Below are 230686 nucleotides of genomic sequence, written 5' to 3'. Positions count from 1 at the left end.
AATACTGATCTGCCCATCCGGCATACCCAGGCTCTGCGCGGCCAGTTCGCCTATCCAGGGTTGGTGGCCGACCAGCATCACAGTCTCGAATGGGCTTTGCGCCAGCAACTGTAATAAAGGCTCCAACGGCCTTTCAGGCGCCAGTCGACTATCTTCCTGCCAATCATCGCCCCAATAAGCCACGGTTTCACGCGTACGCACAGCAGGACTCACCAGCACATAGGTCTGCTTTGGTAAATACTTCTTGAGCCAGCCGGCCATTTGTTTGGCCTGTTTATGCCCTTTTTTGGTCAAGGCGCGCTCAAGGTCAGAGGCGCCATGCAATAACACTTCGGCTTCGGCATGACGCCATAAAATCAAATTTTTCACTGACATCACGCGGGGCTACATGGAATGATATTGTTGCAATAACAGGTTCTGGCAAGACAGCGGTTCGGCATCCAGTGCTTGTTGTGCGACTGGCACATATTGGCCTTTTTCTGCCAATTGCCAGGCATCCTTATTATCTTGCAGGTAAAGCTGCAGGCTTTCCTGATAAATGCGGCTTTGCATGGCCGGATCTTTAATCGGCCAGGCCAGCTCTACCCGCCGCATCATATTACGGCTCATCCAGTCCGCGCTGGATAACCACATCTGCACTTGCCCATCCAGCTCAAAATAAAACACACGCGAATGCTCGAGCAAACGCCCGACGATAGAACGCACGCGGATACGGCCTTTCACGGCCGGTGAGTCCACCGGCAGTATGCAGGCACCGCGCACAATCAAGTCAATCTCAACACCAGCGCTGGCGGCCTTCATTAAAGCGGCGACCAGCGGCACATCCGTCAAGGCGTTCATTTTGGCAATCACCCTGGCCGGTTTGCCTTGCTTGGCCAGACGCTGTGCTTTCTCCAGCTGTTTGATCATGCTGTTTTGCAGGGTAAATGGCGCCACCAGCAAATGCTTCAGGGCCGGAATCGGCAACTCGCTGGTCAGGTGACGGAACACTGTTTCCATTTCGCGCGTCAGGTTAGCATCAGCGGTTAACATGCTCCAGTCTGTGTATAGACGTGTCGTTTTTGGATTGTAGTTACCGGTAGAAAGATGGCCATAACGATGAATGCTTTTACCTTCGCGACGCATGATCAACAACATCTTGGCATGAGTTTTCAAACCTACGACGCCATACACCACTTGCGCACCAACCGACTCCAAGGCTTCGGCCCAGTTAATATTTGCCTCTTCATCAAAGCGCGCTTTGAGCTCCACCACCACCAGCACTTCTTTACCGCGACGCACCGCCTCCTGCAGCAAACGCAACATGCGTGGATCTGCACCTGTGCGGTAAATCGTCATGCGGATGGCTAATACCTGATCGTCTTTGACCGCTTCTTCCAGTAGCTGGATGACAACTTCAAAGCTCTCGTATGGTTGGTGAATCAGCAGGTCTTTTTCACGCATCTGCGCCAGCAAAGAGGTATTGCGTTTGATATGTCGCGGCCAGTGCGGCTGGAAAGGCACGAACTTGAGGTGATCGCCCTTGGCCATATCTGGCAACTGGATCAAACGCCCCAGATTGACCGGCCCGTTGACGCGGTAAAGGGCGAGCGGCGGCAAATTAAACTGCTTAAGCAAAAACTCGGCAAGCCTGTCATCACACTCCTGCGTGACTTCCAGGCGCACCGCTTCACCATATTGGCGATGTGCAAGCTCTTCACGCAAGGCCGTGCGCAAATTGATCACATCATCCTCATCCACCTCAAGATCACTATTACGCGTCACACGGAACTGGGAGAAATGCAGGATACTGGCGCCTTGAAACAACACCTCCAGATTCGCGCGGATAATACTGGTCAACGACACAAAGCATTGCTCGCCTTTGCTGATAGACGGCGGCAATTGCAGCAGCCGGGGCACCACACGCGGCACACGTACAATGGCAATTTTTTCCTCATCGTCGACGGCAATGCGCACAATGAAATTCAGCGACTTATTGGCCACCTGCGGAAAAGGATGCGACGGATCCAGCGATACCGGCATCAAGAATGGCAGCACTTCACGTTTGAAGTAGTTAGAAACCCAGGTGGTTTGCTCCGGCGTACGCACACCGCCAGACACCAGGTGCACACTTTCTTTCGCCAGGGCGGGCATCAGTGCATCATTAAACAACTGATATTGTTGTGCCACCAGCGCCTGTGCCATGGTGGCGACTTGTTCGCAGGTAGAGGCAGATACCGGGCCACTGGTCACGCCTTGCTGATACGCCTCCATCTGTAATGGCATGCGCACTTCAAAGAACTCATCGAGGTTGTTAGAAACGATACATAAAAAGCGCAAACGCTCGAGTAAAGGATAGTCCTCTCGTTGCGCCAAAGACAGTACACGGGCATTAAAACTGAGAATGCTAAGATCTCTGTCAAGCAGAGCGGGCGTGGTGTTTTTCATGGCGATTATTGTATCCACTGAACCAGTGTCTATTGTGACAGTTTTGTGAAATTACACGAGCAAGCATTACAGGTCTGCCAATTGTTGCAATCGCTGCTCAGCAAATGCAGCAATCGCCAATCGCTCTTCTTCAGGCATGGTGGCAATATGCTTGACCATTAAACGTGTACGCGGATTCGCAGCCAGCAAAGCCTCGTGTCTGATTAAAAAACCCCAGTAAAGCGTTGTGAATGGACAAGCCCGATCACCGGTTTTTTGTTTTGGATCATAACGACATCCCGTACAATAATTACTCATGCGCTGAATATAGGCACCACTGGCGATATAGGGCTTGCTGGTAAAGCGGCCCCCATTGGCATATAGCGCCATGCCAGCAACATTGGGCAACTCTACCCATTCCACGGCATCGACGTAAACGGCCAAAAACCATGCTGAGACCTGTTGCGGCGACAGTTGCGCCAGTGTCGAAAACAAGCCGATCACCATCAGGCGTTGAATATGATGCGCATAGCCAGTTTGCAAGGTTTGGCCTATACACTGCGATAAACATTGCATCTGCGTCTGCCCGGTCCAGAACCAGTTTGGCAAATCCAGTGCATGCTGGAAATAGTTCGCCGATTTAAGTGTTGGCATTTCCAGCCAATACACACCGCGCACAAACTCTCGCCAACCCAACACCTGGCGAATAAACCCTTCGACACTTGCTAATGAGGCGCGGCCATCAACATACGCCTGCTCGGCAGCGGCGATGACTTCACGCGGATTGAGTAACTTGAGATTCATGGCCGAAGCGAGTAGTGAATGCCACAAATATGGCTGGTTTTGCCACATGGCATCTTGATATGGGCCAAACTGCGCTAACTTTTCCTGGACAAAATGTGTGAGCAAGGTGAGTGCTTGCTCACGCGTCACTGGCCAGGTAAAAGACGCCAGCGCACCTGGGTGATCGGCAAACCGTTCATTCACCAGGACCATGACTGCTTGCGTGATGGCATCTGGCGTAAACACCGGCGGCTGTGAAAGTGCTTGCGGGCCGAGCTTGCCCAGCGATTGACGGTTGTCATGATCAAAGTTCCAGCTGCCGCCTGCAGGTTCCTCGCCGTCCATAAGAATATGATATTTTTTACGCATGCCACGATAAAAAAACTCCATCCGCAAAGAAGTGTTTTTTTCGCTGTATTTGGCTGCCCAACGCCGGAACTGGTCGATACTACTCATGAAATGTGTATCTTGCAGCACATGTAGAGGCACTGCGTGCTGGTCAGCCACCGCTTGCAGACTTTGCCAGATGCGCCAATCACCAGGTTCGCAGACCTTGATTGCCTGTGGCTGGTACTGCTGCAATACAGTCTGCCAAACGGTCGCTAAATCAGGATAAGGATGTGCGTCTAGCTGAAAATAAACCAGTGGATAGTCTTGTGCCCGCAACCTCTCTGCAAAGTGGCGCATGGCAGATAAAAACAAGGTAATGCGCTGTCGGTGAGACCATACATGATTTGCTTCATGCATGACTTCAGCCATCACAATCAGGTCTTGCGTCGGATCAAAGTGGTCTAAGGCAGGGTTATCCAGCGTGAGCTGGTCACCGAGGATAATGACCAGGTTTCTCATATGGCGTGTTTTTGCAATGCACGACGGCAGCGCTCAGAGCAATATTTGACCTGATCCCAGTTATTCGCCCAGGCTTTTCGCCAGGTCATTGGTTTGCCACATTGCTGGCAGAGTTTTGTTGGCAGGCTACTTTTGTTGCCTTTAAAGGCAACCGTCATACCTCAAAAACGGGGATGGCTGCCGATGATTCACGGACCACCGTTTTTTGCTGGTAGCAACGGCTGGCGATTCTGCAGATATCAACAAAATCTTCAGCAACCAGTGCAGCACGGCCCAATAAGCCACCGTCAATATCCGGCATACTGAGTAAGCTGTGCGCATTTTCAGGCGCCATACTGCCGCCATAGACAATACGAATCTGCTCGGCAAACTCGCGGTCGCGTTCGGCAATCATCATACGGATAAATGCATGCATGCGTTGTGCCTGCTCAGGCGTGGCGTGCTCGCCAGTGCCAATCGCCCATACTGGCTCATAAGCGATGACCATATTGAATTTTTTGGCCAGTGCGAAGGCTTCATCATCGAGGCCATACACCACGTTCAGCATCTGGTTGCGCACAATGAGCTCGGCCATATTGCCATCGCGCTCATCCTGGGTTTCACCGACACAAAAAATAGGCGTCAGCCCGGCATGCAAGGCATTAAGCAGGCGCTTGGTGGCCACCTGGTTACTTTCAAGTTTGAGAGCACGCCGTTCAGAATGACCGATAATGGTATAGCTACAACCAAACTCGGCCACCATTTTGGCCGAAATGCAGGAGGTAAACGCGCCTTCAGTAAACTGGCTAACGTTTTGCGCACCCCAGGCAATCGAGGAGTCTTGCAGCAAGTCTTGCGCCTGATACAAGTATACATAAGGTAAACACACAGCTGTCGCTACGCCATCCAGGTCGTGCAACTCTTGCTTGAGCCTGTTCAGCAAGCCTTGATTTTCAAGCAAGCCGCCGTGCAGCTTCCAGTTACCAATGACTAATTTTTCTCGCATGATGGGATTCCTTTACTCATGCCCCCTCAATTTATAATTGCTTTTTTTTAGGCTATTTCACTCACGGTCATGTCATGCAGCTAGTAAATGGCTGCCATTTTTTCCAGTGTAATTACCTTTATCTTACTCGCTTGTCCGGCACTACCAAAGGCCTCAAAGCGTTCTTTACACAAATGCTGTGCTGCCGTGGTCGCTTCTTTGAAATATTTGCGTGGATCGAACTCCTCAGGATGCTCGACCATATAGGCACGAATCGCCGCCGTCATCGCCAAGCGAATATCAGTATCAATATTAACCTTGCGCACGCCATTTTTAATGCCTTCTACAATCTGTGACACCGGCACGCCATAGGTTTCCTTGATATTGCCGCCATAATGCCGAATTTGCTCCAGCAAGGATTGCGGCACACTGGACGAACCATGCATCACCAGATGCGTGTTAGGGATTTTGGCATGGATTTCACGAATACGTTCAATCGACAGCGTATCGTCTGAGGGCGGGCGCGTAAACTTATAAGCGCCATGGCTGGTACCAATGGCAATGGCTAGTGCATCGACTTTGGTCGCTTCGACAAACGCAGCCGCTTCATCCGGATCAGTCAGCAACTGTGACTCATCCAGTTTACCTTCTGCACCTACCCCATCTTCTTCGCCTGCCATACCGGTTTCCAATGAGCCCAGCACGCCCAGCTCGCCCTCAACCGACACGCCGACCGCATGCGCAAACTCGACCACACGTCGCGTCACTTCAACGTTGTATTCATAACTCGCAGGCGTTTTGCCATCTTCTTTAAGCGAGCCATCCATCATCACACTAGAGAAGCCACTGCGAATGGCCATCTGGCAGACCTTGGGCGAAGCGCCATGATCCTGATGCATGCAAATGGGAATATGCGGATATTGCTCAATCGCGGCTTCAACCATTTTGCGTAGAAAAGACTCCCCGGCATAACCGCGGGCCCCTGCCGAAGCTTGCAAAATGACCGGACTGTCGACTTCGTCAGCCGCCTTCATAATGGAGAGAATCTGCTCCATATTGTTAATATTAAATGCAGGCAGGCCATAGCTGTGTTCTGCGGCGTGGTCGAGTAGTTGCCTGAGCGAAATCAATGCCATGTCATACTCCTTTTATTGTGAAGCTTGCTGATGGTAATCACGCAAGCGCTGGATTTCCTGTTTAGCGCCTAACAATACCGGCACACGCTGATGACATGCCGTCGGCTGAAGGGCCAGCACATCTTCCAGCCCGTCTATGCTTGCCCCACCAGCCTGCGTCACCAGCAAACTCATGGGGTTAGCCTCGTACAATAATCTTAAGCGGCCCGCTTTGACCGGCTGCTTGCTATCGCGCGGATACAAAAACACACCACCGCGCGTCAGAATACGGTGCACATCCATCACCATACTGGCACACCAGCGCATATTAAAGTCACGCCCACGCGGCCCCTCACTGCCTTGCAGGCATTCAGTAATATAGCGCTGTACCCCGGGTTGCCAATAGCGCTGATTGCTGGCGTTAATGGCAAACTCTGAGGTTTCCTCACCAACCTGTACAGTTTGTTGCGTTAATACAAATGACTGGCTGTGCTGATCCAGCGTAAACACATGTGTGCCCTGGCCAATGGTGAGTACCAGCAAAGTGGCCGGGCCATACATGATATAGGCCGCGGCACGCTGATCTTGCCCTGGCTGCAAAAAGGCCTGATCACCCAGCGTGGCCACGCCGATATTAGGAATGACCGAGAAAATACTGCCGACGACGCCATTAATCGCCAGGTTAGAAGAGCCATCCAGAGGATCCATACTAACCAGAAATGGTGCATCCAGCGTTTCAAACAAGACCGGCGCATCTACTTCTTCTGACAATACGCCAGCCACCACTGCCGAAGCGCGCAGGTGTGCCGCGGCCACCTCGTGGCTACGAATGTCCAGCTGCATCTGTGTTTCGCCTTGCACATTGGTACTGGTCATTTTTTCCGTGACCCCTTCCAATGCCCCTTGCTTGATCAGCGCAGCAATTTCAATCCCCGCCTCGGCAATATGCCAGATCAGCACATTCAAGGCATGGTTGACAGAAACCTTCTTTAAAAACACATCCAATTGCATGGCAATCACCTTTGATGGATTAAGCGTACTTGGGCCATATGACACTGTAACTGATAGCGCCAGGGCTTGAAGTCATGATGACAGGCTGAAAACTAGCGTATTTAAAGTGAGTACGGACGACCTCCGTGCGATTGATACCTGCAAACATGCAATGTTTATGCCTGACTTTTTAAAGTAGACGCTGCTATTCCCACATTGTTCAACCTGATTTGCTTGCGGTGGGCCAAGCCTATGCTTATAAACTGCGAGTGTTAAAGCGTGATCAATTGCCCAATGGCCTGTTGTGCCGCCACAAAACCAGCGGTGGCCGTCACGCAAATACTGGAACCGTAACCTGCGCAGTTGAGGCCTGTCAGTCCTGCTGTCGATGTTTCACAAGCCTCTTCAGGTCGCTCGACCGGCTCATCTGAGTACACGGCAACAATGCCGAATTTGGCCGACTTCTTGTGATCAGAAGCCTTGGGGAAACCATAATCCCGACGTAACTGGTTGCGGACCTTCGCCAGCATGCGATCGCCCTGCACATGCGCCAGGTCAGCCAGGCGAATGCGCGTCGCATCGAGCTTGCCACCTGCACTACCGACCATCACCAACGGCAATTGCTGCTGCCTGCAATAGGCCGCCAGGGCGATTTTGGCCTTGGTATCATCCATGCAATCCACCACCATATCCGGTGCATCAACCAACAGTGAAGCGAGGTTTTCAGGTGTCACAAAATCCTCAACTTCAAGCACCTCACACAATGGATTAATCGCCGCAATGCGCTCACGCATGGCCGTCACTTTGGCCTTGCCTAGCGTATCCTCCAGCGCATGAATCTGGCGGTTGATGTTCGACTCGGCAATATTATCCAGATCCACCAAGGTCAACTTGCCCACCGCATTGCGCGCCAGGGCTTCTACCGTCCACGATCCCACACCACCAATGCCAATGACCAACACATGCGCTTGCTGCAAATTGGCCAAGCCCTGCTCGCCATACAAACGGCGCACGCCGCTAAAACGGCGCTGGCTATCCACTAACTCGTCTGCTGTCATGCTGTTTGGGTCGTTTCCAGCACGACATAAGCCAGTGCCAGGTTTTTTTCATCACTGATGCTGATATGCGACTGATAAATATGGTGTTGTTTGAGAAAGGCCTGCAGTGTTGATGACAGTTGCAACAAGGGTCTCCCTAGCGCATCGTGGGTGACTGCAATATTCTGAAAGCTGACATCGCCGCGAATGCCGGTACCTATCGCCTTGGCAAAAGCTTCTTTTGCGGCAAAGCGTTTAGCAAGAAAACGTGCCTTGAGTTTACTCGCTTCATAGTCAGACCACTCACTGGGTGCCAGAATACGTTTGGCAAAGCTGTCACCGAACTGATCGAGTGACGCCTCGATCCGTTCAACTTCGACAATATCTGTGCCTATGCCGTAAATCATCGATACTCCTGACAATACAGGTTTAGTCGCATCATTTTGGTGAAAACTCTTTCATCAGCGCCTTCATTTCACGCACCGCATTATCCCACCCCACAAACAGGGCATGCGCCACAATGGCATGACCAATATTGAGTTCCTCAAAGCCTGGCAGGCGCGCAATATGATGCACATTGTGATAATGCAAGCCATGACCGGCATTAACTACCAGACCCGCCGCTTTCGCATGTTTGAGCGCGGCGTCGATTTTCTCCAGTTCATCCAACTGATCTTTTTCTGTATCAGCATCGGCAAAGGTACCGGTATGCAACTCAATCACCGGCGCGCCCATTTTGGCAGCCGCATCAATCTGCGCCAGATCCGGCGCGATAAACAGTGACACACGTATGCCTTGATCAGACAGTTTTTTAACCGCATGCTCAACTTTGGCGTAGTGTGTGAGCACATCCAAACCGCCTTCGGTCGTGCGCTCCTCACGGCGCTCAGGCACCAGGCAAACGTCTTGCGGGTTGACCTGAATGGCGATATCGATCATCTCGCTAGTGACCGCACACTCAAGGTTCATTTTGGTTTGCAACAAAGGGCGTAAAGCAAAAATATCAGCATCCTGCATATGGCGACGGTCTTCGCGCAAATGCAAGGTAATGCTGTCTGCACCAGACTGCTCAGCGCGCAGTGCAGCTTGCACAACGCTTGGATATTTGGTGCCACGCGCCTGACGAATCGTTGCGACGTGGTCAATATTGACGCCTAGTTTTAACATAGTTCTCTTTGTAATTGGATGAATGACAATATTCTAACTGTTGATTATGGTAAACCAAATTAATCATGCGAAAAATAGAAAGATATCCTTGTTGGGGTTTACAAGACATTCTAATCATTGAGCGTTGCTTTTCGCCTTGTCGGCGAGTCACTTTCTGGTGCTTGTCCCGCAGAAAGTAACCAAAGAGGAAGACACCCAGCCATCACGGCCTACGGCTCCCTTGCGTTGCTCAACAAAATAAGCGGTCACGAAACTCGCCCTAGCAGCTTGTACACTGCACAAGCTGCCGCGGAGCTCAAACAGTCGCTCCCTTCTTCCTTATTTTGTCTCCGCTACTCAGCGTGATGGAATGGGATTGATCTCGCCAAACTCACATTGTAGAAATCTGAACGGTTCAAAAAACAGATTGGTTTGTTAAGAGCACTAATAGTTGCGCTCGCCTGGTGTTCGGGGTCCCCATCTGCCGCGCCGAGCAACGCAGGGTTGGCGGGAGTAGTCGGCAAGCAACTGTTTGAGCTCCAAAGGAGCGAGTTTTTGATTGCCGCCCGACAAGCCGAGTAGCACAGGAAACAAGCGGAAGTTGGGGTGTCTTGTTCTTTGCCTTCTTTCTTATGGACAAGCATAAGAAAGAATGGTCGTCGAGAGACGAAATAGATCGATCATAGAATAGTCTTCGCTTTGGGCAAGCAAAGAAAAGTAACTCGCCGAAAAGGCGAAACGATCCAAACTAAAACCCCTGTAAATCCACCAACAACTGCCTGGTATGCAACGGCTTCTCGCCCAAATAATGCTGCAACAAATAGCGCATCAATTGCTTGCTTTGCGACTGCGTCGTCACATTCGAGTAGTTACCCCGCGCCATTTCCAGCAGCGTTGCACCTTGTATCAACAAACCATTGCGGGTTGCCGATGGCGAGCAAGCACCATAATCTGCTTCGAAGCGATAGGTTTCATCCGCATGGATAATCTCACCGTTTTCGTCATGCGTGAGCGGTACGGCATAGCCGAGCTCCTGCAACATCTTGAGTTCAAACCGGCGCAGGATTTCGGCGAGCTGGCCATTGCTCGCATCTTGCTGCAAGGTAGACAACAACTGTATGGTTTGTGCGTAATATTCAAACAACTGTGCATGGGCGTCATCGCGCGGCAATAGGCGCAATAGCAGTTCGTTCATGTAAAAGCCACACATTAGGGCATCGCCTCTGAGGAGGGTGAGGCCTGTCATCCACTCTAATTCATGTAGCGTTTTGAGTTCGTTTTTACCTGACCAGGTACCGGCCAACTGCTGGAAAGATTGCAGCATGCCGCGCATGGCCGAGAGTGGGCGCCGTGCGCCTTTAGCCACGGCCGCAATGCGCCCCAGGTCGCGGCTGAACATTTCAACCACGAGACTGGTTTCTTTAAAGGGATAGGTGTGAAGAATAAAAACCGGTTGCTGAGATTGCTTGTGGCTTCCGGAATCGGGAGGTTTTACTGCCATATGTTGATGCCAGTAGAATCAAGTGTTACTAGAAACCCAGGCTCTTCAATGCGCGCGCATCATCGGCCCAGCCGCCCTTCACCTTGACCCAGGTTTCCAGGTAGACTTTGGAGCCAAACAGTTTTTCCATATCCTGACGCGCTTCGGTAGAAATTTGCTTGAGCTTTTCGCCACCTTTACCAATGATCATCGGCTTTTGGCTGTCTTTGTCGACAATAATGGCGGCAAAAATACGGCGCAGGTTTTTGACGGTTTCAAACTTTTCAATTTCAACCGTCACCGAGTAAGGCACTTCGTCACCCAGCAGGCGGAAGATTTTTTCACGGACCAGTTCGGCCGCCAGAAAGCGCTCATTTTTATCGGTGAGCTCATCTTCGGCATACATCGCTGGCTGCTCAGGCAAATGCTCGCGCACTGCGGACAGTAACTCATCCAGATACAGGCTCTTTTTGGCACTGACTGGAATAATGCCTGCGAAATCAAACAGCAGGTCAAAGTCCTGAATCAAGGGCAATAAATTACCTTTATCGCCCATCAGGTCTGCCTTGTTGACGACCAGCAACACCGGTTTGTTCTTTGGCAGCAGCTTGAGCACAATTTCATCAGCTTCGCCCAATTTCATCGGCTCAATCACAAACAGCACGACGTCGACTTCGGTCAGCACCTGGGTGACGGTTTTGTTAAGTGTTTTATTGAGCGCGTTGATATGTTTTTGCTGAAAGCCAGGCGTATCCACAAACAGGAACTGGGTATCGTCTGTGGTATGAATGCCCAGCAGGCGATGGCGCGTGGTCTGCGCCTTACGCGAAGTAATCGCCAGCTTCATGCCTAAAATATGATTTAGCAGTGTGGATTTACCGACATTGGGGCGACCAACGATGGCAACGGTACCACAACGAAAATCGTCTGCAGCGGGGGTAATGTCTTCTGTCATGATTGAATCTCGTCCATGGCCAATTTGGCCGCTTGTTGCTCCGCCACACGGCGGCTGGTGCCCACCCCGGTGGTGGTCAGCTTGAGTTTTTTAATAAAACACTGCACGGTGAAGCTTTGCGCATGCGCCTCGCCTTCGATAGAAACTACCTGATACTCCGGCAGGTCCATTTTCTTGCTTTGCAGATATTCTTGTAATTGCGATTTGGCGTCTTTATCAATCGCCTTGGGATCTATGGTTTGCAGCTTGTCGCGATACAGCAATGCGACCACTTGCTGGGCCGCCTCAAAGCCGCCATCCAGGTAAACCGCACCAACAATCGCCTCCAGCGCATCAGCCAGAATCGAGGGGCGGCGCCAACCGGCGCTTTTGAGCTCACCTTCGCCCAACTTGAGTGCGTCACCCAAATGCAGGTCGGCGGCAATTTCAGCCAGGCTGGCCTCGCGCACCAGCTTTGCGCGCAAACGGCTTAAATCACCCTCGGGCAAATTTGGAAATAAATTAAACAACTGGTGCGCAATAATAAAGTTGAGCACGCTATCGCCTAAAAACTCCAGACGCTCGTTATTGGTGGCAGAAAAACTGCGGTGGGTGAGCGCTTGTTGCAGTAAGGCAGGCTGCGTAAAGCTGTAGCTAATTCTTGTTTGTAATACTGGGAGTGCGTTCATTTAGGTGCGATCAAGCCAGCCATTAAGGTTTGCTGGCAGCATCAAAGTCGATCAACAATGTCATGGTATCTGTCAGTGCAATCTTTTTCTGGTAGCGCATGGCCACAACGCCGCCGCTGATGTCCAAATCGCGACCAGTCACGTCATGGATACTGTCCACCTGCATCTGGCGATCAAACGCGGTGCGCACATCGCTGTCATTTTGCAATAAAGGGTCGTGCGCAATGCGGTTCACCGTGGCCTGGATAGAATAGTACTCCATGTAAGCAGGCAACGCCTTGAGGGCTACCGTGCCCAGGATGCCAAATGCGGTCAGAATCAGCAAAAAGCCGATCAAACCGATGCCGTGTTGGTGAGCGCTCTTTGAGTCATTCATTGTGCTATCCCTCAAGAAGATGTCTTTTTCCACACGGCTCGCCGTGCACTTAACCAATACTTTGCCCGATACGGCGCCATTGGTCAAAATTAAACCAGATAAAGAATGCTCTGCCGACCAGATGTTTTTCTGCGACAAAGCCCCACACGCGGCTATCTGAGCTGTTATCACGGTTATCGCCCATGGCGAAATACTCACCTGCCGGCACAGTAATCGTTTCTCCCTGCATCAGGCGGTCACCCGCGCTACCAGGGCTATACTGGTTCATGATGTCATGAATCAATACATCATGCTTGACGTCGCCCAGCTGCTCGCTCAAGCGTGACGCAGTCACATCCACCGCGCGCGCATTGCCGCTTTCGTCATTCACATTGAGTGCATATTGATATGGTTGCACAAAATCAAGATTAATCACTTTGCCATTAATTGTTAACTGCTTGTCGCGATACTGGATTTTGTCGCCTGGCAAACCCACTACACGCTTGATGTAGTCAATCGAAGTGTCAGGCGGGTAATGAAACACAAATACATCACCACGCTTGGGCAGGCTCACCGGGTAAAACACGTTATTGATAATAGGCACGCGCAAACCGTAAGTGAATTTGTTGACCAGGATGTAATCGCCTGCCAGCAGGGTTGGCATCATGGAACCGGATGGAATCTTGAATGGTTCGACCACAAACGAGCGCACCATAAATACCAGCAAAATCACCGGGAAAAAGCTTTTACTGTATTCCACATACCATGGGTCGGCGACATCGCCCAATGCACCCGCCTGGCGTTGTTTGCGCAAGACCAGAATATCCAGCAGCCAGATCACGCCTGAGACCAGCAAAATCACCAACATAAAGATTGCAAAATACATGCTTGTTTCCTGAGTAAGCTATTGCACTAAAAGTGACTATTTATCTTCTACACGCAAGATGGCAAGGAAGGCTTCTTGTGGAATTTCCACGTTACCCACCTGCTTCATACGCTTTTTACCTTCTTTTTGTTTTTCCAGCAACTTGCGCTTACGCGTGATATCACCACCATAACATTTGGCAATCACATTTTTACGCATGGCCTTCACCGTTTCACGCGCAATAATGTTTGCACCAATCGACGCCTGAATCGCAATATCAAACATCTGGCGTGGTATCAATTCGCGCATTTTAGACACCAGTTCACGGCCGCGATACAAGCTATTGGCGCGGTGCACAATCAGGCTTAATGCATCAACACGCTCGCCGTTGACCATAATATCCAGCTTGACCAGGTCCGCAGCACGGAACTCAAGAAACTCGTAGTCCATGGAGGCATAGCCACGTGAGACTGACTTCAGCTTATCAAAGAAATCCAGCACCACCTCATTCAACGGCATCTCGTAGCTCAACATGACCTGGCGGCCCATGTATTGCATATTGCGCTGGATACCGCGCTTGTTATTACACAAGGTCATCACTGGGCCCACATAGTCTTGTGGCATCAGCAAGTTCACCACAATCATGGGCTCACGAATTTCTTCAACCCGGGAAGGCTCGGGTAAGCGTGACGGGTTTTCGATTTGTACTACTTCACCACTTCTCAGTAACAGCTCATAAATCACTGTAGGCGCAGTGGTAATCAAATCCATGTCGTACTCGCGCTCCAGGCGCTCCTGTACGATCTCCATATGCAGCAAACCCAAAAAGCCGCAACGGAAGCCAAAACCCAGCGCAGTCGAGTTTTCCGGCTCAAACTGCAAGCTGGAGTCATTCAAACTCAGTTTTTCCAGTGCAGTACGCAAGGATTCAAACTGGTTGGACTCCACCGGATACAAACCTGCAAACACCTGTGGCTTCACTTCTTTAAAGCCAGGCAATGGCGCTGCTGCAGGCTTGCCAGCTAAGGTTACCGTGTCACCAACTTTGGCTGCTGCCAACTCTTTAATGCCAGCAATAATAAAGCCCACTTCACCGGCGCTTAATTGCGTGCGCTGTACCGATTTAGGCGTAAACACACCCACTTGTTCACACAAATACTCAGCGCCAGTCGCCATCAGGCGGATCTTTTCCTTGGCCTTCAACGAACCATCCACCACGCGCACCAGCATGACTACGCCCACATAGTTATCAAACCAGGCGTCAATCACCAGGGCTTTCAACGGTGCATCAATATCACCGACTGGCGGTGGCACCTTGGCGACAACTTCTTCCAGCACGTCGCGCACGCCTTCGCCAGTTTTGGCCGAACAACGCACGGCATCCGTCGCATCGACGCCGATGACATCTTCAATTTCTTGCGAGACACGCGCCGGGTCCGCAGAGGGCAAGTCAATCTTGTTGAGGATAGGCGTCACTTCGACACCCAGATCAATCGCGGTATAGCAGTTGGCCACACTTTGCGCCTCTACGCCTTGCGAGGCATCCACCACCAGCAAAGCGCCCTCACAGGCAGACAGCGAGCGGCTCACTTCGTAGCTAAAGTCGACGTGACCGGGGGTATCAATCAGGTTGAGCTGATAAATTTCACCGTTATTGGCTTTGTATTGCAAGGCTGCGGTTTGCGCCTTGATAGTAATGCCACGCTCACGTTCGATGTCCATGCTATCGAGCACTTGCGCTTCCATTTCGCGCGCCTCCAGGCCACCGCATAATTGAATAATGCGGTCTGCCAGTGTCGATTTGCCGTGGTCAATGTGGGCAATGATCGAAAAATTACGAATATTTTTCATGTTCAGTTATGCGTTATTTACAAGCAAGAAAGGCGCTTGAAGCGCCTTTCAAATGGGGTGCATTTTACAACAAATGCATGAATATCAGTGATTTATTTTCCGTCCAGGCCCAGGCAGGCAGCGTGAATTCCCGGCCTTTAAAAAAACAAAAAGACAGGCTGCCCTGTCTTTTTGCAACATCACCACAGCTCTTACTTGATTTTAATCGGCACGTACAAGGTGTTTTCACCACGCTGCACCAATACCGCCACTGTTTTACCGGCAGCCACCGCATTAATCTGCTTGTTAAACGCATCCACGCTTTGGCTTTCATTGTTATTCAAGCCAAGAATCACATCACCGCGACGGATACCGGCTTGCGCCGCAGCACCACTGCTTTCAATCACCAGCAGGCCATTTTTACCATTAAGCTTTTTCTTCTGCAACGCAGTGAGCTCACGCAAGGTCAGGCCAATTTTATTCGCCTCAGGCTTGACCGGCTCTTTGCTGGACGCGGCCACCTCAGGTTGCTCGCTAGGCATTTCGCCCACGCCCAATTGCAGCGTTTTGTTGGCACCTTTGCGCACAATTTCCACGGGCACCACTTTGCCTGGCTTGGTGGTGGCCACCACACGTGGCAAATCACTCGAAGTCGTAATTGGCTTGCCATCAAACTTGAGAATAATATCGCCCGCTTCTAAACCGCCTTTATCCGCCGGGCTGTTTTTCTCAATGCCTGCGATCAAAGCACCGCTGGTTTGCTTGAGGCCGAACGAGTCAGCCAGGTCTTTGGTCACCTCCTGAATACCGATACCCAACCAGCCACGTGCAATGCGGCCAGTGGCTTTGAGCTGATTGGAAATATCAATGGCGACATCAATCGGGATACTGAAAGACAAGCCCATGGAACCGCCGCTTTTACTATATATCTGCGAGTTCACACCCACGACCTCACCACGCAGGTTAAACAGCGGACCACCTGAGTTACCCGGATTAATCGCGACGTCAGTTTGAATAAACGGCACATAATTCTCTTGTGGCAGTGCGCGGCCTTTGGCACTCACAATACCGGCGGTCATGGTGTTTTCAAGGCCGAACGGCGAACCAATGGCCGCCACCCACTCGCCGACTTTCAATGCGTTCGGGTCACCGACGGTCACTTTAGGCAAGCCAGTCGCTTCAATTTTAATCAGCGCCACATCGGTACGCTTATCCGCACCGATGATTTTCGCCTTGAATTCACGTTTGTCATACAGCTTGACCAACACTTCATCGGCCTCATTCACCACATGCGCATTGGTAAGAATATAGCCATCGGCACTGATAATAAAACCAGAGCCCAAGGACTGCGTTTTATAGTCCTGACCACCATCTTGGCCTTGCCCGCCAGGCATCCCGGGGATACCAAAGCGACGCAGAAACTCTTGCAGATTTTCGTCATTCGGCATACCAGGGAAGCCAATATTGCCACCATGCACTACAGAAGTAATGCTGATATTGACCACCGCCGGCCCTTGTTTTTCCGCCAATTCAGTAAAATCAGGCAAGTCTTTGGCCTCTACGGCCACCACTGGCATGGCGATTGTGACCGCACACGCTAACATCACGCCAGAAATCCATCGTTTCATCATGATTATTCCTACCATTTAATGATTAAAAAAATCTTTTACGCCATGCCATGAAACACAGCACGGGCATATTGACACTGGAAAGCGTCACCCTCATTACATGGCGACGCTGCAGAGAAATACAAGTTGTGGGGAGAGTGGTTGCGCACCATGTCATGAGGCCTGGGAACGATCAATCTTTGCAATTGAACCACTGACCAGGCATGAAATTATTTTTTAAACGTCACCTGTTGAGCGATTTGCTCAACCGTTTGCGCAGGCACTTCGCCCACGACCACCAACTGGTAGCCATTTAACACATGCGCATAGACATTGGTCGATCCCATGGTTTTCTTGCCAACACGCGGCTGCATGCCTTTGACCATCGGCTCCACAAATAGCGATACGGATGCCAGACCATCTGAGAAAATCAATTGCTGCACAGGCGCAGTCCTGCCCGGCACTTTCAACTGGATTTGATCCACTTTTTTGTAACCCGCGGGCAAATTAGCCACGACCAGATTATCCACCGTGTGTGTCAAATCGGTGGTGTCATCCATCACATAAGGTTTGGTCGCATCGATTTTGGGCTGAAACCAGTCAAGGTCTTTGGTGTGCAGCATTGCCACCTGGTTAAAACCAATCTGTTCCAGCGTATGGCCTTGCATATCGAGCATGCTCATTTTGAGCAACAAGCCATATTCAGCATCAGACCAGATCCGATACTGATAACGCAGGTTGTCATTCGGCACCATATCGATGACTTGCGCCAATCGTCCGGCAATGCGCTCCTGGCCAACAAACTTCAGTTTGTAATTTTGCTTGAGGGGATATAACTGTGTGGGCAACATGGCCGGAAACAGGTTTTGGCCGCGCCGCTTTTCAATCACGACTTTGTCATTTTTGGCATTGAAGATGACGATATCATCGCCTTCACTGAAGACTTCGCGCGGCCGCCCGTCCAGCACCACATTGCGGGTGAACTCGCGTCCGCCTTCATAAATATGGGTAATCTGCACCGAGCGTATCATCGCGCCGTTGTGATAAACAAACAGCCCCTGATAATTTAACTCGCGGGCGGCAGAAGCGGTTTTCTGCATGGTTGCCCAAAGATCTTCTTCGGCAAAAGCAGACTGGCTGATGGCAGCCAGACACAAGACAGGCAAGAGCGCTCGACGGAAATCAAACGCCCGAAGGAAATCAAACTTAGGTGACATACGGGGTAACGACAGTAAAGTTATTCGCCAGCGTTATAAGCTACATTGTGCATGTAATACGTTGCACTATTAGGTGCATAGTTGTGATGCGCGACGACATATTGATCTGTGTCATTGTCAGCAATTTGCGTCGGTGCAGCCACTTCCGGCTGATTGAACACGAACATGCCGACAAAGAAAGCGGCAGCCACGGAAGCGGCGATTGACCAGCTATATTTACTGAAACGCGGACGGATATGAGTCACCTTTTCAGACACGGTGACGGCTTGTTGCGGCGCCAGCATGGTGGGTTCATCATCAAGCTGCGCCATAATGCGGCTGGTCATATCAGACTCCACCCAGCATTCTTCACGGATCACATCGCGAATCACATGATAGTCACGCCAGGCCTGGGCAACGTCACCCGTAGATTTGGCTGCGAGAAAAATATGTTCACAGCGTTCAACATCGACTTCACCGTCGACCAATGCAGATAATTGCTGCTTCATAATAACCCCAAGTCAATCAATGTTTTTATGTTAGCATTTAACAAAAAATTTGTCATAACACCTACACACCCACTACCGTTTTATAGCAAATATCGCGCGATTACCAACGTTTATGCTGAGGCGTATCCAACAATGGTCTCAACTTCGCCGCAATCGTTTCGCGCGCCCGAAAAATACGTGAACGTACTGTGCCGATAGGACATTGCATCACGTTAGCAATGTCTTCATAACTCAAGCCTTCCAACTCGCGCAAAGTAATCGCGGTGCGTAACTCTTCAGGCAATGCGGCAATCGCATCGTTCACTGTTTGCGCAATTTCTTTTGTCATCAGCGAAGTTTCAGGCGTCTCCATCGTCCGCATGTCATCGCCTTCATCGAAGTTTTCTACATCTTCGATTTCCACATCCTGCATCACCTGTGGCTTGCGCCCCAGAGAGACCAGGTAATTTTTGGCCGTATTAATGCCAATCCGGTACAACCAGGTGTAAAACGCGCTATCACCGCGAAAGCTGTGCAATGCACGATACGCCTTGATAAACGACTCCTGCACCACGTCTTCTACCTCGGCCTGGTCACGGATCATGCGCGACAACAAGCGGCCGAGTTTACGATGGTATTTTTCTACCAACAATCCAAAGGCACGTTTATCGCCTTGTTGAGCACGTTCAACCAGCATCTGGTCAAACTCTTTATTCTCTTGCTGTTTGGCGTTCGCCGCCTGAACAGTCATATCGCGATGACTCCCTTGGGTAATTTTATGATTGGGAGTAGTATACGCTTTTGTGTTATTTTCGACGAACCCGGTGCGCGTTAACGCCTCTAAATTTGCTGTGTGTAACATCGCCTCATCCCTTATTTTTGCCTGCCACTGCAACACGCAATACAGACAATTATGTGACCCTGCACTGCCTTCCAAAGTTCCATTGATCTCAAAACAATATGAATAAAGTGTTTGATGTCCTGATTATTGGCAGCGGGCTGGCGGGGCAATCGCTGGCGTTACGATTGGCCGATCAACACCGGGTATGCATCTTAAGCAAGCGCGAACTCACCTTGAGTGCCAGCAACTGGGCACAAGGTGGCATTGCCGCCGTACACAACAGCGAAGACTCCATAGAAGCCCATATTAAAGATACCTTGGACGCGGGCGCTGGCCTGTGTGACAGCGAAGTGACGCGCATGGTGGTGACTAATGGTCGCGCCAGTATTGAGTGGTTACTAGAGCAAGGCGTAAACTTCACCCGCGAAGCCGACGATGACCGTTTACACCTGACCCGCGAAGGCGGCCACAGTCATCGACGCGTGGTACATGTGGCTGATGCGACCGGCCAGGCGGTACAAACCACACTCACAGATCGCGTACGCGAGCACCCGAATATCACTATTCTCGAACACCATATCGCGGTCGACCTGATCACCACGCACAAACTGTTCAAACAAACAGCCAACGACGGCCCCAACCGCTGCCTGGGCGCTTATGTACTCAACAACCAGACTGGCAAAGTGATCACCCTTTCTGCGCAATACACTGTCACAGCCACGGGCGGCGCGGGCAAAGTATATTTGTACACCACCAACCCTGACATCAGCACCGGCGATGGTATCGCCATGGCCTGGCGCGCAGGGTGCCGCGTGGCAAATATGGAGTTCGTGCAATTTCACCCAACCTGCCTTTATCACCCGCATGCAAAATCCTTTTTGATTTCAGAAGTATTGCGTGGTGAAGGTGGCTTATTGCTGTTGCCTGATGGCACGCGCTTTATGCCCTGGCATGATGAGCGGGCCGAACTGGCACCACGTGATGTGGTGGCGCGCGCCATCGACTTTGAAATGAAAAAACGCGGCCTGGATTGCGTCTACCTGGATATCAGCCACAAACCAGCCGAGTTTATTCAATCGCATTTCCCCAATATTTATCAGCGCTGCCTGCAATTAGGCATTGATATCAGCAAACAGCCAATTCCGGTGGTGCCAGCTGCGCACTACACCTGCGGCGGTGTGATGACCGATATGCATGGCCGCACCGACATTGACTGCCTGTATGCAATTGGCGAAACGGCGTGCACCGGCCTGCACGGGGCGAATCGCCTGGCCAGTAACTCCTTGCTCGAATGCCTGGCCTTTAGCCAAAGCTGCGCGCTTGATATAGAAAGACTAGGCTTACAGCCGACCATTTCATTGCCTGACTGGGATGAAAGCCGCGTTACCGATGCCGACGAAGAGGTGCTGATTACCCATACCTGGGATGAATTACGCCGCTTCATGTGGAACTATGTCGGTATTGTGCGCACCACCAAACGCCTGAGCCGCGCCCTGCATCGTATCCATATGTTGCGGAACGAAGTGCATGAGTTCTACAGTAACTTTAAAGTCAGCCACGACCTCATTGAACTGCGTAATTTGCTGCAAGTCGCCGAACTGATTGTGCGTTGCGCCATTGACCGCCATGAAAGTCGCGGCCTGCACTTCAGTAAAGATTATCCCGACTTGCTGCCAGAGGCGATTCCCAGCGTACTGACACCAGACAATTACACCAGCCTGCTGGATTAAGCATTGCATGATAAAAGTTTGGCTGCCAGTCAGCTTGCTTATTGCAAGCGTTTACTCATATGCATCGCCTGTACTGGTCAACGTCATTGATGGCGACACCGTCATTATTCGTGACAACACCCTCACCTACCACTTACGCCTGCTGGATATCGACGCACCTGAACGGCAGCAAGCTTTCGGCATCCAATCCAGGCGTAGCCTGAAACAGCTCTGCGAGCACGCAAACATTGCCGTCCAACTGCAAGGCCGTGATCTCTATGGCAGGACACTGGGGCATTTGTATTGCAATAACACCGATGCCAGCCAATCACAAATTGCGCTGGGCATGGCCTGGTTTAACACACGCTATTCAAAACGGTTAGAACTGGATGCATTACAACACCAGGCACTGCAACAAGGCTTGGGCTTGTGGCAAGATGCCGAGCCGATGCCGCCTTGGCAATGGCGAAAACTTTACGGACAATATTATCGTCGGCAAGAATGACACATGCAGACAATATCCTTTAGAATACTGTTTTATCAAAGAACTTTAGGACTTTAGACATGCAAGTAGCGATGAACACCGTGGTCACCATGACCTATAAACTGCAAAATAGCGATGGCGACACCTTGGAAGAAAGCAAGGATCCGGTTGCCTATCTGCATGGCGGTTATGACAACATTTTCCCGAAAGTGGAAGAAGCCATGCACGGCAAAAACGTGGGCGACGTGATAGAAGTGAGCCTGGACCCGGAAGATGCTTTTGGCGAATACGATGATGCCTTGGTGCAAATCGAACCAGCCAGCGCATTTCCTAGCAAAGACCTGAAAGTGGGCATGCAGTTTGAAGGTGAAGACGAAACCGGCGACGTGATTTTGTACACCATCACTGACATTGCAGACGGTAAAGTCGTGGTTGACGGCAACCATCCTTGGGCTGGCCAACGCCTGCTGTTTACTGCAACCATCGCCAGCGTGCGTTCAGCAAACCAGGAAGAAATTTCTCACCAGCACGTGCATGGTGCCGGTGGTCATCACCACTAAGTAGCACGCTGCTTACCTCATAAGCAGCTTATTTGGCCTGGCGCAAGACTCCTTGCGCCAGCGTTAACACCTCATCGGCAACCTCCGCCACCTCATCCCCCACATGGCTGACGTACAGCGTTGGCAAACCAAACGTTGCAATCACCTGCTTGATATAAGGCAATACTTGCTGCTTGAGCCGATCATCCAGGCCACTCAATGGCTCATCCATCAGTAGCACCGAAGGCTGACGCAGCAAAGCACGCCCGATGGCCACCCGCTGCTTTTCGCCACCAGACAACTGGCTGGGCTTGCGTTTGAGCAAGGACTGGATAGCTAGCACATCCACTACTTCGGGCAGCACGATCCTGGCCATGCCTGTGGGCATGCCATAGCGTAAATTCTGCTCTACGCTCATATGCGGAAACAAGCGTCCATCCTGGAATACCAAGCCCACTCGGCGCTGCCATGGCGGCAATTGAATCGCCTGTTTATGATCAAACCAGACATGGTCACCACTGCGGATGACGCCGGAAGACGGCATCAACAGCCCGGCAATACTATGCAATAAGGTTGTTTTTCCTGAACCCGATGCGCCCATGATCCCCAGGCATTGGCCGGGCGCCAGCGCGAAGCTTGCCTGCAGGTCAAATGTAGTGCTTGCCGCATAAGGCTGCTGTATCCGGATATCGACCGTAAACATCAGCGCTGACTCCTGAGCAGACGGTGCTCCAGCCATTGGCTTGCCAGCAAAGCGAACACAGAGACCAGCACACTCAACATCACCAGTCGTAGGGCAGCAGCATCGCCCTCGGGCGACTGGGTGAGGCTATAAATCGCCAATGGCAAGGTACGCGTTTCACCTTCGAGGTTACCGGCAAAGGTAATGGTGGCGCCAAACTCACCCAGGCTACGGCTAAATGCCAGAATACCGCCAGTGAGTACGCCGTGATAAGAAAGCGGCAGGGTAATTGAAAAAAATGTCTTGATGGGGGTAGCACCCAGCGTTTGCGCGGCCTGCTCCAATAAAGGATTTACCTGCATCAGCGCCTGGCGGATGGCACGCACCATCAGCGGAAACGCCATCACAGCAGAGGCGATTACCGCCCCCCACCAGTGGAAGGTCAGTTGTATGTGAAACTGCTCATACAACCAGCTGCCAATCCAGCCGCGCCGTCCCAGCAACACCAGCAACATATAGCCTAGCACCACTGGCGGTAGCACCATGGGCAGGTGCACCAGCGCATCGAGCAACGCGTGCCCCCAAAAATGTTTTCTGGCCAGCAGCCAGGCCATACCAATGGCTGGCAGCAATAACACCAGCACACAGCAGGCGGCCACTTTCAGCGACAACAGCACAATGTCGATTTCAGCAGGAGACAACGACCACATAACAGTTAACAAACCACCGGCCGATTAATCGTTGAACAAGGGTTTAAAGCCGTAAGAGAGCAACAGTTTCTTAGCTTCGGCAGATTGCAGGTAATGGTAAAAAGCATTGGTTTCTGCCGCCGCCTGCGGTAATAATGCCATCGGATAGATAATCGGCACATGACTGTTTTCGGCAAACTCACCGGCCACTTTGACCTTGCTGGATGATTGCGCATCGCTGGCATAGACAATGCCCACATCACATTCATCACGCTCGACCAGGCTCAGCGTTGCCCGCACATCCTGCGTGCTCACCAGCCGCGTTTTCAGCTTGTCCCACCACCCCAGGTTAGTCAGTGACTGCTTGGCATAAATGCCTACCGGCACCGACAAGGTATCGCCCGTGCACCAATAGCCGGGGGCTTGCTGGCCAATATCAGTACTGGCGTCAGCCTTGATTGTTAACGGCTTGTTTTGCGGCGTAATCATCACCAGGCGGTTACCCAGCCATGGCTTGATCGTGGCGACCTGCACCAATTGCTTATCCTTCAGGTATTGCATCCACTTTTCATCTGCGGAAATAAACAGGTCACCTGGTGCCCTCTGCTCCAGCTGTTTGGCCAACGTGCCCGAGCCGCCATAGACAGGTACGACCTGCACGCCAGTTTGCTGTCCATATTGCTTGACCAGCACGTTCATGACATCGGTCAAACTTGCCGCAGCAAACACCTTGATTTTTTTGTCTTCCGCCTGCGCCAACACGCTGATCAGGCACAACCCCAGCCACACCCACTTTTTCATTACGTCCACCCAGTTATCAATTAATCATACATATGCGATGCTACCATCGTTATACCCACATATGCATTACGATAATTAAAAAAATCAGTCTTTCTTCAAATGCTGCGTAATCAAATGCAATTCATCCGCGGCGGCTTGCGCCGATTTTTGTAGAATCTGCTGATAGGCCAGTATCAGTGCCTGGCCAAACTCGGTCACTTGCGCGCCACCACCATGAGAACCACCCGCTGAACTCACCACCACCGCCTGGTCAAAACAGCGGTTCATCACATCAACCAACTCCCAGGCGCGGCGATACGACATACGCATCTGCTTGGCGGCCGCAGAAATTGAGCCATGCTGCGCAATATGTTGCAAAAGCTCGATCTTGCCTGGCCCGAGTGCGGTGTTGCCTTCGTGGTTGATTCTGATTTTAAGTAGAGACGCTTGCATGATCAATCTTACTCCAGCGGGATTTCTGTTTGCGCAAACGCCTCAAAAGGCGGCAACTCTGCCAGTGAGCGCAAATTCAAGTCATCCAAAAAATGTTTGGTCGTCGCATATAGTGATGGCCTGCCCGGTACTTCACGTTGCCCGACCACGTCGATCCAGTCACGTTCCTGCAGTTGGCGAATCACATTAGGATTTACAGCCACGCCACGAATTTGCTCAATATCGCCGCGCGTGACTGGTTGCCTGTAGGCAATAATCGCCAGCGTCTCCATCACTGCCCGTGAATATTTCGGCTGCCGTTCCGGGTTCAAACGCAACAGATACTCACTGTATTCGGCTTTGGCCTGAAAGCGATATCCACTGGCTACCTGCACCAGGTCCAATGTTTTTTCTACCCAGTCCGATTTCAATTCATCCAGCAGCATACGTAGCGTCGCGCGCTCCATGCGCCCGGCAAATAATTTGAGCAAATCATCGAGTGCCAACGGTTGTGGCGAAGTCAGTAACGCGACTTCCAGAATACGCTTCATCTCTTCAATGCTGTCTGGTTCACGCATGAGATTGCTTCCTAAGCCGCACTATTGGCTTGCACATAAATGGTGCCAAACGCATCTTGCTGGGTAATACGCACCAGACCCTCTTTGGCCAGCTCCAGCATGGCCAGAAAATTGACCACCAACTTGGGCACCCCGTCGGTTTCAAGGTCGAACAACTCATCAAAGCGCAGCACCTGCACGGCACCCAGCCTGCGCAGCAACAAGCTCATATGCTCACGCACAGAAAGCTCGGCACGCCCCAGCTTGTGGTGTTGATTCAACTTGGCACGTTTGAGCACATTACGCCAGGCCTCGACCAAATCATCCAGGCTCACTTCCGGCGGTTTTACCAGGCTGATCTGCTGATAATAAGCTGCCGCCACATCAATCTCCTGGCCCACTTTAGGCATCGCATCCAGCCGTTGTGCCGCCAGTTTGATCGCTTCGTATTCCATCAAGCGCCTGACCAGTTCCGCACGTGGATCCTCTTCCTCTGCCACCTCAGCCGGTTTAGGTAACAGCATGCGCGACTTAATCTCAATCAGCATGGCGGACATCAACAAATACTCGGCTGCCAGTTCCAGGTTCACCGTCTTCATCTTATCGACATAAGTCATGTACTGGACGGTCAGATCAGCCATGGGGATATCCAGAATATCCAGATTGTGCTTGCGGATCAGATATAACAACAAATCCAGCGGACCTTCAAAGGTCTCCAGATAGACTTCCAGTGCATCCGGCGGAATATACAGGTCCTGCGGCAGCGTCGAAAGCGGCTCGCCTTTGATTTTGACCGGACTGTGGGCAGTGAATTCCATGCAGGGATTGTAGCGGATTTGCTGCCTGGGATTAAAGCTTATTCTGCATAAGGATTGGCAAAGCCGAGTGTTTGCATCACCGCGATTTCCATCGCCTCCATCAACTCGGCCTGGGCATCCACCTCATGATCATAGCCATGCAAATGCAACACACCATGCACAGTCATGTGTGCATAGTGGGCCAGCAGTGGTTTGCCCTGCTCAAGTGCCTCCCTGGCAACGACGGGCGCACAAATCACAATATCGCCCATGAGCATCGGTTCCTCGGTTAAGGGAAAAGTCAGCACATTGGTTGCATAATCGCGTCCGCGATACGCCGCGTTTAACTGCCGCCCTTCTGCCTCGTCAACAATACGGATCGTCAGGCTGGTTTCTACGCGCAACGCGGCACGCACCCAACGTTTAAATTGCGCCGTAGCAGGAATATCGGCCGCGGCTGAGGCAAGTTGCAGGGAAAAATCTAATGCGGGCATAACGTCAAGTTTTCTGTAGAATATCCGTCATTATAGAAAGAAAACCCTTAAAGGAAACGGTGTGATGACAAATCGCCCCAAGTTGGTGGTTGCCAATCGCAAAATGCACGGCAATTTGCCAGACAACCAGCAATTCATGCAAAGCCTGTTGCAACAGACACGCCATCACCGCGCCCGCTATGCGGTGTGCCCGCCACATCCTTACCTGTATCAAGCCCAGCAAGTGCTGCAAAACAGCCATATTGCCTGGGGCGGGCAAAACATGAGCCGCCATGAAAAAGGCGCTTACACAGGCTCTGTGTCACCGCTCATGCTGAAGGAGTTTGGCTGCACCTATGTGATTATTGGCCATTCCGAGCGCAGGCAGCGTGGCCACGACAATGATGAAAGCTGTGGTGAACGTTTTGAAGCCGCCTTAAAGGCCGGACTGACACCGATCTTGTGTATCGGTGAAACGCTGGACGAGTATGAACAGGGTGAAACTGACCTGGTGGTGGTGCGTCAACTGAATCCGGTCATTGCGCATGTGGGCATCCAGGCGCTATCAAAAGGCGTGATTGCCTATGAACCGGTATGGGCCATCGGCACGGGCAAGGCGGCCACACCGCAACATGCGCAGGCTATTTTGTCTTTTATCCGCGGCCACATTGAATTGCTTGACGTACAAGTGGCGGAAGAGATTTCCTTATTGTATGGCGGTAGCATGAATCCAGGGAATGCCGCTCAACTGCTCAGCATGCCGGATGTCGATGGCGGTCTGATTGGCGGTGCCGCCTTGGTAGCAGAAGACTTTATCCGCATTTGCCAGATTGCAAACGAATTAACCCCACTCAAAAGCGCGGCCTGACAGGCAAGTATCGCCTTCAGCGATTATTGAAGCACAAATAAAAAAGCCGACTTTCGTCGGCTTTTCTACATCTAAGTAAGCTTGGATTTTAAGTGAATGCTAGATTTTAAATAAACCAGACTTAATTAAAACCAGATTACTCAAGTCTGAATTACTTAGCTTCTTCAGCTGGAGCTTCAGCAGGAGCAGCTTCAGCAGGTGCAGCCTCAGCAGGAGCGGCTTCAGCAGCAGGTGCCTCAGCTGGAGCTTCAGCAGCTGGAGCTTCAGCAGCAGGTGCCTCAGCAGCAGGCGCTTCTTCAGCTGGTTTTTCACCACAAGCAGTCAAAGCCAGAGCCAACAATGCAGCCAACAATGCAGAACGTGTCATCTTTATTTCCTTAGTATGTATGAGCAAAAAATTATGTACGGACAATCCCCTTGATGCAGAACCAGCCGAGTGAAAAAATTGTATCAGTAATTCATTAAAAAAAGAACGCACATTCTCTTAAAAAACATGGATTTTTTTGCGTGACAACCACATCTAGGTGTTTTTTTCACAAAAATACCCGCAAATCATTTGCTACCAATGCAATTAAGCCGCGTTTTCAGCCAGATGCACATAGCCTGACAAATACATTTCATGCAGCCATGGCAACAGGCTCACTACCGTCTCTCCCTGGCATATCGCCGGCTCCAGCTGTCGATGATTGGCGAAAGCATTCAACAAAGGCGCGCCTTCAGCGGGCGCTTGCACGCTTTCACCATTGATAAAATACTGGCCTTGCCAATGCAGCATCTGTGTCTGCAGATCCATGACGACGCCCTGTTGTGCCAGGCGTTGGGAAAACTTTTCCAGGCTGAGTTTACGATTAGGGGAAAAAACAACATATGCCTTGGGCTCAGAAAAATACTTTGCCAGAAAAGGCCCTAATTGCTCCGTTTGCCAGGGCAAGCGACGCAACATGTCTGCGACATTATTCACCATATTGACGTCCACTTCTGCCGGATCCACCACTGGTTGCAAGTCGGGATCACGGTACAAGGCATCCGGCAAGCCATTCTGGCGGCACTCATCCAGGAACTCGATCGCCAGTTCCCTGGCCGCTGGGGCCCGGAAACCAATGGAGTAGGTCATGCAGTCATCATCTTCGGCGATGCCCCAGTGCGCGACATTGGGTGGCAGGTACAGCATATCGCCGGGTTCCAGCACCCACTCTTGCTCACTGACAAAATGCGACAGGATGCGCAACGGCGCTTCAGGAATCAAACGTAAGTCCGTTTGCTGGCTGATGCGCCAGCGGCGCTTGCCTGCGCCTTGCAGCAAGAAAACGTCGTAACTATCGATATGCGGGCCAACCCCGCCTCCCGTAGGCGCGTAACTGACCATCACATCATCCAATCTGGCTGTCGGGATAAAATTAAACAGTGACAACAAGGCTTGCGCTTCCGGCAACACATGATTCATGCCCTGTACCAGCAGCGTCCAATACTGCGCTGGCAATGCCGTAAAGTCATCGTCATCAAATGGCCCTTGCCTGACTTGCCAGCCATCTCCTGTTTGCGCACGGTCGGGATCAAACTGTATTAACCTGGCGGGCACTTCACTATCACACGCGAGCCCGGCCAGCTCTTCAGGATCTAGCAAGCCCTGGAAGTCCGGCATTGCGCCACGAATCAATAATGGCTTTTTTTGCCAGTATTCCGCCATGAACTGTGCCGGTGTTAAGCCATTGAGTAAGGTCAGTGCTTGTTGCATGATTAAATTTATCTAAAAGGTAGAAAAGGCGCCGTGGTAATACTTTGGGTCAGGCGCGAAATAAAACGTTGCGACTTTTCGGCCAGTGTCAGCGCCAACAAATCGGTCCGGGCGATCAGCTTGCTGAATTCCCGCTCAAAGCTGAGATTCTGCACTTCGCCCGGCTGACTATTGGTGAGTAGCAATAACTCGCCTTGTGTATTTTTGGCATTGGTAAGCTTCCATACCGCAATCTCAATATTCCTGGCCGCATTATACAAACTCTGCGGCTCGATGCTATCGGTGAGGAAAAAAGCCGATTTATTGCCATGGGCACGAAACAGCATGGACTGTATGCCAACCACCAGTGCCAACACGCGGTCTCCGCTGTATTGCGCATTCAGGGCCAGTTTAATCGCAGCGGTATCTTGCGCACCACCCAAGGCATCGAACTGCCAGTGATGCACAGCGACCTGCTCAAACACATAGCTGGCAATTTGCTCCGGCGTCCCCAGTCCTGATTTTTGCGCCTCGGCCGGATTGCGCTTGTACATTTTGAGCATGAGCAAGCGCAAGGTACTGACGTTTTCGCTATATTCAATATCGGCCAGGCGATCGAGGTCCGTTTTAACCAGTTGATGAAAGGTATTGCGGTCTTGCCGCACAGGCACCGGCCGCCCATTAGGCGAATCGACATAACCGCCATCCGGTGTCGTGCTGCATCCGGCCAGCAGTAAGATCATCACACGCCAGCCGGAAAAACTCATGCAGGCAATACCCGCTGTGCCGGAAAGACAATCTGGAAACGACTGCCATGGCCAGGCTCGCTTTCAATCTGCAAACTGGCCTGATGGTGATGCAAAATATGTTTGACGATGGACAACCCTAAGCCGGTGCCGCCAGTGTCACGACTGCGGCCGCTGTCGACACGGTAAAAACGTTCCGTCAGGCGCGGTAAATGATGCGGCTCAATGCCTATGCCGGTATCCTGCACGCTGAATACGGCATCCTCGCCGCGCATCTGCCAGTAGATATCAATCTTGCCTTGCTCAGGGGTATAGCGCACGGCATTACTAGTCAGGTTACTCAAGGCGCTCAATAATTCGTTATAACTGCCGCGCAGATTAACTTTCGTCTCCATATGCAGCGTCACGGTATGCTGGCCCTGGCTCAAGGCTTGTGCATCTTTCTGCAACTGCTGCAGCAAGGCAGGCATGGCAATATCTGTTTCATCTTTGAGCGTGACGTTATTTTCCAAACGCGACAAGGTCAGCAAGTCTTCAATAATGCGCCGCATGCGCGTTGTTTGCGACTGCATCATGTCGAAATAAGGCTGGATATCCGGCGAGACTTCACCTTGCATATCACTAATGGTTTCGAGAAAACCGCCGATGACTGTCAGTGGCGTACGCAACTCATGCGATACATTGGCAATAAAATCGCGGCGCATGACCTCGGTCTTTTCAATGGCAGACACATCACGGCAGATCAGCAAGCGCTGCTTGCTGGCAAAGGGAATAATCTGCAATTCCAGCGTCACATCCGGGCTGCGCCAGGATTTGAGTTTAAGCGGCTCACTGTAATCTTCGGCCTGCAAATACGTGACAAACTCGGCTTGCCGCAACAAGTAATAAATTGGCTGGTTTTCATCGTGATGCCGCTTTAAGCCCAGTCGCTGAATCGCAGGCTCGTTAAACCATTCAATTTCGTTACGGTTATTCAGCACCACCACGCCATCTGGCAACGCACTGGTGGCATGACGCAACCGCTCAAGTGTGCTGCTCAGCTGGCTTTGGCTGCGCGAATGGCGGCGCATTTCATGATACAGATTAGCAAAGATGTCCTCCCAGATGCCTTTGCCGTTTGGCATGAAGTTCAGGCTGGGTTTAAGCGCCCACTGGTACAAGCGGTGCGTCCAGTATAAATGTCCGGCGAGATAGGCCAGCACACCTGCCATAAACAATAGCCAGGCAGTGTCTGCACTGGTGAACCAGCCCACCATCAGGCAACAGAACGCCCAAAACAGCAGACTCCAGAACGCTTTCCAACGAATATCTTGCACAAGCTATTCTCAACACATCAATGTCGGCGATTATACGACACATCTGTCCACAGGCAATGACAGGATGATGACAGCCGCCCAGGAGCAAATAGACCGCTTATTCAGCCATGACCGGGGCACTTCTTGCATAGGGCTTAGCCAAGGGCTCGCCCACAAACACGCCTTGCATTGGCCACTTCACGCTTTTCCAGTAGGCCTCAATCAAGGTCTCGCCTGACAGGTAATGCGCCATCACAATTTGCGGATTAGGAAACTTCTGCCAGTAGTTACAGGGCTCGGAAACCGTGCCATAACTGCCCGTCACCCCAGCATCCAGCCAGCGCGACGCTGGCATCTGGTCATTGTAGCTGGCCAGTACGCCCCCAGAGGAGGTCAGATGATCGGCAATCGCGCCGGGCAAGTAAGTATTCGTCAACATGAAATCCACCTGCTTTTGCCCGGTGAAATAAAACATGACCGAACCCTGTTTTTCAATCGACTCCTGGCTCAAGGTATGCATGGTGAGTTTCTTGGATTTAACAGTCATGCCATCCTGCGGAAAGAATGCCTCCCGCGGCTTGGAGCGCGCAACATCGCGCGTTTTGAGAAAGTAGCCATCGGCGTCATTTAAGCTGAACTCACTCAACACACCACGATCGATTAAGGCTTTGGCTGACTCTACATTGCTGATCGGCAGCAGCATGGACAAGCGGATATGGTGATCTGCCCAAGGCCGCAATGACGAGCTATTAAAATAAGGACTATCACGCCCCGGGTCACAGGTTTTACGGCACTGGTTCAAGTCCAGCCCCAGGCTCAGTGCACTGGTCAGGCTGTTACACTGCACGGCAAAGGGTGTGCGCCACACCAGGAGCAATACCTGCTGATTGGTCAGTTTGGCATCCAGTTGCGCCTTTAAAGACTCAAACTCCGGCACGGTTAATGCGTCTTTAGCATGCCTGGGTAACTCGACACCAATCAGGTTTTCTGCAGGCACTTGCCTTGCCTGCAAGTAATAACGGGCGACTTCTTCGCTCTGCGCATCATTGACGTTATAAATCACCGCCACATCTTCAGGCTTTAATAAAGAAGGCCTTAGCGGGATTCTTTTACTTACATCCACCCCGCCCGCCATGGCTTTTGTCACCAACAACACAAAACACAGTGCCATCCAGGCACTCACCTGTCCCAAACGATAACCCACACCCATCAACTCAATACTCCATTGCAATTGCAAAGATAGCCACTATGGCAAACAAACCAGCGTAAAATTCAATCATATCCCAGATTCAATTGATTGAAGAAAACGAGGCAAATAATGACGACACAAACAATTCTGATCACAGGAGCCAACCGTGGTATTGGGCTGGAGTACGTCAAGCAATATGCCGAAAGCGGCCAGCAGGTATACGCCACCGTACGCGACCCGTCCAAGGCGACAGCACTACAACAGCTAGCTGCCAAGCACACCAACATCCAGGTATTGGCGCTGGATGTGGGCGATGTGAGTGCCATTCGCGCGCTGGCTGGCCAACTGTCCGCACTCACTATCGATATTCTAATCAGCAACGCCGGCACTTACCCTGACAGCGCATTCGGCAAGACCGATCCACAAGCCTGGCTGCACGCATTCCAGGTCAATACGCTGACCACCTACTACCTCGCCGAAGCCTTTTTACCGCAACTTCGCCGCGCCAACCAGGCGAAACTCATCGCCATGACCAGCAAAATGGGCAGTATGGAAGACAACGGCAGTGGTGGTGAGTATATTTACCGCAGCAGCAAAACAGCATTGAATATGGTGGTCAAAAGTTTGTCCATTGATTTACGCGAATTTAATATCAAAGTTGCAGCCTTGCATCCGGGCTGGGTGCGTACAGATATGGGCGGGCCAAATGGCTTGATTGATACCGAAACCAGTGTGCGTGGGTTGCGTCAGGTAATTGAGGGTTTGAGCAGTGCGCAATCGGGGGAGTTTATTGCTTATGATGGGAAAGGGATTCCTTGGTGATTGGTTGTTTACATTGTTGCTTTTCGCCCTTTCGGCGAGTTACTTTTCTTTGCTTGCACAAAGAATAAGTCACCAAAAGAAATGCACCCCAGCTTCCGCTTTTTCCTTGCGCTACTCGGCTTGTCGGGTGGCAATCAAAAACTCGCTCCTTTGGATCTCAAACAGTTGCTTGCCGACTACCCCCGCCAATCCTGCGTTGCTCGGCGCGGCAGATGGGGACCAAAGAGATGCCTCCATCACATCGTTTAAGTCGCCGCTTTAACACTTAAATCTTATCGGCGGTCCATTAAACCTTATAAGGGCTGCGCTCTTCGAGTTCATCGACATAGTCCTGCATGGTGCTGGCTTCGCGGGCCAAAAAGCGCGCAACGCTCTGGTGGAAATCAGCATGGCTTAACCAGTGATAGGAGCAAGTAGTATAAGGGGTAAAACCGCGCGCCAGTTTGTGTACGCCTTGGGCGCCACCTTCAAAATAGCGTACGTTGTGGCTGATACAGAATTGTTGCGGCTGGTAGTAACACAACTCGAAGTGCAGGCACGAAATATCGCGCAAGCTGCCCCAATAGCGACCGTACAATGTGTCATCCCCCAGCACACATAAACTGGCGGCCACGTCTTCGCCATCCTGGCTGGCGATAAACAGCCTGAACTGTTCAGGCAGGTCACGACTGATGTGCTCAAAAAAAGCCAAGGATAAATAAGGACTACTGCCGTGCCGGTGATAAGTATTGCAGTAGCATTGATAAAACAAGGCGAGTTCCGCCGAACTGACCTCATGCCCGTTGAGTACACGGCAATGCACACCTTGCTGAGCGACCTTATTGCGCTCCTGGCGTATCTTTTTACGCTTGTCGCGACTAAGTGCAGCAAGAAAAGCCTCCCAATCAGCGTAGCCTGGATTTTCCCAGCGAAACTGCACACCATGGCGGCGTAAGCCACCAGCCTCGGCACAAGCTGCTGCAGACGGCTCATCAGGGAATAACACATGCAGCCCGGATAAGGCATGCGCCTGGCACAGTTCACGCATCTGCAACAGCATGGCTTTGGCCAAGGCAATGGAGTCTGGATAATCAGGGTGAATCAGGATGCGCGGCCCGGTAACGGGCGAAAACGGAATGGCTGAAATCAGTTTGGGATAGTACTGGCCACCCGCCTGTTCATAAGCATCCGCCCACGACCAGTCAAAGACATACTCACCATACGAATGGGTTTTAATATAACAAGGTGCCGCAGCAAGCAGTTGCTCACCATTTAAAACGGCCAAATGATAGGGAATCCAGCCGGTTTCGTGATCCACCGCTGCCGACAATTCGAACGCCCGCAAAAACCGGTAATCCAGCATAGGATGAGAGCCGGCTAATGCCTGCCAGGCCGTCGCTGAAATGTCCTGCAAACCACGATACCAGACAAACGATAATTGACTGATATCCATACGGGATTAAGCCGTGATCACACACAAATGAGAAAGTGAACACGCCGAGGCTGAAGTTGGCATGCAGGGAGGCATCAGAACTATGACTTAACCAGGATGTTTTTAACTAGGGCGTTTACGGATGACAGAAGCATCTTTGCCAGTGGAATTCACCGTACTATTGGCGGGAATGACTGCGGAAGCCGGTTTGGATTTATTTTTGGATTTATCTGTGTCTGAATCTGACACAATCGCTTGCTGTGACTGGCTTTTGGCTTCAGCTTCACGTTGCCGCTCGACCATTTGCGCATACGCATTTTCCAATTCATCCAGGGTAATAACACCATTACCATCAAGGTCAACATATGAAAAATGACGCGCCACCTGCGGCAAACAGAGTGTCGCTTCTTCGCGATCCAGTGAGTCATCATTGTCGCGGTTGCATTCATTAAAACGCTGGGAAATACTGTCGTGCATCACCTTGCGTTTTTGCAGCATGAGCTGGTGATCAGGGTCGGTGTTACGTGCATAATCAGACAAGGCCTTGCGTAAACGCGCACGGTCTTCAGGACTGAAGTTATGCTCAAGCGTCTTGGAGAGGCCCACGTCGTCATTATCGACGATACGATTATCCGTCAGCCGAATAGGTAGCTTCAGATCGGCAGACACAGGCGATGCCAGCAACATGGTCGTTGTTAGCAAAAAAACCTCTTTCAAATGTTTGTTCGCTTTACACATCCACATCCAAACGTAATACCTTAATTCTTGTTTCACTAAATTCTTGTTTCACTCAAAGCTTTTTGAAAAACAATCTTTTTAAAGTAGAACCAAGCACGATTAACATGACAGATATTGCCTGACTTTAAAATCAGGCTGCCTAACATAACGCAACTCTGGTCGCGGCATCAACTGATTTAACAAAAAATAGCGATTCTTTCATCGCCATGACTGTCAATTTCAGGCAGTCATCTTGCATCAGGATTGTAAATGCAATATTTCATCCCCCGCGCCATTTGTAACCAAGTTGTAACCACCCCACTTCATGCCGGATACGGCTTGGAGTATAATGATAAAGATAAGTTTTATGGCTAAGCCATTTTGACCTCTTGTGTGAGGTCATCCCGATGGCGGCCCGGCGCGTTAACAAAACGCACGCTTCTGTGTAAAAAGGTACGTATGGCAGAACAGTTAAAAAAAATATTGATGGTTGATGATGATTTGCGTATGCGCGAACTTTTACAGCGCTACCTCACTGAACAAGGATTCAATATCAAATCCGTTTCCGATGGCAAAGAGCTGGACAAAGCCATGTCTGCCGAGAGCTTTGACCTGCTGATTCTCGACCTGATGTTGCCAGGTGAAGATGGCCTGGCCATCTGCCGCCGACTGCGTGGTGCCAATCACATGACACCTATTATCATGCTGACTGCACGCGGTGACGAAGTCGACCGCATTGTTGGCCTGGAAATGGGCGCTGATGACTACCTGCCGAAACCGTTTAATCCACGTGAGTTGCTGGCCAGGATCAACGCCGTGTTGCGTCGTCACGAAATTACGCCCAAACAAGCGGTTGAAGAAAAAAGTGCGGCGTTTCAGTTTGGTGAGTTTGTCTTTGACACCAACACACGCAGCCTGACCAAAAATGGCGTACCGATTACTATTACCAGTGGCGAGTTCACCCTGTTAAAGGTGTTTACCGAACATCCGCGCCAGCCCTTGTCACGTGACCGCCTGATGCAACTGGCCCGTGGCCGCGAGCTGGATGTGTTTGACCGCAGCATAGATGTGCAAGTGTCACGCCTGCGCCGCATTATCGAACCGGATCCAGCACATCCACGCTACCTGCAAACCATGTGGGGCTTTGGCTATGTGTTTATTCCAGATGGCGAAGCGCCGCAATAAGCTGCCTGCATTGCTCTAACTCACGTGCGCCTACTGCCTCGCAGACTGTTGTCCCGCATCATGTTACTGATTGCCATCTTATTGGCGGTCAGCATCTATGCCTCGCTCAAAATCTTTGATTATTTTGACCGCGAACCGCGCGCAACCGCGGCTGCCTTACAGGCAGTCACCATCGTTAACTACACCCGCGCCTCACTGATTGCCTCGCATGAAAATCGCCGCCTGGCCTTGTTGTCAGAACTGTCCGGCCGCGAAGGCGTGCGCGTCTATGCCGCAGATTTTCTGGAAGACATTGAGCCGCTGCCCGTAGACCCGTTTATTAACCTGGTGGCACAAAAAATCCGCGAGCGTATGGGCGAAGAAACCATTATCACGGTCAACCATTACGACATTCCCGGCCTCTGGATCAGCTTTAATGTGGGGCAAGATGATTTTTGGGTGGTCATTCCAAAAATCCAGGTCGACCGCCCTTTCCCCTGGCACTGGTTGGGTTGGGCCGCCGTAGTAGGCTTGCTGTCATTGATTGGCGGCTATTTGCTGACTGCCAGAATCAACCGACCACTGACCATGCTGGTACATGCAGCCGAACGTCTGCGCAATGGCGAGCCGGCGCCAAAACTGCCAGAGGATAGTGTGGAGGAGTTGCGCGAAGTGACGCATACCTTTAACGAAATGGCCGAATCGCTGGCACGCCTGGATGCCGAACGCACATTATTACTGGCAGGCGTATCACACGATATCCGCACCCCGCTGGCACGCCTGCGCCTGGCGGTAGAAATGCTGCCAGCAGAAGCTGACTATATGAAGCATGGCATGATTGAAGATATTTCCGACATGGACAATATCATCCATCAGTTCCTGGATTTTGTACGCGGCGTGGAAGGCGAACCCACACGCATGATGGATATCAACGACCTGCTGCATGCGCTAGCTGAACGTCAGCGCCGCGCAGGCCGTGAGTTAAAAGTGTCACTGGGGCCTAAATATTTTATCCCTATCCGGCCGCTTGCCATGCAGCGTTTACTCGATAACCTGGTCGGCAACGCCTACAACTACGGCAAGGGTAAAGTGGAGGTACGCAGCCAGGTCATGGCCGACAAGATCGTGATCAGTGTGCTCGACAACGGCCCCGGTATTCCGCCTGAACATGCAGAGCGCTTGCTACGCCCGTTTGAGCGTATGGACAGCGCGCGTAATAAATACGAAGGTGGCAGCGGCCTGGGCTTGGCGATTTGCAACCGTATCGCCACCTTGCATGGCGGCCAGTTGGCACTGCTCAACCGCACTGAAGGTGGGCTGGAAGCCAGGCTTTCTTTACCCATCCTGCCGAATACCTGATTGATAGGACCCGACTTTACTCGTCGGTCGGTGTAAACCAGTTCAAGCGTGCGCGCAATTTCACCACTTCGCCAATAATGGTCAGGCTGGGCGGCTTTAACCCAGCAGCGGCGACATCTGCCGCCAAGTTTTTCAAGGTAGACTCCACCACGCGTTGCTTTTGTGTCGTGCCCTGCTGAATCACGGCGGCGGGCATATCTGGCGAAACCCCTTGTGCAATCAGCTTGGCGCAAATTTGCTCCAGCCCCACCAAGCCCATATAAATTACCACCGTTTGCTTGGGCCGCGCCATGGCCTGCCAATCCAAATCAATCGTGCCATCTTTCAGGTGGCCAGTGATAAACAAACAGGCTTGTGCATAATCCCTGTGCGTCAATGGGATACCGGCATAACTGGAAACACCATTCGCCGCCGTGATACCAGGCACCACCTGAAATGGCACGCCATGTTGCATCAGGGTTTCAATTTCTTCCCCCCCGCGACCAAAAATAAACGGGTCGCCGCCTTTGAGGCGCAACACGCGCTTGCCTTCCAATGCCAGCCTGGCTAGCAACTGGTTAATTTCCTCTTGTGGCAACGTATGCTGGTCGCGTGATTTACCGACGTAAATCAACTCGGCATCGCGTCGCACCAACTCCATCACCTCTTTACTAACCAGCTTGTCATAGACACACACGTCACACTGCTGCATCAGGCGCAACGCCCTGAAGGTCAACAAGTCAGGATCCCCCGGGCCGCCGCCCACCAGATACACTTCACCTCGCGTGGGCGCATCTTCACTCTGACTGAGCAACTCACCCAGCAAGTCACGCGCAGCCTGTTCCTGGCCGGACAATACGCGCTCGACCAACGGCCCATTCAACACACCCTCCCAAAATCGGCGGCGCGCAGGCATATTGGTAAACTTGGCCTTCACCTGCTCGCGAAACTCGCCGGCGATGGTCGCGATACGGCCATATGCCGCAGGCAGCATGGTTTCGATTTTACTGCGGATATGTCGCGCCAATACCGGCGCATTACCTTCGCTGGAAACCGCGATTACCACCGGGCTGCGATCTATAATGGAGCCCATGGTGAACGTGCATAAAGCTGGAGCATCCACCACATTCACCGGGATATTCAGGCGTTTAGCCGCAACCGAAACCGCTTCATTGACGGCCTCATCATCTGTGGCTGCAATCACCAGGCAAGCGCTCGTCAGTTGCCCAGGCTGAAATTGATCCTGCACGTATTGAATCTCACCCTGCTCGAACAACACGTGTAACTCATCGCACAATTCAGGCGAGATCACCGTGACCTGGCCTTGCGCCTTGCGCAGCATGAGCACCTTGCGCGTGGCGACATCGCCGCCACCAATGACGATACACAGGCGTTGTGCAATATTGAAAAAAATCGGTAAGGCTTGCATGCTGACAGTGTTTGAATAAAAGAACTATATTTTACCGCAGTGACCAGTTCTCCGGGGATTGATTGTTGCCTAGGGTTTCACCTGCAAATACGCTAAAATACTGTTTTTGTGAGAAATTTAGCGTTCAATGAAGCAGGAAAGCGGAAAAAAGATATTCATTAAATCGTTTGGTTGCCAGATGAATGAATACGATGCTTCGCGCATGGTTGACCTCATGCGCGAACACGATGGCATGACCCAGACCGACAATATGGAAGAAGCCGACGTGATTCTGCTCAACACTTGCTCGGTGCGCGAAAAAGCTGAAGAAAAAGTATTCAGCCATTTGGGCCGCATGATCCCGCTCAAAGAGAAAAACCCCAACCTGGTCATTGGCGTCGGCGGCTGTGTCGCCAGCCAGGAAGGCGACGCGATTATCAAGCGTGCCCCTTATGTCGACGTCGTGTTCGGACCACAAACCCTGCACCGCCTGCCAGAGCTGATCAAAGCCAAGCAGACCGAAAACAAACCGCAGGTGGATATTACCTTCCCCGAAATTGAAAAGTTTGATCACTTGCCACCACCACGTATCGAAGGGGCAACGGCTTTCTTAAGCATCATGGAAGGCTGCAGCAAATACTGCAGTTTCTGCGTCGTGCCTTACACACGCGGTGAAGAGTTCTCACGTCCATTTGAAGACATCCTGACCGAGGCGATCCAACTGGCCGAACAAGGCGTGAAAGAAATTACCCTGCTAGGCCAAAACGTGAACGCCTACCGTGTGCAATATGCAGGGATTGAAGCTGATCTGGCGATGCTGATTGAAACCGTGGCCGAGATACCGCAAATCGAGCGCATCCGCTACACGACCAGTCACCCGAACGAGATGAACGAGCGCCTGATTGCCTGCCATGCCAATGTGCCCAAACTGGCCAATCAATTACATCTACCGGTGCAAGCTGGCAGTGACCGCATCCTGATGGCGATGAAACGCAACTACACCGCGTTGCAATACAAAGGCCTGATCCGCAAACTGAAAGCAGCCAATCCAGCACTGACCATTACCAGCGACATCATCGTAGGCTTCCCTGGCGAAACAGAAAAAGACTTCCAGGCCACACTCAAACTGATGCGCGATGTCGGTTTTGATTACAGCTTCAGCTTCCTGTACAGCCCGCGTCCGGGCACACCAGCCAGCTACCTGCCTGACGAAACCCCGCAAGCGGATAAAGCCGCCTGGCTGAAGCAATTGCAAACCGAAAACGAAACCAACGGTGATGCCATCAGCCGCGCCATGCTAGGCACCGTGCAACGCGTACTGATTGACGGCCCCTCCTGGAAAGACCCTGGCTTGCTGGCGGGTAAAACGGATAATGGCCGCGTCGTGGATATCGCTGCCGATACCCGTTTTATCCATCAAATGGTTCAAGTCAAAATTACCGACGTCTACAACCCCCATCGCCTGGTTGGCGAAATTGTGAATTAAGCATGGAAATTACCTTAAGCCCCGAAGACAACCTGATGCTGGCCAACCTGTGCGGCCCGCTGGATGAAAACATCCGCCAACTCGCCAATGGTCTTGATATTGAAATCAACCGCCGTGGCAGCACCTTCTATTTGAGCGGCACGCAAACCAATATGCGGCTGGGCGCGCAAATGCTGGAAAACTTTTATGCGCGATCCAAAAAACCAATTGAGTTGGAAGATATTCAATTAGGCCTGGTCGAAATCGACAAACTCAAACCAGAAGAAGTCGCCAGCAGCGCGATGCCGGTACTGATGACACGCCGTGGCGACCTGCATGGCCGTACGCCACGCCAGGTCAGTTATTTGCAGCAAATCCAGGACCACGACATCACCTTTGGCATCGGCCCCGCAGGTACAGGTAAAACCTACCTCGCCGTCGCCAGCGCGGTGGACGCCATGACGCGCGACCGCGTAAAACGGATTGTATTAGTGCGCCCGGCCGTGGAAGCCGGTGAGCGCTTGGGCTTTTTACCCGGCGACTTAAACCAGAAAGTTGACCCTTACCTGCGCCCGTTGTATGACGCGCTGTATGACCTGGCAGGTTATGACACGGTGAATAAAATGTTCGAACGTGGCGCCATTGAAGTCGCCCCGCTCGCCTATATGCGCGGCCGTACGCTCAACCAGAGCTTTATTATTCTGGATGAAGCGCAGAACACCACGCCAGAACAGATGAAGATGTTTTTAACCCGCATCGGTTTTGGTACCAAAGCCGTGATTACGGGGGACGTCACGCAGATTGACTTGCAGCGTCACCAGAAAAGCGGCTTGGTAGAGGCACAGAAAATCCTCAAAGATGTCAAAGGCATCGCCTTTACCCAGTTTATGTCGCAGGATGTGGTAAGACACCCGTTGGTACAGAAGATTATTAATGCGTATGAGAAGTTTGAGCAGAGTGCACAGAAAAGCGACTAAGCACTTCTGATATTTAAGTGTTGTGCATTTAAGCATCAAATTGTTTCGCCTTTAGGCGAGTCACTTTCTGATGCTTGCCCCTCAGAAAGTAACCAAAGAGGAGGGCACCCAGCCATCACGGCCTTCGGCTCCCTTGCGTTGCTCAACAAAATAAGCCGGTCACGAAACTCATCCTAGCGGGCTGCAAACGACGCAGCCCACCGCGGGACTCGGACAGTCGCTCCCTCTACTCTTATTTTGTCTCCGCTACTCAGCGTGATGGAATGGGATTTATCTCGCCAAACTCACATCGCAGAAATGTGGATAGTTCAAAAACCAGATTCTTTTATTAAACCCGCTAAAGGATGGCGCTCGTAGGTTTTCGGGGTCCCCATCTGCCGCGCCGAGCAACGCAGGGTTGACGGGAGTTCTCGGCCATCGGCTGTCCGAGTTCCGCAGTGGCTTGCGTTTTGTGCAAGCCACCAGGGCGAGTTTCGATGGACGCCCGGCAAGCCGAGTAGCACAGGAAACAAGCGGAAGCTGGGGTGCACTTTCTTTTGGTTACTTATTCTTTGTGCAAGCAAAGAAAAGTAACTCGCCTACAGGCGAAAAACGATGTCACCCAAGCCCACAAAACAAAAAATCAGAAGAATGACTTTCTTTGACATTATCTAAGGAATATCAGCCTTAGCAATATTGGCTATGTCGACTCAATATATGTTGGAAACTTCTGCATAATCTGCGCAAACAACGCACTTTCCAGCCAACCGTTTAACCAAGCCCGCAATTGCGGATAAGCACTACCAGCGAACCACTCAGCATCCACAGCCGCAAACTGGCGGATAAACGGAAAAATCGCCACATCTGCCATACTGGCAGAATCACCCAATACAAAGCGATGTTGCTGCAAGGCGGCCTCCAGCAGCTGCAAAAACTGCTCCCCCTGTTGCCGATAAAACACTTGCGGTTGCTCGGGATAACGTTCGGGATATTTGTAGCGGTCCAGGGCTTTTTTAAAGTCACCATCATTCATCGCGATCAGGCGCACTATCGTGTCCCGGTCGGCGTTGAGCCAACCTTGTGGATCACACTGTGCCAACGCCCACAGCATAATATCCAGGCTTTGCTCCAACACTGTTCCCTCTGTCAGTTGCAATACAGGTACGGTGCCCTTGGGAGAAATCTGCAACAAGTGTGCAGGTTTATCTCGTAGCGACACCTCTCGTACTTCGACCCGAATTTGTGCAGCCCACAATGCCATGCGTGCACGCATGGCGTAGGGGCAACGCCGATAGGAGTAAAGGATAGGCAATGCCATTACAGCAGCGCTTTACGGCAATCCTTAATCAGCTGCGGGCCTTTATAGATTAACCCGCTATACAACTGCACCAGACTGGCGCCCGCTGCCATTTTTTCTTTGGCATCGTCGCCATTCAAAATGCCACCTACGCCAATAATAGGCAAGCTGCCTTGCAGCGTAGCAGCCAGGGTTTGGATCACACGTGTAGACCCAGCCTTCACTGGTGCGCCCGACAGGCCTCCAGCTTCTTCCGCATTCGGCAGACCGGCCACAGCATCACGCGCCAGCGTGGTATTGGTCGCGATGACGCCATCCATGCGGTGCTGCATTAGCAGTTCAGCAATTTCCTGCACTTGCTCAGTCGTGAGGTCCGGTGCAATCTTAAGCACCACGGGCACATATTTACCATGCACCTGTGACAGGATTTTTTGCTCAGACTTAAGTGTGGCCAGCAATTGGCCCAGCGCGTCTTTTTCTTGCAGTGCACGCAGGTTCTTGGTGTTGGGCGAAGAGATATTCACTGTGATATAGCTGGCATGGCTATACACTTTACGCATGCAGGTCAGGTAATCTTCTGCTGCCCTGTCGTTAGGCGTATCAAAATTTTTGCCTATATTGATGCCCAGAATGCCCTTAAACTTGCTGGCCTTCACATTCTGGATCAACTGATCCACGCCCAGGTTGTTAAAGCCGAAGCGGTTAATAATCGCTTGTGCTTCTGGCAAACGGAACAGGCGTGGCTTGGGGTTGCCCGGTTGCGCGCGTGGTGTAACGGTGCCGACTTCAATAAAGCCGAACCCCAGCGCAGCCATGCCGTCAATCACGGCAGCATTTTTATCCAGGCCTGCGGCCAGGCCCACCGGGTTAGGAAAAGTCAGCCCCATCACCTGCGTAGGCTGTTCTGGCAAACGGCCAGCAGCCAATGCCAGCAGCCCCAGTTTTTCAGCGCGCTTGAGCGATTGCAAGGTGAGGTCATGTGCCTGCTCTGCATCCAGTTGAAACAGCAGCGGCTTGATTAGCGGGTAAACATTCATCTGTTATTTTCCTGAAAAATCCTCAAGTAAGGCAGCACAAGCTGTATTTCAGCGCTTACTGCCTGCATCACTTTTGCGTTACATCAAAAACCATGTCAACAATAGGGTTCAAAATTATCCTCAGAATCAGTGCTTGCTAATCATGAGCTTACAGGAGGAAACCCAATGAAAATTTTGATTGATTTATTATCTACAGACTATGGTTTGATGAGTTTTATCGTGATTGCCGTTATTTTTGTAGTCATGACCTGGGCGGGCATTTACGTCTACCTCAAGGCGCGCCAACAATAAGCGCCACACGACCACTAGCAGAAACCCCGCTTTCGCGGGGTTTATCTTGTTTACAGCAGCACTTTCTCAATGCCGCCGTTATTGGCTTTCTGGATGTAATTTTCCATCCAGTTTTCACCCAGCACATGCTTGGCCATTTCCACCACGATGTAGTCGGCCTCAATACCGGTGTCGTCACCGTAACGTGACAAGCCTTGCAGGCAGCTTGGGCAAGAGGTCAAAATCTTGACAGCCTGCTCAGGTGCACCGACGGTCAGGCCCATTTTTTCCATGCCTTTTTCCAGCTCTTCCTGCTTGCGGAATTTCACCTGGGTCGCAATGTCAGGACGTGCCGCTGCAAACGTACCAGACTCACCGCAGCAACGGTCATTCAGTGCCACATCGGTGCCCATGAGCTTGTTGGTGACTTCCAACGGCTTGTAGGTTTTCATCGGCGAATGGCATGGATCGTGATACATATAACGTGTACCAGTCACGCCTTGCAAACGCATGTCTTTTTCCATCAGGTATTCGTGGATATCAAGCAGACGGCAGCCCGGGAAAATTTTCTCGAACTCGTATTTCTGCAACTGATCCATGCAGGTACCGCAAGACACAATCACCGTCTTGATGTCCAGATAGTTCAGCGTATTAGCCACGCGATGGAATAACACACGGTTATCGGCGGTGATTTCCTGGCCTTTGTCATGGTTGCCCGACGCCGTTTGCGGATAGCCGCAGCACAGGTAACCTGGCGGCAGCACCGTAATCGCGCCTACCTCATACAGCATGGCTTGTGTGGCCAGGCCCACGTTAGAGAACAAGCGCTCGGAGCCACAACCCGGGAAGTAGAACACCGCTTCTGAATCTTCAGTCACTTTCTGCGGATTACGAATGACCGGGATCATGGTGTCGTCTTCCACACCCAACATGGCGCGCGAAGTCTTGGACTGCATTTTCTTCGGCATCGGGCGATTAATAAAGTGAATCACCTGCGCTTTGATTTCAGCCTTGCCCACCGTGGCTGGCGGCGCTTTTTTATCCTTGAGCAGGCCAAACTTCTTGGCCAGGCTATTGGCGATATTAATGGCTTTATAGCCCATGCCGATCATGGTACCGCGCAAGAATTTAATGGTCGCCGGATCCTTAGCGTTCAGGTACAACATGCCCGCAGCGGTGCCTGGGTTGAATTTCTTTTTACCCTGCTCACGCAGGAAGTTACGCATCTTGACCGACACATCGCCGAAGTCGATATTGACCGGGCACGGCTTCTCGCAACGGTGGCAAACCGTACAATGGTCGGCCACATCGTTGAACTCGTCAAAATGCTTGAGTGAAATACCGCGACGCGTCTGCTCTTCATACAAGAAGGCTTCGATCAACAGCGAAGTACCCAGAATTTTGTTACGTGGCGAGTACAGCAGGTTAGCGCGCGGCACATGCGTTGAACACACCGGCTTACACTTACCGCAGCGCAAGCAGTCAGAAATATCATCGGCAATTTCGCCAATGGCAGACTGCTCCATGATGATGGACTCTTGCTCCAGCAAACCAAAGCTAGGCGTATAGGCGTTTTCCAGCCCGGAACCCATCAATAATTTGCCTTTGTTAAAGTGACCTTTCGGGTCTACCTTGTTTTTATAAGCAGCAAAGGTATCAATGGTGGCCTGGTCCAGGAACTCCATCTTGGTGATACCAATACCGTGTTCGCCGGAGATCACACCATTGAGGCCACGTGCCAGGTCCATCACGCGCGCCACGGCAGCGTGTGCGTCCTGCATCATGCCGTAGTCATCGGAGTTGACCGGGATATTGGTGTGCACGTTACCGTCACCGGCGTGCATATGCAGCGCAATAAACACGCGGCTCTTCAATACGGTTTTTTGGATTTCATCCAGCTTGTCGAGAATCTTCTGGTATTCGCGGCCGGCAAAAATATCTGCCATCGGGCGCTTGAGCTCACGCTTCCAGGACACGCGCAGATCATACGACTGCACGGCACGGAACACGTTGTCATATTGCGTAAATGCTTTGCCAAGCTCACCCAGCACGGCCACAGGTTCATCCAGCGTATTCAACAGCAAACGCCATTTGGCACGCACGTCACGCAACAATTGCAGCGCAATATTCTGCTTGGATTTCACGCCTTCAGGGTCAGCATTGCCATCCTCATCCGGCTGCAGTGGCAGATCACCTGACACAAACGCTTCCAGTGCATCGACCAGGCGCAATTTATTCTGAATCGACAATTCAATATTGATGCGCTCAATGCCGTCAGAGTATTCGCCCAGGCGTGGCAATGGAATCACCACATCCTCGTTAATTTTAAAGGCGTTGGTGTGACGCGCAATGGCCGCCGTACGTGAACGATCGAGCCAGAATTTTTTACGCGCATCTGCCGAAACAGCAATAAAGCCTTCACCGTTACGCGCATTACACATACGCACCACGGCGGACGCCACTTCACCGACGGCATTCTCGTCATCAGAGGCGATATCGCACAACAACACCATTTTCGGGCGTTGCTGACGCGCGGCTTTGGTCGCGTAACCCACGGCCTTCACATAACGCTCGTCCATGTGTTCCAGGCCAGCCATAATTACGGCCGGGTCTTGCTTGGCGGTTGCATCCAGGTAGTCTTTAATCTCGACAATCGCCGGTACCGCATGTGACACATTGCCAAAAAATTCCAGCGCAATGGTACGCACATGCTTGGGCATACGGTGCAGAATAAAGGTCGCGGAAGTAATCAGGCCATCACAACCTTCTTTTTGCACGCCAGGCAAACCAGACAGGAACTTGTCAGTCACGTCCTTACCCAGGCCAACCTTACGGAAGCTAGGCCCTGGAATCGCGAGGATTTCCGGCTCAGACAGCAGATTCTTGAAATCAATGTCGTAGCGGCTGATTTTAAAGCGCGCCATCTCGATATCATGAATCTTGCCCAGGTTATGATCCAGGCGCTCGACTTCCAGCCAGGTGGCGTCCGGCGTCACCATACGCCAGGAGGCGAGGTTATCCAGTGCAGTCCCCCATAGCACAGCTTTTTTACCACCAGCGTTCATGGCCACGTTACCGCCGATGCAGCAGGCATCAGCAGAGGTTGGATCGCAGGCAAACTCCAGCCCGGCCGCAGTGGCTGCGTCCATGGCACGGCGTGTCACCACCCCGGCGCCACACTCAATGGTGGCCACCTGGCGTGAAACACCCGGCAAAGTGCGCATTTGCACGCCAGTGTGCTGGTCCAGCTTTTCGGTATTAATAACTGCAGATAACGGCGTTAATGGCACAGCACCACCGGTATAACCCGTACCACCGCCACGCGGGATAATGGTTAAGCCCAATTCGATACACGCACGTACCAGATAGGAAATCTCGGCTTCGGTATCCGGGTTAATCACCACAAACGGATACTCGACACGCCAGTCCGTCGCGTCGGTCACATGTGACACACGTGCCAGGCCATCAAACTGTACATTGTCTTTGCGCGTAAATTTGGTCAGTTTGGCCAAGGCTTTTTTACGCAAATCGGCCGTTTGCTTGAAATCATCGGCAAATTTTTCAACCGCCTTGGTGGCCGCAGCCACCAGCTTTTGCACTTTATCGTTACCGCCGCTACGCTCATTAATCGCAGAGATGCGGTGGTACAAGGCTTCAATCAGCGCCTTGCGACGTTTTGGGTTTTCCAGCAAGTCATCTTGCAGATAAGGGTTACGTGATACCACCCAGATATCGCCCAACACCTCAAACAACATGCGTGCACTACGACCCGTCTTACGCTCTGCGCGCAAGGTATTTAAAATCTCCCAGATTTCTTCACCCAGAAACCGAATGACGATTTCGCGGTCAGAGAAGGAGGTATAGTTGTACGGGATTTCGCGTAAACGCGTGAGAGGAGTAGAATTGTGCTTTAACAAATCTGCGTTGACAGGTGCGTTCATTGATAATTTATCAAAAACAAAAGCTAATTATACCACGCCGTATTCGGCACAAACACGGTACAGCCGCCAGGGTTTTTGACTAATCAGGTTTTCAGATGTCTACATTCAAATCTAAGTTTAAAAAATGGGTAGTGCCACTGGTCGCGCTGGCCCTGTTTGCAGGGCTGGCCTTGGCTGTAATGCAAAAACCGCAAGCGCCCGAGGTCACCTTCACCACCCTGAGTGGTGAGAAAATCAGCATGGAATCGCTGCGCGGCAAAACCGTGCTGGTTAATTTCTGGGCCACAGATTGCCCGGGCTGTATCAAGGAAATGCCCGACCTGATCAACACCTACCAGCAATATAAAGACAAAAACCTGGTGGTGATTGCCGTCGCCATGCCTTACGACCCACCCGCGCAAGTCGCCAATTACACCAAAGAGAAAAACCTGCCTTTTACCGTCATGCATGATGGCTACGGCGAAATGGTGAAAGCCTTTGGCGACGTCAACCTGACGCCAACCACCTTTATTTTTGACGCGCAAGGCAAGCGCCTGCAAAAAACCATAGGCGAACTCAACTTCACCGAGTTGCGCCAGTTACTAGACAAAGAAGCCAGCTAAATGCTGTGGGTTAAGGCGTTTCACATTATTTTTGTCACCAGCTGGTTTGCCGGTTTGTTTTACCTGCCGCGCATTTATGTCAATCTGGCCATGGAGCAGGATCCGCAAGCCCAGGCCAGATTACTGCTGATGGCACATAAGCTTTATCGCTTTATGCAACCACTGATGTTGCTGGCGCTGGCTTTTGGCCTATGGCTATGGTTGGGCTATGGCTTCACAGGCGGCTGGCTGCATGCCAAGCTGACACTGGTAATTGCGCTGATTGGCTATCATCATTATTGCGGCAGACTGTTAAAACAATTCCGCGCACAGCAAAACCGCCACAGCCACGTCTGGTTCCGCTGGTTTAACGAAGTGCCGGTAATGCTATTGGTTGCCGTGGTTATTCTGGTCGTGACCAAACCATTCTAAGCGCATGCTGGACGCGCTGCTGCAATCCGAATGGCTGATACGCATGCTGGACAAGTCTGGCAAGCAAGCCGCGCACAAGCTGTTCGCACTCTTCAACATTCTCGATGACCTGCTATCCAGCCCGATGGCGCAATTGCCAACCGACACAGCAACAGCACGCAATCCGCCAGACAGATTGCAACACTACCTGACCGCCCAGGCACAACTGGCAGGCGCCAGGCTACCGGACATGCTGGCCAATCAGTTGTATTTTATGGCGCGCAGTGCCTGCCAGGAAAAACTGCTACATCCGCAATCCAGCGCCCTGCAACATGCCAGGCAAGCTGCGCAGGCACTGCTTGATGTGCAAACCAGGCGCGAAATCAACTGGCTAGCCATCCGCAACTATGGCGTGGTCATCGTGACATTATTGTTTGGCGTCATCGGCGGATACTATTGGCACATGCAGGTCACGCCAGTACCCGCGCTGCAAGCAAAAGCGCCAGAATACTCGCCGCCTGCGCACCCCCTGTCACACGAAGCCAGCCCCTCTGAAACCGCTGCCATTTACAGCCGCCTGGAAACCATGAAGCACGGCGATTGCCGCTTGCTGGAAGCGATTCAACTGCCAGAGCGACTGAAAAGTATTTATATCGAAAACATCATCAATGGCCATGTCACCACCAATCGCGATGAACAAGTGCTGGTCAACCAATTGCTGGACCAGGTGAAATGTAATTACACCCCCAAGCTAATGCTGAACTCCAAATAAAAAAGCCGTCGCAATCACGACGGCTGATCATTCACATTTGCCCAATTACTGGAATAATGTTTTCAGCTGATTCAAACCACCATCGTAAACGCCCTTAATCGTATCAGAAGCCGCTTTTTCGTCAGCCGGCGCTTTTGGCAAGAAATGACCTTCCCACACCACCACAGACTTGCCGTCGCCATTGCTGTGCACACTCACGGTAGACGCGTATTCATTCACAGGCAACACGCTATCGGTGATTTTGTAAGAATAGCTTTTAGATTTGGCATTGTAGGCAGTCAATGTTTCGTTAATTTTGCCACCATCCTGCAAGGTTAATACGCGCTTGGCACCGGCATGGTTATTTTTACCAGAGACAATTTCAGTTTTGGCCACGGCCGGATGCCAGGCGCCGAGATCGCCAAAATCAGCGACTTTTTTCCAGACCACATCGACTGGCTGATTAAGCTCCACCGACTTGACCACAAATAACGGCTCCGCCGCAAACGCGCTGCCTGCAGCCGCCAATAATGTTGCTAATACCAATGATTGTAGTTGACGCATGATGTTCTCCTGTTGTGATTGATTGTCCATAAAACTATACTATACGGTATAGTATATTTAACACGATAATTAAAACTAAATCAATAGGATTTATTCCTTGCGCCTTGGCTTACCTCTATACAAGGCGGTATAGAGTGCTATAATCAAAGCATGAATACTTTAAAGCAAAAGATTCTTCAGGTTTCCACTGACCTGTTTCAGACGCGCGGTATCAATTCCACTGGCGTGGATACGATTGTGGCCGTGGCCGGCACCACCAAAATGACGCTTTACAAGTATTTTGAGACCAAGGAAGAACTGATCCTGGCCGTGTTGCAGCAAAGCCATCAGGACTTTCAAAACTGGATGAATGAAAAACTGGGTGGCCTCGGTGGCAGCCCGAATGAAAAAATCCAGAAACTGTTTGAATTCATTGAAGAATGGGTGACTTCGCCCTCCTTCACCGGTATCGCTTTTATCAAGGCATCGGCAGAATTCCCTAACGAAGAAAACCGCATCCACCAACTGTCTTCGCAGCAATCGCGCGAATTTCGCCAATTCATCACCAAATTGGCGCAAGACGCCAATATTAAAGATGCCGAAGGCCTGGCACTGCAACTGTCCATCCTGTTTGAAGGCGCCGTACAGGCCGAACAAATCAAGCGTGGTTCCGGCGCGATCAAATCGGCCAAAAAAGCCGCCAAAACCTTAATCGACATGGCCATCAAACAATCCTGAGCCTCATCAGGCTTTCAGCACTTGCCAGCCGCCTGTCTGGCGGCAATAATAGCCTCACTTTCAATTAAAGACTTTAAGCGTTCATGAACATTCTAATTTGCGGCTCACTGGCCTATGACACCATCATGGTGTTTCCTGACCAATTTAAAAACCATATTCTGGCGGACAAAATCCACAAACTCAGCGTCGCCTTTTTGGTGCCGGAGATGCGTCGTGAATTTGGCGGTACCGCGGGCAACATCGGCTATAACCTTCAACTGCTGGAAGGCCAGCCACACATCATGGCCACCGTCGGCGATGACTTTGCGCCTTACCAAGCCTGGCTGGAACAAAACAATATTGACCCGCGGCATATCACAACAGTGGCGGGCACTTATACCGCGCAGGCGTTTATCACCACTGACATGGATGACAACCAGATCACGGCTTTTCACCCAGGTGCCATGCAGCATGCACACGCCAATAGCGTGAATGATGCGCGCGACATCAAGCTGGCAATCATTGCGCCAGATGGCCGCGATGCCATGTTTCAGCATGCCAAAGAATGCCACGATGCGGGTATTCCATTTATGTTTGACCCTGGCCAGGGCTTGCCAATGTTTAATGGCGAAGAACTGTTGCATTTTATTGAAATGGCCGACTATCTGGCGGTGAACGATTACGAGTCACAAGTCATCCAAGACAAAACAGGGCTATCATTAGAACAACTGGCGGCTAAAGTAAAAGCGCTGATTGTGACCTTGGGTAGCGAAGGCTCGCATATTTACGCTGATGGTCAACGTCATGATATTCCATGCGTTAAAGCAGAGTCTTTGGTAGACCCGACTGGCTGTGGCGATGCTTACCGTGCCGGCTTGTTATACGGCATTGTGCGCGGTTGGGACTGGAAGGCTTGTGGCCGCCTGGCATCCACCATGGGTGCCATCAAGATTGGCAGCCGCGGCGGCCAGAACCACCAGCCAAGCAGAACAGAGATTGAAAACATTTATAGCCATGCACTGGTGCAGGATGCGCTCAAAGAAGACCCATCCCTGCGCCAGACTGCCAGCTAAGCAATGTGCATTAGATATAAGTGATTTACGTTAAAGAGTGAAGTGATGTGTGTAAATACTAGGAGAGAAAAATGACAACACGCGTATTAAAATGGATGGCTGTCGCAGTAATCACCGGGGTATTGGCGGCATGCGCCAGTTCAAACTCTGGCAATGTGTATTCACGAGACGAAGCGCGTAAAGCACAAACAGTCAAAACCGGTGTGGTGGAAAGTGTACGCTCCGTGAAACTGGAAGGCACCAAGTCACCTGTCGGGACCATTGCCGGTGGCGCCATTGGCGGTATCGCGGGTAGCTCGGTCGGTGGCGGCAAAGGCAGTGCGATTGCTGCCGTGATTGGCGCAGTCGCCGGTGGCCTGGCGGGCTCTGCCGCAGAAGAAGTGGCAACGCGTAAAAATGCTTACGAAATCACAGTCAAGCTGGATGGCGGCGGTTTGGTCGCCATTGTGCAAGAGGCTGACGAGCAATTTAACGCGGGTGAGCGTGTGCGTATTGTTGAAAGTGGCGGCACCTCCCGCGTTTCTCACTAAGCGCGGAAATAGCTTCATTTAAAAGAGCGACCATGGGTCGCTCTTTTTTATTTAGCGCGAGCAGTTTAGTCACTGGCGGCGTCACACAACTGTCACACCAACGTCACCAATCGTTCATGTGACACTCCTAATATCTCGCTAAACCTCAACCAAGGAGTTGCGTGATGTTAGAACGCCATCTGCAAGAACACGGCACATACCAGGCAGAAATTCAATCGCCAGCCGACACCACCCGTAAGCCAGCCTCAACCCTGAGCGTGGCACTGGCCACCAGCGCAGAAGAGATCATGGAAGCACAACGCCTGCGCTACCAGGTATTTGCTGAAGAAATGGGCGCACAAATCAAAGGCCAGCAAGGGCTGGATGTCGATGGCTTTGATGCCTTTTGTGATCATTTACTGGTGCGCGACGATGCGACCCAGCAAGTCGTTGGCACTTACCGTATATTGAACCCGATGCAAGCCATGCTGGCAGGGGGTTACTACTCCGCTGGCGAGTTTGATTTAAGTCGTTTGGCACCCCTGGCTGATCGTACAGTGGAAGTCGGCCGCGCCTGCGTACACGCTGACTACCGTAGCGGCGGCACCATCACCATGCTATGGGCAGGCCTGGCCAAATACATGATGGCTCGCCAGTATGAGTACATGATCGGTTGCGCCAGCATCTCCATGCACGACGGTGGCCATACCGCGGCGTCCCTGTTTAACAACTTGCGTGACGACTATTTGTCGCCTGCAGAATACCGCGTGTTCCCGCACAATCCATTGCCGATTGATGCTCTGGATCAATCCCTGACCGTCGCTTGCCCGCCACTGGTCAAAGGCTATTTACGACTGGGTGCCTACATTTGCGGCGAACCGGCCTGGGACCCTGCTTTTAATACGGCAGATATGCTGGTATTGTTACCCCTGTCTCGAATGAATCCCAGATATGCTGCGCATTTCTTGAAATAACTTGCCACAAACCTCAATGATCGTTCGCGGGTGGCGCATCACCCGCATCACACTGCATGTCCTGACAGGTGTCACCTTAGCCGCCATTGTGTTGCCAGTGTGCAACCGCTGGATGCGGCTCGGCCTGATTCAATGGTGGTGCAAGCGCCTGCTGCACTGCTTTAACTTGCGCGTGACGACCAGCGGCGAGTTGCCTGATATCCGCACGCATGGCGTGTTGTTTGTGGCTAACCATATTTCCTGGTCAGACATCCATGCCATCAACAGCATCATCCCGGTACGCTTTGTCGCCAAGCTGGAGATCAGGGACTGGCCAGTCTTTGGTTACCTGGTCAGAAAGTCAGGTACCATTTTCATCAATCGTACGCGTAACCGCGATGCGGCGCGCGTGGTGAATATTTGCAGCCACGCGCTCAAATTGAATGACAATCTATGCGTGTTTCCGGAAGGGACTACCACCGAGGGTCTGAGTGTACTGCCGTTTAAAAGCAGCCTGATTCAGGCGGCTATTGAAGCCAACACCAAAATCATCCCGGTAGCGATTCATTACCCACTGCCTGATGGCCAACCGAACCTGGACGTAGCTTACGCTGGCGACACCTCGATCATCGAATCGATGAACGCCTACCTGAAAATGCAGCAACCGACGGTGCACTTGCATTTTGGTACGCCAATTGCAGCCAGCGGACAATCACGACAACAGCTGGCTCAGCAAGCACACGCGCAGATTACCGCAACATTATTTGGTTAATATGGCCGCCTGACCTAGCGCAGCCATTGCACCAGCATCCCCACCACTGCAGACGCAGCAATCACGGCAATCACATTCAGTTTAAAACGCGCCAGCGCCAACCAGGCCACGACGGCCAGGCCGATGGCTAGCCAGTCTACGCCAGGAAACCATGTGCTCTGCAAAAACACATGGTAAGCAAAAAACAGGGCTAGATTTAAAATCACGCCGACCACGGCAGCGGTAATGGCACTCAGTGGTGCCGTGAGGCGTACATTGTCACGTGTATTTTCAATCAGCGGCGCACCGCTAAAAATAAATACAAAACTGGGCAAAAAGGTGAAAAAAGTCACCACCGTCGCCGCCAAAAAACCCGCCAGCAATGGCCCATCTGCGGCCAGTGCCTGGTTAAGCCAACCACCAACAAAACCGACAAAGGTTACCACCATAATCAATGGGCCGGGCGTGGTTTCGCCCAGGGCAAGACCATCCATCATCTGCGCCGGGCTGAGCCAGTGGTAATGATCCACGGCGCCCTGATAAACGTAAGGTAAGACGGCATAGGCACCGCCAAAAGTCAGCAAGGCCGCTTTGCTGAAAAACCAGCCCATTTGCGTCAACGCCCCCTGCCAGCCGAAGTGCCACCACAAGCCAGCCATCACCAGCAGCCAGAGTATCGCCCCCGTGACTGCAATGCGCACCATGCCCAGCCAGCTAAAACGTGCATGTGCCGGTGTGGGCGTATCGTCGTCAATCAGGGCACGGCCAAAATGATGCGTGGCTGCACCATGCCCACCCACGGTAAAGAGTTTGGGAGCCAGATGTCCGCCGATAAAACCCAGGCTTGCAGCGGTCAGTACGATCAAAGGAAACGGCAATTTGAACAGGAAAATCGCCACGAATGCCAAGGCAGAAATCGCCCACATGACGCGATTTCTTAACGCGCGCGTGCCAATGCGATAAGCCGCAAACAATACAATCGCTACCACCGCCGGTTTAATGCCGTATAAAGCACCCGCCACCGTCGGCACGTGACCATAAGCCATATAGACCCAGGCCAGTAACACCAGCATAAAAAACGAAGGCAAGACAAACAGCACGCCGGCGATCACGCCGCCCCAGGTGCGATGCATGAGCCAGCCAATATAGGTGGCCAGCTGCTGCGCCTCCGGGCCAGGCAAGACCATGCAATAATTGAGCGCATGTAAAAAACGTTTTTCAGATATCCAGCGTTTTTGCTCGACCAGGTCGTGATGCATGATGGCAATTTGCCCGGCCGGACCGCCAAAACTGATCAGGCCGAGTTTGAGCCAATACCAGAAAGCCTGGCTGAGCGACACTGGTGCAGGTGATGTGTGTATGTCAGTGGAGGAAGTCATATCAGAAGAATAATGTGCGTGCATAAGGCCTCATTTCATAGGATATAGCTCACGGCTGAGCATGACCCAAGATTTGAGCAGTCCTTGGACGCAGGGCGTCTTGAAGCGGGGAGGCTGCTGAATCCCCAGTGCACACATCATAACATGTTGCGCGTGAGTGGCCATGACAGCTGTTACAAGCATGACGCCTTTAAACGACATAGGCATCTACGCCCGTTTTTAAAATCAGTAGCACCACCACCAGCATAAATACCCTGCGCACCAGCCCGGCACCATGCTTGAGTGCCAATGCAGTCCCCACTAGGCTACCCGCCACATTGGCCACGGCCATAATCAGGCCGGCCTGCCACCACACATGACCAGTTGCGGCCAGCATCAGCAGTGCGGCAAGATTGGTGGTCGCATTCAGCACTTTCGCCGAGGCTGAGGCATGCAGAAAGTCTTGTCCCAGCCAGCGCACCAGCAGAAAAATAAAGAAACTACCGGTGCCCGGCCCGAAAAAACCATCATACCAACCAATCCCTGCCCCAATCGCCAGGGCCAGCCACAAGCGTGCGCGGGCACTCTGCCGTATCGGCGCATGATGCAGGCCAAATTGCGGAGATTTTAAGGTGTAAACCAGCACCAGCAGCAATACCCAGGGCAGCAATTTGCGCAAGAACTGCGGATCCATCCAGGTCAGCGTCCACGCCCCCAGGCCAGCGCCGACAAAAGCCACTAGCGCAGCGGGGGCCAGCCAGGTCCAATCCAGCTGCACGCGATGGCTATAGCGCCAGGCAGCCACGGTGGTGCCAAACACACTGGAACATTTATTGGTGCCCAGCAATAAGGCAGGCGGCAGTGAGGTATAAGTCGAGAGCAGCGCAGGCACGGTGACCAACCCGCCACCACCGACCATCGCATCCATGACTCCAGCCAGGAAGGCGGCCGCCACGACCAGCCACAACTCCATCACAGGCGCGCCAACTACTCGCCAACCGTGCCTGCTGGCCGGTCGCGCGGATCTAAGGGCACTTGGGTAAACGCACCTGTTTCCAGCGTATAAGCCGTCAGTTGTCGTCCCCACAAACAACCGGTATCCAGCGCAATCACGCCCTCGCCCTGATACAAACCAAGGGCTGACCAATGCCCGAACAGGATGGTTTGACTGGCTTGTGCCGATTGCCGCGTAGCGACTTTGAACCAGGGTTGATAGCCAGCCGGAATATCCTGCACCTCGCCTTTGAAGGCAAACTCCATTGCCCCAGTGTCATCCAGCAAGCGCATGCGCGTCAGGGCATTGGTGATCGCGCGCAAGCGATCAATACCGGTTAAGCCATCATCCCAGGCGGCCGGGTGGTTGCCATACATCTGCTGCAAAAAGCTTAAATAATCTGTTGACTGCAACACAGTTTCAACCTCAGCCGCCAGCGCCCTGGCCTCTGGCAAAGTCCATTGCGGATAGAGCCCGGCGTGCAACATGGCAAAATCATCTTCCAGCACCATCAGCGGCTGTTGGCGTAACCAGCCGAGCAAGGCGGCGCCATCGTCGGCAGAAAACAATGCTGTCAGCGTATCAAAGCGATGCGGTGGCCGGATATGATGTGCCACAGCAATCGCATGCAGGTCATGGTTACCCAGCACCAGCCGCACATGCTCGCGGTGCCTGTATACCCAACGCAACACCTCCAGAGAGCCGGTACCGCGATTAATCAAATCGCCCACCAGCCACAGGCTGTCACGACCAGGCTGAAAGTCCACCTGCGCCAGTAAATGCATCAGGGAGTGGTAGCAGCCCTGGATATCCCCAATTGCGTATCTCGCCATGGATTCTACTTTGCCAGAAAAACGAATTCACCAATAAAAAAGCCGCTTGAATCAAGCGGCTTCTCACATTCACAGCAATTACTTCTTCAAGCTGGCAGGATCAAACTTTGCACCAGCCTGATTTGCCATATAAGCCACGGCATCTGCCACTTCATGATCACTCAGGTCAGCCGCGCCGCCGCGTGGTGGCATGCTACGAATACCTTCTGTCGCATGTTTAACCAGGGTTTCATAGCCTTGTGCAATACGTGGACCCCAGTCCCCAGCATTACCGATTTTTGGCGCACCCAATGCACCTACGCCATGACAGGCCACGCAAGTGCCTTTCACAATCTCTTCGCCACTCTTTTCAACGTGGGCGCCAGCGGCTTCAGCCACTTCAATGGTCGCCACCGGTTTGATATTGGCCACCACTTTTTGCTCGACTGCGTCCGTTTCTTCTTTGGACGGGGCGGCTTTTTCACTGCCAAACACGCCAAACAGGTAAGCCAGTAACGAAACCAGCAAAGTAAATCCAACAATGGCACCTGGAATCGCAATAATTAACTCTTTAATGCTTGAACCTTGTTTGTAATCCGACATATCCGTATCCCGTTGCGTTAGAAAAAATATCCCCGCGATTATAACGCAGAACGACTGGACAGGAAACGCGCGTGCAGGCTTTTCCATGTACCTAAAAACAAACAGCCAGGCATGTTGCCATGCCCGGCTGAATGTAGTCAGAATGACCGATTACTTCTGACGGCGACGCATGGCCGCCATCGCGACCAAACCCAGGCCCAGCATCGCTGCAGAACCTGGCTCAGGCACGGCACTGATACGGAACAAGGAAGTCGTGTTAGAACCTTCGTTGGCAAACGCCAGGAAGATAGAGCCGTCTTTTTCAAAGGCGACCAGACCTTCTGGCGCCAAATCGCCATCAGACACGATCATGTCGATAAAGCTGACCTTGGTCGGGTCGGTAATATCAAACAGGGCAATCGCGCCTTTCAGGGTTCTTTCCAGGCCTACAGCAGCAATGGTGCGGCCACCCAGTGTGAACAAATCTACGCCTTCTGGCTCCACACCTTTGTCACGGCTACGGCCATCATCGTAAATGCCACGTGCAAACGCTTCTTTATCGAGGATATCGCCACTGTCATACACCAGGTTGCCATCGGCATCACGGATGCTGAAAGAGCGTGCGCCTGCTGCGTACAGATCGCCTGGAGATGAGTCCGTATTCGATACACGGATATTGGCCAAGTCGCCAGTCGCGCCCAGTGAACTGGCAGCAGAGCGGTCACCGTCATCTTCACGGAAATCACCTTCGTTAGCTGTCACCAGGTAAGTCTTGTCAGCCACGTCATAGGTCGCAATCCCATCAGGCATGTACAAGCCCTTTACGTTAGCGCTGATAAAATTAACGCTGCCATTATTGAGCGGGTCGATACTGTTACCCGGCTGACTGAAGTCTTTCGCGCCCAGGCCCACCACTTTTGTGAAAGAGTTTGTGTTCAGGTCCAGGATACCAATCGCGTTGGCTTCTTGCAGCGTGACATAGGCTTTGCTGCCGTCAGCACTGACTGCAATATATTCCGGCTCAAAATCCATGCCGGTATTGGTGCGGATATGGCTGCCAGAAGTTGTCACACCGGCCAAAGTGGCCGTCGCAGCCACAGTGCGGCTGGTCACATCAATAATTGTGACGCTACCGACCGGGTCATTGGCAGAGGCGCCATAGACGCGTGGTACGCTGTTGCCGATACGTGAGCCATAGACATTTGGCGTGCCTTCGTTGGCGACCAGAATTTTGCTGCCATCTGGGGTGAATGTCAGCATGTCTGGCAATGCACCCACGGTGAATGTGTTGGTGCCTGCGGCCAGGCTTCTGCTGGAAGTGTTATACAACTGCACGATACCAGCATTGGTACGTGTATTGTTTTCAATGGCAAATGCAGCCATGCCATTGCTGATGCTCACGCTGTTGATACTGCCATAAGCACTGGTATCAATGCGTTGCAGCAAGCTACCGGTGTTCGCATCTAATACGTCCACCCCTTTTACGCCAGCCACCCACAAAGTGTTGGTGGTCACATCAAAGGCCGGGATTTCAGACAAATAGCCACCACCACTGTGGGCAAATGTCCACTCTTTGCTAATTTGGTACGTTGTTGCCGCTTGTGCCATGCTCATGCTACCGAACAGCAAGCCCATCATTAAAGTCATTTTTTTCATGTGTTTACCCTCTCCTCAAAACTCCAGAGAGCATAGTCACCCAACATGACAAATCCTTGACGCTGGCATGTCAGAAACATGGCAACGGACTACAAACTACAGTCTGGCATAAGCGTAGTTTTGTGGATAAACCACTTTCTCGCGCGCATCAGTCCAGATAATGTCGCAATTGTCGTCATCCATATGCACCATGCGGCCATTGCGGTCGACACAATACTCGCCGCACACAATGCGGTCTTCAATCGCATAGCCCTGGGCAATGCGCGTGTAATCAAACAAAATCGAGCGAATCACCGTGCTGTCGCGCTGGATATGGCAACCAGCGTTAATCCAGGTCGGGCCGATAATCCGGGTGTTTTTATCAATACGCGAACCGGAGCCGATATACACCGGCCCCTCAATCTGCGTGTGCTCCCAATCAATATGCACATTCAGCCCTACCCACACTCCAGGTTTGACCTGCTTGCCTGGGATCGGCATCGACGGGAAAAACCCCTGCATCATTTGCTGCATCACCAGCCAATAATCGCTCACCACGCCAATATCAATCCAGTTAAACGGATGCTGGATCGCGTAAAACGGCAGGCCACGCTGCACCAATAAAGGAAACAAATCCGAGCCAATATCAAACTCGCTGCCGGAAGGAATCAGGTCTAATACTTCAGGTTCGAAAATATAAATCCCGGTACTCGCCCAGTTGGAGCGCGCCTCTAGCTGGCTAGGCTTCTCCTGAAAAGAAATGATACGGCCTTCATTATTAGTCACCACCACGCCATAGCCAGACACCTTATCCATAGGCACCTGCATGGTCACCAGGCTCGCCAGCGCACCCTTCTCCTTGTGCTCTTTCACCGCGCGCGTAATGTCGAGGTCAATAATCGCATCACCGCACAATACAATCGTCGTGTCATCAAAAAAGCCACTAAAGTCCTGAATCTTGCGCATGCCTCCGGCAGAGCCCACCGCATGTGGCACGATCTTGCCGTCGACAATATCACCCTCAAACGAATAGCCAATATTCACGCCAAAACGATGGCCATCTTCAAAATAATCCTGAATTTTCTGGTGCAGATAACTCACATTCACCATGATATCGGCCACGCCATGCATGGCCAGATGCTCGATCAGATACGCCATCACCGGCTTACCCAACACCGGAATCATCGGTTTAGGCAATTCATACGTCAGCGGCCGGACACGTGTACCCTTCCCCGCGGCCAAAATCATGGCTTTCATAGTGCAATACCCTTAAACAATCTTAATATTTCCTCAGGCAAGCATAGCCCCGCACTATGACAATATTATTTCAGACGCGTAGTTGTGCGCAGCAGGCAAAAAGAGAAAATAGACGGCACGCGCCAAGCCAGCGCAACTTATTTGCTATAATGGCAGGATTGCGCCCGTAGCTCAGCTGGATAGAGTATTGGTTTCCGAAGCCAAGGGTCGTGGGTTCGACTCCCGCCGGGCGCACCATATAAATCAACAGATTAAGAAAATCTTCTGGAACTAAATATTTCCTGGGGTAACGCCAGGGTAACTCCCAAACAATTACTTAAGATAGTCCTTAATCAATGTTGAACTATATTCAACATTGAACGGAATCCCTCTAGGAATACTTGTATACACAAGTTTTTAAAATAAATTATCTTGTCTCACAACGGTTTCAACACTTTGCTGAGTTTCAACATTTAATAGGGCAGCAATGTGGTTCTCAATTGGAGTGTAGAGGTCTATTGAGGTATCTGCAGTCTTAAAAGTGATGATAAGGGAGTAGCGGCGCTCGCTGTTGCAATGTTCGGCAGTTGATCTAAACCTACTCCAACCACCAACCGGCTTAATACACAATAAATCCCTTCCCACCAACTCAATTGCTGGTCCGATCCATGTGTCACAGTGTAAAGATCCTGCAGAAACGCTTCGTGGACCAAGCATCCACCTTTCATCATCGGGTGTCGTACGGGGCCGCACTCGCGGATCATCACGCTCAGATGCATTTACACGCTGCTTGAATATCTCAAGAGATTCATTCTTTCTACGTAAATCAAATCTCAAGCCATGGGATTGATAGCGCTGTGGATCTATGGTGCCAGACAAACCAGGATTAGGGTCAATAAAATATGACAAGGTAATTTTTAATTGCACCTCAGTATTTTCAAGCTGTTCAAGCAGCGCCCTGGGTATAGGCAAAGTGTAATAATGACACTCATTAAATTGCCTGTTCCCATCCAGTCTGAATGGCTGGATTTCAGCTTGAGTGACTAATGCAAGGTGGTTAATTGATGAAGCAGAAGCTCTTTCATAGCTAGGCACCCCATAGCCAAAACGTCGAATAAGTTGATAGTGATAGTCTTTGTTAGGATTTGCTGCCAACTGATTTAACATATATGGCGTCCATTCGGCGCTATGAACGATCAACCCTCTAATAGTCTCGGGCCAATAATCACTATGGTCTACCATCAATTGGGCAGCCAACCTAGCTGCCTGAGCAGTGGCAGCACTTGTTGCATGTGTAGTAACTATCGGCCGCATTGCAGTATCTCGGCCCGTAGTACACAGGCTTAACGATTCTAAAGTATAAAGATCATTTCCCGCTGGATTAGCCCCACGATTCCCCGCCTCCATAACTATCTCAGGCTTTATAGGGGAATTTCTTGGCCAGCTTACGCTGGTTCTGCTGTGAGGACTGAGCGCACCTGGCGCTACTAGAGGTAAGTAATCTTCAAATCCAGGATCATGGATATCACTGAGTTCAGTGTAGCCACCTACAGTGACTACATTCCAAGCTTGGGCTGGATCTTCTATTGCATAATCATCTTGAGATCTTAATTGGCTTTTATCAATCACCTCATCAACATTTCCAGCAGAAACAAAAATTAGACGCTTTGGTGAATTTTCGTCATCTGCAATCATCGATCCCATCGCAGCCTGATCCATAGCGGCACTCCAAGCGGATGGTTTAGCACCATTTACATCACTTGTAATTGCCATGCAATATGCGCGTTGCTTATAGGGCTGAGATATTTCTGGGCGAATAATAGCCGCTTGTGTGATTGAGCCGTAAGCGCTAGGTTCATTTGGATCAAAACCATCCGGTGGCAGCAATTTTACTGACTCTAACCGATGACCTAAAACTCTTTGCGAATTATCTCCCAGCGGTGCTGTTAAATTACCATGCAGCGCAAGTCCAGCCATTTCGGTTCCGTGGTTGTGATGATCATCCACCCCCCATTCCGATTTATGTGAATGCATGTCAACTATTGAAAGAGCAGGCTCAATCAAAACATGTGCGCGGTTAACTCCTGTGTCCAACAGACAAACAGCCGGAGCATTTGCATCTGGCCATGTAACACGCTCTGCCATATCAGTTAACCATGCTAGCTGCTCACCCCTAACATCATTAATATAAAATGATGGATTATCGCTCGCCCTACGTAGCTCAGCTATTCCTCCAGTTGCGTAGGTTATCCACTCTACGGATCGTCTATTACTAAACACTGGTACAACAATCACTTCAGGAAAAAACAACCACTTGTCTGGATTACTAACTTGTAATTCATATCGATTACAGGCACCAACAACCTTTTCGACATTATCTCGCCAGCACCACAAACCCCACCAGATTGGTGCATCAGCTTCTTGAGGCAGTGTTTCCGGCTCATCGGTCCATAATGTTTCCATTCGCGCAGCACGAAAAGCCTCAATCGCTTCAACTTTTTGTTTATTTCTTGGATTACCCCCATCTGTTAGCGGCGCTGTCAAATAATCTTGCACCATCGACAGTAAAGTATCTCGAGCGTTATCTGGAATATAAAGAGCAATGATTCTTTCGTTGCTGATGCCGAGTTTTGAAGCACCACTTTTGATTTTTCTAGAACTCATGTCTAGAAGATCAGGTTGAGTTCCCGAACGCAGCTCAACCTCAATGTATGAACCAGAGGACTCTGCAAGATCAGGTGCTTCTTGCCTAATTACATCCATCACATTCAGCGCCGCGTCCAATTGTCGCTGAACGCGGTTCCCATGTTCAGCTCTTACACGATCCTCATGGCTAATTGGAGTTCTTGAGCCTTGATACTCGTGACTAACTACGAAGGGAGATATATCTATGTGAGGGAGTGTGAATGCCATCTAATTATTAATATTCTAGGCGTAATTTAATTAGGAGAATGCGCTCCGCATTTCTATTCGCTCATTGAGTCTGAATAATATATCTTCAGTCGAAACTGTGTTTCTTTCATCAAGGATAGCTGATTTAACAGCATCATCTACTGCTCGTACAATTTCAGCTTGGCTAAGTCCTTCAGCTTGAGAGATGATTTTTTTCCATGAAAGCCTCACGCCCTTCATTGGTTTCAGATTAGCCAACACCAATTGCTGTATTTGTTCCGCGTTAGGAGCTTGGAATTCAAGCACCTGGTCATACCTACGAAGCAGCGCATGATCGAGCAAAGACGGGTAGTTAGTTGAGCAAATTATCACGCTATCCGTTGAGTTTCCACCTTCGATAAATTGCAAAAAGGAATTTAAAACTCGACGCATTTCAGCCACATCATTTGTTGCGGTTCGATTTCCTCCGACGGCGTCGAATTCATCAAACAGATACACTCCGCGCCGCTTATTGGTTTCATCGAAGATCAACCTTAGTTTAGCGGCAGTTTCACCCATATATCGCGTAATTAGGCCTTCAAGGCGTATAACAAACAGCGGTAGCTGCAGTTCACCAGCCATGGCTTCTGCAGACATTGTTTTACCGGATCCAGGCGGTCCAATAAAGAGAATTCGGCGGCTAGGGGTTTTGCCATGTTCGCGAAGCCAATTTCGTTTGCGTTGTTGACGAAGCACATCACCTAGTCCAGTCAGTATTCGATCACTAAGAATCACATCCTTCAGCTTGAAGCGCGGCTCACGCAACTCGAGCAAACCTTCAATATCACCTCGCGGACTTGCAAACTTCAATGGCACTGACATGCCTCTGGATTCTTTAGAGCGTGCCTTATCTACTTCCGAGCGCATTTCTTCAGCAGTATGTCGATGACCCTGGCGCGCTTCCGATGCTGCTATCTGTAGAGCAATTGAATAGAATGCCTCATCATCACCCTCTGCACGACTTCTCAGCATTGCGATAACTTGTTTAGCATTAGACACTGACACTCTCCACCCGACTCAATAAGTATTACCCATGGTCTTTTTTTGTTGCCCTCCTGTAGAAATATCAACTTACATTAGTTAATATTTCAGTCACTTAGGCCATTTTTTACCACTTCCCTAACTGTATCAAATAATATCATGGCGACTTCTTAAGATATATTGTTTATTAACCAACCCACAACCTCAAAATATTAACCTCATGCTTTAACACTAAAATGAGCAACCACATTAATCCTGTTTCGCAGCGCAGATTTGCTGATCTCATAGATGACAGATTGTTTACAGCATTTTGGGATGGCGCGAAGCATTTTGGAACGACTGATCTTGTTCTATTTTATGACGAGAGCCTAGACGAAGATCCGGTATCCATAATGCCTCGTTTGAGGTTGATCAATGATGCAGATTTACCAGCATCTTTGCTATCAATCATAAATAAAGCTTCATCAACGGCAACAAAGCAATTGAACTCCACGGATGTCTCATTCTGGTTTATTGTGTATTTTCAGGATGGTGAAATGGTTCATGGTGCAATTAACGCAAAGTTGATTGGTCCAGGTGGGATTGCATGACCACCGATTCTTTCGCGCTTAAAGGTGAATTAAAATTAGAGAGATAAATCACCATAAAACTGATACAAAATTAAACTGTTGAATTTTAAATTATGGATAACCAACTTGAAGACTGGCCACGTCAATACTACTCAGAAGATGTAGCTCCCCCATTCCTTTTCTACGTTGTTTTCGGTAGTGATACAAATGAATTAAAACTATCTCGCACCAGACACCGATGTGACTCCATTCCGCAAGACATTCAAATTAGTGCCTACGGTACAGGAAGTTCTCCTGAAGTTTTAGATGATTTTCGACAGGGCTACCTGTGGAATGAACTATGCAAAGATCAACCAGCTCTTGCCCAATTAATTTCAGCACAGACCAAATGCGTCGTTATCAAAGGCGAAATACATGATGACTCCACGCTCAACTATTTCCGAAACACGATTGGTCTACTAACCGGACTTCTAGAAGCTGATGGAGTAGCAGTCTATGATCCACAAAGCTTCAAATGGTGGGAGCCAGGAGAGTGGCGATCAACTGTATTTGAGCCTGCAGAAGCATTACCTAGAGAACATGTCGTTATACTCGTCTCCGATGAAAGCGAGAACAAGAAATGGCTGCACACACGCGGGATGAGAAAGTTTGGTCGACCTGATTTAAGTGTTCATGGCGTCTCACCAGATCACATGGATGGTGTCATTGATTTACTTAACCGATTCATTGAGTTTCAGGCTTTTGGTGGGGTCATTCCAGAGGGGCAAGAAGTCAGGATGCAATCGCTGCCACAAGGAATGAAATGTACTCATGGAGGAAACGTAGAAGACCCAGATTTCAACAACGTTCATATCGAGATTCTTTGGCCTTGAGCCTGCCATAATTAGCTAGAACTTACTACATGACTCACCTAATGGCTACTCTCCCGAATCTAATTTCGCACCTTGCCCCTATCGCGGAACGTTATCTCACAGTATTAAGAGTTCATCCACTTGAAAGATATAACTACGCCAGGCGTAGGGCAGCCCTTTTTAAGTTATGTTTAATCAATGATCTCGTCAGCCATATGAAATTGGTTTAAATTCGCGTACAAAAGGGGGAATAAAAATGCGCAGTATTGGTAATTTTCTTTGGTTCATCTTTGGCGGCTTTTTCATGGGCCTGGCCTGGTGGTTCTTTGGTATTTTGGCGTTCATAACGATCATTGGCATCCCTTGGGGAAAAGCCTGTTTTGTCATTGGCCAATTTACCTTTTTACCATTTGGTCGAGAAGCAGTGAGTCGCAACGTGTTAAATCAGAAGGATGATATTGGTACCGGTGTACTTGGGTTTGTTGGAAACGTCATTTGGTTTATCTTTGCCGGCGCATGGTTGGCAATTGGTCATCTGATTTCTGCACTTGCTTGCTTCGTTACTATCATCGGCATTCCTTTTGGTATTCAACATCTAAAACTTGCTGCCATTTCACTCGCCCCAATTGGTAAAACAATCGTGAGTAAATAGCTTTACCAACAATCCACACTAGCATTCATGCAAACCGTTACCCTGCGTCAATTGACTCAACATTTTAGCCAGCCTGGGCGGCTGGATGCCATTTACTTGCGTCCTGGTCGTGGCCAGCCTTGTTTGCTACAAGATCAAGTGCATGCCACTGCCAACCTTGGATTACAGGGAGATCGCGCAAGTTTGCGCCAGTCATCGGCTCCGAATGGAAGTAAACGACAAGTAACATTGCTGCAAGCAGAGCATTTACCAGTGATAGCAGCGTTCACGGGTCACTTACAGATTGATCCGGCTTTGCTCAGGCGTAATTTGATTGTTTCCGGCATCAATCTGCTGGCGACAAAATCGCTATTTAAAGATCAGCCATTGCATCTGTTGATTGGTAATGTAGTGTTGGAGATAACAGGCCCTTGTGAGCCCTGCTCAAGAATGGAACAAGTGCTAGGGGCAGGCGGTTACAACGCTATGCGCGGCCATGGCGGTATAACGGCACGCATTCTGCGCGGTGGTCTGTTACATACTGGAGATACTGTACAGGTCGTTGTAGGGACTGACACTGATGCACCTCGGCAATCCACCCTATCCCTTTTCGGCAATGACTAGCGACTAGTTTCAACTGTCATTCAAACCAACGGAATCTTAATTGACCAGTGCCCACTTTCATCTTCTGGGGCGCACTATCTCAAACAGGAAGAGTGGGCTACCCACGGTTTTGTAGACACCTCACCTTGTTTGCGCCAGACCTCTTCAAACGCTTCAGGGCGCGTGCCATTCAGGTGTGAGTGCCGTCTAGCCCACCAGAATAAAATCCTATAAAAAAGGCCGATGCTTAGAGACATCGGCCTTCTTAAATATTAGATACCAGTGTATTAGATATCCGTTTTTTGCTGCGTATTTATTAACGTTGACGAGACTGACGTCTTGCCACTCCGGCGATCAGGCCCAAGCCAGCCAATAACAACGCATAGCTTTCTGGCTCAGGTACAGCAGCTAGACCAGTCAGACCGTTAAAAGTACCATTTAGAGTCGTGATATAAGTAGCAGCGCCAGTTGTGAGGTTAATCGAAAATAACTGTGAATCCAGGGTACCATCGTTCACATTAAACAAGGCATAGGCCTTGCCATTGCCAAGAACATCAAAGCCACTTGCGGACAACACACTCACACCCAGCGAGCCAACTGTCTGGATTCCACCTGCACCGGCTGGATTATTAAATCCAGTAGCCAGAAAATGTAGTGAGTCGCTAGTTGTGTTCACATAATACAATCCCGTGCTGGCTGGCGCGATGCCGGGGGTTGAATTGATGTAGGCAACGGCAGTGTAACCACTGCCAATATTTGCACCGGTGGTATTTCCCACCGCGCCGGTATTGGCATTGACCGCATAGTTATTGCCTGTGCCAGTGACTACGCGTAGCGAAGCGTTACCAGCGAAATCGGCGACTGGATTAAAGTCGACCCCGATAGACTCCCCAGTCAGAGAAGCCCCTGTGAGGTTACTCTTGAAGGTCGCTGCACCGGTAGTCGTGTCCAGTGTATACAACCTGTTTTGACTGGTCAGGCCATAAACCAGACCATCAGTCGGCCTGAGATCAACACCAAGCAATCTTTCATTCGCCCCCAGGCCCGAAATATTAATATAAGAAACGGCACCTAAATTCAAGGTATCAATCACAGCAATATTGCTGCTATTAAATCCATACAAGGTATCTGCATTAACATGGGACCCCACCAGCAGACTTGCGCCTAACACTGCCTTATAAAAAAAGCCAATCTTCATGTGAACCTCTCTTCAAAATTACTATTAAGTTATTAAAATTACATCGAAGAAATTGTGGCCCAGACCAGCCTTAACCATCAGCCCAGCCCAGATACACAACTAACGCTCCCCAGTATCAACGACAACAAAAGCCGTTTTTATGACAATCCCTTAACGGTTTATGACTGGATTTCCCTCAATACCACACATCAGCATCTATTATCGCGTTAACAAAAAACCTGTAATAACGCAACACTTACCTATCCCTGGTTAAATGCTGATTGTGAGAGCAGAAAAACTTCTCTCACCACATATATACGTAATGCATTTGCAAATGGATGCATGCCCAATGCGATTGACTGGTGATTGGGCAAAATAAATCACATCAATTGCGCAAGGGTGACGGCGACGTCGCTATTGGCGAATGACGCGCTGAAAAACGAGAGAAAGGGATGAGCGGTTATTGATAAAGAGAGGAAGGGTGAAAGTGAATAAGGGGGTCTAACACGGCATCCAGCTGTGATTGTTGCGTCGCATTAAAAAAGTTGAATACTCTTTCCGCAAGCCATGGAGAGTCTTGGTCTGCATCGCCATAAAAACCGGCATGCCCGCCCTCAGCCTGATAATCAAGATGAACAGTGCTTGATACTTCAGCTTCTGAAGGTAAGGTATCAAAGGGAACAAAAGGATCATTTTTTGCATTTAAAACCAGGGTCTCTGTTTGTATCGCCAGCAACCATGGTTTGGAGGCATTCACTTCATAATATTCGTCAGCATTCTTTGCGCCAAATAACACCGAGGTCACCGCATTATCCATATCTTGCACAGTGCTGGCTGCCTGAATACGTTTTGTATCTAAATAATCAGGAAACCGCTGAGCCATTTGCAACGCTTTTGGCTTCATCGAAGCGACAAAGTGTTTACTGTATAACCAGTAATTAACGCCCTTATCTAGACTATGAGCCGTTTCTTTCAAATCAATCGGCGCTGAGATTGAAACAGCGGCTTTGACTAAGCGAAGCGCATCACTCGGATATTGACCTAGCCATTTAAGAAGCGCATTCCCACCCAAAGACACGCCAGCCGCATAAATCTCGTTGTCAGGGAGCTTGTGATGAATGATTGAAATAAACGTATTAATCTCTTCAGCATCCCCGGCATAGTAAACACGGGGTAGTCGATTGGGCTCGCCTGAACAGCCGCGAAAATGTACCACCACGCCAAGCCATCCACGCTGCTTTGCAGAGGACATCATCACCCTGGCATAATGACTTTGAGAGCTTCCCTCCAGGCCGTGGAACAGTACCAATACAGGTTTATTTTGCGTGTTATCCAAACGTTCAGGCGGTTCGGTCCAATCGACATCCACAAAATCCCCATCCGATAACTCCCAACGCTCTCGCACATAGGTTTGCTTTGCAACCAGCGGAAAAAGAGAGGGGATGATCGTTTGCATGTGCCCGCCAATTTGCCATATCGGTGCCTTAAAATCATTGGTCGCAAGGCATGTTGATGAACATAAAAACATTGATGCTGTCATTGCCAGAATAAAATAAATAACTTTCATTTTGTATTGGCTGATGACATATCAATAAGTCTTAATCAAAAGCGTACATCCGTTTTCAGTGCGGATTTCTTTATGAAACGTGCCTGCACCAGCAAAATGATAATCACCGTTTTTACAATGAATCCCATCCAGCCAGACCTCGCCATCAAGCACAAAAGTTTCCTCATTTTTTTGATGGTCATGGTATGGAATAATGGTATTTTGTTCGAGCTTCAGCAGAAATGATTTAGCTTGGGTATCACTCTTCAAGATCTTTATCTGAATTCCCTGGTTAATTGACTTCCAATGACCTTGCTCTGAAAATACAAAAAATTGCGCGCCCCGACTTTGTGCAACGCGTTGCATCAATTTCGCCTTGATGTGACTTTTTGTATCGGGATTAGGCACCAAATCTGGCGTCGCCTGAAACAACTCAAGAAATAAATCAAAATCCAATGATTCAGGTTTGTTGGTTGTAATATCTTTATTCAAAACTGCTCACCTTTGAGTTTCTCTCTTAATAATTTTTGAGCTCTATTAATCGTTGATTTCACCGAGCCAAGCGGCATATTCATCACATCAGATATTTCTTGATGCGTTAATCCATAATAAAAAACATGGTGCAATAGTTGTCTTTGTAAGGGTTTAATTTCTGACAAAGCCTTAACAACTGCCAGCGACGCTTGCTTGTCCTGCAACCTATCGTCTGCTGACAAGTCCGTTGATTCTATTGCCCAATCGTAATTAACGACCATCTCAGGGATTGCATTGCGCTTCCTCAACGCATCGATAGCACGAGAACGGCAAATGATTAACATCCAGTTATACAAAGGACACTTGTTGAAATCGTAACGATAAATTTCCTGCCATATCTGGTAATACGTATCCTCAACCACCTCTTCAGAAGTACTTGGATCTTTTGTAATCTTCAAAGCCAAACTATAGACTTTACTAAAAGTAGCTTCGTACAAATCATTAAAAGCATCCTCGTCTCTATCTATTATTCGAGCTATTAAACCCTCGATGTCATCTATCACAATTCATTCCAAGTTTTCTTTTAAAATTTATATTGCAACAATTCATACATACGGCTAATTTCTTTAATTAGATGCAGATTTCACAAAATATAAATATGACTGCACCTTAGAGGATCATAATAGCCTAGTAAATTATTAGCGATTCAAAAATAAACTCGTAACAATTCATCTCTGTGCTATTCACTAGCCACACACTCATAAAAACTTAGCTAGAAGTTTTCTTGTGTTTCACCGCAACAACACCTATAGTCACCGCACATTTATCGATGAAAGACGCCGTATGAAAAAACTATTAGTCACTGTTCAACTGGAAATGGATGCACCTGATACTTGGAATCTGGTCGAGCACCCGGACGATGTGCAAGCAATTAAGCTTGAAGATGGGCGATTTATGTACATGAGCTTTTTGCCCATGTTTACCACAGATGCCAATGCGGGGGCAGAATGGTCTAGCGAGTGCACGGATGCATTCAGTGATGAGATTCTGGACATGGTGGCGGATGAAGAAGTGTTAATGAAGTTTGAGCCTTGAATCGCCATTCATTCTCTATTTTTTCACCAGCCGATGGTGAACTCACCACACCTCAACTGAAGCAGCCTCCCGACCTAATAAGCACTTGCGGCACTGACTGAAAAACTGCCTGGCGCCTTCAGGGGCCGGGTAGTGGTGAATGTTGGTTTTAAGAATGTATGAATCGCAGCCGCTAAACGTTCAGGCTCATCATATGGCAGCCCATGCCCGACATCAGGGATTAACTTGTATTGCAGGTCAGGGTTAAGTGCATGCAGTTCGCGGGCGGTTTCAGCAGAAACAATGCCTTCGCTGCCAAGCACTAATAAGGTCGGCACATAAATATTCCGAACCAGCTCATCAAACTCCGGGTGCGGCGGGATCAGCACATCGAAAGCACGCGGATTGGTGCGGAACCTGGCTTGAACCATATGTTCCAGCAGCTCAGATGAGCGATAGCGATATCTGGCTTTGGCTTCTTTAAACAAGTCTGTTTTGCTGGACCGCAATATCTGGCGGTGCTGTTTAACCGCCTCACGCTCATCCAGCTGTGTATTCCAGTAATACTGAGCAGTTATTCCACCATGTTGAGCAGCCATTCCAGCACAAATGAGCAACTATAAATAGCAATCTCTAAGGTGGCACACAATTTATATCGTATTGGCATATTGGTATGAATCAGTTAGCCAGTCATTGGTAGGCTAGTGATTAATTATTCTAGGCAGAAGAGAGTAGGCCTAGTTACACGCAAAAGATGGGAAATCGTAACCTTCTATTTAAAAATAGATGAAAGGTTGAAGCATCCCGAAAATCTTAATTTACAGTACTTACTTATGAGCCATTAATTGCAGCCATCACTTCTTTAAGTTTATCCGTCACAAAAGTTAACCCGGCTTCATAGCGAATTCCATTGTCCACATAGGCATTTCGTTCACCATCCATGTCTACCGTATTACCATCTACAGAGCCTTGTACTAAAGAACGGTATAGGGTATCTCCCGAATTGGTTTTCACCGCGTTTAAATGTGATTCATTAGTCTGCTGCAACAGGCCTGCATGTTGGTCTGTTGGATTTTTACCTGACATTTGCTGCATCGCAGATTGCATTGCCGCTTTAAAATCTATGTCTTTCGCTTTATATTGTGGGGTATCGGCATTTGCAATGTTAGAAGCAAGCAACTCTTGGCGCTGACTACGTATCCGTAAAGCGGCCTGCTGCAAATTCAATTCTTCATCCAACTTTTTGAGCAACATCTTTTCTCTCCCTAAAATGCTTCAACAAATGATTAGCCGTGAATATCTTTAGCAATTATTTCCGAAATCAGCTTTTTGACTTAGGTTTGAAAGTAATCAGTCGCAAGCCATTAAACACCACTATCAAACTAGCCCCCATATCCGCAAACACAGCCATCCACATAGATGCGTTGTCGAATAATGCTAAAAACAAAAATACAAACTTGATGCCTAAGGCGAGTACGATGTTCTGCCAAAGAATGGCGTGCGTTTGTTTTGAGAGTCGAATAGTTTCAGGTAGCCTACGTAAATCATCATTCATAACTAAAATATCCGCTGCTTCCATCGCGGTGTGCGTGCCAGCGGCGCCCATTGCAAAACCGATGTCTGCCCTTGCTAAAGATGGGGCGTCATTGATTCCATCACCGGTCATGGCGGTCACACCGAATTGTTTCTGAAGAGATTCAATTTCCTTCAATTTGTCTTCTGGTAAAAGATTGCCTTTTACCTCTGAAATACCCGCTTGGACACCGACCGTTCTTGCTGTGGCCGCATTATCCCCGGTCAACATAATTGGTGTGACACCAAGTGATATTAGTTCTGAAACAGCTGTTTTGGAGGAGACTTTGATCGTATCGGCAACCGCGCAAACTGCCAGCACCTTTTCGGTAGTAGCTAACAAACTGACTGTGCGACCAGTGTTTTCCAATATCGATAATTGAGCTTCAATTTCTGGAGTGCAAAGTTCAAGCTCTTCAATCCATCGATGATTACCCAGGAAATAAGTAATATCTGCTATTCGGCCTTGGACGCCTCGTCCTGCAATAGCTTTGAAGTTTTTAACCTCCTTCGCCTGCGCAGATAAGCCCTCTACAATGGCTTTGGAGACGGGATGGTCAGACCTGCTTGCCAAGCTTTTTGCAATGCCCTTCAATTCGGCTGAGTCAGCCTGCAATTCGAATACTTCGAAATTAGATAACTTAGGCTTACCTTCGGTAATCGTGCCGGTCTTGTCCAGTGCGACTGCTTTGATCTTGCGTGCCTCTTCAAGATACACGCCACCTTTGATGAGTATTCCTCTCCTCGCTGCCGCAGCAAGGCCACTCACTACAGTCACTGGGGTGGATATCACTAATGCACATGGGCAAGCGATCACCAGTAAGACCAAGGCTTTGTAGATTGACTTCATCCATGTCCATTCCAGCAAGAATGGCATCCAGAGGGCTACGATGAGTGCAAGCACAAAGACCGCCGGGGTATAGAATGCCGCGAATGCATCTACAAATCTTTGTGTAGGTGCACGGGCTCCTTGGGCCTCCTCGACTGCATTGATGATTCTGGAGATTGTGCTATTCGAAGAAAGTGCAGTGATTCGAATCTCTAGTTCTGCGGCCTGGTTGATTGTCCCTGCAAATACCTCGTCATTGGGAGATTTATCAACCGGTAAGCTTTCACCGGTAACAGGCGACTGATCTATTGCACTTTGACCAGAGATAACGATGCCATCCAGTGGAATACGCTCCCCCGGTCGAATGCGTACCTTTGAATCGATAGGGATGTCTTTGACTAATTCACGCTTCCAAGCCCCATCCGGTTGCAAAACTTCGGCATCTTCTGGCGTTAATTCCATCAAACTCTTAATCGCATTCCTGGCTCTATCCACGGCCTTGGCTTCAATAGCTTCTGCAATGGCATATAGCGCCATGACCATTGCGGCCTCTGGCCATTGACCAATGAGGAAGGCGCCTGTGACAGCAACTGTCATTAATGCATTGATGTTTAAGCGGCCATCACCGAAGGCTTTGAGGCCTTTTACGTAGACATCCAGTCCAGCGAGTATGATGGATATGCTGGCTAAAGCCATTCCAAGATATTTAATTTCTTGAATATCCGGATATGCAAACTCAAGGACTTCAGCAATCACAGCCAAGATTAGACCGCTGATTGGCCTGCCCCATGTATTCCAGAATCCTTTTGATAGCTCTGAACCACTTTCAAAACTCTCTGCATCAGAAATTAACTCTGAATTGAAACCTGCCTTTTTGATTGCCTCGACGGCAAGTTGGATGCTGTCAACGTCGGCATTAATGATTAACTCCCGCGCCCCCAGATTAAATCTTAAGCTTTTAATTCCATCAATCTTAGCGAGTGCACGCCTGATTTCAGACTCCTCTGAGGCACAGTCCATGGAAGGTATACGAAATCTTGCGGCATTATCGTCTGCAGAAACTGAGTGGAGTGATGAGTCCTCTGAGATTCCAGCTACCTTTGTTGATTCTTTATCCATGCAGTCCGGGCACGGCACATTTTCATTTATATGACTTTTAGAACTATTCACGATATTCTCCTAGATGGAATCATGAAACATGTGTTTAAGATGACCAGGCTGTTCAAACGGCAACCTGGTACAAGCGATTGATTAACCAAAACTCCAAATCAATTGATGATTTTGGCTTCGTTGAGCTCCCTTCTTGTTTCCATCCAGTCGTATGCAACTGGCAGGAAAACCAGGGTTAATGCAGTGGCGGTTAACAGACCTCCGATGACCACGACAGCAAGCGGCCTGAGGATTTCTGAGCCCACACCGGTTGCCAGTAGGAATGGAATTAGACCGAAAATCTCAACCATGGCTGTCATCATCACAGGCCTTAATCGGAGCGTTGTACCTTCTAGTACAGCTTCATCTACGGTTTTACCTTCTTCCCGGAGCCCGTTGATAAACTCCACCAAAACAATACCGTTCAGCATGGCAACCCCGAATACGGCAATGAAACCAATTGCCGCAGGCACTGACAGATACTGCCCGGCAATCGCCAGCGAGAAAATCCCGCCAATAGCTGCAAAAGGTACGTTGGCAATAATCAGCCCGGCATAGCGGAGTGAATGGAAGGCTGTATAGAGCAGCACGAATATCAAGCCAATCGTGAGCGGCACAATAATTGCCAGTTTAGACATGGCTCTTTGCTGGTTCTCAAATGCGCCGCCCCATTGAATCCAGTATCCACTTGGCAGTTTTACTTGCTGTTCGATCGCGGTCTGGGCCTCTTTAACGAAACCATCAATATCACGCCCTTGAACATCCATTTGGATGACGGCGTAACGTTGCAATTGCTCACGCCTGACGAATGAGTAGCCTTCCTCCACATCGACACTGGCTACTTGCGACAGTGGAATCAATGCACCTTGCGTTGTAGAGATAGGAATATCGTTGATCGCTCGGATATCACTGCGATATTCAGGCTGCAGCCATACCTGTATGGAAAACCGCTTTACCCCATCAATCAGGGTAGAGACTGTCTTGCCACCAATCCCTGATTGAACAATCTGCAGCACATCGTCTGCATTGATGCCATAACGGGCAATGGCCTCACGATCTACATTAATAATGAGTTGAGGTTTGCCAATATTCGCCTCCAATGCCAAATCAGCAACACCATTGACCTTGGCGATGACTGACCGTACCTCAGTAGCAATACGATCTATGGTTGCCAGATCCTCGCCATAAACTTTGGCTGAAAGTGTAGCTCTCACCCCAGAGATGAGCTCCTCTACCCGCATTTGAATCGGTTGCGTTGCGCCTACAACAGCCTCTGGCACATCCTTCTCTAATTGGTCCTGAAGCTCTTGCGCAAGTTCACCATAGGTCATCATTTTTGGCCATGCACCAACTGGCTTTAGATGCACCAATACTTCCATGTAGTTCACGTCAGCAGTTTCGCCTTTTTCAGCACGACCAATCATCGCTAGGCTACTTTGTACTTGCGGCATTTTTTTCAAACTCTTTGCAACTCGATCAGAGACTGCAATGGATTGATCCAAAGACGTTGAGGGGATGCTTGTTACGCGGAATAGAATGTCCTGTTCTTGCAGATTAGGCATAAACTCTTTACCCAAGAATGGAAACATCGCTAATGCGGCTATGAAGGCAATACCAGTTGAGCCGACGACTAACTTTTTATGTGACAAACACCACTTTAACAGTGAGACATACTTAGGCTTAATCAAGCGTATCAGCCAAGGGTCTCTCTCCTCTTTTGGTTTCAATGCCAGAGAGCACAACACAGGGATCAGTGTGAGCGTCAGAATCATTGAGCCAATCATGGCGAAAGTCATATTGATGGCGAGCGGCTTAAACAGCTTCCCTTCTAAGCCAGTCAAGGAAAAGATAGGCAGGAAAACCACAGTGATGATCAGTACACCAAAAGTGATGGGATTGATCACTTCACGTGAAGCATCCAGGACGATTTTGGATCTATCCACCTTCTGACCAGCGAAATGCGCCAAGCGTCTGAAGCAATTCTCAACAAGTACTAACGGCCCATCAATGGTCATACCCAAGCCAATGATGAGGCCGCCTAATGACATCAAATTTGCTGAGATGCCATATTTCTCCATAAAGATAAAAGCAATCAGACGACCCATAGGAATGGCGACAACCACGACCAGAGCGGAGCGAACTTCGCCAAGCAGCATGAATAATACGGCAATCACTAGTAATGCGCCTTCAATCATGGCGCGGTCTGCCATACGAATCGCTTTGTCGATAATCGCGGTGCGATCATAAACAGTTTCCAGCGTCACGCCTTTAGGCAAAGTGGCCTTAACCAGATTCAGCTTCTCTTTAGCGGCGTCAACAACTTGCTGAGCATTCTCACCAATCCTGGCAAGTACCATTCCCATCACCACTTCTTTACCATCTTGCGTCACAGCACCAAAACGAGGCCCTGCGCCTTCAACGACGTTGGCAATGTTTTCGATATAGACTGGTGTACCTTGATTCTCAGAGACGACTACACGCTTAATGTCGCTGCTGTTCTTAACCAACCCTAAACCTCGCACCAAAAACTGCTCTTGGCCAATATTGACGTACTGACCACCAACCTGATGATTATTTGTTACCAAACGGTCAATGACTTCGGAAAAGGTCAGGTCATACTTGAATAGCTTTTGTGGGTCTATTTGCACTTGGAATTGTTTCTCGTTACCTCCCCAGGATGTGATGTCATCCACTCCTGGTACAGTACGCATCACCATCCTCACATTCCAGTCATGCAATGTGCGCAGATCCATTGTGGATCGCTTGTCTGACTTCAAGGTGTACCAGAGTACCTGACCTAAACCCGAGGTATTGGGGCCAAGCGTTGGTTCACCATAGCCTGCTGGCATTCTAGAGCGAGCATCCGCTAGCTTTTCACCCACCAGAAATCGAGCTTGTTGAATATCAGTTGTGTCAGAAAAATACACACTGACATAGGACAAACCAAACAATGACACAGACCGAATTTCCTCTATACCTTTAAGGCCAGCCAGTGAACTTTCTACTGGAAAGGTAATGAGCTTTTCGACATCTTCTGAAGCAAGTCCGGGAGATTCGGTATAAACGTTCACCTGTACAGGCGTCACATCGGGGAAAGCATCTAAAGGGACTTCCTGCCATGCTTTTACGCCGAAAAAAACCACGACAATAAATGCCAGAATCACAAGTAGCTTGTATTTAAGAGCAGCATCTAATATCCAATTCAACATGCTGTTCTCCTAGTGCTCATCACTGATTTGTGATTTGAGTTGTCGAGCTTTAAGCGCGTATACACCGGTCTGAACGATACTTTCATCCTCACTCAGCCCAGTTTTAATTTCGACGTACTCGTTATATCGATCACCTAGTTCGACCGCTCTTGCTTTGAAACCGCCACCTTCGCTGACATAGACATTTGGAATGCCTTGTACCATCACGACGGAGGTATTAGGCACAACCAAGACTTCTTTGCTACCAGAATGGTCCAGCACAACCTTGGCGAACATATCAATGCGGAGTTTTTGATCTGCATTTGGGAGCTCGATACGTGCCTTCACCGTACGCGTGGTTTTGTCTACGACACTGGATAGATAACTTACTTTACCGGTAAAGACCTCATCAGGATAAGCAGTCACGGTTACACTCGCTGTTTTGCCGACCTCAAGATATCGCAAGTCTCGCTCGGGGACATCAGCATCAATCCAGACTGTGGACATATCGGCAATCGTGAAGATGGTATCTGCTGGATTAGCCAACTCACCAATGACCGCATTTTTCTCAATCACAATGCCATTGAATGGTGCTTTCAAGACGTAAGTAGAACCACTCGGCTGCCCCAGCCCGCCATACATTCTCAACCTTTCGGAGTCTGCATAAAGTGCCGATTTAGCTCGCTCCAATGCTGACTGTGATTCGATGAATTGCTTTTGTGGAACAACCTTATCCTCATACAGCTTGGATATACGGTCGAAGTTTGCTTGGGCGAGCGCTAGATCAGTTTTAGAGCTTCTGAATTGGGCACGAGCTTCACCCATCTGGATACTGTCAATTTCAGCCAAGGTCTGGCCTGTTTTGACATGGTCCCCAAGATTGGCAATGACTTTAGACAGCTTGCCTTCAATACGGGGTGTCACGTGCGCCAGCTTGTTCTGATTGGCCAGAATATTAGCCGTAAAACTGAGTTGATCCTGTATGGGTTGCTTGGTGACTTTAGCAATAGTGACACTGCTTTGCTGAATTTCTGTGCTACTCAATTTGATTAAGTCTTCGTCAGTCTTGGCCTCTGTGGCAACTGTTGAAGGTTCTGCTTTTGCTTCTGCAGCTTGGTTGCTTTTTGAGCTGCACCCGCTTAAAAGTAGCAAGAAAATGATGACTGAGCATGCCAGCGCTACGACGTATAAATTTTTGAAGAACTTTAGCATTTTGATTTCCTAGTATTGATTGGCCGCAGCGACAGGGGATAACCAGCCTGAGATGTATTCCAGCTCAATTTGCACAAGGCGAAGCTCCTTCTGAGCGTCAATAATATCCCGCTGAGCATCAACGACTTGTCGTTGAACGATTAACAACTGAGGCAGACCAATTTCACCGTTTTCAAACGCTAACTTAGATAAATTCAGGTTCTCTTCAAGCTTTGGATATACCTCGCTATTCAAGCGTCTGACGCGGTCTTTGATGTTTTCACGACGCAGCCATGCCGCCTCTACAGTCGCTTTTGCATTACGAGTACCAGAGGCCCGATTGATTTCAGATTGAGTGAGTTCAGCTGACGCCCGACCAATACCCGCTGCATTTCGGCGGAAAATAGGCAAAGGCATAGATACACCAATCGAAGAGATATTGTCGCTACCAGCCAGGCTAGCCTCGGTCGTATTGATCAGGCTCACAGTTAAGTCTGGGTAACGCATGCTCTTTTGCAGTTCTAAACGAGAACGTGCCGAAGCTTCTTTACTGGTAAGTGCCTGGATGCCTGGCCGTGTATCTAGCTTACTGAAAAGATCCTGCAGCGTATATTGCGTTTGATTTGGCGTTAACTCGCCCATGACTTCAGGAAAGTCATTTGCATTAAGCTGCAGTGTTGCAGCCAGTTGAGTTCTTGCGCGCAATAATTGCTCATTGAGGGAGATCAGCTGATTTCTTGCGCGCTCTGCGTCCACGATGGCCAGATTCCCATCAAGCAAACTATCCTCGCCGGCACTAACCCGTTTACGTGAGAGTGAGGTGTTCTGTTCGATGAGTTTGAGAATGCGCCTTTCAACGTCTATACGCTTTTGTAGCGCAAGTACGTTGATGAACTGCTCTTCTAATTGTGCATGCAAGAGCCGGTACTCTTCAGCGATATCCTGACTAATGGCCGTTTTGCTTTCTTCGGCCGCTTGTCTACGGAAGCCTTGTTGGCCTGCAATCTCAAAAGTCTGGGAAACACCAATACCATACTCACCGCGATACGGGTCTGAACCGCCTGTTTGCGCAATTCGGCGTGTTCTGGCTTCCAAACTCATCGTTGGGTTGTAATAAAGTGGACCGGATGCATCCTGAAACTCGCCGGCAGGAATACTCTGGTTGGCGATCATGCGCTTCAGATCGGGATTGTTCTGGGCAGCGATATTCCAAGCTGCGTCCAATGTTAACGGTTCCGCCTGTATAGATGGGGCTGACAAGAAAGCTATTGAAAGCAATAGCCATCTTTTAAAAGATGATTCAAACACGGGAAGACCTTTCTCGTTAGATCAATGATCAAGATGCCGAATAAAGCAGCATCTTAGAAAAATTGATTAAGCGAGTTCAGGAGGTCGGTAGAGACTTTTTAGGACAGGATTAGTGAATTGATCTTTAGATTCGATTTTGAAAATCGTTGAATCTAATTCTGGTAGTGAATTAATAATTTCACTGGTTTCAATGGCCGTCATGTGCGCAGAGATATGGCAAGCATGATTACAGAACTGCTCCGGCATTGGCACATTCCCATTATCCGAAATGGAATTGACATGCGACTTATTAATCAAGTGTACATCTTGCATTATGGCTTGAGACGTCGTGGCATCATCAAACAAAACTTCTGGCGAAAAAGCCCACCCTGATGAACTCATTACTGAGACCAGTGCAAGAAAAACCATAAATTTTTTCAGAATTTGATACATGCCCTTTCAAATCTAACAATAATTAGTCAATTAGTCAATTAGTCGTATGTAACGATTGTAAGGCATTAATGAAATTTGACAGTTCTGCAAAAATTGCAGAAGAAAAATAAAAGTCCTGCAAAAATTGCAGCATTCAGAACAGAATATTTAAATAAATTATTAATTATCAGTATGTTATGAATTGGCATCCGGCTTGCTTGTGGATAATGATATCAATAGAAAATGAGCCAAATGCTCTTAAGTACTTTCAAAACTCGGATTGCAAAATACTGTTTTCTACCAAATACACAAACAACGTGGATTTTGGCAGGTTCGTTATTTATCATGGTGACTGATAACCTTTCTCTTTTCCAAAACCTCCTAAAGACTTACCCATTCAATTTCCATAACTTACCTTTTCTAATTTCCTTAGTTATTTTCTTTTTTGCTACGATCGCAATTGTTTTCCAAATTCTTTGCATTGGAAAATCTGCCAAATGGATTTTAGCCTTGTTAATAATTGTTTCCTCCATTAATGCTTATTTTATGGATAGCTTTGGAGTGGTCATTGATCACACTATGATGGATAACGTAGCTCAAACTGATCTTAAAGAGCTGCAAGGGTTAATTAGTATCGAACTATTAATGAGATTGATTTTATTTGGATTGCTACCAGCGTATTTCGTTATTAAGTCCTTTCCAAAGGCAGGAGCATTTAATCAAGAAATCAAAGGGCGACTCAAAACTGTAGCAACTTTAAGCTTAACCACCCTAATAGTCGTGATGCCATTTACCGCGGGTTATGCGTCGTTCATTCGAGAACATAAAATTGTGAGATTTTATGCAAATCCAACTTACTCTATTTATTCTTCATACAAGTACTTGAATCAAGAAGCTAATGTTTATGAAGCACGCAATACACCTCTCAAAAAGATTGCAGAAGACGCTGTAAAAACCTCTACAACCAGCAATAAACATAAGTTAGTGATTATGGTAGTTGGTGAAACTGCCAGATTTGACAGATTCTCCCTCAATGGCTATCAACGGCTAACGAATCCCAATCTGGCTAAAGCCAATGTAATTAGTTTTGATGATGTTTCATCTTGCGGCACTTCAACAGGTGTTTCGGTTCCTTGTATGTTTTCATCCTTGGGTAAAAGACATTACGATAAGAAAGCTGCAGTGAATCAGGAAAATGTCATTGATGTGCTTGCCAGAAATGGTATCGACGTACTATGGAGAGATAACAACTCTGACTCAAAAGGGGTTGCATTGAGAGTCAAATACCAAGATTTTCAATCTACGACCTTAAATCCCATCTGCGACCCTGAGTGCAGAGATGTTGGAATGCTTGATGGTCTTGATAAGCATATTCAGTCTAAAAGTGATAAAGACATTTTGATTGTGTTACATCAAATGGGAAATCATGGCCCAGAATACTTCAGAAGGTATCCGGCTGCCTTTGAGAAATTTAGTCCTGTTTGTAAATCCAAAGAGCTAAAGGATTGCACTAAACAGGAAATCGACAATGCTTACGACAACGCAATCTTGTACACCGATTACTTTTTGTCAGAGGTCATTAAGTTTTTGAAACCCTATGAAGAAAACTATGATGTTGGAATGATGTATATAGCAGATCATGGTGAATCGCTTGGGGAATACGGAATGTATCTTCATGCAGCGCCGGTGATGATTGCTCCCAAAGAACAGACTAGAGTTCCGCTCATCGTTTGGACAGGTAATACCTCATCCTTTCCCCAAAGTCATTTAAGACAACACAAAAATGTTGCGCTTAGCCATGATGATGTTTTTTGCTCTTTACTAGTAGCATATGACTTCCGCTCGAATGTTTGTATGCCTTATGTGGAGTCAGCTAAACACCTATACAACTCATTAGATCACGATGTAATTGCAGTTGAAGATCAAGGCTCTACCAGCTAAGTTTTACCTATAGGTATTGTCCGAGTCTAATCGTTGTCATCTATTAGTCTTTTTAATACCTATAAATGCGTGCAATGATTCCTCATCAACCATCCATTATTTGATGTATGTAATCTAAATTACCTACCTCTAGAAGGTAGGTGACGTAATATAGTAAAGGCACCCATAGAACGTACCAACACACTTGTACCCCACTTGCAGCGTAACCTGGTAGCTTGGAAATTAATTTTGAGTGTGACTTTGGGGATGTCAGTTGAAATGTCGATTTAGCGATAATCACATAAAAATCGACTTCACCGTTGTTGTATTTTGTTTTTACATTACTACTGATTTTGATTAATCCTCTGCTTCATTCAAACCATCTAATGGTTGCATTATTTCCATAATTATGGAAATATAGAATACATGGACATCAAATCAGCAGTGACGCAACTTTCTTCAATTGCCCAAGAGGCTCGCTTAGAGATATTTCGCTTGCTTGTTCAAGCGGGGGTTGAAGGGCTGCCAGCGGGAAGCATTGGAGAGAAGCTTAATATTCCGCCCAGCACTCTCTCATTTCACCTTAAAGAGCTAAGCCATGCCGGACTGATTGACTCACGCCAGGTTAGTAGATTCATTTACTACACCGCCAACTATGCCGCAATGAATGGCTTACTTGCCTACCTCACTGAAAATTGCTGTGCAGGTGTGAACGAGTGCTGTCCTGATATAACAATCTGCAATCAAGAGAAAGGAAATGAACCATGAAACGTATGCATTTGCACATCTCCGTTGATGACATCAATCAAAGTGTAGGTTTCTATAGCAATCTGTTTGGTGCTTCGCCCACAGTATCGAAACCGGATTATGCCAAGTGGATGTTAGATGATCCTCTAGTCAATTTTGCGATTAGCAAACGTGGCGCTAAAGCTGGCCTAGACCATATTGGTATTCAGGTTGAGAGTGAGTCAGAGCTTGAAGAAATCAAAGACCGCTTAGATAAGGCTGAGCTGAGCTTGCTTACTGAAGAAGGCACGACTTGCTGCTACGCTAAGTCAGATAAGCATTGGGTACAAGACCCTTCGGGGATTGCCTGGGAAACCTATCGGACCTTAGACAGTGCTCCGACATTTAGCGGCCAAGAGACAACTGAGCCTAGCGCTGCATGTTGTGTGCCCGCTGCCCAGAAAGTAGAGTTTGCTACTAGAAAGCAGTGTTGCTAAATGAATGCCATCACTCAACCAAACTCAATAAGCAGCTTTGAGCGCAACCTGACATGGTGGGTTCTTGGATGCATTCTGGTCGGGATTGGATTAGGTGAAGCCTTTCCTAAGTTCTTTCAGGCTGTTGGAAGTCTCAAGATTGCAGAAGTCAACCTGCCTGTAGCTGCCCTAATATGGTTAATGATTATCCCGATGCTGCTAAAAATCGACTTCAAGACCATGGGAGACGTCTTGGCCCACAGCAAAGGGATAGGTGTTACTTTGTTCATCAACTGGATAGTAAAGCCTTTCTCTATGGCTTTACTCGCTTGGGTATTCATTCGTCATGTTTTCGGTGACTTGTTGCCCGCAGACCAGATTGATAGTTACATAGCCGGACTGATTCTCTTAGCTGCTGCCCCATGCACGGCTATGGTTTTTGTTTGGAGCGGCTTGTGTGGCGGTGAACCCAAGTTTACGTTATCTCAGGTTGCACTCAATGACGCCATTATGCTGTTCGCTTTTGCACCACTTGTAGGGTTGTTATTAGGCCTCTCGAATATCGTTGTGCCATGGGACACGCTTTTCCTGTCTCTAGTACTCTTCATTATTGTACCTGTGGTAATCAGCCAATTTGTGCGAGAGGTAATATTGTCTGGCCGCCCAAAATCACTTGATGCATTACTTAAGCGTATTCAGCCTATTTCTTTGTCCGCTTTGCTGGCAACCTTAATTTTGCTTTTTGGTTTTCAAGGCCAGCAAATACTTGCCCAGCCCATCGTTATTGTCCTGATAGCAGTGCCTATTATTATCCAGGTGTATTTCAACTCTATGCTGGCTTACTGGCTGAATAAAAAACTTAAGGTAGCGCACTGCGTAGCTGCTCCATCCGCGCTGATTGGTGCTTCAAACTTTTTTGAGTTGGCTGTCGCAACGGCTATTGCACTCTTTGGATTTAATTCAGGCGCCGCTCTAGCTACCGTTGTAGGTGTGCTGATTGAAGTGCCTGTCATGTTGTCAGTCATCGCAATTGTGAATCGTAGCCGTCATTGGTACGAGAGTGCCTAATAATCGAAAGCTATCAATGAATATTCTATTTTTATGTACAGGTAACTCATGCCGTTCAATTTTGGCTGAGGCAACATTCAATGCTCTGGCACCAACAGGCATGAAAGCAATGAGCGCCGGAAGCCAGCCTACAGGCGAGGTGCATCCACGTTCTATTGTATTGTTAAAGCGTGAAGGCATATCTACAGAAGGCTATTATAGCAAGTCATGGGATAGCCTGCCGGTGACCCCAGACATCGTTATTACAGTTTGCAGTAATGCAGCAGGGGAAACCTGTCCGGCCTATCTGGGAAATGTCTTAAGAGCGCATTGGGGAGTGGATGATCCTGCCAAAGCAACAGGCACAGATGCTGAGATAGAAGCTTCATTCGTTCAGGCTTATTCAATACTTCGCAAGAGGATTGAGGCATTTCTTAACTTAAGTCCAGACATCTTGAATGATAAAGAGAGACTTAAGCAAGAGTTACAGCTCATTGGTAATATTTGAACGTTCCTATGGTGCTTCATGGGCCACTAATTAAAGTCTAAAACACTATATCGTTTGTTAGCAGTGCTGCTGCTAGGGACTCTATAGCGTTTTAGGTCATGAGTTAACCGCAGGTCGCGATGCTTTGTTAAATGGTATGCCGTTGATGATCACTGGCAAGTTTGTTGGTTTTGGAATTTGTGTTATCGCCTCCCGCATGGGAGTAGCCGAAGAGAAGTTCGCATCACTACGATGGGGCGTATTTCATTCATGTGACCACGCATTCCACTGCCGAGCAACTAATTGACCTCATCTTTCTAAAAATTTTTTTTAAAAGACTCTCAGCTTAAAATCTCCATGCCATTTTATGACGGCAAAGATCTTGAACTCATCACTTAAAACCATGTCATCTCTTAAATCAGACAACTGACCAGGAGAAGCCAATGCAAAACTCTACTGCATCTCATCACAACCACCCGATGGGTTCAATGAAATACTCAAAATTTGTTCTAATGATTGTGGTAGGCACAATTGTCATGTTTGGGCTAATGTATCTGAATGTTTATTCGGTTGATCATGTTTTCTTTAGTGAAACTAGAGCATACATGGCACTGATCATGGGGGCGACCATGGCATTTGTTATGCTAGCTTTCATGTGGAATATGTACCCCAACAAACAAATCAATATACTCATTCTAGGGACTAGCGTCCTCGTTTTTGGGGTGTCACTGTGGTTAGTACGAAGTCAGACTACAGTCGATGATGTTGCATACATGCGTGCGATGATTCCTCATCACTCGATTGCTATATTAACTAGTGAACGGGCAAGAATAACTGATCCTAGAGTAAGGAAATTGGCGGACGAAGTTATTGAAGCGCAGCGCAAGGAGATAGATGAAATGAAAGGTTATATAACAGACCTGAAGCGGAATCAGTAACGATTCTAGAGCATATGATTGGCCTGTGTAGCGTCTTTCAACCGACTAAAACCAACCATATACTACCCAAATCAGTTAATGCCCTGAGTGGCCTGTTGGCTTTCTAACCTTAACGTCTGCATCATTTGTACTAACTGTATTCTTACGCTCAATCGGTGGCGCTTCTCTATCCACCGCATGAGCCACAGTGCCCGCCGGATGTTTATAATTTCCTGGATTTTTGTAATCATCTCGCTTCAGTCCATCTCTGACTTTAACAGTAGTGAACATCCCACCCATATCTATGGCACCAAATGGGCCTGTGCCCATCATCATAGGCAAGGTATTTTCGGGAATAGGCATATCCATCATCTCAGCCATATCAGTCATCTCTGACATGCCTGTTTCGCCCATTGGCATGTAGTCAGGTACCAATTTCCCTATTTTCTTGATGAGGTCTCCTTGTTTCACTCCAATCAGGGTGGGGACATCATGACCCATCGCATTCATTGTGTGGTGACTCTTATGGCAGTGGAATGCCCAGTCGCCCGGCGCATCTGCAATAAATTCAATCGCCCGCATTTGACCAACCGCCACATCGGTCGTAACCTCAGGCCAACGAGCCGTTTTTGGTATCCATCCACCATCAGTGCCTGTCACTTCAAACTCATGTCCATGGATATGAATGGGATGATTGGTCATGGTTAGATTGCCCATCCGGATTCGCACGCGATCATTTTTGCCAACAACAATAGAATCGATACCTGGGAATGCTCTGCTGTTCCACGTCCAAAGATTAAAATCCAGCATGGTATTGGTTTTTGGCGTGTAACTGCCTGGTTCAATATCATATGCATTGAGCAAGAAGATAAAGTCACGGTCAACCGGCATAAAATTCGGGTCTTTAGGGTGTGTCACCCAACTTCCCATCATGCCCATTGCCATTTGCAGCATTTCATCAGCATGTGGGTGGTACATGAATGTACCAGGACGTTTTGCTTCAAATTCGTAGACAAATGTCTTACCGGGTTCAATCGCAGGTTGCGTCAAGCCAGTTACTCCATCCATGCCATTCGGTAAACGTTGACCATGCCAGTGTATACTGGTTCGCTCAGGAAGCCTGTTGGTAACATATATTCGTACTCGGTCGCCTTCCACCACCTCAATAGTTGGCCCAGGACTTTGGCCGTTATAGCCCCATAGGTGTGCTTTCATACCAGGTGCAATTTCACGCACAACAGGTTCAGCTACCAAATGAAATTCTTTAACTCCATTGTTCATACGCCATGGCAGTGTCCAGCCATTTAATGTGACCACGGGATTATAAGGTCTACCGGTCGTAGGATGTAGTGGGGGTTGAGTAGTGGCCGCATCACTAGTTACTATTTCGGGCAGCGCAGCCATTGCAACTTTGCTGACGCTAGAGATCGCAACACCCGCCATCCCGAGACCTGCATATTTAAAAAAACTTCTTCTGTTTAAACCTGGATTACTCATGCTTATTGACCTTCCATCATTTGAGGACTTGCCACTAAAGTAGCTTGTAGCGCAGCGTCAGCCACCCAAAAGTCGCGTAATGATTCAATGTATCCTTTGACGCTTTGAACTTGCGCACGGGCGTCACCAAACAACTCAAACGGACTGGTAAGCATGCCGTTATATCTGAGTAAACTCTGCTGCAGGGTTTTCTTGCGCAAAGGCACGATTTCATCGCGGATGTGTTTGGTTGTGTCATAGTAAGTTCGATACGTGTTATAGGATTCACGGATCTCTGATTGCGCATTGATGACAGTTTGTGCCGTCCGATTCACTGCCTGCATATAAATGGCTTCTGCTCTCCCTACACGGGCGGTTCCCCAATCAAAAAGTGGAATTTCAAAAGAAAGATCGATGCCTTTTTTATAAGGATCACTACGCTTACCTTCTAGCACTCTAGCCGGGCCGATTTCGAGTACATTGATAAAACGTGTGGTTTTGGTAAGTCCGAGTTGTTTAGCGACGGCCTCCGTTTCCAAACGAACCTCCTGCAAATCCAGTCTTTGATCAAATGCACTCTGCTCAAAAGGCTGTAAATCATTAATGGTCTTCGGTAAATCTGGCAGCCTCTCTTCCAAGTGAAGTTCTGTAACTGATACACCCAATAGCCGGGCCAAAGCCTCATAGGCTTTGACCTGTTTGTTTCTGGCATTGGCATAATCTAATGCAGCATCTGCGTAAAAACTTTGCTCACGCATTTGTTGTATCTGATTCCAGTTACCCACTTGAAACATTCGTTTAGCCAGCTCGGCACTAGCTTCAGCTGACTCTTTCACCTGTTCGCTGTATCGGGTGAGCTCAGCAGCAGCTACTGCATTGAAATATGCAGCTCGGGTGTGGTTTGCCAACTTAAGCACTTCCATGGCAGTAGACTTCTGAGTTTGCTCAAATCTCCGCTTTTCAATTTCCACAGCTTTTGGCATGGTAATCAAAGAAAAAATGTTAAACGTGAAGGCCTGTTCGATTTTGTACTCGCCATCATTTTTGGCATACAACATTGAAAAGCGTGGATTAGGCAATCTGCCGGCCTGTACCAAATCAGCCTCCGATATACCTAAATCATAAAAGGCAGCCTGTAAGCCTCGATTGTTCAGTAGTGCAATCTGGACAGCGGCATCCGCGTTGATTTTCTGGGATAGTAATGACTGGACACGCTCATTGATCTTTTCATGTTCCTTTTCAGATTTAGGCCAAGCAATTTCCTGTTTAAGTTGTTTCTTGGCGATCTGCTGTACATTGTCAAAACCACCGTCTTTAGTGAACGTCGCACATCCGGTTAATACGAACACCGAAGCAAGCGCTAGCAATATTCCTTTATGCTTCAATGCAGTATCATTAATGTTCATGCTGAGCTCCTTCTGTACCATGCTGATGACTATGGCCAGTACCTGAAGTAGCGGGTATAGATAACACGCCAATACCGTGACGATAAACCACTTCACCACCTAACCAAGCAGTGACACTAATACCAATCGACAGTACCAATAATTGAATTACCATAAACAGAGATACTGGTTTTTTGAAGCCGTTCTTAGCGATATCCCACACTGCGACTCCAACCAGACCTAGAGCAGTTGGGATCGCCCACACCCGATGAGTCAGCATGGCCAGATGGCCTCCTTCATCATGGTTAACAGAATTGAAAGCCAACCAGCCAAAAATAACTGCACCTATTGCACCCAATGCAGCGAGCCATAAACTCATATGAGAGGCCACCGAAAAATGTTCTGTAATGGCGTACCGGCGAGTAAGGTAGGCGATCAAACCCAGCAAAAATGCAACGAGTGTCAATGCAATCGGAAAATGCACAATTGCCGGATGTACATTGGGGATTATTTCAAACCCTGTAGTTTGGGTGGAGGGCTTTGAATCAGGCTGGTTATCTGCCGAATTTGTTTGATCCTCATGGTTATGACTCCCATGATCATGGTTGTTATGTTCACTATTAGGCTCCGTTTGCTCTGCTGAATGCGTTTCCATTGCTGGCATGTCATCATGTTGATGTTCTTGCGGCATAGACTCATTCATGGATGTTGGTGACTCTTTAGCGTGAGCTTGTGAATTCACGTGCTCATGCTGGCTATGATCATGCATAGTGGCATGATCCATATTCATTGGTTGGCCTACATTACTTTTGGCTAATTGATTTTTCTGAGAGGACTTTTCTGTGCCATGTTGCGAATGGTCCATATGGTTCATCTGCGAGTGATCCATGCCTAACAAGTCATTAGATGGCATATTGCGCATGTCATGTCCTGCGTGACCACTTGAAGTTGGTGTATTGGCATCCATCCAATCTGTACGTTTTTGTTCAGTGTCACCTTTGTAATCATCAAACGCAGACTGATATGACTGTTCGGATTGACTATCCCCGGCGGCGCTCGTCTGACCGGACAATAACAGAATGACACTTGCGGCCGATAAGATATATTTAAACCAAGAGTAAGTGATATTGACTCTTGCCCCGTGTGGTCTTTCAATGAATGCCATAACAACTTTCGTGAACTAATAGCCAGCCTGTTGTAGGCTGGCCTGGTGAGATTTAGTGTTTATGAGTACCGGATTCTGCAGAGCTGCCATTTAATTCGGTTACCATATGATAATCAGTCATCATCTGATCCATCATTTGGTTCATGATATTTTGGTGCTCGGCAAACCAGTCATCCCGCTCTTTTTCGGTCATGCCTGCTTTTTGTTTCATAGACCGGCAGGTATCCATATTCTCATGCATTAATTTCATATGGTTGTCTAAAAGTTTTTGCCGTTCGGCCCCTTTGGCTGCCTGTGCTTGTTGTTGGACTTGCTTTGCCTGGGTGACACGTTGGATAAGCTGGCGTTGAGCTTCATCCATGCCAGCATTTGCGAGTGAAAAGAAGCCTGCAGCACAAAGTGCAATCACGATCATCATACGATTCAAAGTTTGCTTATTCATCTTGAAGCCTTTCTTAAATAATTTAAGTATTTATGCCTTGAGCTTTACTTCTTATCATTTGGCATTGAAATGACAGTTACCATTTTGCGCTGGGCTTGTTGACCACAACCTGACGGCAATATTACAAACTTGTCATGCTGTCTAGTGCGAACAAAAGCTGACATCATAAAAATGCCTATATTGATAGATGTTCCATAACTGATTGATGACTAGCGCATTACATCTTTGTAATCTTTGCCAGAGCCGTTAAATCTCATGCACAATTGATAGCATTAAGCTCGGTGCAAATTGCATATGAAAATCCTGATTATTGAAGATGAAACCAAAACCGGAGACTACCTGAAACAAGGCTTGTCCGAAGCAGGATTTGTGACTGATATCATGCGCGATGGCATCGATGGCTTGCATATGGCGATGACAGAAGATTACGATTTAATTATTCTTGACGTCATGTTGCCTGGCATGGATGGCTGGCAAGTTGTGAAGACTGTGCGGCAAATCGGCAAAGAAATGCCTGTCCTCTTTCTTACCGCACGTGATCAGATTGAAGACCGTGTTAAAGGGTTGGAATTAGGTGCCGATGACTACCTGGTTAAACCATTTGATTTTTCTGAATTGCTTGCACGTGTCAGAACGCTATTAAGGCGCGGTAAAATCAAAGAGGCAGAAGTATTGGAAGCTGCCGATTTAAAGTTGGACCTATTACGCCGACGAGTCAGCCGAGCAGGTAAACGAATCGAACTTACATCCAAAGAGTTTTCATTACTGGAATTATTGCTTCGCCGCCAAGGTGAGGTACTGCCACGTTCGCTCATTGCTTCCCAAGTTTGGGATATGAATTTCGATAGCGATACCAATGTCATTGAAGTCGCCATGCGACGCCTGCGTATGAAGGTGGACGATGACTTTGAACCCAAGCTCATCCAGACCATAAGAGGGATGGGGTATGTTTTAGAAACCCCTGAAAAATGATGCGCCCGCAATCGATTACCTTTCGGCTAACTCTGTTTTTCTCGACAGCATCAACTATAGTTTTGCTTTTGATCGGGCTATTAGTTGACTCACTAGTAGAGTCACACTTTGAACATATGGACCAAACTGAGCTTGAAGGAAAGCTTCAGCTCATAAGGCATGCTTTAGCAAATGTCCACTCTGACATGGATATGACTGAATTACCCGGTAAGTTAAATGACGCGCTTGTTGGTCATGCAGGTCTATTTGCTGCCATTCTGGACGCAAAACAACACCTTGTTTTTTCAACGACAGATAAAGCATTGACCGATCACCTGATGAGCAGGTTGACATCAAAAATATCATCTCAACATTCAAAAATGGTGATATTGAATCATGATGTTCAAATGTATAGAGGCCTATCTGCATATGCCGCCACTGACATACCAGGGCAGCCAAAAATGTTAATTGGTTTGGCCACTAATATAGAACATCACCAAGAGTTCATGGCAGCATTCCATCGCAACCTGTGGTTAGCGATTTGTGCCTGTATTGTCTTAACCATTCTATTAGGCTGGTTCGCTGCTAGGCGTGGTCTTGCCCCTGTTCGTGAAATGGCGGAAGTGACCAGAGGTGTTTCTGCAAGTCATTTAGGAGAGCGTATTCCCCTTGAATCTGTTCCACTTGAGTTGAATGGGTTAGCGCTCGATTTTAATGATATGTTGGCACGGCTAGAAAGCTCCTTTAAGCGTCTTTCGGAATTCTCATCTAATCTTGCTCACGAATTACGGACTCCGATTAGTAACTTGATGACCCAAACTCAGGTCATGCTGTCACGTGAGCGTTCTGCTGACGAGTATAGGGAAATACTATATTCAAGCCTGGAGGAGTATAAACGCCTGGCTCGCATGATCTCAGACATGTTGTTATTGGCCAAAGCTGATAATGGTCAACTTGTTCCAGATACAGAATTAATTGATTTGGCGCATGAGGTAAATGAACTTTTTGCGTTTTATGAAGCGGTGGCAGAAGAGAAAAATGTGGTGCTGACTGTATTGGGAGAGGCAACCACTAAAGGCAATAAGTTGATGTTGAGAAGAGCTCTAAGCAATCTTCTTTCTAATGCGATTCGACACACTTTAAAAAATAGTGAAGTCATAGTTCGGATTGAAACCCAACCAAATTTGGTGACATTGACGGTTGAGAATTCAGGAGAGCAGATCCCGTCGGAACATATACCTTTGTTGTTCAACCGTTTCTATCGCGTAGATCCATCCCGACAGAAAACCAGCGATGGCGCAGGCTTAGGGCTGGCAATTACAAAATCAATCATCGAAGCTCATCAAGGCAAAATTCGTGTCGTTTCTGATCAACATTCGACTAGGTTCGAAATCACTTTAACCAAAGGCTAATCTAACAATCGTCGAAAATGCCTCTTGACCTTACCATTATGGAAAGCTTTAGGATGACCGTGTTCCTCAGATGCCAAGGAATATCAATGATGTGTAACATTGTATTGAAAGACCCCCATTAATTAGAGATCACAAGGATTAAATATGAAAAAAATCATTACAAGTGTGTTTGTTCTGATTGCAAGCGCAATAGCAATTCCCGGCTTTACCATGGATGATATGCCTATGTCGTCTGAAAAGGTTTCAGAAAAGGTAATCACTGGCAAGGGTAAGGTGATGTCTATCAACAAATCCACCAATCAAATTAGACTCAAACATGAGCCAATCCCAGCTTTGAATTGGCCGGCGATGAATATGGAATTTAAGGTCAAAGAGAAAGCGTTACTCGACAAAGTAAAGATAGGTGACAACGTGACATTTACACTTGCTCCATCTGGTCAAGATTACGTTATCACCAGCCTGAAACAATAACGACCCAAACACTTGTTGGAATGTAACTTGACTGCTATATTCGGCAACTATATGAAGCTGATGCGCATAACGACCATGCTGTTGATACTGATACTGGCCTCTAGTCCAGTACTGGCGTCAGTGTGCTCTGTCTCCTGCGCATTGGATCAAGCTAGACACATGCAACAGGATAAGTTTGAAATTGCCATGCCATCTATGGATGTCGGTCATTGTGAGCATATGCAGCAATCGCCACCCGTCCAGCCTTCCGACACTCAAGACTCGTCACAGCAACATAACCATTGTTCTATGGCTGGCTGCCACTTTTCAATCGCGGCCACCCTGGAGTTAGACAAACAGGATTTCATGCTGAATGTTCCTGAGCATCAGCTATTGCACTTCAATGACTTTAGACGTTCCGCAGAACTCCCTCCCCCGATAAAACCTCCGGCTTGATTTGATATTCAGGGGCCCATACGTGCCCCTTGTTTGTCATTTTGAGTATTTCAGGAGTGTTTTATGAAAATCCTATCTCTAGGTATGCGCCTACTTTGCGGCTGGTCGCTCTTTTTCACCTATTCAGTCTATGCAGAACATGCCATGCATGGAGGCTTCGCCTCAGCGAATAGTCTTTCTTTAGGCGAGGCTATTGAATTATCAATTCAAAGGCAACCATTACTGCAGTCACTAGTAGATGCTGCCAAGGCGTCCAGAACCTCTGCTATCGCAGAAGCACAACTGCCGGATCCAAAAGTAAAACTTGGCATTATCAATCTTCCGGCAACAAATCGGGATGCATTTCGATTTGACCGTGAAGAAATGACCATGACCAGTATTGGCCTAGAGCAGGAAATGGTTCCGCAGGCCAAACGTGAGGCCACAGCGCAGTATTTGAATGCTGAGGCTAGACAATATGAAACGGAGCAATTAGTCAGCCAGCGCAACATACAGAGAGAGGTTGCCATCGCTTGGCTAGACACCTACGCTGCCCAACACAAGTTTGCACTGTATCGGGAAATCATAGAAACCATGCATGCCGAGCGCAAGGCCGCACTTGGTGCAGCCAGTACCGGTGGCAAGCCATTGAGTGACATCCTTAAACTGGATGCTCAATTAGCGTCTGCCAGGGACAAATCCCTGATGGCTCAGTTGGAAGAAAGAAAAGCACGTGCAGGACTCGCACGTTGGCTGGGAAATGATGCCAAAAGACAGCTCAGCGATGAGATGCGTCTTTATACGCCCAAACGCCCGCAGCTAACCATCCTAGACCAGCGTTCAGAACTGGAAGATAACCCTCAATTACTCAATGCAAGACAACAAGAGGCTGTGGCAGTCTCTGACCTTGATCGCGCTCAACTAGGCAAGCTATCGAACTGGAGTTGGGAGGTCGGTTACGGCAAGCGTTTTGCAGGCGCAAGTGACATGGTGACTTTCCAGGTTGCCTTTGATTTGCAAACAGATAGAGCGCACCGCCAGGATCAGCGTACGGCCGAAAAACAGTTGTTGCTAGAACGGGCGCGCAAGCTAACAGAGGATCGCCGCTTAGAACTGTCAGCAGCACTGGAGGCTGCACGTGCAGACTGGGAAATCACTGAGGCTCGCGAACTCGAACATCAGCAGCGTCTCATTCCTGCTGCGGATGCCAGGCTCAAATTGCTAGAAGCTGCCTATCGTGCAGGCAAGCCTAACTTGGCAGAGGTCTGGGAAGCAAAACGAGATGTGTTGGAAATACAGATTGAGCATTTGAATATCCAGACTGAACTACAACGTGCAGCAATCAATATTGCATTCCTCTTGAATGACGAACATTTTTTCACCGCACAATCACCTGCAGGGAGTCACCCATGAAACGCTTGAACCAGATATCACTTGTCATACTGTTTGCGCTGGTCAATATGGGAATTTGGTTGTGGTGGTTGCAGTCGCATGGCTCTGCTCCCTCATCGGAAACAACACCCAAAGCTGAGACATCTGCACCAATGATCAATGGTGTAGTACAGGACGGTAGTGGCAAAACCGTTGCATATTGGTATGACCCTATGGTCCCTACGCAGAAATTTAACAAGCCAGGCAAGTCACCGTTTATGGACATGCAACTGGAACCCAAATACATGGAAGCGAATACTGAAAATGCTGGGGTCTCTATCCCAGCGCAAATTCAGCAAAATCTGGGAATACGCTTAGCAACCGCCAGTATGTCCCAATTTGGGGAAACCTTGTCGGCAGTCGGCCGCATTGAACCAAACCAGCGCGGGTACTACGTAGTACAAACCCGTGTGCCAGGCTTTGTAGAGCGCTTAAGCGTACGCGCCATCGGAGATAATGTTGTCAAAGGACAAAAAGTCGCAGAGGTATATGCGCCTGAATTATTGACCGCACAACAGGAGTATTTAGCTCTATTGGCATATCAGCCTGGTTCAGAGAATGCTAACGCCGGTGAAATGTCGTTCAATACCCGCGACCTTGCACAGGCTGCACGTAACCGTCTGAAGTTACTCGGGATGAGCGAGAGCGAAATTGTAGCCATCACCCATGCTGGCCGTGCCAATGCACGCTTCAGTGTTTATGCCCCGGCATCCGGCATCGTGACGGAATTGGGCTTGCGCGAAGGGGCACAACTGATGCCCGGCAGCAGCTTGATGCAAATCACTGACTTTTCGAATGTATGGCTAATAGCAGAAGTCCCGGAGCGGGATGTAGGCCGCGTACACCTAGGCAGCGAAGCAGACATCCAGCTACAAGGCATGCCAGGTGAAACATTAAAAGGTAAAGTCAGCTATGTTTATCCCACGCTGGATAACACATCACGCACTATGCAGGTACGCATTGAGTTGCCAAATAAACAGGGCAAGCTGCGCACCGGCATGTTTGCCAATATTATGCTGGCAGGTGCTAAGCATGAATCAATTGCTGTTCCGAGTGAGTCGGTCATCGTGACGGGCACCCGTAAAGTGGTGATCGTCAAACTGCCAACCGGGTTTAAACCGGTCGAGGTGACTACCGGAGAAGAATATGCTGGCAATACCGAAATACTTTCTGGTTTGTCAGACGGTGACCAGGTTGTGGCATCCGGTCAGTTCCTGATTGACTCGGAAGCTTCGCTCTCAGGAGTACTTGCAAAGCTCTCACAGACAACACCCTCAGAAGCAACCGAAATATCGATGAAGATGGATGGACACAACACTCCCCAGTCTGCTCAGAAAATGCCACAGGGTAGCGGCAAAGTGACGGCCATAGATCGCAAAAATAGTCAGGTTACCCTCGCGCACGATCCGATTCCTGACTTGGGTTGGCCAGCTATGACCATGGCCTTTCAGGTAAAGGATGTCATGCAGCTGGATACGCTTAAACCAGGCGACCAAGTGAGCTTCGACCTAAAGTCTGACCCGGTAACGGAACAGTACGACATCGAGCATATCCACAAACAGTCTGACCAAGCGCGTGTGATGAAGGGGCAGAAGTAACCATGCATACACCTAAACAACCATCTCACACACTTGGCGTCATCACTAGATTGATCCAGGTGTCGGCTGCCAACCCACTTCTGGTCATTCTGGTTAGCTTAATAATCACGGCCTGGGGTTTTTTTGCCATGCTACGAGCCCCTCTGGATGCCATCCCTGACTTGTCTGACACGCAAGTTATCATCCGTACGCCCTGGGCCGGCCAAGCACCACAGATTGTCGAAAACCAAATTACCTATCCGTTGACGACGACGATGCTTTCCGTACCTGGGGTGAAAACAGTACGCGGCTATTCTTTCTTTGGCGATTCATTTGTTTATATCTTGTTTAATGATGGCACAGATCAATACTGGGCCAGATCGAGGGTACTGGAATACTTAAGCCAGATATCTTCGCGCCTACCCAAAGGTGCTTCACCTAGCTTGGGTCCGGACGCAACTGGTGTGGGCTGGGTTTACGAATATGCATTGGTGGATAAATCCGGTCAGCATGATCTTGGTGAATTACGGGCCATGCAGGACTGGTTTCTCAAATTTGAGTTGAAAACCATCCCTGGCGTGGCCGAGGTAGCGACGTTAGGTGGTCTGGTTCGCCAATATCAAATACAGGTGGATCCAGATAAATTGCGTAACTACAGAATCCCATTATCGAAAGTGACTGCGGCCATTCAAAATGCCAATCAGGACACAGGTGGTGCAGTGATTGAGCTGGGCGAGGCGGAATACATGATACGGGCGCACGGTTATCTAGACACGCTAGAAGACTTCAAAGCCATTCCAATCAGTGTCTCGGAAGCGGGGACGCCGATTCTGCTAGCGGATATTGCCCGCGTGCAGCTAGGCCCAGAATTGCGCCGTGGCATAGCTGAGTTGAATGGTGAGGGGGAAGTTACAGGTGGCGTGATTGTCGTCCGTGCTGGTCAAAATGCATTACAGGTGATTGATGCCGTCAAATTAAAACTTGAAACACTAAAAAAGAGCCTGCCTGCAGGCGTCGAGGTAGTCACGACTTACGACAGGTCCCAACTAATCAAGCGTGCAGTTGATAATCTCACTCATAAGCTGATTGAAGAGTTTCTCGTCGTAGCGCTAGTATGCCTGGTGTTCTTATGGCATCTCAGGTCAGCCATGGTGGCGATTGTCGCATTGCCACTGGGTATATTGATCAGTTTTATAGTTATGGACTATCAGGGCATCAATGCCAACATCATGTCACTGGGTGGTATTGCGATTGCCATTGGCGCCATGGTCGATGCTGCCATTGTGATGATAGAGAATGCGCACCGCAAACTCGAAGAGTTTCGCATAGCAAATGGGGAGCCTGATCAGCGACAAAGAGCAGCGGTGATTATTGAGGCGGCCTGCGAAGTTGGCCCGGCTTTATTTTTCTCATTGCTGATTATTACCTTGTCATTCATTCCGGTATTTACGCTGGAAGCCCAAGAAGGAAAATTGTTTGCACCGCTGGCTTATACCAAAACCTATGCCATGGCCGCAGCAGCTGGTCTGTCAGTCACATTGATTCCCGTATTAATGACCTTTTTCATTCGTGGCAAGATACGCCCCGAAGCTGATAATCCATTAAATCGCTGGTTGATCGCCATTTACAAGCCCATGCTTTCGCAAGTACTCAAGCATCCGGTACTGACCTTGGGGGTGGCAGTACTCCTGGTCGTCATGACATTGATCCCACTCGGTAAACTGGGTAGTGAATTCATGCCTCCGCTTGATGAAGGAGATTTGCTCTACATGCCCACTGCTTTACCAGGCCTATCTGCGTCCAAAGCTTCCGAAATTTTGCAGTTAAGTGACCGCCTGATTAAGACGGTGCCTGAAGTGAAATCGGTATTCGGTAAGTCAGGTCGTGCAGAAACAGCTACTGACCCTGCGCCCCTCGAAATGCTGGAGACAACCATTCAATTCAAGCCACGTTCGGAGTGGCGTGCGGGCATGACCACCGAGAAACTGATCCATGAACTAGATACCAGATTGAAAATACCTGGCATGGCCAATGTCTGGGTGCAACCCATACGCAATCGCATTGACATGCTATCTACTGGGATCAAAAGTCCGGTAGGTATTAAAATCGGAGGAGCGGATCTGGCCACTTTGGAGAAACTCGGTCAGGAAGTAGAACGCATCATGAAAACGGTCCCCGGCGTGGGTTCGGTTATTGCTGAACGAGCTACTGGTGGACGTTATCTGGATGTGCGCATCGACAGATTGAAGGCAGCACGCTACGGTTTGAATATTACCGATGTCAACGAACTGGTTTCTAGCGCAATTGGCGGTGACAATATCGGCGAGAAGATTGATGGGCTGGCACGTTTTCCGATCAATCTGCGCTTTCCGAGGGAGGTCCGGGACTCCGCCGATAAGCTCAAAACGCTGCCTATCATTACAGAGTCAGGTGCCAGCGTACCCTTGGGAGCCATAGCAGAGGTTAGCTACACCAACGGTCCGCCGATGATCAAAAGTGAAAATGCACGCCCCAATGTCTGGGTGTATGTTGATATACAGGATAGAGACTTGGGTAGTTTTGTTAACGAAGCCAAGGCCACATTGGATAAACAATTACAACTTCCAGCTGGCTACTCACTCAACTGGTCTGGACAGTTTGAATATTTTGAACGCGCATCTAAACGACTAAGTTATGTGGTGCCCATGACCATAGGGATCATTTTCATACTGCTGTTTATGGCATTTAAACGGATAGGGCCTGCTTTGTTAATCTTAACCAGCCTGCCATTTGCTTTGGTGGGTGCCATCTGGTTTCTGTACCTGCTTGGTTACCATTTTTCTATTGCCAGTGGTGTTGGCATGATTGCCTTATCCGGTCTGGCTGCTGAATTCGGCATTATCATGTTGGTTTATCTGGATGAGGCTGTAGACCGTTACAGGCAAGCCGGAAAACTAAACAGCAAGCAAGATTGGCATGATGCCTTGATTGAAGGTGCTGCTTTGCGAGTACGCCCTAAGGCCATGACAGTGGCCGTGATCTTGGCTGGCTTGATTCCGATATTGATTGGGGACGGAACTGGCTCTGAGGCAATGAGTCGGATAGCAGCTCCTATGGTTGGAGGAATGTTAACTGCCCCATTACTGTCACTTTTTGTACTACCTGCAGCCTATATGTTGCTCATAAGAAAAACAAACTGATAAAAATAGGGCCGGAGCATGCCAGTGTGATGGCCCTAAACACTCTTCAATTCTGAAGTCATCACCCTCACAGCTCGATTAAACATTTTTAATAACAAGCATTCTTCAAGGCTAACCACATCAGGCAACGTGATCCGATAAACCGTCAATAATAGGACACTCTGGCCGATCATCTCCATGACAGCAGTCCACCAGCTTTTTTAGCTCAGATTTAATTTTCGCTAATTGTGTAATCTTTTGCTCCAAATCCTGTACATGCTTTTGGGCCAGTGCTTTTACATCACTGCTCGACCGGTCTGGGTCTCCCCATAAACCAAGTAAATCCTCTATTTGTTTAATTGAAAACCCAAGATCGCGTGCATGACGGATGAAAGTTAGCGTATGCACATCTTTCTCAGAATATTGTCTATATCCAGACAAAGTACGTGAAGCCGCTTGTAGCAAGCCAACACTTTCATAATGCCGGATCATTTTCGCAGATATTCCGGATTGTTTGGCAGCCTGACCGATGTTGAAAAACCGACTCATGATGATGGCTCCTTAATGTAACGCGAACATTCTTTTGTACTGCTTCATTTTATTATCAACTAAAACGCTTGACCTTCCAATCATTGGAAGGTCTATGCTTAAGATACTATCAACTTCAACCAAGGAGTTCATTATGCAATTACATATTGAAAATATGACGTGTGGCGGTTGTGCCCGGGGTGTCACCAAGGCCATTAAAGATGTAGACCCAGAAGCCAATATCGTGACTGACCCGCCAAATAGGTCGGTGACAGTTGAAAGCTCTGCTGCTCCAGGTCTGATAGTTTCTGCTTTGGAAAAAGCCGGCTTCCCACCTCGCCAGTAGTAAATCATCAGCCTGTTGAATTTATCAACAGGCTTTTTTATGTACATATTTCTTAAGCAACTAGCGGCTGGAAACGACGTAACCGCAAAGCATTTGCAAGTACAAATACACTCGATAAGGCCATGGCGCCAGCTGCAATGATTGGCGACAGCAATAATCCAAAGGCTGGGTACAATGCCCCAGCAGCAACCGGTATCAATGCCGTGTTATAGCTGAAGGCCCAGAACAGGTTTTGCCGAATGTTGCCTATGGTTGCCTTTGATAAGGCAATAGCGTTTGGAACGCCTTGAAGATTGCCAGAAATCAAAACCACATCGGCTGACTCCACAGCCACATCGGTTCCGGTACCGATGGCGAGGCCGACATCAGCCTCAGCCAGTGCCGGCGCATCATTGATACCATCTCCCACAAAAGCGGTATACCCGTAACTCGATTTCAAGCGACGAATTGCTTCGACTTTACCTTCAGGCATTACTTCAGCGATGACTTCGTCTATACCCAACTGATTTGCGATTGCACGGGCTGTGCGGGCATTGTCACCGGTAATCATAGCCACTTTCAGGCCTAGTTGATGCAATGCGGCTATCGCTAGTGGTGTGCTAGCTTTGATGGGATCAGCGACTGCAATAATCGCTGCCAGTTTTCCATCAATCGCCGCATATAAAGGTGACTTGCCTTCTTTGCCTAGTCGTTCAGCTGTGTTTGCAAAGTTTTCTACCCCTAGACCGAGTGCACGTATAAATCGGTCGGCACCTATCTCAATCTTCGCCCCTCCTACCGTTGCTCGAACTCCCATACCGGTAATGGATTCGAAATCGTCCAATTCCGGCAATATAATGCTCTCTTCATTAGCTGCGGCCACAATGGCACGGGCAATTGGATGTTCAGATTGAGATTCCACGGTTGCCACTTTTGCTAGAACATCACTGCGGTCAAAGCCTATTGCGACTTCTAAATCGGTCAGCACTGGACGACCTTCCGTTAACGTGCCGGTTTTATCTACGGCCACTACTTGAGCGTCTTTCAGCATTTGCAAGGCTTCGCCTTTTTTGAAAAGCACACCCAATTCAGCACCTCGGCCAGTACCGACCATAATAGAGGTTGGTGTGGCCAAGCCCATCGCACACGGGCAAGCAATGATCAATACAGCCACGGCATTGACCAGTCCATATGTCAAAGCTGGAGATGGCCCAAATATCATCCAAGCTATAAAGGTGATAACGGCTGCAAGCATAACCGCAGGCACAAACCACATAGTGACCTTATCGACGACCGCTTGAATAGGCAATTTGGAACCTTGTGCCTGTTCAACCATACGGATGATTTGTGCAAGCATGGTCTGTCCACCAATGGCTTCAGCACGCACTCTAAAAGCGCCTGTTTGGTTGATGGTTCCGCCTACAACGCGTGAACCTTGTGTTTTTTCAACTGGTATTGGTTCACCCGTGATCATTGATTCATCTACAAAGCTTTGACCATCAGTGACTGTGCCGTCCACGGGTATTCTTTCGCCTGGTTTTACTTCAATCATGTCATCTATTACTACGTCATTGATTGCAATACTTACAAAACTTCCATTACGCATCACATGCGCTTCTTTGACTTGCATTTTTGCCAATCGCTTAATCGCTTCTGATGTACGACCTTTAGCTTTCGATTCGAGATAACGACCAAGCAAAACCAATACAACAATGATCGCTGCAGCCTCGTAGTAAACATTGACTGTGCCATCAGGTAAAAGGTGAGGGATGAATGTCGCGACAACAGAATATCCAAATGCAGCCGTAGTTCCTACAGCAACAAGAGAGTTCATGTCTGGGGCTAGGCGATAAAGGGCGGGAAAGCCTTTCTGGTAGAAACGCCGTCCAGGTATGGTCAATACAATTGCTGTTAATGCGAACTGCAGGTACCAGCTCCAATCCATGCCAATTGTAGAAAGAATCAACTCATGCGCGCCCGGAATGAAGTGAGAGCCCATTTCAAGTAGAAACACGGGTAAAGCGAAGGCGGTGGCTAAGTACAGGTCGCGTTTTAGCGCTGCTCTTTCAGCATCTTTTTTGAGACTATTGGCATCGTTATCAGGCTCAAATCCTGAAGAAATCTCTTTTGCCTCATATCCGATATTAGTGATCGCGGAAATCAGTTCATTCGCTGAAACATTTCCTTTAATGGTTGCTCGTTCGGTCGCTAAGTTTACTGTGGCTTCAGAAACACCTGGCACTCCTTTGATGGCACTTTCCACGCGACCTACACAACTGGCGCATGTCATTCCTTCTACAGAGAGCTCTATCGTATTGCTTGGCACGCTATATCCCACATTTTCAACTGCGGTGATTAATTCTTTGCGATCCACTGGTTTTACCAAGTGAATATCTGCACGTTCAGTGGCTAAGTTGACTGATACACTGCCTACACCATCCACTTTTGATAATGCAGTTTCCACTCTACCTACACAACTGGCGCAGGTCATACCGTCAATGGGCAAATTGATAATGTCAGGATTTGAACTCTTGTTTTCGATGCGTTCTGTAGTCATCACGGACTCCTTGCATAGTCGTGAGTCACACTTTAAACCTTCCCATATGGGTAAGGTCAAGCCAATCCTGATAATCCTATGGTTGAGGGCTGACGGAAATATTGATCACAGGAATTACTAAAGTCGGTGAATCCACGCAGATAATTAGAAGCTCTCAATCTGACCTAAGGGGGTAAACTCATCAACATAGTTCATTCATTATTAATCTGTAGCTGCACTTCATTGGCTTCCGGATTAAGTGAGCTTATTGAATTTGTTTTTTGTTTTCTAATTTTTTCTTATAGTTGTGCATTTTGTAGGCAAAAATGGACAATCCAATGGCAAAGATGGTACCAATAATACTTAGGTAAATCGCTACATTAAGCATGGCTCACTTATCACTTTTCTTTATTTATCCCAGCCCAACCATCTGAGATCGCCTTTTTGATTTCATCAAGAGAAGCTACATTGTTAGTCTTTTCGGCCAACATTCCGAAGAAATGTGATTCAGACAATTTTGCGTAAGTCTCAGACATTTCGCGCTGGCTTTTTCTCAATAAATCGATTTCTTCTGCAGTCAGCATCCGAGAGCTATTTAGATCTCTCTTTGCTAACAATTGATGCAGTTTGCGGGTTGAGGGAGTCAAAGAGTCATTAAATTCTTCATTCTCTGAGTCACTTCTCATATTCAAGCCCTCTGTGAATTAATTGAAAATACCTGACTTTGCAGGATATTACAGGCTTTTTGCAATATCAACTCCAGCCTGAAACTACCACTAAACTCTATTGTTTATGCCTAAACTTTATTGTCCGTATACATCAACGTACATAAATCAGACGCATACCACTTTGACCTAGAAACCTGATGATCAAGAGATCATCTGACAACTAGACCTTATGCATTAAAGTGGCGCGCTCTTGTCAGGCGCAACTTCAATTTTCAAGTCTGAAAAATTGCTTATACTTACTGCGCCACAAGGAAAACAAGCGACAATTTCCAACTCGCCACCCATTGCCTCGATATGGGTCCTCAAACTAGATAAATACATATCTGCGCGTTTTTCTAATTTTGCAATTGATTGTTGCTGAACATTCAATACTTGAGCCAGCATTAGTTGAGAGAGGCCATATGCTTGCTTTAATTGATGAAGTGGCAACTCTCTTAAAAGTTGTTCTGTCATAGCTTGAGAACGCAGCTGCGATTCAGATCTCATATTTAACCGAATATCCGAGAATTCTTTAGCCATCTTTGACTCATTTCTTTTATGTGTTAACAGTATCATCGAACAACATTTCAGCTGAATTCTTGAATCGCTTGAGCTTAAACCGCTCCGCCATAATTTATGGCACTTAATATTTTCTGAACCTCAGCAAATCCAGAGGATGATTTGGCCATAACGATAGGAGCACCCCCTAACAAGGCGTGATATTGATTGAGCCAAGACTCAGCAACCGGTTCGGAACCGAAGGCATGAAGAGCCAAAGCACGAATCTGTACAAGGTTTGCAGCACTGTTAGACTCTACAATCATATTAACCTACTGGTTTAATGCGGAGGTGATTCATGAAATCCTGGTTAAGGGTTATTCGTCCTCCGACTGCTACGGTTAGTGTGATAATTTGCATCCTAATAATGTGTCCTATGCTAACTAATTGATGAGTACACTTTATTAATTTGCACGAGGCTTTCTTTCTTTGACAGACTGAAGAGGCGCCCGTCGTTTAGTTCGATCGTGACCTTTTCTGTATCATCGGTTTTGTTTTGATACACTGATTTAATTATTTCTTTTTGCCATGTCCTGGCGCCATCTAATGTGAAAGAGTTCATCAGATAAATATGGTTGATTTTTAATTCTGTGTTTTTGATCAAACTCAGTAAATCATCATCTGCACCAATAATTATTTCAATTGATTCAGAGCTTCCTTTAATGGAAGTGCAGTTTGCGTGAAACCAATAATCACAATCAACAAGATAGACGTAGCGCCAATAATTGGGATTAAGATCGCCTATATTAGTATGCGGAATATTATCCTCATCAATTGTTACTAACATTATTTCGGAATATTCGATGAATGTGTCCTTTAGATTATAGTCCTTTAGGACACATTTTGGCTATATAAGCTCCTTTATAGGGGCTTCGTATGGAAATTCAAAAAGCGCTGGGTTTAGCCATCAAAGAGATTCGAATAAGTAAAGGATTAACGCAAGAGTTTTTTAGTGACATATCAAGCAGAACTTATGTGTCAGTCCTGGAGAATGGAAAAAAGAGACCTTCCATAGAGAAGATTGATAGCTTGGCGACAGCCATGGGAATACACCCTCTGACAATACTTACACTATCGTATTTAATCTTGGATAAAGAATTAAATATTGCTGAGTTGCAAAATAAAATCTCAAGTGAGTTGGAAAAAATAAAATCAGTTTAAATCGTTAGCTTACTCAATCGTAAACGAACGTACGCGTAGGCTATCCAAGATTTTTATTTTTGGTAAGTCCTTCAGAACCCCGGAATGTTTTAGAGTTTGCCAAGGTGCAACCATGAATTTCTTAATATGATAAATACAAATACCCCATACACTTAGGATCGTGCCTAGTGCCAAAAGTATTCCCCATACGGATACGCTGGATGAACCAGTAATGGCAAACAAATTAATCCCACAAACGAAACTGATGATTACCAATATAACGAAACCAATAATAGGCGACACTTTGTCTGGTGTGACAAGAACTTTATTCTGATTCACTCTAATTTGACCAGACTTGATCAATGTTTTTACCTCTATGTCGGTTAAGTTGTATCGATTTTTGATTGCAATGATTTTAGTACGTACTACCGAATTAGCATTCAATCCGAAGCGATACTTAAACATTCTTTGATTACCCAATGCCACTCGGTCCAGCTCCTCATCTGAACGAGTCGCCATATACACCTTCATTGATACGGGTAGATTTAATTCATAGTAGTCCCGGTTGGCATTTCTTTGTTGTTCAGCAATGTTCAATTCTATATTTTGAGCTTGATTAGTCATGATGAGTGTATGCAGTATCAGAGATTAAATAATCATCCTTCGTAGTAGTCTCGTCCAGCATTACGCTGAATAGAATTAATGTTGATGCTAATCGACGTTGGCTGTTGGGTTAGTAAACTCAAAGGATCTACAGTGTTTTTGGATTCAAAATGCGCTGCTACAGCGGCCATGATATTACGTTGACGTAATGTCTCATCAGTCCACAAATGACCGTTATAAAGCTCAATCGCTAAATCAAAATCTTCAATATCAGGTTTTATCCCATCCAAGAACTTTTTGATTTCAGGATCCGTGCCAGCCTCATTTAACTTGTTATTCTGGATTAGGAGCATGATAGCTTTTGCTGCAATATCTTTCTTTAGAATAGCCCCTCTGGCAATTGATATTTGAAGCTGAATCATTCGTAAGAAAGAAATATCAATTTGAGTTTCACCTTTCATGGTGCCCTCGCCAGTCAAAAGCCAATCTATTGAGATGCCAAATTCAATTTTTAAGGCATAGAGAAATTCAGCACCAGGTTTTTTGATGCCTCTCAGAACATCACTGACAAAACCTTGCGACACTTTAACCCTTGCAGCAAATTCAGATTGGCTCAATCCAAACATAGCTAATAGCGAAGATAATCTTGTTCCAATGCTATCAAGATTAGATAAGGAAGTTGAACGTATGGCTTGATTATTCATATCAGTATAAGATATATTAATTTATCTCTAAAGAGATATAAAATACTTAATAGAGATAGGTTACTCTTTAATACGGACTTTGTCATCTCCAATATGGATGGAATTGAAATCAATTATCGGCTTCGACGTCTTGGAATAACCCAAGCGAAAATTGCACGCACCCTTGGTGTAGCCAGTGGTGTGGTGAGCAATGTAATTCATGATCGAATTACTGCTTATGCGGTAGCAAGCCATATTGCGCGATTGTTGGAGTGTGAAATAGAAGATTTATGGCCGAAGCGCTACGTGTTTAAGCCAAGAAAAAGTACAACTCAGAAGGACGCTATGAATGCATGCGTATTATTGGAAGGAGACGTGAAATGCCCTGATGAAATTGATTGATCCATTGTGGGCCCATAAAACGCAAAACCCGAGGATTCCGGCCTCGGGTTGCGAACTGCTATCAAGTAATCGACTTGAAACTGTAGTATCTGCGCCACGCGTGAAGATGTCAAGTCACGCGTGATGGGCTTTTTCATCCCTGTGATTGAAAAGATTGCGTTAAGCAGCTGTTCTCGCATTCTAAATAAAGGAGAAAATCCCTGATGCGGATTCCAATACATTTACAGCGTGAAATCTCACGGCTGTATTTTCATACCCCCGAACAATCATCTCGTGCGATTAGCCGCTCTATTGGTGTTGCAGCCAATACAGTATCCAGGCTTGTTGATGCCATTAAAAAAAGCAATAAAAGTTCTGAAGAGTTGAACGAATTAGATGATGATGCGTGGCAAGTAGCTCTGAGTCTTACACAGAGAACTAGGACAACAAAAGAAAATCCTGATTGGGCACACATACATCAGGAAATGCTTCGACCCGAAGCAACCAGAGAACAATTATGGCGGGAATGGAAAGAAAACAATCCTAACGGTATTGGATACTCTCAATTTACTGCCGGGTATAGAAAATGGATTGGTGCTCAAAGACTGGTCATGCGCCAAATTCACCGCCCTGGGGACAAAATGTTCACTGATTTCGCTGGCCAAACCATTGAAATTCGTAGCATGTCTGGAGAGGCTTCCCGTTACGCACAACTCTTTGTTGCTGTAATGGGATGTTCTAACTACACCTATCTTGAAGCCGTTTGGCAACAAACATCAGAGTGTTGGGTGAGTGCTCAAACTAATGCTTTGGAGTTTTTTGGAGGAATTCCGAATTGGATTGTCAGTGACAATCTTAAGGCTGCTGTAAGTCGACGGGAGCGTGATCGTATAACTATCAATCCTGCTTACTCGGAATTTCTCCGACACTATGGAGCAGCATCACTACCAACTAAGCCTAAATCACCTAAGCAAAATGCTAAAGCCGAAGCTGGCGTTCAGATCGCACAGCGATGGGTTTTGTTTGCCTTAAGAGATCGGATATTTTTTAGCCTAGAAGAAGCAAATCAAGAAATTCGTCGATTAAATATTGCTCTGAATGAACGCCCTTTTAAGAAAATGGAAGGGTGCAGGAAAAGTAGATTCGAAGCACTCGATTTGCCAGCCTTACGCCCGCTCTCCGAAACACGATATGTATATGCCAATTGGCGATATGCAGTTCGGGTTGGAGACGATTATCTTATCGAACACCAGAAATCTTTTTATTCAGTTCCATGGAGGTATCGTGGTGAAACAGTAGATGTCAGATTCAATGATCGGATGATTGAAGTATTCCGTAAAAATGTACGTATCGCAATTCATGCAATCATCAATGAAATTGGAGGCCTTTCCAGAATAGAAGATCATATGCCAGCCGCGCATCGTAACGTTCTTGAAGGTGAGCCTTTAGCTTTACTCAGGTGGGCGAAGAGCGTAGGCGAAAATGCAGAAAGAATGATTACCTATCATTTAACCGAACGACACGATCCAACCAACGGCATCAGGGCGGCAAGAAAAATGCGGGAGATCTCGAAGCTTTATGGAGAGGAGCGCTTTGAAGCTGTATGTACTTATGCCCTAAGCTTGAATATAACTGCACTTCGTAGCATTGAATCCATTATTAAAAATGATGCTGATTTGAGGGCTCGCCATATTGGAGCACTTTCACAGACTATAAATCGAACGGTGCACTCTGATGTTCGAGGACCAAATTATTTTGGAGAATAAGATGTCAATCGTTGAACAAACTTTATCGAACCTTCGATTACTTAAACTATCTGGAATGGCTGACACTTACAGCTTGCAACTTGATCAACCAAATTTGAATGTAAAATCGTTCGATGAAAGATTTGCCATGCTGGTTGATTACGAAATAACCAATCGGGAAACTCGACGTATTCAACGTTTTATTAAGTCAGCTGGCTTTCCGGAACGGTGTTCTTTAGAAGATCTGGATGACAGACCTAGTAGAGACTTGGATAAACAATTGATTTCAACATTGGCAACATGCGAGTGGATACATCGAAAGCAAAATTTAACCATCCGCGGCGCGACTGGTACTGGTAAAACCTGGCTTGGAACTGCTATTGGAACTCAAGCATGCAGGCTCGGCATATCGGTGATATACATACGTAGTAATCAGCTGCTTTCAGATATTGCGACAGCACTAGCTGACGGGTCACTAGCCAGTCTAAAAACTAAACTCATTAAACCGGCATTATTAGTTATTGACGATTTTGGACATGGACAAATCAATATATCCGTTGGCCATGTCCTTCTGGATATTATCGATCAACGGATGCGCTCAGGCTCTCTATTGTTTACAACTCAATATCCCTTTGAGCAATGGCATGACCTATTTCCGGATCCAACACTGGCAGACGCTATCCTGGATCGGGTAGTGCATCAGTCACATGTACTTCATTTGAAGGGGGAATCTATGCGTAAATTGCGCGCAAAGAAAAAGCTTACTGGTCAATAATACTTTGTTTAATCCAAACTGCTGCTTGATAAAGTAGAAGCGGCAGTTTGGTTCCTAAGACTAATGAAATCGATTTCTTAATCTGGTAACTTGATGCCGAGATCACTAAACACCAGATTAAGGTCATCCCTATCTAAAGGCCACATCTCCACAGTCCTGGCAGGACTATGAGATGCTAAGTAATAAATAAGCAATATGGCTGGTTGTGAAAATATGTGTCGGATTTCACGGTATTGTTTTATTTTCGGGTAGATATAGCCAACCTTATCCAAGAACGCTGAAATATCTGCAATCGGATTTTCAGGCAGTAATTCAAAATAAGTATCTACTAAAAGTTGATTTGATGGTTCCTCACCCACATTTTGGTGAATATTTGCTTGATATCTATCCTTTAATAAATCAAGGATATCGTTTTGTGGCTTGATTGCCTTCGCAATGTCTTGCATTGCCTGTTCGAAGAACTCGTCTGTTGCTTCGATCAAAGCCATACTTTTTGCAACAGTTCTTTTAACGCCTGGCTGCGCAACCGTTTTAGGCTTGTATAGCGTGTCGTGAGTCAGTTCACTATGGGCATGTTGCAGCAATGTCCTTATTTGGACCTCACAGGAAGTATTTTCTAATATTTCAATACCCGAAAATTTATTACCTTTTGTCGCGCGAAGTACGAAGTGCACCGATTGGTATGAGAATTCTAACGGTTTCTCTAAGCGCTCAGCTTCATAATCTCTGTCCTTGGAAGCATCCCAGAACAGTTTGTTTTCTGGCGCCTCAATAATTTGGCAGACCTTTTTGATGTCGCTAGTCAGTAGAACGACAAACCGCATACCGACCTTATCGGTAACATCATCGTAAGGATTTGCGTATTGCTTGCGATAGAAAGCCTTATCCACCAAAGTAGAGTCAAGCTTAAGTCTCGGTTTTACGGGAACCTTCAGAAAGTAATCGAGTTGGGTCGGAGCAATGGACGTTTTTAAAGCCTGCTCAATCGTGTATTTAATGAAATCAGCCCAAGCCTGGTAAACCGGTTTCTCCTGTTCCCAGCGCTTAAGGAACTCCTGTTCCGTCATTCTTGATCCATAATTCGACCCCGGATAATTATCTGGGTCCACTTAGGTGTTTGGCCATCTGCGGTGGGTTCGCCATCAATTACGCTCATGTTCACAAAGTCCTCAAATGTCTCTGGTGGAGCAGTCAATTTGATATTGTGGCCAAACACGATTTTGCGTTGTTTTAGTGCTGACGCCACTTCAGTTAGATCTTTGTGGATCGCATTTAATGTGAAGCTGTTTTGCACCATGTGCTGTCGATATGCGTCTTGCAATTCTGCGGTGGGAATATAAGCCTCCGAGAAAGCTGAAACTTGCACTGTCGCTGTATTATCCACTTTGAGATATGTTGTTAGTGCAGTCAGTAAATCACTTCTAGTTTCCTCATCAATATTCGCTCTCTTAATGAAGTCCTTAGTCAACGTATGAAACTGTTTTGTTTGGAATGCACTATCCGTTGGAAAAGCCAATCCTAAGAAGGTTTCGTAAAAGTACTGTGCCGCACCTTGACGATTTCCCTTTGTGGCAAGATCATCAAATAGAAATCCTTTCCATTGGGCTGACGGGTTTTCAGGACTCGGCACTGCATCAATATTCGCTTGGATGAATGCACCAATTTTGTAGAGCTTGGCCTGCGGAGTAAGAATTAAATCCTTTAAATATTGAAGTAATAGCTGTCCTTCTTCTTGCCGTTTAATAAATCCCGCATGTGGCTCAGCTTTAATCACGCACATTAAATTGCGTGCTGGATGACCGCATGTTCCCTCGATCACTACTACGATACCACCAGGAATCCCTTTGCTCTTCTGCGCTTCTGCCAAATTGGCAGTCACAGTTTGTGAAAGGTTAATAAACGCATTATCGTTGCCTGTAGTTTGAATAATTTGATTTGCTAAATCCCAAAGGCTGTTATTTAGGGTATTTTGGATTTGCATCTCAATGCCATGGGACGACTCACCTAAAGCTTCAGTAATTCGGATCTGAAGTGCGCTTTTCGCATCGTTCTCAAGATGAATAAGCTGCTGACCATAATTGGGTTCTACTATGTTGCGATTGACATCTCTTCGATGCACTTCATGGATAATGATTCTGTTGATAGTCAGATTGTGAAACATAAGCTACCCCCTGAAGTAGTCAGTCCAGCATTGAACCCTCATGCCGGAAATTCGATGTTTTTATTCAAATTTATTGTTAGTTTAGTAAAGCAATTTCTAGAGCTAAATTAGCTTACTTCAAGTTTGATTACAAGTGAATATCAGCAATGTATAGGTTTTAATAGCCTTCAATGATATAGAGTAGGCATTTGTGATATGAAATTTAATCGTCATCCTTGTTACTGCTCCACTCAACTGGAATCACTGCTTCACTCATATCGGATTTAGTGCTCAGTAGATACTGGAATTGATGCTCAGCTCATAATGGTGAACACATCCAGCTGACCTTGCCACTCGGGGCTGATAAATGTCGGGTCAGTCAGCACAATGCCTTCAATCGCAAAGCCTAAGCGGCTGGCAACCATCGCAGCAGTCATGCCGCCCATTGAGTGGCCGAGCAGATAGGGCGATTGAATGTCTAGTGTCCTGATCAGTTCAATCACATCATTGGCATGGTCTTGGTAGGTGTATCCATGCAAGGGTGCACTCGACTGACCATGGCCGCGCGCATCCGGCATGATGATGTCAAAGTGGTCTTCAAGCTCACGTGCCAATTGTGACCAGCACGCGCCACTCGCAGTGAGATCATGCAGCGCAATCAAAGTGGGCTTGTTGCCACCTGTTCTTAAATAGTGAATATTGATGCCGTTTGCCCGGCACACGGCATTCGTCCAGTTGGCTGAAATAATGTTTTTACGGGTCATGATTAAAACTTTCTGAAAGAACCGGTGACGACACCCCAGATGGCAAACTGCATTTGCCCTTGAATGAGGATGGGGGGATATTTACCTGAAGAGTTGGCGGGTAATAGTTTGGGCTTACCGTCTTTTTGTTTGGCCAGGATTTTGACCGTAAATTCGCCATCGATCATGGCGAGCACAATATCGCCTACCGCCGCAACCTTGTCTTTTTCCACAATGGCTTTATCCCCGGGCATGAGGCCAACTTCAATCATGGACTCGCCCTGAATGGTGACAAAAAAGGTTTTGTCGGCCTTGTTGATCAGGTATTCGTTGGGATCCATCGCTGAGCCAATATGATCATCGGCGGGTGATGGCAAACCTGCAGGGACTTTGGACTCAAACAGTGGCAAACTCAGGTTAATGAGGTCACCTGATAGCTGTATAAACTCGTCTACGCTATCTAGGCTCTCTTTTAACTCACTCAGCCTTTGCTTTCTGGCATAGGCTTCGAGAAAACTGGCAATAACCGGCTTTTGACTATCTGGTACGCGAATGACACTGGTATTTTCTTTATACGTGCCTGTGCCAGCCTTGCGTCCTGAGCCGGGTTTTCTAGCAGATTTTGTGGAATCATCGTTTTGCATGGTTTTTATTGTAACATTAAAATTATTTTATTGTTACAATAAAAACTACATCATGCTACGGTGTTGTTAATGCTGGCTTTTCGCCATTTTGTAGACATGTTTTGGTGGTGCACCATGCTGCCATCCATTCACTGCGTGGTTTCTTTGCCCACACGACAGTTTTTCTCAGCGTCCCACGCCCGCACATTGGTGTAGATTTCTGTATAACGGTTACGATCCCAGCCGTACATCGCTTCATAACCATGTTCAGCTGCACTGCCAGACTCTTTAAGCTTTAAATAGTCACAGTGGATAATCATCTCTCCACACAGACACATGCGTGTAGGCTTGACCAGATAGGCCTTGGTTGTGGCGTTCAAATTCACCAATTGTGCTTCAAATAGATCCAGGGCTTTGACCTCATGACAGGCCGCTAGCTGATTGCCACACGGTTCATTCGACAAGTAGGCGACGATAGGTCCAGGCATACTCACAGGCGGCCTGAATGTTTCTTTGGCATTTAACTCTTCAGCCATCGCAAAGGTGGCAAATAGCCATGACGAAAATATAAAAATGGAACGCACCTGCCAATTTAAATTGACGGCGACATAAATCACGTCAATTTAAACAATCAATTGCTGACAGATTGGTTATTATCATGTCTTAACGTTTAAAAAAGAAAAATAATATGAACAAACTGATTGGGTTGGCGCTGCTCGTCATCGGCCTCGCCATCGGATGGCAGCTCGACATGCATCTCAGTACCGTCGAAAAAGTGAATATTGCTTTTCCGCCCAGACCTGAAGTCAGGATTCAGCTCGAAACCATGACGTCTTTGATTGAGCCTGACGACCCATCGCTGGCATCATTCAAAAGTGCGTATGAATCCAAGCTGACACTCAGGGCACTGACTTGTACCCAAGCAACCCCTATCGGCCGCTTTGACTCTGTCAACGACATCAAAAAACAGGCCATAGACCGTGATTGCCTGAAAGAACAAGATGACCAGCTGCTGGCACTGATTGGGATCAAAATTGTCGGTCTCCGGCTGGCACAGCCGCCATTACGCCCCCTGGTAAAACTCGGTCCACCAACAGTGATTCATGGCACTGAGAATGCCGAAATTTACACGGGAAAATCCGCCTCACAGGCAGGCGTGGTCGTACTGCGAGGCACTCGTAGTGAGTTTACTTCTGTCGAGATTCCAAGTGGCAAAAAGATTGCGAGTTTGCCAACTATCCCCGAAGCCTCTCATACCAATTACGCGATTTCGCCTAACGGCAGAGTGCTTGCCATTGCCGTTAACAATAGAGACCTGCGGTTTATTGATAACGAAACCGGACAGGATCTATGGTTAGCGAGAGATGTCGGGCAACTGTATGCCTGGCTACCAGAAATGCAAGCTATCCTGGTGCAAGACAATAAAAGTGGCCCCGGCAATGGCGGCGTAGTGCTGATCGACTTTAAAACAGGGACCAGCAAACCCTATGAGGTGCCACTGAAAAATCAGTCTTGGGCATTACACTTAAGCTCGTCGCCCTCTCGACTGCTGATTGGCTCTTATAAGGAGTTTTCACTCATTGAAAACACGCGCACCACTGAAGGGGTCAATGCATCTGTTGTCAAAGAGTTTAGAATCAAGTCGCCATCCGCCAGTGTCAGCTCACTCACGCCGACGGCTATGCTGAATGGCCAAGCCATTGTCTTTGTGACAGGCCGCGATTTCATGTTGTTTAACCTGGAAACCCGGGAAGAAAGGCTATGGGAGTCTCATGAAGTTATTGGAAACAACTATGCAAAATGGAGTGAGGAGTCTATTTTAGTGGATGGTTATGGCCAGCCAAATACCGGCACCACCAAACCGTTTATTTTCAATGTCAAAGACGCCACCTTGTCCCCCGTTGAAACGGCCGAGGGTAATCAGGGGATTATCTATGAATTAAACGGACGGACGGGATTTATGCGCAGGTCTCACCAAAAGGTTTGGGTAGGTGACGAGCTGCAAGCCGGCACGCCTGAGTCACTGGACGACATGATTACCGGACGCAAACTTGAACGACAATTGCAGGCATTGGAACAAGAGGAACGGTTATCCAAGGCCAGGCTGGAAGCATTGAAAATGGGGCAAGATATGAGCCGTGCACCCCGGCTAATGTACCCGTATGGCGCACCTACCATGTCGCAAGACATATTAATCAGAAGGCAGGTAGAACGAGGCTATTATCCCAATACCGTGCGTATGTCGCCAGCGATGTCACCTGCGGCAGAAGCACCGGCAGCAGAGGCTCCTGCCATGGCGCCTGCGCCCATGCCCAGCCCTCTGATACAAAGTGCGCCAATACAAAACTCTCCAATACAAAGCTATAGCGCGGCGGCAAATGAGCTGCGCAAGCAAGCAATCACCAATACCACATCCCGCATGTTAGGGGCTATTCCGAGTAACGCGAGAGTAGAGGCTGTCGGCGTCTATGAAGCAAAAGATCGCTCTTCAAGCGGGGTCAATGTCATGATCAAAAAATCAGACCAGCCGATTGTATTGATGCTGAGTGCTTATGAACCAGTGCGCTGGAATTTAATGAAAGAACCGGGGGCTAACTTGGTGGCGATCATTGCCAGCGGATATCACCTGCCAGAGGTCACTGGCGCGGGAACAACCAAAACGGTTATTAAGCGCGGGGAGTATGCTTACCAGCAAAATGGGACTGGCTACGCGGCCCTCAATAACGAAGCCATGCTGTGGACAGGAAAACCCATTAGCAAATTTCAAGGTATTTACGGCGGCACCGTGTTTATTGTGGGTAACTAAATAACACCTCCCCCCATTGAAAGCGCCTTTACACGGGCGCTTACAGCAGTCTACTTTGGGAAAATAGCGTCATTCAAGGCTGCGGCTAGCAACACTACTGCAGGTGCTAGCCGCAACATAGTACAACATCAAAAACTGAACACGGTATAGCCACTGCTGGATAACTGGGCAATGCTTGGCAAACCAGACGTGCCTGGCACACTGTTGTCCGTCACCAGATTGAAACCATTCACCTCAGCATCCTCGCGCGCGCCGAATACATCGGCGCATCCGCATGAAACGCCAACCGTCACATCAGAAACTGCGGCATATAGTTGATAGAGCGGATGACCGACTTTGGTCAGATGGCTGGCCCAGCGCGTGCCGGTGCCTTGAAAGTAAATAGCGACGTCTATGTTTTTTTGCTTGAAGTCGTAGGCGGCTGCTAAACCATTGAATGCGCGGCCAAGTGCCTCTTCCCCGCCGTGTGTTGGGTCTGAAAAAATAATGATAGCTGCTTTCATAGTGATCTCCTTTGATCTGGTCATGTCGTTGATTGACAGCCGAATTCTAGGCACAGAAGGCAGCAGGAAAAACTACTCAGGGAGAAATAGATTGTTTCGCCTAGCGTAAGATCACTTGGGATTTAAGGTGGGATGGCTGCGTAAATTTTCGACCATCTCGTCTATAAAGCTGCGGACTTTGGAGGAGCCTAATTTGTCTTCCCGGTGCACGACATGCACCGGCCAGGGCGCTTCTTCAAAAGTTTCAAGGATCAGTCGTAATGCCTTACTTTCTACTTCACTCCAGACCTGATATGAAAGCAGTCGCGCGATGCCTAAACCACCTGCTGCAGCGGCTAAGGCCGCATCATTGCTGGTGACGGTCAATCGCGGATCCATCCTCAGCAATAAAGGCTCGCCATTAGATGGTTCACTATGAGATTGCTCACGACTAGATCGAAAATGCCACTCGGTATGCGGTGAAACGGCGTTCGATGAGATGATGGAATGTTTTGAAAGATCAGCAGGCAACTTGGGCGTGCCGGACTTTCCGAGATAAGCTGGTGATGCGCATAACACACGCCTGACCTCCCCCACTTTGATGGCCCGTAAGCCGGAGTCTGGCAAGTGACCAATACGGATCGCCACATCCATGCCTTCATCCACCAGGTTGGTCACGCGGTCGACCAAATGCGCAATGATTTTCACCTGCGGATAGCGTTGCATATAGTCAATAATGCATGGCATGACGAACATGCGGCCGAACATCACTGGCGCCGTGATCGACAGCGTACCGCGTGGCGTGGCATTACTCTCGGCGACGGCCTCATTCGCCTCTGCGATACTCACCAGGATGGCGCGCACATGTTCGTAATACTGGCGGCCTGCGTCCGTGAAGCGCACATTGCGCGTCGTTCTTTGTAACAGCCTGGCGCCTAACTGCTCCTCTAGGGCAACCACAGCACGCGTCACCGCCGCTGGAGAAATATCCAGCTTGCGTGAGGCTGCTGCAAACCCGCCCTCTTCAGCCACGCTCGCAAACACACGCATTAAGTGAAACTGATCGATAGTATTTCTCCTGATGAAATAATGTATTGCAGCTAGCCCTGATTCTCTCATTCGCATTATTGACTAAAATTTGACCATACGTAAACAAAGCCAGGAGAAAATCATGACGACACATTTGCTTGCAGATTTCGCGTCCCCCAGCGATATCGCGTTCACCCCGGCAGTGAAAGCCAGGCAAGAACAACATGGCTCAAGAGCGGGCTATGCGAAATTCGAGAGTACGCGTGGCTGGGAGTCCCGTGTCACGCCTGTGCTTGCCGACTTTATTGCAGAGCAAACCAGCATGTATATGGCTACCGCCAATGCCCAGGGGCAACCTTATATGCAGCATCGCGGCGGCCCGCGTGGTTTTTTACATGTGCTCGACGAGCAAACACTGGCCTTTGCGGATTATGCCGGTAACAAGCAATACATCACTGCGGGTAATCTGGATGAAAACCCGAAAGCACAGCTATTTCTGATGGATTATGCCAATGCGCAGCGCATCAAAATCTGGGGAGAAGCAAAAGTCGTGACGGGCGACCATGACTTGGCGGCCCGCGTCTCTTCGCCGGATTATCAGGCAAGGGTGGAGCGTGTGATTGTGTTTACGATCAAGGCCTGGGATGCGAATTGCCCTAAACATATCCCCAAGCTTTTAAAAGTTGAGGATGTCATACCAGCGATTCAGGCGCGTGATCAAAAGATTGCCGCTTTGGAGGCGCGACTGAAAGAGTTGGAGCAGAAACTCGCGGGGTGATAAGTATGAGTTTTGTATCGGTCTGAGCTTCATGATTGAATGGCTGCGGCAGTCACAGCCATTCAATCACTTCAAGCCATTCAACAACTTCAAAGAGTGCCTAGCTGGCATCGCCTCTTAAAGCAATCGCTACATTCAAAGCTGTGAGCACGTTTTCTGCATCCAGGCTGTTTTCGCTGACTAATGCCTGATGTTCACCTGCTGGCGTGTGGATGACGATTGAATATCTGGGCGTGGCTAAAAACCACAGCACACCGCCATAAATGATTGAAAAAATACCCACCAGCGGCAAGCTGCCACTGCCGAACAACAGCGCCAGGCCACCGAATAGGCATACGCGGGCAAAACCAAGTTGCGGTTTGAGGATTCTGCGCTCTATGGTGGTCACGCTTTTAATGGCGATGGTTTTACCGTTAACAATAAAGCGACTGTTACTCACGCTGACGCCTTGATGGCTGAAATAGATTGCTTCTTCCATAGCGCATCTCCATTGTTATCAATGAATAAAATTTTAACACGAAAATATCAATAATTAACTATTAATAACAATTTAGCGGGGCTTTTTGGTGACCAGTAACCGCTATACTTGCCTTGAATAAGGTGCAAACCCTGTGCTGGCACAGACATAAAGGATAGCGATATGCATCAAAAAACGTTTCTGGCAAAAGATGGTCAGACTTACACCCTGAATCTCAACGAAACAGGCGAGGAAATTGTTGTTTTACTCGATCACGAGCAGGTCGGTGTGATTGATTTTCAGTTTAGCAAGGGCATACAAGGTGCCGAGAGCTATCTGATCACCGTGCTGGACCTGGAAAAGTGCAAACGCAAAGGCATAGGTGAAGCGTCGCTCAGGTTTCATCAAGCCGTTTTCCGCCGTCCGTTAAGGGCCAATGGCGACATTCGGGAAGGCAGGCAATCGCAAGAAAGCCAGCTGACAAAAGAAGGCAGCGGCTTTATTGGCCATATGCGCGCCAAAGGCGTGATCGAACTGATCGATTTTCACGGCGCCTTCAGTGAAGACGAGTAGCAAGCTAGCGCCTCACTCAATCAGTGGCGGTGACATCGGTGGAAAATCCGTATGCGTGACGTGAGATGCCCCTCGCACAGGCACAGCGCCACTCACCGCAGATACGCCTCGATTAATCAAGGCAGCATCCAGCGCCCGAATAACCTGCTCAATATAACTGCTATTGTGATCTTTCAGTACCTTATGCTCGCCCGTGGCAGTCTTTATCACCACAACATAGGCCGTTTTGACAAACAGCCACGTCATCACACCAAGCGCGATTAAACAACCGCCCACGACAAATAGCGCGCCTTCGGTCAGCAGAAATAATAATCCGATAGAGAGGATGAAAACCGCCAGACTTCGCGGCGGCTCAACCACGCACAGTCGTACTGAAATAATGTCACGTATGTTGTAAATATAACCGCTCGCGATAAAGCGGCTGTCGCTGATGATGACACCACCATCGCTGAAAAATACTTTTCTATCCATGGCTTGCTCCTTTAGAGCTATCTAGACGGGGGCGAGTCAGGGATGAAAGAGCTGCAATCACGAAGACACCCACGCACACTGCGTGTTACGTTGTGAATCTATACGACTCAAACGCATGCCACTGAAGTAAAAGCGCTACCAGGGAAGCACGAGCAAGAGGCTTAAAACGACAACTAAAGACAATGACTTAAGTGAGAAGACCTCAAACGACCACAAAGAGGAGAAGGTAAGACGATATCCGAGAGGGTTTCAATTGACTATACGCCCATGCAAGAGGCCATGTGCATTATTTTCATACGTTAAGATCACTGGCAGTGGCAGGTCTACCCCGCTTCAATAATGATCTACACCGTTTCAACCATAAACACACCATTTTTACCGTTTTTCTTGGCGGTATACATGGCCTTGTCCGCTTGCCGGATAAGCTCGGTGGGTTGCGTTTCCTGAGAATGCTCACTGGTGTAATAAGCAATACCAATACTGACGGTGATGTTTAAGGTCACCTGGTTAAAGTGAAATGGTTCTGAGATCGTATGCAAAATTTTTTCTGCAATTCTGGTCGCGTCAGAAACTTGACTGACCCCTTCCAGCACAATAATAAACTCGTCACCGGCATAGCGGGCAACCGTGTCAGACTGACGCGTGGACTTATCTATCCTGTTGGCAACCTCGCGCAACAGCATATCACCGACATTGTGGCCATAAGTATCATTCACCGATTTAAAGCCATCCAGGTCAACAAACAAAATAGACAGCGTAGTTTGATTGGCTTTGGCACGCTGCACCGCAATGGGCAGTATCTCTTCCAGCTTGCGCCGGTTGGGCAGACCAGTTAACGGGTCATTGCGGGCTTCGTTTTTGAGCAGGCTTTCCAATTGCTTTCTATCGGTAATATCCCTGAGAAACGAGGTAAACAGCGTTTGATCATTGATCTCCAGTACATTCACCTGCAATTCTATCGGGATACGCACGCCATCTTTCCGCATCGCTTCAAGCTCGATGCGCTTGCCCATCATGTCTGACTGTTTTTCCAGTGCAAACCGCCGCATGCCTGCCTGATGTGCCTGCTGCACCTCATTAGGAATAATCAGCTTATCCAGCTTGCGACCGATCGCCTCCTCATCGCCCCAGCCGAATATATGCTCCGCCTGCTTATTCCAGGCTTTGACAATGCCTTCTGCATCCATGCACACGTAGGCGTCGTTGGCGTTATCTAAAATGGTGCGCAGCTCTAACTCTGCATTTTGTAACAGCTGCTCCGAGGCCGCTTTTTCCTGATAGGCCGCCAGCATGGATTTGTTTGCCTGTTTAAGCTCTTCAGTACGCTGGCTGACTTTATCTTCCAGCGTTTTACGTAACAAGGTCAGCGCCGCTTCTGTTTCTTTGGCACTTTGGATATCTTTGACAATCGCCACAAAATAATCGAGTTCGCCCGCGGGGTTTAACTGCTTGGTGACAGTCAGTTCAACCCACACCGGCTCACCACTTTTTTTCACGTATCTTTTTTCAAGCTGATAACGATTTAATTTACCGGCGACTAATTGATCCAGCAGATTTAAATCAGCGTTCAAATCCTCAGGCAAAGTAATGTCCTGAAATGTCAGCGGCAATAACTCCGCCTTGGAATAATCAACGATTCGGCATAACTCTTCGTTCACTTCTAACCAACTGCCGTTTGGCTTCACCATGGCAATGCCAATGGCCGCATTTTCAAACAGGGTTTTAAACTTGCTTTCAGAGCTTTGAAGCGACTGCTTGGCTGCCAGCATGCGCTCACGGAACTGCAACTCACGCGTCGCAAGATGTGCCAGGTCATTCAGCCAGCCAACTCTTTTTCAGTAGGTTTTTTAGGTTTTTCATCAATGACACATAGTGTGCCCAGCGCATAACCTTCCAGGCTTTTGATCGGGATGCCGGCATAAAAACGGATATTGGGGGCATTCAACACCAGCGGATTCCTGGCAAAGCGCTCATCGGTCAGCGCATTCTCAACAATCAGCTGCTCACCGCTTTCAACCGCGTGCGTGCAAAAAGAAATATCGCGTGCGGTTTCTGACACCTCAACCCCGTGTTTGGACTTAAACCATTGCCGATGTTCATCCACCAGTGAAATCAGCGAGATCGGTGTATCAAGAATGGTCGAGGCAACCCTGGTAATGGTGTCGAAAAAATCTTCAGGCGCAGAGTCGAGCAGCCCTAAGGCGTAGAGTTTTTCTAATCTTCGCTGTTCATCATTCACCATTTTTGTACTCACATATTGAGCGGCATTCAATACCTGAAATAACGTCACGCCAACGATAAAATTAACGCCTTTTAGCTAAAAATTCTTTCGCAAATACTGAAAATAGCAAGAAACGCAGATCCATGCCAGCAACAGATGTAAAAAAACGGGGCAATTGCCCCGTCAGAATGGAGATCAACCATTTTTTTATAGAGAAGTAATCCACTGCACCACTTCTTTGAATTCCTCATCGCTCAATTTGCCAGCATTAGGCGGCATAGGCAACACGCCCCAATTGCCACGTCCGCCTGTTTTAATTTTTTCGATCAATGTCGCTTGCACATCCTGGCCTTTATATTTGGCAGAAACATCTTTAAATGCCGGGCCAACCTTGCGGCTATCGACATTGTGGCAAGCCAGGCAACCGCCTTTGTCTGCCAGTGCCGCACCATCAGCCCAGGCTGCTTGTGAGGCCAAACCCAGCGCTGCGACAAACAGCAAACTGGTGAGGGTGGGCACGGGTAACCATGCTTGTTTTGATTGAGTGTTCATCATGAAATCCAGTGTATTTGGTAAGAGAATTCTAATGGTCAGCGCGGGCGTCTGATGGCAAAAATCGGCATCACTTGGCATCTGCGTCATACGCTTGAAACAAGCACGGCTAGTGCTCACTCACCACAGAAATGCCTTTGAACTCGCCCTGTTTTTTAAAGCTGAGATTCATGGCTAAAGCCCCCGTCGAACACTGGTCCAGGCAAGCCCCGCAGCGGGTGCAATCACCTGACGTGACAAAAGCCGCTTTCTTCGCTACCACAGGTGCCAGCACATGTGGCTCCGGGCAGACCTTGATGCATTCAGCACAACCGTGACAAGCCGCCACCTGTGTCGCTTTGACGCGTAAACGACCCATTCGCCCCAGCTCGGAATAAAACGCACCGACCGGGCAAATATGGCTGCACCAGCCACGGCGCGTCACAAACACATCGAACAGGAAAATACTGGCCAATACCGTCGTACCTGTGACTGAACCCCACATCAGTTCGCGCTGGAACAAGGTGATCGGGTTAACCGTCTCCCAGGCCAGGGTACCGGAAAGCAGTGACAGCAGCAGCGATAACCCCAATATCGCCACACGCAGGTTTTTTGAGAGCGTGAAATTACTTTTGATATTTAACTTTTGCCGCACCCAGTAAGACAAATCCGTCACCAGGTTAATCGGGCATACCCAGCTGCAGTAAATGCGCCCGCCCAGGAGCAGATAAAACACGGCAACGATAATGACGCCAATCAGCGCCAACTTGCCCAACGGCGCACCGGCAAACAGCGATTGCAGCCAGATATAAGGATCCGTCAGGCCAATGCCGAACCAGACACTAGAGGACAGATTGCCTTGTGCAAAATAGCCGCCTGCTGGCAATTCAACAGCAAAAGCGGCAATAATCAGCAACTGAATGATACGCCGACTGAACAGCCAGCGATTGCGGTAGAGCATGGCTTGCAGACGTCGCATAGGCTTACCAGCGGCCTACCGATTGCGCACCTTCAACGCCTAAACCCAATTCACGCGGCAACACGCGTATCGCCGCCTCAGACAGCACGCAGTGTTTTTCACAGGTGCCGCAGCCGGTGCACTTACTGCTATCTACCGTAGGAATCTGCAATACACCGCGTTCGTTTTTAATCGGCTTTAACGAGATGGCTTCCCCAATAATCGGGCATACGCGCACACAAATACTGCAGGTAAGGCCTTTGTAATTGAGGCAGGTCTCATGCCCAACCAATACCGCCACGCCCATATCGGCTTTTTTAATATCGGTCAGTAATGGGCTCAATGCCCCTGTCGGGCAGGCACGTGCGCACGGGATATCCGGACACATGCGGCAAGGGTCCGTGCGGCCAACAAAATAAGGCGTGCCGGTCGGTGCCGGATCACTCCAGCTGGCCAGGTGCAAAATGTCATAGGGGCAGGCTTCTACGCACAGACCACAGCGGATACAGGCGGCATTGAACTCCAGCTCTGGCAAGGCGCCTGGTGGCCGCAACACATTGGCCGCACGTGCCGGACGTGAATCCAGCACCGCTTTTCCAAGCATGGTAACGACCGTCGCCGCGCCTAACTGGCGGAAAATCTTGCGAAAAACCTTACGCCGTTCAGGCTCGGCGATTTCGGCTGCTACAGATATTTTGTCGGCCATCGAGAATCTCCTGACGAGTGAACCTAGGTAAGTCAGACTTAGAAACAGAAGAAGACGTGTTCGCCGCATTTATAAGCAAATTGGCGCGAATAATCGGATGTATCCAGCATTGCAGCACAAACTCGCCTTTGGCATCCGCTGGCACCTGCCAGTGTACGGTGGTGCCTGGCGTTTGCACGCCCATATTCACCATGGTCCCGTCCGGGTAAGTCACATAAATACTGTGCGAAATATCAGAGCGGTTGCGAATGGTAATGGTATCGCCTGGCTGCGGGACAAAATCCACCGGTGCAAACTCATGGTCAGACAGTGTCATGGTATGAGTGGTAATGATGTGATTATTCGCACGGCTCATGGGCGCATGACCGGGCGTGCTACAGCTGGCCAGGTAAAACGCCAGCAATATGAGCAAGGCATACATGCCAATCCAGGTGGAGAGTTTGCGCGATATATTCATCATTAAGGGCACATGCGTTTTCATCTGTTTTTTTGCCATCATTCAGGATGACTACTGTGGCATCATCGGCGCTTGAATATTCAAGGCACCACCATCCAGGCTTTGGATAAACGCAATCAGGTCACTTTCTTCCAGATCGGATAATTCAAACTTCTGCATATCCTTGGAAAGACTCTCACGCTGAATGGCTTCACTTTTGTAATGTTTGATCACTGTTTTCAGGCCACGGATGGAACCATCATGCATATACGGCCCTTCAATCGACAGGTCACGTAAAGACGGGGTTTTAAACGCATGCTGCATCAAAGTCACCTGCGCGGGTACTTTGGCACCACGGCCTAAATCCTTGCTCGGCAAACCGATGTCATGAAAACTGTCGTCGGTAAACCGCCATGCGCTATGGCAAGCGGCACAATTAGCTTTATTTTTATCGTTAAACACGACAAACCCACGCTTGGCCTGCTCACTGATGGCCTGCTCGTCGCCTTCTACCCAGCGGTCAAATGGCGCCGGATTAGACACCAGCGTACGCTGGAAACTGGCCAGCGCCTGCGTGATGCGCTGCTGGTTAATACTGTCATCGCCAAAAGCCTGGGTAAACAAAGGCCTGTAACCCTGGATTTGCTGTAAACGCCCCACCAGGCTGGTGAGGTCAAAATTCATTTCATGTGCCGTGGTAATCGGCAACACAGCCTGCGCTTCGAGGGTCGCTGCACGGCCATCCCACATGAGTGCACTTAACCAGGCACTGTTTAATACCGTCGGCGTGCGACGGGCATTGTTGACGCCTTCTGCCTGCAACGGCAAGTTGCGGCCATCACTCCAGCGCTGGTCTGGTGAATGACAGGTGGCACAAGCCATCCCGCCTGACCTTGAAAGGCGCTGATCGAAAAACAGGGTTTTTCCCAGCGTGGCTTTTTCCAGGGTCAGGGGGTTAGACAGGGGTGATGGAATACTGTCTGGCCGCCTGAATTTTTCCCTCGGAGGAAGATCGGCGGACCAGGCAGTATTCACCACCATCAGCGTGCTTATGATTAGAACCCAGTTTCTAAACAACATTAAGCGTCTAAACCACATACTGATTTTTCTTTAACAACAAGCGCTAATATGCGTTACGCAATTAGCTTGCTTTACCCACGATAGGTGAGATGGTGCAGTGATACGTCATCGCATCATTATCAGCACCAAAGCACCAGACAATATCGTTGTTGAACTCTGGACGGTACACCGGCAATTCACCTTGTGTGTTGACGCAGTTACAACGGCCGCAAGTCTGTTTACCACAGCAATCGCGGTAGGCAATCAGGTAAGTCTGCTGATCACCCGGGTTGTAACAACTGGCCACCCACGAGCTTGGTGACAGGCTGCTGCCTGGTGGGCAAGAGGTCAAGGTACCGCCGCAGCAGTCACACAGGTTGCCGTCAATCGTACAATGGCGCCAGTAGTCACACGCTTTAGGATCCTTGTCCTGCGGCTTGAAGCCGCTTCTGGTCAGGTTGCCAGTGGTAGCTGCCTGCACCTCGCCACCCAGGCGTGAGCGGCGGTCTACCGGCAACAATGGTAACAAGGCAGAACCAACCAGGAAGCCACCCAGGCGGCCGATAAAGCCACGGCGGCCGGTTTTGCTGGCGGTGGTCCGTGCCAGCTTCTCAATTTTTGAGTCAAACCCAGTTTCTTTTTTCATTTCGTTTACTCTCTCCGTAATCAAGACGTGAACCAGCGCTTAATGCACTTTGTTCGCGGTCACTTGTTTAAATTTAGGTGCAGTGTTTTCATCCTTGAGGTAGTTCTGCAAGGTTGAGTGGCCATGACGGATAGTCTCAAACAGGCTTTCTACATGCTCACGGGTGTTGCACAGGCCTTTAGCCAGGATTTTGCCGTCCTGATCCAGCAACACGCCGTAAGGTACTTTTGAGACCTGGTAGCGCATGCCAATCTCGGCAGAAACCACATACAACTCACCATCCAGCGGGTGATCCTTGAGGAACTGGCGATGCTCAGCCTGGGTACCATCACTGATCAGCACCACATCTGTTTCTTCAATCGCCGCAACAGAGCGGATGATAGGCAACAGTTTCTGGCAGATCGGGCAGGATGGGCCGGTAAACATCAGCAGGCTAGGACGGCCTGGATTAATGGAGCGGCCAACCAGGACAGGCTCGCCATCGAAGGTGTTCACGTTGAAAATCGGTGAACGTTCGCCGACATCCGGACCGTGGTCTATCATCATGGCGCCCAGCGGTGCTGAACGTTCATGTAACAAGCCAATTTGACGGATCACGCCCAGCATTAATGCTGCCAATGCCAAAAACGCTCCCCACAACAGCACATTTGATGCAATCAAGATTCCACTAGTCATTTGAATTTCCTTTATAGATTTCTAATTTATGTTTGGTCGCTGGAAAGCCAACCATCAGGTCTGCCGCCATGTAAATCAGTGACAGCATGACGGCCGAAGCCAATGCAGTCAGGGCTGATTCCACGCTGATGCTCGCTATCTCCAACGGCACCGCAGCGACATACAAGCTCATTCCAGCCAGGGCCAAGGCTCTCAGCACGTGAAACATGCCGATACGGCTCATGCTGGTCGGGCGGCGCACACAACCACAATCAATGTGGGTGCGGCCACGGCCGACATTCACCGCAATGGCGAAAGAGAACAGCATGAACAACCCGGCAGCCACACAGGCGGCGACTGTGCGCAGTGACGGCACCAGCAAGGCGATTGCGCACCCCAGTTCCACCCATGGCAATAACTTGGCAAAAGGTGCAACCAGAAACCCTGGCAAAAGCTTGTAGTTGGCTACTACGCCCAGGAACTCATCCTGACTGCGGAGCTTGGGAATTGCTGCTGCTGCGAGAATCAGCGCCACAAACAGTGACGCGAATATCGCAACGGTAGGATCATTCACCATTGAGTCCATAGTGATCTCACTTATCCGCAATGAAAATCATGGAAGGCGCACGGCCCAACTCATCTAAAGAACCCACGGCTTTACCGCTGACAGCGTCAAAGGTAAACAGTGTTTTTGCCTCTTCAGACACGGCGTACAAGTATGGTTTTTCATCCTGGCTGACCGCGATCGAGTTGATCTCGTGCTTCAGTTCGATACGGCGCAAGCGCTTGCCGGAAGTCGCATCCACGACGAACACATAGCGGCTAGGCAGTTTGTGTGTCCATTTTTCGCGTTGATCTGCCAGCAAGTACAGCTCGTTACGCGCTTTGTGGTACGTGATGGTTTGCCAGCCACCTGGACGCCATTTGTCCGCTTTTTCCTTGTCGGTGAACACTTCAATTGGTTTGAGGAACTCGGCACCGGTCTCAGATAATTTAGCCTGAAAAATCTTGCCTTCGTACGTCGGCCAGGCCAGGTGGTTATTTGAATTTGAGTAATAAGGGTTATTCAGCAGATACTCTTTTTCAGTATGGAATACCTTGGTTGGCTTCTGCTTGGTAGCGCCCTTGTTGTCATAGGTGAACTGCATCAGAGAACCATCTCTACAGTGCATGAAGAAGTTCTGGTTTGCCGTTGGGAAAATATGGTAGCAATCCGGCACATTCATGATTTTCACGAAGGCTTTTTTCTCTAGGTCCACCAGACCGACACCAGGTGAAGGTGAGAACTGCTGGAACAGCAGGTGCTTGTCATCCACACTCAAGCCCGCCGTACGCTCGAATACGCCGGTCAGGAAACGGCCTTCAGGAATATCGATATCGGCAATCGGCTCATGCGTTCTGGTATCAATTAACTCCAGATAGTCATCACGCTTGCCACGTGCCACGCGGGAGTACATGGTATTGGCGATGGCTAAAAACTTGCCATCTGACGCCACCATGACGTTTGGCAATTTACCGGCATCTGTCATACCCAGTAATTTGCTGGACTTGCCATCTACCGAATAAATGGTGGAAGTCATATGGAAGTTACCTGGATCCAGCACATAGACGCGCTTGGCATCACTGGGTGGTGCAATCGAGATAGAAGTCTCGTCCTGCAACTTGGCCGTAATTTCTGAACCAAGCTGGTTTGGCGTTGCATCTGCCATGGCCAGACTGCTGGATAGCATCAGTGCTGCCAAAACCAGCCCCCCCGCCAAGCCTGTCGGCTTGGCCTGACGAATCATCGATGGATGATCGAATGTTGTCATAAATCCTCCTAATATTTTTAAATGGATAGAACTTGCTATTGCGTCTGGTGTTGCTACTGGCTTACAGCATCACCAGCATTAAAGCTGCTGAAGCGATCGCCAATAACAGGAAACCATCAACTTCAACTGCACTTTCCTGCCAACGGGCCAACCAGGCTTGAACCGACTGATCCTTAACAGGTAAGAAGTTAACTGCCACTGGCAAGCAGCGACCGATATTGAATACGGCGATCACGGCAATGCCAGCCTTGACACCACCACTGAGCAAAGCCACGCCAGTCACGATGTACAGCATCGGCGTTTGCACATAAGTAAGGTAGTTCATGCCCAGCGAGAAGCCATACAGCAGGCCAATCACAGATGAGCGGAAGCGGAAACGTGCATCATGTGGCACTTGCGCACGGCGTTGCGGATAAGGCATCTTCAAAAAGCCGAACTGGTGCAAACCGTAACCAATCGCCAGCGCTGCCAGGCCGATCACCGAGTACTGCAATGGCACGTCGGCAAACAGCAGCCAGCTGATACCACCCAGCGCGCCACCGAGCACCACAGCACCGATGGCATAGCCCACGGCATGCGTGAAAAAGGTAGGCGCCCAACGGGCAACCGAGCCGAATGAGTAGCGGCCTGCCGGTCTCAATAAACTTAAACTTGAGTAACCGCAAGGAGACCAGGTAGACAGCAAGCCGCCAACAAAGGCCAGCAACACAAACAGGCCGGTGAGTGCTACATCTACGGACAAAGTGCCATGCATGACGCGACCGGCAAACACACCGGTGGCAATCGCAGTGAGCATCATGACAAAGCGGGTGCCGGTCGATTGCGATTTTGAAAAATGATACGCATCAGGGACACAGGTCTCAGCTGCGTAAGTTTGGGACGCATGACTGATGGCAGCAGTCCCCATGTTCATACTCATATTTCCTCCTTTGGCCTGTTGGCCTAAGCTTTGTTTTGAATGAAGCATGAATATAGCGATCTTGTTTAGCGGGCTTTAGCAAAAATCGGCATATCCCTTTTGTGAACGTTTTATGAAGGCCAAGTCATGCCAGTTTTTACTATTGAGAAAAAAGCCCCTTCCTTATGAAGGACATGTCGGAGATATCTGGAAGGGGCTATAAATCGGGCACGGCTGGCCTGGCAAGCCAGCTGGCGGGCTAAGACGCGGACTACATATTCAGGCGGATATAGCCAAAAAACTTGTTTTGGGCGGTTTTATAGCCATCCGCGGCCGTGTACCAGTCATCGTTGGCATCAATCGCCACATAACTGACCCCGGCATTCCAGCCTTTCACACTACCAATGGAGAAGTCTTTATTCAGGCCAACCGAGTAATCGGTGTAATTGCCGATGTAATAGTTTTTAACCACCTGGTGGCCGACATGAAACACACAGTTGATGCCGGTATTGGCTAATGGTGTGGTGTAACTCGCCTCTACATAGTGACTACCTTTGGAGCCACCCTCGCCCATCTCGTGATTGCCTATCATGGCGTGCCCCATAGACACCGTGTTCACACCAAACCAGTCCGTGAGTGAGTGTGAGTATTTGAGATTGAACTGATGGTAATCGACAGCGATATTGGCTTCTGCCACATGCGGATGCTGGCCGACATAGTGCCGGTTTTGCGGATAGTAATACTCAATAAAGCCTGCGGTCACTGTGGCATCGTTAGCAAAGGTTTTTTTAAAGCCGCCATACAGATCGATCTCATAGGTATTGCCATAAATCGCATCTTTATTGACATTGGTATAGCCCAAGCCCAGAAACCAGCCACTATCATGTGAATAATCCACGGCCGCCTGAAACGCGCCACGGCCACGGCCATACGAAATGCCTCTGAACAAATAATCGCTATAAATGCCCACATTGCCATTGAAATGATGCGGGGATGCAGCTGGCTCAGCCTGACCGTCTTTACCCAGACCAATCACCTCTTCTGCGTGTGCCTGGCTGGTAAGCAGGGCAAATAACAAGCATGCGCCAAACTGGCGCTTTCTTTCCTCGTGCATAGATTTCCTCTCTCATCGCTCTTTGATTTTTTAGTGTTGATTAACAACCAGGCTAGAAAGAAAGGCGGGGAAATGAAGACGCGCAACCGTGTGTCGTGACTGGTGTTTTGTAACATTGTTTGTCATGATGCAAACACCACGGTCACTCGTGGATATCCCCCTGCCTAGCACTAGCGGCTAGTTGATTCATTTCAATTTGAAGCGATGTGACAATAGCGGCGATGCAGAAAGCGATGTAGCAAGAATTGGCAAAGCTGCGGAAAAATGCAGAAAAAGCATGCGTGTTTTGCCGTTTATTGCTATCCATCTGGACATTTCCGCTCTAAAGTGGCACTGACAGGCAGTTTTTCTGTCATAAAAAATAATAAAACCGGGTGTTTAAGGCCTAAAAAGCAATAAAAATAATAAAAAACAATGAATTTAGTCCGAATATTTATATAAATGGACTTTCATGGATATCCCCACCGCACTCTCTAAAGCGGTGAATATCAGGAGCGATTAAAATGGGGTTTAGAGAAACAATACTGGGGCTGGACCAGCTGGTCAGTCCTGACTTTCACCTGGTGAAACGCAATACTGGTGATGTGCTTGAACAGGCTGATGCTTTGCCGTTTTGGTCGCAGGACTATACGCAACTGAGTAAAGGTGTTTTTTCAGGGGCAGTGAACAGTGTCAGCTGTAATGGGATTCAAATTTTCACTGAAACCATGAACCGGGCGGTGGACCAGATTGCCAGTGCGCCGCAAGACTCTTATGTGATCGGGCTCACCACGGTGGTCGAAGGCGAAGCCAGTTGGGGATTGCTACCCGTGCGGGTCAACTCACTGATTACACTGGATAAAAATGCCGAGCTGTATTTCAGGACATCGACCATTTCAGAAATTACCGTGGCGGTGATTCCGGCCAAACGGCTGGAAGCCTATGCAGAGAAAATAGACTGGATGAATTTCAGCCAGGTGATGGGCGCGATCAAACCGGTGGAATTACTGCCTGCAAATGTCGCCAAACTTTTACTCAGCACCCTGCACTATGGTTTGCAATTTGGCGCCGAGCAGGAACAACAACTGGATAACCGGCAAAAATGGGAAAGCTTTGAAGAGGACCTGATGTCAGCCTGTTTGCATGCGCTATTCCACGCCAGTGAAAATACGCACCCGCATTTCGACTACCGTATCCCACGCTATATTGTGAACCGCGTCCGCAGCTCGACTTTAACCAATCCCGGCTTTCCGTTGACGATAGAGGAATTGTGTAAGGTCTTGAAAGTGAGCCGCAGAACACTCAATCACGCCTTTATCCGTGTGCTGGGCATTACGCCAGTGACCTATATGCGCAATGTGCGTTTGCAACGTATCCGCATTGAGTTGCTCAATGCCTCAAAAGATGTTTCGAGCATCGCGCATGTGGCCAGCAAGTGGGGGTTCTGGCATATGAGCCTGTTTTCACGCTATTACCGTGAACTGTTTGGCGAGTGCCCGATTGATACCTTGCAAAGAGCAAGAGGCCAAAAGTAGGCCTCTTTTTTTCACATCGCCTCAATCATCCATTCATTTAAGTGCCGGGTAACACCGCCAGCGTTGCGCGATTGCGGCGGTAAATCAACACACGTGCCACCAGTAATCCCAGCTCATATAACAGCCATAACGGGATGGCGAGCATGCACTGAGAAATGATATCGGGCGGTGTAAAAATGGCACCAATGACAAACGCACCGACAATCACATAACCACGGCTTTCTTTCAGCGTATTCAATTCGACCAGGCCCATATAGGCAATCGCCACTACGACAATCGGGGTTTGGAAAGAGACGCCAAATGCCAGCGTGATGGAGATGAGGAAGTCCAGATAATTACCGATTTCCGTCATCACTGCCACCCCCGCCGGGGCGCCGCCAATAATAAATTTGAACACGACCGGGATAACGACATAAAAGGCAAAACAGGCACCGAGCATAAACAGTGACAAACTGGCCAGTACGCCCATCACGCTAATCAATTTCTCTTTGGGATACAGGCCGGGCTGCACAAACTTCCATAACTGGTACAAGGTATGGGGCAGGCTCAGGACAAAGGCCACATACAAGGCTATTTTGAGCGGAATCATGAAAGGTGAAGTGACTGAAGTCGCAATCATCTTGCCCCCTGCAGGCAGTTGGCTGAGCAATGGCGCCACAAAAAACTGGTGCAGTTCATTGGCAAACGGCAAGGTACACATCGCTGCCAGCAACAAGCCAATCAGGACACGGATACACCGTGTACGCAATTCGTAAAAATGGCTAAGGGTATCGTGTTGTGTCATATGCATTTATTTGATAGCCACAGGCTCTGCCTGCGCAGACTCAACATAAGCCACCTCGGTGACAGGCACTGGCTTGGCAACAGGCTGCGCAATGACCATGTCTTCAATTTCGGTATGCACTTCCATCAGGCTGGCCTGCATGCTCAGCAGTTTCTGCTGCGCATCTGCTGTGGCTTTTTTCATGGTATCCAGCGCCACCTGCCGGTCAATATCCTGCTTGACCCCGGAAATGTAACGCTGCACCCGGCCATACAGCAAGCCATAGGTCCGGGCCAGCTTAGGCAACTTGTCCGGACCAATCACAATCAACGCCACCACCACGATGACGATGATTTCGGAAAAACCGACTTCAAACATGCTTGGATTGATCTTCTATCGCCGCGGGCTGTTCATTCATGGCTTCTTTAAAACTTTTGACTGCGCCACCGACATCGCCGCCCAGGTTACGCAACCGCTTGGTGCCAAACACCATGGTCACGACGGCCAACACAATGACCCAATGCCAAATACTAAAACTTCCCATTTCAAGTCTCCTTAGATTGTGCATGCAATCATCCGTCATAACGCGCACCCGGGTTAGTAAAAACTGGCATGACCTGCATGAACCTCGTACAGGCATACTAGTCCATACTGTTGCCAAGCAAACAGCCGATAGTCGTGCAGTGTTTCATTCACAACACCTGAAATCATCAAGCCTTCGAACCCCATTGTTTTGATTAGCAAAAATCATGGCACGAAGTTTGATTAGTCTTTCAGTTGGATCAGGGACAACCCTGGTCATAGCGAAAGAATAGAGAGTTAACTATGCAAAACGTATGGCGTGCCATTCAGTTTATTCCCGAATATAAAGGGAAAGTCATTGGGGTGATCCTGGTCGGTACCGCATTGGGATTTATCAATACCGCCACCCCGTATTTGTACAAGATGATTGTTGATGTTATTGCACACCTGCTGTCAGGTAGCATCACCCAGCAACAAGCCACCTGGAGTGTGACCGTATTACTCGGGATATTTTTTGCCTTGCGCCTGGGGGTGGTGATATTCGGCGCGATCCAGAACAAGCAGGCCGATGATTTGTGGCTGGATACCGTGAGCACCTTCCGCCAGCGCGTGTTCGATAACATGACGCAAAAGTCGATTGATTACTTTGAAAAAACCCGTGTCGGCGAAATCATGGATCGCTTTGGCACCATTACCAGCATCACCATGTGGCTGTCTTCGCTCACTGAAGGCACCCTCTCTGGCATCCTGCAAATGCTGTTTATCATCACCGTGCTGCTGGTCAAGGCCCCCGTCATTGGCCTGATCATGGCCGGGGTGCTGGCCATCAATTTCTGGGTGTCTTACCGCACCGTAGGCTGGACGCACCAGTATCGACGGGGCTGGCAGGCTCTGGCAGGCCGTATGACCGGATTGCTGGCAGAAATGGTCGGCAACATTGCCACCGTACGCAGCTTTGGCGGCGAACCGGCAGTGAAACAACGCTATGACACCACCCAGGCCGAATGGCGCGTGGTGCGCGACAACCTGCATAAAACCCAATGGAAATCAGAACAAGGCCTCAATGTGGTGAATACCTTTGGCGTGTTTGCCGCAGTGGCCCTCACCGTCAACGGCGCGCTCAAAGGTGCATATACCACGGGAGACATCCTGCTGGTACTGACCTTGAGCCAAAGCCTGATCAGCACTATCGGCCCGATTGCCAGACAGGTAAACCAGGCCAGTGAAATCGAGAGCAGTGCCGAGCGGTTGGTGGAACTGCTGGATGTAGAAGCAGAACACAGAGACAAACCTGACGCCATCGTGCTGGAGCAGTTGGAAACCATCACTTTTGACCAGGTCACTTTCCGTTACCCTGGCAAAGAAACCAGTGCTTTAGATCAAGTGTCGTTTCATCTCAATGCGGGCCAGACACTGGCATTGGTCGGCACCAGCGGCAGTGGCAAAACCACCATCGTCAAACTGCTGATGCGCTTTTATGACCCAACCGAAGGCCGCATCCTCATTAACGGCATAGACCTCAAGGATTACCAGCAACGCAGCATCCGTGCCGTGATGGGCGTGGTGTTGCAAGACGTGGCCCTGTTTAATGACAGCATAGGCGAGAACATTGCCTTTGCCAGACCGGGCGCGACTAACCAGGACGTGGTCGCCGCGGCGGTTGCAGCACATGCTGACGAATTTATCCAGCATCTGGATGACCAGTATGAAACACGGGTCGGTGAGCGTGGGATCAAATTGTCTGGTGGCGAAAAACAACGCGTGGCGATTGCTCGCGCCATTCTTAAAAACCCGCAACTGATTATTCTGGACGAAGCCACCAGCGCACTGGATTCTGAATCAGAACACCTGGTGCAGCAAGGCCTGGAGCAGTTGGTGTCAGGCCGCAGCTCCATCATCATCGCGCACCGTCTGAGCACGGTCATGAATGCAGACATGATCCTGGTATTGCAACACGGCCATATTATCGAAAGAGGCCATCACGCCGAGCTGCTCGCCGTGCAAGGGCTGTATGCACGACTATTTTCACTGCAATCCAAAGGGCATCTGGCCGTCGCCTGATCCTAATTTCAACCCCACTTTATGGTGATTAAAAATGAGCACTTCTTTATATCAATTATCCGTCCCGACCTTTATTAAGTTTCTCGGCAACCTGTCCTATATTCTGGACAAAGCCGCTGCGTTTGCCGCAGAAAAAAAGATAGAACAAAGCGTGCTGCTGGAAACCCGCCTCTATCCCAATATGTTTACCTTTGGCCGCCAATTGCAACGCGTGGCGGATCATGCCACCAGCTACTCTGCCAGACTGGCTGGCCTGCCACCTCCAAAATTTGACTTGCCACTGACCACCTTTGCCGAGTATCAAGCCTTGATCAAAGCATCCATCGATTTCTTGTCCGGACTGGAGGCCAGCCAGATTGATGGCCAGGAAACCAGGGAAATCTCTATCCCGCGTGGCACCGAAGTTCGCGTCGTACAAGGCCAGCCACATCTGCTGAATAATATCTTGCCCAATTTTTACTTCCACCTGACCACCGCCTACGCCATTTTGCGCAATATCGGTGTGGATGTTGGTAAACAGGATTTCTTAGGCAGAAGCTAACCATATAAACAAATAAAGTGGGCAATTGCCCACTTTTATTACTTTCCCGCCAGCCGCTTACCAGGGCTGGCTTTTTTATGCTGATGTTCTCAAGTGCTGGTTAAAAAAGTCTATGCTGCGTTGCCAGGCCAGCGTAGCGGCGGCTTCGTCATAACGTGGTGTCGTATCATTATTAAACCCATGCTGGGTGCCCGCATATTGATAGGCCTGATATGCTTTACCCGCAGATTTCAGCGCCTGTTCATAAGGCGGCCAGCTGGCATTAACGCGTTCATCCTGCTCGGCAAAATGAATCAGCAACGGTGACTTGATGGCGGGCACAGCCTCCAATGGCGGCGCGCTACCGTAAAAAGGCACGGCTGCGGCCAATGTTGGTAATCGCGTCGCCAAAAGATTGCTCAGGCTGCCGCCATAGCAAAAACCAATCGCCCCCACTCGCCCATTGCTCTCAGGCAATTGTGCCAGCCAGTGAAATGCCGCCACAAAGTCCTCTTGGGTTTTTGACTGATCCAGCTTTTTAAACAACTCGCGCGCAGCATCCTCATCCCCCGGATAGCCGCCAAGCGGCGTTAACGCATCAGGCGCAAAAGCAATAAAGTTCTCCAGCGCCACGCGGCGGGCAATATCTTCGATATGCGGATTCAGTCCACGGTTCTCATGAATCACCAGGACGGCTGGCAATTGACCGCTGAGGTTGACCGGCTTGACCAGATAGCCCCTGACTTTGCCATACCCCTTGGGCGACTCGACTTCGACATACTGCGCCTGGATACGGCCATCGTTACCCGCAATGCGCTGGGCATAGGCAAACTTTGGGGTCAAGGCCTCCAGCAAGCTGACGGCCGTAAACGCACCGGCAAATCTGCCAGCTTTAGAGATAAATGTACGCCGGTCTATGTCACCGTGTACAAATTGATCAAACAACCTTAATGCTTCCGGGTGAAAGTCACTTGCAGTGTGTTTGGGATTCGTCATTTACTTTCTCCAACTCTCAATTGATATTCACAATTAGCCAATCAATCAGCTGTTGCTGGCTTCGGGCCTGTAACGCCAGCGTGGAATCAATAACAACGCCAGCAGTGAACCGATGGCAATCGCTACAGAAAGCCAAACCACAACATGGTGTTCTGCCATGTGTTCAGGATAAATTTTTAACACAGCGCCCAGGCCAATCGTATTGCCGCCAACCACTAATACTGCCGCAGCGTAATCATGAAACCGTCTGGCCTTATTCGCACCCATCGCCCATTTTGGATCCGTGTTATAGCTGGGCAATTCAACATGTGCGTTTTGCAGTCGCTCAAGCTCAGACAAAAATGCCCTCAAATTAGTGATCGCCCGCTCAGCCTTGTAGTTCAAAAATGTGAGACATGTCGACGAGACAGGGAAACCAAGTACCAGCCACTCAACGGGCAGTTGGCTGGCCCCCTCGCCTGGTTTCAGTGCTACGAGGGCGGCAAGCAAACTGACTGTGAGCGTGACATACAACGCCAGCGCTTGCTGACGTTGCGCAATTCTGGCATTGACCTCCTGGTAAGCCGCAATAAACCTGTAATTAGCATCTACAATCAGTTTGGCAGTCATGCCATATACACTTTCTCACTATTCACTCATACCAAAAAGCCCTCATGCAAGCTGTGCATGAGGGCTTTGTTTGCCAGCTTGTTAACTTAAGCCACTGCGCGCAAATTACTCGCGCCTGATTTACCACGTACCAGCGGCAACACTTCTTCACCGACACGATACGCTTCTTCCAGATGCGGTGTACTGGCCAGGATAAAGGCATCCGTACCCAGTTGCACCAACTCATCCAGTCTGGCGGCGACATTCTCATAGCTACCGACAATCCCCAAGGTCTGGCCACCGCGCAGCAAGCTGAATCCCGTCCAGATATTGGGCGACAGGATAAAGTCTTTGTAGCTGTTAATGGTTTGCGGTCTCAGGCCACGCTGGCGGCTGGCACCCACGGAATCCCCGGCGTTTTGTGCTTTGTAACGATCCAGTATCTCTTTCGGAATATTCTCAAAGCCACGGCTGACTTCACGCCACGCTTCTTCCTCGGTTGGACGCGCGACGATATCGACACGAATGGAGCACTTGATCTTGCGTCCGAGGTGATCGGTGCGCTCTTTCACCCGCGCAAATTTGTCTTTGATCAAGTCAAAAGGCTCCAGCCATGACAGGTAGTAATCCGCATGCTTGGAAGCCGAAGCCAACGCGGCGTCAGAAGAGCCGGAGAAGTATATTTCCGGGTACTCTTCTTTGGACAGCGGATCTGGCAGGCCTGCATCTTCGACCTGGTAGAACTGGCCATTATAGGAGAACGGGCCACCTGCCCAGATGCCTTTAAGCACATCCAGGAACTCAGTGGTACGGCCATAACGGTCATCATGCTTGACCGGGTCTCCCCACCACAATTGTGAAGGACCGCCACCACCGGTAATAATGTTATATAAGGCGCGGCCACCGGTTGCACGTTGCAGGCTGGCGGTCATGCGCGCAGCCACCACCGGGTTAAGAAACCCAGGCTGGAACGGAATCATGAAGCGGAAATTTTTCGTCTCGCGGGCCAGGAATGCAGAAATAACCCAAGGCTCATCCGTATTCGGGAAAGAGGGAATCAAACCGCCCTGGAAGCCGGAAATTTCAGCGGCACGTGCAATTTCTGCCAGGTAGTCGATATAGGTGAAGCCATCGTCACCACCGCCACCCAGGCCACTCAAGGTCTTGTTGTCATTGCCAGGAAACCAGTCACCACGGAAAGGATCACGCGCCCGGTGTGACCCTGGCTCGCCGTGGGTTGGAATTCTCCAAAAAACATCTATGCTCATTATTTTCTCCTTATAAGTCCTAAGCGGCTTGCTTTTGCGCAGGATTAGTTAACTGGCGGACCAGCGGCAACACATGCGTGCCTACACGATAAGCCTCTTCAAAATGCGGCACGGCGGCCAGTACAAATTGCGTCACGCCCAAATGTGCGTAAGCCGCCAAGGCGGTCGCCACTTCGTCATAGCTACCAATCAGTGAAGCTTTGGCGCCCGTATGTTGCTCAGAGAAGCCTGGCCACAACAATGGAGAGTCATCGGCGGGAATAGCAGCCTCGGTTTGATTCAGGAAACGTTTGGCATCCTCCAGCGCTTCTTCACGCGTTTCACGGGCCAGCACGTCTATGCGCAAGGCAAAGTCGACTGCCCGGCCTTGTGCAATCTGGCGATACGCGGCAATTTGCTGCGCAATGGCATCATGTTCCACAGCATCCAGCACATGCACATCTGCATGCTTTGCGGATAGCTCAAGCTGTTCTGTGCTGTTGCCACCCAAATAAATGCTTGGCACTTGACGGTCAGACAAAGGCCCTTGAAAACCGCCATCCTGCACTTCAAAAAAACGTCCGACAAAATTAAACGGGAAGGTCGTTAACACGCCTTTTGCCACGGTGATGAATTCATCAATGCGCGCCAAAATATCCTGCTTGGGGACAAAGTCACCCAATTGCTTGCGGATGCGCTCTTCCTGGCTGCCTTCAGTGATATGCCAGGCAAACCTGCCACCGGTATAGCGCTGGAAACTGACCGCGTTTTTGGCCGCATAGACGGCAGAACCGCGTGAAGCATCAAACTGGGTCAGCAATTTCAAACGCTGCGTGCTGCGTGCGACGTAGCCCGCGACAATCCACGGCTCTTCGCCATCTGGATTATCTGGAATAAAAATGCCATTAAAACCGGAAAGGTCAGCCGCTTTGGTGACCTGGTGGATGTAATCGAAATAGCTGAACGCATTGCGACGCGGGTCAGTCACGCCGTTACCGAATACGGGATAGTTGGGATCAGAGGCTTCACCGCGGCGCTGCCTGGTCGCATTGCCATAGCGCGCATCGCCTGAAGTGGGTAATTGCCAATAAAATTGATTAGCCAAAATGTTTCTCCTTCGTTGTGCAAGCAGCTGGTGCCTGCCCGTTGCAAATATGCACCTACGAAGATGTATTGGCATGTTCCGTGCCAACTGTTTTATGGGTTGGTACGGAAGTGATAAATAGTGCTATCTATATGAATATTAAAAACAATTAAACATTCAACAAATGTAGACACACCAGCAGGAAAAGCCGCAAATGCAACAGCATTGTTGCCATGCAAACATTTCCCCTACTTTAAGTGTTGTTATTACAACTACAAGATGCCTGCAGAAGATTGTGCAAGCCTGATCAACTCAAGGTAACGCAGCGCCGAGGCCCTGGCTTGCTCGGCAAAGTCAGCGTGCTGACTGGCGTAGAGAATCGCTCTGGACGCACTCAGGATAAGGCCATGTCCACCAGCCGTCTGACCAGCATGCAGAATCTTGGGCAAATCACCGCCCTGTTCGCCAATACCAGGCACCAGGAAGGGTATATCGCCGACAACCGCGCGTAACCTGGCCATCTGCTCCGGCCAGGTTGCACCTACCACCAGCAAACAGTTATTCGCCTGATTCCACTCATCAGCAATTTTTCTGGCCACGTGCAGGTATAAAGGCTCACCGTCAACCAGCAAATCCTGAAAATCACCGGCCCCCGCGTTAGATGTCCGGCACAAGAAAATCACACCTTTATCCGCATAAGCCAGAAAAGGCACCGCACTATCAAAGCCCATGTATGGATTAATCGTCACCGCATCGGCCTGATAACGCTCAAAGGCTTCTTTGGCATACTGGGCAGACGTACTGCCTATATCCCCGCGCTTGGCATCCAGAATCACGGGGATATGCGGGTAATATGTATGGATATAATCTATGGTTTCCTCAAGCGCACGCTCTGCCCCCAAGGCGGAGAAATACGCCACCTGTGGCTTGTATGCACAGACCACATCGTGCGTTGCATCAATCACGGCGCGGTTAAACGCAAAGATGTCATTGCGGCCCAAACGCGCCGGAAAGCGCTGCAAATCAGGGTCTAAGCCAACACACAACAACGACTCACTGCGTTTTTGCGACGCATTTAAATGTTCAATAAAGCGCATCCATTAATGCCTTTTAAAATAAAGCGGAAAGAAAGGCACAATCGCCACCCAAAGCCGATCCCGCTCAGGGGTCATATATATGCCAACAAAAGCAGCACGCCAGGAGAACTCAATACAGACAAATTTCATTGTTGCCCTTTTGGAAAGAGGCTGAGCGCTATGAGCGACGGCGCTCCATGGCCATTGAGGAATATTCGAAACCCAATTGAGAAAAAAACTCTGGCGCGCCCTCACGGCCAGCCCGCAATACCCACGTCACTCGCGAATTATCACCCAGCGCACTCTCTACCAGCGCCCGCCCTATCCCTTGCCGACGGTAAGGCGCTGACACAATAAGCATAGAGAGGTAACCATTGGATTGCCCATCCGTAATGGCACGAATAAAACCCACCACCTCATTATTCACAATCGCAACCGTGGCAACCTGCGAGGCAGCCACCAGCCTCCCCAACTCTGCGACTGAGCCGATACGCGTAGCCCAGCCATTGACGACTAAAAGCGCATAAACTGGAGTCAGATCAGCGTCAGTGATAGGGCGTAGCTTTATTGTCATCTGTTAGGCACAGCCAGATATGCCCCAATATCTTTAAGCACGCGTTGCTCAAGTACACCAACAGTCACTTCTATACCTGCCGCCCTGAGAATATCAACGCCTGCGCCAGCATTGCGAGGGTCAGGATCAAGCGTGGCGATGACTACCCGTTTAATGCCACTGGCTGCCAGCGTTTTCGCACACGACGGCGTTCTACCATGAAATGCACACGGCTCCAGTGTCACATAGGCCGTCAACTCAGACAGGTCACCTGACACCTTGGACAACGCCATGGCTTCTGCATGCGGCTGCCCAAGTGGCTGCGTATAGCCGCTCGCGACCACCCTGCCCTCCTTCACCAGCACACATCCGACCGGAGGATTGGGGCGACACGCAGGCCATGCCTGGCGGCCTAAGCGCAAAGCATGATGCATAAAGTATTCGCAAAACGAAGACACTATTAACCTTTCACAGGATGATTATTCTGCAAAGCTAAACTTGCCTTCAGCAACGAATTTTTCAACCGGTTTTCTAGGTGTAGGCTGCTCGCGCTCATGAAAGTCTTCTGGCAACACAGACTTGTCTGCTTGCTTACCCACGGCAATCAGGATTTCTACCTGGTAACCTTCTGGCACGCCTAATACTTCTGGCGCAGCGTCACGGTTAAAGCCACCAATCGCCCGTGTGCGCCAGCCCAGTTGATAGGCCTGGAAAGCCAGGCTGGCCCAGGCTGCGCCTGCGTCTAAAGAATGATTTTTTAATGGCGATGCTGCCGTCTCGCCCGGACGCACATGTGTCTTTTTGGAAACCAGTGCAATCAGCACAGCGGCGCGATTGACCCAGCGCTGGTTGTTCTCGTTGAGCAATGCAAACAAATCGTCCCAGTGTGCAGAGCCATTTTTAGCATAGATAAAGCGCCAGGGTTGAGAGTTATTGGCCGAAGGGGCCCAGCGCGCGGCTTCAAACAGGCTGAGCAAAGTGGCGTCATCAATCGTTTCGCCGGTGTAGGCGCGTGGTGACCAGCGGTCAATAAAGATGGGCTCTATGCTGTGTTGTGCATTTCTGCTAGCGAGTTGTGTCATGTGATTCTCCTTTGGATGGGGTTATGGTCTCAGCCGAATGATTAGCGTTCCAGCCACCGCCAATCGCGCTGACCAGTGCCACACTGGCCTGCAAACGGCGACCGTGGATGGCGATTTGATTACGTTGATTATTTAAGGTATTGGTTTGCCAGGTGATGACATTGAGGTAATCCAGCGTGCCCGCTTTGTAACGGTTGGTTGATTCCTGCAACGCATCGCTCGCCGCTTTCACGGCCGCTTGCTGAAACTCGGCTTCTTCAGTGAGCAGGCTGATCGCCACTAACTGGTCCTCTACCTCTTGAAAAGCACCCAACACCGTTTGCCGGTATTGGGCAACCGTGGCGTCATAACTGGCAATGGCTGACTGCGTTTGTGCCTTGCGCAAGCCACCATCAAACACATTAAGCGCAACCAGTGGCCCGATAGACCAGACCCGGCTAGGCGAAGAAATCAGGTTGCTGAGGGTATTGCTCTGGTAGCCGAGGCCAGCGGTCAGGTTCAGACTGGGAAAATAGGCCGTTTTTGCCACGCCAATATCAGCATTGGCAGCGGCAACACGGTGTTCGGTCGCGGCAATATCCGGGCGCCGCTCCAGCAAGGCCGCAGGCAAGCTGGCAGGGATCGCAGGCAGGGCTAGCGGTGCCTGCATCTGATAAGGATTGGCGGCAATGGTCACTTCTGCCGGTGATTTACCCAGCAGCAAGGCAATTGCATGCTCGGTTTGTGCGCGCTGCAAGCGGGTATCTGTGGCGGTCACCTGCGTGTTCTTGTGCAAGGCATCGGCCTGGTTCACATCCGTTTTAGTCGCCACGCCCGCGCGGTAGCGGTTCAGCGTCAATTGCCGTGAGCGTTCCAGTGCTTTCAGTGTGTCGTCCAATAACACTAAATGTGTATCCAGCACCCTGAGCTGAAAGTAGGCCTGCAGTAGATTGGCGACAATAGAAAGTTTCGCGACTTCGACATCCGCATTAGCGGCCTGCAATGAAGCATCACCGGATTCGATCTGTTTCCTGATGCGCCCCCAGAGGTCCGGCTCCCAGCTGGCGTTAAGCCCCAGGTTATAGGTTTCCAGAATCGGGCTGCTACCAACACGGATGGCATTGGTACTACGTTTGGCGCGCGAGGCAGAACCGTTGGCGGTGATGGTCGGCCAGAGTGGCGCCCGATTGGCTGACGATAAGGCTGAAGCACGGCGATAATTCGCTTCTGCCAATAACAAGTTCTGGTTCGCTGCCAGTGCCTGCGTCACCAGCGTATTCAGCTGTGCATCCTCATAGCTTTCCCACCAGGCGGTACGCAATGCCGTGTCGCCCGGTTGGCTGACTTTCCAGCCATTGATGGCATTGGCCTGTTTGAAAGCTTCCGGCACGGCAACCACTGGCCGCTCATACTGTGGCCAGAGCGAGCAAGCCGAGAGCAGTAATAATGGAATCAATCCGGCATGTTGAAATTGACGAGACATATCAAGCCTGTTTTAAATGCAAAGTAGGGTTATGTTGAAAGCGGCGCATAAAGGCGTGCCGCATGCGGTCTAGCGCCAGGTACACCGCAGGCGTGGTGTACAAGGTAAGCAGTTGACTGAAGACCAGCCCACCCACGACCGAAATGCCCAATGGCTGGCGGATTTCGGCACCATCACCGGAGCCTAATGCCAACGGCAATGCGCCCAGCATGGCAGCCAGTGTGGTCATTAAGATCGGGCGGAACCTGAGCAAACACGCTTCTTTGATAGAGTCATCGGGCGCATAGCCCTGCCGCTCCAGTTGCAGGGCACAATCAATCAGCATGATGGCGTTTTTCATCACGATGCCGGTGAGCAAGATGACGCCAATCAGGGCAATGATGGAAAACTCACTGTCAAACACGATCAGCGCCAGCAAAGCGCCAATACCAGCCGAGGGCAAGGTAGACAGAATAGTCAGCGGATGGATAAAACTTTCATACAGGATGCCCAACACGATATACACCGTGAGCAGGCCAGTCAGTATCAACCATGGCTGGCTGGCCAGTGAGGCTTTGAACATCTTTGCCGCACCGGAGAAGGTTGCATTGACATTGTCTGGCGCACCAGAGCGTTCAAACGCCGCCTCAATAGCGCTGGTCGCCTGTTCTAGCGAATATCCTTCTGCCACGTTAAACGAAATGGTGGCCGCCACAAACTGCCCCTGATGGTTCACCGCTAACGGCGTACTCTTGAGCTGCCAGCGACTCAGGGCCGACAGGGGCACCCGCGTATTATTCAGACCATTAAGATAGAGTTGCTCCAGCGCTTGCGGCCCTTTGGTGAATTCGGGCGACAAGGTCAGCACCACGTAATATTGGTTCAGTGGTTCATAAATCGTCGAAATCAACCGCTGACTAAAGGCGTTGTTCAGAGTCGCATCCAGCTGTGCGGCGGTGATCCCCAGTTGCGCAGCGGCGTTACGGTCTACTTGCAATTGCAATTGCAAGCCCTGCGTCTGAAAGTCCGTATTGACGTCGGTGAGCTCGGGCAGGCGATTCATCAGCCCGCGCAATTTGGGCGTGATTTTCTCCAGCGTAGGCAGGTCGTCTGCCAGCAAGGTATATTGAAATTGCGCCCCACCCTGCCGCGCGCCTATGCTGAGCTCCTGTTGCGAGGTCAGCATGAGTGACACACCAGGCACTTTCATGAGTTTTGGCCGCAGGCGTGCAACCACATCTGCCGCCGTTGTTTCACGTTCAGGCAAGGGCCGCAGGCTGGCAAACATGGTGCCGGTATTGGTTTGGCCGCCACCCGCGCCGCCGGTATATTCATAATGGGTTTTGATATCCGGGTCTTCGCTGACAATCTTCATCAGGCGGTCTATGCGCTTGCGGATTTCGGCAAAAGACAGACTTTGGTCGCCCTGGAAAGAGCCCTGCAAACGGCCCGTATCCTGTTGCGGAAAGAAGCCTTTGGGCACGATTTTATACAGATGCACATTGAGTACAATCACGCCCAGCAGCAGGATGAGCATGAGCCAACCATGGCGCAAGGTCCAGCCCAGCGTCCAGCGGTAAAACATGAATGGTGCATCGACCAGGTTAGAGAAATATCTTGCCCAGCGGCTTTGCGGCTTGGCCTCAGGTGCTTTTAAAAACTGTGCGCACAACATGGGCGTGGCGGTCAGTGACACCAGTAATGAAATCATGACTGCCACCGACAAGGTCACTGCAAACTCACGGAATAAGCGCCCCAGGATGCCATCCATAAACAGCAAGGGCACAAACACTGCGACTAGTGACACGCTCATGGCCAGCACGGTAAACCCAACTTCCTGCATGCCTTTGATTGCGGCCTCCAGCGGGGATTCGCCTTTTTCCAGATGCTGTATGGTGTTTTCGACTACCACGATGGCATCATCCACCACAAAGCTGGCCGAAATAATTAGCGCCATCAGTGACAAATTATTCAGGCTATAACCTAGCAAATAAATCACCGCCAGAGTCCCCAGCAAAGAGACCGGGATCGCAATGCTGGGAATCAGTGTCGCGCGACCATTACGCAAAAAGACAAAGGTCACCATGATGACGAGCGCAATCGAAATATACAGTGTGTGCTGCACTTCGCTGATGGATTTGCGCACCGTGGTGCTACGGTCAATAATCACTTCCAGGTCGATAGACTGTGGAATCAGTGTTTTCAATGCTGGCAGCATGGCGCGAATGGCATCCACCGTTTCAATCACATTGGCGCCCGGCTGGCTTAGCACGACCAGCATCACGGTCGGCTTGCCATTGGCGGAGCCTGCATTACGCACCTCCTGTACCGAGTCCCTGACCACGGCCACATCGGTCAAACGGATGGGCGATTGCGCCCGGTAAGCCACAATCAGGTTCTGATAATCCACCGCACGTTTGGCCTGGTCATTGACCTCAATCTGCCAGGCGTTTACCCCTGATTGCACTTGCCCTTTGGGTCGATTCTGGTTAGAAGCCGCAATCGCCGTACGCAATTGCTCCAGGCTGATGCCATATTGGTTGAGCGCGTTTGGATTCACCTCCACGCGCACCGAGCGCAGGGCACTACCGTTGATACTGACCTGGCCAACACCGCGTACCTGCGAGATTTTCTGGCCCAGGATAGAAAACGCATGGTCATACAACTGCTCTTTGGTATGCGTAGGCGAGGTCAGCGAAATCGCCAGGATAGGCGCGGCAGAGGCATTGATGCGGCGGTAGCTGGGATTGGACGGAATATTGCGTGGCAATAAAGCCCGCGCCGCATTGATGGCAGCCTGCACATCACGTGCTGCGCCATCAATATTGCGGTCCAGCTCAAACTGCAAATTAATCCGCGTGGCGCCTTGCGTGCTGGTAGAGGTCATTTCCTCAATGCCGGCAATCCTGCCAAAAGCACGCTCCAAGGGAGTTGCCACGGTAGCCGCCATGGTTTCCGGGCTGGCACCGGGCAAGTTGGCGGCCACATTAATGGTCGGATAATCGACTTGCGGTAACGCGGCGCGCGGCAGGTATTTAAATGCCAGCAGGCCTGGCAAAGCAATCGCCAGTGTCAGCAAGGCAGTCGCTACCGGGCGCCGGATAAAGAGGGTCAGCACACTCATGGCTTTTCCAACGCGGTAGTCACCGATTGCGCAATATGCACATGACGGCGCCTGAAACGGCCGGCCAAACGGTCAAACGTGAGGTAAATCACTGGCGTGGTATACAAAGTGAGCACCTGGCTGAACAACAAACCGCCGACCATGACAATGCCCAGTGGCTGCCGCAGCTCAGCACCGGTGCCGTGACTAAACATCAACGGCAAGGCACTCAACAATGCCGCCAGCGTCGTCATCAGGATAGGCCGGAAGCGTAACAACGACGCCTGGTAAATGGCGTGTGAGGGAGGGCTGCCATGCACACGTTCGGCATCCAGTGCAAAATCAATCATCATGATGGCGTTTTTTTGCACAATCCCGATCAGCAATACGATGCCGATAATGGCGATGATCGTCAGGGACTGCCCGCTCACGGATAAAGCCAGCAAGGCACCAACACTGGCCGAAGGTAAAGTGGAGAGGATAGTCAGCGGGTGCACAAAACTTTCATACAACACACCCAACACGATATACATGGTGATGAGCGCTGCAACCACCAGCAGCAATTCATTATCCAGCGCCGCCCTGAACGCATTGGCAGCCCCCTGGAAACCCAGTTGCACGGTAGAAGGCAATTCCAGTTTGGCCGTCGCAGCCTCAATGGCAGACACGGCTTCGCCCAAAGACACGCCATCCGCCACATTGAAATACACCACTGCCGCCGGAAACTGGTCCTGGCGGTGAATCAGCAAATCGCCCACACGCTCACTGAACTGAGCAATGGTAGACAAAGGCACGGCTTCGCCTGCAGCATTAGTCACATATAGTTGTGCCAGTGACTGTATGCCCACATCGGTACTGGCATGTGCCTCGAGTACGACGCGGTACTGGTTGGTCTGAGTGAAAATAGTAGACACAAAGCGCTGGCCATACGCGCTGTACAACACATCATCAATGGCCGACATACTAATGCCCAGGCGGCTGGCCGCATCACGATTGACCTCAACATACAGCTTCAACCCCGCAGACTTTTCGCTACTGGTCACCTCTTTGAGGGCTGGCAATTGTTGCAAAGTATGCACCAGTGTCGGCAAGGCCTGCTGCAAGGCCGTCGCATCCAGGCTGACGGCGGTCAGCTGGTAACTGGTCGGCCCGGTGCGGGTTTCCACGGTTAAATCCTGTACCGGTTGCATGCGCAAAGTAAAACCCTGGTCTTCAGGCACGCGTTGCTGCAAACGGTCTATGACCTGTTGAATGCGTGTTTTCCGCTGTTCCAGCGACTTGAGTTTAATCAGCAGCCGGCCTTCATTCAGGGTTTTATTGATACCGTCTACACCGACCACAGAAGAAATACTGTCCACATCATCGTCCTGCAATAGTTGCTCGACTATCGCGTGATGCTTGTCGGATACCTGCCGGAATGACCATGATTGTGGCGCTTCGATGGCTGCCTGGATCAAGCCATTATCCTGAATCGGGAAAAAGCCCTTGGGCACCCACCACACTAGCCAGAAGGTCAGCAGCAGCGTCACCAGGGTCACCGCCAGCGCCAGTGCCTGATGCGCCAATACCCAGCGTAACGAACGCGCATAGCCGTTGGTGAGTGCGGTAAACCGTTGCTCCAGCCAGCGTTGCCAGGCGGCCGTGTTGCGCGCATCGGCACGCTTTAACAAGCGCGCACTTAGCATCGGCGTCAGGGTCAATGACACAATGCCGGAAATCAGGATGGCAATCGCCAGCGTACTGGCAAACTCGCGGAACAAGCGGCCAACGATATCCTGCATAAATAACAATGGAATCAGCACCGCAATCAGCGAGAAGGTCAGTGAGATAATGGTAAAGCCGATTTCCCGCGAACCTTGCAAAGCGGCCTGCATGGGGCTGGCACCTTCCTCGATATGACGCGAGATGTTTTCTATCATCACAATCGCATCATCCACCACAAAGCCGGTGGCGATGGTGAGGGCCATCAGGGTCAGGTTGTTGACGCTAAAGCCCGCAAAATACATCACGCTAAATGTACCCAGTAGCGATAACGGTACCGCCAGGCTAGGAATCAGGGTGCCGGCCAGGGTTTTCAGGAACAGGAAAATCACCATAATCACCAGTGCAATCGCCAGCATCAACTCGAGCTGCACATCATGGATAGCATTGCGTATACTGGTGGTGCGGTCTGAAATGACCTCAATCTGGATATTGGACGCAATGGTCGCTTTCAACTCTGGTAGCAGCGCCTGTATCCTGTCGACCACCTCAATCACGTTCGCGCCCGGCTGCCGTTGTATGCTGAGCAAGATGACTGGCTTCTGGTTGACCCAGGCACCGAGATAGCGATTCTCAACATCATCCGTGACTTCTGCCACATCGCCCAAACGCACCGGCGTCCTATTGCGGATAGCGACAATTTGCGTGCGGTATTCGCTGGCCTTTTTCAACTGGCTGTTGGCATCCAGGGCAATCGACAAGTAAGTACCATCTATATTGCCTTTGGCCTGGTTGGAGTTGGCCGCAGCGATGGCGGTACGTAAGGTCTCAAAACTGATGCCATACGCTGCCAGTGCCTGCGGATAGGCACGGATACGCACCGCCGGGCGATTGCCGCCACCGACGCTCACCAGACCAACCCCACTGACCTGTGAGATTTTCTGTACCAGACGCGTTTCTACGACATCTTGCAAATCCGGCAGAGCCAGGCTTTCGTCACTGACGGCCAGGGTCAGCACCGCTGTATCGGCCGGATTGACTTTGCTGAATACCGGCGGCGCGGGCAAATCGGTAGGCAGGTAATTGGCGGCAGCGTTAATCGAGGCCTGTACGTACTGCTCTGCCTCATCCAGGCTTAAATGCAAGGCAAACTGCAAGGTAATCACCGAGCTCCCCGCCGAGCTGGAAGAAAACATCTGGCTCAGGCCGGTCATGGAGCCGAACTGCCGCTCCAGTGGTGCGGTGACTGCTGTGGCCATCACATCGGGGCTGGCACCGGGATACATGGTGACCACTTGTATGGTCGGGTAATCAACTTGCGGCAAAGCCGACTGCGGCAACAGGCGATATGCCATGAGGCCGGACAGTAACACGCCCAGCATCAACAGCAGTGTCGCCACGGGCCGCTCAATAAATAACCGTGAGGGATTCATGCGCGCTCAGCCTATGACTGGTGGCGCTTGAATTCGCCAGGCTGCTGGAATGCACCCGGCCGTTTGAACTCACCAGAGTGCTTAAATTCATTACCGCCACCAGGTTTGCCTTTACCACCGGCCACCACCACTTTGGCACCGTCACGCAATTTATCTAGGCCACTCACCACCACACGGTCCCCCACATTTAGGCCATTCAGCACGGCCACGGCATCGCCGTCACTGGGCCCGACTTTCACCAGTTGCACATGCAAGGTATTTTGCGCGTCAACCTTATAGACAAAATCACCCTGGCTGCCATGCTGGATAGCAACCGGCGGCAGCACATTCACCTGCGGCAACGTATTCAACAGCAAGCGCACATTGACGAACTGGTTGGGGAACAAGGCATTGTTATCATTGGCAAATTCGGCCTTGAGTTTAATCGTGCCGGTAGCAGGGTCAATCTGGTTATCCAGTGTCAGCAACTTGCCTTGCGCCAGCACTTGCGTATTGCCTTTGTCCAGCGCCAGTACCGGCAATCCGTGATGGGCGCGCTGATCGAGCAAACGGCTGACTTCCTGCGCCATGTTCTCGGGCAAGGTAAAGGTCACGGCGATGGGGGAAATCTGGTTGATCACGGCCAGCGTATCCGCAGTGGTGATATTGTTGCCGCCATCAATCTGCCTGAGGCCTATCCTGCCACTGATAGGCGACACGATTTTGGTATACGCTACCTGTAACTGCGCACTCTCCACCGCGCCAGTGTCGGACAGCACGGCACCTTTGTATTGCTGTACCAGTGAAGCCTGCGCATCCACCTGCTGGCCGGCAATCGAATCCTGTTTCAATAAGGTCTGGTATCTGTCCAGATCGGCCACCGCATTCGACAGCAGGGCTTTATCTTTCACTTGCTGGCCCTGAATCTGCGCCAGCTGCGCCTCGAAAGGTTTGGCATCAATCCTGGCCAGCAGATCGCCAGCTTTGACCAACTGCCCTTCACGGAAATGAATGGCGGTCAGTTGCCCATTGACACGGCTTTTCACGGCCACCGTCGCAAATGAAGTCACGTTGCCCAGCGCCTGGTGATACACATGGATGGTGCCCGGCTTGACCTGTTCTACCGAAACGAACAAGGGCTTACCGCCCTTTTTAGCTGGATTTTTATCAGTCGCTTCAGCAGGCGCCGCCCCTTTATCTGCCGGGTTGCTACGCAACTCGCTCCAGCCTTTGCCGATCCCGGCAAATAACAGCACCCCTGCCAGCCCGATTAAGATTTTTTTTTGTAATTGCATCTGAGTCACGCTTAATGAGATTTTGAATGGTGATGATTGGGCTGACCATCCCACCAATACGCCAGCACCCACTCTTGCGCACCGTAGTACTTGGGCAGCACTTGCGGGCGTTTTAAACGTTGGTGATAGATCATGTAATGCTTGGTCAGGTAGCGCCACGGAATGACGTAATGGCTATGCACCAGCACGCGGTCCAGTGCATGTGCGGCTATTTCCAGCTCATGCTGGCTATCGGCATCCAGTAGCTTCTGGATCAGCGCATCTACCACGGGCGACTTCACGCCGATCACGTTTTCCGAGCCAGGGACATCGGCGTCTTTGCTATTGAAGTTGCGCCAGAGTTCAGCGCCCGGCATGCGGCCTTCGCGCAGGGCAATCGTGGTGTAGTCATAATCAAAGTTTTTCATCTGGCTGCGCGAAGTCGCTGCATCCGATACCCGTTTGACCACCACAATGCCAAGCTTGGACATATTCAGGTAAATCGGGTCCATATAAGGCGTTTGACCACGCGTGGTAGACGACACCTCAATCACAAAAGGCTCGCCTTTGACGTTGCGCAACACCCCATCGCGGTTATGCCAACCGGCCTGGCCTAACAATTCCAGCGCCTTGGTCAGGCTTTGCCGCACACTGCCTGGCGGCTTTGTATTGGGCTGTTCCAGCATGGGGCCGAATACTTCCGCCGGTAACTGGGCGCGATAAGGTTCCAGAATCGCCAACTCCTCTGCGCCTGGTACACCCTTTGCTGCTAGCGGGCTGTAAGCGAAGTAACTATTCACACGGTTAAACTCGCTATCAAAGATCTTCTGGTTCATAAACTCGAAATCCATGGCGTAGTTCAAGGCCAACCGTACGCGCGGATCCTGGAATTTTTCGCGGCGCAGATTCACAATCCAGCCATTCATGGCGACCGGACTCTGGTGCGGGACCAGCTCTTTAAGCAGTTCACCTTCATCAAAGCGCTTGCCAATATACTGGCAGCACCAGTAACGCATTTTGTTTTCGTTCAAAAAGTCAAAGTCCCCCGCACGCAGCGCGGCGACCATGGTGTCAGTGTCTTTATAAATGCGGTAAATCACGCGTTCAAAGTTGTAACTACCCGCGCGTGAAGGCACCTGATTACCCCAATAGGCAGGATTGCGTCTATAAGCCACATCTTGCCCGCTGACGGCACGCTCGATTAAATAAGGCCCGGAAGCCACCGGGATTTCGAGGCCGATCTTGTTAAATGGCACACGGCTACCATCCGCTTTCAACCCCCACTTGGGCGAAAATATTGGCAGGCTGCCTGCCACAAACGACAAATCCCTGCCCTTGCGTTTAAATTCAAAATGCACGGTTTGTGCATCAATCACCGTCAGTGATTTAATCTCTGAGAAATAAGCCTTGAAGCGTGGATTACCTTCTTTATTGGTCAAGGTATCAAACGAATATTTGACCTCTTTGGCCGTGACCGGGTCACCGTTGGAGAACTTGGCAGACGGATTGATATGAAACGTCACGGCACTGAAATCCGGCGCCAGCTTGATGTCGTCGGCCAGCAAGCCATATTGGGTATTGATCTCATCCAGGCTGTATACCGTCAGTGTTTCAAACATCTGTTCAATCAGGCCGGGGGCTGGCTTGCCTTTAAGGCTGAATGGATTGAATTTATCAAAGCCGCTGTTCTGGCTGATCACGGCAAAACGAATCTGGCCGCCTTTGGGGGCGTCAGGATTGGCATAGTCAAAATGTTTGAAATCGGCTGGATATTTTGGCTCGCCAAACTGAGCCACGGCGTGCGCAGACAAAGCACTATCCATAGGCAGCATGACACCTGTCACAAAAGACAGCGCCATCAGCAAGGCCCAGGGCAATAAAGAGTGATTGGATCGAATATGCATATTGTTTTTATCTTGATTAAAGCGAGGCTTGCACCAGTGACTGTGTATAAGGATGCTGTGGCGTGTGTATGATTTGCTCGGTATCGCCGGACTCAATGATTTCGCCATCCTTGAGCACATACACGCGGTGCGCGAGTGCCTGGATTACGGTCAGGTCATGGCTGATGAGCAAATAACTCAGCCCAAACTTTTTCTGCAGGCTCACTAGCAATTCCAGCACCTGTTTCTGGATCGACACATCCAGCGCTGAAGTCGGCTCATCGAGAATGACGACTTTGGGTGACAGCACAAATGCGCGCGCAATCGCGATACGCTGGCGCTGGCCGCCAGAAAACTCATGCGGGTAAGAATCCAGCACCTGGGCACTGAGGCCTACTTCGGACAGCACCTGCACAATGCGTGTGTAACGCTCTTCGGCAGTCAGCGCTGGAAAATGCAACTCCAGCCCCTCGCCGACAATCTGGCGGACGGTCTGCCGCGGTGACAATGAGCCGAACGGATCCTGGAACACCACTTGCAACCTGGCGCGCATTTCGCGCTGCAAACGCTTGCTCAGTTGATACAGCGGTGCGCCATCAACTTCGATGGTGCCCGACTTGACCTTGATCAGGTTGAGCACAGCCTGCGCCAGTGTCGACTTGCCTGAGCCTGACTCGCCGACGATGCCCACAGTTTCACCTTCACGCAGCGTCACATCTGCGCCATGCAAGGCAGTAAAGCTGTGCGATTGCAACAAACCACGCCAGCCTTTGCGGGGCAATGGATACTCCACGCGCAGTTTGCGTGCCTCCAGCAAGGTTTTAGCATCACTGGCCACCGGTAACACATTGCGCTCGGGGATGCTGTTAATCAGCTTGATGGTGTAAGGATGTTGCGGCTGCGCAAACAAGGTTTGCGTATCGGCGGTTTCCACCAGGCGGCCACGCTCCATCACCGCCACCCGGTGTGCAAATTTACGCACCAGGTTGAGGTCATGCGTAATCAGCAGGATCGCCATCCCCTGCGTGCCATTTGCACGCACGTCTTCTTCCTGCAGTTCAATCAGTAATTTGACGATGCGTGCGCGGATGGTCATATCCAGTGCAGTGGTCGGCTCGTCGGCAATCAGCAGCTTGGGTTTGCATGATAAGGCCATGGCGATCATGGCGCGTTGGCGCTGGCCGCCCGATAACTGGTGCGGATAACTATTAATGTTTTTTTCCGGCTGGCGGATGCCGGTCCGTGTGAGTAATTCCAGCGTTTTCTGCGTTGCTTCAGCACGTGACAAGGCCTGATGCGCAATAATGGTTTCCACAATCTGTTCGCCAATGGTGAACAAAGGATTGAGCGCCGTCATTGGTTCCTGGAAAATCATGGCAATGTCGGCGCCACGTACACGCTGGATGTCACGCGCGGATTTTTGCAACAGGTTTTCGCCGTTAAACACGATCTTGCCACTCAATTGCGCCGCTTCGACCAGCTTTAAAATGGAGAGTGCCGTCACGGTTTTACCCGAACCAGATTCGCCTACCAGGGCCAGCCGCTCGCCGCCTTGTATGCTCAGGTTCAGTTGTTCAACCACGGTTTTCTGGTCAAAACGGGCCGAGAAATTCTCTATGGATAATAATGGCTGTGTCATTACAACGTCCCGCCTTGTCTGGCATCAGAAATGCGGGTATCCAGCGCATTACGCAGCGCCTCGCCGGTAAAAGTCAGTAACAGCAACGTCAGTACCAACACACTAAAAGAAGACAGTGCAATCCACCAGGCGTCGAGGTTTTCCTTGCCTTGTAGCAGCAGCTGCCCCAGGCTGGGCGCCGGTGCGGTCACGCCCAGGCCAAGAAAATCCAGGCTGGCCAGCGCCATAATAGCGGCGCTCATACGAAACGGTAAAAAGGTAATCACCGGTGTCAGGCTGTTAGGCAGAATATGGCGCCAGATAATTTGCGTATTGGATAAGCCCAGCGCCCTGGCAGACTTCACATATTCAAGCTGGCGATTGCGCAAAAACTCGGCGCGGACATAGTCAGACAACGTGATCCAGCCGAACAGCGACAACAAGCCAAACAGCAACAGCAAACTGTGATCAAAAATCGAGGCAAAAATAATCAGCAGGTATAACTCCGGCATGGAGCCCCAGATATCAATCAGGCGCTGTATCACCAAGTCGGTCTTGCCAGCAAAATAGCCTTGCACGGCACCAAAAAAGATACCCAACACCACACCTACCGCAGTCAGGCCCAGCGCAAACGTGACTGAGACGCGGAAGCCATAAATGAGTCTGGCCAGAATGTCATAACCGGCAATATCGGTACCTAGCAGGTTTTCATCATCCGGCTTGCCAGGATAATGCTCGGCCTTGGAAAAATAGTTGAGTGTGTCGTAGTAATAAGGGTTGAGCGGATAAATGGCAAAATTGCCCGCTTTGCTCAGTTGTGCCTTGATAAACGGGTCGTGATAGTCGGCCTTAATAGGTAAATTGCCGCCGAAAATGGATTCTGGGTACTCATTAAGCAAAGGGAAATACCATTGCTGCTCATAACGCACCACCAGCGGCCGGTCATTGGAAATTACTTCCCCGGCCAGGCTCAGCACATACAGCACGACAAATACAATAAGGCTCCAGTATCCCAGGCGATTGCGCTTGAAACGCTGCCAATTACGACGGGCAGGAGAAAGATGGGGAATAACTTGACTCATGATGACTTTGGCCTTACGAATCTTGACTATCAAACTTGATGCGGGGATCCACCAATACGTAAGCAAAATCGCCCAGCAACTTGATGAACAATCCGACTAAGGTAAACAGATATAGCGTGCCCAGTACCACCGGGTAATCACGGCTATTAATGGATTCAAATGAAAGCAGGCCCAGGCCATCCAGCGAGAACAAGGTCTCAATCAGCAGGCTGCCGGTAAAAAAAGCCATGATGAACGTAGCAGGGAAGCCGGTGATCAAGGGCAGTAAAGCATTTCTGAACACATGCTTCCACAAGACCTGGCGCTCGGACAAACCTTTGGCACGCGCCGTCAGCACATACTGGCGGCGAATTTCTTCAAGAAAGGTGTTTTTTGTCAGCAGTGTTTTGAACGCAAACGTGCTGACAACGGAAGCCGTCACCGGCAAAGTGATATGCCACAAGTAATCGGTGGTTTTGGCCAACGGGCTGAGTTCCGCCCAGTTATCCGAAGTTAAACCGCGCAGCGGAAACACGTCCCAGAACGACCCCCCGCCAAACAGTACAATCAACAGCACACCTAATACAAAACCAGGAATAGCGTACCCAAACAGCACCAGGAAACTGGTGATAAAGTCAAAACTGCTGCCGGCCCTGACCGCTTTGGCGACGCCTAATGGCACGGCGATCAGGTAGGTCAGTGTAAACGTCCAGATGCCCAGTGCCACTGAAACGCCTAATTTATCCTTAATCAGATCCCAGACACTCTGATTGCGGAAATAACTCTCTCCCAGATCGAAGTGCGCATAATTCACCAGCATCTGCCAGTAACGTTCCAGCACAGGCTTATCAAACCCATACAAAGCAGTGAGTTGTTCAACCTGCTGCGTATCGATGCCCTGCCTGCCACTGTAACTCCAACCACCTGTGCTGGAAGAACCATCAGCACCTGAGCGTGCGTCTTGTGCATCAATTTGCGCAATGGCACTATCGACCGGCCCACCGGGCACAAACTGGGTCACCAGAAAAGTGAGTGTCATCACCCCGATCAGGGTGGGTATCATCATCAGCAAGCGTTTTAACAGGTAATGCCACATATTATTTTCTAAGAGATCAAGGTTGATGACTACATCGGGTCGATGAGGTATTGCAGTTTCCGTACCAACTGTTGATTTCTTTTTCAGGCGACAATGAAATTAAACTTATTTATTTAAAATCATCAGCTTATGGATTTTTAAAGACAAAATCACGAGAGAAGTGGAACTGGGCGTGTGATGCGCTGCCAACAGCTGCGGATGGCAGCTGTTGCAGGAAACACATTTAAATCAGTGACGGGGAGAGCTAAACCAGAGTCGACTGATCAAACCATCTTTTTGCACAAACTGGTGCCAGACAAATGCGGCAACATGCAGGCTCAGCAACCCGGCCAACACATAGGCGGTCACACCATGCCAACCCATGATCTGGTGTGCCAGATCTTTATCGATAGCAAACAGCGGTTCCCAATGAAACACAAACAGGTTAAAGCCATGATTAAATGCGCTCGCTAACAAGCCTACGCCTGGCACAATCAGGATCAGCGCATAAATAAAAATATGCGCATAATGTGCCAACTGCACTTGCCAGCGGCTGCCCGGCACATGATCCGGCACGGCATGCGTGAGGCGCCAGTAGATTCTGAACAGTACCAGCGCAAATACAATGAGACCGAATGACTTGTGATAGTTGTAAATCAGTTTGCGCAGCGGCGTTTTAGGCAGGTCAGGCATCAAGAAACCAACCACTAACAGGCCAATAATTAACAGTGCCAACAACCAGTGCAGCACAATCGCGGTGTTGTTATAACGTTTTGGAGACGTACTCGTCATGATGTTTCCTTTATTAATAAATCACTGATTGTTTGCTGTATTTCAGTCATTGAGAAAAAAGTGCGCGCCGCGCCAGCCTGTAGCAAAATTCGCTGCGGCGTAAGTGCGGCATAACCAAACACCGGCATGCCCGCTGCAACCGCGGCTTTCACTCCAGTAGGGGTATCCTCAATCACCAGGCAATGTGCCGGACTCACTCCAAACATGGCGGCCGCTTTTAAATACACATCAGGTGCAGGCTTGGGTTTGGACATGTCAGTTGCACTCAATATCTTTCCGGCAAAGTAGCCTATCAGGCCGGTGAGCGTGAGCATGGTATGTACTTTTTGCGCTTCACTGTTTGAGGCCACACAAAATGGTATTGTCAATTGATTAATCAGTGCCTCAACTCCATCAACGGCCCTGACCTGTTGCGCCAGCGCCAGATCGCGTTTTACTTTATATTCCGCAACAAAGTTACTCCCCAATGCCACACCGTATTGATCATGAACCATCGTTAAGCATTGCTCCAAAGAGTGCCCAACAAACCGTTCAAGTAAATGATTGAGCGTGATGGGCACACCCGCTCGATTGAGCGCTTCTAAAAAAACCCGATTAACAATTAACTCACTATCGACTAGTACGCCGTCACAATCAAAAATAATCAGCTCAACCGCTTGCATCAAACAGCCGCTATTTCTGATAAGGATTAGAGGGGCGATTGAGGCCGAGGTTGTCACGATATGTGCCCGCGCTGTAGTCCTTGCGAAAAATGCCACGGCGCTGTAACTCGGGGACCACAAGTCGTGTGAAGTCTTCAAAACCTTGCGGCAATAAAGGCGGTACCACGTTGAAACCGTCCGCACCTTTTTCGACAAACCATTGCTCGATGAGGTCGGCCACCGTTTTCACTGAACCGATGGCTTGCAAGTGGCCGCGCGCGACGCGGAATTTGAGTACCAACTGGCGAATGGTCAGGTTCTCGCGACGCGCCAGCTCTAACTGCTGCAAGAATCTGCCCTTACCATTTTCGCTAGGCTTGTAAGGCAGGTCTGGCAAAGGCTCATCCAGGGGATATTGGCTTAAGTCATAGCCGCCAAATTCGATATGGCTGAAATCGACTGCCGCTTGCAGCTCGCCAAATTTATCCTGCGCCTCCTGGTCAGACTCGCCCACGACGACAGACAAGCCAGGAGAGATTTTGAGTTGATCCGGGTCACGGCCATATTTGGCCATGCGCCCTTTGACATCAGCATAGTATTCCTGCGCGACCTTGAGCGAAGTCGCTGAGCAATAGGTCATTTCTGCATGCTGAGCGGCAAATTCGCGCCCGGTCTCTGAATTGCCTGCCTGTACGAACACAGGGTAGCCTTGCAATGGTCGCGGAAAATCCAGCAGGCCTTCAGACCGGTAATATTTACCTTGAAAACTCACCGGATGCGCACTGTCAGCATTAAAGTACACGCCCGTTTTCTGGTCGGGATGGTCAAATGCATCATCATCCCAGCTATCCCACAAGGCTTTGGTCAGTCCAACAAACTCGGCCGCACGGGCATAGCGCTCATCATGCGCGCGGTCTTGCGCCAGGCCAAAATTGGCGGCGGTGGCACCACTAAACGACGAGACAATATTCCAACCCGCACGACCGCCACTCAAGTGATCCAGCGAGGTAAATTCCCTGGCGATATTATAGGGGTCAGAAAAATTGATATTCACCGTCGCCACCAGGCCGATATGTTGCGTAGAAGCCGCAATCGCTGACAGCAAGGTGAGTGGCTCAAACTGGTAGCTCAGGCCATTGCGACCTGTCTGCGGTGTCACTTCAGCCGACCGGCCAATAAAGTCAGCCAGAAAGAAGGTATGAAATTTGGCATCTTCTGCCAGTTTGGCGGCGCGCAACCACCAGTCAAGATTAGGGCGGCCATCATCTTTAGAGCTAGGATGACGCCACCCGGCAGGGTGGTGGCCAAAACGCTGAAAAAACACATTGAGAATAAGTTGGCGGGCGGTGCTTGCCATGATGGTCCTGATCTTGTTTAAATAAAATGGCTGCCCAAAGCAGCCGGTTGAGGTGATAGGTGGTGTATGGCAGCAATGACGGCTGCCATGCGCTCGGCCACCGTCAGGTCTTGCTCAAGAAGCAATATCTGGCATGTCCGCTCAGCCAGCCAGGCCTGATGCTTCGCCAGGCTGCGACCTTCTGCCTGACCTTCGTCATACTGTGATGCCCACGTTAAAAAAGCTGGATCGACTTTGCCATAGCGGGCAACTTCGCGTTGATGCAACCGCGCCACTCGAATACTGGCGGGCAGATATAAAAATACGATAAGGTCGAATGCATTTTCAATTTCCGGTCCCCACCCCACCAGCGACCCCGACACCACCACGCCTGTTTCAGCGTTAAGATCCGTGAGGAGTAACGCTTGCCGTTGCGATGGCGGCCGCTTTTCCTGATAGGGCGGATGTGTCGGCAGCCAGTAGTAGTGATCGGTATCCAGATGCCTGAGTGATAAGGTGCGGCCAAGCGCCTGCCCCAGCGTGGTAGTACCACTGCCTGAAGCGCCCATGATGTGGATTTTCATGTTGCGTAGACGCCAGATATCAGCAGACTTATGATGCCGCTTTCAGTGCTTGAGGCGCCGCGGTATTGGCATTTTCCGGCCGGTTTAAACCCAGATTCTCACGGTAGGTTTTGCCTTCATACTCTGTGCGGAAGATACCGCGACGTTGTAACTCCGGCACCACCAGACGCGTAAAGTCTTCCAGGCCTTTGATCGAATATGGCGGGACCACATTAAAGCCATCTGCTCCTTTTTCCACAAACCATTGCTCTATGGTGTCAGCCACGCTTTTCGCCGAACCGATCGCTTGCAAATGACCACGCGCCACGCGGAATTTCAGCACCAGTTGACGAATCGTCAGGTTTTCACGGCGGGCTAATTCGAGTTGTTGCTGAAAACGGCCACGGCCATTCTCACCCGGATCATAAGCCAGGTCTGGCAATGGGCCATCGAGTGGATACTTGGATAAATCCTGCCCGCCAAACTCTAAATCCGAAAAATCGACCAATGCCTGCAACTCACCATATTTGTCCTGCGCTTCCTGATCCGTTTCAGCGACAACGACATTCAAACCAGGCGTAATTTTGAGCTGGTCTTCAGCGCGGCCATATTTGGCCATGCGTGATTTCACATCGGCATAATAAGCCTTGGCCACCTCTAAAGACGTGGCCGAGCTATAGGTCATCTCGGCTTCGCGTGCAGCAAATTCGCGACCAGTCTCAGAATTACCTGCTTGCACAAATACCGGGTAACCTTGAATCGGCCGCGGGAAATCCAGCAGGCCTTCTGACTTGAAATACTGGCCGTTAAAATTGACCGGATGGCCCGCAGCCGGATCATAAAATTGCCCGCTCTGGCGGTTAGGGTGATCAAACGCATTGTCATCCCAGCTATCCCACAACGCTTTGGTTAAGTGGATAAACTCACTGGCGCGCTCATAGCGCTCCTCATGGGTAATCGGTGCTTCTATGCCAAAGTTTTTGGCCGTGACAGGATTCAATGACGACACCACGTTCCAGCCCGCGCGGCCACCGCTCAGGTGATCAAGTGAGGTGAACTGGCGCGCCACATTGTATGGGTCAGAAAAGTTAGTATTTACTGTCGCTACCAGGCCGATATTTTTGGTCTGAGAAGCAATTGCCGACAGTAAAGTGAATGGCTCGAAGTGAAAGTTATTTGGGTTCTTGACGGACTGTTTGTCTATCACACCCGAACGACCAATAAAGTCAGCCACAAAAAAAGTATCAAACTTGGCGGCCTCGGCAATCTGGGCGGCACGTATCCACCACTGCAAATCCGGGCGCCCGTTCTCCGTCCATGTCGGGTGCAACCAGCCTGCCGGATGGTGTCCGTAACGTAACAAAAATACATTCAGGGCCAATTGCCTTTTTTTGCTCTGACTCATGATCAACACTTTCAATAAAAAGTCGGGACAAGCTGACCTTGCCCCGACTGACAGAAAAATAAAATTAAGCTGCTTTTTGCTTGAGCAGATCGGCAATAAAACGTCCGGAATATTGCTTGGCTTTTTCTACCAGGCCGGTGCGTTTCCATTGCACTTCGAGTGCACCCGGCGTGTACTCTTTGGCGCCACCGACTTGTTCAGCCAGTGACTGGAAGCGTGCAGCCTCTTCAATCAGCAGTACCAGCTGTGAGGTACCGATAATGCCCTTGCCCCAGATATTGGCGCCACCGTTGGACTCCAGCAAGGCTGGCGGTGGTGCCAGCTCAGGATGTTGATCCAGGCGCTCGGAAATAATCGACAACACGCTGCGGGTGCGGTCAAGATGGTTAGGAATCTCGCGCGCCAGCAAATAACGCTGCGCCGCCACATACAAAATCGGGAAGTTGATTTGCGCCAGTGACCACGCCGCCAGGTAAGGCGTATGCGCATGAATCACGGTGTCGGCATCGATACGGGATTCATGCAGGATGTGATCTTTCTTTTCAGAGAAAGTATCAATGCTCACGACTGGATCACGTGAACGCTCCCATGGCCATGGGAAGCGGATATTGAGCAATTTATCCTGGCCTGGGATTTTGTGCGTGATGTGGTAAGTCCAGGTCGCGGACAAGGTGCCGGTTTCTTTCAAAAAGTTGAAAGAATGCAAAGCATCGGCCTTGGCCTGCTCTACATATTTGATTAAATCTGAATCTGTCACGATTTCGCTCATGGTTTAAGTCTCCTGTTTAAATAACTTACGCGGCTTGCGCAGCTTCAAAGGTTGTAAATTCCGGTTGCTGCTTGACCAATTGCGCAGCCCGTTGCAGCGGCGCCGGATCTATCCAGTCCTGGATATCAAAGTCGTGTTTAATGTAGCCCCAGTCACGCAGGAAATTCTTCTGCACTTCCAGGCCTTTGACATACTGCTCACTCAGCGACGGCGTAAATGAAAGATGTACATTGGCACCATGCGAGGCAATCACTTCAGACACACTGGCACTCTGTGCCTCGGGGGTCAGTAGTTGCAACACCTCTTGCGGATGCGCCTTGGCCCAGATGGCAGTGCGCAACAGCACCGCCAGGTAGCGGTCTACAATATCCGGGTGTGATTGCAGAAAAGCACGATCGACCGTCACAGGTCTTGGCGTACCATTATTGACACGCACCAGTGGATCAGGATGTTCATTAATATTGATTAATTGACGATAGCCAGGCGTGTTGGCCAAACGCACACCACGTGCAAAGCGTACAAAAATGGCATCGACCTCGCCCGCGTTCAATGCCTCCAGCTCAACATGGCGGAAGCTGTTGCGCTCGGCTCTGGGGCCATCGCTCAAATCATAACTGGGCGCAGGAATATCTACCCATTTGGCATCCTGAGGGGTGAGGCCATGCAAGGCGAATGCCGTGGCAAAGCCATGTTGTGCCGCGCCGCGCTGGAAATCAATCACGGCTTGCGCATGGTCTGGAATCGCCAGCCGCTTACCTTTGAGGTCGTTGATGGTATGGATCTCGCTATCCTCACGCACAATAATGCCTTGATACTCATCCAGCCAGGTGATGCCGACCACCACCGTATCGTGACCCTGGCCTTTGGCCCAGATCGGCGGAATATTGCCACCTTCGCGGAACATGCCGGACTGCTTGTGGTGATAATGGGAATTTCTGACTTCCAGGCTTTCAGAGTCGCGCAGCGAATGTAGCTGTGTGCCTGGCCCGGCGAACTCTTGCTGCAACCATTGCTGGCGAATCGCCAGCGCGGAAGCCGTTGCTGCGCCGCAGCGTGTGTACCACAAATTGATGCGCTTACTTTGGTCGGATAAGGGTTGACTCATGGCAGCCTCTGTCGTGATGTAAATAACAGGCTTAATGGCAAACAACATGCCAACTTCCTCCATACGGCCTGGCGCCATCACCGCAACCCAGTATCTGCCTGATTTCTCATCACTATTGCAAACAAGCAGATCGCCCGCCTCAAACGAGACAACAGCATCACTACCAACATCCAACTGCTGTCATGGCAACATGAGCACACCTGTTTTGTTGCTGCTGCAACAAATATCCACGCAAATGGCTGGTATGCCATTTGCTGGCGAAAGCACACCATCTATCTACCTCATACAGGAAGCCTTATTTATGTCTGCTTTACCAGAAACCTCACTCAAGCAACTATTCACTGCCGCCCATAGCGAACACCAATTCAACCAGACTCCAGTCACCGACGACTTGATTCAACAGCTATACGACCTGGTGAAACTGGGCCCGACCGGCTTCAATGCACAACCTGCCCGATACCTGTTTATCCGTAGCCGCGAACAGAAAGCAAAACTGGCACCTCACCTCGCCTCTTCCAATCGTGAAAAAACCTTAGCAGCGCCATTGAATCTGATTGTGGCTTACGACACCCAATTCCATCATGAACTGACCGAGCAATTTCCCGCCTATGACGCACGCAGTTTTTTTGAAAAATCACCAGACTGGATCACACCCACAGCCACGCTCAATGCGGCGCTACAAGCGGGCTACCTGATTATCGCCGCCAGGGCACTGGGACTCTCCGTCGGCCCGATGTCCGGATTTAACGCAGCAGATGTCGACACCACCTTCTTTGCGGACGGTAAATACAAATCTTTCTTACTGCTCAATATTGGTTTTATTGACGTGCCCACCAGTCAAAAACGTGGCCCCAGACTCCCCTTCAAAAAAACCGTTCACATTATTTAAAAGTGTTTGTTCAGCAACATTCCGACTGGCAACTGTTTGCGTGGGATGTTGCTGACAAAACAATTTGCACTATTCAAGCCACATCATATAAAAATAATTTTTCATTAAAAATCATACAGTTAAAAACATAAAAAGTGATTGGCATGATTCATGCCCTTGAGCTTTCAACACTTTCTTAAGTGCTTCATCTCAACTCAAGGGAACATTATGAAAAGAACTAATGAGAGCATCGGCGCGCAACAGCCGAGCAATTTATGGAAACGAAGAACCGTCAAAGCCGCTGTGTTAAGCGCGTTTGCCGGTTCATTGGCACTCAATCCAGCCTGGGCCGCCGAAGAAGAAAAAGTCGTTGAAAGCCAGGAAGCACAAGCTGCAGAAACTGCTGAGAACAATGACAGTAACAAGAAATCTGAAGAAGGCCAGGCACAAGAATCTGCACTGGGTAGTGTGACAGTCACTGCGAACAGACGTAAGGAAAACGCACAAAAGATCGCCACTCCGATTACTGTGCTTAAAGGCAAAGACCTGCTGAACCAAGGCGTGGGCCGTTCTGCACAGGAAGTATTCAACTACGTGCCTAACGCCACCGCTGTCGGCCAACAACATGGTCGTCCACGCTGGTGGATTCGCGGTGTCGGTGCAGGCCAGCAACAGCAAGACATGACCAGCCCAATTGGTTTCTACCTGGATGAAGTTTATATCAGTAACGCATCAGCAACTGGCTTCCCGATTTTTGACTTGGAGCGCGTAGAAGTTCTGCGTGGTCCACAAGGTACTAAATACGGTAAAAATACCACAGGTGGTGCGGTTAACATCATCTCGCAAAAGCCTTCCCTAAAAGAAGGTAAAGCTGACGATTACATTAAGGCCGATTACGGTACGTTCAATGACAAGGTATTACAAGGTGCTTTCAACGTACCACTGATTGATGACCGCCTGGGTGCACGTATTTCTGTTTACCAGGAAGACATTGATGGCCGCTTTAATAACCAGTTCCGAGGCACTAAGGATGGCGGCCTGCAAGACGGTGCCATTCGTGGTCAGTTATTGGGCAAAATCTCCGATGATGCAGAAGCATTATTGAATGTGCACTACCGAAAATACAAAACGCAAGGCACAATCACCAACACCAATAGCTACAGAGCAGATGGTTTGTTACGTGGGAACTATGTGCCGAGCACGGGTTATAATGATGTCAGCACCAATGCAGATAACTGGACGGAAAGCTCCCAAACAGGCGGTAACTTAAACCTGAAATGGAATGTCGGCAAGCTCGCTTTGACATCAATTACCGGGTTTGAGGGTTTCAAGAACGAAGGTCTGACTGATAACGACAATACGCCTCTGGAAATTTCACGCCAGCATACGGACAGCGAGTCGCGTCAGATATCACAAGAGTTTCGCATTACTTCGCCGCGTGAAGACCAGTGGAACTGGCTGGGTGGCGTGCACTTGTTTAAAGAAACGATAGACTCCCTCACCCAGACAGGGAAACTGCCTGCAAGCCAGGTCGCAAACTCCAGCGTCGCCTCGTCTGGCCCTTCGGTCACCTACAATGATGCAAAGCTTAAACATGAAACCACAAGCTTCTCCATCTTCGGCAACACAACCTATAACTGGACGGATGATTTCGCGACTTCTGCCGGTTTGAGCTGGAGCCGCGAGAGAAAAGAATATGACTTGGTTCGCAGAGCCTCAAGCGGAACTGGTTCATTTAGTAATTTGGGACATTGGTGGGACTCTTATACCGGTAATTTTGCAGCCGCATCATTGACCTCCGGCTCCTATAATGTCAGTGACTCAGCCACCTGGGATCGCTGGAGTTATGACTTCACGCCTGAATACAAGCTGTCACCAACTGACCGTGTCTTCTTCAAATATGCGCATGGTATTAAGTCTGGCGGCTTTAACACGGCTGCGACTAACCAATTAGCATTGAATCAGGTTAAACCTGAGCAATTAGACTCTTACGAAATCGGTTACAAATCAGAATGGTTAGCGGGTCGCCTGAACTTCAATGCAACTGCGTTCTATTATGACTATCAGGACATCCAGGTAAACGTAGTTGGCCAGAATGCACAAGCAGGCGGTACCGTCTCTTACCTGCAAAACGTAGACAGTGCAAAAACCTACGGTCTGGAACTGGAAGTGCAAGCTTTGCCAACCAATGACTGGTTTGTCAGTGGTAGTCTAGGCTTACTCAGCACTAAATTTGAAGATGCCCAGATTCTGAACAATGGCGGCAACTTCGATGGCAATCGCCTGGTACGTTCACCTAATGTGACAGCTAACTTGCTAACAAACTACACATTTCATGTCGATAACGGTGCCAAAGTCGTATTGGGCGGTGATGCACGCTTCCTGTCCAAACAATACTACTATGTGACTCCACAAGGTGTAGATAGCACCGGCGTATATCGCTCAGGATTGGAGCAAGGGGCCTTCACCATTGTGAATGCGCGTATTTCGTATGTCACACCAGGTAATAAATACACAGTGACTGCCTATGCCAATAACCTGTTTGATAAGCACTACCTGCAACATTCAACACCAGCTTACAGTGCAGGCCAAAGTATCTTTGGTGACAATGTCATCCAAGGTGCGGTCAGAACTGTAGGTGTGTCTTTCGCAGCAGCGTTCTAACGTCTGTAAAAAACACCTTTGTCAGCGCCAGGGCACCTTGTGTGTTCTGGCGTTTTTTGATTGGGCCTTAAACAAAGGAGGACTGCTTGAAGTCCTATATCAATACACAAGAAAATGGGCTGCATGCGCCATCGCCGCGCGCACCTTTCTTTCAATTAAAACAACCCTTGCTACGCTGCCTTGCACTCTATGCGTACATGCCGTGGCAATTCAGTTTCACTGCCCTGCTGTTTATCCTGGTCAATGCGGGGATGGCATGGCAACTGTGGCTAGTGGGCCAGATTGTGCAATCCATCCATATTGGCGAATTTATTACGCGCAATGCGCAGGGTGTGCTTGATGTGAGCAATGCCCGTCACTGGCTGACACTGCTCATTGGTGTGGCTGTTGGCCGCGCTGTCTTGCAATATATCGGTGGCGTGATGTCACTCATTATTGGCCAGGAGTTGTTATATATCCTGCGCGAACGCATTTTGCACCAGGTACAACGTTTGGACCTGGCCTATCACTGGCAACATGGCATTGGCGAAATTGTGACGCGCACCACGCGCGATGCCGACAAGGTGCGTGACGCCCTGATTAACTTCTGGCGCCAGGTATTTGAGGCCACCATCTGGGTGCTGATCTCTGTGGCTGTCCTCAGTGCGTATCACCCACTGATTGGTTTAGGCACACTACTGCTGGTCGTTGCCGGCATGTGGCTGTTCGTCAAACACACCAACACGCTGGTGATTCTCGACCGCGAAGTCGGCAATGCTTATGACCAGGTAAACCAGGAGCTGAGTGAAGGCGTCAATGGCATCCGTGTGATTAAAGCGTTCGGGTTGGAGTCCGCCCGTACCAAACACTTTGCCAGCCTGGTCGATACTTTTGTCACCCATGCGCATACCGCACTGGCGTTTGCCGCCAAAAGAATTCCTTTACCACAGATTGTGATTGGCTTGAGCCAGGTTTGGATTCTGGCGTTTGGCGCCTATCTGGTCAGTAAAGGTAGCTTGAATATTGGCCAACTGGTGGCTGCCTTGCTCATCGCCAATGCCCTGGTGTTCCGCGTCGAAGGTATCGGCCGCGTGATGCAGGTGTTTGCTGATGCCCGTTCATCAGCCACCCGCATCTGGGAGCTGCTGGATGAAGAACCACATATTCTGCCTGGCCCGCACACACTGGCGACGCAAGCACTGGGGTTTCGTTTAACTAACGTAACAACCCAGGCACCGAATAGTGACCAGGCCATTTTGCATCATTGCAGCCTGGAAGTCAGCCCGGGTGAAACCGTGGCCATCGTCGGTGCAACCGGCGCAGGCAAGAGCTCACTGGCCGGACTACTGCCACGGTTGCTGGATGCCAAGCACGGCAGTGTAGAAGTAGGTTCAGCCTGGGCAGGCTGGCATGATGTCAAAACCTTAAATCTGCAACAGCTACGTAAATCTGTACACGTTGTGCCACAGGAAAGCTTCCTGTTTTCTGACACGCTGGCGGCCAACTTACGCCTGGCTAAACCGGATGCCACCGACGAAGAGCTGTTACAGGCGCTGCATCTCGCCGCCGCCGATGAAGTACTGGAAAAGCTCAGCGATGGCCTGCAGACAAAAATCGGCGACAGAGGCATCACGCTATCGGGTGGTCAACGCCAGCGCATCAGCCTGGCACGCGCTTTTTTATCGGCGCCATCGATACTGGTGCTGGATGACTCCACCAGCGCACTGGATGCCATTACCGAACGCAAGGTGCTGGATAACATCCGCAACTTGCGCCACAGCAGCGGCAAAAATACCACGGTGCTGATTATCGCCAGCAAACTTTCAACCATTTTACTGGCAGATCGCGTCGCAATGCTGGCTGAAGGCCGCATCATCGCCGAAGGCACGCATGAGGACCTGATACAAACACATTTCGCTTACCGCGATTTAGTTGGAGTGCAACATGGCTGAAAAATTAAGACAAGAACGCGCGCTGAATGACATCGAGCTTGAGCAGGCGCTAGCGAAAAAAAGCCTGGACCGTAATATGTTCTGGCGCTTGCTGCCATTATTGAAACAGGTCTCAGGCAAAGTAACGGCGGTTATTCTGCTTGAAGCCTTGCTGGTCGGCGTGATTTTTATCCGCCCCTGGTTTTTACGCGAGGTGATTGACCACGGTTTCATTCAATCGGCGCAAGGCATCGTCCTCAATACACCATTGCTAGTGTGGATGAGCATAGGCATGGGCCTCAGCTGGATCGTACGTTTTGGCGTGTCCGGCTTATCGCAATACCTTTCCGGCAGCGCGGCCGTGCATATCCTCAACAGTTTGCGCGTACAGGTGTTCGCACACCTGCAACAGCTAAGCATGCGCTACTTCGACCAGACCAAAGCCGGGCGCATTATCTCGCGTGCTGACCGTGATATTGATGCACTGGAGCCGCTACTGATTCAAGGCCCGCCAGAGCTTCTGTCTGCGTTGTTACGCTTTGTGGTTGCCAGCGTTGCCTTGTGGGTGATCTCACCCAAGCTGTTACTCGCCCTGGCCAGCATCGTGCCAGTGCTATTTGCCGCGACCTGGTTATTTAAACGTATCTCTGAAAAAAACTGGGCCAAAGTGGCCGAGGCCAGGGCGCGCTTTACCGCCCACCTGGTAGAAACCGTGTCTGGCGTACGCATTATCAAACAAACGGTCGTTGAGGAAGATAACGCTACCCGTTACCGCGCGTTATTGCACGACTTCAATACCATCCTGATTAAAGGCAATCTCAGATCGAGCTGGTTTTTACCGCTGACACAAGTACTGAGCACCGTAGGCATGGCCTTTTTACTCGCGACCGGCAGTTTGGGCATTGTCGAGCATGAAATGACCGTCGGCCAGATCGCGCAGAGCCTGTTTTACGTGCAGCTGTTTCTAGGCCCGCTACAAGAGTTGAATGACCTGTTTGAACGTTATTCTACGGGCGCCTCTTCAGCACAGCGCATCTTCCTGTTACTGGATACCGAGCCTGAAATTGTGGACCCGGCAACGCCACAACTGCCGACGGTGCGTGGCCATGTTGCTTTTAATAATGTGCATTTCAAATATAACCCGCAGGCTTCTCACTACGTGATTCAGGACCTGAGCCTGGACATCCCGGCCGGGCAAGTGCTGGCGATTGTCGGGCCAACCGGCCACGGCAAAAGCACGATTGTGCAGTTGCTGACACGTTTTTATGAAGTGAACGCAGGTGAAGTGCTGGTTGATGGCATCAATGTCAAAGATTACGCACAAACCAGCTTGCGACGTAAAGTCGGCCTGGTGTTGCAGGATAATGTGTTATTCAGTGGCACCGTACTGGAGAATTTGCGACTGGCCGCACCTGACGCCAGCGATGCCGAACTGATACATGCGGTCAAAGAACTGGGCGCCGATGAAATTCTAGAGCGATTGCCGCAAGGGTATGCGACGCAAGTCGGACCGTTGGGCGCGTTTCTGAGCCACGGTCAGCGGCAGTTGGTGTGTATTGTCAGGGCCTATCTGGCAAACCCGGCCATCCTGGTGCTGGACGAAGCGACCTCCGCCGTCGACCTGCAAACAGAGCGTAAAATCCAGACTGCCTTCAGGCATTTATGCGAAGGTCGTACCGCCATCATCATCGCACATCGTTTATCAACCATCCGTGATGCGGATGCCATTGCCGTGATTCGTGATGGCCAAGTGGTAGAGAAAGGCTCGCATAGCCAGCTGATTGCACTAGATGGCCATTATTCGGGCTTATACAAAGCCTACCAGGAAGCCTCTGAGGCATCCCTGGCCGCTTGATGCTGTCAAACCAACAGTTAGCCGGGAGCGGATGTTGCACAAGCAACAAAGTGTCCGCTCCCGTGCAATACAAAAACAGCTATCTTTTTGATTATTAATAGAATTAATCGCTGGCACGCTTCCTGCAATTGATTGAGTTCCCAAGTCGTATTCACTCACAATCAGGAGACAAGCATGTCCGCAGATAACAAAATTGACAGCATTTGGTACACCCGCTGCCCGGTGCCAACCCCACTCGGCCTCGCCGCACGTGAAGGCTGGTTTAGCAGCGAGTTTGTACAGGACGGCATCACCATCAACACCCTGCAGGAAACCCAGGATCCGGAACTGCTGGAGTCACATTATGACCATCGCCTGCCACACTCTTTCCGCCAGGGCGGCAACGTGCCAGCGATATGGGCCAAGGCCAGAGGCACAGACACCAAAGTCATCGGCCTCAACTGGGTAGACGAAGCACAATTGATCGTGACGCTGCCAAATTCAGGCATTACAAAAGTTGAACAACTCAAGGGCAAACGTATTGCGCTGCCTGTACATGACATCAGCATTGATCACCAGCGTGCCAGCGCTTTACGCGGCATTGTGGTGAGCCTGGAAGCCGCTGGATTGACACCGAAAGACGTAGAGCTGGTCGATATCCCAGTTGAGAAACAACCGCCAAGCATCAGCTGGGCAGCAGGCACGCGTGCTGCCTATGCCGCGGAGTACAAGGCATTAGAGAGCGGCCTCGTCGATGCCATTTATGTGAAAGGTGCCCGCGGTTATGAAAGCGCCAATGCCCATGGCGTCAGCATTATCTACGATGTTCGTCAGCATCCCGATCCTATCGTGCGATCAAACAACAGCGCACCGCGTCCAATTACTGTCGACGCAGCGTTGCTGCGCGACCGTCCTGACCTGGTAGTCCGTTTCTTGAGCCGCATTGTAGATGTGGCTGAATGGGCAGCCAAACATGAAGCTGAAACTGTGGCCTATATCGCCAAAGAATCTGGTTCAACTGACGAGTGGGTACGCAAAGCCTACGGTGACGACGTGCATCTGCATCAAGGCACCAACCTGGATGCACAAGCGATCGCCGGGCTGGAGGCCTACAAAAACTTCCTGCTAGAGTGGGGCTTCCTCAAAGGTGACTTTGACGTCAACGCCTGGATCGACCCGGCACCACTGGCAGAAGTGTTCCGCCTGAAGAAAAAAGCCGCTTAATCCACCAGCGCATATCGACAGGTATTGCCGACCGGGAATACCTGTTGTTTCACCCACACCAATAATTGACATGACACATGGTTGCCGAGATTCCCAGCCCGATCGACTTAAAGCAAACGGCAGATGCCGAGGAGTGGGCACGCACGGCATTGATCAAGCGCCCGGCGCGAACTGAATTTATTGCAGCGTTTACCGACATCGCACGACAACATGCATCACAGAAAAGCATACGTATCCTGGAGCTAGGCTCCGGCCCTGGTTTCCTGGCCGAACACCTGCTGCGTACATTTCCCCAGTGCCAATATATTGCACTGGACTTTTCACCAGCCATGCACACATTAGCCAGGCAACGGCTGGGTGTGTCTCTGGACCCCACAAAGAAACCGATTCAGTTTCTAGAGCGAGACTTTCTTGATCCGAATTGGGTGCAAGGCCTAGGCCAGTTTGACCTGATAGTCACCATGCAAGCAGTGCATGAACTACGCCACAAATCACGCACCAGTACCCTGCACACCCAAGTGAGAGGCCTGCTCAATAGTCACGGCCACTACCTGGTTTGTGACCATCATACGGATACAGGCGGCATGCACAACACCGAGCTATACATGTCCATCCTGGAACAACAATCATCTTTGGCAGAAGCTGGCTTTAACCATATAGAACTGATTCTGGAGAAAGCAGGCATGGCACTGCACCGTGCGCACTGTCATTAGGGCTGTGCGTTGATGCCAACACCAGCCTTCACAACCGAACAACCATATCAAGCAAAAGGAGTTTTATCATGACCCTCAGACTAGGTGACATCGCCCCGGACTTTACACAACAATCCAGCCAGGGCCCGATTTCTTTCCACGAATGGCTGGGCGATAGCTGGGCCATCCTGTTTTCACATCCGGCTGACTACACGCCGGTGTGCACCACCGAGCTCGGTGCCACCGCCAAACTGGCGCAGGCATTCAAACAGCGCAATGTCAAAGCCATTGCACTGTCGGTGGATCCGGTGGAATCGCATCACGGCTGGATCAAGGACATCAATGAAACACAATCCACGGATGTGCAGTTCCCCATCATTGCCGATGCCGACCGCAAGGTGTCGACCTTGTATGACCTGATCCACCCCAATGCCAGCACCACGGCCACCGTGCGTTCAGTATTTATCATCGACCCGCACAAAAAAATCCGCCTGACGCTGACTTACCCGGCCAGCACCGGGCGTAATTTTAATGAGCTATTACGCGTCATCGACTCATTGCAACTGACTGAATACCACAGCGTCGCCACCCCGGCCAACTGGGAAGACGGCCAGGATGTCGTGATTTTGCCGTCAATCACAGACCCGGTCGTGCTTGAAACCAAATTCCCCAAAGGCTACAAAACCGTCAAGCCCTACTTACGTCTGACACCACAACCGAATAAATAAGCGGTGGATACAACGGGCCGGTGTTACCTCCGGTCCGCCCCACCCGCACGTATTGCCGAGAACCTATTCATGACACGATTAACACAATTATTGATGACCGCTTTATGCTTACTCAGCCTACCGGTGCAAGCAGTCGATGCAGTGAACGTCGATACCCCGCGTGGCTCACCAATCAGTGTGGTTGCGAATTTCCCTGAAGGGAAAGGCCCTTTTCACGCAGTGATTCTGGGGCCAGGCACCGGCACCATGAAGCAAAAAATCAATGAAGTGGTGGAACGCGAACTGCTAAAGCATAACATTGCCGTGTTCCGTTTCGAGTGGGCATTCTATGTGAAAGACAAAAACGGCAAACCATCAGATACTGACCGCTCACCAGAGATTGAAGACTTTACGACCGTCGTCGCGCTCGCCAAAGCCGACAAACGCGTGGATCCCAACGCCATCATTGTCGGCGGAAAATCCCGCGGGACGGTCATCGCCTGGCAGGTTCTGCGCAACGACTCAACGCTTAAAGGCATCTTGCAACTGACACCAGTTTGCAGCAAAGAAGGCTTTACCGCCGACCAACTATACCCAGACATTGCCAACGAGCGCAGGCCCTCGCTTTGGATCGCTGGCGATGCAGATTCCGCATGCAACCCGAAAACACTTTATAGCTTTCTCTCGCGCGCCGGAGGCCCTGCCAGGGCAGCGATTGTGATTGGCGATCATGGTCTGGCAACAGAGCCAACCAGCCAACTGACAGCACAGCTATCTGCCGACTTCATATCAGCGGCGATTAAATAAAGAAATATATGCCATGCGCAAATTAAAAATTGTTGTGTTGTTTGGCGGCACCAGCGAAGAGCGAGATGTGTCTATCGCCAGTGCTGCGCAAGTGATTCCAGCACTGAGAGAAAAAGGACATGAAGTCATTGCAATGGATACGGCGACTGGCGTGCTTGGCAAGCAACAAGAGGCTAAGCTACTCACGGAAAAAGTTGCAGTGCTGCCGCCAGATGCAGATTCACTGGATCTGATCCACCATGCTCAAACACATATCCTGCCACCACAAGACCTCACCAACGTAGATGTCTATTTTTTGGCTTTGCATGGCGGCAGCGGAGAAAACGGCAGCATTCAGACCATTCTTGAATTAGCCAATATTCCATTTACCGGCAGTGGCTCGCTTGGTAGTGCCATCGCCATGGATAAAGATATCTCGAAGCGACTATATTTGAATGCAGGCATTCCGACGCCCGCATGGTGCATGACCTCGGACTACAGTCAGCAAACCTTAAATGCCTTGGGTTTACCACTGGTCGTCAAACCAAATGCACAAGGCTCTACGGTGGGTTTATCTATTATTCACGCTTATGCAGAACTCGATGCAGCGATTGATTTGGCCAGTCGTTTTGGCAATGAAATCATGCTCGAGCAATTTATTGCTGGTAGAGAATTAAGTGTTGGAGTGCTTGATAATCAAGCCCTTGGCGTCGGGGAAATCGTGCTTGAACCTCATGCCATTTTTGATTATGAATCCAAATATCAATCTGGGCAGGTCACAGAAATATTTCCTGCCGATCTTCCTCCTGCCATTTATAAACAAGCACAAGAGCTCGCGTTACGAGCGCATAAGGCGCTCAAATTACAAGACTATAGCAGGACAGACTTCAGGCTCGACTCACAAGGCAAACTCTGGTGCCTGGAGACAAATACGTTACCAGGGATGACATCCACCAGCCTGATGCCGCAATCAGCGGCCGTGATGGGAATTTCATTTGCTGAGCTTTGCGAGAGAATATGTCAGTTAACCTTAGAAAAATCATAGTCATTTAACGCGTATCCTCACTATCTTTTAACCCTGAAGACTAAATCTTTTCGTGAAAATTAGTTTCACCTTTTTTCCAATAAGCAGCCGCCTTCATTAACTCTTTAGGCTGACCTTGTTCAAGTAAAACATCCCTGACCTGCAATACAAAAGTATGTTCACCAGCAACCCAGCTAAAACCTTCACCCTCTGGCAACGACATCTCTTTAATCATATCAATTAGACTCTGATGTGAGTCGCCCCATCGAATGACTCTTGCAGTTGAACGATCAAACTCCCGACGATCATTCTCTTGCTCAATTTGAATTAAAGCAATCACATCTGCCTCTAGCGGCAACTCTTCCAAGCGGCGAGCCACCGCAGGCAAACTGGAAGAATCTGCAATCAATAAATGCCAATCAAAGCCCTTGGGAATAATTCTGGAGCTTTTAGGCCCGGCAATGATGGCCTGGTCTCCCGGCTTAGCATTCCTGGCCCAGTCCGAAGCATCACCATGTGCATGCAGCGCAAACTCAATGGCTAACTCTCGCGAGGCGGTGTCAAAACTACGTGGCGTGTAATCGCGCCTGACCGTTTCGCCTTGGCTATTGGTAAAAATAAACTTGATATGGTCATCAAACGACAGGCTGTTGAATTGCGCCAGTAATGGCCCGGTAAAAGTCACCGTGACAAATCCTTCGCTTGTGTGATCTACTTTCAACACTTCAACAGGTCTTTGTTGCAATTCAAAGCGGACTCTCTCAAACTGATGCTCTTTGATAAACATTTCCACCACACCTTATTTAGTTGATAATATCAACCATGATGATCAATAAAGTAGACATTGTCAACAATAATCCGGATGATACGCATCAGGTTTTTGAAACCATCCACCGGCTGATGCACATATTCCGCGCGCGCCAGTACCGCCTGATACAAGACAGTGGTGTCGACCTGACCCATATGCAGCATAAAGTATTAGGTTACTTTGCCCGGCACCCAGACGCGACGCTGAGTGATTTGGTAGCGGATTCTGGTAAAGATAAAGCGCAGATTGCACGGCTGATTACCGAGGTGCGCGCGAAGGGGTTATTGGATGCAAAACCTGACCCGTCGGATAAACGAGTCTCGCGACTTTCGCTCACGCCCTCTGGGGCAGAGGTTTTTGAAAGCCTGAAAAAAGCAGAAAGACAACTGTCTGATTTAGCAGTACAAGGACTCTCAGAGGAAGAGTGCAACGTGCTATTAACGCTTCTCGGCAAAATAAAAAACAATATATCCACACAGCGCGCTAACTAAAACCTCTGTCATTCATCCAAAACCACTTCGTCACCTACCCGCACGATTCCAGGGACAACTACCTGGGCATAAACACCAAACTTCAGCCCAGCAAACTGACTGATGTGCCTTAATACGCCAGGTTGCTCGGGCAACTCACCCTGGGCAAACGCCACCATTCCACAACGCTCAGTCTGTGCATTGATCAATAGACGCACTTCATTGCCTAATCGTAATTGCTTACCGACCCATGTTTCCTCCACCCGTCCGACTCCAGGCCACTGAATCACTATATTTGGACGAAACCGTGAGGAATGAACCATCGCATCAGGCAGCGCTGCTTGTAACCAGCGCAAAGAGGCCGACGTAATCAGATGGATGGGCCCGGCATCGAGATGAGAGACGTCAGCCTCCTTTGATAACGCCACAGGCTGGCCCAATGTCGCAGACAGAATTCGGTTAATCGATGGTGAGTCTCCACGTATCACCTCACCTGAAGGAAGGCGCAACTCGGGCACATCGCCACAGTAACGTGTGGAAAATCTAAATAGCCCGTCAATTTTCTTAAAACGCCGGGTATTCTTGCCACTGCCAAATTTGCCAGAAACCTCTCGAATAGCATACTGGCGATCACCGTCAACCCCTCTAGGCTCTAAGCGAAGCGAATCACACAACTCTCCCAGCATGGATTTGACTGGGTAACGCCATAATTCAGCAATAATATTCAATTTACTTTCGCCTTAATGAATTATGTTAGCAATCATCTAGAGAAACCCAGCAGCATGCATAAGTACATAGGCCTTATGAATGGAAATCAACCCAAAAACTACCATAGTGACAGCCAACGCTTTCATCACTAACACATAACCGCGACTTTCAAGCGCTGACTTGAAAAAAGCAGCAAGCAATGCCATGGCAAATTTTGATGCAATAAGTGTCAATATGGTAGTAATCACAAACACTGTACTTTCCAGCGCAGTACCTCTGAGTATATAAGCCCCGCCGACAGTAAACCAGAACAAGTAGGGGCTAGGGTTTAGCGAATTAACTTTTACCGCTTGAAGGATTGAGCTTTCTGTTGAGAGTTTTCCTGCCAAGGAGATGTCTTTAATTGCTAGTATTTTCCTGGCTAACCAAATCAAATATAACCCGCCGGCTAACCCAAGCGAAGCCACAAATAGATGAATACTTTTGAAGTTTGACAATAACCACAAAGCTGCAACGATAATTGGGCCATCCGTGATAAGTGGCGCTAAGCTTGCTCGGAACCCACTGAGCAGTCCTTTTGCTAGCGTTTGCTGAATGACAATAATTCCAAGCGGACCGGGCTTGAGCCCAGCAGCCAATCCAAACGAAAGTGCTGAAAGAAAGAATTCACTCATATCGTAGGCCTTGCGTGTTACTAAGATTAGAGTCGTGCTTAATCTTGGTGGAAGGATCGGGCGGGCATATGTGCAAGGTCTGTAAGTAGCGAGGGCAGCTTTAGCATATCGTCAAAGCATAGATGTGTTTTGGAGCGCGCATCGCCATGCTTGGAATATTGCAACGCCTTCATACCTGCAGCTATTGCTGCCTCAACACCGACCTCGCTATCTTCTACAACCACACATTGGTAAGGCTTAAAACCCATGACCTTGGCTGCATGTAGAAATAGATCAGGCTCTGGTTTCCAAGAGCCAATATCATATGAACTGAAGAGATCGTCACCAAAATAAGAAGCTAGACCACTTACCTCTAACGCCTGGCGAATTTTCAGAGAAGGTCCGCTTGAGGCAATACATTTGGGGCAGTCGATCATTTTTAGCATGTCCAACACTCCCGGCATCGGTTTCAACTCGCCTGAAAACAATTCGGCCACATGCTGGCGATAATGTTGCTCAAATATATCAGGCAGCCTCTGGCCAAGGCGGCTCTCCAAGTCGGTCAGAATGGGTGCCAGCTTTTTGCCACGGTACCGCTGCGTTAATGACTCCACCGTATCATTTAGCTGTGGCAATAGATCAAGAAACGCCTGATTGCAAAGTCCCTCGCTGTCTACCAGGGTGCCGTCCAAATCGAAAATCACACAAATACCAGTCATTCAATATCATGTCCTGCCATGATTACCCCGGAGGCAATGTACTTTCCAAATATGCCATTGAACGAGTCGGTATATTCAGGTGCTCTAAAACAAGTACACCGCCATTTGACAGCTGCCAGTCATAGAAGTCTGAAAAATCGCCTTTTGCCAGTGCCCGTATTGTTTTTGCCACGAAGCCGTGCGCAATCAGTAAAACCGTCTTGGTAGCATACAGTGTTTGCAACTGATGCAGCCCCTGCTGAACACGCATCACCACATCAGCGATTGACTCACCATTGGTGGGCCCAATAGCCCATTGCCGGGTGATGTTTCTCGCCCAAAGCTGCGGATAAAGGGTGCTCGCTTCGTTTTGAGTGAGGCCTTCAAATATGCCAACATCACGCTCAGTGAAACAATCCATGGTTTCCAACTTAAGACCGAGATGATGATTAAGAATATGGGCCGTCTGTTGAGCCCTCAACTTAGGGGAGACAATCAGCACATCTATCCTTGCAGGAAATAGCGTTTGCAAAGCTTCCGCCTGTGCCATTCCTTGCTCGGTCAGTCCAGATTCAAACGCACCTAGATAGCGATGTTCAACATTGGCAAATGTTTCCCCATGTCTGGCAACATATAAATTCATATGGAATCCAGTCAACTATCCAATCTCTGAATCTCAAGAGTGAGACTGATTTTCTCTATAAAAAATGGCCCGAGGATCAAACCCGGGCCGTGATCAAGACACTACACTGGGTATTATTATTCTTCGATTCTGAAGCCGACTTTAATCGTGACCTGAAAATGTGCGACTTTGCCATCCGCAATGTGTCCACGCGTTTCGATAACCTCAAACCAGTTAAGGTGATGTAAGGTTTTTGCCGCACGTTCAATGGCATTCTTAATGGCATCATCACTGCTGATGGGGGAAGACCCGACCAGCTCAACAACTTTATAAATATGCTCTGACATGGTTCTATCCTTGATATGGTTGAAGGATGTGTTTGACTGCCAGTTGATTATACTGGCTGCCAGACACGTCCGGGCGCATTCTGGTTAGGATTTCCCTCAATGCGGATCAGCTTGGCCGGGCCATCGCGTCGTGGCGAGTGAATCTCGTTTTCGTTATAGACGCGGACATTGCCTGGCCTCAATTCAATCGAATCACGTAATTTCACCGAACCGGGCTTGCCGCCTGGTTCGGCCGGGTCAATCACATCCCAGCCATCCATGGTCGTCACGCCAGCGACCTGGCCATAAATGGCCCAGGAAACACCGTGGTCATGCGGTTGTGTTTTTCTGGCTTCTTTAAACACGTGGCCCAGAATGGCAAAGCCTAAATCGGTATCTTCGTACAGTACGCGACGTTGTGGTTGGGCGTCATCCAGGTATTGCTGTGCGAATGCCTGATCGGATACCACATCTTGCAGATACACGCGTACACGCTCACGGCCAGCCGGACCTTTGTCCTCCAGCAAAAAGGTGCGCACCTGCTGCGCGACCGAATCAATTGTAAAAGCCATGCTTGCTCCTGAAAAAGAAAGATGGCACGTGCAAGACACGCGCCATCATGGTGTTAAGCAGCCAGTTTGCCGCCCTGTTCATTAGCCAACAGTTGTTGTAACGCCTGCTGTGCATCGGCCAATGGTCTGGTATCAATCCAGGCGTCAAAGTCAAAATCGCGGTCCAGAATGCCGTAGGTGAGCAGGAAGTTTTTCTGCTGACGGAACAGCTCAATGCGCTCTGTGGACAAATCAGGTGCCAGTGACAGGTGGAAGCCATTGCGATAAGCCGCAGCCACCCCTTCTGCCGTGCCACCAGTTTCACTCTGCAGGATTTCATGCACGCCAGCCAGGTTGGTTTTAGCCCACTCTGCGGCGCGCAAGGTCTGGGTTAAAAAGCGCACCACGTAATCGTAGTGATTTTCCAACAGGTAACGATGGACGGTAATCGGGCGTGGCGTACCGTTATTCACACGAAAACGTTTCTCAGGCAGCGCATCGAGGTCAATCCCTACGACCAAACCTTGGTCACGGGCACCGTCTTGTGCTGCCGCACCTTTAACATACACGGCATCGACTTTACCTTCGAGCAGGGCGTTAAAACTGGACTGCCAGCCGCCATAACGACGACCAGACGCGGTCACTTCGTTTTGACCGACCTCGACCAGCTGGATGTCATCCAGTGTCAGGCCAGCGGAATCCAGTGCGCCTTTATAACCATGCAGGCTGCTATGACGCGTGATGGTCCGGCCACGCTTGTTCTCAATCACATCTTTGGGGTTATACGCAGGCAACCCCAGGCGCTTGCCCTTGAGGTCTTCCGGGCGGCGGATATTGGAATCCGGGCGCACAATAATGGATTGTGATTCTTCGATCCAGGTCAGGCCGATCAAACGGGTTTCTGCTCCTTGCGCTTTTGCTGGGATCGCAAACAGGTTACCGCCTTCGCGAATCAATGTTTGCAGACCGTGGTCGTAATGGTGATGTCTGAAATCAGCACTGTCATCATCCTGCAAGGCACGCAGGCGAATATTGTCCGCAGAAAATTCTTCTTGCAGCCAGCCCAGCTTAAACGCAATGCCGGAAGCCGTTGGTACGCCACCTTGACCATTACCCGCGCAACGCGTAAACCAAAGCGTATTGTCAGGAAGTTGTTGTTGGTTACTCATAAATACATTCCTTTAGTGAATTAAATTGTTTTCATAGCGGCTCAAACGCGTTACATTCACACAAAGTGACAACCGTTGTATTCGCCATATCTGTCGGTCCATGTGATTGCCACTGTTAACGTACGCAAGCCACCTCCAGAAGCACGGCTCCCGAGGGATTCACCATCAAACGTTGCGTTTGTTTAACAGTTCATGCAGTCATCTGCACAAAATATGCCAAATGCAAAGAAACTTAAATATCCAATATAATTCAATGAGTTGCGAGCAATCAACAACAGCATCCAACATGCGTGTGTACGCTATTAAACAGCCGAGTGATGTAATTTCAACAGTTGCTTGTGTATTTCATCAATACCGTGATCAAACACGGCTAAGGCAACATTAATTTTTGAGATTGAACGCCACAGGCACAGTAACCACTGCATCCACGGGCTCACCCTTGATGGTCGGTGGATAAAACTGCCAGCGGGAGACCGCCGTCAATGCCAGCCAGGCAAGCTCTTCATTGTCGGCTTTGAGCGTGTGCGGAAATTGCACCGTGCCTTCGCGATCGATATAAAACTCTACCAATACAGTCCCCGTGACGCCTTGATCAGCCAGCTCTGGCGGATATACTGGCGATGGCGTATAGAACCGCTTTGGCGCAGCATCCAGTTGCGCAACCGTGAATATTTTTGGCTGAGAGTCTTTCAACTTATTGAGAACTCGCCGACCACTCTCGTCAATGACAGTCTCCCGGCTTTCATATTCAGAAAACTCGCGCGAGATGGTAAAAGCCGACCAGGAAGGTTGTTTATTTTTACGCGCGGGGAAAAAACTCGAAGAAGCAACGCTTGCTTTAAGCGCTTCACCAAATGCAGGCGCGCTGCTTTCAAGTAATTGTACTTGGATAGGTAAGCCTTGCGGATCAATGACAACAGCCACTTTAGCTGAACCTTTTACCCGTTGCCGCAATAAGTCCAAGGGATAGACTAATGGTGCCACCACTTTATCGACTGGTGGTTTATCGTATTGAAACTCTGGAGGCAAGTGACTACTGGCTTTGGCTGGATAAGTAAACGGCAACACTCTGCGCAGGCTTCTGTCTGACAATATAAAACTAACCTGTTCAAAAGCCCGCTCAGAAACCGGTGCACCATATACCAGCGCAGGCGTCACTTTCGCACTTCTCAATGCGCGTATTGCAGCCTTTTCGAAAGCAGGATGATTACTTCTGAGCACTTCGATAGCGCGCACACTCGCCTTTTCGGACACTTGCATCTGGGCAAGAAAGGTACCGCTATTGCCATATCTTACTAGCTCATCCGGATAGGAAATCCGCTCTGGAATATTAATTTTTACTGCTTGGAAGCCATCTCCTATGGGATTCCCCAATTTGAAGATTCCTTCATAGCGAGCATTGTTAGGCCACACTTTGGCCCCTTTACCAGTTTTATAGCCTTCCTGAAACTCTCCCTCATAGCGCCTGCCATCTGGCCAGGTTTGGACACCTTGACCATGTGGAACACTATCCACAAAATCAACCTCTGTTCGAGAGCCATGATTAATATTGTTAAACTGTTCCATGACCCCCTTACCCTGTAGTTTTCCCTGCTCAAAACGGCCAGTGTATGCATATTTATGAATACCATCGTGAAACCAGTTCAGGGTACCGTTACCATCCAGATAGCCATCTTTACAATTACCTGCCCACTCTATGGTTTCTAACGGCTGCGGTAGCCAGCTATAGGCCTTGCAACCATTGTCATCACTAATCCAGGCGGCTTTCACTTCATCTGCGCTATGACCAATTGCTGACCCAAACAGGCATAACATGGCAACGCATAGTTTTTTCATATCTCTCCCGAATTTGATAGTCATCGTCAACGTTATTAAAGCTGTTCGCCAGCCTCATAGGCGTGATATAACTCGGCATATTTACCCTGCTGCTGGATCAGTTGCGCATGCGGACCGAGTTCAGCCAATTCACCGTGATGTATCACGGCAATCAGGTCAGCATCGCGGATGGTGGCCAGGCGGTGTGCAATAATAATGGCGGTGCGGCCTTCACATAAACGCCGCAGCGCATGCTGGATACGGCGTTCGGTTTGTATGTCGACGGCCGACGTGGCTTCATCCAGAATGAGGATAGTGGGGTTGGCCAGATAAGCACGCAGCAAACACACGAGCTGGCGCTGGCCGTGGCTGAGGTGTGAGCCCATAGCACCTACTTCGGTATAGTATCCGTGTGGCAGGCGGCTAATCAGGTCATCAATGCCCAACTCGGCCGCGGCTTGCTCAAAGTCAGCCAAGCTGGCTTCAGGTTTTGCCAGGTGCAGGTTATCAATAATGCTGCCGCTAAACAGCACGTTGTCTTGCAACACTACCCCGACATGCTGACGCAAATTACGCTGGCTAAGCTGGCGGATATCGACCTGGTCAATAAGCACTTGCCCTTGCTGTACATCATAAAAACGCGTCAGCAATTGAATTAAGGTACTTTTACCGTGACCGGTTGGGCCGACAATCGCCAGCACCTGCCCGGCCGGAACCGTTAAATCCAGGTTTCGAATAACAGGCCTGGACTGATCTGGCACATAGGAAAAACCGACATTTTTAAAGCTCACCTCGCCTTTAATCGAGGCAAGTGTCTGCGCGTTAGGAGCATCAACAATTTCCGGCCTGGTATCCAGTAATAAAAACACTCGCTGGGCCGAAGCCACGCCATTGGTATAACGCTCTACAAGGTCACCAAGCTCCTGTAGCGGCCCCAGGAACATATAGACATAAAACAGGCTGGCCGCAAATTGCCCCAGGGTTAAATGGCCCAGTGTGACTTCCTCACCGCCTGCCACTAAAAGCAGCATCAGGCCCAGTATCGTCAGCACGCCGGTGAAGTGTGTGAACCAGCCCGAAGCAATATTGCTGCGCACCAGTGAATGAATAAAGGCATTGACCAGCGCGCGGTAGCGCTGCAAGTTGCTCTCTTCCTGCACGGTTTGTTTGATAATGCGCACGCCTGCCACGGTCTCGACCAGGTGCGCGGTAAAACGGGTACGGTTTTCAGCCACACGCGCAAAATGCTGGCCGGATAATTTCCGGAATAGCGTACTGGAAAGAATGAGCAAAGGAATCACCAGCGCCAGGTGGTAAAACAGCGTCGGCGACACCCACAACAATATGCCAGCGGCCATAACGAACCTGAGCAAGGCAGAAAATATCTCCGGCGGCCCTTGAATCAGCAGTGGTTCCAGGGCATCAATATCCCGATCGACCCTGGAAATGATGCGGCCAGACTTAGTACGGTCAAAGTAAGCCACGCTTAATTGCTGTACGTGACTAAACAGGTCTATACGCAACTGATTCAAAATGCGGATAGCCGCCGTGCCGGAAAAATATTGTGACAAGCCAGCCAGCACAAAACGTGCGGCCCACATACCGGCAAGGCCAAGCATGGCGACATTAATCACCTGCCAGTTCAAGCCAACCACGGCACCACGGTCAGCTGCAACCTGTGACTCATACAGCAAACCAAAATCAATGGCCTGCTGAATAAAGTAAGGGCGCAAGAACACAAAGCAAACCAGGGCCAGTTCGAGCAGCATGGCACTCACGATGTACTTGCGCACGGGTTTTAACAGTGGCAGCAGCCGCCAGAACATATTGCGGTTCAGTTGCTGCTTGGCCAGCGTTTCTTCGAGTTCAATATCAGACAAGGCCTTGATATTCGGGTTACGTTCAGCGGCCATCATCCAACCCCATCAGTGCACGATAACGTGCATTATTTTTCACCAGCGCCTGGTGTGTATCAGCAGCGATAATGCTGCCACTTGCAAGTAATAACACCTTATCTGCCAGCAAAATGGTAGATAACTTGCTGGCAATCACCAGTACGGTCGTTGCACGCCCTTGTGTTTTCAGGGCGCGGATATTGTTTAATACATTGCGCTCAGTCACCGCATCCAGCGCACTGGTGGCGTCATCCAGCACCAGGATACGCGGCTGCCCGAGCAAGGCGCGCGCCAGGCAGACACGTTGCCGCTGACCACCAGACAAAGTCACGCCACGGTCACCAATGCGGGTTTCCAGACCGTCACTCAGACTCACCAGCAGCTCTGACGCACTCGCCATTTGCAGTGCCCATTCCAGGTCGTCGTCAGTGGCTTCAGGCGCCGCCAGCCGCATATTGGCCGCCAGCGTATCCGAGAACAAAAAAGCCTCCTGCGGTACGGTATGTACCTGTTTGCGCAATTCGGCCAGTTGCAGCTCTTTGACGTCCAGCCATTGGCCATCACTTCCCGCAATTTCGACCCGGCCATGGCTGACTTCTGCCAGCCTGGGCACCAGGCCTGCCAGCGTACTTTTTCCCGATCCGGTGGTGCCCACCAGCGCCACAATTTCACCGGCTTCGATATCAAATGTGCAATCACTGAGTACCGGATTACCCCCTTCTGGCGGTAACACCGACACCTGCTCAAAGCGTAGTGATAATGGCCCGGCCGGTAAGGCCTGAGTGCCGGATGTGATATCTGGCTCGGCATCCAGCAGATCCCAGATGCGGGCCGCCGAAGAGCGTGCATCGGCGAACACCTGCATGACCCTCCCCACGCCCTCTACTCTAAACACCAGGGTATTCACCATGAGTAAAGCAGCGATCAGCTGACCAAGATTGAGCGCGTGCGTATAAACCAGGTGACAGCCAAACCCCAGCACCCAGACTTGCCCTAGCGCGACCACAAATTGCGGCAAGGGAATACGTGAGGTATAAAACGACAGGGCGGCAAACGCCTGTGTCATAAACCCCTGCACCTGTTGCTCAAAACGTTTGATACGGCTGGCTTCCAGCGCAAAGGCCTTGATCACGCGTACGCCATTGACGCCTTCGGTCAGGTCCTGGTTCACGGCATCGTAGGCTTCGCCCACGGCCCGATCGAGTTTAACCAAATGTTCGGTTTGCAACAGCAAAATACCAAACCCAACCAGGCACAACAGCAGCGGCACCAGGCCCAGCCAGAAGTCATACCAGAATAAAAATCCCATGGCGGCGCTGACCACCAATGCCGTATCTACCACCTGGCGCCAGAAGCTGATCAACGCATCTCGCAACTTGTCAGAGTCGCGCGTGGTGCGCGTCACCAGTTCGCCTGCGCCATGTTGCCAGTGATAGCTTTGATCCAGTCGCTGCACCTGAATCAAAATGCGCTCACGCAAATGGCCAATCAGGTTCTGCTGGATAATCAATGATAACCAGCCGACAAAATACAAGATCGCGGCACGTGCCAGCGCAATGCCGACAATGATCAGTAACCATTGCCAGGCCACCTCGCTATTCAAAGCGCCAGTAACCGTGCGCACAATGGCTTTGCCATGCTGCACCTCATCAATGGCACGCGCAATCAGGCCTTGCTGCAATGCCAGCAGCACATTGGCCGCCGCAAACAACCCGGTACAGAGCCAGAACCGGACCGGGGTTCGGCTATACAGCAGCAGACAGCGGATCAGCGGGTAATGATGGAGGTTAAAGGCAAAAAATACAGGCCATGGTTGCTGGCCTGACTGCGGTAATACAGGTTTGTTTTCAAGAGAGTGTTCAGTCAAAGGATTCAACTTCTATCTAAATCTTGATCTTGGCGCACAGCATCACGCTGCGACTTCTGCGCCAAGATCTATTATTGAGTGCGGTGATGGCTTATGGTGATGGTTGGTGATTACGGACGGCGCTAGCCAACCTGGCGCCATTTGAACAGGTGATTACTCGCCAGCTTAATCAGCAGAGACATCCCATAACCGAGTACGCCAATCACAAAAGTCACAATAATCAGGACATCCATCCGGGAGGCTTCCTGTGCGTTCATCATTAAATTGCCCAGTCCGGCACCAGCGGTAAACAATAATTCGCTACCGATGGTGGACAACCACGCAAACGCCAGTGCTAATGAAAAGCCGGTAAATACCTGCGGCAAGGCAGCTGGCAAGGTGATGCGGCGATAAATCTGCCAGCGGCTCAAGCGATATACCTGCCCGACCTCATTAAAGCGGCGGTCAACTTGCAACATGCCTTCAAAAGTTGAGAGCACCACCGGGTAAAACGCCGACAGGCTAACCACAATCAATTTTGAGGTATCGCCATTGCCAAACCACAATGCGAATAATGGCACCAGGCCCAGCAAAGGCACTTGGCGGATCGCATGGTAAATCGGCGTAATCAGGATGTTGGCTGTACGCGACACTGCCACCAGTGAGCCGACCAGAAAACCGGCACTGGCGCCCAGTAACAGGCCGGTAAGTGCACGCTGTACACTGGCCTGCACATTCACCAGCAACTCGCCACTTCGGCAGAGCTCGACCACACCGGCCCAAATTTGGCCCAATGAAGCAAAGGCATAAGCATGATTGGCATCCAGGCGCGACATCGCATCCCAGGCCAGAATGACCACTATCGGCAATACCCAGCCACGCCAGTCGGGAATCCATTTATAAAAAGAATTTTGCATGCGGATATCTATCTACTTATTTGCTGTTGATGAATGACTTATGCTTTGACAGCGGGTTGCCAGGGAATCAGGCGAATCTCGGCCCACTTAAAGAGCTTGTCTATGCTAAAGCCGACCAGGCCGGTGATGACGACGCCGACCATGACAACATCAAGGCGAAACATTTCGCGCCCTAATTGCATCATTTGGCCGATACCGCTATCCGCTGCGAGAAGTTCCGCCGCGACTAGGATGGTCCAGGAGCGTGAAAAAGCGATCCTGAGCCCGGTGAATACAGGCGGCGTAATGGCCGGAATAATCAGTTTGCGATACAGCGTGGTTTTGGGCAGCTGATAAATGCGCGCCACTTCAAAATAGTTTTTGGATACCCCTTTGGTCGCATCATAGGCTGCCAATGCGACGGTCAAAAAAGCGGCCTTGGTCACAATAATGACCTTGAAAATCTCATCTACGCCCAGCAACAGGATCAGGATGGGAATCAAGGCGATCGTAGGCACCTGACGCAAGCCTTGAAACAAGGGCAGCGCAAACACCTCTACCCGCGGTGAAATCGCCATCCAGATACCGAACAGCACACCAGTGAGTGCACCGAGGCCAAAGCCAGTAAGCAGGCGGAAGAAGCTGGCTTTGAGGTGCAAGGCCAGTTCGCCGTTAGCAGTGAGTTCTTCCAGCGTGGCCACCACCGCACCAGGCGAAACCAGCACATCGTCAGCGTACCAGCCCGCCGCAGCCACCCACCACCATACAAGCAGCAGCAGGATGGGCGAAATCAGGAAAGGGAAGAATTGTTTCCAATCACGTGTCATCAACTTGCTACCTCATCCAGTTTCACTCTAGTCACCTTGTTTCACTATTCGCCTTGCGTTAATACGGCCACGCGCGTGATACCGGCACGCTCAATCGCAGCCATCACCTTGGCGACTTTGCCGTAATTCACGGCCTCATCAGAACTCAAATGCAAGGTCACATCCGGGTTGTTATCATGCAATTTTTTCAGCTCAGGCTCTATCGTCTCCAGCGGATACTCCTGGCGATCGATAAACAGCTTACCAGCGGCATCCACCGACACCGTCACTGGCTTTTTCTGCTCAGGCGCTTTGGTGGCGGCCGTTTTTGGCAAATTCACCTGAATGGCGTTGTTCATCAAAGGCGCGGTCACAATAAAAGCCACCAGCAATACCAGCATGACATCGACCAATGGCGTGACGTTGATTTCACTCAATACGTCATCATCAGCATTTGTGGAAATAGCCATTATGCAGTTGCTCCTTTAAGGTTACGCACCACCGCAGAAGCCGCTGAAGAGGATGCAACAAATTCACCGGCCTTGGAGCCATCTGCCTTTTTAAAGGTGACGCGACGCGATACCTTGATTAAATCTTCAGCAAAATCATCCAGGTTGGTGCTGCTGGTTTTTAAACGACGCAGGAAAAAGTTATAAGCCAGCACCGCAGGCACAGCCACGGCAATACCAATGGCTGTCGCCACCAGGGCTTCACCAATCGGGCCTGCGACCACTTCCAGGCTGGCGGTGCCCAGTTTGCTGATGTCGGTCAGCGCGTGCATGATGCCCCAGACCGTACCCAGCAAACCAACAAACGGTGCGGTACTACCGATACTGGCCAATACAACCAGGCCTGCTTCACGTAATACGCGCTCTTTTTGAATCTGCTGGCGTAGTGCGCGCTCAAGTACTTCCTGGCGGTCACCGCTATGACGCAAATCATCGGCAGACTCCACATCCAGGTCTTTCAAGGTTTCAAAACCCACTTGGGCGACACGGTAGGCCGGGCCGTTATGGCCTTCCAGCGTGGCGGCTTCCTGCAGGCTTTTTGCACCCCAGAAGGCGGCCCTGAATTTAACGTTTTGCTTGCGGATCAGCCACACCTGGAAAGACTTGGCCAGGATAATGGTCCAGGTGACGCCAGAGGCCACCAGCAAGGTAATCAATACACCAAGCACCACTGGGGATGCACTTTGATAGGTTTCTAAACTAAACATAATATTTCCTTTTCAAATTAAAAAAATTACTGCAGCTTGAACTCAACCGGGAATGTTGCCCAACCTTCGACCGGGGTATTCCCTCGTTTTGCCGGGGTAAATGCCCAGCGCTTCGCTGCAGCAACCGCAGCATCATCCAGTACACCGTGTCCACTGGACTTCTTGACCTTCACATCTGCAGGCTTGCCGTTAGGCAACACTTTCACCCGCAATACCACCGTGCCTTCCCAGCCCTGATCCGCAGCAAAATCGGGATATTCAGGATCAGGGTTGTTCAAATGACCAACACCACCTTTAGCTTCCACCAGCGGTTCCTCTTTCACCACCACCGGCGGAGGTGGCGCTGGTTCTGGCGCCGGGTCAGCGACCACCGGGCCGCTGGTTTTTGCCGCGGTGGTGTTTTCCTGTACCACGATGTCGTTCGGCGCAATATGCTGGTCAGCGGGGGCGGTCCTTAATGCCGTTGGCTTGGCGGCCTGTGGCGGTGGGTCAGCGCGCTTGACCTGCGGTGGCGGCGGCGGAGGTGGTTTTGGCGGCTCAATGACTGGTGGCGGAATCACCTCTGGCTTCACAAACTCTACAATCACTTCATTTTTCTTCGGCTTGACGATGCTGGGTTGATGCAAGGCATTAATAAACCCAGTTACGCCCAGAATATGGGCCAGAATGACCACACCAATCAGCGCCAGCAATTTATTACGCGGAATAATCTGCTCTACGCGATTAAACTTGCTGACCAGACGCTCGGATAACTTGCCAAAATCTTCGCCAGTGGCGACCAGGTTCTTTCTGGCTTTGCTTTTATCTGTGAGTGAATCCCAAATCGTAGAATGCTCAGCGGGCGTTTTCAGTGCCGTTGTTGACATACAAACTCCTAATAAATCTAACTAATCTCGATGAAGTCGCTTAACACATCATCTTTAATGCGCTGAAACTCCGGTGAAGTACGATGGCGCGGTCTGGGTAAATCCACATCCACCACGCGTTTGATACGCCCTGGATTGGCTTCCATGACCACCACGCGATCTCCCAGGAACACCGCTTCTTCGACGTCATGCGTGACCAGGATGGAAGTCGTGCCTTCGGTTTCCCAAAGACGTTGCAATTCTTGCTGCATCTTGAGGCGAGTCAATGCATCCAGTGCGCCAAACGGTTCATCCAGTAATAACAATCTTGGCTTGAGCACCAAGGCCCTGGCAATCGCGACACGCTGTGACATGCCGCCTGAAATCTGGTGAGGAAACGCCTGGGCAAATCCAGACAGGCCAACCAGCTCAATTTGGTGTTTCACGCGCGCATCCACCTCCTGCTGTGTCAGGCCAGAAGATTCCAGTGCCAACGCCACATTCTGCTCAACGGTCAGCCACGGGAACAAACGATGCTCCTGAAACACCAAGCCTCGATCCAGTGAGGTACCTGAGACTTTGTCACCCAGCCAGACAATGCTGCCGTCGTAAGCGCTATCCAGTCCTGCAATCAGCCTGAGTAAGGTCGACTTGCCGCAGCCACTACTACCGACAATGGAAATAAATTCGCCTTTAGTCACTGCCAATGAAAAATCTGACAGCACGGTCAACGCTTTACCGTTGAGCTGGAAAGTCTTGGAAACGCCCTCTACCGCCAGCACGGCCGACGAGCTCGCCAGTGACAGATGTTGCGAACCACGCAGGCCTGACGGTCTCACCGACGCATTGTCTTCGCCGAGGCTATCTACGTGCGCTTCATTGATCACACTTAAAGCGGTTTTAGGGCGACTCATGTTTCTTCCTGTGCAAAATAACTAGAGTGCTATACGCAATCCCTGTGCCAAGTTAAAAATTAATATTTATTACTTAATAATCATAAGGTTATACACATTCCAGAGAATACCCTGTGTTGGGCAATGTTGTATATCCATCATCTGACGGCAGGCATGTGCTGGTATAGCAACAGACATAAAAAAACAGATGGCGGGAGACCATCTGTTGGAAGGGATTGCCGGGAAGCAATAAAGGTTATTGTTGTGATGCAATCCGGGACGGTGCCCAGAAAGTCTCCAGGTTCAACTCCTTTAAAGCTTTGTCGACAAAGCTTGAGTTAAGCAGTTGCTGAATATCAATATCGTTTCGAATCAGGCCAGACTCACGCGCATAAGAGGCTGCACGTTTGTAATGATCCACCAGCGCCTGGTCATAAAGCGGTGACCAACGGTCACGCCAGCTCACGCTATCATCTTCATAGTCGCGCCTGACCACACTCTCAGGCTGCACCAGGCTGGCATAATCCTTGAGGTAGGTTTCCTTGTGCGCCTCTTGCGCTGCCCAATGGTTGGCTTTAATAAATGAGGTGACGATGGCTTGAGTGAGCTCCGGATGCTCTTTGACAAAGTCATTGCGCGCCCACAAGCCGCCCATCAGTTTCCAGTCCGGTGGAGCATTTTTGGTCGACCAGATGATTTTACCCACGCCTTTATCCACCAGGTTATAGGCATCACTTAAAGAGAAGAACGCATCTACCGAGCCACTGGCCAATGCCGCAGCACCGACTTGCGGATTCACGTTCACAATCTTGAAGTCGGTCAGCTTGAAGCCGTTTTTCTGCACCAGGTTGGCAAACGGAATCTCCCACGGGCGGCCCCGGTGCAAGGCAATGCGCTTGCCTTTGAGGTCAGCAATCGTTTTTGCCGTTGAGTTGGCGGGCACCACCAAATAAGAGTTACCGCTACGTCCCCATGGGGCGACCAGTTGCACGCGCGGCTTGGAGCCGTTCAAAATAATCGGTGGCAAATCGCCATAGGCCGCAAAGTCTATGCTTTTGTTGGCAAAGGCTTCGTTGACAATCGGGCCAACCATCGCCGTGGCAGCAGGCACCCACTCCAGCTTGACGCCACGCTTGGCCAAGGTTTCATCCAGCCCGGTTTCACTGGCCAGCTCGGTGCTACCCAGATAGTGCGTCTTGCCATTGAGGTTATAAGCCACGGTGGCAATTCTCACCACTTTCGGGTCGGTTTCAGCACTGTGGGCGCCTGACACCGTCAACGCCGTCAACGCCAATGCTGAAAATACATAGTTTAAAAATCTGCTCACACCTACTCCTTATTTACGTTTAAGCCGCGAGGCTTACTTACTTGCTTCAGGCAACCGCCGCATATTGATGCAACTGCTGTTCTGCATCACGCAACGGCCTGAAATCGATCCACGCATCCAGGTCAAAATCCTTATCCAACAGGCCATGCACCAACATAAAGTTCTTTTGCTGGCGGAACAGCTCTACGCGCTCCGGGGACAAATCAGGCGCTAGTTGCAAATGGAAGTTCTCACCATAAGCCGTCGCCACGCCGTCTTCGCCCGAGCGGGTTTCGGATTCCAGAATTTCGCGCACGCCTTTGAGGTTGCTTTTGGCCCAATCTGCCGCACGCAACGTTTGATAGAGGAAACGCACCACCAGGTCATAATGATTGTCCAACAAGGACTGATGTACGGTGATCGGACGCGGAGTGCCGTTATTGACGCGGCTGGACAGCTCAGGATAGCTATCGAGATCGATCCCCACCACAGCCCCCACACGTTTCGCGGCATCCACCGCAGATGCGCCTTTTACATATACCGCATCGACCTTGCCTTCGATAAGTGCATCAAGGCCAGACCACAACTCACCTAGACCATTGGGGTTATCACGGCCATTACGATTACCACGACCAGAAGGCACCTCTACCAAAGTCACATCATCCAGCGTCAGCCCGGCAATATTCAAAGCGCCTTTATAACCATGCAGGCTCATGCCACGAGCAATACTGCTGCCGCGTACATGGCTGGCAATCGGATGCTCGATAAACGCCGGCAAGGCCAGGCGCAAGCCCTTCAATTGTTCAGGCGTGGTAATGCCACTATCCGGCCGCACCAGGATCGCTTGCCATTCATCAATCCAGGTCAAGCCAATCAGCTTGGTCGGCGCACCTTGTGCCTTGGCAGCCAGCGCCAGCAAGTTGCCACCCTCACGAATCAACGAAGGTAACTCATGATCGTAATGATGCTTGGATAACTCTTTGGGTGCTTCTTGCAACGTGGCAATGTTAATGTTGTCACGCGCGAACTCTTCATTAAGCCAGCCTAATTTATAGGCCAGGCCAGTGGCAGTCGGCACCGGGCAACGGGTAAACCAGATTTGATCGATATGTTGTGCTGTGGTCACTTGGTAGCTCCTGTGATTACAAGTCAGATGGACGCAACAAGCCTTCTTCTTTGGCCTGGTCGTAAAGCTTGGACATTTTCCATTGTTGCTTCAACACGCCTGGGCCATACTCACGGGAGCCACCCAGGGCCTCTGCCAGGGTTTGCAACTTGGCGCCCTCTTCCAGCAACAGAATAAACTCTGCCAGTTTGCGCAGACCTTGCTTACCCCATACCGTGGCACCACCATTGGCTTCAAGAATCGCCGTGTGATGTGGATTAATCGCAATCTGGTCGAGGATAAAATCGACTTCCTGCTGGCGGCGGTCAATATAAATCGGCAACTCTTTAATCAGGTTGAAGCGCTGCACTGGCACATAACGGATAGGCAATGTGCGGTGTGTTTGTGCCCAGGCACCCAGGTAGGTGGAATGTATATGCGAAATCGTGGTGACTTCCGGGCGCACCTGGAACAATTTGGTATAACGGCCAGCGCCTGCGCCACTGCCCTTGCCGGCATAGACCGTACCATCAAAGCCCACCACGGTTGCTTCAATTGGCTTGCCCTTGTTAAACGGGCCCGGGTCATTCACGATGATCAATTTGTCCTGGCCTGGTACGCGATGCACAAAGCCTACGGTACCATTGGCAGTGATACTATCCGTCTCGCGAAAGACCTCAAAAGCCAGCTTGGCTTCCGCCACAGTTTCGTTTACGTAATGATCCAGATCCAGTTCAGTATTAACAGTCACGACAGTCATTGTCAGTCCTTTCAAAATTCATGCGAAAACAACACGGACTACTTTGCAAAGACTGTGCCACTTACAACAGCTAAAATTTACCTATAATAATTAGACACTTAGAAAAAACACAGATGCCAAGCACCTGTTGCCCCGGCAACAAGTGTTGCGATTAACACAGCAAAATGTTGAATTCCCGCCCATGATCTGGCTTACCTTCAATATAACAAATATGAATATTGTTATAATTTATAGAACTTTGACTTATTAATGATCAATGTAATATAGTGACTCGCCTGTTAAATAAGGAGTCAATGATGAGCGCACAACGATGGGATATCCGTGATTCGTACACCGAACGTACTGACCATGTGATCACACACCCCAATCCGTCTGCCGTCAGCTTGTCCGTACGGGCAAGTGCACTGGTATTCAGCGATCCCAAATCGCAAAATCTGCTGTCTTTGATCGAAAGAATTGCTTCCAGCAATGCAACCGCGCTGATCATTGGCGAAACAGGGACGGGTAAAGAACTCATTGCCCGCCATATCCACTCACTGAGCAACCGCAGAAACGGCCCGTTCCAGGCCATTAATTGCGGCGCTTTCTCAGAAACCCTGGTTGAAAGCGAGTTGTTTGGCTACGAAAAAGGCGCGTTTACCGGCGCCAACACCTCCAAAGTTGGCTGGTTTGAAACCGCCAATGGCGGCACACTGTTCCTGGATGAAATCGGTGACTTGCCACAGTCAACACAGGTCAAATTATTGCGCGTGCTGCAAGAGCGTGAAGTCGTACGTGTAGGCTCCAGAAAGCCGATCCCGATTGATGTGCGCCTGATTGCGGCGACCAATGTGAACCTGGAAGAAGCCGTCAAAGCGGGACGTTTCCGCGAAGACTTGTATTACCGGATTAAAGTGGTGCCGGTTGAATTACTGCCATTGCGCGAACGTCGTGGCGATATCCTGCCGCTGGTTGAGCATTTTCTGGCCGTATATCGCAATAAGCTGAACACTTCGGACCACAAACTGGCCCCCGAAACCACTTCGCTACTGATGGAATATCCGTGGCCGGGCAATATTCGTGAACTGGAAAACGTCATTCACCGTGCGGTACTGGTGAGTACCTCCGATACGCTTTATCCAAAAGATCTGAATTTACCCAAAATCAGCTTTAACCGGCCAGAGTTTACGTCTGATGAAGACAGCGGCATCACGGCACCACTGCCAAGCCGTGTCAGCTATGAGCGCCAAAGTGCGCTCTATAAATTGGAAAATATTCTCGAAGAGCTGTTTGAACAAGCCCCGGAAAATTTATATGAGCTGATCAATGGCACCACGGTCAGCAAGGCTTATGAGCACAGTAAAAACAATCAGGTGCATACCGCCAAACTGCTGGGCATCAGCCGCAATATCCTGCGCGCCAGGTTAAAAGAACTCAACCTGATCGCATAAAAAAAGAGGGGAATATATCCCCTCTTTTTTTATGCCGAATCTTGCAAATAACCTGCTAGGCAACCAGCGTTTCCGGCAAATGCTGCTTAATCAACACCGCGGCCTGTTCTAGCGCCTGGTCGATACGCTGTTCAATCACGGCACTGTCCAATTGGTAATTCGTGAACTCTGCATCCCGGGCATAAATGGTGGTCGGGATGGTGTAAATACCAAAAAAGCTGGCCAGGCTTCTTAAGTGCGACTCCAGCACCAGCGCATGGTGATCGCTGCCTCCTGTTGCCACCAAAATAGCGACTTTACCAGTGAGTTTTTTCGGGTCGACCAGATCAAAAAAGTGCTTGAGCAAGCCAGTATAAGAAGCTTTATACACTGGCGTGCCAATGACGATAATATCGGCCTGATGCAGCTTATCGTAGGCTTGCGTCAGCGCGGGCGGAAACTGGTTAAAGGACACGGTAGGTCCCAGCTCTGCCGTCAGCTTGGAAATATCGATCACCTCACCCGGACTATGAAACTTCTGGCTGGCCTTGGTCACCACAGACTCCACCAGCGACAAGGTTCTTGAGGGTGCAGTAATATTTCCGGAGACTCCAATAATTCGTGGCATTTCGATTTTCCTGATTAAACAATGTCTTGATTTAATAGCAAATAAAATGCCAGATTTAAACCCTTCATAATCAATCACTTGAAAAATAGATGCTGCCAATTCAACAACAAACGTCGCCAAAATGTTGGTCAGGCAACACCTCTGGCTATGCCACTAGGTTTTAATTTTGCGCACATGGCGGGCGGGCGTCATTTGTTCGGCGTACATATTAATCAGGCTACGCTGAACGCCGCCATCACCGCAGAGCTGAAAATGAATCAGGTAGCGTTTACCGACCTTGATAAACTGATTGGCCGCCTGGATTTCTTCCAGCGATAGCACCGGGTTTTCACCGACGTTGGTCGCAATATCCAGTTTGCTTCCCAGCCAGTCAACGCCAATTTTTTCTGGCGTGATACCACTCTCGCTATAAGCGACTGTTTTGACTTTTGTCACCGTGACTTGCTGCTGGCAATCAGGCAACACTTCATCCATGCTGACGAGCGCAATCACTGCTGGCCTTGCCTCGGCTTTGCTGCCGGTTTTATGCGGCGGCCCAAGAATCACTTTGGCACTATCACTGGCGGCAAAGGCGAAAGCGGGCAGCAGGCATTGCACGATCATGAGCAAACATGCGAGGCGAGCGGTCGCTGGTATGGTGTGAATCGAACGCATGGCGCGCTCCCTTCATAAGGATTTTTTTATTTAAATGGGCAGACTCACGATGGCGCGTATTCATTGCTTATTGTCATAGTGAGTCAACACTCACTTATGCGCACAAAGCTGTTGCAGGCCACAACATCAAGTCCCACATAATATAGCGCATTTGATGAGTCAGCGAAGCTGATTAACGCTTGTAAACCATCGCCACGTAGGCTGATTCTGACTAATCATTTAGCAAAGTACTGATAGAGCAAGCTGGCCCGGTCTTTTAAGATGCCATCATCTTCTCTGTCTAAAATGAAAGGCCAGACCTATGCTTTATTATGCATTGCTGTTTCTTGTGATCTCTTTTATTGCCGGTTTACTGGGCTTCAGAGGCATCGAGTCTGGTGCTGCAACGATCTCCAAAGTGTTCTTCTTTATCTTCCTGCTGCTGGCGATTGGGATTGCCCTGGCGGCTGTGCTGGGGATCAGCCTGTTCGCATAAAAGCAGCAAGAATCCCCCCTCATCGCGCGCCCTGACAAATTGTCCGGGCGCGTTTTAGCTTTACGCTCATGCGCAATCGCGGCGATAATACTTTATGGTTTCAGCCCGTCGCCCTGCACACACACCAACATCTAACGATCCCCAAGCGCTCGCTGGATGGATTGCGTCTTTACCACAACGTTTCACCGCGCATGAGTTAGCGCAGATTCGCCAGGCTGGCGAACTGGCCGCCACCCTGTATAGCGGAAAATACGCTATCAACGACAGCCCCTTACTGCAACACGCCCTGGGGACTGCTGCCATTGTGGCTGAAATGAATATGGATGCAGATAGCCTGATAGCCGCCATATTACAAGCCGCGCCTGACTTGTTAAGCGACTGGTCTGATGACCTGTCCAGCCAGTTCGGGCAAACGGTGGTGTGCTTGATAGAGGGCATCGCACGTATGTCCCATATTCAGGCGCTGAGCGAAGTCGACGGGGCGCAGCCTGCTGACAACAAACACAATGACAGGGCGCAGCAGCTGGAAGCATTACGCAAAATGCTGCTGGCCATGGTGCAGGATATCCGCGTGGTACTGATCAAACTGGCAGAGCGCACGCAATTGCTTCGCCACCTCTCGGGCGCCAGCCCGGCGTGCCAGGCGCAGGTTGCGCGCGAAAACCAGAGCATCTTTGCCCCACTGGCGAATCGGCTAGGCGTGTGGCAGTTAAAATGGGAGCTAGAAGATTTATCGTTGCGTTACCTGGAGCCGCAGCTTTACAAAGAAGTGGCAAAAATGCTCGACGAGCGGCGGGTGGATCGCGAGCAATACATCACGGATGTTGTCGCACAGTTACAGCATGAGCTGACTCAAGCCGGCGTGAAGGCCGATGTCAGCGGGCGACCCAAGCATATCTCCAGCATCGTAAAAAAAATGAAGAGCAAACATCTGCAGTTTAACCAGCTGTATGACGTGCGTGCTGTGCGCATCATGGTCGATGACATCAAGGACTGCTATACCGCGCTGGGCCTGGTGCATCATCTATGGCAGCCGATTCCTGGCGAGTTTGACGACTATATCGCGCGCCCGAAAAGCAACAATTATCGCTCGCTGCATACGGCGGTGAGTGGCCCGCGCGGCCTGGCGCTGGAGGTACAAATTCGTACCTTTGAAATGCACCAGCATTCAGAGTTAGGCGTGGCAGCGCACTGGCGTTATAAAGAAGGTGCCAAATCTGATGCCAAATTCGACGAAAAAATTGCCTGGTTACGCCAGATTCTTTCCTGGAAAGACGAAGTGGCCGACCATGGCGACTTGCTGGAACAATTTAATAGTGAACTGTTTCAGGACAAGGTATATGTGCTGACACCGCAAGGCAAGGTCATTGATTTGCCGCACGGCGCCACGCCGATTGATTTTGCTTATGCCTTGCACACCGACCTCGGGCATAGAACCAAAGGCGCAAAAATCAATGGCCAGATTGTGCCACTGCACACGCGCCTGGAGAATGGGCAGCGCGTAGAAATCCTCACCGCCAAACAAGGTGCGCCCAGCCGCGACTGGCTGAATGCGTCGCTGGGCTTTTTACAAAGCCCGAGCGCACGTGCCAAGGTCAGGCACTGGTTCAAGTACCAGCACTTTGAAGAGAATGTCGCCCAGGGCCGCGCCAAGCTGGATAAAGAACTGCATAGAGCCGGGGCAGGCAGCCTGCCACTGGAACGTATCGCACAAAAACTGCAATTTCAGAAACTGGAAGATTGTCTGGCCGCGATTGGTCGCGGTGACATTAGCGAGCACCAGATTGCGATTACTATCCAGGGCGAAATAGCGCCTGCCGACACAGCACCAGCGCCACCACTGGTCAAACGCCCGACCGCCTCGCAGGTCAACCATGCAGGCGTCACCATTGAAGGCATAGGCAATGTGCAAACCACCATGGCCAGATGCTGCAAACCCGTATCGCCCGAGCCTATCGTCGGCTACCTGACGCGCAATCATAGCGTCACCATCCATCGCCAGGCTTGCACCTTTATCACACGCCTGGCAGATGTACGCCAGAACCGCCTGCTGGCGGCGCAATGGGGCGACCGTCAACCAGGACTATCAGAGGTGGATATTGTGCTGGAAGCCAATGACAGACAGGGCTTGCTGCGCGATATCAGCGAACTGTTTGCACGTGAAAAGATCAACACCACCAAGGCCAACACGCTGAGTCGCAATCATGTGGCATTGATGCAATTTACGGTAGAACTCACTGATATTGACCAGTTACAGCACTTGCTGCTGCGCTTGCAACAGGTGCCAGGTGTGATCTCGGCACAACGAAAAACCTGAAAGAGGCCCTATGTCTTACCTTGACGACCCACGTGTATATTTTGCCGCCGAACGCACCTTGCTGGCCTGGCAACGCTCGGCGATTGCCCTGATGGGGCTAGGCTTTGTGATTGAGCGTTTTGGCCTGTTTATGCAACTAGTGGCTCACGATCACCCGCTGCCACATGCACAAAGCGCGTTGTCACTGTATATCGGGGTGGGATTTATTCTCATCGGTGCCTGTACGGCCTTATTGTCTGCCGTACAGTTCCTGGTATTTTGCCAGTCGCTAAATATCCAGGAAAAACCGCGCGGCCATGTGCTGTGGTTACCGCCTGCAGTGAATCTGTTTTTGGCGGCGACAGCGATCGCCTTAAGCGGCTGGCTGATACTCACGCGCTAACAAGGCCTGCAGCTTCAGCCGCTCCCTTATTTGGGTACGTCTGTGCCTGCAGCAATATTCACCAGCACACCATCAGTGACACCATCTGGCGGGTTTTCAATCACCTGATCCTGGCTGGTCAGGCCAGACTGCACTTCCAGGGTTTTGCCAAGGTCACGTGCAATCGTAATCGTCTTTAATATCACTTTGTGATCTTGGCCCACCGTCGCTACTTTAAGCCCGTTCTGATCAAAAATCAGGGCACTGGCCGGAATACTTAAGCGGCCAGCGGCATCATTCAATGCCAGGTTCACGTTAGCAAAGCCGCCTGGCAGGAAACGGCCCGCCGCATTATCCACCAGCAACTGTACCAATGTCGTTCCAGACGACGCATTAATAGCACCCGAAGTCGACTGTATGGTCGCCTCAAACACGGCGTCCGGCGAATCTGGCACCGTAAACTGCGCTTTGCCGCCTGGCTTGATCTGGCTGACATAGTTTTGCGGCACATTGATGTATAAACGCAACTTGCGGGTATTGGACACTTCAAACAATGGCTGTGCCGTCGTACCGCTATTACCCGCATTAATCAGGGCCCCGGTATCGGTATTACGCGCCGTGACCGAACCGTCAAAAGGCGCCAGAATTTTCGCAAAGCTCTTGAGCGCAAGCAGGCGGTTCACATTGGCTTCAGCCGCTTTCACAATTGCCTGCTTGCTTTGATAGTCACCCAGCTTTTCATCGACTTCCTGCCGCGCGATCGACTGCGTTTTCAGCATATCCTGCCAGCGCTTGGCCGTGGTTTCAGCCAGGGCGACATTGGCCTGGGCACTAGCCAGGTCAGCCTTGGCCTGCAATAGCTCCTGGTCCAGGTCCGGCGTTTCGATTTCTGCCAGCAATTGCCCGTTTTTAACACTGCCGCCGATATCGACCTTCCAGCTTTTCAAATACCCGCTCACACGCGCATAAATAGGCGCGCGGGCGTAGGCCTCAAAGCGGCCAGGCAGATTCAGGCTACCCGCTTCTACGCCATGATCAGGCTGGCTGACACTCACGGTCGCCACGGCCTGTTTGTCTGTCCAGGCCTTGAGTTTTTCGTGGTTGCCCGCGCGGCTGGTCACACCAATCACCACAATCCCAATCGCGGCCAGGGCCAGCAGCAGGCCACCCAGTTTAAGTCCACGGGAAGTCCCCGTCGTCGCATTACGCATGTACATCTCCGGTAGAAACACTGACAGGGCGCGGGTAGTGCTTTTTGTGGATGGCATTAAACACCACCGGCACAAACAGCAGCGTAGCCACCGTCGCAAATAACAAGCCACCAATCACGGCACGGCCCAGCGGCGCATTTTGCTCCCCGCCCTCACCCAAGCCTAAGGCCATGGGTGTCATGCCAATCACCATCGCCAGCGCGGTCATCAACACCGGGCGGAAGCGCACAAACCCTGCATCAATCGCTGCCGCAGTGGCATCTTGCAACTCGGCCAGGCGCTCACGGGCAAAGCTGATGACCAGCACACTGTTGGCGGTCGCCACCCCCATACACATAATCGCACCGGTGAGAGCAGGCACCGATAACGGCGTATAGGTCACAAACAGCATCCAGACAATACCCGCCAATGCCGCCGGCAAGGCAGAAATAATCACAAACGGGTCGCTCCAGGATTGCAGGTTAACCACAATCAGCAGGTAAATCAGCACAATCGCCCCTAGCAGGCCAAAAAACAGGCCGGTGAAGGCATGGTCCATGGTATACGCCTGCCCCAGCATGACCACACTGGCTGCCTTGGGCACCTGGTCTTTGGTCTCATCCAGAATCTTGCGGATATCGGCTGCCACGGCACCGAGATCGCGATCTTGCGTGCTGGCATGCACTTGCACCATAGGCTGGATATCATACTGGCTGACCACGGCATTGCCGACACTGCGTTTAAAGGTGGCAATCCCGCCCAGGGTCTGCAACGGGCCATCGCTACCGCTAATCGGCAAATTGGCCAGTGCATTCAGACTATCCAGTTGATATTGCGGCGTTTGCAGCACGATAGGATAAGTCACGCCATTGGCCGGGTTAAGCCAGTAAGTAGGTGAGACTTGCGAGCTACCGGCCATATTGATCACCATGCTATTGGTCACATCGCGCGTACTGATGCCGATTTCCTGCGCGCGGGTTTTATCAATGGCAATATCAAATGAAGGTCGACTGCGTGATTGCTGGATACGTGCATCGACCACGCCAGGCACCTGACGCACCTTGGCCAGTAACTGGTTGGCATAAGTAAAATCGTCAGCCAGTTTGCCACCACGTATCTGGATATCAATTGGCGCAGGCGAACCGAAGTTCAGGATCTGGCTGACAATATCGGCAGGCGGAAACGAAAAGGTGGTATCCGGAAACTGCTTAGGCAACACTTCGCGCAAGGTGCGGATATAGTCGGCCGTCGGTGCATGATGTTCCTTGAGCGCAATCTGGATATCGCCATCATGCGCGCCGGTCAGGCCGGTATTGTTATAAGTCATGTTGATACTACTGATCGGCATGCCGATATTGTCGACAATGGTCAGGATTTCATCTGCAGGAATGACCTTTTTAATCGCTGCCTGAATATTGGCAAAACGGTTGGCAGTATCTTCAATCCGCGTCCCCACCGGTACGCGCGCATGCATGAGAATTTGCCCGCTATCGACACTGGGGAAGAAATTACTGCCCAGCATGGGCAGCAATAAAAACGACAGCATGACCACCGCCATAAAACCGGCCATAAACAAACGACCATGGTCGACAGCCAATATCAGGATAGCTTTATAACCATGACGAATGCGCTCAAACCGGGCTTCAAACCACTGTTGAAAATGCACCAGCGGATTGCGGCTGACTGGTCTGTGCTCTTCATGCAGATGTGGCTTAAGCAGGTAATTCGCCATGGTCGGCACCAGCGTGCGCGACAAAATAAATGAGCTGACCATGGCAAACATCACCGCTTCAGCCATGGGCACAAACAGGTAGCGCGACACGCCTTCGAGGAAAAACATAGGCACAAACACGATACAAATACACAGCAGCGACACAAACGCTGGCGTGACGATTTGGGCTGCGCCATCGAGGATAGACTGCTCGACCGGTTTGCCCTGCTCCAGGTGCCAGTTGATGTTTTCAATGGTGACTGTCGCCTCATCCACCAGTAAACCTACCGCCAGTGCCAGGCCACCCAGGGTCATGATATTCAGCGTTTCGCCGATGGCGGACAAGCCAATAATCGCCCCCAGGATAGACAGCGGAATGGAGGTGGCGATAATCAGCGACGAACGCCAGCTGCCCAAAAACAGCAGGATCATGAGGCTGGTTAAAATCGCCGCCAGCACGCCTTCAAACACCACGCCATCAATCGCGGCACGCACAAAAATAGACTGGTCATTGATCGGCGTCGCGACCAGCGTTTCTGGCAAGCCGGGTTTGATTTCTTCCAGCTTGGCTTTGATACCGTCAACAATGGCCAGCGTCGAAATCGCGCCATTTTTGAGGATGGTCATCAGCACCGAACGGTTACCGTCCACATGCACGATGTTGGTTTGTGGCGGGTTACCGTCACGTACCTGGCCGATATCGCGCATATACACGGTGGCACCATTGACTACTTTCACCGGGATATTGGCCAGGTCTTCAATCGCCGCGGCGGCATTATTGAGGTTTAAGGTGTATTCAATGCTGCCGATTTTTTGCGTACCGATAGGCACCACCATATTATGGGCAGCCAGCGCATTCGAAATATCCTGTGCCGACAAGCCGCGGGCCTGCAATGCAGCCGGATTAAGGTCGATCTGGATTTGTCGGCTCTTGCCGCCATAAGGGAAAGGCACGCCCGCGCCGGGCACAGTCACCAGGCGGATACGCACGGCGTTCAGGCCTAGGTCAGCCAGGTTTTGCTCGGTCAGGCCTTTACCGGACAAGGCAATCTGCAAAATTGGCACCGTAGATGCGTTGTAGTTCAGGATCAGCGGCGGTGTAGTACCGGTAGGCATTTGCCGCGTCACCGTTTGCGAAATCGCCGATACCTGCGCATTGGCCGTGGCGATATTCACCCCGGCATGGAAAAAGATTTTAACGATGGCGAAGCCGTTATAGGAGTTGGCCTCGATATGTTCAATATCATTGACTGTCGTCGTCAGCGTGCGCTGGTAAAGCGTGGTAATACGGCCGGCCATATCATCCGGCGGCAAGCCGGTATATTGCCAGGCAACTGCCACCACCGGAATGCGGATTTCAGGAAAAATATCGACCGGGCTACGCATGGCAGACAGCGTGCCAAAAATCAAAATCAGCAACGCCATGACCACAAAAGTATACGGGCGCTTGAGCGCAATCCCCACTACGTTAAACATGCATGTCCTTCATCATGGCTTCTTTTTCTGGCGTGGTGATCTCAAAACCAGCATCGCGCCAGGCATCTATGCCTCCCGTCAGTGGGCGAATATTGCGGTAACCTCTGCCAATGAGTTTTTTGGCCACCTTGGCCGCCGTCACCTCATTGGGGCAAGAGCAATACAGCACGACTGGCGCATCTTCATCAATCTCCAGCACCAGTTGATCTACGTCTTCCAGCGTCACAAACTGCGCGCCTGAAATCCAGCCGTCCTCTACCAGGTGTTTGGCCCGCGTATCGAGAATCACCGGTGCAGCGCCACTATTCAACAGCGTATTTAATTCGTCGACGCTGATACGCGCCATGCGCAAACTCTTGATAAACCGTTGCCTGTCCCACCATTTGGCGGCGATAAAAGCCGTGATCAGCACCAGCACCAGCAAGGTGCCCCACTTACCCATCTCGACCAGCGTGAGCATCAGCTCATCAATGGCAGAGCTGAACAAATGCCCCAACCACAATGCGGAGCCCGCCCATAGCACGGCACCCAGGCCGTCCATCAATACGAATAACCAGTAGCGTGTGCCGGAGGAGCCTGCCAGTGCACTGGAGATAGACGCAAAGCCGGGCACGAACTTGCAGACCAGCAAGGCAGGCGGACCGAATTTCAGGTAAAGCGCTTCAGTTTGCCGGACACAGGTATCCGGCGATAAAGAGATTTTGCACAGCTTGCCCATCACGCGTTTGCCATATTTGCGGCCCGCGCGATACCAGATGGAGTCGGCCATCAGCGCGGCAACCACTGCCACCAACAACATTGCCGCAAACGAATATTGCCCATTGCCAATCAGCACGCCTGCCAGCAACAAGGTCGGGTAGGCTGGTAAAGGCAGGCCCATTTGCTCAAGAAAGACGCTGGCAAACACGATCAGCAAGCCATATTGCTGTATCAACTCAAGAACGGTATTCATAAAGGATGATTAATTCGCGACAAACATTATAAAAACAACACTACATACCCAAAGCGGCCAGCATGGCAAAGGCCATAAATAATACAAAATGCGTCATGCCTTCAATGGCATTGGTTTCACCATCATGCAAATTGATGGTCGCGACAATCAGGGTCAGGAACGTCATCACCATCTGCGTCGGCGACAAACCGACAATCAGCGGTCTGTCTTCGATCAGGGCAATGGCTTCAATCACCGGCACAGTCAGAATCACCGTCGACAAGGTGGCACCCAGTGAAATATTCACCACCGTTTGCATGCGATCATTGACCGCAGCCTTCAACGCCGTCAGTACTTCCGGGCTGGCCGCGATGATGGCAACCACAATCGCAGCCACAATCGGTGGCACGCCACTGCCGGTTAAACCGGCATCCATATGCATGCTCATTTCCTCAGACAGGAAACCGATGGTAATGATGCCAGCTAACATGTAAAGAATGGAAAATCTGACATCTGCGCTCATCGCGCCAGCCGACTGCCCGGTTTGTGCCTGATGTTGGTCGCGGTAACTGAAATAGTTACGATGGCGCCCGGTTTGCATTTTCAAAAACAGTGCATAAAACACGCTCATGGTGACGATGGTAAACATGGAATACAAACGCCAGTGCTCGGGCGGCAAAAAGGCAGGTAAGGCCATGGAGATGCCCAGCGCCGTCATGATCATGACGATGTAGGTGTTGCCGGAGTTGACGTTGTACTCCACTTCGCCATATTTGATACCACCGACAATCGCACACAAACCTAAAATACCGTTGATATCCAGCATCACCGCAGAATAAATCGCATCCCTGGCCAGCGTGGTCGACGAGGTATGGCTGAGCATCATGACAATAATCACTACTTCGATGATGACCGCGCTGATGGTCAGTATCATGGTGCCATAAGGCTCTTTGAGCCGTTCGGCCACATATTCCACCTGGAACGACAGCTGAAAGGCCAGGTTGATAATCAGCAGCACAAACAGGATAGAAATGGTCAGCGACTCGGGCTGGCCGATATGCATGACTTTGTCGGCTTGCGCCAATGCCAGATAGGCGATGATGGAAATAATCAGGGACAACAGTCCCGTTGGCGGTTTGTCGGTAAGCATGCGCTTAGATTGTGATCAATGAATAACCATCTTAACAGAGACTGTCGGGTTCTGTTGCATGTGGCCCTGCTTATCCATGCCTGATCACCACCGAACATGTCATGCCGGCGACCAGTGGCATCGCGGCTGGAATCTGGTCGAGGTGGATACGCACCGGGATGCGCTGTGCCAGGCGCACCCAGTTAAAGGTCGGGTTCACATTGGCCAGCAAACGGATATCGGTCGGGTTATCGCGGTCGGTAATGCCATGGGCAATGCTTTCGACATGGCCTTTGAGCGTGGCATGACTGCCCAGCAGCTGCACTTCGGCCGCGTCCCCCACCTGGATCATATTTAATTTATGCTCTTCAAAATAGCCATAGACCCAGAATGAGTGCTGGTCAATCACCGCCAGCTTGGCCGCGCCTACCTGGGCAAAATCACCCGGGCGTACCAGCAGGTTAGACACCCAGCCATCAACCGGCGACCGCACCACGCTACGCTCGAGATCGAGTTTAATTTTTTCCACCTGGGCCACGGCGGCCTCATATTCGGCTTTGGCAGCGAGTGCGCCCAGATCGGTATCCTCACGGTTTTCGCGTGAAATGACTTCATCATCCAGATGCGCACGGCGGGCAGATTGCTGTTTTTTCATCTCCCAGATGGACTTCTTCTGTTGGGTCACAGCGATGGCTTCTGCCAGCGCATGCTGGTAATGCATAGTGTCTATACGGAACAGCACGTCGCCTTTGTGTACATACTGGTTATCACGCACCGGCACGGCGGTCACCAACCCGGCCACATCCGGCGCGATATTCACCACATCGGCGCGCACACGGCCATCGCGCGTCCACGGGTAATCGGTATAGCGCACCCACAACTTGTATGCCAATAACCCGGCCGCCAGCGCGATTGCCAGCGTAATACAGACGCGCAGGATACCTTTTGTTGCCTTAAACCAGATACGTTGCGTTTGCATGATTCAACCTTTCAATACACCATTAGACCAAACACGGAAAACAAAGCAAAAAACAAGGAAACCCTTAACAAGGCCGGATACCACACCAATTCGTAGATCCCCCAGGCGGCCAATACTTTATCAATCAGCCAGATCGCTGCAGCGGCGAGCAAAAACGCCACAAACAAGGTGGGCACATGGGCATCCAGAAAAGCAAACTCACGCGGAATCCATGCATGCATCATGAGTCAGCCCCATTTGACGTTAAAGCCTGGTCCAGCGGCAGCTCTGCCGCGATAACCAGCCTGATAAAATGCAATTGCGTGGTGAGCTTTCGCGCTTGTGAGGGCAGGAGTGCATCGGCATACTCCCCGCCTTGCAACCAGGCCAGAAAATGATCCAACCATTGCAACACGGCTTGCTGCTGCGCCAACCCTGGCTGCTTGTAATAACTGGCGACCAACGTCAGTGTGCGGTGCACTAATTGATAAGGCTGTGCCAATATCCCCCTGGCAACCGCACGTAACGCCAACACGGCATGCCCTACCTCTAGCGCAGCACACAAGGCCTCGACCACACGCACACTTTCAGCCTCTTGTGGGCGGTGCACACTGCCGGAACGCTGGATCAAGTCGCGTGTGCGCATTTCAAAAACGGGCGCTGTCATGCTTGTATGCAGACAGGCATCGACCACTAACTTGCGCAATTGGGTAAACACGCGGGCCTTGGCCCAGGGACTCGCCGCATAATCCGTCAGGCTGAACATGATGCCGGACACCACCAGTGCCACCATCAGCGCAATAGAGTCGTTAAAATATTTGACCGGGTTATCGCCCAGCGCCTGGTTGAATCCCACCATCAAAAAGTAAGCAATGCCCAACCCTGCGCCCACCAGGGTGGTGGCTGGCCGTGCACTTAGCCAGGCGGTGAGCAAAACCGCAGGCGTAATCACGATACAGAGCATGACATAATCATGTGCCGCGGTGAGCCAGAATACATTACTGATGTACACCAGCACGATGCCCAGCAACACTCCTACTGAGAATTGACGGATAGTGGCCATTGGCGCCGGACTAGCCGCAAACAAGGTGCTTGTAATCACCCCTAGCGTCATGGCCAGGATACCGGAGGGCCAATCTATGGTCATCCAGATGGCCGCCAGGATCAGCAAGGTGAGTGCGCCACGGGTCGCAGCAATCGACACCGGCAACCAGTCAATGTGCATATGCAACTGCTCAGCGGTGAATTCACGGCTCGCCACTTTGCGCGCACGTGGCTGTGCCACTAACAATGCGTAGGTGTCCAGATAGGCAGTCAACTCTTTTGCCAGGCGCGACAGCAATTCTCCACCGGTTTCCACCTCCAGCTGATTGACCTCCGGATGTATCATCAAGTGTTGTAACTGCGCCGCCAGGCGCGTATCAAAATCATGTTGAAACGCTGCGACAGCTTGCTGCACCTGGGTGATGGCTTCAGCATGACTAGCAGGCTGCCCGTCTATTAGCACCGCGGCAGATAAGGGCTGCATCAAGACCTGCAAAGCGTCTGCTTCCTTTGACGCTGCACGGGTTTGTAAACGCTGGATCAGTCGCTGCAAGACGACATAGGTCGTAGAAACTGCCATAAATTGCACATTGAGCCGGTTGATGGTTGCACTATGTACCCGCGCATCATCCGTTTCAAACTGCGCAGACGAACGAAATGCCTCCAGCTGATAAATATCTTGCATGAACTTTAAAAACGGCTGATTGAGCCCAGCAGGTGCGCCGGTGCCCAGTAATACGCTGAAATCGCGAAATTTGCTGCGGACGACTGCCTGAATGTTTTCCCACAGGCGTTGCGGCAGCACCAGCTCACTGACCAAGGTCGCACTTAATAAACCGACGCCAATTTCAGACATGCGGGTTGAGGCGATTTGGAAGGTATGCCAAGGCGTCAGCGTCGCAGGCAAGCCGACAATACACAAAGTATAGCCAGCCAAGACAAATCCATAAGACTGGAAGTTACGATATACCAGCGAGCCTGCCGTACACATGCCTATCCAGAGCGCTGCTGCAATAAAAAACGGGAAGCGGTCTTGTGCAAACCAGGCCACCAGCAACATGGAAAACAAAATCCCGATCACGGTACCGATCAGGCGGTAATAGCTTTTGGTGATCACCATGCCGGAGCGGAAATGCATGACTATCACCACCGTCAGTAAGGCGGTTGCCGGTTGATCCATCTCCATTTTCAAGGCCACCCATAACGCCAGAAAAGCCGCCAACAGGTATTTGAACAAATAGCCGATCAGCGGAAAGTCCTGCCGGTACCAGTCTGTGCCTGCCTGTTGCAGGCACACGGCCACCAGTCGCGCTCCCTGCCTGAGCAAAGCCATACCAGCGAGTAACCGCTGTATGCAATGATTAATGTGCTGCGTGCTCAGCATCAATCACCCCTCCACCCAGCGCCAGCATCAATGCCGCATAGGCTTCCAGCCGCACCGCCTCCTGCTCCACCAGAATGCCTTTTTGTTGCAATACCAGTGCGTTGGTTTGCAGGCTCTCCACCAGGTTGCTTAACCCGGCGCGGTAATTCTTCACCGCCAATCTGTGCGCCTGCTCGTTTTTTGCCAGCGCCTGCTGCGTATTGTCGGTTTCGGTCGCCACCGTACTCAGCACGGACAACTGGTTAGAAATACCTTCCAGTGCCTTGAGAATAGTCGCGTTGTAATCCTCCACCGCCATGTCATACAGCGCCGTTTCTGCCGACAAGTTAGCCCGGCGCTTACCGCCATCAAAAATAGGCAAGGACATGGCCGGGCCTAAATTGCCGACTAAACCGGCACTGGAAAACAAGCCGGAAAACGCCAGTGCCTGAAAGCCGATATAGCCCAACAAATTGATATTCGGGTAAAACGCTGCCTTGGCACTTTGAATGTATTTTTGCGATGCTTCAACCCGCCATCTGGCAGCGACAATATCCGGGCGGCGGCCAACCAGGTTGGCAGGCAAATGATCAGGCAAACCGATACTGGCGGACAAACGCAATGTTGGGCGCTGTAGACTGTCACCCGCACCCGGCCCTTCACCACTGAGTGCTGCAATCTGATTTTTTAATAATGTCAGGTGCAACTCAATCTGCACCAACTTGTTTTGCGCCGCAGGCAATTGCGCCTCCAGGCGGCTCAGGTTTAATTGCGTATTCAGCCCGGCAGCCAGCGCTTTTTTAGCAATGGCAATCTCATGGCGCACATCATCCAGTTCCTCTTCTGCCAGGTCGCGCCATTGATATTCTGCCGCCAGCCGGATGTAGCTTTTCACCATGGCCGCCGTCAACTCAATCTTCACCTGCTGCATTTCAGCTTCACTGACATGGGTCTCATCCAGCGCCGCCAGCCAGGCTGACTTCTGCTGTTTCCATAAGTCCAGGTTGTAAGACATGTCTACCGTCGCCTGGTTGTTCCAGTTAAAGCGGCCCGCCCACGGCTTGGGGATAAAACTCAACTCGGTAAAACGTTCACGTGACGAGCTGACTTTACCGCCAACATTCGGCAAGGTCGTCGCATGTGCCTGCTCAGCCATGGCGATGGTCAAGGCGATGCGCGCTGTGGCTTTTTTCAGGTCAGGATGATCGCGCAGGCTTTTTTCGACCAGGCGGTCCAACTGCGTATCCTGATACGCCTGCCACCAATGCTCAGTCGGCCAGGCAATGGCGGAGGCATCCTCTATCGCCTTGCCCAGTGCCAGTTTATCTTGCGCCAGCGGCTGCGACGCGGGGATGATACCTTTGGAACTGATGCAGCCATTTAATAACAGGGCCAATAACCAGACACCCCAGCGAGACACTCTCAGGGGTTGGCGCGGCAATATGGCAATGATAGTCAATGGCATAAACATAAAGTATGGTTATTGATAGTATGGAATCAAACTAAATAACTAAAAAATTTTACTGGTTCAATTTACTTGATTAAATCGACCCGGCTGGCCAAGGTGGCGAGATCGCTAATCAAGGCATTTCTTTCTGGCTTGCCCAGCAGATTCATAAACTGCGTGACGCATTGCACATACACTGGCATCACTTCATCCAGTTTCTGCTGCCCGGCCACCGATAAGCGGATAAGGAATTTGCGTCTGTCATTGGTATCCATAAAACGTGACACCAGCCCTTCGCGCTCCAGGCCGTCAATAAAGCCAGTCATTGTCGCCTTGGTCACACCCGCCTTGTCAGCCAACTCTGAAGGGGAAGAAGTCAGGTCGTCCTGGCGCATGAGTAAAACCAGCACCCACCAGCGACCTTGCAACAGCCCATGCTGGGCCAGCAACGCATCCAGTGCAGATGAAATATCTGACGCTGCACGCAAGATGCTGACAAAGTCAGAAATGGCCGAAATGTCTGTGCCGGGATAGCGTGTCACAAACTTTTCCAGGCTTTTGGAGGTAGGTAATTCTTTAAGCAGCAACATAATACGGATCAATATAGTATGGAATCAAACTAAATGCAAGTGAAAAATATACTTTGCCAAGAAAATGATCAGGTCATTGTTATGATTTTTCTGGTTTAATTAAACATATCTTCAGCTTATTCAATACCTGGCATCCTATTCATCTGTGAACCTGACAAACCATTCCCTCCCGCATAGAGCGATCCCTTTTCTGTTTTTGTATATCACGCGCCGCCCCTGGTTGTTTGGCTCAGTGTTCCTCATCATCATCGGCGCCGCCAGTTCAGCGGTTGGTGTGCAATATGCCATGAAGCTGCTGGTGGATGCCATGGACAGTTCGGTACGATCCACCGCCCATGTCTGGGCGCCTTTATTCCTTTTCCTGGGATTGATCACCGTCGAGAACCTGTTGTGGCGTTTGGGTGGCTGGCAAGGTTCCCGCGCCATCGTCGCCAGCGGGGTCGATATCCGGCTAGACCTGTTCGAGCATCTGACCGGCCATTCGATGCGCTACTTCAACCAGCACTTTTCAGGCGCACTGGGCAACCGCATCACGTCTACCGCTGCGGCTACCGGTGAGATATTTGCCACAATGTTCTGGCGTATCTTACCGCCGATCACCGATTTCCTCGGTGCCATTCTCGTACTGACGACCATACGCTGGCAAATGAGTTTGGGCTTGCTGTTCTCAGTGTTGTTTGTCGCCGGCCTGCTCATCCTCTTCGGCATCCGCGGTCGCAGGATACATGACAATTACGCCAGGCGATCCTCCGATGCCAGCGGCAAAATGATCGATGTAGTGAGCAATGTGTGGACAGTGAAAGCGTTTTCCGCCCGCTATCGCGAAAAAAACAGGCTGTCGCGCGAATTGAACAGGGAAGCCAAAGCGCACCGGCGCAGCTGGATGTATGTAGAACTGGCACGTGTGATCCATGACATGTGCCTGGTCGTGACCGGTGCCGGTATGCTGGTCTGGTCCATATTACTCTGGCGCGCCGGTAGCATCAGTACCGGCGACGTGGTCATCGTCAGCACCCTTACTTTCAGGATATTGCATGGTTCGCGAGACCTTGCCCTTGCCTTGGTAGGCACTGCCCAACAATTCGGCGTCATCAATGAAACACTCAAAGTGATTGCGCAGCCACACTCGGTCAAAGACCCGGCTGAACCCTCACCACTTAAAGTCGAAAGCGGTAATATCCTGTTTGACAACGTGTCTTATACCTATCCAGATGGTCACAAAGTGTTTGATAACCTGTCATTTGAGATCAAGGCCGGTGAGAGAGTCGGCCTGGTGGGGGCTTCCGGTGCCGGGAAATCGACCTTGATCAGCCTGATTCAGCGCCTGGATGATATTCAGGGCGGTCAGATCCTGATTGACGGCCAGCGCATCGACCAGGTCTCACAAGACAGTTTACGGGCAAACATTTCCGTCGTCCCGCAAGACATTGCCCTGTTCCACCGCTCGGTGTTCGAAAATATCCGCTACGGCCGCCCAGAAGCCTCTAACGAAGAAGTGTATAGCGCGGCACGCGATGCCTATTGTGACGCCTTCATTCGCGGCTTGCCCAAAGGCTATCGCACGATCGTGGGTGAAAAAGGCATCCGCCTGTCGGGTGGACAAAGGCAACGTCTGGGCATCGCCAGGGCTTTTGTCAAAGACGCCCCAATTTTGATATTGGATGAAGCCACGTCTGCGCTGGACTCCCAGTCTGAAAAAGAAATTCAGTCAGCGTTAGCCTCGCTGATGCAAGGGCGGACCGTGTTAGCCATCGCACACCGGCTTTCTACACTGGCCTCATTCGATAGAATCATCGTGTTGAAAAATGGGGTGATTATTGAAGATGGCCCGCCAGACGTGTTGCGCGCGAATGGCGGCCCATTTGCTGAGGCATGGCAACTACAGGCTAACAGTCTTGACCCGCAGGCAACCGATAAATTGGCAACCACGGATCCTAGCTCAAAGTAAGCTGCAGCATCCATAAAAAAGCCCTGCTCAACCGAACAGGGCTTTTGGTAAGCGTTTGCTTAAGCTTTCATTGAGTTGATATCAATCACAAAGCGGTATTTCACATCACTCTTGAGCATGCGCTCGTAAGCGTCATTAATGTAGTTGGCATCGATCATCTCTACATCGCTGACGATATTATGCTTGCCACAGAAATCGAGCATTTCCTGGGTCTCGGCGATGCCACCGATCAGTGAACCGGCGACATGGCGACGCTTGGTAATCAGGTTGGCGCCATGCACTTCGACCGGATCCAGTGGTCCGACCAGCACGATGGTTTTATCGCGCTTGAGCAGGCCGATATAAGGATTGAGGTCATGCGCTACCGGCACGGTATCAATAATCAGATCAAAACTGGCCGCATGTTTGGCCATGTCATCCGCATTTTTAGAGATCAGCACTTCATGTGCGCCCAACTTGGTAGCATCCGCTGCTTTACTGGCTGAGGTGGTAATCATGACCACGTGCGCGCCCATGGCGGCGGCCAATTTCACGCCCATATGACCCAGGCCACCGAGGCCGATAATGCCCACTTTCTGGCCGGGCTGTACATCCCAGTGTTTGAGTGGTGAATACAAGGTAATACCGGCACATAACAGTGGCGCCACGGCTTTGGTGTCCAGATTCTCTGGCACGCTGACAACGAAATTTTCATCAACGGTAATACGCTCGGCATAGCCACCAAAGGTCAGGCCACCATGCTTGGTGTCTTTGGCGTTGTAGGTAAACACAGAGCCATTGCAATATTGCTCTTCACCAGCGTCACAGTCTTCGCAGTGGCGGCAGGAGTCGACCATACAGCCGACCCCAACCAGTTGCCCCAGCTTGAATTTGGTAACATGACTGCCGATACTTTTCACACGGCCGACAATTTCGTGGCCGGGCACCATGGGATACAAAGAACCACCACCCCATTCATTCCTGGCCTGGTGGATATCCGAGTGGCAAATACCACAGTACTCGATATCAATCAGGACGTCGTGTGGCCCCGCTTCGCGGCGATCAATACTCATGGGCGCGACCGGTGAGGTCGCATTTTGTACACCATAGGCGGCAGTTTTCATAGCATCTCCATCATCTATTGTTACGTGTTAACCAGCGGCAAAACATCACCACTGTATCGCTAAACAGTCTAAACAAGGTAGCCTAAAAGTGCTTGCCTGCTCTTATCAAATACTTGCCTAATCCTCTGCGATCTTGGCATATTTGACTCAAGAAACCGTGGCTTCATTGTCACAATGATAGTTTTACTGTTGAACAGTCACATATTGGCCGACCATCTGATTGGCCACAAATTCGCCGGGCGATGTGATCAATGCGCTGCGTACGGCACTCACCTCCTCCATCGGGCTTTTGCCAAACATGCGCTTGAACTCGCGGCTGAACTGTGAGGCACTCTCGTAGCCGACTTTAGTCGCAGCCAAGGTTGCATTAATACCGTCCTGCACCATGAGCAAACGGGCTTTATGCAAGCGTGTTTTTTTCAAATATTGAATCGGTGAGGTAGCCGTCACATCCCTGAATGCAGCATGAAAAGACGGCACGCTCATGGCAGACACCGCCGCCAGCGTATCGACATTGAGCTCATTGGCATATTCGGCATGAATCAACCTAAGCGCCTTGCTGATTTTGCCCATATTGTTGTGTATGCTATGTGCAGCCAAAATGGCCGACGCTTGCGAAGACTGCAGGATGCGGTAATGAATTTCGCGGATAATCGCCTGTCCGAGTACGGCGGCTTCATTTTTAGATTGCAGGCACTCCAGCAATCGCACCACGGCATTCGACAATTGCTTATCCAGCGCTGTCGAACTTATGCCACTTCTGCCGTTAATATTCATCGGCGTCGCATGCTCCACACTCAACAACAGCTCGGAAACCATAGACAGATTGATGCGGATGGAAATAGCGAGTAATGGCTCCTCGGCGGAGGCGATGGTTTCACTTTCAAACGGCAATGGCACCGACAGGATCAGGAACTGTTGCGGATTATATTGATAGACCTCACCGCCTAGATAGCCCACTTTGCGACCCTGGCAGACAAACACAATACTCGGCTCATAAAATACCGGGCTACGCGGAATGGCCCGGTTCCAGCGCATGAGCTTGACGCCATCCAGCGCGGTGAGGGTAAATCCCTCTGTCGGTGTCAGTGCCGAAAGCAGCGTAATCGTGCGGTCTTTGTCGTGCGCATGCCAGCATTCGTTACCATTCATAATATAAGTGCGATTAAAATAAATAGGCATTCATATTACTCCTAATTAGCAATAACCATCACTACCGACATAGAATTAGGCAATCATTTCATATCTTTTAACTTTTCACGGCAGATACAACTGCTTACACTGGCCCTATTGCAGTTGGATTGATTGCAATACTTTTGGAGAAAGGGATACAAATGAAAAAGAATCCACTGATCACAGGCCTGGTCAGCGCCATGTTCGCCACACTGGCCACCTCTGCCTGGGCAGATATTAACGATGTGCGCGCAAATTTGAGCAAACTGCATGTGCCGGAAGGCTTTCATGTTGAAGTCTACGCAGAAGTTCCCGGTGCGCGCCAAATGGCGCTGGGCACCAACGGCAATGTCTACGTCGGCACACGCGGCAGCAAAGTATACGCCGTGGTCGATAAAAACAAGGACCATAAAGCCGACCAGGTCGTCACTATTCTGGATGACCTGAGTGTAGGCAATGGCGTGGCCATGGTTGATGGTCATTTATATGTCGCTGAGCAACATCGCATCACGCGTTATGCCGCACCCGATTTCGATTTAACCCTGCCATTCAAGGCCATGCGTGAAGTCATTTACGACAAGTTGCCAGACAAGGCACACCACGGCTGGCGCTACCTGGCGGCAGGCCCGGACAACAAGTTATATGTCACCTTGGGTGCACCATGCAATATTTGTGACCCGGTCGGCATTGAAGCCTCGATTATTCGCATGAATCCGGATGGCAGCCAGGTAGAAACCTTTGCCAAAGGTGTGCGTAACTCGGTAGGCATGGACTTTCAGCCAGGCACCAACACCCTGTTTTTCACCGACAATGGTGTGGACCTGTTAGGTGCCGATGTGCCACACGACGAACTGAACGCAGCGCCTAAAGCCGGTTTGCATTTTGGCTTTCCTTACTACGCCGGTGGCGATGCGCGTGACCCGAACTGGAAAAACAAAACGCCGCCAGCTGACGTGACCAAACCAGTCGCCGAATTCCAGGCACACACCGCCAACCTGGGCTTTAAGTTTTATACCGGCAAACAGTTTCCAGCCGAATATCAGGGCAATGCCGTGATTGCGCAGCATGGTTCCTGGAACCGTAAAGTACCCGTCGGCTACCAGTTGGTACGCGTGACATTTGACGCCCAGCAGCAGGTCAAGGAAACCAAACCGTTTATCGACGGCTGGCTGAGTGCTGAAGGCGAAGTATGGGGCCGCCCGAATGATGTGCTGCAACTACCGGATGGCTCTTTACTGGTATCGGATGACTACAATGGCGTGATTTACCGTGTCAGCTATGATGGTAAAACACACAGCGTAGCAGCATCCCCTGCCAGCGAAGCCAACACCTTGAGCGGTTTTGTCATGCCGGAGTCTGTATTTGCCACCCCGGAAGGCGTGACTTACGTCTCTGAAATTGGTGAATTTGGCAAATTGGGCGATGGCAAAATCACACGCATTGCCGCTGACGGTACACGTAGCACCCTGGCGGATGGCTTAAACGACCCGAAAGGCCTGGATCTGTTTAATGGCCAGCTGTATGTGGCCGACATGGATCGTGTGGTACGCATTGACGCGGCTAGCGGCGCCCAAACCGTGATTGCTGCGGCCAGCGCTTTCCCGCAAAAACCAGTGTTTTTAAATGACATTGAAATCGACGGCCTGGGCAATGTATATGTGTCAGACAGTGGCGATGACCACGGCAACGGTGCAGGCATCTTTAAGATTGCGCCAGATGGCAAATTGACGCAGGTGCTTAAAGCCAAAGCAGGCATCAAGCGCCCGAATGGTTTACTGATGGATGGCCCGGATCGTTTACTGGTGGCTGATTTTGGCACTGGCAAACTATTCAGCGTGCAAATCGGTAGCAAAAAAACCAGCGTCACCTTGTTGAATCAAGGCTTTGGCGGTGCAGATGGCCTGGTCAGAGATGCCAACGGCCTGCTGTATGTGAGCGACTGGGCAGGTGGTAATGTCTGGCAACTGACTGAACCCAAAGCAACGCCACAACGCATTATTCAGGGGTATCAGTCCGCAGCAGATATCAGCCTATCGGCAGATGGCAAATCACTGTTGATTCCTGACATGAAAGCGGGCACTTTACACACCGTGCCGATTCATTAATTGCTAGTCAAAGCCCGGTGTTTCACCGGGCTTTTTTATTCCCCCAACCGTTAATCTCTATGTCACAATGCCAGGCACAGGCCTGCTATCCAGCGGCCTGAATTCGAAAAATACTTATCTTTTTTGTTTGGAGACTTTCATGAATAAACTGGTGATTGCCTTGTTGTTGTCTTGCGTCTGTATCTCTGCCAATGCGGGCCCGCAGCAGGAAAAAATGAAAACCTGTAATGCCGACGCCAAAACCAAAGCACTTGCAGGCGATGAGCGCAAAGCCTTTATGAAAGAATGTTTATCTGCAGATGGTGCCAGTGCTGGCCTGACTGCACAGCAAAACAAAATGAAAACCTGTAATGCCGATGCAAAAACCAAAGCGCTCGCTGGTGATGAACGTAAAGCGTTTATGAAATCCTGCTTGTCAGCCAAATAATTTCAGCAACACACCTCAACCATCGCCTGTTGTCCTGCAACAGGCGATTTTTTATTATTTTTTCAAATCCGTTCTAAAGTTTCTTTATATTCAGCCGTTAATTGAGTTAGCCCTTGTTGTAGCCGCTAAAACTGGCTTGCAAATACAAGGCCTCAATTGTGCTCCAATACTGGGACAGAATGGTATGAATACCACTATTAAAAGACTGGCTGGCAAACTGATCCCCGCCGTTGCTGCGCTGACGCACCAAACAGCTGCGGCCGCGCCAGCCCCTCAGGCAACCACACATACCAGTACCTCGCTTAACCACATGATGGTGACCACCAGCATCACGGCCTTCTCTATCGTTTGCATATTACTGCTATATCAATTCTGGCGTTTCTATCAACGTGCGCAGCGCCGAGAAGCCGACATTCGCCAGCAACTCTGGCGGCAGGCCAATTACGATTACCTGACGCAACTGCCTAACCGCTACCTGCTGCAAAAATGCCTGGAAGAAGCGATTATTGATTGCCAGCAATCGCAGCAACAACTGGGCTTATTACTGATTGACCTGGATGGCTTTAAGGATGTGAATGATATTGCCGGTCATGCGGTGGGGGATCGTTTGCTGCAAAACGCAGCGTTGCGCATACAGTCTTGCGCGCGCAGTGGCAACACCACAGCCAAGCTGGGCGGGGACGAGTTTGTGGTGGTCATCCCCAAGCTTCGGGATATTCAGGTGTTACACGAGATTGGCGCCAAGATTGTAGAAACCATACGCTCACCGTTTTACATTGAAGATAACCAATACTTTGTCACCGCCAGCATCGGCATTGCCGTGTTCCCCGACCACAGCAGATCCGGCGAAGAATTAATGATGTTCGCCGATCAGGCACTTTACGCCGCCAAACGTGCTGGCAAAAATCAATATCAGTTCTTTACGCAAACCATGCAACGGGAAATACGCGACCGCATTTCGCTCACGCATGACTTGCGCTCAGCTGTCGCCAACGGTGAGCTACATTTGGTTTACCAACCCATTTATCGCCTGAGCGATTTATGCCTGATTAAAGCAGAAGCGTTAATCCGTTGGCAACACCCGACACGCGGCGCCATTCCGCCTGATGTATTTATTCCACTGGCAGAAGAGTCCGGCGTGATTATCGAAATTGGCAAATGGATTTTTGATGAGGTGCTCCATGACTTATCAGCGATTGACCTGTTACGCCTGCAAGGCACGCAAATCAGCCTCAACATTTCGCCCGTACAATTTGCGCATCCACAACACCTGATGGCCTTTATCAAGCGCCTGCAACGTTCCAACATCCCATGCGAACGCTTTTGTTTCGAGATTACTGAAGGCTTGTTACTGGAACCATCCAAAGTAACGCAAGACACCTTAAAGAACGTCAAGCACGCAGGCATCAAACTCTCGATAGACGACTTTGGCACCGGCTACTCTGCGCTCGGTTACCTCAAAAAATACCAGATCGACTACGTCAAAATTGATAAGTCATTTATTAAGAATCTGGAGGTCGATAATTATGACTTCATTCTGTGCCGGTCCATCATCCAGATGGCACATGAGTTGAATATCAAACTGATTGCGGAAGGCGTGGAGAATGCCCGCCAGGAGAGCATTCTCAAAGTGATTAACTGCGACTTTATCCAGGGATTTTTACATGGCAGACCCACCATGTTCAGCTCGCTGCTGGAGCAGGTCTACCAGCAGACTGCGCACCAGCGTGTGCATAGCCTGATGAATAATGACACCAAACATTAGGGCAGAAAAAAGGGTGCGCATATGCGCACCCTGGCGACATTCACGACCAGACTAGACCAGATAGTGATCCAGCAATAATGCCGCAAACATCAGGCTAAGATAAAGAATCGAATATTTAAAGGTTGTTTTAGCCAGTGCATCTGAATAGTGACGATATAAGCTCACCACATAATACATAAAAATGAGATTCAACACGGCCGCCGATGCCAGATACAACCAGCCACTCATGCCCAGGCCATAAGGCATCATAGAAACGACAACCAGAATGACGGTATACAGCACGATATGCAGCAAGGTGAACTGCTCGCCATGTGTGACCGGCAGCATGGGCATGCCGACTTTGGCATACTCTTCACGACGGTATAAGGCCAGCGCCCAGAAGTGCGGCGGCGTCCAGGCGAAAATAATCAGGAACATCACTAGGGATTCTGGAGACACAGTATTGTTCACTGCAGCCCAGCCCAAGATGGGGGGCATGGCACCGGAGGCCCCGCCAATCACAATATTCATCGGCGTGGCCGGTTTGAGGAACACGGTATAAATCACCGCATAACCGACAAAAGTCCCTAACGTTAACCACATGGTCAGCGGGTTGACCCAGTAATACAGAATGCTTAAGCCTATACCGCCGAGTACGCTGGCAAACAGCAGTGTTTCCATCTGTGACAGTTGACCGGTTGGCAAGGGCCGTGCACGGGTTCGCGCCATCATGGCATCAATTTTATGCTCGATGAGGCAGTTAAACGCCGCCGCTGCCCCCGATGCAAAGGCAATCCCCACCGTGGCGGCCAGCAATACCGAGAGCGGCACCATGCCTGGTGTCGCCATCAACATACCGATGATGGCGGTAAACACAATCAATGCCGTCACGCGCGGCTTGCATAGCGCATAAAAACTGCGCATCCCCATGCTGGCTGAGGCCAACTGTGTCATCCATGCTGCTTGCATACTGTTCCCCTATTTTTTATATGACATTTGATGATGTATTCAACAATCTGGCATTGATGGCTACCAGCCATACGCCCAATAACGCGGCCCCTGCGTTATGTAGCACCGCCAGTACCAACGGCAGTTGCAACAACAGGTTACCGACCCCAATCGCCACCTGGCACAGTACAATCGCCAGCAGCCCCCAAGCCAGGCCACGTGAAACAGGTCGTTGCAGCAAAAATCTCACGCTCACCAGCATCCAGCTCAGCACCACGAATGCACCCAAACGATGTATCCATTGAATGGCTGTCAGCGCATTCAGGTGCAACTGTCCGCCATCGCGACTTTCACCCAAAGCACGCGTGAGGTGAAATGCCTCGCCGATATCCATGTCCGGCCACCACAAGCCATGACAGGTCGGAAAATCAGTGCAGGCCAAGGCAGCATAATTACTACTGGTCCAGCCCCCCAACAGCACTTGCGCGATCCAGATCAACAACGCGAGGCGCAACCACCATTGCTGACTGCCTGGCAATGCAATGTCCTGCTTGCTGCCATGACGAAAAGCAATCCAGCTCAGCAAAGCCAGCGTCGTCATGCCGCCAAGCAAATGCAAGGTCACGATCACCGGCTTCAATAACAAGGTCACCGTCCACATCCCCAGCAAAGCCTGCAGCACAATCAGCACCACCAAACCGGCAGATAACTGCCAGGATGTTTGAATGGCATGCCGTTGACGATACGCCAACACAGCCAAAGCCACCACCAGCAAGCCCAAACTTCCTGCCAGGTAGCGATGCGCCATCTCCTTCCAGGCTTTGGCATGCACAACGGGCTTATCGGGATACGCCTGCTGTGCCGACTGGATTGCAGACTCACTCTGCGGCACCGTCAACGCACCATAACAGCCTGGCCAATCTGGACAGCCCAAACCGGCATCTGAGAGCCGCACATACGACCCCAGCACCACCACACAAAAAGCCACAATAGCAGCCAATACACTTAACGCTTTAAACATGTACTAGCCTGCCCAGGAAGCCTTTAACAATTTCACCAGATCCTTGCGGATCCACTTAGCCTCCATCTCGGGGCCATATTGCATCATGATATTGCCCAGCGGATCGATAAAATAAACGCGTTGTGCATCCAGTGTATTCTGGCCGCCACCACTCAGCATGCTGCCTAACGCAGTCACTTGCTCAGGCGCACCATTAATAATCAATAAATCAGGATAACGGGCACGAATGGTGCTGGTGTCAGCCTGATGCGTAATCAGCACGCGCTGCACACGTATCATGTCTTTGTATAACGAGACATAAATCTGCCGCATGTCGTACAAACGCTGCATGCAAGGCGCATCACACTCGCGTGCGATCAGGGCGATATTCCATTTATCCTGCCAGAATGCCGGCAATGCTTGCTGCTGGTCGCTCACCCAATGGGTTGTATGGGCCATAGAAACGGGTGGTTGAATTAATTGACCATAACTCTTGCCGGTAGGACGCCAGTCAAACTTGATCATCGCCACCACCACCAATAGCGGCACGGTAAAAAAGATCGCCAGCAACAAAAAAATCATGCGCCCTTTGCGCTGCTGCACAGGATCCAGCACCACTAAAGGATTCGTTTCTTCATGGGTCATATTCAAGCCCGTTTCTCCACCATTTGAGTCAATCCAATCACCAGGCTAGCCACAGCAAAACCAAACCACTGGTAAGCATAACTCAGGTGCTTTTCCACTTGCCCGGCAGGCACATCCCAATGCCGCACATACCCCTCACCAACCGCTGGGGCGAGTTTGAGGATCACATTCGGGAAAATATAAGGCACATGCTGACGTAAATAAGCAAAGTCGAGCACAGGCTGCACGGGTTGCCAGGCCTGGCCAGGTTTATCCAGCCTGAAACCGACTTTGGTTTGCTGCCAGAACAAGCCCTTAATCACTTGCTCAGCCTGCGTAGTGGAAATTTTTGGCGTTTGTTGATGATCAGCAAACCCGGCGATCCAGCCACGGTTTATCCAGATCACATGTTGTTGGTCATTGAGTAAGAAAGGCGTAATGACATGAAATCCGGCTTGGCCTTGCTCCACCTGATTATCAAGAAAAAAAGCATATTGGGGCAGGTAATGCCCTTTGAATTCAACGGTCTGCAAATGCAAAGTTTCGACTTTAGCCGGGGAGTCCAAGTCTTGCGCTTGCGGCCAAACCGCATCGCCATGATGCGTCAATGCGCGGGTAATTTCCTGCTTTTGTTCTGCCTTGTGCCATTGCCACAAGCCAAGCCGGACACAACCCCAGATTGCGACTACCATGACACACACCACCAGCCAGCGCACACGAACGACATAATTTCCCAAGGGTATTTGCATTTTCCAGCTTACAGCCCATAATGTGATCAACTTAACGCGAGATCACATCATGTTCATTAAAATTGTCACCATTTTGATACTGATTGTCATTGTGGGCAGCCTGTTTTCAGCCTTGCTGTTTTTGCTCAAAGACAAGAGTGGTTCCGATCGCACCGTGAAAGCCCTGACCATGCGTATCGGCTTATCCATTTTCCTGTTTCTGGCTTTGATTCTCGCAGCACATTTCGGCTACATAGGCCATACACTTTAACAATATTACGCTTGCTAAAAAGGGCGCTCAGTGCGCCCTTTCTTCATTCATCAGAGCATATAAACAAAGATATACAGGCCCAACCACACCACATCCACAAAGTGCCAGTACCAGGCCACACCTTCAAAGCCAAAGTGATGCTCAGGCGTAAAGTGACCTTTAATACTACGCAGCCAAATCACGATCAGCATCAGGGTACCAATCGTCACATGAAAGCCGTGAAACCCGGTCAACATAAAGAACGTCGCACCATAAGCCCCTGATTTCAGCGTCAAACCCATTTCTGTATAAGCATGATGGTATTCAGCTGCCTGACAGCACAGGAAAGTCACACCGAGCGCAATGGTCAAAAACAGACCAATAATCAATTGCTTGCGGTTATTCTTGATCAAGCCCCAATGCGCCCAGGTAATGGTTGCGCCAGAACTCAGCAGCAGCAAGGTGTTAATCAGCGGCAAACCACTCCATGACATCGGATGGAATGCAGGGTTGGGCTTATAAGCCTCGCCAAGCACCGTACCGCCAGGCCCTTGTGACGGCCAGGCACTTAAAAAGTCTTTATACGGTGTAATATCCGGCGCATAGGAGGCCAGATCAGGCACCGACAGCACCCGCATATAAAACAACGCGCCAAAGAAAGCCGCAAAAAAGGCAACCTCTGAACAGATAAAGACAATCATACCGATGCGGAAAGATTTATCTTCCCACTTTTTATATTGCCCGGTGATGCTCTCAGTAACCACCGTGCTCAGCCACTTGAACATCATGGTCAGGATAATCGCCAGACCCAGATACATCATGTATTTGCCCGGGGTTGCGAGGTAAGACAGCGCCGGATTCTTGATGGAGCCATCCAGGCGCGTATCCGAACCGGTAACATTAAAAACAAAACCACTGGCCATAGACAGTAAGCCGACGGAAATCAGCGCCGGATATATGCTGCCATGCGGGACAAAATAGTGATTTTCTGAATGACTAGCCATGCATTAACTCCCTATCCTTTAACTTATTGCTCATAATTATTGTGTTTACTGACTTGCCGGAAAAAACGAATACGACAAGGTCATTTCTTGTACATCTTTTGGCAAATCGGCACTGACAAAAAACCGCAGTGGCAACGCCTTTACTTCCCCAGGTTTGAGTGTCTGCCTGACAAAACAAAAACACTCAATCTTCTTCAAATGTGCCGATGCTTTGCCTGGCGTCACGCTTGGAATCGCCTGTCCGGCCACTTCCTCACTGGTAATATTTTTTGCTTCAAACATCACCGTGGTCACTTGGCCAGGATGCACAACCACACTGCTTTGCTTGGGGTAAAAATTCCACCCCAGGCCCGGCATCACCGATGACACAAATTGCACAGTGACTTCACGCTTCAAATCAACAACCGCTTTGCTTGCGCTCTCAGCCGTATTGTTTGTTTTGCCATTCAAGCCCGTGACCGAACAAATCACGTCGTATAACGGGACAAGTGCAAAAGCAAACAATAATGCACCGGCAATAATCCAGACTAATTTCAACGCCAATTTTTTATTGGCTGCTACCTGCGCTTGCTCTAATGCCATAACCGTTGCAAGCGCCGCTTACTTCCAAATCGTAAACATCGAAATCAGGTACCAGATAATGGCCACTGCGGCTAACAGCCAGGCAATTTTCCGATTATTTGACTGCTTGGGATCACTCAAAATACATCAACCTTTAAACAAGCCAATCAATCACAGACTGATTGGCTTTTGCTTCAAATTTACTTCCGCTTTGTCCTTACTTAACAACAGGCTGCTCAGTAAAACTGTGGTATGGCGGTGGTGAAGGCAATGTCCACTCTAGCCCTTGTGCACCCTCCCAAACCTGGTCCGTGGCTTTCTTGCCACCTTTGACACAGCTGAGAATAATGTACACAAACAGCAGTTGTGACAGGCCCAACACAAACGCGCCTACCGTAGAAATCATGTTGAACTCGGCAAACTGCAATGCGTAGTCAGGAATACGACGCGGCATCCCGGCTAGGCCAACAAAGAATTGCGGAATAAACGTCACGTTGAATGAAATGGCGGTTAACCAGAAGTGTGTTTTACCTAACTTCTCGTTATACATATGGCCGGTCATTTTTGGCAGCCAGTAGTACACGCCCGCCATAATACCCATGATGCCACCCGCAAACAGGGTGTAGTGGAAGTGCGCCACGACGAAGTAGCTGTTGTGGTATTGCGCATCCGCAGCCACGTCAGCCAGTACCAGGCCAGTCAAGCCACCGATACCAAACAGGATAATCCAGCCGACAGTAAACAACATGGGGGTTTCAAAGCTCATGGAGCCTTTCCACATGGTGCGGATCCAGCAGTAGAACAACACGGCCAGCGGCAGAGAAATCGCCATGGTGCTATACATAAAGTACAGCAGCGCAGGCACAGGCATACCAGCAGTAAAGAAGTGATGCGCCCATACAACGACAGCCAAAGCACCAATAGACCACAATGAATAGACTTGTGCTTTATAGCCATACATTGGTTTGCGGCTGAAAGTTTGCAGAATCTGAGGAATGAAACCCCACACCGGCAACAACAGAATATAAACCTCTGGGTGACCAAAGAACCAGAACAAATGCTGGAACATGATTGGGTCACCGCCACCGGCAGCATCAAAGAAGTGGGTACCAAAGTGACGGTCGGTCAGCAACATGGTTACTGCACCAGCCAACACTGGAATCGTCGCAATCAGCAAGAATGCTGTAATCAACCAGCCCCAGGCGAACATCGGCATTTTCATTAAAGTCATGCCAGGTGCGCGCATATTGTAAATCGTCACAATAATATTAATAGAACCTAATACTGACGAAATACCCAGCAAGTGCACGGCAAAAATAGCAAAGTCGACGCCAATCCCACCTTGCACAGACAATGGCGGATAAAAGGTCCAGCCAGTTGCCAATGCACCGTCACCAACGCCAAACAACGCCAACGTGAATGGCAGCGTTAACAGGATGGCTGAAGGTGGCAGAATCCAGAAGCCCCAGTTATTTAAGCGCGGCAAAGCCATATCAGGCGCGCCGATTTGCAAAGGCAGCATCCAGTTGGCGAAACCCGTCGCTGCAGGCATCAATGCCGCAAAAATCATGATCAGCGCATGTACGCCAATTAGCTGGTTAAAAAACTCAGGGTTCATTAATTGCAAACCCGGCTTGAACAGTTCGGCACGGATGCCTAAAATCATCGAACCGCCGACCAGAAACATCACCAGTGAAAAGGTTAAATACATGGTGCCGATATCTTTATGGTTGGTCGTCGTTAACCAGCGCATAATCCCGGTCGGATGGTCGTCGTGATGCTCATCATGATGTGCTACGGTTGTAGTACTCATAGTGCTCTCCTAAAATCGCTCAAATATTATTCGCGTGCAGCTTTAACTTGCGCTGGCTGCACCAGTGCATCCACAGCCGCCGTATTACCCAGCGCATTGCGCTCGTAGGTAATCACTGCAGCAATTTCCGTATCGTTCAATGTGGCCTTCCAGGCAGGCATCACGCCTTTACCATTCAGCACACGGTCCAGATGACTGTCTTTTTGATATTTGCCATCTGCGCCAAAAATCGGGCCGGTGGCGATTTTGCTGCCGGTGAGTGCCGGGAAAGCCGGAGGCAACCCTGCACCCGTCACCTGATGGCATACCGCACAGTTTTTCTCGTAGACCACTTTACCCTGAGCGACCAGTTCGTCTTTGGTCATTTCTTTGACATCATTCGCGGCTTTTTGCTCATCCTGTTTTTTGTTCGCCCATTGCGCGAACTCCTCTTTGGACACTGCATTCACCACCACCGGCATATAACCATGGCCTTTACCGCACAGCTCTTTACATTGGCCACGATACACGCCCGCCTTTTCAACCTGCACCCAGGTTTCACGGATAAAGCCAGGCACAGCCACACGTGAAGAACCAAACTGCGGCACCCACCAGTTGTGTAACACGTCAGAAGCCGTCATCAGAATGCGTACTTTTTCGCCAACCGGCAGTACCAGCGGGTTATCCACTTCCAGAAGGTAATGCTCACCCTTATCGGCTTCGTTATGCATTTGGTCATTGCTGGTAGCCAGGTTGCTCACGAACTTGATGCCTTTGGCATCGCCATCCAAGTATTCATATTGCCAGCGCCACTGTGAACCGGTGATCTTAATCACCATGGTCGACTGGTCACGTGTATCTTCCATCATCACCACACTGTGGTAAGCCGGAATTCCCATGATGACAAAGTCAATCAGCAGCAAAATCGCAAATGGAATCAGCGTCCAGAAAATTTCAACCGCAGTTGAAGGCGCCTTATCGGCCACAGGTTTGTAG

Annotated in this window: 224 protein-coding genes and 1 tRNA gene (2 of these 225 running past the window's edge); 66 read left to right on the top strand and 159 right to left on the bottom strand. The window is 50.1% G+C overall.

Annotation, left to right across the window (positions count from 1 at the left end):
* The 20 genes from GQ52_RS08720 to rpoE all read right to left on the bottom strand — a co-directional run.
* Positions 1-375 carry the 5' portion of a histidine phosphatase family protein gene (locus tag GQ52_RS08720; RefSeq protein WP_019883110.1) on the bottom strand. It extends 90 nt beyond the left edge of the window, so the window shows 375 of its 465 coding nt (coding positions 1-375); its start codon is at positions 373-375; its stop codon lies beyond the left edge, outside the window.
* Positions 376-384: 9 nt separating this feature from the next.
* On the bottom strand, positions 385-2427 hold the full coding sequence (gene ppk1, locus GQ52_RS08715; protein WP_019883111.1) for a polyphosphate kinase 1: 2043 nt from the start codon (positions 2425-2427) through the stop codon (positions 385-387).
* Positions 2428-2493: 66 nt separating this feature from the next.
* A complete protein-coding gene (locus tag GQ52_RS08710; RefSeq protein WP_047516839.1) occupies positions 2494-4038 on the bottom strand; it encodes a cryptochrome/photolyase family protein in 1545 nt (514 codons plus the stop codon).
* A complete protein-coding gene (locus GQ52_RS14345; protein WP_232411656.1) occupies positions 4035-4127 on the bottom strand; it encodes a DUF2256 domain-containing protein in 93 nt (30 codons plus the stop codon). The genes GQ52_RS08710 and GQ52_RS14345 overlap by 4 nt, the downstream gene beginning before the upstream one ends.
* Positions 4128-4192: 65 nt before the next feature.
* Positions 4193-5023 carry a triose-phosphate isomerase gene (gene tpiA / locus GQ52_RS08705; RefSeq protein ID WP_024930810.1) on the bottom strand — a complete coding sequence of 277 codons (831 nt, stop codon included), beginning with the start codon at positions 5021-5023 and terminating at the stop codon, positions 4193-4195.
* Positions 5024-5103: 80 nt separating this feature from the next.
* Positions 5104-6138 carry a class II fructose-bisphosphate aldolase gene (fba, locus tag GQ52_RS08700; RefSeq protein WP_019883118.1) on the bottom strand — a complete coding sequence of 345 codons (1035 nt, stop codon included), beginning with the start codon at positions 6136-6138 and terminating at the stop codon, positions 5104-5106.
* A gap of 12 nt (positions 6139-6150) precedes the next feature.
* Positions 6151-7128, bottom strand: a complete 978-nt coding sequence (locus GQ52_RS08695) for a class 1 fructose-bisphosphatase (RefSeq protein WP_200884052.1) — start codon at positions 7126-7128, stop codon at positions 6151-6153.
* Positions 7129-7379: 251 nt separating this feature from the next.
* Positions 7380-8165 (bottom strand): ThiF family adenylyltransferase, encoded by a 786-nt coding sequence (locus GQ52_RS08690; RefSeq protein WP_047516833.1) that lies wholly within the window; start codon positions 8163-8165, stop codon positions 7380-7382.
* Positions 8162-8551, bottom strand: a complete 390-nt coding sequence (acpS, locus tag GQ52_RS08685; protein WP_047516830.1) for a holo-ACP synthase — start codon at positions 8549-8551, stop codon at positions 8162-8164. The genes GQ52_RS08690 and acpS overlap by 4 nt, the downstream gene beginning before the upstream one ends.
* Before the next feature lie 31 nt (positions 8552-8582).
* Positions 8583-9311 carry a pyridoxine 5'-phosphate synthase gene (gene pdxJ / locus GQ52_RS08680; protein ID WP_047516827.1) on the bottom strand — a complete coding sequence of 243 codons (729 nt, stop codon included), beginning with the start codon at positions 9309-9311 and terminating at the stop codon, positions 8583-8585.
* A 727-nt stretch (positions 9312-10038) separates the two neighbouring features.
* Entirely contained in the window at positions 10039-10791 is a 753-nt protein-coding gene (recO, locus tag GQ52_RS08675; RefSeq protein WP_081979331.1) for a DNA repair protein RecO, read from the bottom strand.
* Positions 10792-10819: 28 nt separating this feature from the next.
* Complete coding sequence (gene era / locus GQ52_RS08670) at positions 10820-11725, bottom strand: GTPase Era (RefSeq protein ID WP_019883126.1); 906 nt, start codon at positions 11723-11725, stop codon at positions 10820-10822.
* The gene (gene rnc / locus GQ52_RS08665; RefSeq protein ID WP_047516821.1) at positions 11722-12393 is read right to left on the bottom strand and encodes a ribonuclease III; all 672 of its coding nucleotides are present in this window, start codon (positions 12391-12393) and stop codon (positions 11722-11724) included. The genes era and rnc overlap by 4 nt, the downstream gene beginning before the upstream one ends.
* Before the next feature lie 22 nt (positions 12394-12415).
* Complete coding sequence (locus tag GQ52_RS08660) at positions 12416-12769, bottom strand: DUF4845 domain-containing protein (RefSeq protein WP_019883128.1); 354 nt, start codon at positions 12767-12769, stop codon at positions 12416-12418.
* A gap of 49 nt (positions 12770-12818) precedes the next feature.
* On the bottom strand, positions 12819-13634 hold the full coding sequence (gene lepB, locus GQ52_RS08655) for a signal peptidase I (RefSeq protein ID WP_019883129.1): 816 nt from the start codon (positions 13632-13634) through the stop codon (positions 12819-12821).
* A gap of 36 nt (positions 13635-13670) precedes the next feature.
* A complete protein-coding gene (lepA, locus tag GQ52_RS08650; protein ID WP_019883131.1) occupies positions 13671-15464 on the bottom strand; it encodes a translation elongation factor 4 in 1794 nt (597 codons plus the stop codon).
* A 191-nt stretch (positions 15465-15655) separates the two neighbouring features.
* Complete coding sequence (locus GQ52_RS08645) at positions 15656-17074, bottom strand: DegQ family serine endoprotease (RefSeq protein ID WP_047516819.1); 1419 nt, start codon at positions 17072-17074, stop codon at positions 15656-15658.
* A gap of 206 nt (positions 17075-17280) precedes the next feature.
* Complete coding sequence (locus tag GQ52_RS08640) at positions 17281-18267, bottom strand: MucB/RseB C-terminal domain-containing protein (protein ID WP_200884051.1); 987 nt, start codon at positions 18265-18267, stop codon at positions 17281-17283.
* Positions 18268-18287: 20 nt separating this feature from the next.
* The gene (locus tag GQ52_RS08635; protein ID WP_047516816.1) at positions 18288-18755 is read right to left on the bottom strand and encodes a sigma-E factor negative regulatory protein; all 468 of its coding nucleotides are present in this window, start codon (positions 18753-18755) and stop codon (positions 18288-18290) included.
* Between the two features lie 100 nt (positions 18756-18855).
* A complete protein-coding gene (rpoE, locus tag GQ52_RS08630) occupies positions 18856-19485 on the bottom strand; it encodes an RNA polymerase sigma factor RpoE (RefSeq protein WP_019883135.1) in 630 nt (209 codons plus the stop codon).
* Between the two features lie 209 nt (positions 19486-19694).
* Between rpoE and nadB the strand changes: the two genes are divergently transcribed.
* From nadB to GQ52_RS08615, 3 genes are read left to right on the top strand one after another with little or no spacing between them, the layout of a single operon-like run.
* Positions 19695-21305, top strand: a complete 1611-nt coding sequence (gene nadB / locus GQ52_RS08625; protein WP_047516814.1) for an L-aspartate oxidase — start codon at positions 19695-19697, stop codon at positions 21303-21305.
* Positions 21306-21312: 7 nt separating this feature from the next.
* Positions 21313-21789, top strand: coding sequence for a thermonuclease family protein (locus tag GQ52_RS08620; protein WP_047516811.1), 477 nt, complete (start codon positions 21313-21315; stop codon positions 21787-21789).
* Between the two features lie 59 nt (positions 21790-21848).
* Positions 21849-22328, top strand: a complete 480-nt coding sequence (locus GQ52_RS08615; RefSeq protein ID WP_024930796.1) for a peptidylprolyl isomerase — start codon at positions 21849-21851, stop codon at positions 22326-22328.
* A 28-nt stretch (positions 22329-22356) separates the two neighbouring features.
* Here GQ52_RS08615 and GQ52_RS08610 read toward each other — a convergent pair whose 3' ends face one another.
* The 7 genes from GQ52_RS08610 to ybeY all read right to left on the bottom strand — a co-directional run bounded on the left by GQ52_RS08610 (position 22357) and on the right by ybeY (position 26738).
* Positions 22357-23046, bottom strand: a complete 690-nt coding sequence (locus GQ52_RS08610; RefSeq protein WP_235273083.1) for an ATP-binding cassette domain-containing protein — start codon at positions 23044-23046, stop codon at positions 22357-22359.
* Entirely contained in the window at positions 23010-23699 is a 690-nt protein-coding gene (gene modB / locus GQ52_RS08605; protein ID WP_047516806.1) for a molybdate ABC transporter permease subunit, read from the bottom strand. The genes GQ52_RS08610 and modB overlap by 37 nt, the downstream gene beginning before the upstream one ends.
* 24 nt (positions 23700-23723) lie before the next feature.
* A complete protein-coding gene (modA, locus tag GQ52_RS08600) occupies positions 23724-24479 on the bottom strand; it encodes a molybdate ABC transporter substrate-binding protein (RefSeq protein WP_047516803.1) in 756 nt (251 codons plus the stop codon).
* An 84-nt stretch (positions 24480-24563) separates the two neighbouring features.
* Positions 24564-24911, bottom strand: a complete 348-nt coding sequence (locus tag GQ52_RS08595) for a winged helix-turn-helix domain-containing protein (RefSeq protein WP_047518650.1) — start codon at positions 24909-24911, stop codon at positions 24564-24566.
* An 8-nt stretch (positions 24912-24919) separates the two neighbouring features.
* Complete coding sequence (gene scpB / locus GQ52_RS08590; protein ID WP_024930791.1) at positions 24920-25468, bottom strand: SMC-Scp complex subunit ScpB; 549 nt, start codon at positions 25466-25468, stop codon at positions 24920-24922.
* An 11-nt stretch (positions 25469-25479) separates the two neighbouring features.
* Positions 25480-26265: a ScpA family protein gene (locus GQ52_RS08585; RefSeq protein ID WP_047516800.1), complete on the bottom strand. Its 786-nt coding sequence runs from the start codon at positions 26263-26265 to the stop codon at positions 25480-25482.
* Positions 26266-26303: 38 nt separating this feature from the next.
* Positions 26304-26738, bottom strand: a complete 435-nt coding sequence (ybeY, locus tag GQ52_RS08580) for an rRNA maturation RNase YbeY (protein ID WP_047516797.1) — start codon at positions 26736-26738, stop codon at positions 26304-26306.
* Positions 26739-26802: 64 nt separating this feature from the next.
* Here ybeY and tpiA (GQ52_RS08575) point away from each other — a divergent pair, with 64 nt between their 5' ends.
* On the top strand, positions 26803-27585 hold the full coding sequence (tpiA, locus tag GQ52_RS08575; RefSeq protein WP_047516793.1) for a triose-phosphate isomerase: 783 nt from the start codon (positions 26803-26805) through the stop codon (positions 27583-27585).
* A gap of 151 nt (positions 27586-27736) precedes the next feature.
* Here tpiA (GQ52_RS08575) and GQ52_RS08570 read toward each other — a convergent pair whose 3' ends face one another.
* The 5 genes from GQ52_RS08570 to GQ52_RS08550 all read right to left on the bottom strand — a co-directional run bounded on the left by GQ52_RS08570 (position 27737) and on the right by GQ52_RS08550 (position 32577).
* Positions 27737-27952: a hypothetical protein gene (locus GQ52_RS08570; RefSeq protein WP_019883149.1), complete on the bottom strand. Its 216-nt coding sequence runs from the start codon at positions 27950-27952 to the stop codon at positions 27737-27739.
* Between the two features lie 204 nt (positions 27953-28156).
* Positions 28157-29320 carry a cupin domain-containing protein gene (locus GQ52_RS08565; RefSeq protein ID WP_047516790.1) on the bottom strand — a complete coding sequence of 388 codons (1164 nt, stop codon included), beginning with the start codon at positions 29318-29320 and terminating at the stop codon, positions 28157-28159.
* A gap of 8 nt (positions 29321-29328) precedes the next feature.
* Positions 29329-30066 carry a hypothetical protein gene (locus GQ52_RS08560; RefSeq protein ID WP_047516787.1) on the bottom strand — a complete coding sequence of 246 codons (738 nt, stop codon included), beginning with the start codon at positions 30064-30066 and terminating at the stop codon, positions 29329-29331.
* Positions 30063-31361: a phosphate regulon sensor histidine kinase PhoR gene (gene phoR / locus GQ52_RS08555; protein ID WP_024930786.1), complete on the bottom strand. Its 1299-nt coding sequence runs from the start codon at positions 31359-31361 to the stop codon at positions 30063-30065. Before phoR ends, GQ52_RS08560 begins: the two co-directional genes overlap by 4 nt.
* A 97-nt stretch (positions 31362-31458) precedes the next feature.
* The gene (locus tag GQ52_RS08550; RefSeq protein WP_235273080.1) at positions 31459-32577 is read right to left on the bottom strand and encodes a TIGR03790 family protein; all 1119 of its coding nucleotides are present in this window, start codon (positions 32575-32577) and stop codon (positions 31459-31461) included.
* A gap of 81 nt (positions 32578-32658) precedes the next feature.
* Between GQ52_RS08550 and GQ52_RS08545 the strand changes: the two genes are divergently transcribed.
* On the top strand, positions 32659-33351 hold the full coding sequence (locus GQ52_RS08545) for an SDR family oxidoreductase (protein ID WP_047516780.1): 693 nt from the start codon (positions 32659-32661) through the stop codon (positions 33349-33351).
* Positions 33352-33637: 286 nt separating this feature from the next.
* Here GQ52_RS08545 and GQ52_RS08540 read toward each other — a convergent pair whose 3' ends face one another.
* A complete protein-coding gene (locus GQ52_RS08540; protein WP_047516778.1) occupies positions 33638-34783 on the bottom strand; it encodes a GNAT family N-acetyltransferase in 1146 nt (381 codons plus the stop codon).
* A 102-nt stretch (positions 34784-34885) separates the two neighbouring features.
* A complete protein-coding gene (locus GQ52_RS08535; RefSeq protein ID WP_232411533.1) occupies positions 34886-35464 on the bottom strand; it encodes an EF-hand domain-containing protein in 579 nt (192 codons plus the stop codon).
* A 474-nt stretch (positions 35465-35938) separates the two neighbouring features.
* Between GQ52_RS08535 and ompR the strand changes: the two genes are divergently transcribed.
* Both ompR and GQ52_RS08525 read left to right on the top strand, forming a co-directional pair.
* Positions 35939-36664, top strand: a complete 726-nt coding sequence (ompR, locus tag GQ52_RS08530) for a two-component system response regulator OmpR (RefSeq protein WP_019883160.1) — start codon at positions 35939-35941, stop codon at positions 36662-36664.
* Positions 36665-36724: 60 nt separating this feature from the next.
* Positions 36725-38002 carry a sensor histidine kinase gene (locus GQ52_RS08525; protein WP_019883161.1) on the top strand — a complete coding sequence of 426 codons (1278 nt, stop codon included), beginning with the start codon at positions 36725-36727 and terminating at the stop codon, positions 38000-38002.
* A 16-nt stretch (positions 38003-38018) separates the two neighbouring features.
* On the opposite strand, the gene cysG is transcribed toward GQ52_RS08525, so the two are convergent.
* Positions 38019-39410 carry a siroheme synthase CysG gene (gene cysG, locus GQ52_RS08520; RefSeq protein ID WP_047516776.1) on the bottom strand — a complete coding sequence of 464 codons (1392 nt, stop codon included), beginning with the start codon at positions 39408-39410 and terminating at the stop codon, positions 38019-38021.
* 127 nt (positions 39411-39537) lie between these two features.
* Between cysG and miaB the strand changes: the two genes are divergently transcribed.
* Both miaB and GQ52_RS08510 read left to right on the top strand, forming a co-directional pair.
* Entirely contained in the window at positions 39538-40875 is a 1338-nt protein-coding gene (gene miaB, locus GQ52_RS08515) for a tRNA (N6-isopentenyl adenosine(37)-C2)-methylthiotransferase MiaB (RefSeq protein ID WP_047516773.1), read from the top strand.
* Positions 40876-40877: 2 nt separating this feature from the next.
* The gene (locus tag GQ52_RS08510; RefSeq protein ID WP_019883166.1) at positions 40878-41831 is read left to right on the top strand and encodes a PhoH family protein; all 954 of its coding nucleotides are present in this window, start codon (positions 40878-40880) and stop codon (positions 41829-41831) included.
* Between the two features lie 679 nt (positions 41832-42510).
* Here GQ52_RS08510 and GQ52_RS08505 read toward each other — a convergent pair.
* Both GQ52_RS08505 and GQ52_RS08500 read right to left on the bottom strand, forming a co-directional pair.
* Positions 42511-43128, bottom strand: coding sequence for a glutathione S-transferase (locus tag GQ52_RS08505; protein ID WP_081979329.1), 618 nt, complete (start codon positions 43126-43128; stop codon positions 42511-42513).
* Positions 43128-44144, bottom strand: coding sequence for a quinone-dependent dihydroorotate dehydrogenase (locus GQ52_RS08500; protein WP_019883168.1), 1017 nt, complete (start codon positions 44142-44144; stop codon positions 43128-43130). Before GQ52_RS08500 ends, GQ52_RS08505 begins: the two co-directional genes overlap by 1 nt.
* Before the next feature lie 165 nt (positions 44145-44309).
* Between GQ52_RS08500 and GQ52_RS13955 the strand changes: the two genes are divergently transcribed.
* The gene (locus GQ52_RS13955; protein WP_019883169.1) at positions 44310-44435 is read left to right on the top strand and encodes a DUF3149 domain-containing protein; all 126 of its coding nucleotides are present in this window, start codon (positions 44310-44312) and stop codon (positions 44433-44435) included.
* A gap of 50 nt (positions 44436-44485) precedes the next feature.
* On the opposite strand, the gene GQ52_RS08495 is transcribed toward GQ52_RS13955, so the two are convergent.
* Positions 44486-48355, bottom strand: a complete 3870-nt coding sequence (locus GQ52_RS08495; protein WP_047516769.1) for a DUF3683 domain-containing protein — start codon at positions 48353-48355, stop codon at positions 44486-44488.
* Positions 48356-48450: 95 nt separating this feature from the next.
* Here GQ52_RS08495 and GQ52_RS08490 point away from each other — a divergent pair, with 95 nt between their 5' ends.
* From GQ52_RS08490 to GQ52_RS08480, 3 genes are read left to right on the top strand one after another with little or no spacing between them, the layout of a single operon-like run.
* Positions 48451-48957 (top strand): TlpA disulfide reductase family protein, encoded by a 507-nt coding sequence (locus tag GQ52_RS08490; protein ID WP_047516766.1) that lies wholly within the window; start codon positions 48451-48453, stop codon positions 48955-48957.
* Positions 48958-49368 (top strand): CopD family protein, encoded by a 411-nt coding sequence (locus tag GQ52_RS08485; RefSeq protein ID WP_047516763.1) that lies wholly within the window; start codon positions 48958-48960, stop codon positions 49366-49368. It abuts the gene before it with no gap.
* Between the two features lie 4 nt (positions 49369-49372).
* Positions 49373-50119, top strand: a complete 747-nt coding sequence (locus GQ52_RS08480) for a hypothetical protein (RefSeq protein ID WP_047516761.1) — start codon at positions 49373-49375, stop codon at positions 50117-50119.
* Positions 50120-50164: 45 nt separating this feature from the next.
* Here the strand turns inward: GQ52_RS08480 and GQ52_RS08475 are convergent, their stop codons facing one another.
* Positions 50165-50662, bottom strand: a complete 498-nt coding sequence (locus tag GQ52_RS08475; protein ID WP_019883174.1) for an SRPBCC family protein — start codon at positions 50660-50662, stop codon at positions 50165-50167.
* A 150-nt stretch (positions 50663-50812) separates the two neighbouring features.
* Between GQ52_RS08475 and GQ52_RS08470 the strand changes: the two genes are divergently transcribed.
* From GQ52_RS08470 to GQ52_RS08450, 5 genes are all read left to right on the top strand, one after another.
* On the top strand, positions 50813-51379 hold the full coding sequence (locus GQ52_RS08470) for a TetR/AcrR family transcriptional regulator (protein ID WP_019883175.1): 567 nt from the start codon (positions 50813-50815) through the stop codon (positions 51377-51379).
* 83 nt (positions 51380-51462) lie between these two features.
* On the top strand, positions 51463-52431 hold the full coding sequence (locus GQ52_RS08465; protein ID WP_019883176.1) for a carbohydrate kinase family protein: 969 nt from the start codon (positions 51463-51465) through the stop codon (positions 52429-52431).
* Between the two features lie 71 nt (positions 52432-52502).
* Positions 52503-52961, top strand: a complete 459-nt coding sequence (locus GQ52_RS08460) for a glycine zipper 2TM domain-containing protein (protein WP_047516759.1) — start codon at positions 52503-52505, stop codon at positions 52959-52961.
* Positions 52962-53125: 164 nt separating this feature from the next.
* Positions 53126-53914: a GNAT family N-acetyltransferase gene (locus GQ52_RS08455; RefSeq protein WP_019883179.1), complete on the top strand. Its 789-nt coding sequence runs from the start codon at positions 53126-53128 to the stop codon at positions 53912-53914.
* 16 nt (positions 53915-53930) lie between these two features.
* Positions 53931-54665 carry a 1-acyl-sn-glycerol-3-phosphate acyltransferase gene (locus GQ52_RS08450; RefSeq protein ID WP_047518648.1) on the top strand — a complete coding sequence of 245 codons (735 nt, stop codon included), beginning with the start codon at positions 53931-53933 and terminating at the stop codon, positions 54663-54665.
* A 14-nt stretch (positions 54666-54679) separates the two neighbouring features.
* Here the strand turns inward: GQ52_RS08450 and chrA are convergent, their stop codons facing one another.
* The 6 genes from chrA to GQ52_RS08420 form a co-directional block, all read right to left on the bottom strand.
* Positions 54680-56047 (bottom strand): chromate efflux transporter, encoded by a 1368-nt coding sequence (gene chrA / locus GQ52_RS08445; protein WP_047516756.1) that lies wholly within the window; start codon positions 56045-56047, stop codon positions 54680-54682.
* A gap of 166 nt (positions 56048-56213) precedes the next feature.
* Positions 56214-56975 carry a TSUP family transporter gene (locus GQ52_RS08440; RefSeq protein WP_047516753.1) on the bottom strand — a complete coding sequence of 254 codons (762 nt, stop codon included), beginning with the start codon at positions 56973-56975 and terminating at the stop codon, positions 56214-56216.
* 14 nt (positions 56976-56989) lie between these two features.
* Positions 56990-57829 (bottom strand): symmetrical bis(5'-nucleosyl)-tetraphosphatase, encoded by an 840-nt coding sequence (locus tag GQ52_RS08435; protein ID WP_081979328.1) that lies wholly within the window; start codon positions 57827-57829, stop codon positions 56990-56992.
* Positions 57830-57907: 78 nt separating this feature from the next.
* The gene (locus GQ52_RS08430; protein WP_019883185.1) at positions 57908-58411 is read right to left on the bottom strand and encodes a cytochrome c5 family protein; all 504 of its coding nucleotides are present in this window, start codon (positions 58409-58411) and stop codon (positions 57908-57910) included.
* 150 nt (positions 58412-58561) lie between these two features.
* Positions 58562-60046 carry a choice-of-anchor I family protein gene (locus GQ52_RS08425; protein WP_047516747.1) on the bottom strand — a complete coding sequence of 495 codons (1485 nt, stop codon included), beginning with the start codon at positions 60044-60046 and terminating at the stop codon, positions 58562-58564.
* A 96-nt stretch (positions 60047-60142) separates the two neighbouring features.
* On the bottom strand, positions 60143-61282 hold the full coding sequence (locus tag GQ52_RS08420; RefSeq protein ID WP_019883187.1) for a sugar phosphate nucleotidyltransferase: 1140 nt from the start codon (positions 61280-61282) through the stop codon (positions 60143-60145).
* Between the two features lie 160 nt (positions 61283-61442).
* Between GQ52_RS08420 and GQ52_RS08415 the strand changes: the two genes are divergently transcribed.
* A tRNA-Arg gene (locus GQ52_RS08415) sits at positions 61443-61519 on the top strand.
* A 159-nt stretch (positions 61520-61678) separates the two neighbouring features.
* Here GQ52_RS08415 and GQ52_RS08410 read toward each other — a convergent pair.
* Together GQ52_RS08410 and GQ52_RS08405 are read right to left on the bottom strand one after the other, a co-directional pair.
* Positions 61679-64174 (bottom strand): S8 family peptidase, encoded by a 2496-nt coding sequence (locus tag GQ52_RS08410; RefSeq protein WP_052179080.1) that lies wholly within the window; start codon positions 64172-64174, stop codon positions 61679-61681.
* 30 nt (positions 64175-64204) lie between these two features.
* Positions 64205-65191, bottom strand: a complete 987-nt coding sequence (locus GQ52_RS08405) for an AAA family ATPase (RefSeq protein WP_047516744.1) — start codon at positions 65189-65191, stop codon at positions 64205-64207.
* Positions 65192-65409: 218 nt separating this feature from the next.
* On the opposite strand from GQ52_RS08405, the gene GQ52_RS08400 reads away from it, so the two are divergent.
* The 4 genes from GQ52_RS08400 to GQ52_RS08385 all read left to right on the top strand — a co-directional run bounded on the left by GQ52_RS08400 (position 65410) and on the right by GQ52_RS08385 (position 67848).
* On the top strand, positions 65410-65763 hold the full coding sequence (locus GQ52_RS08400; RefSeq protein ID WP_047516741.1) for a hypothetical protein: 354 nt from the start codon (positions 65410-65412) through the stop codon (positions 65761-65763).
* Positions 65764-65855: 92 nt separating this feature from the next.
* Positions 65856-66614 carry a hypothetical protein gene (locus tag GQ52_RS08395; RefSeq protein ID WP_047516738.1) on the top strand — a complete coding sequence of 253 codons (759 nt, stop codon included), beginning with the start codon at positions 65856-65858 and terminating at the stop codon, positions 66612-66614.
* Positions 66615-66849: 235 nt separating this feature from the next.
* Positions 66850-67245, top strand: a complete 396-nt coding sequence (locus GQ52_RS08390) for a YccF domain-containing protein (protein WP_047518644.1) — start codon at positions 66850-66852, stop codon at positions 67243-67245.
* A 27-nt stretch (positions 67246-67272) separates the two neighbouring features.
* Entirely contained in the window at positions 67273-67848 is a 576-nt protein-coding gene (locus GQ52_RS08385; protein WP_047516735.1) for an MOSC domain-containing protein, read from the top strand.
* Positions 67849-68143: 295 nt separating this feature from the next.
* Here GQ52_RS08385 and GQ52_RS08380 read toward each other — a convergent pair whose 3' ends face one another.
* The 4 genes from GQ52_RS08380 to GQ52_RS08365 form a co-directional block, all read right to left on the bottom strand.
* Complete coding sequence (locus tag GQ52_RS08380) at positions 68144-69025, bottom strand: DUF4394 domain-containing protein (RefSeq protein ID WP_047516733.1); 882 nt, start codon at positions 69023-69025, stop codon at positions 68144-68146.
* A gap of 439 nt (positions 69026-69464) precedes the next feature.
* The gene (locus GQ52_RS08375) at positions 69465-70571 is read right to left on the bottom strand and encodes a YheT family hydrolase (RefSeq protein ID WP_052179078.1); all 1107 of its coding nucleotides are present in this window, start codon (positions 70569-70571) and stop codon (positions 69465-69467) included.
* A 21-nt stretch (positions 70572-70592) separates the two neighbouring features.
* Positions 70593-71042 (bottom strand): cupin domain-containing protein, encoded by a 450-nt coding sequence (locus GQ52_RS13760; RefSeq protein WP_052179075.1) that lies wholly within the window; start codon positions 71040-71042, stop codon positions 70593-70595.
* A complete protein-coding gene (locus tag GQ52_RS08365) occupies positions 71039-71587 on the bottom strand; it encodes an RNA polymerase sigma factor (protein ID WP_052179073.1) in 549 nt (182 codons plus the stop codon). The genes GQ52_RS13760 and GQ52_RS08365 overlap by 4 nt, the downstream gene beginning before the upstream one ends.
* Positions 71588-71867: 280 nt before the next feature.
* Between GQ52_RS08365 and GQ52_RS08360 the strand changes: the two genes are divergently transcribed.
* The gene (locus GQ52_RS08360; protein ID WP_047518637.1) at positions 71868-72119 is read left to right on the top strand and encodes a hypothetical protein; all 252 of its coding nucleotides are present in this window, start codon (positions 71868-71870) and stop codon (positions 72117-72119) included.
* 74 nt (positions 72120-72193) lie between these two features.
* Here GQ52_RS08360 and GQ52_RS08355 read toward each other — a convergent pair whose 3' ends face one another.
* The 7 genes from GQ52_RS08355 to GQ52_RS08325 all read right to left on the bottom strand — a co-directional run bounded on the left by GQ52_RS08355 (position 72194) and on the right by GQ52_RS08325 (position 81767).
* A complete protein-coding gene (locus GQ52_RS08355) occupies positions 72194-72697 on the bottom strand; it encodes an alpha/beta fold hydrolase (protein WP_235273077.1) in 504 nt (167 codons plus the stop codon).
* Between the two features lie 232 nt (positions 72698-72929).
* Positions 72930-73352, bottom strand: coding sequence for a flagellar basal body rod protein FlgB (flgB, locus tag GQ52_RS08350; RefSeq protein WP_047516730.1), 423 nt, complete (start codon positions 73350-73352; stop codon positions 72930-72932).
* A 67-nt stretch (positions 73353-73419) separates the two neighbouring features.
* On the bottom strand, positions 73420-75669 hold the full coding sequence (locus tag GQ52_RS08345) for a cation-translocating P-type ATPase (protein ID WP_235273076.1): 2250 nt from the start codon (positions 75667-75669) through the stop codon (positions 73420-73422).
* Positions 75670-75767: 98 nt separating this feature from the next.
* On the bottom strand, positions 75768-78857 hold the full coding sequence (locus GQ52_RS08340) for an efflux RND transporter permease subunit (RefSeq protein WP_047516727.1): 3090 nt from the start codon (positions 78855-78857) through the stop codon (positions 75768-75770).
* 9 nt (positions 78858-78866) lie between these two features.
* A complete protein-coding gene (locus tag GQ52_RS08335; RefSeq protein ID WP_047516724.1) occupies positions 78867-80048 on the bottom strand; it encodes an efflux RND transporter periplasmic adaptor subunit in 1182 nt (393 codons plus the stop codon).
* A gap of 9 nt (positions 80049-80057) precedes the next feature.
* Positions 80058-81335, bottom strand: a complete 1278-nt coding sequence (locus GQ52_RS08330) for a TolC family protein (RefSeq protein WP_235273074.1) — start codon at positions 81333-81335, stop codon at positions 80058-80060.
* Positions 81336-81401: 66 nt separating this feature from the next.
* A complete protein-coding gene (locus GQ52_RS08325) occupies positions 81402-81767 on the bottom strand; it encodes a hypothetical protein (RefSeq protein WP_047516718.1) in 366 nt (121 codons plus the stop codon).
* 231 nt (positions 81768-81998) lie between these two features.
* Between GQ52_RS08325 and GQ52_RS08320 the strand changes: the two genes are divergently transcribed.
* The 6 genes from GQ52_RS08320 to GQ52_RS14225 all read left to right on the top strand — a co-directional run bounded on the left by GQ52_RS08320 (position 81999) and on the right by GQ52_RS14225 (position 87340).
* The gene (locus GQ52_RS08320; protein ID WP_047516715.1) at positions 81999-83687 is read left to right on the top strand and encodes a phosphoethanolamine transferase; all 1689 of its coding nucleotides are present in this window, start codon (positions 81999-82001) and stop codon (positions 83685-83687) included.
* Positions 83688-84092: 405 nt separating this feature from the next.
* Positions 84093-84434 carry a helix-turn-helix transcriptional regulator gene (locus GQ52_RS08315; protein WP_047516712.1) on the top strand — a complete coding sequence of 114 codons (342 nt, stop codon included), beginning with the start codon at positions 84093-84095 and terminating at the stop codon, positions 84432-84434.
* Positions 84431-84889, top strand: coding sequence for an ArsI/CadI family heavy metal resistance metalloenzyme (locus GQ52_RS08310; RefSeq protein WP_047516709.1), 459 nt, complete (start codon positions 84431-84433; stop codon positions 84887-84889). Before GQ52_RS08315 ends, GQ52_RS08310 begins: the two co-directional genes overlap by 4 nt.
* Positions 84890-85936 carry an ACR3 family arsenite efflux transporter gene (gene arsB / locus GQ52_RS08305; RefSeq protein ID WP_047516707.1) on the top strand — a complete coding sequence of 349 codons (1047 nt, stop codon included), beginning with the start codon at positions 84890-84892 and terminating at the stop codon, positions 85934-85936.
* Between the two features lie 16 nt (positions 85937-85952).
* A complete protein-coding gene (locus GQ52_RS08300; RefSeq protein WP_047516704.1) occupies positions 85953-86423 on the top strand; it encodes an arsenate reductase ArsC in 471 nt (156 codons plus the stop codon).
* 422 nt (positions 86424-86845) lie between these two features.
* On the top strand, positions 86846-87340 hold the full coding sequence (locus GQ52_RS14225) for a DUF305 domain-containing protein (RefSeq protein ID WP_235273071.1): 495 nt from the start codon (positions 86846-86848) through the stop codon (positions 87338-87340).
* Between the two features lie 75 nt (positions 87341-87415).
* Here GQ52_RS14225 and GQ52_RS08290 read toward each other — a convergent pair whose 3' ends face one another.
* The 4 genes from GQ52_RS08290 to GQ52_RS08275 are packed head-to-tail and all read right to left on the bottom strand — an operon-like array spanning position 87416 to position 91787.
* The gene (locus tag GQ52_RS08290) at positions 87416-88816 is read right to left on the bottom strand and encodes a multicopper oxidase family protein (RefSeq protein ID WP_047516701.1); all 1401 of its coding nucleotides are present in this window, start codon (positions 88814-88816) and stop codon (positions 87416-87418) included.
* A gap of 2 nt (positions 88817-88818) precedes the next feature.
* Positions 88819-90201 carry a TolC family protein gene (locus tag GQ52_RS08285; RefSeq protein WP_047516698.1) on the bottom strand — a complete coding sequence of 461 codons (1383 nt, stop codon included), beginning with the start codon at positions 90199-90201 and terminating at the stop codon, positions 88819-88821.
* Positions 90191-91345 carry a DUF2231 domain-containing protein gene (locus GQ52_RS08280; protein ID WP_052179071.1) on the bottom strand — a complete coding sequence of 385 codons (1155 nt, stop codon included), beginning with the start codon at positions 91343-91345 and terminating at the stop codon, positions 90191-90193. The genes GQ52_RS08285 and GQ52_RS08280 overlap by 11 nt, the downstream gene beginning before the upstream one ends.
* Positions 91346-91397: 52 nt before the next feature.
* Positions 91398-91787 (bottom strand): hypothetical protein, encoded by a 390-nt coding sequence (locus tag GQ52_RS08275; RefSeq protein WP_047516690.1) that lies wholly within the window; start codon positions 91785-91787, stop codon positions 91398-91400.
* Between the two features lie 294 nt (positions 91788-92081).
* Between GQ52_RS08275 and GQ52_RS08270 the strand changes: the two genes are divergently transcribed.
* The 6 genes from GQ52_RS08270 (at position 92082) to GQ52_RS08240 (ending at position 101222) form a co-directional block, all read left to right on the top strand.
* Positions 92082-92759, top strand: a complete 678-nt coding sequence (locus GQ52_RS08270) for a heavy metal response regulator transcription factor (protein WP_047516687.1) — start codon at positions 92082-92084, stop codon at positions 92757-92759.
* Complete coding sequence (locus GQ52_RS08265) at positions 92756-94150, top strand: heavy metal sensor histidine kinase (RefSeq protein WP_292781904.1); 1395 nt, start codon at positions 92756-92758, stop codon at positions 94148-94150. Before GQ52_RS08270 ends, GQ52_RS08265 begins: the two co-directional genes overlap by 4 nt.
* A 144-nt stretch (positions 94151-94294) precedes the next feature.
* Positions 94295-94621, top strand: a complete 327-nt coding sequence (locus GQ52_RS08260; protein WP_052179068.1) for a copper-binding protein — start codon at positions 94295-94297, stop codon at positions 94619-94621.
* A 498-nt stretch (positions 94622-95119) separates the two neighbouring features.
* Positions 95120-96448, top strand: a complete 1329-nt coding sequence (locus tag GQ52_RS08250) for a TolC family protein (RefSeq protein WP_081979326.1) — start codon at positions 95120-95122, stop codon at positions 96446-96448.
* Positions 96445-98064 (top strand): efflux RND transporter periplasmic adaptor subunit, encoded by a 1620-nt coding sequence (locus GQ52_RS08245; RefSeq protein ID WP_052179066.1) that lies wholly within the window; start codon positions 96445-96447, stop codon positions 98062-98064. Before GQ52_RS08250 ends, GQ52_RS08245 begins: the two co-directional genes overlap by 4 nt.
* 2 nt (positions 98065-98066) lie before the next feature.
* A complete protein-coding gene (locus GQ52_RS08240; protein WP_052179063.1) occupies positions 98067-101222 on the top strand; it encodes an efflux RND transporter permease subunit in 3156 nt (1051 codons plus the stop codon).
* 120 nt (positions 101223-101342) lie between these two features.
* Here the strand turns inward: GQ52_RS08240 and cueR are convergent, their stop codons facing one another.
* Entirely contained in the window at positions 101343-101750 is a 408-nt protein-coding gene (gene cueR, locus GQ52_RS08235) for a Cu(I)-responsive transcriptional regulator (RefSeq protein WP_047516677.1), read from the bottom strand.
* Between the two features lie 133 nt (positions 101751-101883).
* Here cueR and GQ52_RS08230 point away from each other — a divergent pair, with 133 nt between their 5' ends.
* On the top strand, positions 101884-102075 hold the full coding sequence (locus GQ52_RS08230; RefSeq protein ID WP_047516674.1) for a heavy-metal-associated domain-containing protein: 192 nt from the start codon (positions 101884-101886) through the stop codon (positions 102073-102075).
* A gap of 52 nt (positions 102076-102127) precedes the next feature.
* Here the strand turns inward: GQ52_RS08230 and GQ52_RS08225 are convergent, their stop codons facing one another.
* From GQ52_RS08225 to GQ52_RS08205, 5 genes are all read right to left on the bottom strand, one after another.
* On the bottom strand, positions 102128-104611 hold the full coding sequence (locus tag GQ52_RS08225) for a heavy metal translocating P-type ATPase (protein WP_047516671.1): 2484 nt from the start codon (positions 104609-104611) through the stop codon (positions 102128-102130).
* Between the two features lie 377 nt (positions 104612-104988).
* The gene (locus GQ52_RS14105; RefSeq protein ID WP_152604423.1) at positions 104989-105276 is read right to left on the bottom strand and encodes a hypothetical protein; all 288 of its coding nucleotides are present in this window, start codon (positions 105274-105276) and stop codon (positions 104989-104991) included.
* Positions 105277-105492: 216 nt separating this feature from the next.
* On the bottom strand, positions 105493-105837 hold the full coding sequence (locus tag GQ52_RS08215; protein ID WP_047516666.1) for an XRE family transcriptional regulator: 345 nt from the start codon (positions 105835-105837) through the stop codon (positions 105493-105495).
* A 74-nt stretch (positions 105838-105911) separates the two neighbouring features.
* Positions 105912-106121 (bottom strand): MbcA/ParS/Xre antitoxin family protein, encoded by a 210-nt coding sequence (locus GQ52_RS08210; RefSeq protein WP_047516662.1) that lies wholly within the window; start codon positions 106119-106121, stop codon positions 105912-105914.
* Between the two features lie 113 nt (positions 106122-106234).
* On the bottom strand, positions 106235-106642 hold the full coding sequence (locus tag GQ52_RS08205; protein WP_047516660.1) for a hypothetical protein: 408 nt from the start codon (positions 106640-106642) through the stop codon (positions 106235-106237).
* Positions 106643-106731: 89 nt separating this feature from the next.
* Between GQ52_RS08205 and GQ52_RS08200 the strand changes: the two genes are divergently transcribed.
* Positions 106732-107016 carry a helix-turn-helix domain-containing protein gene (locus GQ52_RS08200; RefSeq protein WP_047516657.1) on the top strand — a complete coding sequence of 95 codons (285 nt, stop codon included), beginning with the start codon at positions 106732-106734 and terminating at the stop codon, positions 107014-107016.
* A gap of 9 nt (positions 107017-107025) precedes the next feature.
* Here the strand turns inward: GQ52_RS08200 and GQ52_RS08195 are convergent, their stop codons facing one another.
* Both GQ52_RS08195 and GQ52_RS13755 read right to left on the bottom strand, forming a co-directional pair.
* The gene (locus tag GQ52_RS08195) at positions 107026-107619 is read right to left on the bottom strand and encodes a Got1/Sft2-like family vesicle transport protein (RefSeq protein ID WP_047516654.1); all 594 of its coding nucleotides are present in this window, start codon (positions 107617-107619) and stop codon (positions 107026-107028) included.
* A 32-nt stretch (positions 107620-107651) separates the two neighbouring features.
* Positions 107652-108302, bottom strand: a complete 651-nt coding sequence (locus tag GQ52_RS13755; protein ID WP_081979325.1) for a helix-turn-helix domain-containing protein — start codon at positions 108300-108302, stop codon at positions 107652-107654.
* Positions 108303-108395: 93 nt separating this feature from the next.
* Between GQ52_RS13755 and GQ52_RS08185 the strand changes: the two genes are divergently transcribed.
* The 3 genes from GQ52_RS08185 (at position 108396) to istB (ending at position 111182) form a co-directional block, all read left to right on the top strand.
* Positions 108396-108683, top strand: a complete 288-nt coding sequence (locus GQ52_RS08185; RefSeq protein ID WP_152604422.1) for a helix-turn-helix domain-containing protein — start codon at positions 108396-108398, stop codon at positions 108681-108683.
* A 203-nt stretch (positions 108684-108886) separates the two neighbouring features.
* On the top strand, positions 108887-110428 hold the full coding sequence (gene istA / locus GQ52_RS08180; RefSeq protein WP_047516648.1) for an IS21 family transposase: 1542 nt from the start codon (positions 108887-108889) through the stop codon (positions 110426-110428).
* 1 nt (position 110429) lies between these two features.
* Positions 110430-111182, top strand: a complete 753-nt coding sequence (gene istB, locus GQ52_RS08175; protein ID WP_047516645.1) for an IS21-like element helper ATPase IstB — start codon at positions 110430-110432, stop codon at positions 111180-111182.
* Positions 111183-111259: 77 nt separating this feature from the next.
* Here istB and GQ52_RS08170 read toward each other — a convergent pair whose 3' ends face one another.
* From GQ52_RS08170 to GQ52_RS08150, 5 genes are all read right to left on the bottom strand, one after another.
* Positions 111260-112249 (bottom strand): GTP pyrophosphokinase family protein, encoded by a 990-nt coding sequence (locus GQ52_RS08170; protein WP_047516642.1) that lies wholly within the window; start codon positions 112247-112249, stop codon positions 111260-111262.
* Positions 112246-113343, bottom strand: a complete 1098-nt coding sequence (locus GQ52_RS08165) for a nucleoid-associated protein (protein WP_047516641.1) — start codon at positions 113341-113343, stop codon at positions 112246-112248. The genes GQ52_RS08170 and GQ52_RS08165 overlap by 4 nt, the downstream gene beginning before the upstream one ends.
* 293 nt (positions 113344-113636) lie before the next feature.
* A complete protein-coding gene (locus GQ52_RS08160; protein WP_235273069.1) occupies positions 113637-114086 on the bottom strand; it encodes an alpha/beta fold hydrolase in 450 nt (149 codons plus the stop codon).
* 2 nt (positions 114087-114088) lie between these two features.
* Entirely contained in the window at positions 114089-114709 is a 621-nt protein-coding gene (locus GQ52_RS08155) for a LexA family transcriptional regulator (protein ID WP_047516638.1), read from the bottom strand.
* Between the two features lie 128 nt (positions 114710-114837).
* On the bottom strand, positions 114838-115224 hold the full coding sequence (locus GQ52_RS08150) for a hypothetical protein (protein ID WP_152604421.1): 387 nt from the start codon (positions 115222-115224) through the stop codon (positions 114838-114840).
* 152 nt (positions 115225-115376) lie between these two features.
* On the opposite strand from GQ52_RS08150, the gene GQ52_RS08145 reads away from it, so the two are divergent.
* Complete coding sequence (locus tag GQ52_RS08145) at positions 115377-117494, top strand: hypothetical protein (RefSeq protein WP_047516634.1); 2118 nt, start codon at positions 115377-115379, stop codon at positions 117492-117494.
* 128 nt (positions 117495-117622) lie between these two features.
* Here the strand turns inward: GQ52_RS08145 and GQ52_RS08140 are convergent, their stop codons facing one another.
* Together GQ52_RS08140 and GQ52_RS08135 are read right to left on the bottom strand one after the other, a co-directional pair.
* The gene (locus tag GQ52_RS08140; RefSeq protein WP_047516632.1) at positions 117623-117997 is read right to left on the bottom strand and encodes a DsrE family protein; all 375 of its coding nucleotides are present in this window, start codon (positions 117995-117997) and stop codon (positions 117623-117625) included.
* Between the two features lie 111 nt (positions 117998-118108).
* Positions 118109-119026, bottom strand: coding sequence for a LysR family transcriptional regulator (locus tag GQ52_RS08135; protein WP_047516628.1), 918 nt, complete (start codon positions 119024-119026; stop codon positions 118109-118111).
* 121 nt (positions 119027-119147) lie between these two features.
* On the opposite strand from GQ52_RS08135, the gene GQ52_RS08130 reads away from it, so the two are divergent.
* Positions 119148-119783, top strand: coding sequence for a pyridoxamine 5'-phosphate oxidase family protein (locus tag GQ52_RS08130; RefSeq protein WP_047516625.1), 636 nt, complete (start codon positions 119148-119150; stop codon positions 119781-119783).
* Positions 119784-119883: 100 nt separating this feature from the next.
* Here the strand turns inward: GQ52_RS08130 and GQ52_RS08125 are convergent, their stop codons facing one another.
* Positions 119884-120261, bottom strand: coding sequence for a DUF6232 family protein (locus GQ52_RS08125; RefSeq protein WP_019883201.1), 378 nt, complete (start codon positions 120259-120261; stop codon positions 119884-119886).
* A 162-nt stretch (positions 120262-120423) separates the two neighbouring features.
* Here GQ52_RS08125 and GQ52_RS08120 point away from each other — a divergent pair, with 162 nt between their 5' ends.
* Positions 120424-120813 (top strand): hypothetical protein, encoded by a 390-nt coding sequence (locus GQ52_RS08120; protein ID WP_019883202.1) that lies wholly within the window; start codon positions 120424-120426, stop codon positions 120811-120813.
* A 12-nt stretch (positions 120814-120825) separates the two neighbouring features.
* On the opposite strand, the gene GQ52_RS08115 is transcribed toward GQ52_RS08120, so the two are convergent.
* From GQ52_RS08115 to GQ52_RS08050, 14 genes are all read right to left on the bottom strand, one after another.
* Positions 120826-121284 (bottom strand): DUF6232 family protein, encoded by a 459-nt coding sequence (locus GQ52_RS08115; protein ID WP_047516622.1) that lies wholly within the window; start codon positions 121282-121284, stop codon positions 120826-120828.
* A gap of 344 nt (positions 121285-121628) precedes the next feature.
* Complete coding sequence (locus GQ52_RS14175; RefSeq protein ID WP_235273068.1) at positions 121629-123071, bottom strand: diguanylate cyclase domain-containing protein; 1443 nt, start codon at positions 123069-123071, stop codon at positions 121629-121631.
* Positions 123072-123100: 29 nt separating this feature from the next.
* Positions 123101-123526: a GAF domain-containing protein gene (locus tag GQ52_RS14220; RefSeq protein WP_235273067.1), complete on the bottom strand. Its 426-nt coding sequence runs from the start codon at positions 123524-123526 to the stop codon at positions 123101-123103.
* A 186-nt stretch (positions 123527-123712) separates the two neighbouring features.
* Complete coding sequence (locus tag GQ52_RS08100; protein WP_235273066.1) at positions 123713-124057, bottom strand: c-type cytochrome; 345 nt, start codon at positions 124055-124057, stop codon at positions 123713-123715.
* Positions 124058-124166: 109 nt separating this feature from the next.
* A complete protein-coding gene (gene napH / locus GQ52_RS08095; RefSeq protein WP_235273065.1) occupies positions 124167-125015 on the bottom strand; it encodes a quinol dehydrogenase ferredoxin subunit NapH in 849 nt (282 codons plus the stop codon).
* A 4-nt stretch (positions 125016-125019) separates the two neighbouring features.
* Complete coding sequence (napG, locus tag GQ52_RS08090; protein WP_047516613.1) at positions 125020-125700, bottom strand: ferredoxin-type protein NapG; 681 nt, start codon at positions 125698-125700, stop codon at positions 125020-125022.
* Positions 125657-126160, bottom strand: coding sequence for a methylamine utilization protein (locus GQ52_RS08085; protein WP_235273063.1), 504 nt, complete (start codon positions 126158-126160; stop codon positions 125657-125659). The genes napG and GQ52_RS08085 overlap by 44 nt, the downstream gene beginning before the upstream one ends.
* A gap of 48 nt (positions 126161-126208) precedes the next feature.
* On the bottom strand, positions 126209-127177 hold the full coding sequence (mauG, locus tag GQ52_RS08080) for a tryptophan tryptophylquinone biosynthesis enzyme MauG (protein WP_200884049.1): 969 nt from the start codon (positions 127175-127177) through the stop codon (positions 126209-126211).
* Positions 127178-127277: 100 nt separating this feature from the next.
* The gene (gene mauA / locus GQ52_RS08075) at positions 127278-127841 is read right to left on the bottom strand and encodes a methylamine dehydrogenase (amicyanin) small subunit (protein ID WP_019883212.1); all 564 of its coding nucleotides are present in this window, start codon (positions 127839-127841) and stop codon (positions 127278-127280) included.
* A gap of 39 nt (positions 127842-127880) precedes the next feature.
* Positions 127881-128516: a methylamine dehydrogenase accessory protein MauD gene (mauD, locus tag GQ52_RS08070; protein ID WP_047516606.1), complete on the bottom strand. Its 636-nt coding sequence runs from the start codon at positions 128514-128516 to the stop codon at positions 127881-127883.
* On the bottom strand, positions 128509-129081 hold the full coding sequence (locus tag GQ52_RS08065; RefSeq protein ID WP_019883214.1) for a MauE/DoxX family redox-associated membrane protein: 573 nt from the start codon (positions 129079-129081) through the stop codon (positions 128509-128511). The genes mauD and GQ52_RS08065 overlap by 8 nt, the downstream gene beginning before the upstream one ends.
* Before the next feature lie 7 nt (positions 129082-129088).
* Positions 129089-130306, bottom strand: a complete 1218-nt coding sequence (gene mauB / locus GQ52_RS08060) for a methylamine dehydrogenase (amicyanin) large subunit (protein ID WP_235273060.1) — start codon at positions 130304-130306, stop codon at positions 129089-129091.
* A gap of 61 nt (positions 130307-130367) precedes the next feature.
* Entirely contained in the window at positions 130368-131225 is an 858-nt protein-coding gene (locus GQ52_RS08055; RefSeq protein WP_047516600.1) for a methylamine utilization protein MauF, read from the bottom strand.
* Positions 131226-131475: 250 nt separating this feature from the next.
* Positions 131476-132318 (bottom strand): TorF family putative porin, encoded by an 843-nt coding sequence (locus GQ52_RS08050; RefSeq protein WP_019883217.1) that lies wholly within the window; start codon positions 132316-132318, stop codon positions 131476-131478.
* A gap of 503 nt (positions 132319-132821) precedes the next feature.
* Here GQ52_RS08050 and GQ52_RS08045 point away from each other — a divergent pair.
* A complete protein-coding gene (locus GQ52_RS08045; RefSeq protein ID WP_047516597.1) occupies positions 132822-133832 on the top strand; it encodes a helix-turn-helix domain-containing protein in 1011 nt (336 codons plus the stop codon).
* A 37-nt stretch (positions 133833-133869) separates the two neighbouring features.
* Here GQ52_RS08045 and tatC read toward each other — a convergent pair whose 3' ends face one another.
* Genes tatC through tatA form a run of 3 tightly spaced genes read right to left on the bottom strand, consistent with a single transcriptional unit; the run spans position 133870 to position 135139 of the window.
* Positions 133870-134622, bottom strand: a complete 753-nt coding sequence (gene tatC, locus GQ52_RS08040) for a twin-arginine translocase subunit TatC (RefSeq protein WP_047516594.1) — start codon at positions 134620-134622, stop codon at positions 133870-133872.
* Positions 134623-134973, bottom strand: a complete 351-nt coding sequence (gene tatB / locus GQ52_RS08035; protein ID WP_047516592.1) for a Sec-independent protein translocase protein TatB — start codon at positions 134971-134973, stop codon at positions 134623-134625.
* Positions 134966-135139: a Sec-independent protein translocase subunit TatA gene (gene tatA, locus GQ52_RS08030; protein ID WP_047516589.1), complete on the bottom strand. Its 174-nt coding sequence runs from the start codon at positions 135137-135139 to the stop codon at positions 134966-134968. The genes tatB and tatA overlap by 8 nt, the downstream gene beginning before the upstream one ends.
* Before the next feature lie 281 nt (positions 135140-135420).
* Between tatA and GQ52_RS08025 the strand changes: the two genes are divergently transcribed.
* Positions 135421-137178 carry an ABC transporter ATP-binding protein gene (locus GQ52_RS08025; protein ID WP_047516586.1) on the top strand — a complete coding sequence of 586 codons (1758 nt, stop codon included), beginning with the start codon at positions 135421-135423 and terminating at the stop codon, positions 137176-137178.
* A gap of 34 nt (positions 137179-137212) precedes the next feature.
* Positions 137213-137719 carry a DUF1993 family protein gene (locus tag GQ52_RS08020; RefSeq protein WP_047516583.1) on the top strand — a complete coding sequence of 169 codons (507 nt, stop codon included), beginning with the start codon at positions 137213-137215 and terminating at the stop codon, positions 137717-137719.
* 75 nt (positions 137720-137794) lie between these two features.
* Here GQ52_RS08020 and GQ52_RS08015 read toward each other — a convergent pair whose 3' ends face one another.
* The 23 genes from GQ52_RS08015 to GQ52_RS07905 form a co-directional block, all read right to left on the bottom strand.
* Positions 137795-138694, bottom strand: coding sequence for a dienelactone hydrolase family protein (locus tag GQ52_RS08015; RefSeq protein ID WP_047516580.1), 900 nt, complete (start codon positions 138692-138694; stop codon positions 137795-137797).
* Between the two features lie 45 nt (positions 138695-138739).
* Positions 138740-139303: a hypothetical protein gene (locus tag GQ52_RS08010; protein ID WP_047516577.1), complete on the bottom strand. Its 564-nt coding sequence runs from the start codon at positions 139301-139303 to the stop codon at positions 138740-138742.
* A gap of 86 nt (positions 139304-139389) precedes the next feature.
* The gene (locus GQ52_RS08005; RefSeq protein ID WP_019883230.1) at positions 139390-140550 is read right to left on the bottom strand and encodes an LLM class flavin-dependent oxidoreductase; all 1161 of its coding nucleotides are present in this window, start codon (positions 140548-140550) and stop codon (positions 139390-139392) included.
* 19 nt (positions 140551-140569) lie between these two features.
* Positions 140570-141634, bottom strand: a complete 1065-nt coding sequence (locus GQ52_RS08000) for an LLM class flavin-dependent oxidoreductase (RefSeq protein ID WP_047516575.1) — start codon at positions 141632-141634, stop codon at positions 140570-140572.
* Between the two features lie 251 nt (positions 141635-141885).
* Complete coding sequence (pyrF, locus tag GQ52_RS07995) at positions 141886-142710, bottom strand: orotidine-5'-phosphate decarboxylase (RefSeq protein ID WP_047516574.1); 825 nt, start codon at positions 142708-142710, stop codon at positions 141886-141888.
* Between the two features lie 157 nt (positions 142711-142867).
* Positions 142868-143263 carry a GNAT family N-acetyltransferase gene (locus GQ52_RS07990; RefSeq protein WP_047516571.1) on the bottom strand — a complete coding sequence of 132 codons (396 nt, stop codon included), beginning with the start codon at positions 143261-143263 and terminating at the stop codon, positions 142868-142870.
* Positions 143260-143676, bottom strand: a complete 417-nt coding sequence (locus tag GQ52_RS07985; protein ID WP_081979324.1) for a bifunctional diaminohydroxyphosphoribosylaminopyrimidine deaminase/5-amino-6-(5-phosphoribosylamino)uracil reductase RibD — start codon at positions 143674-143676, stop codon at positions 143260-143262. Before GQ52_RS07985 ends, GQ52_RS07990 begins: the two co-directional genes overlap by 4 nt.
* Positions 143677-143721: 45 nt before the next feature.
* A complete protein-coding gene (locus GQ52_RS07980) occupies positions 143722-144324 on the bottom strand; it encodes a nitroreductase family protein (protein WP_047516565.1) in 603 nt (200 codons plus the stop codon).
* Positions 144308-145786: an efflux transporter outer membrane subunit gene (locus GQ52_RS07975; protein WP_047516562.1), complete on the bottom strand. Its 1479-nt coding sequence runs from the start codon at positions 145784-145786 to the stop codon at positions 144308-144310. Before GQ52_RS07975 ends, GQ52_RS07980 begins: the two co-directional genes overlap by 17 nt.
* Position 145787: 1 nt before the next feature.
* The gene (locus tag GQ52_RS07970) at positions 145788-148889 is read right to left on the bottom strand and encodes an efflux RND transporter permease subunit (protein WP_047516559.1); all 3102 of its coding nucleotides are present in this window, start codon (positions 148887-148889) and stop codon (positions 145788-145790) included.
* Positions 148886-152002 (bottom strand): efflux RND transporter permease subunit, encoded by a 3117-nt coding sequence (locus GQ52_RS07965; RefSeq protein WP_047516555.1) that lies wholly within the window; start codon positions 152000-152002, stop codon positions 148886-148888. Before GQ52_RS07965 ends, GQ52_RS07970 begins: the two co-directional genes overlap by 4 nt.
* Before the next feature lie 11 nt (positions 152003-152013).
* Complete coding sequence (locus GQ52_RS07960) at positions 152014-153276, bottom strand: efflux RND transporter periplasmic adaptor subunit (protein ID WP_052179059.1); 1263 nt, start codon at positions 153274-153276, stop codon at positions 152014-152016.
* Between the two features lie 11 nt (positions 153277-153287).
* Positions 153288-155159 (bottom strand): extracellular solute-binding protein, encoded by a 1872-nt coding sequence (locus GQ52_RS07955; RefSeq protein WP_052179058.1) that lies wholly within the window; start codon positions 155157-155159, stop codon positions 153288-153290.
* Positions 155160-155175: 16 nt separating this feature from the next.
* Positions 155176-156777: an ABC transporter ATP-binding protein gene (locus tag GQ52_RS07950; protein WP_047516552.1), complete on the bottom strand. Its 1602-nt coding sequence runs from the start codon at positions 156775-156777 to the stop codon at positions 155176-155178.
* Positions 156777-157838: an ABC transporter permease gene (locus GQ52_RS07945; RefSeq protein WP_024930747.1), complete on the bottom strand. Its 1062-nt coding sequence runs from the start codon at positions 157836-157838 to the stop codon at positions 156777-156779. Before GQ52_RS07945 ends, GQ52_RS07950 begins: the two co-directional genes overlap by 1 nt.
* A 13-nt stretch (positions 157839-157851) precedes the next feature.
* The gene (locus tag GQ52_RS07940; RefSeq protein WP_019883237.1) at positions 157852-158913 is read right to left on the bottom strand and encodes a microcin C ABC transporter permease YejB; all 1062 of its coding nucleotides are present in this window, start codon (positions 158911-158913) and stop codon (positions 157852-157854) included.
* A 228-nt stretch (positions 158914-159141) separates the two neighbouring features.
* On the bottom strand, positions 159142-159684 hold the full coding sequence (locus tag GQ52_RS07935) for a cytochrome b (protein ID WP_047516549.1): 543 nt from the start codon (positions 159682-159684) through the stop codon (positions 159142-159144).
* Positions 159681-160346, bottom strand: a complete 666-nt coding sequence (locus GQ52_RS07930; protein ID WP_047516546.1) for an HAD family phosphatase — start codon at positions 160344-160346, stop codon at positions 159681-159683. Before GQ52_RS07930 ends, GQ52_RS07935 begins: the two co-directional genes overlap by 4 nt.
* Positions 160347-160356: 10 nt before the next feature.
* The gene (locus GQ52_RS07925) at positions 160357-161682 is read right to left on the bottom strand and encodes an LLM class flavin-dependent oxidoreductase (RefSeq protein ID WP_047516544.1); all 1326 of its coding nucleotides are present in this window, start codon (positions 161680-161682) and stop codon (positions 160357-160359) included.
* A 17-nt stretch (positions 161683-161699) separates the two neighbouring features.
* Positions 161700-162245 (bottom strand): AAA family ATPase, encoded by a 546-nt coding sequence (locus GQ52_RS07920; RefSeq protein ID WP_047516541.1) that lies wholly within the window; start codon positions 162243-162245, stop codon positions 161700-161702.
* A 28-nt stretch (positions 162246-162273) separates the two neighbouring features.
* Positions 162274-163629 (bottom strand): LLM class flavin-dependent oxidoreductase, encoded by a 1356-nt coding sequence (locus GQ52_RS07915; RefSeq protein ID WP_047516539.1) that lies wholly within the window; start codon positions 163627-163629, stop codon positions 162274-162276.
* Positions 163630-163693: 64 nt separating this feature from the next.
* Entirely contained in the window at positions 163694-164398 is a 705-nt protein-coding gene (locus tag GQ52_RS07910; RefSeq protein WP_047516536.1) for a class II aldolase/adducin family protein, read from the bottom strand.
* Positions 164399-164423: 25 nt separating this feature from the next.
* A complete protein-coding gene (locus tag GQ52_RS07905; RefSeq protein WP_235273059.1) occupies positions 164424-165677 on the bottom strand; it encodes an ABC transporter substrate-binding protein in 1254 nt (417 codons plus the stop codon).
* Between the two features lie 16 nt (positions 165678-165693).
* On the opposite strand from GQ52_RS07905, the gene GQ52_RS07900 reads away from it, so the two are divergent.
* The 9 genes from GQ52_RS07900 (at position 165694) to GQ52_RS07860 (ending at position 177233) form a co-directional block, all read left to right on the top strand.
* A complete protein-coding gene (locus GQ52_RS07900) occupies positions 165694-166392 on the top strand; it encodes a malonic semialdehyde reductase (protein WP_235273058.1) in 699 nt (232 codons plus the stop codon).
* Positions 166393-166599: 207 nt separating this feature from the next.
* The gene (locus GQ52_RS07895) at positions 166600-169035 is read left to right on the top strand and encodes a TonB-dependent receptor (protein ID WP_047516533.1); all 2436 of its coding nucleotides are present in this window, start codon (positions 166600-166602) and stop codon (positions 169033-169035) included.
* An 86-nt stretch (positions 169036-169121) separates the two neighbouring features.
* The gene (locus GQ52_RS07890) at positions 169122-170966 is read left to right on the top strand and encodes an ABC transporter ATP-binding protein (protein ID WP_047516530.1); all 1845 of its coding nucleotides are present in this window, start codon (positions 169122-169124) and stop codon (positions 170964-170966) included.
* Positions 170959-172800 (top strand): ABC transporter ATP-binding protein, encoded by a 1842-nt coding sequence (locus GQ52_RS07885; protein WP_047516528.1) that lies wholly within the window; start codon positions 170959-170961, stop codon positions 172798-172800. The genes GQ52_RS07890 and GQ52_RS07885 overlap by 8 nt, the downstream gene beginning before the upstream one ends.
* Positions 172801-172974: 174 nt before the next feature.
* Positions 172975-174003: an ABC transporter substrate-binding protein gene (locus GQ52_RS07880; protein WP_047516525.1), complete on the top strand. Its 1029-nt coding sequence runs from the start codon at positions 172975-172977 to the stop codon at positions 174001-174003.
* 77 nt (positions 174004-174080) lie between these two features.
* Positions 174081-174716: a trans-aconitate 2-methyltransferase gene (locus tag GQ52_RS07875; RefSeq protein WP_047516522.1), complete on the top strand. Its 636-nt coding sequence runs from the start codon at positions 174081-174083 to the stop codon at positions 174714-174716.
* A gap of 68 nt (positions 174717-174784) precedes the next feature.
* Positions 174785-175423 carry a peroxiredoxin gene (locus tag GQ52_RS07870; protein ID WP_019883248.1) on the top strand — a complete coding sequence of 213 codons (639 nt, stop codon included), beginning with the start codon at positions 174785-174787 and terminating at the stop codon, positions 175421-175423.
* A 69-nt stretch (positions 175424-175492) separates the two neighbouring features.
* Positions 175493-176209 carry a S9 family peptidase gene (locus tag GQ52_RS07865; protein WP_047516519.1) on the top strand — a complete coding sequence of 239 codons (717 nt, stop codon included), beginning with the start codon at positions 175493-175495 and terminating at the stop codon, positions 176207-176209.
* A gap of 13 nt (positions 176210-176222) precedes the next feature.
* Positions 176223-177233 carry a D-alanine--D-alanine ligase gene (locus GQ52_RS07860; RefSeq protein WP_047516516.1) on the top strand — a complete coding sequence of 337 codons (1011 nt, stop codon included), beginning with the start codon at positions 176223-176225 and terminating at the stop codon, positions 177231-177233.
* A gap of 40 nt (positions 177234-177273) precedes the next feature.
* Here GQ52_RS07860 and GQ52_RS07855 read toward each other — a convergent pair whose 3' ends face one another.
* Entirely contained in the window at positions 177274-177999 is a 726-nt protein-coding gene (locus GQ52_RS07855) for a siderophore-interacting protein (RefSeq protein ID WP_047516513.1), read from the bottom strand.
* Between the two features lie 35 nt (positions 178000-178034).
* Between GQ52_RS07855 and GQ52_RS07850 the strand changes: the two genes are divergently transcribed.
* A complete protein-coding gene (locus GQ52_RS07850) occupies positions 178035-178511 on the top strand; it encodes a MarR family winged helix-turn-helix transcriptional regulator (RefSeq protein WP_235273057.1) in 477 nt (158 codons plus the stop codon).
* A gap of 8 nt (positions 178512-178519) precedes the next feature.
* On the opposite strand, the gene GQ52_RS07845 is transcribed toward GQ52_RS07850, so the two are convergent.
* From GQ52_RS07845 to GQ52_RS07755, 19 genes are all read right to left on the bottom strand, one after another.
* Entirely contained in the window at positions 178520-179218 is a 699-nt protein-coding gene (locus GQ52_RS07845; protein ID WP_052179056.1) for an MOSC domain-containing protein, read from the bottom strand.
* Between the two features lie 36 nt (positions 179219-179254).
* Positions 179255-179872, bottom strand: a complete 618-nt coding sequence (locus tag GQ52_RS07840) for a LysE family translocator (RefSeq protein ID WP_047516507.1) — start codon at positions 179870-179872, stop codon at positions 179255-179257.
* A 38-nt stretch (positions 179873-179910) separates the two neighbouring features.
* A complete protein-coding gene (locus GQ52_RS07835; RefSeq protein ID WP_047516504.1) occupies positions 179911-180570 on the bottom strand; it encodes an HAD-IA family hydrolase in 660 nt (219 codons plus the stop codon).
* 22 nt (positions 180571-180592) lie between these two features.
* On the bottom strand, positions 180593-181192 hold the full coding sequence (locus GQ52_RS07830; protein ID WP_047516501.1) for a histidine phosphatase family protein: 600 nt from the start codon (positions 181190-181192) through the stop codon (positions 180593-180595).
* A 116-nt stretch (positions 181193-181308) separates the two neighbouring features.
* The gene (locus tag GQ52_RS07825) at positions 181309-181518 is read right to left on the bottom strand and encodes a dodecin (RefSeq protein ID WP_047516498.1); all 210 of its coding nucleotides are present in this window, start codon (positions 181516-181518) and stop codon (positions 181309-181311) included.
* Positions 181519-181565: 47 nt separating this feature from the next.
* Positions 181566-182069 (bottom strand): hypothetical protein, encoded by a 504-nt coding sequence (locus GQ52_RS07820; protein WP_047516495.1) that lies wholly within the window; start codon positions 182067-182069, stop codon positions 181566-181568.
* A 53-nt stretch (positions 182070-182122) separates the two neighbouring features.
* Positions 182123-183217: an ABC transporter substrate-binding protein gene (locus GQ52_RS07815; RefSeq protein ID WP_047516492.1), complete on the bottom strand. Its 1095-nt coding sequence runs from the start codon at positions 183215-183217 to the stop codon at positions 182123-182125.
* A gap of 381 nt (positions 183218-183598) precedes the next feature.
* A complete protein-coding gene (locus GQ52_RS13750) occupies positions 183599-184987 on the bottom strand; it encodes a TonB family protein (RefSeq protein ID WP_161792008.1) in 1389 nt (462 codons plus the stop codon).
* A 101-nt stretch (positions 184988-185088) separates the two neighbouring features.
* Positions 185089-186948, bottom strand: a complete 1860-nt coding sequence (locus GQ52_RS07805; protein ID WP_047516490.1) for an ABC transporter ATP-binding protein — start codon at positions 186946-186948, stop codon at positions 185089-185091.
* On the bottom strand, positions 186935-188803 hold the full coding sequence (locus GQ52_RS07800; protein WP_047516487.1) for an ABC transporter ATP-binding protein: 1869 nt from the start codon (positions 188801-188803) through the stop codon (positions 186935-186937). The genes GQ52_RS07805 and GQ52_RS07800 overlap by 14 nt, the downstream gene beginning before the upstream one ends.
* A 113-nt stretch (positions 188804-188916) precedes the next feature.
* Positions 188917-189690 carry an ABC transporter permease gene (locus GQ52_RS07795; RefSeq protein ID WP_047516484.1) on the bottom strand — a complete coding sequence of 258 codons (774 nt, stop codon included), beginning with the start codon at positions 189688-189690 and terminating at the stop codon, positions 188917-188919.
* A gap of 38 nt (positions 189691-189728) precedes the next feature.
* Positions 189729-190496, bottom strand: coding sequence for an ABC transporter permease (locus GQ52_RS07790; protein ID WP_047516481.1), 768 nt, complete (start codon positions 190494-190496; stop codon positions 189729-189731).
* Positions 190497-190540: 44 nt separating this feature from the next.
* Complete coding sequence (locus tag GQ52_RS07785; RefSeq protein ID WP_019883263.1) at positions 190541-190945, bottom strand: biopolymer transporter ExbD; 405 nt, start codon at positions 190943-190945, stop codon at positions 190541-190543.
* Positions 190945-191691 carry a MotA/TolQ/ExbB proton channel family protein gene (locus GQ52_RS07780; RefSeq protein WP_019883264.1) on the bottom strand — a complete coding sequence of 249 codons (747 nt, stop codon included), beginning with the start codon at positions 191689-191691 and terminating at the stop codon, positions 190945-190947. Before GQ52_RS07780 ends, GQ52_RS07785 begins: the two co-directional genes overlap by 1 nt.
* 26 nt (positions 191692-191717) lie before the next feature.
* Positions 191718-192557: an energy transducer TonB gene (locus GQ52_RS07775; RefSeq protein ID WP_019883265.1), complete on the bottom strand. Its 840-nt coding sequence runs from the start codon at positions 192555-192557 to the stop codon at positions 191718-191720.
* Positions 192558-192574: 17 nt separating this feature from the next.
* Positions 192575-193450 (bottom strand): ABC transporter ATP-binding protein, encoded by an 876-nt coding sequence (locus tag GQ52_RS07770; protein ID WP_047516478.1) that lies wholly within the window; start codon positions 193448-193450, stop codon positions 192575-192577.
* 235 nt (positions 193451-193685) lie between these two features.
* Positions 193686-194756, bottom strand: coding sequence for an ABC transporter substrate-binding protein (locus GQ52_RS07765; protein ID WP_047516475.1), 1071 nt, complete (start codon positions 194754-194756; stop codon positions 193686-193688).
* Positions 194757-194802: 46 nt separating this feature from the next.
* Positions 194803-195861 (bottom strand): ABC transporter substrate-binding protein, encoded by a 1059-nt coding sequence (locus tag GQ52_RS07760; protein ID WP_019883268.1) that lies wholly within the window; start codon positions 195859-195861, stop codon positions 194803-194805.
* A 16-nt stretch (positions 195862-195877) separates the two neighbouring features.
* A complete protein-coding gene (locus tag GQ52_RS07755) occupies positions 195878-196600 on the bottom strand; it encodes a class II aldolase/adducin family protein (RefSeq protein WP_019883270.1) in 723 nt (240 codons plus the stop codon).
* A gap of 296 nt (positions 196601-196896) precedes the next feature.
* Between GQ52_RS07755 and GQ52_RS07750 the strand changes: the two genes are divergently transcribed.
* Positions 196897-198030: a sigma-54-dependent Fis family transcriptional regulator gene (locus GQ52_RS07750; RefSeq protein ID WP_019883272.1), complete on the top strand. Its 1134-nt coding sequence runs from the start codon at positions 196897-196899 to the stop codon at positions 198028-198030.
* Positions 198031-198085: 55 nt separating this feature from the next.
* On the opposite strand, the gene GQ52_RS07745 is transcribed toward GQ52_RS07750, so the two are convergent.
* Together GQ52_RS07745 and GQ52_RS07740 are read right to left on the bottom strand one after the other, a co-directional pair.
* Positions 198086-198637, bottom strand: a complete 552-nt coding sequence (locus tag GQ52_RS07745) for an NAD(P)H-dependent oxidoreductase (RefSeq protein WP_052179152.1) — start codon at positions 198635-198637, stop codon at positions 198086-198088.
* A gap of 153 nt (positions 198638-198790) precedes the next feature.
* Positions 198791-199291 (bottom strand): hypothetical protein, encoded by a 501-nt coding sequence (locus GQ52_RS07740; RefSeq protein ID WP_047516470.1) that lies wholly within the window; start codon positions 199289-199291, stop codon positions 198791-198793.
* Positions 199292-199592: 301 nt separating this feature from the next.
* Here GQ52_RS07740 and GQ52_RS13950 point away from each other — a divergent pair, with 301 nt between their 5' ends.
* The 3 genes from GQ52_RS13950 to GQ52_RS07725 all read left to right on the top strand — a co-directional run bounded on the left by GQ52_RS13950 (position 199593) and on the right by GQ52_RS07725 (position 202465).
* Positions 199593-199766: a DUF1328 domain-containing protein gene (locus GQ52_RS13950; protein WP_019883275.1), complete on the top strand. Its 174-nt coding sequence runs from the start codon at positions 199593-199595 to the stop codon at positions 199764-199766.
* 94 nt (positions 199767-199860) lie between these two features.
* Complete coding sequence (locus GQ52_RS07730) at positions 199861-202083, top strand: bifunctional (p)ppGpp synthetase/guanosine-3',5'-bis(diphosphate) 3'-pyrophosphohydrolase (RefSeq protein WP_047516468.1); 2223 nt, start codon at positions 199861-199863, stop codon at positions 202081-202083.
* Positions 202084-202093: 10 nt separating this feature from the next.
* Positions 202094-202465: a YidH family protein gene (locus GQ52_RS07725; RefSeq protein WP_019883277.1), complete on the top strand. Its 372-nt coding sequence runs from the start codon at positions 202094-202096 to the stop codon at positions 202463-202465.
* Positions 202466-202491: 26 nt separating this feature from the next.
* Here the strand turns inward: GQ52_RS07725 and GQ52_RS07720 are convergent, their stop codons facing one another.
* From GQ52_RS07720 to GQ52_RS07680, 9 genes are all read right to left on the bottom strand, one after another.
* Positions 202492-203655, bottom strand: a complete 1164-nt coding sequence (locus GQ52_RS07720) for an efflux RND transporter periplasmic adaptor subunit (RefSeq protein ID WP_047518607.1) — start codon at positions 203653-203655, stop codon at positions 202492-202494.
* Positions 203648-206821: an efflux RND transporter permease subunit gene (locus GQ52_RS07715; RefSeq protein WP_047516465.1), complete on the bottom strand. Its 3174-nt coding sequence runs from the start codon at positions 206819-206821 to the stop codon at positions 203648-203650. The genes GQ52_RS07720 and GQ52_RS07715 overlap by 8 nt, the downstream gene beginning before the upstream one ends.
* A complete protein-coding gene (locus GQ52_RS07710) occupies positions 206814-207773 on the bottom strand; it encodes a DedA family protein/thiosulfate sulfurtransferase GlpE (RefSeq protein WP_019883280.1) in 960 nt (319 codons plus the stop codon). Before GQ52_RS07710 ends, GQ52_RS07715 begins: the two co-directional genes overlap by 8 nt.
* A gap of 40 nt (positions 207774-207813) precedes the next feature.
* Complete coding sequence (locus tag GQ52_RS07705; RefSeq protein WP_024930719.1) at positions 207814-208902, bottom strand: calcium:proton antiporter; 1089 nt, start codon at positions 208900-208902, stop codon at positions 207814-207816.
* Positions 208903-208972: 70 nt separating this feature from the next.
* On the bottom strand, positions 208973-209860 hold the full coding sequence (locus GQ52_RS07700; protein WP_047516462.1) for a biotin/lipoyl-binding protein: 888 nt from the start codon (positions 209858-209860) through the stop codon (positions 208973-208975).
* 11 nt (positions 209861-209871) lie between these two features.
* Positions 209872-210084 (bottom strand): DUF1656 domain-containing protein, encoded by a 213-nt coding sequence (locus GQ52_RS07695; RefSeq protein ID WP_052179052.1) that lies wholly within the window; start codon positions 210082-210084, stop codon positions 209872-209874.
* Entirely contained in the window at positions 210081-212267 is a 2187-nt protein-coding gene (locus tag GQ52_RS07690) for an FUSC family protein (RefSeq protein WP_052179050.1), read from the bottom strand. Before GQ52_RS07690 ends, GQ52_RS07695 begins: the two co-directional genes overlap by 4 nt.
* Positions 212245-213711 (bottom strand): efflux transporter outer membrane subunit, encoded by a 1467-nt coding sequence (locus tag GQ52_RS07685; protein WP_235273055.1) that lies wholly within the window; start codon positions 213709-213711, stop codon positions 212245-212247. The genes GQ52_RS07690 and GQ52_RS07685 overlap by 23 nt, the downstream gene beginning before the upstream one ends.
* Positions 213712-213779: 68 nt before the next feature.
* Entirely contained in the window at positions 213780-214283 is a 504-nt protein-coding gene (locus tag GQ52_RS07680; protein WP_047516456.1) for a MarR family winged helix-turn-helix transcriptional regulator, read from the bottom strand.
* Positions 214284-214479: 196 nt separating this feature from the next.
* On the opposite strand from GQ52_RS07680, the gene GQ52_RS07675 reads away from it, so the two are divergent.
* Positions 214480-216231, top strand: coding sequence for an ABC transporter ATP-binding protein (locus tag GQ52_RS07675; RefSeq protein ID WP_047516453.1), 1752 nt, complete (start codon positions 214480-214482; stop codon positions 216229-216231).
* A 59-nt stretch (positions 216232-216290) separates the two neighbouring features.
* On the opposite strand, the gene GQ52_RS07670 is transcribed toward GQ52_RS07675, so the two are convergent.
* Together GQ52_RS07670 and GQ52_RS07665 are read right to left on the bottom strand one after the other, a co-directional pair.
* Positions 216291-217334, bottom strand: a complete 1044-nt coding sequence (locus GQ52_RS07670; protein ID WP_047516451.1) for an NAD(P)-dependent alcohol dehydrogenase — start codon at positions 217332-217334, stop codon at positions 216291-216293.
* A gap of 183 nt (positions 217335-217517) precedes the next feature.
* Positions 217518-218516, bottom strand: a complete 999-nt coding sequence (locus GQ52_RS07665) for an AraC family transcriptional regulator (RefSeq protein WP_047516448.1) — start codon at positions 218514-218516, stop codon at positions 217518-217520.
* A 152-nt stretch (positions 218517-218668) separates the two neighbouring features.
* Here GQ52_RS07665 and GQ52_RS07660 point away from each other — a divergent pair, with 152 nt between their 5' ends.
* The 3 genes from GQ52_RS07660 (at position 218669) to GQ52_RS07650 (ending at position 222804) form a co-directional block, all read left to right on the top strand.
* On the top strand, positions 218669-220612 hold the full coding sequence (locus GQ52_RS07660; RefSeq protein WP_047516445.1) for an SMP-30/gluconolactonase/LRE family protein: 1944 nt from the start codon (positions 218669-218671) through the stop codon (positions 220610-220612).
* Positions 220613-220751: 139 nt separating this feature from the next.
* The gene (locus GQ52_RS07655; protein WP_019883291.1) at positions 220752-221039 is read left to right on the top strand and encodes a PsiF family protein; all 288 of its coding nucleotides are present in this window, start codon (positions 220752-220754) and stop codon (positions 221037-221039) included.
* 184 nt (positions 221040-221223) lie between these two features.
* Positions 221224-222804, top strand: a complete 1581-nt coding sequence (locus tag GQ52_RS07650; protein WP_047516442.1) for a bifunctional diguanylate cyclase/phosphodiesterase — start codon at positions 221224-221226, stop codon at positions 222802-222804.
* A gap of 51 nt (positions 222805-222855) precedes the next feature.
* Here the strand turns inward: GQ52_RS07650 and cyoE are convergent, their stop codons facing one another.
* From cyoE to GQ52_RS07630, 4 genes are read right to left on the bottom strand one after another with little or no spacing between them, the layout of a single operon-like run.
* Positions 222856-223752 (bottom strand): heme o synthase, encoded by an 897-nt coding sequence (gene cyoE / locus GQ52_RS07645; protein ID WP_024930708.1) that lies wholly within the window; start codon positions 223750-223752, stop codon positions 222856-222858.
* A gap of 16 nt (positions 223753-223768) precedes the next feature.
* Positions 223769-224752 (bottom strand): heme A synthase, encoded by a 984-nt coding sequence (locus GQ52_RS07640; RefSeq protein ID WP_047516439.1) that lies wholly within the window; start codon positions 224750-224752, stop codon positions 223769-223771.
* 3 nt (positions 224753-224755) lie between these two features.
* Positions 224756-225376, bottom strand: coding sequence for a hypothetical protein (locus GQ52_RS07635; RefSeq protein WP_047516436.1), 621 nt, complete (start codon positions 225374-225376; stop codon positions 224756-224758).
* 2 nt (positions 225377-225378) lie between these two features.
* Entirely contained in the window at positions 225379-226104 is a 726-nt protein-coding gene (locus GQ52_RS07630) for an SURF1 family protein (protein ID WP_047516433.1), read from the bottom strand.
* A gap of 49 nt (positions 226105-226153) precedes the next feature.
* Between GQ52_RS07630 and GQ52_RS07625 the strand changes: the two genes are divergently transcribed.
* On the top strand, positions 226154-226354 hold the full coding sequence (locus tag GQ52_RS07625) for a twin transmembrane helix small protein (RefSeq protein ID WP_024930704.1): 201 nt from the start codon (positions 226154-226156) through the stop codon (positions 226352-226354).
* A gap of 50 nt (positions 226355-226404) precedes the next feature.
* On the opposite strand, the gene GQ52_RS07620 is transcribed toward GQ52_RS07625, so the two are convergent.
* From GQ52_RS07620 to coxB, 4 genes are all read right to left on the bottom strand, one after another.
* Positions 226405-227337, bottom strand: a complete 933-nt coding sequence (locus GQ52_RS07620) for a cytochrome c oxidase subunit 3 (RefSeq protein ID WP_047516431.1) — start codon at positions 227335-227337, stop codon at positions 226405-226407.
* A gap of 45 nt (positions 227338-227382) precedes the next feature.
* The gene (locus GQ52_RS07615) at positions 227383-227919 is read right to left on the bottom strand and encodes a cytochrome c oxidase assembly protein (protein ID WP_019883302.1); all 537 of its coding nucleotides are present in this window, start codon (positions 227917-227919) and stop codon (positions 227383-227385) included.
* Positions 227920-228115: 196 nt separating this feature from the next.
* Positions 228116-229711, bottom strand: a complete 1596-nt coding sequence (ctaD, locus tag GQ52_RS07610; protein WP_047516428.1) for a cytochrome c oxidase subunit I — start codon at positions 229709-229711, stop codon at positions 228116-228118.
* 26 nt (positions 229712-229737) lie between these two features.
* Positions 229738-230686: the 3' portion of a cytochrome c oxidase subunit II gene (gene coxB / locus GQ52_RS07605; RefSeq protein WP_019883304.1), read on the bottom strand. It continues 218 nt past the right edge of the window; 949 of the gene's 1167 nt are visible here — the last part of the coding sequence; its start codon lies beyond the right edge, outside the window; the stop codon is at positions 229738-229740.

It is taken from the genome of Methylophilus sp. Q8, assembly GCF_000800115.1.
In the GTDB taxonomy this organism is placed as follows: domain Bacteria; phylum Pseudomonadota; class Gammaproteobacteria; order Burkholderiales; family Methylophilaceae; genus Methylophilus.
The sequence above is the reverse complement of the archived record's forward strand: the minus strand, read 5'-3'. Positions and strand labels throughout refer to the sequence as shown.

Excerpts from the sequence above, each read along its gene's own strand:
- GQ52_RS14220 (WP_235273067.1), bottom strand. The coding sequence starts at position 123,526 with ATGGTGAATGATGAACAGCGAAGATTAGAAAAACTCTACGCCTTAGGG.
- GQ52_RS07790 (WP_047516481.1), bottom strand. The coding sequence starts at position 190,496 with ATGACACGTGATTGGAAACAATTCTTCCCTTTCCTGATTTCGCCCATC.
- GQ52_RS08320 (WP_047516715.1), top strand. The coding sequence starts at position 81,999 with ATGCTCTTAAGTACTTTCAAAACTCGGATTGCAAAATACTGTTTTCTA.
- GQ52_RS07630 (WP_047516433.1), bottom strand. The coding sequence starts at position 226,104 with ATGCAAATACCCTTGGGAAATTATGTCGTTCGTGTGCGCTGGCTGGTG.
- GQ52_RS13950 (WP_019883275.1), top strand. The coding sequence starts at position 199,593 with ATGCTTTATTATGCATTGCTGTTTCTTGTGATCTCTTTTATTGCCGGT.
- flgB (WP_047516730.1), bottom strand. The coding sequence starts at position 73,352 with ATGTTGCTCAAAAAGTTGGATGAAGAATTGAATTTGCAGCAGGCCGCT.
- GQ52_RS08500 (WP_019883168.1), bottom strand. The coding sequence starts at position 44,144 with ATGAATGTTTACCCGCTAATCAAGCCGCTGCTGTTTCAACTGGATGCA.
- GQ52_RS08270 (WP_047516687.1), top strand. The coding sequence starts at position 92,082 with ATGAAAATCCTGATTATTGAAGATGAAACCAAAACCGGAGACTACCTG.
- GQ52_RS07980 (WP_047516565.1), bottom strand. The coding sequence starts at position 144,324 with ATGACACAACTCGCTAGCAGAAATGCACAACACAGCATAGAGCCCATC.
- acpS (WP_047516830.1), bottom strand. The coding sequence starts at position 8,551 with ATGATTTACGGCATAGGCACAGATATTGTCGAAGTTGAACGGATCGAG.
- GQ52_RS14105 (WP_152604423.1), bottom strand. The coding sequence starts at position 105,276 with ATGAGAAGTGACTCAGAGAATGAAGAATTTAATGACTCTTTGACTCCC.
- GQ52_RS08250 (WP_081979326.1), top strand. The coding sequence starts at position 95,120 with ATGAAAATCCTATCTCTAGGTATGCGCCTACTTTGCGGCTGGTCGCTC.
- GQ52_RS07910 (WP_047516536.1), bottom strand. The coding sequence starts at position 164,398 with ATGAGCGAAATCGTGACAGATTCAGATTTAATCAAATATGTAGAGCAG.
- GQ52_RS08390 (WP_047518644.1), top strand. The coding sequence starts at position 66,850 with ATGCGCAGTATTGGTAATTTTCTTTGGTTCATCTTTGGCGGCTTTTTC.
- GQ52_RS08275 (WP_047516690.1), bottom strand. The coding sequence starts at position 91,787 with ATGAATAAGCAAACTTTGAATCGTATGATGATCGTGATTGCACTTTGT.
- GQ52_RS07620 (WP_047516431.1), bottom strand. The coding sequence starts at position 227,337 with ATGGCTAGTCATTCAGAAAATCACTATTTTGTCCCGCATGGCAGCATA.
- GQ52_RS07870 (WP_019883248.1), top strand. The coding sequence starts at position 174,785 with ATGACCCTCAGACTAGGTGACATCGCCCCGGACTTTACACAACAATCC.
- GQ52_RS07715 (WP_047516465.1), bottom strand. The coding sequence starts at position 206,821 with ATGTTTAACGTAGTGGGGATTGCGCTCAAGCGCCCGTATACTTTTGTG.
- GQ52_RS13755 (WP_081979325.1), bottom strand. The coding sequence starts at position 108,302 with ATGAATAATCAAGCCATACGTTCAACTTCCTTATCTAATCTTGATAGC.
- GQ52_RS08355 (WP_235273077.1), bottom strand. The coding sequence starts at position 72,697 with ATGGCTGCTCAACATGGTGGAATAACTGCTCAGTATTACTGGAATACA.
- GQ52_RS08265 (WP_292781904.1), top strand. The coding sequence starts at position 92,756 with ATGATGCGCCCGCAATCGATTACCTTTCGGCTAACTCTGTTTTTCTCG.
- GQ52_RS08565 (WP_047516790.1), bottom strand. The coding sequence starts at position 29,320 with ATGCAACAAGCACTGACCTTACTCAATGGCTTAACACCGGCACAGTTC.
- GQ52_RS08690 (WP_047516833.1), bottom strand. The coding sequence starts at position 8,165 with ATGACAGCAGACGAGTTAGTGGATAGCCAGCGCCGTTTTAGCGGCGTG.
- GQ52_RS08620 (WP_047516811.1), top strand. The coding sequence starts at position 21,313 with ATGATAAAAGTTTGGCTGCCAGTCAGCTTGCTTATTGCAAGCGTTTAC.
- cueR (WP_047516677.1), bottom strand. The coding sequence starts at position 101,750 with ATGAGTCGGTTTTTCAACATCGGTCAGGCTGCCAAACAATCCGGAATA.
- GQ52_RS08495 (WP_047516769.1), bottom strand. The coding sequence starts at position 48,355 with ATGAACGCACCTGTCAACGCAGATTTGTTAAAGCACAATTCTACTCCT.
- GQ52_RS07820 (WP_047516495.1), bottom strand. The coding sequence starts at position 182,069 with ATGGCTTTTACAATTGATTCGGTCGCGCAGCAGGTGCGCACCTTTTTG.
- GQ52_RS07745 (WP_052179152.1), bottom strand. The coding sequence starts at position 198,637 with ATGCCACGAATTATTGGAGTCTCCGGAAATATTACTGCACCCTCAAGA.
- GQ52_RS08015 (WP_047516580.1), bottom strand. The coding sequence starts at position 138,694 with ATGACGAATCCCAAACACACTGCAAGTGACTTTCACCCGGAAGCATTA.
- GQ52_RS08335 (WP_047516724.1), bottom strand. The coding sequence starts at position 80,048 with ATGCTAAAGTTCTTCAAAAATTTATACGTCGTAGCGCTGGCATGCTCA.
- GQ52_RS08505 (WP_081979329.1), bottom strand. The coding sequence starts at position 43,128 with ATGGCATTGCCTATCCTTTACTCCTATCGGCGTTGCCCCTACGCCATG.
- GQ52_RS08285 (WP_047516698.1), bottom strand. The coding sequence starts at position 90,201 with ATGAACATTAATGATACTGCATTGAAGCATAAAGGAATATTGCTAGCG.
- GQ52_RS08435 (WP_081979328.1), bottom strand. The coding sequence starts at position 57,829 with ATGGCGAGATACGCAATTGGGGATATCCAGGGCTGCTACCACTCCCTG.
- GQ52_RS07785 (WP_019883263.1), bottom strand. The coding sequence starts at position 190,945 with ATGGCTATTTCCACAAATGCTGATGATGACGTATTGAGTGAAATCAAC.
- GQ52_RS07750 (WP_019883272.1), top strand. The coding sequence starts at position 196,897 with ATGAGCGCACAACGATGGGATATCCGTGATTCGTACACCGAACGTACT.
- GQ52_RS07720 (WP_047518607.1), bottom strand. The coding sequence starts at position 203,655 with ATGCGTAATGCGACGACGGGGACTTCCCGTGGACTTAAACTGGGTGGC.
- GQ52_RS07975 (WP_047516562.1), bottom strand. The coding sequence starts at position 145,786 with ATGTCTCGTCAATTTCAACATGCCGGATTGATTCCATTATTACTGCTC.
- GQ52_RS07965 (WP_047516555.1), bottom strand. The coding sequence starts at position 152,002 with ATGAATCCCTCACGGTTATTTATTGAGCGGCCCGTGGCGACACTGCTG.
- GQ52_RS07690 (WP_052179050.1), bottom strand. The coding sequence starts at position 212,267 with ATGCTGAGCACGCAGCACATTAATCATTGCATACAGCGGTTACTCGCT.
- GQ52_RS08280 (WP_052179071.1), bottom strand. The coding sequence starts at position 91,345 with ATGGCATTCATTGAAAGACCACACGGGGCAAGAGTCAATATCACTTAC.
- GQ52_RS08490 (WP_047516766.1), top strand. The coding sequence starts at position 48,451 with ATGTCTACATTCAAATCTAAGTTTAAAAAATGGGTAGTGCCACTGGTC.
- GQ52_RS08310 (WP_047516709.1), top strand. The coding sequence starts at position 84,431 with ATGAAACGTATGCATTTGCACATCTCCGTTGATGACATCAATCAAAGT.
- GQ52_RS08480 (WP_047516761.1), top strand. The coding sequence starts at position 49,373 with ATGCTGGACGCGCTGCTGCAATCCGAATGGCTGATACGCATGCTGGAC.
- GQ52_RS08055 (WP_047516600.1), bottom strand. The coding sequence starts at position 131,225 with ATGAGTATGAACATGGGGACTGCTGCCATCAGTCATGCGTCCCAAACT.
- GQ52_RS07955 (WP_052179058.1), bottom strand. The coding sequence starts at position 155,159 with ATGCATATTCGATCCAATCACTCTTTATTGCCCTGGGCCTTGCTGATG.
- GQ52_RS08160 (WP_235273069.1), bottom strand. The coding sequence starts at position 114,086 with ATGACCCGTAAAAACATTATTTCAGCCAACTGGACGAATGCCGTGTGC.
- era (WP_019883126.1), bottom strand. The coding sequence starts at position 11,725 with ATGACAGAAGACATTACCCCCGCTGCAGACGATTTTCGTTGTGGTACC.
- GQ52_RS07835 (WP_047516504.1), bottom strand. The coding sequence starts at position 180,570 with ATGACTGGTATTTGTGTGATTTTCGATTTGGACGGCACCCTGGTAGAC.
- pyrF (WP_047516574.1), bottom strand. The coding sequence starts at position 142,710 with ATGCGCTTTATTGAACATTTAAATGCGTCGCAAAAACGCAGTGAGTCG.
- tatC (WP_047516594.1), bottom strand. The coding sequence starts at position 134,622 with ATGCATATGACACAACACGATACCCTTAGCCATTTTTACGAATTGCGT.
- napH (WP_235273065.1), bottom strand. The coding sequence starts at position 125,015 with ATGCGACGTCTGCAAGCCATGCTCTACCGCAATCGCTGGCTGTTCAGT.
- GQ52_RS07775 (WP_019883265.1), bottom strand. The coding sequence starts at position 192,557 with ATGTCAACAACGGCACTGAAAACGCCCGCTGAGCATTCTACGATTTGG.
- GQ52_RS08045 (WP_047516597.1), top strand. The coding sequence starts at position 132,822 with ATGGGGTTTAGAGAAACAATACTGGGGCTGGACCAGCTGGTCAGTCCT.
- GQ52_RS14225 (WP_235273071.1), top strand. The coding sequence starts at position 86,846 with ATGCAAAACTCTACTGCATCTCATCACAACCACCCGATGGGTTCAATG.
- GQ52_RS07655 (WP_019883291.1), top strand. The coding sequence starts at position 220,752 with ATGAATAAACTGGTGATTGCCTTGTTGTTGTCTTGCGTCTGTATCTCT.
- GQ52_RS07650 (WP_047516442.1), top strand. The coding sequence starts at position 221,224 with ATGAATACCACTATTAAAAGACTGGCTGGCAAACTGATCCCCGCCGTT.
- GQ52_RS07780 (WP_019883264.1), bottom strand. The coding sequence starts at position 191,691 with ATGTTTAGTTTAGAAACCTATCAAAGTGCATCCCCAGTGGTGCTTGGT.
- GQ52_RS08300 (WP_047516704.1), top strand. The coding sequence starts at position 85,953 with ATGAATATTCTATTTTTATGTACAGGTAACTCATGCCGTTCAATTTTG.
- GQ52_RS07710 (WP_019883280.1), bottom strand. The coding sequence starts at position 207,773 with ATGAATACCGTTCTTGAGTTGATACAGCAATATGGCTTGCTGATCGTG.
- modA (WP_047516803.1), bottom strand. The coding sequence starts at position 24,479 with ATGAAAAAGTGGGTGTGGCTGGGGTTGTGCCTGATCAGCGTGTTGGCG.
- GQ52_RS07815 (WP_047516492.1), bottom strand. The coding sequence starts at position 183,217 with ATGAGTAACCAACAACAACTTCCTGACAATACGCTTTGGTTTACGCGT.
- cyoE (WP_024930708.1), bottom strand. The coding sequence starts at position 223,752 with ATGCAAGCAGCATGGATGACACAGTTGGCCTCAGCCAGCATGGGGATG.
- tpiA (WP_047516793.1), top strand. The coding sequence starts at position 26,803 with ATGACAAATCGCCCCAAGTTGGTGGTTGCCAATCGCAAAATGCACGGC.
- GQ52_RS08020 (WP_047516583.1), top strand. The coding sequence starts at position 137,213 with ATGAGCACTTCTTTATATCAATTATCCGTCCCGACCTTTATTAAGTTT.
- GQ52_RS07925 (WP_047516544.1), bottom strand. The coding sequence starts at position 161,682 with ATGGCAAGCACCGCCCGCCAACTTATTCTCAATGTGTTTTTTCAGCGT.
- tatA (WP_047516589.1), bottom strand. The coding sequence starts at position 135,139 with ATGGGAAGTTTTAGTATTTGGCATTGGGTCATTGTGTTGGCCGTCGTG.
- GQ52_RS08375 (WP_052179078.1), bottom strand. The coding sequence starts at position 70,571 with ATGAAAGTTATTTATTTTATTCTGGCAATGACAGCATCAATGTTTTTA.
- arsB (WP_047516707.1), top strand. The coding sequence starts at position 84,890 with ATGAATGCCATCACTCAACCAAACTCAATAAGCAGCTTTGAGCGCAAC.
- GQ52_RS07635 (WP_047516436.1), bottom strand. The coding sequence starts at position 225,376 with ATGACCCATGAAGAAACGAATCCTTTAGTGGTGCTGGATCCTGTGCAG.
- GQ52_RS08290 (WP_047516701.1), bottom strand. The coding sequence starts at position 88,816 with ATGAGTAATCCAGGTTTAAACAGAAGAAGTTTTTTTAAATATGCAGGT.
- GQ52_RS07940 (WP_019883237.1), bottom strand. The coding sequence starts at position 158,913 with ATGTGGCATTACCTGTTAAAACGCTTGCTGATGATGATACCCACCCTG.
- ybeY (WP_047516797.1), bottom strand. The coding sequence starts at position 26,738 with ATGCCCGCATTAGATTTTTCCCTGCAACTTGCCTCAGCCGCGGCCGAT.
- rpoE (WP_019883135.1), bottom strand. The coding sequence starts at position 19,485 with ATGACTGTTCAGGCGGCGAACGCCAAACAGCAAGAGAATAAAGAGTTT.
- nadB (WP_047516814.1), top strand. The coding sequence starts at position 19,695 with ATGAATAAAGTGTTTGATGTCCTGATTATTGGCAGCGGGCTGGCGGGG.
- istB (WP_047516645.1), top strand. The coding sequence starts at position 110,430 with ATGTCAATCGTTGAACAAACTTTATCGAACCTTCGATTACTTAAACTA.
- GQ52_RS07725 (WP_019883277.1), top strand. The coding sequence starts at position 202,094 with ATGTCTTACCTTGACGACCCACGTGTATATTTTGCCGCCGAACGCACC.
- GQ52_RS08085 (WP_235273063.1), bottom strand. The coding sequence starts at position 126,160 with ATGATGAATATATCGCGCAAACTCTCCACCTGGATTGGCATGTATGCC.
- GQ52_RS07960 (WP_052179059.1), bottom strand. The coding sequence starts at position 153,276 with ATGCAATTACAAAAAAAAATCTTAATCGGGCTGGCAGGGGTGCTGTTA.
- GQ52_RS08185 (WP_152604422.1), top strand. The coding sequence starts at position 108,396 with ATGGATGGAATTGAAATCAATTATCGGCTTCGACGTCTTGGAATAACC.
- GQ52_RS07885 (WP_047516528.1), top strand. The coding sequence starts at position 170,959 with ATGGCTGAAAAATTAAGACAAGAACGCGCGCTGAATGACATCGAGCTT.
- GQ52_RS07950 (WP_047516552.1), bottom strand. The coding sequence starts at position 156,777 with ATGACACAGCCATTATTATCCATAGAGAATTTCTCGGCCCGTTTTGAC.
- GQ52_RS08525 (WP_019883161.1), top strand. The coding sequence starts at position 36,725 with ATGTTACTGATTGCCATCTTATTGGCGGTCAGCATCTATGCCTCGCTC.
- GQ52_RS08050 (WP_019883217.1), bottom strand. The coding sequence starts at position 132,318 with ATGCACGAGGAAAGAAAGCGCCAGTTTGGCGCATGCTTGTTATTTGCC.
- ompR (WP_019883160.1), top strand. The coding sequence starts at position 35,939 with ATGGCAGAACAGTTAAAAAAAATATTGATGGTTGATGATGATTTGCGT.
- GQ52_RS08510 (WP_019883166.1), top strand. The coding sequence starts at position 40,878 with ATGGAAATTACCTTAAGCCCCGAAGACAACCTGATGCTGGCCAACCTG.
- GQ52_RS07755 (WP_019883270.1), bottom strand. The coding sequence starts at position 196,600 with ATGACTGTCGTGACTGTTAATACTGAACTGGATCTGGATCATTACGTA.
- GQ52_RS08135 (WP_047516628.1), bottom strand. The coding sequence starts at position 119,026 with ATGCGTGTGTTTGCGAGCGTGGCTGAAGAGGGCGGGTTTGCAGCAGCC.
- GQ52_RS07850 (WP_235273057.1), top strand. The coding sequence starts at position 178,035 with ATGATGATCAATAAAGTAGACATTGTCAACAATAATCCGGATGATACG.
- GQ52_RS07685 (WP_235273055.1), bottom strand. The coding sequence starts at position 213,711 with ATGCCATTGACTATCATTGCCATATTGCCGCGCCAACCCCTGAGAGTG.
- GQ52_RS07880 (WP_047516525.1), top strand. The coding sequence starts at position 172,975 with ATGTCCGCAGATAACAAAATTGACAGCATTTGGTACACCCGCTGCCCG.
- GQ52_RS07680 (WP_047516456.1), bottom strand. The coding sequence starts at position 214,283 with ATGTTGCTGCTTAAAGAATTACCTACCTCCAAAAGCCTGGAAAAGTTT.
- GQ52_RS08205 (WP_047516660.1), bottom strand. The coding sequence starts at position 106,642 with ATGTTAGTAACAATTGATGAGGATAATATTCCGCATACTAATATAGGC.
- GQ52_RS08615 (WP_024930796.1), top strand. The coding sequence starts at position 21,849 with ATGCAAGTAGCGATGAACACCGTGGTCACCATGACCTATAAACTGCAA.
- GQ52_RS08115 (WP_047516622.1), bottom strand. The coding sequence starts at position 121,284 with ATGGATAGAAAAGTATTTTTCAGCGATGGTGGTGTCATCATCAGCGAC.
- GQ52_RS08170 (WP_047516642.1), bottom strand. The coding sequence starts at position 112,249 with ATGACGGAACAGGAGTTCCTTAAGCGCTGGGAACAGGAGAAACCGGTT.
- GQ52_RS08640 (WP_200884051.1), bottom strand. The coding sequence starts at position 18,267 with ATGTCACCTAAGTTTGATTTCCTTCGGGCGTTTGATTTCCGTCGAGCG.
- GQ52_RS07945 (WP_024930747.1), bottom strand. The coding sequence starts at position 157,838 with ATGAGTCAAGTTATTCCCCATCTTTCTCCTGCCCGTCGTAATTGGCAG.
- GQ52_RS08325 (WP_047516718.1), bottom strand. The coding sequence starts at position 81,767 with ATGTATCAAATTCTGAAAAAATTTATGGTTTTTCTTGCACTGGTCTCA.
- recO (WP_081979331.1), bottom strand. The coding sequence starts at position 10,791 with ATGGCAGTAAAACCTCCCGATTCCGGAAGCCACAAGCAATCTCAGCAA.
- GQ52_RS07920 (WP_047516541.1), bottom strand. The coding sequence starts at position 162,245 with ATGAAAATCCACATCATGGGCGCTTCAGGCAGTGGTACTACCACGCTG.
- GQ52_RS08540 (WP_047516778.1), bottom strand. The coding sequence starts at position 34,783 with ATGGATATCAGTCAATTATCGTTTGTCTGGTATCGTGGTTTGCAGGAC.
- GQ52_RS08010 (WP_047516577.1), bottom strand. The coding sequence starts at position 139,303 with ATGACTGCCAAACTGATTGTAGATGCTAATTACAGGTTTATTGCGGCT.
- GQ52_RS08200 (WP_047516657.1), top strand. The coding sequence starts at position 106,732 with ATGGAAATTCAAAAAGCGCTGGGTTTAGCCATCAAAGAGATTCGAATA.
- GQ52_RS08380 (WP_047516733.1), bottom strand. The coding sequence starts at position 69,025 with ATGAAGATTGGCTTTTTTTATAAGGCAGTGTTAGGCGCAAGTCTGCTG.
- GQ52_RS07615 (WP_019883302.1), bottom strand. The coding sequence starts at position 227,919 with ATGGCATTAGAGCAAGCGCAGGTAGCAGCCAATAAAAAATTGGCGTTG.
- tpiA (WP_024930810.1), bottom strand. The coding sequence starts at position 5,023 with ATGCGAGAAAAATTAGTCATTGGTAACTGGAAGCTGCACGGCGGCTTG.
- GQ52_RS07935 (WP_047516549.1), bottom strand. The coding sequence starts at position 159,684 with ATGACGAGTACGTCTCCAAAACGTTATAACAACACCGCGATTGTGCTG.
- GQ52_RS08025 (WP_047516586.1), top strand. The coding sequence starts at position 135,421 with ATGCAAAACGTATGGCGTGCCATTCAGTTTATTCCCGAATATAAAGGG.
- GQ52_RS08710 (WP_047516839.1), bottom strand. The coding sequence starts at position 4,038 with ATGAGAAACCTGGTCATTATCCTCGGTGACCAGCTCACGCTGGATAAC.
- GQ52_RS08225 (WP_047516671.1), bottom strand. The coding sequence starts at position 104,611 with ATGACTACAGAACGCATCGAAAACAAGAGTTCAAATCCTGACATTATC.
- napG (WP_047516613.1), bottom strand. The coding sequence starts at position 125,700 with ATGGCCGACAAAATATCTGTAGCAGCCGAAATCGCCGAGCCTGAACGG.
- mauD (WP_047516606.1), bottom strand. The coding sequence starts at position 128,516 with ATGACTAGTGGAATCTTGATTGCATCAAATGTGCTGTTGTGGGGAGCG.
- GQ52_RS08315 (WP_047516712.1), top strand. The coding sequence starts at position 84,093 with ATGGACATCAAATCAGCAGTGACGCAACTTTCTTCAATTGCCCAAGAG.
- GQ52_RS08425 (WP_047516747.1), bottom strand. The coding sequence starts at position 60,046 with ATGAAAAAAATGACTTTAATGATGGGCTTGCTGTTCGGTAGCATGAGC.
- istA (WP_047516648.1), top strand. The coding sequence starts at position 108,887 with ATGCGGATTCCAATACATTTACAGCGTGAAATCTCACGGCTGTATTTT.
- GQ52_RS08125 (WP_019883201.1), bottom strand. The coding sequence starts at position 120,261 with ATGGAAGAAGCAATCTATTTCAGCCATCAAGGCGTCAGCGTGAGTAAC.
- GQ52_RS08545 (WP_047516780.1), top strand. The coding sequence starts at position 32,659 with ATGACGACACAAACAATTCTGATCACAGGAGCCAACCGTGGTATTGGG.
- GQ52_RS08150 (WP_152604421.1), bottom strand. The coding sequence starts at position 115,224 with ATGGCTGAAGAGTTAAATGCCAAAGAAACATTCAGGCCGCCTGTGAGT.
- GQ52_RS08140 (WP_047516632.1), bottom strand. The coding sequence starts at position 117,997 with ATGAAAGCAGCTATCATTATTTTTTCAGACCCAACACACGGCGGGGAA.
- GQ52_RS08120 (WP_019883202.1), top strand. The coding sequence starts at position 120,424 with ATGCATCAAAAAACGTTTCTGGCAAAAGATGGTCAGACTTACACCCTG.
- ppk1 (WP_019883111.1), bottom strand. The coding sequence starts at position 2,427 with ATGAAAAACACCACGCCCGCTCTGCTTGACAGAGATCTTAGCATTCTC.
- GQ52_RS07830 (WP_047516501.1), bottom strand. The coding sequence starts at position 181,192 with ATGAATTTATATGTTGCCAGACATGGGGAAACATTTGCCAATGTTGAA.
- GQ52_RS07770 (WP_047516478.1), bottom strand. The coding sequence starts at position 193,450 with ATGAGTCGCCCTAAAACCGCTTTAAGTGTGATCAATGAAGCGCACGTA.
- GQ52_RS14345 (WP_232411656.1), bottom strand. The coding sequence starts at position 4,127 with ATGACCTGGCGAAAAGCCTGGGCGAATAACTGGGATCAGGTCAAATAT.
- GQ52_RS07930 (WP_047516546.1), bottom strand. The coding sequence starts at position 160,346 with ATGCAAGCGGTTGAGCTGATTATTTTTGATTGTGACGGCGTACTAGTC.
- GQ52_RS08465 (WP_019883176.1), top strand. The coding sequence starts at position 51,463 with ATGAACATTCTAATTTGCGGCTCACTGGCCTATGACACCATCATGGTG.
- GQ52_RS13955 (WP_019883169.1), top strand. The coding sequence starts at position 44,310 with ATGAAAATTTTGATTGATTTATTATCTACAGACTATGGTTTGATGAGT.
- GQ52_RS08610 (WP_235273083.1), bottom strand. The coding sequence starts at position 23,046 with ATGGCTGGAGCACCGTCTGCTCAGGAGTCAGCGCTGATGTTTACGGTC.
- ctaD (WP_047516428.1), bottom strand. The coding sequence starts at position 229,711 with ATGAGTACTACAACCGTAGCACATCATGATGAGCATCACGACGACCAT.
- GQ52_RS07865 (WP_047516519.1), top strand. The coding sequence starts at position 175,493 with ATGACACGATTAACACAATTATTGATGACCGCTTTATGCTTACTCAGC.
- GQ52_RS08450 (WP_047518648.1), top strand. The coding sequence starts at position 53,931 with ATGATCGTTCGCGGGTGGCGCATCACCCGCATCACACTGCATGTCCTG.
- pdxJ (WP_047516827.1), bottom strand. The coding sequence starts at position 9,311 with ATGTTAAAACTAGGCGTCAATATTGACCACGTCGCAACGATTCGTCAG.
- GQ52_RS08360 (WP_047518637.1), top strand. The coding sequence starts at position 71,868 with ATGAAAAAACTATTAGTCACTGTTCAACTGGAAATGGATGCACCTGAT.
- modB (WP_047516806.1), bottom strand. The coding sequence starts at position 23,699 with ATGTGGTCGTTGTCTCCTGCTGAAATCGACATTGTGCTGTTGTCGCTG.
- fba (WP_019883118.1), bottom strand. The coding sequence starts at position 6,138 with ATGGCATTGATTTCGCTCAGGCAACTACTCGACCACGCCGCAGAACAC.
- GQ52_RS08410 (WP_052179080.1), bottom strand. The coding sequence starts at position 64,174 with ATGGCATTCACACTCCCTCACATAGATATATCTCCCTTCGTAGTTAGT.
- chrA (WP_047516756.1), bottom strand. The coding sequence starts at position 56,047 with ATGCACGCACATTATTCTTCTGATATGACTTCCTCCACTGACATACAC.
- GQ52_RS07840 (WP_047516507.1), bottom strand. The coding sequence starts at position 179,872 with ATGAGTGAATTCTTTCTTTCAGCACTTTCGTTTGGATTGGCTGCTGGG.
- GQ52_RS08260 (WP_052179068.1), top strand. The coding sequence starts at position 94,295 with ATGAAAAAAATCATTACAAGTGTGTTTGTTCTGATTGCAAGCGCAATA.
- GQ52_RS07660 (WP_047516445.1), top strand. The coding sequence starts at position 218,669 with ATGAAAAAGAATCCACTGATCACAGGCCTGGTCAGCGCCATGTTCGCC.
- GQ52_RS08165 (WP_047516641.1), bottom strand. The coding sequence starts at position 113,343 with ATGTTTCACAATCTGACTATCAACAGAATCATTATCCATGAAGTGCAT.
- GQ52_RS08100 (WP_235273066.1), bottom strand. The coding sequence starts at position 124,057 with ATGAACACTCAATCAAAACAAGCATGGTTACCCGTGCCCACCCTCACC.
- GQ52_RS08065 (WP_019883214.1), bottom strand. The coding sequence starts at position 129,081 with ATGGACTCAATGGTGAATGATCCTACCGTTGCGATATTCGCGTCACTG.
- GQ52_RS08130 (WP_047516625.1), top strand. The coding sequence starts at position 119,148 with ATGACGACACATTTGCTTGCAGATTTCGCGTCCCCCAGCGATATCGCG.
- GQ52_RS08560 (WP_047516787.1), bottom strand. The coding sequence starts at position 30,066 with ATGAGTTTTTCCGGCTGGCGTGTGATGATCTTACTGCTGGCCGGATGC.
- GQ52_RS08570 (WP_019883149.1), bottom strand. The coding sequence starts at position 27,952 with ATGACACGTTCTGCATTGTTGGCTGCATTGTTGGCTCTGGCTTTGACT.
- GQ52_RS07705 (WP_024930719.1), bottom strand. The coding sequence starts at position 208,902 with ATGCTTACCGACAAACCGCCAACGGGACTGTTGTCCCTGATTATTTCC.
- GQ52_RS07900 (WP_235273058.1), top strand. The coding sequence starts at position 165,694 with ATGAGCACACCTGTTTTGTTGCTGCTGCAACAAATATCCACGCAAATG.
- GQ52_RS08475 (WP_019883174.1), bottom strand. The coding sequence starts at position 50,662 with ATGCGTCAACTACAATCATTGGTATTAGCAACATTATTGGCGGCTGCA.
- GQ52_RS07740 (WP_047516470.1), bottom strand. The coding sequence starts at position 199,291 with ATGCGTTCGATTCACACCATACCAGCGACCGCTCGCCTCGCATGTTTG.
- mauA (WP_019883212.1), bottom strand. The coding sequence starts at position 127,841 with ATGAAAAAAGAAACTGGGTTTGACTCAAAAATTGAGAAGCTGGCACGG.
- GQ52_RS07795 (WP_047516484.1), bottom strand. The coding sequence starts at position 189,690 with ATGCAAAATTCTTTTTATAAATGGATTCCCGACTGGCGTGGCTGGGTA.
- GQ52_RS07665 (WP_047516448.1), bottom strand. The coding sequence starts at position 218,516 with ATGCCTATTTATTTTAATCGCACTTATATTATGAATGGTAACGAATGC.
- GQ52_RS07825 (WP_047516498.1), bottom strand. The coding sequence starts at position 181,518 with ATGTCAGAGCATATTTATAAAGTTGTTGAGCTGGTCGGGTCTTCCCCC.
- GQ52_RS08385 (WP_047516735.1), top strand. The coding sequence starts at position 67,273 with ATGCAAACCGTTACCCTGCGTCAATTGACTCAACATTTTAGCCAGCCT.
- GQ52_RS07730 (WP_047516468.1), top strand. The coding sequence starts at position 199,861 with ATGGTTTCAGCCCGTCGCCCTGCACACACACCAACATCTAACGATCCC.
- mauG (WP_200884049.1), bottom strand. The coding sequence starts at position 127,177 with ATGGTGGTGAATACTGCCTGGTCCGCCGATCTTCCTCCGAGGGAAAAA.
- lepA (WP_019883131.1), bottom strand. The coding sequence starts at position 15,464 with ATGAAAAATATTCGTAATTTTTCGATCATTGCCCACATTGACCACGGC.
- tatB (WP_047516592.1), bottom strand. The coding sequence starts at position 134,973 with ATGTTTGAAGTCGGTTTTTCCGAAATCATCGTCATCGTGGTGGTGGCG.
- GQ52_RS08210 (WP_047516662.1), bottom strand. The coding sequence starts at position 106,121 with ATGATTGTAGAGTCTAACAGTGCTGCAAACCTTGTACAGATTCGTGCT.
- GQ52_RS08485 (WP_047516763.1), top strand. The coding sequence starts at position 48,958 with ATGCTGTGGGTTAAGGCGTTTCACATTATTTTTGTCACCAGCTGGTTT.
- GQ52_RS07640 (WP_047516439.1), bottom strand. The coding sequence starts at position 224,752 with ATGTTTAAAGCGTTAAGTGTATTGGCTGCTATTGTGGCTTTTTGTGTG.
- GQ52_RS08420 (WP_019883187.1), bottom strand. The coding sequence starts at position 61,282 with ATGAAAGCCATGATTTTGGCCGCGGGGAAGGGTACACGTGTCCGGCCG.
- GQ52_RS07670 (WP_047516451.1), bottom strand. The coding sequence starts at position 217,334 with ATGAAAACTGCCGCCTATGGTGTACAAAATGCGACCTCACCGGTCGCG.
- GQ52_RS08460 (WP_047516759.1), top strand. The coding sequence starts at position 52,503 with ATGACAACACGCGTATTAAAATGGATGGCTGTCGCAGTAATCACCGGG.
- GQ52_RS07695 (WP_052179052.1), bottom strand. The coding sequence starts at position 210,084 with ATGATGCATGCATGGATTCCGCGTGAGTTTGCTTTTCTGGATGCCCAT.
- GQ52_RS08595 (WP_047518650.1), bottom strand. The coding sequence starts at position 24,911 with ATGCAAGCGTCTCTACTTAAAATCAGAATCAACCACGAAGGCAACACC.
- GQ52_RS07855 (WP_047516513.1), bottom strand. The coding sequence starts at position 177,999 with ATGTTTATCAAAGAGCATCAGTTTGAGAGAGTCCGCTTTGAATTGCAA.
- GQ52_RS08430 (WP_019883185.1), bottom strand. The coding sequence starts at position 58,411 with ATGTCGGATTACAAACAAGGTTCAAGCATTAAAGAGTTAATTATTGCG.
- GQ52_RS08585 (WP_047516800.1), bottom strand. The coding sequence starts at position 26,265 with ATGGAATTCACTGCCCACAGTCCGGTCAAAATCAAAGGCGAGCCGCTT.
- scpB (WP_024930791.1), bottom strand. The coding sequence starts at position 25,468 with ATGCGTGAACCAGACAGCATTGAAGAGATGAAGCGTATTCTGGAAGTC.
- cysG (WP_047516776.1), bottom strand. The coding sequence starts at position 39,410 with ATGCAAGCCTTACCGATTTTTTTCAATATTGCACAACGCCTGTGTATC.
- GQ52_RS08660 (WP_019883128.1), bottom strand. The coding sequence starts at position 12,769 with ATGAATGACTCAAAGAGCGCTCACCAACACGGCATCGGTTTGATCGGC.
- GQ52_RS07915 (WP_047516539.1), bottom strand. The coding sequence starts at position 163,629 with ATGAGTCAGAGCAAAAAAAGGCAATTGGCCCTGAATGTATTTTTGTTA.
- rnc (WP_047516821.1), bottom strand. The coding sequence starts at position 12,393 with ATGAACGCACTCCCAGTATTACAAACAAGAATTAGCTACAGCTTTACG.
- GQ52_RS08340 (WP_047516727.1), bottom strand. The coding sequence starts at position 78,857 with ATGTTGAATTGGATATTAGATGCTGCTCTTAAATACAAGCTACTTGTG.
- GQ52_RS07875 (WP_047516522.1), top strand. The coding sequence starts at position 174,081 with ATGGTTGCCGAGATTCCCAGCCCGATCGACTTAAAGCAAACGGCAGAT.
- GQ52_RS07970 (WP_047516559.1), bottom strand. The coding sequence starts at position 148,889 with ATGAGTGTGCTGACCCTCTTTATCCGGCGCCCGGTAGCGACTGCCTTG.
- GQ52_RS08155 (WP_047516638.1), bottom strand. The coding sequence starts at position 114,709 with ATGCAAAACGATGATTCCACAAAATCTGCTAGAAAACCCGGCTCAGGA.
- GQ52_RS07895 (WP_047516533.1), top strand. The coding sequence starts at position 166,600 with ATGAAAAGAACTAATGAGAGCATCGGCGCGCAACAGCCGAGCAATTTA.
- lepB (WP_019883129.1), bottom strand. The coding sequence starts at position 13,634 with ATGTATTTTGCAATCTTTATGTTGGTGATTTTGCTGGTCTCAGGCGTG.
- GQ52_RS08695 (WP_200884052.1), bottom strand. The coding sequence starts at position 7,128 with ATGCAATTGGATGTGTTTTTAAAGAAGGTTTCTGTCAACCATGCCTTG.
- GQ52_RS07625 (WP_024930704.1), top strand. The coding sequence starts at position 226,154 with ATGTTCATTAAAATTGTCACCATTTTGATACTGATTGTCATTGTGGGC.
- GQ52_RS08645 (WP_047516819.1), bottom strand. The coding sequence starts at position 17,074 with ATGATGAAACGATGGATTTCTGGCGTGATGTTAGCGTGTGCGGTCACA.
- GQ52_RS07985 (WP_081979324.1), bottom strand. The coding sequence starts at position 143,676 with ATGCATCATGCTTTGCGCTTAGGCCGCCAGGCATGGCCTGCGTGTCGC.
- GQ52_RS08240 (WP_052179063.1), top strand. The coding sequence starts at position 98,067 with ATGCATACACCTAAACAACCATCTCACACACTTGGCGTCATCACTAGA.
- GQ52_RS08145 (WP_047516634.1), top strand. The coding sequence starts at position 115,377 with ATGAACAAACTGATTGGGTTGGCGCTGCTCGTCATCGGCCTCGCCATC.
- GQ52_RS07805 (WP_047516490.1), bottom strand. The coding sequence starts at position 186,948 with ATGATGGCCGCTGAACGTAACCCGAATATCAAGGCCTTGTCTGATATT.
- GQ52_RS07860 (WP_047516516.1), top strand. The coding sequence starts at position 176,223 with ATGCGCAAATTAAAAATTGTTGTGTTGTTTGGCGGCACCAGCGAAGAG.
- GQ52_RS08400 (WP_047516741.1), top strand. The coding sequence starts at position 65,410 with ATGAGCAACCACATTAATCCTGTTTCGCAGCGCAGATTTGCTGATCTC.
- miaB (WP_047516773.1), top strand. The coding sequence starts at position 39,538 with ATGAAGCAGGAAAGCGGAAAAAAGATATTCATTAAATCGTTTGGTTGC.
- GQ52_RS08395 (WP_047516738.1), top strand. The coding sequence starts at position 65,856 with ATGGATAACCAACTTGAAGACTGGCCACGTCAATACTACTCAGAAGAT.
- GQ52_RS07700 (WP_047516462.1), bottom strand. The coding sequence starts at position 209,860 with ATGCAAACGCAACGTATCTGGTTTAAGGCAACAAAAGGTATCCTGCGC.
- GQ52_RS08245 (WP_052179066.1), top strand. The coding sequence starts at position 96,445 with ATGAAACGCTTGAACCAGATATCACTTGTCATACTGTTTGCGCTGGTC.
- GQ52_RS08195 (WP_047516654.1), bottom strand. The coding sequence starts at position 107,619 with ATGACTAATCAAGCTCAAAATATAGAATTGAACATTGCTGAACAACAA.
- GQ52_RS08440 (WP_047516753.1), bottom strand. The coding sequence starts at position 56,975 with ATGGAGTTGTGGCTGGTCGTGGCGGCCGCCTTCCTGGCTGGAGTCATG.
- GQ52_RS08215 (WP_047516666.1), bottom strand. The coding sequence starts at position 105,837 with ATGGCTAAAGAATTCTCGGATATTCGGTTAAATATGAGATCTGAATCG.
- GQ52_RS08005 (WP_019883230.1), bottom strand. The coding sequence starts at position 140,550 with ATGAGCATAGATGTTTTTTGGAGAATTCCAACCCACGGCGAGCCAGGG.
- GQ52_RS08470 (WP_019883175.1), top strand. The coding sequence starts at position 50,813 with ATGAATACTTTAAAGCAAAAGATTCTTCAGGTTTCCACTGACCTGTTT.
- GQ52_RS08455 (WP_019883179.1), top strand. The coding sequence starts at position 53,126 with ATGTTAGAACGCCATCTGCAAGAACACGGCACATACCAGGCAGAAATT.
- GQ52_RS08230 (WP_047516674.1), top strand. The coding sequence starts at position 101,884 with ATGCAATTACATATTGAAAATATGACGTGTGGCGGTTGTGCCCGGGGT.
- GQ52_RS08635 (WP_047516816.1), bottom strand. The coding sequence starts at position 18,755 with ATGAAGCAGCAATTATCTGCATTGGTCGACGGTGAAGTCGATGTTGAA.
- mauB (WP_235273060.1), bottom strand. The coding sequence starts at position 130,306 with ATGACAACATTCGATCATCCATCGATGATTCGTCAGGCCAAGCCGACA.
- GQ52_RS07990 (WP_047516571.1), bottom strand. The coding sequence starts at position 143,263 with ATGACAATAAAGCTACGCCCTATCACTGACGCTGATCTGACTCCAGTT.